Here is a 183924-nt window from a genome sequence, read left to right on the forward strand (position 1 = left end):
GCGCGGGTGATGAAGGAGGAGTTCGGTGCGAAGAATCCCAAGTCGCTGATGCTCCGCTTCCACACGCAGACCGCCGGCGTCCAGCTGACCGCCCAGCAGCCGGAGGTGAACCTGGTCCGCGTCGCCGTCCAGGGCCTGGCGGCGGTTCTCGGCGGAACGCAGTCGCTGCATACGAACTCCTTCGACGAGGCGATCGCGCTCCCGACGGACAAGTCGGCGCGTCTGGCGCTGCGGACGCAGCAGGTCCTCGCGTACGAGACGGATGTGACGGCGACGGTGGATCCGTTCGCGGGTTCGTACGTGGTCGAGAAGATGACGGACGACGTGGAGGCCGCGGCGCTTGAGCTGATGGCCAAGGTCGAGGACATGGGCGGCGCGGTCGCGGCGATCGAGCGGGGTTTCCAGAAGGGCGAGATCGAGCGCTCGGCGTATCGGATCGCGCAGGAGACCGACAGTGGCGAGCGGGTCGTCGTCGGTGTCAACCGGTACACGATCGACGTCGAGGAGCCCTACGAGCCCCTCCGTGTCGACCCGGCGATCGAGGCCCAGCAGGCCGAACGCCTCGCCAAGCTCCGCGCCGAGCGCGACCAGACGGCCGTCGACGCGGCCCTGGTCGAGCTGAAGAAGGCGGCGGAGGGCACGGACAACGTCCTCTACCCGATGAAGGACGCGCTCAAGGCGCGGGCGACCGTCGGCGAGGTCTGCAACGCCCTGCGCGAGGTGTGGGGCACGTACGTCCCCACCGACGCCTTCTAGCTTCCGCCCAGGACACGTAGACGCAGGTCACAGCGGAGTGTCGTACTCGTGTGCGACACTCCGCTTCATGTTGGGTGTCACCGATCTGCCGACCTATCTCGTGGGGCTCGTCCTCATCATCCTTCTGCCGGGGCCGAACTCGCTGTACGTGCTCTCCGTCGCCGCCCGCAAGGGCACGCGGACCGCGTACAAGGCCGCCGCCGGAGTCTTCACCGGCGACGCGGTCCTGATGACACTGGCCGCCCTCGGCGCGGCCTCGCTCCTCCAGACCACCCCGCTCCTCTTCACCATCGTCAAGTACGCGGGCGCGGGTTACCTGGTCTGGATGGCGTATGGGATGCTGCGGGCCGCCTGGGCGATGTGGCGCGGCCGGGGCGACGCGGCGGACGACGCGGACCAGCCGTCGGCCGGGCCGGTCGAGCGTCCGTACCGCCGCGCGCTGATCATCAGCCTGTTCAACCCGAAGGCGATCCTCTTCCTGATCTCGTTCTTCGTGCAGTTCGTCGATCCCGGATACGCCTACCCGGCCCTGTCCTTCCTGGTGCTCGGGACACTGCTCCAGATCGGCAGCTTCGTGTACCTGACGACGCTGATATTCGGCGGGACGCGGCTCGCCGCCGCGTTCCGGAGCCGTCGCCGGCTGTCCGCCGGGGCGACCTCCGCGGCGGGCGCGCTCTTCCTCGGCTTCGCCGCGAAGCTCTCGCTCAGCAGCGCCGCCTGACCCTGGGCCGGGGCGTCCGCTGACCCTGGGCGCCGGGGCGTGCGCTGACCCTGGGCGCCGGGGCGTGCGCTGACCCTCGGCGCCGGGGCGTGCGCTGACCCTGGGCCGGGGCGTGCGCTGACCCTGGGCCGGGGCGGCCGGTTGACCCTGACACCGTGTGAGGCCGTTCCGTAGGAGTCGTCATGTTCACCATCGGAGACTTCGCCCGGCACGGGCGGGTGTCGGTCCGCATGCTGCGTCACTACGACGCGATCGGACTGCTGCGCCCGGCCCGGGTCGACCCGCACACGGGCTACCGCTTCTACACCGGGGAGCAGCTCGCCCGGCTCAATCGCGTCATCGCGCTCAAGGACCTCGGCTTCACCCTCGAACAGGTGGGGGCGATCCTCGACGAGCAGATCGACGCGGACGAGCTGCGGGGCATGCTGCGTCTGCGCCAGGCCGAGCTGGAAGCGGCCCTGGAGGCGGCGCGGGCCCGGCTCACCCAGGTCGGCGCACGGCTCCGAGCCATCGAGACGGAGGGACGCATGTCCACCCAGGACGTCGTCGTCAAGAAGATCCCCGCCGTGCGGATCGCCGAACTGAGCACGGTCGCCGCGAGCTTCGGCCCGCACGACATCGGCCCGGCCATCGGGCCGCTGTACGGCGAGCTGTGCGGCCGCCTCGAAGCCGCGGGCGTCACCGGATTCGGTCCGGGGATCGCGTACTACGAGGACGCGGGCAGGGGGGACGGCTCGGTCCTCGTGCACGCCGGCATGACGGTCCCCGAGGGGACGGCCGTGGAGGGTGTCCTGGTGCACGTCCTGCCCGGCATCGAGCAGGCCGCGACCATCGTCCACCGGGGCTCGATGGACGACATCCTGCCGACCGCGCAGACCCTGGCCCGCTGGATGGAGACCAACGGCTACGCGTCGGAGCGCTACGCGCGCGAGCTGTACCTGGAGTGCCCGGAGGACCGGTCGCGGTGGGTGACGGAGATCCAGGAGTCGATCGTCCGCGCCTGACGTGACGGGGGAGGGGCCCGGGACCCCCGCACGGGTTCCCGGGCCCCTCCTCTCTTCGGCCGCCTACTTCCGGGCGGTGCCGCGCTTCCGCAGCTCCTTGCGGAGCCGCAGCGCGCGGCGCGCCAGGCGGCGGACCTGCGGATGCCGGGGCAGGGGGAGGCCGCCCGGCAGGTTCAGGACGGTCAGGCGCCGGCGGGTGAAGTGGTGCCGGGTGCGCTCGGCGTGCGGGCCCGACAGGTGGCGTGCCGCGGCCTCCCGCAGGTCGGCCCGGATCTTCGGCTGCATCGCGAAGCCGACCGCGGCGACCAGGTCGTTCAGCTCGGCCACGTCCAGGGCCGGCCCGGCCGGCTCGTCCGCGCCGCCCTCCTCCAGGGGCTGGACGACCGCGTCCACCACGGTGAGCGGGATCCGGTTGCTGTTCGGGAACGGGGTGAGCCGCTCCAGGAGCGTGTCCGTACCGACCCGGGCGACCGGCAGTCCGTAGAAGGAGTGCGCCGTGAGCAGTGCCGTGGAGAAGCAGCCGACCACGAGCGCGGGCCGCAGCTCGCGGTAGAGCACCTCGGCGAGTACGGGCCGGTCCTCGACGGTCAGTTCGGCACCGAGCCGCGCCGCCTCGTCCACGAGCGTCCGCGTCCAGGTGTCCGGGGCCGTCGGGTGCGGCTTGAAGACGAGCTTCCGGTGGCCCCGGGCGATCGCCCCGCGGACCATCCGCAGGTGGAGCTCCTCCTCCTCGGCGGCGGTGAGCAGCTTCAGGGCGGCCAGGTACTGGCCGAGGAGGAGCGCGGGGCCCTCCTCGGGCGTCGCCGCGACCGGCCCGGACAGCTCCTCGACGACCTTCGTGAAGGCCTCCACCGGTACGGCCCGCGGGACCGCGCCGAACTCCGCGAGCAGCAGCGGTTCGAGCCCGGGGACGAGGTCCAGGTGGAGCAGTCCGCGCACCCGCCCGCCGATCAGCGGGTCGATCTTGTTGCGGGTCGGCCCGTAGCTCATCAGCCCGTCGGCGTACACCGTGATCGGCGCGTCGGGCAGCAGGTGGGCGATGGCGAGGGCGGGGGTCACCTGGAGGGATTCCAGGGCGAGCTCGACCCGGTCGTCGCCGAGGTCCCAGATCCGCCGCAGATGGCGCTGGAGCATCGGCATGTCCTGTCCCCGGGGCGTCCAGCCGGCGGGGTGGAGCGGGGAGATCGTCTCGTTCCAGGACAGGACGGAGTCGAAGCGGCCGCGCAGCCGCTCGAAGCCCTCGGCCTCGTCGAGGGCGGGCGTGGTCTCCGGGACGGCGGCGTTGTTGGTGACGAGCAGGATCCGGCGGTCGGCCCGGCCGAAGCAGCCGCTGTCCAGCGCGGCGGCCAGGGTCGCCGCTCCGTAGAGGGTGGAGGCGCAGAAGATCTGGGTCGTACGTCGCGCGCTCACGCCGCCACCTCCGGGGAACGGGTCGCGGCGGTGCCGGAGACCGGTGCCGACACCGTCTCCGCCGTGGTCACCGACACCGACACGGGTGTCGGATCCGGTGCCGCCGGTGGCGGTGCCGGGCGCTGCTTCCGCAGCTTGCGGAGCATCGTCGCGCGGTCCCCGCCCATCGCCGCCAGGGCCTCGTCGAGGACCCCCTGCGGCATCCGGCGCAGCGCGCCCGCGCTCATCGCCTTCAACAGGCGCGCCACCTCGGGTTCGAATCGTCCGATCCCGCCGATGTGATGGGAAATCAGCGCGCAATAGGTGCGGACGGCTTTGGGGAGAAGAAGGTCCGCGTCCCGGTCCTTCGCCGTTTCCTCGATCACCAGGTCGAATGCGCGGATGAAATCCAATTGCCGGACGTCGCCGATCTGGGTGAGCGAGGTCGCGACCCCGCGCCGGTAGAAGACGCCGAGTTCCCCGATCGCCGCGAACGATTCCGCCTCGCGGTGCAGCTTCCAGATCCAGGGCCGGTCCTCGGCCGTCCGCAGGCCGTGCGGGAAGTGGAGGAGCCCGCGCTCCAGAAGCCGCCGGTGGTAGATCCCGGCCCACGCGTACGGGTAGTCGACGGAGGTCGTCCGGTGGGCGGGCAGTATCGCGCCGCGCGGGTCGAGCACCTCGCCGAGGCGGGGGACCGGGACCCCGCGGACCTTGCGGCTGCGGCCGGAGACGGAGACGTGGCCGGTGCGCAGGAAGTCGCACCCCAGCTCGTCCATGGCGGCGACGAGCCGCCCGTAGTAGCCGGCGGAGAGCCAGTCGTCCCCGTCGAGGAAGGTCACGTACTCGCCGCGGGCCGCGTCCAGGCCCGTGTTGCGGGCGGTGGCGAGTCCTTCGTTGCGTGCGTGCCTGAGCAGGACGGCACCCGGGACGTCGCGTACGGCCCGTTCGAGGAGTTCGGGAGTCCCGTCGGACGAGCAGTCGTCGACAAGGAGGAACTCGAAGTCCTCGCGGGCGTTGGCACGCAGGCTGGTGAGGGTGTCGGGGGCATATGTCTGCACGTTGAAGAACGGCACGACCACGGAGAGCTTGACCACGTCGCCGACGCTAGGCGTCGACCCGGCACTCCCCCCGACCGGTGGGGGGATATTCGGTGAACACCAAGCGGCGGGCCGATTAACCGCCTTTACCCGCAAGGATATCCGGCCTCTGTCGGGCCCGATTGCGGCCGGAATCCGACCTGTTTAACACGTCGGAGAGGCGCTGTTCACCCGTTGTTGTGTCTCAGTTGGGCCGGAAAGCGAAATGCCCTTCTAGCGTCCTCGACGTGCCAGCAAGTACCAACGAGGCAGTACGAGTAGCCGTACTCGCCGACTCCGACACCCGGTGGAAATGGGGCGCCCTCACGGCGCGCCGCATCACCACGGCGACAGCCGAACCCACCGGATTCGTCCTGCGCGGACGGGCCACACCCACCCCGCGCCAACTCGCCGAGACCGGGGTGTCCACGACCACCCCGCGCGAGGTGACGGGCGCGGAGTTCCTCCGTGCCGTACGGGACGCGGCGGAACGCGGACAGGGATACGACGTCATCGTGCTCGCCCTGGTCGGCGGCACCGTCCGCGCCGTCCTCCAGGGTCTGGCCGATCTGGCCCTGGCACGGCGCCCGGTGATCGTCACCGGCTACGTCGGCGTGGTCTACGAGAAGCTCACCGACGGGCTCCTCCTGCGCCACGGCGCCGACGTCGTCCTCGCCAACTCCCGGCACGACGCCGAGCGTTTCCGCGCCGTCTACGAGGGCGTGGGCGCCGGCTCCGACTCGGTCGTCGAGGCCGCGCTGCCCTTCCTGGGCGGCGCCCCGCACACCCCCGAGGCCGGCCGCGACACCCTCGTCTTCGCCGCCCAGCCGTCCGTGCCCGCCACCCGGGCCGAGCGCGGCTACGTCCTGGACCGGCTGATCCGGCACGCACGGCTCCACCCGGGCCGCGAGGTGCTCCTCAAGCTCCGTTCCAAGCCGGGCGAACACACCACGCACCTGGAGGAGTACCCCTTCCAGAAGCTGGTCCGCGACCTCGATCCGCCCGCCAACTTCCGGCTCGTGTACGGGCACATGGGCGAGGTCCTCGACCGCACCGACCTCCTGGTCACCGTCTCCTCCACGGCCGCGCTCGAAGCCCTGCACCGCCGGATCCCCACCGCGATCCTCACCGACCTCGGGGTCCGCGAGCCGCTCGGCAACCACCACTTCGTCGGCTCCGGCCTGCTCGCCTCCTTCGAGGCGCTCGACAAGGGACTCGTCCCGACACCGGACGAGACCTGGCTCGCCCGGCAGGGCGTGGCGTCCGACAGCCCGTACGAAGAGGCCTTCGACGCGGCCCGCGACCGGGTCGCCGCACTCCTGGCGCTCCCCGCGCTGCCCCCGATCACCCCCTACTACACAGCGGAGACGGCCCCCGGCTATCTGCCCGGGATCCTCGCCCGCCACCGCCTGGACGTCACCGCGCAGGAGCCCCGCGAGAGCGGCCTCCGCCGGATCGTCCGGGACGCGGCGCGCGGCGCGTACCGGCACGGCGTGCAGCGCGTGGCCCCCGTCATCCGCCGGCTGGGAGAACTCTGATGACGACCGCCGCCACGCCGACCCCGCAGCACACCGCCACCGTGCTCGCCGTGATCCCCGCGAGGGGCGGCTCGAAGGGCGTCCCCGCCAAGAACCTCGCCCCGGTGGCGGGCGTCCCGCTCGTGGCCCGCGCCGTCCGCGCCTGCCTCGGCGCCCGCCCGGTCACCCATGTCGTGGTCTCCACCGACGACGCCGCCATCGCGGTGGCGGCCCGCACCGCCGGAGCCGAGGCCGTGCACCGCCCCGCCGGGATCTCGGGCGACACCGCGACCAGCGAGGCCGCCGTCCTGCACGCGATGGACGCCTTCGAGGCCACCCACGGCCGGCCGGCCGACGTCGTCCTCCTCGTCCAGTGCACGAGCCCCTTCCTCACCTCCGCCGAGGTCGCCGAGACCGTCGAGCGCGTCACCTCGGGCGCCGCCGACACCGCCTTCACGGCCGCCCCGTCCCACGGCTTCCTCTGGCGCGACACGGTCGACGACGGCGCCGAGGGCGTCAACCACGACAAGGCGCACCGCCCCCGCCGCCAGGACCGGGAGCCCGAGTACCTGGAGACCGGGGCCGTCTACGCCATGGACGCGGCCGGCTTCCGTACCCACGGACACCGCTTCTTCGGCCGTACCGCGCTCGTCGTCACCGACCCCGCCCGGGTCCTGGAGATCGACGACCCGCACGACCTCGCCCGCGCCAAGGCCCTCGCGCCGCTCCTCGACGAGCCCGCCACCCCGGGCTTCGCCGACATCGACGCCGTCGTCCTCGACTTCGACGGCACCCAGACCGACGACCGGGTCCACCTCGACTCCGAGGGACGCGAGTTCGTCTCCGCGCACCGCGGCGACGGCCTCGGCATCGCGGCCCTGCGCCGCGCCGGACTCCCCGTCCTCATCCTCTCCACCGAACAGAACGCCGTCGTCGCCGCCCGCGCCCGCAAGCTCAAGATCCCCGTCCTGCACGGCATCGACCGCAAGGACCGGGCCCTCAAGGAGTGGTGCGACGCCGAGGGCATCGACCCGCAGCGCGTGCTCTACGCCGGCAACGACGTCAACGACCTGCCCTGCTTCCACCTCGTCGGCTGGCCCGTCGCGGTGAGCAGCGCCCACGACTCCGTACGGGCCGCGGCCCGCGCGGTCACCGCCACCCCTGGCGGCTTCGGAGCGATCCGCGAGATCGCGGCCTGGCTCCTCGGACCCGAGCTCGACACCCCCGCACCCCGCATCCCCAACTCGTAAGGAACAGCACCATGAGCACTCGTCTGCGCACCTTCGGCGAGAAGACCGCCGGCCCGGGTCAGCCCGTCTACATCACGGGCGAGATCGGCATCAACCACAACGGCGAGCTCGAGAACGCCCTCGCGCTCATCGACGTCGCCGCCGAGGCCGGCTGTGACGCCGTCAAGTTCCAGAAGCGCACCCCGGAGATCTGCACCCCGCGCGACCAGTGGGACATCGAGCGCGACACCCCCTGGGGCCGGATGACGTACATCGACTACCGCCACCGCGTGGAGTTCGGCGAGGACGAGTACCGCGCCATCGACGAGCACTGCGCCAAGCGCGGCATCGACTGGTTCGCCTCCCCGTGGGACACCGAGGCCGTCGCCTTCCTGGAGAAGTTCGACGTCCCCGCCCACAAGGTCGCCTCCGCCTCCCTCACGGACGACGAGCTCCTCCGCTCCCTGCGCGCCACCGGCCGTACGGTCATCCTCTCCACGGGCATGTCCACCCCGAAGCAGATCCGCCACGCGGTCGAGGTCCTCGGCTCGGACAACATCCTCCTCTGCCACGCCACCTCGACCTACCCGGCCAAGGCCGAGGAGCTCAACCTCCGCGTGATCAACACGCTGAAGGACGAGTACCCGAACGTCCCGATCGGCTACTCCGGCCACGAGACCGGCCTGCAGACCACCCTCGCCGCCGTCGCCCTCGGCGCCACCTTCGTCGAGCGCCACATCACCCTCGACCGCGCCATGTGGGGCTCCGACCAGGCCGCCTCGGTCGAGCCGCAGGGCCTCCAGCGCCTGGTCCGCGACATCCGCACCATCGAGACCGCCCTCGGCGACGGCGTCAAGAAGGTCTACGAGTCGGAGCTCGGCCCGATGAAGAAGCTCCGCCGGGTCCAGGGGCTCGTCGCCGCATGACCGGGCAGCTGGCGTTCGTCGAGAGCCCGGTCCAGCTCCTCAACGTCCTGGAATGGGCGCACACGCAGGCGCCCGACCGGGCGCCCGGCGCGGCACCCGCACCCGGAGCGACCGCTCCGGACGAGCCCGTCGGCACGTCAGCCGCGGCGTCCCGCACCACGGACGCCACCACCCCCGGGGCGGCACCCGCCCTCACCCAGGGGGCGGCGCCCGCGAAGGCCGCCCTCACCCAGGGGGCGGCGCCCGCAAAGGCCGCCCTCACCGAGGGGGCGGCGCCCGTAGAGCCCGCCCTCACCCCGGGGGCGGCGCACACCACGCCCCCCCTCACGGTCGTCGTCCTCTCGCCGACCGACCCCATGTCGCGGGGCCAGCTGCGCCGGATGGCCCAGCTGGCCCGCGACGAGGGCCTCACCGTCCGCTGGCAGGAGGCCCGCGGCGGCCGGGGCGCGCTCGTCCGCACCCTGCGGCAGCTCGCCCCGCCGCTGCGCCGGGCGGAGCGGGTCATCATCGGCGACCCGTTCTCCCGTTACGTACAGCTGCTCCTGTCGCTCTTCTCGCCCCGGCACCTGACGGTGGTCGACGACGGCACCGCCACCATGGAGTTCGCCGCCCAGCTCGGCCGCGGCGAGCGCCTGGTGCGCTGGCACCGCAAGGGCAACCTGGGCCCGCGCGAGCTGGTCCTCGCCCCGGTGACCTCGCTGGCGCGGCGCCGGCTCGCCCCGGCCCGCGGCCGTACGGTCGAGATCTTCACGTCGCTGCCCGTCGAGGCCCCGCCCGGCATCGAGGTCACGGAGAACTCCTACGCCTGGACCCGGACCCGCTTCGGGCCCCCGCTGCTGACCGGCGGCGCGGACCTGGTCGGCACCTCGCTGGTCGAGACGGGCGTCGTCGACGCCGACCACTACGCGCGCGTGGTCGCGGAGCTGGCCCGCGCCCACGGCGCGACCCGCTACTTCGCGCACCGCCGCGAGAGCGCCGAGAAGCTGCACCGCATCGCGGTCGAGACCGGCCTCCAGGTGGTCCGGCCCGATCTCCCCCTGGAGCTGATCGCCCGCCGCGGCCCGATCGGCCGAACCGTCGTCAGCTTCCCGTCCACGGTCGTCCACACCCTGCCGCTGGCCCTCGCCGGTACGGGAGTGAAGGTCGCCGTCATCGAGGTCGCGCCCGAGTGGCTGCGGGCGACCGCGTCGCCGCGCGCCCAGGGGTTCCTGTCCGGAGTGGCGGGCACGGCGGCCCACGAGGTCGACCGGCTCACGGCACGGGTCACCGGCGCCACCGGTGCCACAGGAGCCACCGGAACGGCCTGACAGACCAATCCGGCCGAATTCGGCCGAGCGTACCCACACGGAAGGGCCTTCATGCCTGCCAAACCGAGATTCTTTCCCCTAAGGGGCTGAACTTTTTGTGATCAACGGGCAGTTGACCATGTGAGGGGCCTACCCTTCAAAAGGTGAACCAGTTGAAGTCCCGTGAGCCAGGCTCCGTCACCCTGCCCGGAACGCTGTCCGCACCCCTGCGCGCCGAACTGATCGCCTTCCGCAGGGACTTGCACATGCACCCCGAGCTGGGCAACCAGGAGTTCCGTACGACCGCCGCGCTCAAGGCCCGCCTGGAGGCGGCCGGCCTCGCGCCGAAGGTCCTGCCTGGCGGCACCGGGCTCATCTGTGACATCGGCACCCCGGACCGCCACCACCCCATGCTCGCGATCCGCGCCGACCTCGACGCGCTGCCGATCCCCGACGTGAAGACCGTCGCCTACCGCTCCACCGTGGCCAACCGCGCGCATGCCTGCGGACACGACGTCCACACCACCACCGTCCTGGGCGCCGGACTCGTCCTCGCCGAACTCGACCGGCAGGGCCTCCTCCCGCACGCCGTACGGCTCCTCTTCCAGCCCGCCGAGGAAGTACTGCCCGGCGGCGCGGCCGACGCGGTCGACGCCGGCGTGCTCGACGGGGTCGGCCGCATCATCGCCATCCACTGCGACCCCAGGGTGGACGCGGGGAAGATCGGGCTCCGCCCCGGCCCCATCACCTCGGCCTGCGACCGGCTGGAAGTCACCCTTGACGGCCCCGGCGGACACACCGCCCGTCCGCACCTCACCACCGACCTCGTGACCGCCGCCGCCCGGATCGCCACCGACGTCCCCGCCGTCCTCGCCCGCCGCGTCGACGCCCGCTCGGGCCTCTCGGTCACCTGGGGACGCATCGAGGCCGGCCACGCCTGCAACGTCATCCCGCAGCACGCCGAGCTCTCCGGCACCGTCCGCTGCCTCGACCTGCCGACCTGGCGGGAGGCGCCCGACCTGGTCCACGCGGCGATCGACGAGATCGCGACCCTGCACCGCGCGAAGTCGACCGTGAACTACGTGCGGGGCGTCCCCCCGGTCGTCAACGACGCGGTCGTCACCGATCTGCTCGCCGACGCGATGACCGCCCGCCGCGGACCGTACGCGATCGAGGACACCGAGCAGAGCCTCGGCGGCGAGGACTTCTCCTGGTACCTGGAGCACGTCCCCGGCGCCATGGCCCGCCTCGGCGTCCGCACCCCCGGCGACACCCGCGTCCGCGACCTGCACGCGGGCGACTTCGACGTGGACGAACGCTGCATCGACACGGCGGTGGAACTCTTCACGGCCGCGGCCCTGCTGGACGCACGGGGCGCCTGAAAACGCCGGCGGTCTCCGGGACGAACCCGGAGTCCGCCGAGCCTCGAAGGGCTCATCAGATGCGCGTCGCGTCAGAGTCCGATAGGGCGCCCCGCCTGCCCCGGAGTCCAGTGGCGCGGGCGGGCGTGATCCGTGTCACCTATCGGCGCGCTCGGGGGGTCATCCGGCCGTTCGGCGTGGCGGGCTTGCCCATGGGGAAGGTTTGGCGTGTGCTGGATGTGCTCGCTGGCGACGATCCGATAACGACTGATGAACGGGTCTTTAACTGACATCTACGCGCGTTACGATCGCCGCGAAACCAGCGCCGGAAGAGGCGCTTTCGGTCAGTCTTGAAGGGACCTCCTCTTGCGCCGGATCACCAGGATCACGACCGTGGGCATCGCCTCCGCGGCGCTCGCCCTCTCCGCCACCGCGTGTGGCAAGTCTTCGACGGACTCCGGCTCCAGCCCGAGCTCGACCGCGAAGGCGACGAAGGCCGCCATCGCGTACGACATCGGCGGCCGTGGCGACCAGTCCTTCAACGACGCCGCCTACGCGGGCCTGAAGAAGGCCGAGGACGAGCTCGGTGTCAAGGGCTCCGAGGCCGAGCCCTCCGAGGGTGAGGGCGACGCCGACAAGGTGCAGCGCCTCACCGCGCTCGCCCGCGCCGGGAACAACCCGGTCATCGGTGTCGGCTTCGCCTACGCCCCGGCCATCGAGAAGGTCGCCAAGGCCTACCCGAAGACCACTTTCGGCCTCATCGACGACACGTCGAAGACCGGCCCGAACATCGCCAACCTCGTCTTCAACGAGGAGCAGGGCTCCTACCTGGCCGGCGTCGCCGCCGCCAAGGCGTCCAAGACCGGCACGGTCGGCTTCATCGGCGGTGTCGAGGTTCCGCTGATCAAGAAGTTCGAGGCGGGCTTCGCGCAGGGCGTCAAGGACACCAACCCCAAGGCGAAGGTGCTCGTCCAGTACCTGACCCAGCCGCCGAACTTCGACGGCTTCTCCAAGCCCGACCTCGGCAAGGCCGCCGCGCAGGGCCAGCTCGACAAGGGCGCCGACGTGATCTACGCCGCCGCCGGCCTGGCCGGCTCGGGCTCGATCGAGGCCGCCTCGGCCGCCGGCAAGTGGGCGATCGGTGTCGACTCCGACCAGTACAACCAGCCGGGTCTGGCCTCGTACAAGGACAGCATCCTGACCTCGGTCACCAAGGACGTCTCGGACTCCGTCTTCAACGTGATCAAGTCGGTCCAGGACGGCAAGCCGCAGTCCGGTGAGGTTCGCTACGGCCTCGCCACGGACGGCGTCGCCCTGGCCGACTCCAACCCGAAGTACAAGGAGATGACGGACCTCATCGCCGCGGTGGACAAGGCGAAGAAGGACATCATCGACGGCAAGATCACGGTCAAGACCGCTCCGTAAGGACGCCCTGGTCATCGACCCAAGGCCCGGCAACGGTGGGACCCCCACCGGGGCCGGGCCCCATTCCCGTACGGGTTTTCATTTTTCGGCAGCGCTACGCGTGTAGATGTCTCCCTGGCACGATAACTTCGCCCCGCCCCGCCCTGCCCTCCTGCTCCCACTCCTTCCGGCCAAGGAGAGTGCGTCATCAACGCGTCCAGCCCCCCTGCCGTAGAACTGCACGGCATCACCAAGCGATTTCCTGGCGTCGTCGCCAACAAGGACATCGCCATCACGGTCCGCAAGGGCACCGTGCACGCCCTCATCGGCGAGAACGGTGCCGGCAAGTCGACCCTCATGAAGATCCTCTACGGCATGCAGAAGCCGGACGAGGGCACCATCGCGGTCGACGGCCAGCAGGTCACCTTCTCCAGCCCCGGTGACGCCATCGCGCGCGGCATCGGCATGGTGCACCAGCACTTCATGCTCGCGGACAACCTCACCGTCCTGGAGAACGTCGTCCTCGGCGGCGAGAAGCTCTACGGCATCGGCGCCAAGGCGCGGAAGAAGATCCAGGAGATCTCCGACGCGTACGGCCTCGGGGTCCGCCCCGACGCCTTCGTCGAGGACCTCGGCGTCGCCGACCGGCAGCGCGTGGAGATCCTCAAGGTCCTCTACCGCGGCGCGAAGATCCTCATCCTCGACGAGCCGACCGCCGTGCTCGTCCCGCAGGAGGTCGACGCGCTCTTCGACAACCTGCGCGAGCTCAAGTCCGAGGGCCTGACCGTCATCTTCATCTCGCACAAGCTGGGCGAGGTCCTGAAGGTCGCCGACGACATCACCGTCATCCGCCGGGGCACCACGGTCGGCACCGCCGACCCGAAGACCGCCACCACCAAGCAGCTCGCCGAGCTGATGGTCGGCAGCGAGCTGCCCTCGCCGGAGACCCGCGAGTCGACGGTCACCACCGTCCCGATGCTCTCCGTGCGGAACCTGACCCTGGTCGAGAGCGGCGTCTCGGGCGCCCCGCTGACCAGCGCCGCCCCGCCGGACCCGGCCAAGACCATCGTCGTGCTGGAGGAGACGGCCATGGGCCGCAAGCTCCTCGACGACATCTCCCTCACGATCCACAAGGGCGAGATCCTCGGGATCGCGGGAGTCGAGGGCAACGGCCAGACCGAGCTGATCGAGGCCCTGATGGGCATGGCCACCCCGGACTCCGGCGTGATCACCCTCGACGGCCAGGACATCTCCAAGGTCTCGGTGCGCAAGCGCCGCGAGGGCGGCATCGGCTACATCCCCGAGGACCGCCACCGCCACGGCCTGCTCCTGGAGGCCCCCCTCTGGGAGAATCGCATCCTCGGCCACGTCTCCGAGGCGCCCAACTCCAAGCGCGGCATCCTGGACCCGAAGGCCGCCCGTAAGGACACCGAGCGGATCGTGCGCGAGTACGACGTGCGCACGCCCGGCATCGACGTCACCGCGGCCTCCCTCTCCGGCGGCAATCAGCAGAAGCTGATCGTCGGCCGCGAGATGAGCCACGCGCCCAAGTTCCTGATCGCCGCCCACCCCACCCGTGGTGTGGACGTCGGCGCGCAGGCGCAGATCTGGGACGCGATCCGGGACGCACGCCGCGAGGGCCTGGCAGTGCTGCTGATCTCCGCCGACCTCGACGAGCTGATCGGCCTCTCCGACACCCTCCGGGTCATGTACCGCGGCAAGCTCGTCGCGGACGCCGACCCCGCCACCATCACGCCCGAGGAGCTGGGCTCCGCCATGACCGGCGCGGCCAGCGGTCACCTCGAAGGCAACGAAGAGCCCGAAGACGGTGACGCCCGATGATGAAGTTCGACAAGGACAAGCTGATCCTGGGCGCGGCGGGACCGGTGCTCGCCCTGGTCTCCTCGTTCGTGCTCACCGTGCTGGTGCTGCTCGCGACGGGCCTCGACCCGATCGAGCCGATCCGGCTGATGATCGAGAACGCCGGGTTCGCCGACATCCAGGTCCTGATCGTCAACCAGACGGGGATCTACTACCTGGCAGCCCTGGCCGTCGCCGTCGGCTTCCGGATGAACCTGTTCAACATCGGTGTCGACGGCCAGTACCGGCTCGCCGCGATGGTCTCGGCGCTCGTCGGCGCCTCGATCGAGCTGCCCGGCCCGCTGCACATCTTCGTGATCGTGGTCGTCGCGATGCTGACCGGCGCCTTCTGGGCCGGCATCGCCGGCATCCTGAAGACCACCCGCGGTGTCTCCGAGGTCGTCTCGACGATCATGCTGAACGCCATCGCGACCTCGCTGGTGGCCTATCTGATCCTGCCGAAGAACTTCGGCGTCCAGCCGGAGGGCTCGAACAACCTCACCACCGGTGAGATCTCCGAGTCCGGCTGGTTCCCGGGCATCGACATGGGCGAGGGCAACGGAGTCATCTACGGCTTCACGTTCGTCGCGCTCGCCCTCGGCGTCGTCTACTGGTTCACCCTCAACCGCACCCGGTTCGGCTTCGACCTGCGCGCCACCGGCGCCAGCGAGTCCGCCGCCCAGGCCAGCGGCGTCGACGCCAAGAAGATGATCCTCACCTCGATGCTGCTGTCGGGCGCGCTGGCCGGCCTCGCCGGCATGCCGACGCTGCTCGGCGAGTCCCACACGTACAGCCTCGACTTCCCCGTCGGCGTCGGCTTCACCGCCATCACCATCGCGTTGCTCGGCCGTAACCACCCGGTCGGGATCTTCTTCGCGGCGCTGCTCTTCGCGTTCCTCGACAAGGCGTCCAGCTCCCTCGACACCTACGGGTATCCGAAGGAGATCACCAAGATCATGCAGGGCATCATCGTGATCGCGGTCGTCGTCTCGTACGAGCTCGTCCGCCGTTACGGCCTCCGCCGCCAGCAGCAGAAGGTCGGCGAGGAACTCGCCGCCGGCGGCGCCATCAAGACCGACAAGGAGGTCTCGGCATGAGCACCGGCACTGTCACCAAGCCGAGCGCCGCGCCCAAGGGCGGCGGACGCCGCAAGCTCACCCTGCCGTGGATCATGCTGATCGTCGCGGCCGGTCTCCTGCTCTTCTCCTTCGTCCGGGCCGTCTCCGGGGCCAACGACCTCACCTCGGTGGGCCAGGTCTCGGGTGCGCTCAAGCTCGCCGTGCCGATCGGTCTCGCCGGTCTCGGCGGTCTGTGGGCCGAGCGCGCGGGCGTCGTCAACATCGGCCTCGAAGGCATGATGGTGCTCGGCACCTGGTTCGGCGCCTGGGCCGGATACCAGTGGGGCCCGTGGACGGGCGTCCTCGTCGGTCTCCTCGGCGGCGCGCTCGGCGGTCTGCTGCACGCGATCATCACCGTCACGTTCAACGTGAACCACATCGTCTCCGGTGTGGCGATCAACATCCTCGCGGTCGGCTTCACCCAGTACCTGTCGAACTTCACGTTCGCCGAGGCGGAGGGCGGTTCCTCCAAGCAGTCCCCCCGCATCGACCAGATCTACGAGATCACGGTGCCGGGGCTTTCGGACTGGCTGACCGATCTCCAGGGCAAGCACTGGTTCTTCATCTCCGACCTGGCCGGCATCCTCGGCGGCCTCGTGACGAACCTGTCGCTCCTGACTGTCGTCGCCCTGCTGCTGATCCCGGCCACCTGGTGGCTGCTCTGGCGCACCGCCTTCGGCCTCCGCCTGCGCTCCTGCGGTGAGAACCCGGTCGCCGCCGAGTCCCTCGGCGTGAACGTCTACAAGTACAAGTACATCGCCGTCACCGTCTCCGGCGCCCTCGCGGGCCTCGGCGGCGCGTTCCTCGCGATCGTGTCCACCGGCATCTACCAGGAGGGCCAGACCGGCGGCCGCGGCTACATCGGTCTCGCCGCGATGATCTTCGGCAACTGGATGCCCGGCGGCATGGCGCTCGGCGCGGGCCTCTTCGGCTTCACCGACAGCCTCAAGCTCCGCGGCGGCGCCGAGAACGTCCACGCGCTGCTGCTGCTGGTCGCCCTGCTGCTGCTGGTCGCCGCCCTGTGGCAGCTGTACAAGAAGAAGTACGTGGTCGGCGTGATCTCCGCGGCCTTCTCCGCCGGCTTCTTCCTCTGGTACGCGCTGACCGACGAGGTCCCGAGCCAGTTCGTCGACGCGGCCCCGTACGTCACCACCCTGCTCGTGCTCGCCCTGTCGGCCCAGCGCCTGCGCATGCCCAAGGCGGACGGCTTGCCGTACCGGAAGGGCGAGGGCAAGTGACGACGCCCCTTCCGGCAGCGGACTGGGAGGCCCTGCGGGTCACGGCCCGCGAGGCCATGTCCCGCGCGTACGCCCCCTACTCGGGCTACCCGGTCGGCGCGGCGGCCCGCGTGGACGACGGACGGACGGTCTCCGGCTGCAACGTGGAGAACGCCTCCTTCGGCCTGGGCCTGTGCGCCGAGTGCGGTCTCGTCTCCGAGCTCCAGGCGACCGGCGGCGGCCGGCTGACGCACTTCGTGTGCGTGGACGGCCGGGGCGAGTCCCTCGTCCCGTGCGGCCGGTGCAGGCAGCTCCTGTTCGAGTTCGGGGGTCCCGAACTCGTCCTGGAGACGCCCGCCGGGTTCCTGACCCTGGCCGAGATGCTGCCGCAGGCGTTCGGCCCGGACCACCTTCGCAAGTAACACCTCGGAGCGGCCCTTCCGGCACGATGGAAGGGCCGCTCCGCCCTTTCCCCTCTATGCGCGTAGAAAGAGGCACCACCTCATGGACGTCATCTCCGTCATCCGCACGAAGCGGGACAAGGGCGAGCTGAGCCCGGAGCAGATCGACTGGGTCATCGACGCGTACACCCGCGGCGTCGTCGCCGACGAGCAGATGTCCGCGCTGGCCATGGCGATCCTGCTGAACGGCATGAACCGCGCGGAGATCGCCCGCTGGACCGCCGCGATGATCGCCAGCGGCGAGCGCATGAACTTCGACGCGCTCTCCCGCCCGACCTCCGACAAGCACTCCACCGGCGGCGTCGGCGACAAGATCACCCTCCCGCTCGCCCCGCTCGTCGCCGCCTGCGGCGCGGCCGTCCCGCAGCTCTCCGGCCGCGGCCTCGGCCACACCGGCGGCACGCTCGACAAGCTGGAGTCGATCCCGGGCTGGCGTGCGCTGCTCTCCAACGAGGAGATGCTGCACGTCCTCGACACCACCGGCGCCGTCATCTGCGCGGCCGGCGACGGCCTGGCCCCCGCCGACAAGAAGCTCTACGCCCTCCGCGACGTCACCGGCACCGTCGAGGCCATCCCGCTGATCGCCTCCTCGATCATGTCGAAGAAGATCGCCGAGGGCACCGGCTCGCTCGTCCTGGACGTCAAGGTCGGCACCGGCGCCTTCATGAAGACCATCGAGGACGCCCGCGAGCTGGCCTCCACCATGGTCCAGCTCGGCACCGACAGCGGCGTGAAGACGGTCGCGCTGCTCACCGACATGTCGACCCCGCTCGGCCTGACCGCGGGCAACGCCCTGGAGGTCCGCGAGTCCGTCGAGGTCCTGGCGGGCGGCGGCCCGGCGGACGTCGTCGAGCTGACGATCGCGCTCGCCCGCGAGATGCTCGACGCGGCCGGCATCAAGGACGCCGACCCGGCGAAGGCGCTCGCCGACGGCTCGGCGATGGACGTCTGGCGCCGGATGATCGCGGCCCAGGGCGGCGACCCGGACGCCACCCTCCCGGTCGCCCGCGAGCAGCACGTCGTCACCGCCCCGTCGACCGGCGTCCTGACCCGCCTCGACGCGTACGACATCGGCATCGCCGCCTGGCGCCTCGGCGCGGGCCGCGCCCGCAAGGAGGACCCGGTGCAGGCGGGCGCCGGCGTCGAGCTGCACGCGAAGCCGGGCGACACGGTGACGGCGGGCCAGCCCCTGCTGACCCTCCACACCGACACCCCGGAGAAGTTCGACTACGCACTGAAGTCCCTGAACGACTCCTGGGACATCGCGGCACCGGGCACCGATTTCACGGCGAACCCGATCGTCCTGGACCGCATTTCCTGACGCCTGACGCCTGACGCCCGGCGTCCGGCGCCCGGCGAGCGAAGGGAGCCGGTGGGGCGAACGCCTACACCGGCTCCCGGAGCAGCTTCGGCAGCTCCCGCATGTCGTCGAAGACGACCGTCCGCGGGCCTATGAGGCGGTCCGCCCGCGTCAGGCCGCCGCAGTAGCCGAAGGCGCGCATGCCGGCCGCGCGGGCGGCCTGGACGCCGTAGGGGCTATCCTCGACGACCGCGCAGCGCTCCGGGGGCACGCCCATCGTGGCCGCCGCGTGCAGGAAGAGGTCCGGGGCGGGCTTGCCGCGCGCGACGTCGCGGGCGCTGAACATCCGGCCCTCGAAGCGGTCGAGCAGCCCCGCCCGGCCCAGGTTCTCGCGGATGCTGGTGTGGCTGCCGTTGGAGGCGAGGCAGTACGGGAGCGGCAGGGCGTCCAGGACGTCGGTGACGCCCTCCACGGCCGTCAGCTCGGCGTCGAGGGCGTCCTCGTACCGCTGCCGGAAAGGCGCGTTCCAGTCGGGTTCCAGCGGGCGGCCCCGGCGCTCCTCCACGATCGACGTGAGGAGCTCGTGGGAGGAGCCGACGAAGTGCTCGACGATCTCCGCCTCGGTGAACTCCGCCCCGAGGGAGGCGAACACCTCCCGGTCCACGCGGCAGTAGATCCGCTCGCTGTCCACCAGGACACCGTCACAGTCGAAGATCACCAGTTCGACAGGCTCGTGAGTCATGATCGACAGCGTAGAGGTACGCGCGGGGCCCCCGCCGATGAGTTCCGGGTCGCGGACCGGTCTCAAGGCATGTGGACATCAGTCAGCCGCTCGTCGTGACCCTGCCCGCCCGCCCCACCGGGGACGAGGTGGCCCTCCTCTGCGCCGAACTCGGCGCGGCCCCGCCAGGTGACGTGGTCTGCGAGGTCGGCGCACTCGCACCCGCCGACCTCGCGGCCGTCGACGCCCTCGCCCGCCTGAAGCTCGCGGCCGGCCGCCGGGGCCACCGCATCCGCTTCCACGGAGCGGGACCCGAGCTGCGGGCCCTGCTCCTGCTGACCGGGTTGGACGGAACCTTAGGCGTCTAGCCGATCAGGCCTCCAGCCGCGTCGGCAGGTCGAAGAGCGGGAACCAGCGCTCGGTGTCCAGGAAGAAGTCCATCCCGGCGACCTTGCCCTCGCGGAGCTCCAGGACGATCAGCGCCCACGGCGCGAAGCCGCCCGCCGGGTCCGGGTGGTACTGCGCGAACGCCGGGGAGCCGTTCGCCACGGTCGGCACCAGCTTCGAGCCGGCGCAGACCTCGCCGACGCCCAGCATCCAGCCGACGATGTCGTCGTGCCCCCGGAGCCAGAGGTCGTACGGCGGCATGGACATGGTCGCGTCCTCGTGGAGGAGCGCGGTCAGCGCCTTCATGTCGTAGCCCTCGAAGGCGGCGACGTACCGCTCCAGGAGCGACTTCTGCTCCTCGTCCAGCGGGTTCGCCGGGTCGGAGACGGCCGGCGCCTGCTCGGCCAGGGTCGCCCGGGCCCGCTGGAGGGCGCTGTTGACCGAGGCGACGGAGAGGCCGAGGAGCTCCGCGACCTCGCTCGCCTTCCAGGCGAGCACCTCGCGCAGGATCAGCACGGCCCGCTGCTTGGGCGGCAGGTGCTGGAGGGCGGCGACGAAGGCGAGCCGCACGGTCTCCCGGTGCACGGCCGTCTCCGCCGGGTCGGCGACCGACGGCAGGACCCGCCCGTCCGGCACCGGCTCCAGCCAGGTGATCTCCGGCTGCTTGACGAGCTGCGCCTGGGCGACCGGCGTCGGGGAGGTCAGATCCATCGGCCGCGCCCGCTTCTTGCCCGCGTTCAGCGCGTCCAGGCACACGTTGGTCGCGATCCGGTACAGCCAGGACCGCAGCGAGGAACGGCCCTCGAAGGTGCCGATGGCCTTCCAGGCCCGCACCATCGTGTCCTGTACCGCGTCCTCCGCCTCGAAGGAGGATCCGAGCATCCGGTAGCAGTAACCGGTCAGCTCCCTGCGGTACTTGTCGAGATCTTCGGTCGTCACGGCCGCGGCGTCACTCATCGGGTCCATACCCCACTCACCCCTCATCGGCACCCGTTCGGTGCCGATGAGAGGGAAGCTACCGCAGCCGACTGACAGTCCCGGTCAGGTTCCCGGCTTGCGCCCGTAGACGAAGACGTCGTCGCCGTTCCTGAGCAGGTTCCAGTACGCCTTGGCGTCGGCCGACCGCATGTTCACGCAGCCGCCCGAACCCGGCGGGTTCCACATGGACTTGGTCGTCGAGTGGAAGGCCTGGCCGCCGTCGAAGAACTGTGCGTACGGCATGGAGACGTGGTAGAGCGTCGACCAGTGGTTGATGTTCCGCCAGTAGATCTTCTTGGCGCCCGTACGGGTCTCCGTGCCGTCCTTGCCCGTACGCACCGGCACCGGCCCGTACTTGAGGCGCGAGCCGTCCTGGATCCAGGTCAGCTGCCGCGTCAGGTCGACGCAGGCGATCCGGCCCTTGTTGGTCGGACACTTGCGGGCCGCGTTGGGGTTGGTCCCGGCCGCCTTCTGCTGGAGCATCGTGTTCATCGTGCGCCAGGTGATCGTCCCCGCGTACCCCGCGGCCGGGGTGATGCCGTGCTTCGACTGGAACGCCTGGATGGCCTTGCAGTCGGCGAGCGACTGGCGGCCGTCGACCGTCCGCCCGAGGAACTTCTCCACCTGCTTCTGGTAGGGCCCCGTCGTGACGTTGCAGGACGCCGCCTGCGCCGGGGCCGCACCGAGCGCGATCGTCATCGGCACGACGAGTGCCGTGAGACCGGTCGCGATACCCGCTCTCTTCCCCACACGGCTTGCTATTCGCTTCATGATCGTTTCAACTCCCCCTTGAGTCCTGATGCTTAGGACGTCCGGGTGAGCCGGTCAGTTGCAGGCGGCGGCGGCGAGTCGCGGCCGCCGCGCCGCGACCCGGGCGCTGTGGCTGCCGTACAGCGTCACGGAGACCACGCCGAGGACCGCGACGAGGCCGATCAGGACCGTGCCCGCCCAGCCTCCGGCGTGGAAGGCGATCGCGCCGAGCGTGCCGCCCGCGCTGCTGCCGAGGTAGTACGCGGACTGGTAGAGCGCCGAGGCCTGCGCCCGGCCCGTCTTCGCCGTACGGCTCACCGAGGAGGACGCGACCGCGTGGCCCGCGAAGAAACCGGCCGTGATGAGGACCAGGCCCGCCAGGACCGCGGCGAGCGAGTCGGCGAGCGACAGCAGCAGGCCGGCGGCGGTCGTGGAGACCGCCAGGTAGAGCGCCCCGCGCCGGCCGAGCCGCCCGACGAGCTTTCCGGCGGCGGCCGAGGCGACCGTACCGACCAGGTAGACCAGGAAGATCGAGCCGATCACGCCCTGCGGGAGCGAGAACGGCGCCTCGACCAGGCGGTAGCCGATCACGGTGTACACCGCGCCGAAGACCGTCATGAACAGCGCGCCGATCACGTACAGCCGGACGAGCAGCGGGTCGGACAGATGCGTCCGTACGGCGCTCGCGAGCGCCCTCGGGTTCAGCGGGCCCGGCGTGAAGTGCCGCGCCTTCGGGAGCAGCGCCCGGAAGGCGATCGCGCAGAGCAGCGAGGTCAGGCCGACGGCGGCCAGACCCGCGCGCCAGCCCCACATCTGGGCGACCCAGCCGGTCACGATCCGCCCGCTCATGCCGCCGATCGAGTTGCCCGCCACGAACAGGCCGATCGCCGCGATCAGCGCCTTGGGGCGGACCTCCTCGGCGAGGTACGCCATCGCGGAGGCCGGGAGCCCGGCGAGCGCGGCGCCCTGGAGGGCGCGGAGCGCGATCAGGGACTCCAGGCTGGGGGCGAACGGCACGAGGAGCGAGACGGCGACGGCGACCGAGAGGGAGGCGGTCATCATCGCGCGCCGTCCGAAGCGCTCCGAGAGGGCGCTGAGCGGCAGGACGCACAGGGCGAGGGCGCCTGTCGCGGCGGAGACCGTCCACGAGGCGGCGGACGCGGTGGCGCCGAACTCGGCCGAGATGGCCGGGAGGAGGGCCTGCGTGGAGTAGAGGAGGGCGAAGGCGGCCAGTCCGGCGGCGAAGAGCGCGAGGCTCGTCCGGCGGTAGCCGGGGGCTCCGGGGGAGAGGCGGGTGTCGGCGGACGCGTGGGTGGCGGCCGCCCTGGTACTGGCAGGAGGCATGTCACGAACGTAGGACGGTCCGTTTCATGCGTCCAATGCACGGAACTGCTGTAATCGTTCCCATGGCGCATGAGTACAGGTCACAGCCTCGGCTGTCACCGAACAGTAACGAAGAAGACATGGGACTGCTGCTTGCCCCGCGGCTCGCGTACTTCGCCGCCGTCGCCCGGCACGAGCACGTGACCCGGGCCGCGGCCGAGATGGGTGTGCCGCAGTCCACGCTCTCCCGTGCGATGGTCCGGCTCGAACAGGACCTCGGCGTCGCCCTCTTCGCCCGCCGTGGCCGCACCGTCTCCCTCACCCCGGCCGGCCGCCGCTTCCTCACCGCAGCCGAGAAGGCGCTCGCCGAGGTCGAGCGGGCCGCCGACACCGTACGGGCCGACGCCGACCCCACCGCGGGCCGCGTCGCCTTCGGCTTCCTCCACACCATGGGCTCCGAGACCGTCCCCGCCCTCATCCGCGCCTTCCGCGTCGACCACCCGCGCGTCCGCTTCACCCTCGTCCAGAACTACGGCGAGGCCATGATCGAGCGGCTCAGGGCCGGCGACCTCGACCTCTGCCTCACCTCACCGGTGCCGGACGCCCCCGACCTGGTGGCCCGGCGCCTCGACGAGCAGCGGCTGCGGCTCGTCGTCCCGGACGACCACCGCCTCGCGGGCCGCCGCCGCGTCCGCCTCGCCGAGGCCGCCGACGAGACCTTCGTGACCCTGGAACCGGGATACGGGCTCCGCCGCATCACCGACGACCTGTGCGCCGAAGCCGGCTTCAAGCCCCGCGTCGCCTTCGAGGGCGAGGAGGCCGAGACCCTCCGCGGCCTGGTCGCCGCGGGCCTCGGCGTCGCCCTCCTGCCGCCGCCCGCGGTCCCGCGCCCCGGCGTCGTCGAACTCACCGTCACCGCGCCGCGCGCGGCCCGCGAGATCGGCGTCGCCTGGCTCGACGGCCACCCGGACACGGCCCCGGTGGCCGCCTTCAAGAAGTTCCTCCTGAGCAGGCGAGGCCACTTGCTCCCCTAGGCCGTGTCCGGAAAGTCCCGCCTGAGCCGCGGCGTCCGGCACGCACGCTCGCCGCGTTGCCGAAATGCCCACGTAGCCCGCTACGAGGGCATCCCGGCGCCTTGCGATCGCACGCACCAGACGCCGCGGCTCCTGCCCTCCGGGCAGACGGCGCTACTTTCCGGACACCCCCTAGGGACGGCGGTTCCCGAACCCCACCGCGAGCGGCATCCGCAGGCCCAGCGGCGGGGGTGCGGCCAGCGCGTCCGTCACGGGCCGGGCCACCGGCCGGGCGAAGAGCGCGCCGAGGGCGAAGTCCGCGGCGAGCGCCTGGACCTCGGCCGCGTACTGGCGCAGCGCGTGCCCGTCCGAGTGGACCTCGAAGCGGCACGTGTCGCGGTTGGCCTTCTTCGCCCGCGCCGCGAAACGGAACGACAGCTCGGGGTCCGTACGGGCGTCGTTCGTGCCGTGCACGATCAGCACCCGGCGCCCCACCAGCTGCCGCACCGGCTCCGGCTCCGCCGCCACGTCGTCCTCCGGCAGCCACGGCGCCAGCGCCACGACCGCGCCGACCGCGTCGTGCCCGGCGGCCCGCAACGCCGCCCGCGCGCCCATCCCGTGGCCGACGAGACAGACCGGGACGTCGCCGTACCGGCGGACCGCCTCCGCGACCGCCCAGGAGGCGTCGGCCGCGAGCTCCGCGTCCGTGCCGTTCCAGCCGCGCCCCCGGTAGCGCACGACATGCCCGACGAGCCCCTCCGCCCGCCCGTCCCTGACGAGCGCCCGCCCGACCGGCAGGACCCCCAGGTGCGCCCGCGCCGAAGCGCGCCGTCCCGACATCGGCTCACCGTCGGGCAGCAGCAGCACCACGCCGCCCACCGCCGCCGACCGGGAACCTCCAACAGGACGGCCGAGCCGGGGTCTCCGTGCCTCGGACGGCCCCACGAGTGCGTAGTGCGCCATGGTGGAACAGTCTCAGAAGCCGAGGTGTACGCCACCCGTACACGCGGTCACTGTTACGTATCGTCGGTGGGCCGAACGCCCGCCGCGCCTAAGCCCGTTCGAAGCGGGTCGCGCTCCCGACGACCTCGAAGCCCTTGCGGCCGTACCAGCGGTGCGGCCAGTCCGTCGGGCGTGCCGTCAGGAAGCGGGTGGTGCAGCCCGCGTCCGCGGCCATGCGGAGTGCCGTGTCCAGGACGGCACCGGCGTGGCCCTGCCCGAGGTGGGCCTCGGCCGTGACCAGGTCCTCGATCTGCGCGATCCCGGCCGCCGGGTCCATGTAGAGGTCGACCCACGCCGCCACCTCCCCGTCGGCGGAGTACGAGGCGAGGAACCGCACGGCCTCGGCGCCCCGCCGCCGGGCCGCCCGCCGCTCCACCAGGTCGCGGACGTACTCCGGCGATGCCTGCGGCGCGAAGCGGCTCCAGGACGCGATGGCGGGCTCCCGCAGCACGTCCATGTCCACCTCCCGCGCCCCGCCGTGGGCGGGCACCGGGCCCCGGTGGCACATGACGAAGGAGGCCGAGTGCCCGTAACCGGCCCGCTCCATCGGCTCCCGGCAGGCCGCGGCGACCGCCTCGTCGAGGACCTGCACATGGCGGTACGGGAGGGAGCCCTGGACCTCGTCCGCGAGACCCGGCAGCGCCTCGGGGTCGACCGGCCCGTCGACCAGCAGGTGGTTGTTCCCCCGCGACAGCGCGTACGCGTCGTCGAAGACCGCGAAGCCGCCGGGGAAGTCGACCGTACGAGCCGCTTGCCGGCGGCGGAAGCCGGACAGGAAGCCGTGGACGCGCGGCAGTTCGGACTCGGTCGCCTGAGAAGTCATACCGGCAGCCTAGGTTGGGGCCCCGCCGTCCCGCACGCGAGAAATCCGGGCACGGATACGGCGCCACGAGGCGCGCTCTACGCGCGTAGGCGCTAGAGTGCGGCAATGACGAGCCAGACCCCCAACGTCCCCACCGCGGACCAGATCCGCCGTGCCCCGAAGGTGCTGCTCCACGACCACCTCGACGGCGGCCTGCGCCCCGGCACGGTCATCGAACTCGCCCGCGAGCAGGGCTACGAACAGCTCCCCGAGACCGAGCCCGACAAGCTCGGCATCTGGTTCCGCGAGGCCGCCGACTCCGGCTCCCTGGAGCGGTACCTGGAGACCTTCGCGCACACCTGCGCCGTCATGCAGACCCGTGCAGCCCTCGTCCGGGTCGCCGCCGAGTGCGCGGTCGACCTCGCCGAGGACGGGGTCGTGTACGCGGAGGTGCGCTACGCCCCCGAACAGCACCTGGAGGCGGGTCTCACCCTCGAAGAGGTCGTGGAGGCCGTCAACGAGGGCTTCCGCGAGGGCGAGCGGCGGGCCAGGGCCAACGGCCACCGCATCCGGGTCGGCGCCCTGCTGACCGCCATGCGGCACGCCGCCCGCGCCCTGGAGATCGCCGAACTCGCCAACCGCTACCGCGACACCGGCGTCGTCGGCTTCGACATCGCGGGCGCCGAGGCCGGCTACCCGCCCACCCGTCACCTCGACGCCTTCGAGTACCTCAAGCGGGAGAACAACCACTTCACGATCCACGCGGGCGAGGCCTTCGGGCTGCCCTCCATCTGGCAGGCGCTCCAGTGGTGCGGCGCCGACCGGCTCGGGCACGGCGTCCGGATCATCGACGACATCGAGGTCGCGGAGGACGGCTCGGTCCGCCTCGGCCGGCTCGCCGCCTACGTCCGCGACAAGCGGATCCCCCTGGAGATGTGCCCCACCTCCAACCTCCAGACCGGCGCCGCCGACTCGTACGCCGCGCATCCGATCGGCCTGCTCCGCAAGCTGCACTTCCGCGCCACCGTCAACACCGACAACCGGCTGATGAGCGGTACGAGCATGAGCCGGGAATTCGAGCTGCTGATCGAAGCATTCGGATACACGCTCGACGACATGCAGTGGTTCACCGTCAATGCGATGAAATCAGCGTTCATTCCTTTCGATGAACGCCTGGCCATGATCAACGACGTGATCAAGCCGGGATATGCCGAGCTCAAGTCCGAATGGCTGTTCCAGCAGACCGCCGCGACCAGCGACGCTTCCCGTACGGAGGGCTGAGGACCGCCCTGTCGAAGGGGTTCGGAGCGACCGGGTCGGCGCGACACCCGGTCGCTTTCCGGTGTTTGCGGAGGCGTCTTCCACTGGTTAGGTTGCAGAGCCGCTCTGCATTCCCAGGATTTCCCCTCCCGGCTTTCCACGAAGCCCCCGGATGCCCCAAGGAAGATTTTCAGATGAAGCAGTCTGCCGCCAAGAAGCTCGGTGTCGCCGCTCTCGGTGCCGCTTTCGCCGCCGCCGCCGCGGGTACGGCCTCCGCAGCGCCGTCCCTGCCCGTCGGCGCCGACGCGCTGGGCACGGTGACCCAGGCCGTCCCGCTGGGTGACGGCCTCACCACGCTCCCTGACGGTGCCGGCGAGTCCCTCGGTGCCGGTCAGGGCGCCCTCGGCCAGGGCGTCGACCAGGGCGTGAAGACCCTCCCGGTCGCCGCCGGCCAGGCCACCCAGAACCTCCCGCTCGACGCGGCGGCCGGCGGCCTCGGCGCCACCCCGCTCGGCCCGGTCATGGGCCTGCTCGGCGGCCTGCCGGTGGGCGGCGCCCTCGGCTGACACCGACCGCACACGCCGAAGGGGCGCGCACCCGGAATCCCGGGCACGCGCCCCTTCGGCGTGTGTGCGGCCGCGCGCTACCAGGCCGTGCTCGCGCTCTTCTCCTGCGGCAGGAACACCCACAGCGCCAGGTAGATGAGGAACTGCGGGCCGGGCAGCAGACACGAGACCAGGAAGATCACACGCATCGTCGTCGCGGAGGTGCCGAAGCGCCGGGCCAGCGCCGCGCACACTCCACCGATCATGCGTCCTTCACGAGGGCGGACGAGAGCGGCCATGGTGGGCTCCTTCGGAGTCGTTGTCCGGGAGCCGCTCCGTCGGGCTCCCGATGACTCCATGGTGCCGCCGGGAGGGGGGACGAAGCGTCGGTCTACCGGGCGATCGGGACCCTGGGAATCGTCGGGGTCGGACCCTGAGGCGTCTCGTTCCGCAGGAGGGGGGAACCCTCACCCGGACCGGCCCCAGCGGAGGACTCGACCCGAACCGCAGCCGACCTGCGGCGCAGCCGCGCCCGACCGACCGGCACGAAGAGGACATGGGCGAGCGCCACCCCGGCGGTGTTGAGGAGTACGGAGTCCACGTCCACGACCTGACCCGGTACGGCGGTCTGCAGCAGCTCCACGGCCAGCGACACCAGCGCGCCGGCGGCGGTCGTCCGGGCCAGCGAGGCCCAGCGGGAGACGTCGAGCCGCCCGTCGGCCATCGGGAGCAGCACCCCGAGCGGGGCCAGGAGCAGCAGTCCCTCGCCGATCAGCCGGGCCGCCTCGGCGCCGCCGAGGGCCAGATCGGCCCGGAGCCCGGCCAGCGGGATCGTGTTCGGCGCGGTCACCCAGGCCACGTCCCGTGGCCGCAGGCCGACCCAGGCGACGAGCAGCAGATGCGCGAGGAGGCCGATGAACCCCACCACGCGGACGACCACGGCGGCACTGCCGCCCGAACCTTGACGCTGCACGCCCCCCAAGACGCCCACCACGGCGGAATCGGTTCCGCCGGGTCGGAGGCGACCTACGGAGCGGGCCCGATCGGCTCAGCCCGCGGGCGTGGTCTCCGGGGCCGTGGAGCCGGTCGCCTGGCCGGTCGGGGTGCCGGTGGGGGTGGCCGTCGCCGCTGCCGGAGGGGCGGTCGTCGGCGGAGTGGACTCCGGGCGCTCCTTCAGTTCCGTCGTGCACCGGTAGCGCTTCGGCGCGTACGGGCCGGGGCCGCCGAGGAGGACCGTGTGGTCGCCCGCGCCCGCCGAGCTCGCCGAGAACGTACAGACGATCTGCGAGAGCGCGACCGGCGTCAGGTCCTCGGGCTGCCGGCTCAGCCGCAGCGTGCCCGCCGGGTCGCCCTTGTCCCCGCCGCCGACCACGAGCGGACCGCGCACCGCGGTCGTGAACCCGGCATGCCGCTCGTCGTCGGAGGGTTCGGCGAGGAGCTGCGCGAGCAGCCCCTTGGCCGTCACCAACGGATCGCCGCCCGCCTTCTCCTCCGGCAGCGGGGTCCTGCGGTCCACGGCCTCCAGCTGCGAGCCGCACACCAGGAACACCCGGACGGGCACCCCCTGCGCGGCCGTCGCCGAGACGCTCTCGCCGGTCACGCTGCACGGGACCCGGGACGGGGCCGCGCCCGCGTCCACCGGGACGGACGTCGTCCTGATGCCGCAGCCGGTGACGAGCACGGTCAGCGCGGCGGCCGCCAGGACGCCCGTACCGACCGATCGTCTGCCTACCGATCGGGAACGGATCGACCGGCCACCGGTCGATCCACCGGTGGCCGTACGGTCGAAGGTGCGGCGCCTCACGCTTCCTCCACCTCGCCCTGGCTGCTGCGGGTCTGTACCTCGCGGGTGATCCCCGAGGCGTCCAGGGGCAGCCGCAGCACGAACACCGCGCCGTCCACCGCCCCGTCCTCGCCGGTCGAGTTGGCGGCCGTGATCGAACCGCCGTGGATCAGCGCGTTCTCCATGGCGATCGACAGGCCGAGCCCGCTCCCGTCCGACCTGGGCCGGGAGGCGCTCGCCTTGTAGAAGCGGTCGAAGACGTGCGGCAGCACTTCCTCGGGGATGCCGGGACCGTGGTCGCGCACCGCGATGACCAGCTCGTCGTCCTCGGTGCGGACCGAGACCCGGACCGGCGAACCGCCGTGCTTCAGCGCGTTCCCGATGAGGTTCGCCAGGATCACGTCGAGGCGGCGCGGGTCGAGCGGCGCCACGATCCCCCGCTCGGCGTCGAGATCGACCGCGTCCAGCCAGGCCCGCGCGTCGATGCACGCGGTGATCTGGTCGGCGATGTCCACCTCGTCGAGGACGAGCCGGGCGGTGCCCGCGTCGAAGCGGGTCACCTCCATCAGGTTCTCCACCAGGTTGTTGAGGCGATGGGTCTCGCTGACCACCAGCGCCACCGCCGGGGCGATCATCGGGTCGAGCGAGTCCTGCTCGTCCTCCAGGACCTCCGTGACGGCGGTCAGCGCGGTCAGCGGGGTCCGCAGCTCGTGCGACATGTCGGCCACGAAGCGCCGGCTGGACTCCTCCCGCGCGCTCATGTCCGCGACCTTCTTCTGCAACGACTCGGCCGCGCTGTTGAAGGTACGGGTCAGATCGGCCAGTTCGTCCGCGCCGGTGACCCGCAGCCGGGTGTCGAGCTTCCCCTCGCCGAGCTGCTTGGCCGCCTCGCCGAGCCGGTGCACCGGGCGCAGCACGGTCGTCGCCGCGACCTGCGCGAGCAGCACGGAGCCGGCCACCGCGAGCGCCGTCGCGATCCCCAACGACCAGGCGAGCGAGTTCAGATCGGCCTTCTCCGCGGCCAGCGACTTGAACATGTACCCGGCGGGCCCGCCGCCGTCGATCCGCGTCCCGCCGACCAGGTACGGCGTCCCGTTCCGCTCCGTGCGCTGCCAGAACAGGTGGTACGGATACGGGTTGGCCTCCGTCACCGGCCGCTCGGTGTCCACGGCGTCCCGCAGCGAGCGCGGCACGTCGGCGAGCGTGAAGTCGTCCGGGTCGGAGGCGCCGACGATCGGCTTGCCCGCGGCCCGCTCGCCGAGCAGCAGCACCTGGTAGCCGGCGCTGCCGCTCGCCATCTGCTCGGCGGTCCGCCGCAGATCGTCCTCGGTGGGCCGCAGCGGCAGCGTCGCCGCCCGGTTCTGCATCTCCTGCCGGAAGTCGTTGAGCGCCCCGTCCTGGGTACGGGTCAGCACGGCCTCGCGGTTGAGCCAGTACGCGATGCCGGAGGCGGCGACGGCGGCGGTGAGCGCGACCAGGGCGAAGACGACGACGAGCCGCAGCCGCAGGCTGGAGAGCCGCAGCCGCGCGAGGATCCCCTTGCTCACGCAGGAACGTCCAGCCGGTAACCGACGCCGCGGACGGTACGGATGAGCGTCGGCGAGGACGGCACGTCCTCCACCTTGGCGCGCAGCCGCTGCACACAGGCGTCGACGAGCCGCGAGTCGCCCAGGTAGTCGTGCTCCCACACGAGCCGCAGCAACTGCTGCCGGGAGAGCGCCTGGCCGGGCCGCCGGCTCAGCTCCAGGAGCAGCCGCAGCTCGGTCGGGGTGAGCTGGAGGTCCTCGCCGTTCTTGGTGACCGTCATCGCGGACCGGTCGATCACGAGCGAGCCGTAGGTCGCGGAGTCCGTCGACTCCCGCTCGCCGCGCCGCAGGACGGCCCGGATACGGGCGTCGAGGACCCGGCCCTGCACCGGCTTCACGACGTAGTCGTCGGCCCCGGACTCCAGGCCCACGACCACGTCGATGTCGTCGCTGCGCGCGGTCAGCAGGATGATCGGCAACTGGTCGGTGCGGCGGATGCGCCGGCAGACCTCGAAACCGTCGATGCCGGGCAGCATGACGTCGAGCACGACCAGGTCCGGCCGCTGCTCACGCAGCAGCAGGAGGCCGTCCTCACCCGTCGCGGCGGTGGCCACCCGGTGGCCCTGCCGGGACAGGGAGAGTTCGAGGGCCGTGCGGATGGCGTCGTCGTCCTCGATCAGCAGCAGAAAAGGCACGCCGTCATTCTGTCGCATGCGGCCGTCCGAGGACGACCGCTCGTGGACTCGCTTCTGTTCCGTCCCCTGTGACACGGCTGTGACAGTCGGCGGACACCGCGATGAAGTCCGATGGGCAAGCTTCTTGGCACACGGACCGAAACACACTCCGACCGACGGGGGGCGCACGATGAACGCACTGCACAGCACCACCTCAAGCGCAGTAGTCACGCGTCTCCACGACGTCGTGCGGAGCACCGAGAAGTCCGGCGCGGTGAACGGGCGGGGGTGCGTTCGCAGCGTCGGGCGTCAGCGCAAGGCGCCGTACATGGTGGCCATTGCTGACGGGGGAGCGGCGTACGGGGAGGTCACGGGGGAGCGTTCCTGTTCGGAGGCCGAGTTCACGGCCTACGTCCAGGAGCGTCGTGCCTCCCTGTACGCCACCGCCTACCACCTGACCGGTGACCGTTTCGAGGCCGAGGACCTGCTCCAGAGCGCGCTGTTCTCCACGTACCGCGCCTGGGACCGGATCAGCGACAAGGCCGCGGTCGGCGGCTACCTCCGCCGGACGATGACCAATCTGCACATCAGCGCCTGGCGCCGGCGCAAGCTCAACGAGTACCCGACCGAGGAACTGCCCGAGACGGTCGGCGAGACGGACGCGATGCGCGGCACGGAGCTGCGCGCCGTGCTGTGGCAGGCGCTGGCCCGGCTGCCCGAGCTCCAGCGGACGATGCTGGTGCTGCGCTACTACGAGGGCCGGACCGATCCGGAGATCGCGGAGATCCTGGACATCAGTGTCGGCACGGTGAAGTCGAGCATCTGGCGCTCGCTGCGGCGACTGCGCGACGACGAGGTGCTGAGCTTCGGCCGTGACGAGGAAGAGTCCTTCGGCGAGCTGGTGGCCTGAAGGCCGGGGGGAAAGACCCACGGGGGCCTACGGGGGAAACGGGGCCTGCGGGGGGCACGGGGGACCGTACGGGGGTACGGGGTAAGACAGCGCGGGTCGGACGAGCCGGGGGGCCTCGTCCGACCCGCGCTGTCGTGCGTGCGGGTTGCGGTCCCTACCGGGTCAGCGCGGCGTCGGCGTGCAGTGCCGGCCCGCCGCGGCGGCGGCGAGGCGGCCCAGGGCCTCGTCCTTGGCGCAGGCGTGCGCGCCCAGCTCCGTCTGGCGGGCCACGATCGCCCGCTCGGAGCGCATCAGACGCCAGCCGCGGCGCAGCAGGAACGGCACGGACTTCCGGCCCTCCCTGAGGTCCCGGAGGAGCCGGCGGCGGAACGTCGTCGAGGGTCGGCCGCGCAGGCAGAGCGCGTCGGCGAGGACGTCGAGCTCACGGCAGCGGGACACGATCTCGGCCGCGAAGATCCCCTCCGCCACGAACAGCGGGGTGCGCTCGATGTCGAGCCGCTCGCGGTCCACGCGGGAGCTGGTGGCGATGTCGTACACGGGGACGTCGGTCCGCCCCGTACGGCACAGTTCGACGATGGCGGAGACGGCGGCGTCCGCGTCCCAGGACCGTGGGGAGTCCCAGTCGATGTCCGCGCTGCCGTCGACGAGCGGGAGCGACGGGTCGTCGTGCTCCTTGTAGAAGTCGTCGAGGCGCAGGACCGGGAGGCCGGCGACGGCGGCGAGCGACGACTTGCCGGAGCCGGAGGGGCCGGAGAGCAGGACGACGCGGGTCGGGATCGGTAGGGAACTCACGGGACACCAGTGTGAACCATTCCCCCGTGCGGTGGACCCCCGAGGAAGGCCGTTGGTATCGAGCATCACACCTCAACTACTGTCGGTGCCCGCTCCATCACCTCCTGGAAGGATTCTCATGGCGCGTCACGCAGAACCCCGGACCCCTCGTCGCAGTGCCCTGCTCAAGGCCGGGCTCACCGTCACGGCGGCCGGTGCCGCGGTGCTCGGCGCGGGCGCGGCGGCCCAGGCGGTCGCCCCGGTGCCGCTGCCCGTCGACTCGCTGACCCGGACGGACGCCGCCGCTGCCGGGGCGGGCGCGCTGAGCGGCGTCACCCACGGCCTCGGCCCGCTGACCCGCCTCCAGCTCGACCCGCTGGCCAAGACGGGCGTCGATCCGCTCGACAACGGCCTCGGCACCCAGGTCGCCGACTTCAAGCCCGTCGGCACCAACCTGGTGACCGACCACCTCACGCAGGGCGGGGCGGTCGCGGACCTGCCGGTGGCGGGTCCGCTGACGCAGCGGCTGCTTCCGTAGCCCCGTCGAGGCACGAGGAACGGCCCCCGGGGTGTCCCGGGGGCCGTTCCTCGTGCGGGGTCTAGTACGAGGAGCCGCTCGCGCCCAGCGAGCCCGTCGGGTGCCAGACCGTCTTGGTCTCCAGGAAGGCGGTCATGCGGTCCGTGCCCGGGGACTCGGCGAAGTCCTCGGTACGGGGACGCAGTACGCGCTTCAGGTTGTCCGCCGCCGCGATCTCCAGGTCACGGGCGAGGTCGCCCTCGGTCGCGCCCGTCAGGTCGATCCCGTTGACGTCCTGGTGGGCCGCGAGGTGCGGGCCCATCTCGGAGGCCTTGCCGGAGAGGATGTTCACGACACCGCCCGGCAGGTCGGAGGTGGCGAGCACCTCGCCCAGCGAGAGCGCCGGGAGGGGTGACTTCTCGGACGCGATCACCACGGCCGTGTTGCCCGTCGCGATCACCGGGGCGATCACCGAGACCAGTCCCAGGAACGACGAGTCCTGGGGGGCGACGACGGTGACGACGCCCGTCGGCTCGGGCGAGGAGAGGTTGAAGTACGGGCCCGCGACCGGGTTGGCGCCGCCCACGACCTGGGCGATCTTGTCGGTCCAGCCCGCGTACCAGACCCAGCGGTCGATCGCCGCGTCGACGACCACGGCCGCCTTCGCCTTCGACAGGCCCTCCGCGTCCGCGACCTCGCGGACGAACTGCTCGCGGCGGCCCTCCAGCATCTCGGCGACGCGGTAGAGGATCTGGCCGCGGTTGTACGCGGTCGCGCCCGCCCAGCCGCCGAAGGCCTTGCGGGCGGCGACGACCGCGTCACGGGCGTCCTTGCGGGAGGAGAGGGGCACGTTCGCCAGCCACTTGCCCGTGCCCGCAGCGTTCGCGGCTGATGTCTTAGCCGTCACCTCGTACACCCGGCCGCTCTCGGAGCGGGGGAACTTGCCCCCGACGTACAGCTTGTAGGTCTTGAAAACGCTCAGTCGCTGCTCGGTCTTCTCAGACATCGAGGTAGGCCTCCAGACCGTGACGGCCACCCTCGCGGCCGAAGCCCGACTCCTTGTAGCCGCCGAAGGGCGAGGTCGGGTCGAACTTGTTGAACGTGTTGGCCCAGACGACACCGGCGCGGAGCTTGGACGCCACCGCGAGGATGCGGGAGCCCTTCTCCGTCCAGATGCCGGCGGACAGGCCGTACTGGCTGTTGTTGGCCTTCGCCACGGCCTCGTCCGGCGTGCGGAACGTCAGCACCGACAGGACCGGGCCGAAGATCTCGTCGCGGGCGACCGTGTGCGCCTGCGTGACGCCCGTGAAGAGCGTCGGGGCGAACCAGTAACCGGCCGACGGGATCTCGCAGGCGGCGGTCCAGCGCTCTGCGCCCTCCGCCTCGCCCCGCTCCACCAGCGAGGTGATGCGGGCCAGCTGCTCGGAGGAGTTGATGGCGCCGATGTCGGTGTTCTTGTCCAGCGGGTCGCCGAGGCGGAGCGTGGAGAGACGGCGCTTCAGGCTGTCGAGCAGCTCGTCCTGGATCGACTCCTGGACCAGCAGGCGCGAGCCCGCGCAGCAGACCTGGCCCTGGTTGAAGAAGATGCCGGTGACGATGCCCTCGACGGCCTGGTCGATGGGGGCGTCGTCGAAGACGATGTTCGCGCCCTTGCCGCCCAGTTCGAGGGTGACCTTCTTGTGCGTACCGGCGATCGAGCGCGCGATGGACTTGCCGACCGCGGTCGAGCCGGTGAAGGCGACCTTGTTCACGTCCGGGTGCTCGACCAGCGCGGCGCCGGCGTCCCCGTAACCGGGAAGGATGTTGACGACGCCCTTCGGCAGCCCGGCCTGGCGGCAGATGTCCGCGAAGAACAGAGCGGAGAGCGGGGTCGTCTCGGCCGGCTTCAGGACGACCGTGTTGCCCGTCGCGAGCGCCGGGGCGATCTTCCACGCCAGCATCAGGAGGGGGAAGTTCCAGGGGATGACCTGGCCCGCCACGCCCAGCGGGCGCGGGTTCGCGCCGTAGCCGGCGTGGTCGAGCTTGTCGGCCCAGCCCGCGTAGTAGAAGAAGTGCGCGGCGACCAGCGGGAGGTCCGCGTCGCGCGTCTCCTTGATCGGCTTGCCGTTGTCCAGGGTCTCCAGGACGGCCAGCTCGCGGCTGCGCTCCTGGATGATCCGGGCGATCCGGAAGAGGTACTTGGCGCGCTCGGAGCCGGGCAGCGCCGACCACTTCTCGAACGCCTTCCGCGCCGCCTTCACCGCGCGGTCCACGTCCTCGGTGCCCGCCTGGGCGACCTCGGACAGGACCTCCTCGGTGGAGGGGGAGACGGTCTTGAAGACCTTGCCGTCGGCCGCCTCGACGAACTCGCCGTCGATGAACAGGCCGTAGGAGGGGGCGATGTCGACGACGGACCGGGACTCGGGCGCCGGCGCGTACTCGAATGCAGATGCCATGTTGATCAGTCCACCGTCACGTAATCGGGGCCGGAGTAGCGGCCGGTAGCCAGCTTCTGGCGCTGCATCAGCAGGTCGTTGAGCAGGCTGGAGGCGCCGAAGCGGAACCAGTGGTTATCCAGCCAGTCCTCGCCCACGGTCTCGTTGACGAGCACCAGGAACTTGATCGCTTCCTTGGTGTTGCGGATGCCACCGGCCGGCTTCACGCCGATCTGCACGCCGGTCTGCGCGCGGAAGTCGCGCACGGCCTCCAGCATGAGCAGGGTGTTGGCGGGGGTGGCGTTGACCGCGACCTTGCCGGTCGAGGTCTTGATGAAGTCCGCGCCGGCCATCATGCCGAGCCAGGAGGCGCGGCGGATGTTGTCGTACGTGGACAGCTCGCCGGTCTCGAAGATCACCTTGAGGCGGGCGCGGTCGCCGCACTCCGCCTTGATCGCGGCGATCTGCTCGTAGACCTTCAGGTAGTGGCCCGCGAGGAACGCGCCACGGTCGATGACCATGTCGATCTCGTCGGCGCCCGCGGCGATGGCGTCGGCGGTGTCAGCCAGCTTCACGGGGAGCGCGGCGCGCCCGGCCGGGAAGGCGGTGGCGACCGAGGCGACCTTGACGCCGGAGCCCGCGACGGTGGCCTTGGCGGTGGCCACCATGTCGGGGTAGACGCAGACGGCGGCGGTCGTCGGGGTCGTACGGTCGGTCGGATCGGGGTTGACGGCCTTCGCGGCGAGCGCCCGGACCTTGCCCGGGGTGTCCGCGCCTTCGAGCGTCGTCAGGTCGATCATGGAAATGGCCAGGTCGATGGCATAGGCCTTCGCCGTGGTCTTGATCGAGCGGGTGCCGAGGGACGCGGCGCGCGCCTCCAGGCCGACGGCGTCGACGCCGGGCAGCCCGTGGAGGAAGCGGCGCAGCGCACCGTCGGACGCCGTCACGTCGGCGAATGCGGAAGCTGCGGATGCAGTGGTGGGCATGGTCACCAGTCGAGCATATCTACGCGCGTAGCGACCTGTACAGGGGAGCTCTGTCATGGAGCCCGAGGTCACAGGCCGCGCTGCGGCGTGGTGACTCCCGTCACACGCCCGTGACGTGGAGCGGACGAGTCCTGAATACAAGATCATTAGATTTTTTCTTGCAGCCAGCCAGACCTCACCGGAAGCAGTCGGACCGAGAAAAAGCGGCATGCGACTCACCCGACCACCTACCTGAATCACAGGAGTCGTTATGCGCACCGCCCTTCGCACCGCCGTCGCCGTCGCCCTCGTCGCGGGCGTCGCGATCACCACTCCGGCGCTCACCGCCGGTGCCGCCCTCGCCGCCGACGGGCCGGTGGCCGCGAAGCAGGCCGTGCCGTCGGCCGGGAAGCCGGCCGCGGAGGCGACCGCGAAGCCGGCTCCGACCGCGACCGTCGCGGCTCCGTTTGTTTCGGCTCCTGCGACGACGGCTCCTGCGACGACGGCTCCTGCGACGACGGCTCCTGCGACGACGGCTCCTGCGACGACGGCTCCTGCGACGACGGCTCCGGCGACCTCGGCTCCGGCGACCTCGGCTCCGGCCGCCGTGCCGTCGGCCGGATCCGCGAAGGGCACGCTCGTCCGTACGCAGACCCTCATCACCGGCACCGTCGCCAAGATCTACAAGGTCAACGCACTGCACTACCGCGCCGAGCTCTTCCGGCAGGGTCACCCGGTCGGTGTCCTCCAGGCGAACACCCGCTCCACCGCCGGGCAGGACAACGGCGAGTTCCTCGTCCTGAACCCGGACGGCACCATCCACAACTGGATCGGCAACATCGCCCCCGGCGTCCCCGGCATCTACCGGCTCGCCGACGGCACCGTCGTCCAGCTCGGAAAGCAGAACGGCGTCTTCGGCCTTCAGCTCATCGACACCGCCACCGACAAGGGCGGCGGCTACGTCTACGTCCACGCCGGCACCAAGGTCTACTTCTTCGGCAAGGCCGTCGTCGTCCTGCACGAGGGCGGCTCGTTCTCCGCCTACGTCCCCGGCTCGTCGAAGCAGGCCGCCCCGCAGCCGTACGGCATGGGCAGCAACGGCCAGGGCGAGCCCGCCCCGGTCGACAAGGACACGCTCGGCGCGTGCACGATCGGCACGACCGTCAGCATCGGCGCGGGCACGAAGGCCAAGCTGATCATGAGCCCGCAGGGCCCGAAGGCCAAGCTCACCACCGCGGACGCCAACGGCGCCGACAAGGTCTTCGCGACGCTCGACCGGAAGCACCCCGCGCTGCCGAAGAGCGCCGGCATCGTCGCCCGGATCGTCGGCGCGAACAGCACCGCCCCGTCGCTGCACACCAAGGTCGAGGGCGGCACGGCCAAGGGCGCCACCCACGCCTTCCCGAAGCTGCCGAAGGGCTGCAAGCTCGCCCCGGTCAAGGGCGTCCTCACGAACGCCACCGGCACGGCGGGCTTCACCGGCGGCAACGGCACCACCGTGCACGCGGGCCAGACCTCCGTCATCCCGCGCGGCGGCGTCGCGGCCGGTGCCGAGCTCGGCACCGAGACCGGCACCGAGGGCGGCTCCACCGTCCTGATCGCCGTCGGCGCGGGCGCGGCCTCGGCCACCGCCGTGGGCCTCGGCTTCGTCGCCCTGCGCCGCCGGGCCGCTCGCGTCTGAGCCGTCCTGTTCGAGCCGTCTCGCCGTCCGAGCCGTCCCTCGTCTCCTCGCCCTTGACCCGAGCAGGAGCACTTCCACCCCAGACCGGCCGCCGCACCCGTGCGGCGGCCGGTCACACCCCGTCCGGAGTCGTCCCGTGAGCGCCCGTCCCCGTTCCCGTACCGCCGCGGCCCTCCTCGTCGTGGCCGCCCTCACCGGGCTCGTCGGCTGTTCGGCCGGGGCGGCGCCCACCGCCGCCACCCCGCCCGCCCGCGTCGCCGACGCCACCGCCTCCGCGCCGACGGCGAGCACCGCCCCCGCCCGGCCGCTGGCCCGCTCGCTGCCCGTCCGCGTTCAGGTGCCCAGCGCGGGCGTGGACACCGGTCCCGTCCTGGAGCTGGGGCTCGCCGCCGACGGCACCGTCGAGGTTCCCTCGGTCGCGGACGCCGACCGCATCGGCTGGTACGACAAGGGCGTCACGCCCGGCGAGACCGGCCCCGCCGTCCTCATCGGCCATTTCGACACCGCCCGCGGCCCGGCCGTCCTGAAGAACGTCTCGCGGGTCCGGGTGGGCGACGAGATCGCCGTGACCCGGGTGGACGGCAAGGTCGCCGTGTTCCGGGTCAGGGAGCTGGAGCAGGTCGACAAGAAGACCTTCCCGACGGCCAAGGTGTACGGCGACACCACGCGCCCCGAGCTGCGCCTCGTCACCTGTGGCGGAGAGCTGGTCGACGGCCACCGGCCCGACAACATCATCCTGTACGCGGATCTCGTGGCCACGCGGGCCGCCTGAGCCCTCCCCGGCCCGCTGAGGCAGAATCGGCGGCATGACGACCCCGGAGCCGACCCCCGAGCCGACCCCTGAGCCGACCCCCGAGAAGGCGGGCGACGAGCCGACCCCCGAGGCGAGCGCCGAGTCGAAGCCCGCGGCCGGGCAGCGGCTCGCCGACCGCGTCTTCCGCTCGCCCCTCGGCATCGCGAGCGGCGTGTTCCTGCTGATCCTCACGGTCCTCTTCGGCGGCGACGCGCTGATCCGCGGCGAGGGCCGGACTCCCTGGCTCGCGCTCGCGGGGATCGTCCTCGCCGTCCCGCTGATCGTCGCCTTCACGATCCGGCCCGCCGTGTACGTCAACGACCGGCGGCTGCGCATCCGCAACCCGTTCCGGTCGATCACGCTGCCCTGGGCCTCGGTCGCCGACATCCGCGCCGGCTACTCCAGCGAGGTCTTCACCCAGGAGGGCGCCAAGTACCAGCTGTGGGCCGTCCCCGTCTCGCTGCGGCAGCGGAAGAAGGCGGCGCGGCGTGCCGCCCGCGCCTCGCAGGACGACCCCCACGGCCGTACCTCCGTCACCGCCGACGTACGGGACAACGCGTCCCGGACCGCTCCCACCGACCAGACCGTCGCCGATCTGCGCGATCTCGCCGAGCTCCACGCCGGCGCCCCGGGCGCGCAGGGCGAGCCGCAGGTGCGCTGGGCGTACGAGATCATCGGCCCCGCGGCCGCCGGGCTTCTGCTCTTCGTGATCCTCCTCGCGACGGGCTGACCCTCCTCGCGACGGGCTGACCCTCCTCGCGACGGGCTGACGGCCGGCCCGCGACGGGCTGACGGCCGACCCGCCCCGGCGCCGGGGCGGGTGCCCACGTCGCCGGTGTCCAAGGGGCAACGCTCCGGTGAAGCGTGCCACCGGCAATTCGTTTAGCACCCAACTTTCACCCCCGTCTCAATAGATTGCGCTTGCCGAGACTGTGGGGGTGGGGGCGATGACCAAGGACACCGGTGTGTCCACGACGCGCTGTCTGGTCGACTTAGGGACCGACGGGCGGTACGGGTGGCGGCTCGTCGCCCAGAACGGGCGGGTCGTCGCGCGGTCGGGGGGCTGCTACGACGACCACGACGGGTGCAGGGACGCCTTCCTGGCCCTGTGCGCCGGACACACCGCCATGGCCGGCGGCGTGCAGCACACCGCCGGCGGCAACGGCTGGGTCTGGCTGCTGCGCGACGCCGAGGGCCGGACCACCGCCCTCTCCGGGCGTTCCTACGAGCGGCACTCCACCTGTCGTGCCGCGTACCAGCGCTTCCGGGCCCTGCTCGCCGCCGAAGGCCAGCGGTGGACGGCAACCGCCTTATCATGAACGGAAGTTGCCCCGCGCACGCCCCTCGTTCACGTCTCGTGGCGCACACGTCAACCAGGCGGGACTTACGTCCTTCCCGTGACGACCGAGACCCTTGACCCGCTGCCCGGACCGCCGTCCGGCAAACCGGCGGACCCGCCGCCCGACACGCCGCGACGGCTCCACGCCGACCCCGGCCTTCCCGACCGGGTCTTCCGCACCGTCGCCCGCACCGGCGGCGGCCTCGTCCTCGCGGTCATGCTCCTCGTCGGCGGCTTCCTGCTCCTGCGCGCCTGGCAGGCCCTCGACCGCGCCGGATTCTCCTTCCTCACCACCGAGAGCTGGGAGCCCGACGCCGGCCGCTTCGGCATCGCCGCCGTCCTCCTCGGCACCGTCCTCATCGCCCTCGTCGCGATCGTCGTCGCCGTCCCGCTCGCCACCGGCGCCGCGCTCTACATCTCCGAGTACGCCGCGCCCCGGCTGCGCCGCACCCTCGTCTCCACCGTCGACCTCATGGCCGCCGTGCCCTCCGTCGTCTACGGACTGTGGGGCGTCTTCTGGCTGGAGGAGTCGATCCTCCCGATCGCCCGCTGGATCTCCGCCTACCTGGGCTGGATCCCGTTCCTCCGGGTCGACGGCGCCGACCCGGACGACCCGCTCGCCCCGCCCACCGTCTACACCTCGTCCACCTTCGTCGCCGGCCTCGTCGTCGCGATGATGGTGGCGCCGATCATCTGCTCGATCATGCGCGAGGTCTTCTCCCAGGCGCCGGCCGGCGAACGCGAGGGCGCCTACGCGCTCGGCGCCACCCGCTGGGGCATGATCCGCAGCGTCGTCCTGCCCTTCGGCCGGGGCGGCATGATCGGCGGCACCATGCTCGGACTCGGCCGGGCCCTCGGCGAGACCATCGCCGTCTACATGGTCATCTCGCAGGTCTTCACCATCCAGTGGCACGTCCTGCAGACCGGCACGAGCTCGGTGTCCTCCCTCATCGCCCTGCGCTACGGCGAGGCCACCCCCTTCGGCATGTCCGCGCTCATGGCCGCAGGCTTCGCGCTCTTCGTCATGACCCTGATCGTCAACTTCGCCGCCTCGTCCATCGTCGCCCGCAGCCGCTCCGGCGCCACCAGCGACGCGTAGGGGGTGTCTTGTGGACCAGGCCGGGCTCGCGTGCCCTGGCACGCACGCTCGCCGCGTTGTCGTCAGTCGCCAACGTCCCCCGTGGCCCTTCGGGCACGGGAGGTATCCCCACCACGTCGACTCCCTCCTCCGCCTTGCGATCGCACGCACCAGGCCCCGCCTACTCGTCCAGCCTGGTCCACAAGACAGCCCCAAGGGGGACCCGAACCACATGACCATCGCCCCCGAGCGGCCACGGCTGAGCCCGTCCGCCGCACCCGCCCCGCCGCCCGGACCCGAGCGGCGGCGCTCCACCGGCAGCCTGCGCTCCACCGACGTGTACGCGGTGCTCGGCGCCGCGGCCGCCTCGCTCGCCCTCACCTGGCTGCTCTTCGCCCGCCTGCTGCCCTTCAGCGGCGCCGTCGGCTTCGTCCTCGTCGCGTACGCCCTCTTCCTCGGGCTCTACGCGCTCCTCGTCTCCTTCGACGAGGACGGGCCCGCCGTCCGCGACCGGATCGCCGGGGTCGTCGTGCGCAGCCTGGGGCTCGTGCTCCTCGCCGTCCTCGTCTTCGTCGTCGCCTTCACCCTGTGGGAGGGCCGCGAGGCCCTCGTCCACCTCAACTTCTTCACCGAGGACATGAGCCTCGCCGGCCCCCTCGAACCCCTCGACGTCGGCGGCATCCTGCACGCCGTCGTCGGCACCCTCGAACAGGTCGGCATCGCGCTCGCGCTCACCGTGCCCTCCGGGATCGTCTGCGCGGTCTTCCTCAACGAGGTGCCCGGCCCCTTCGCGCGCCTGGTCCGCACGATCGTCGAGGCCATGACGGCACTGCCGTCGATCGTCGCGGGCCTCTTCATCTACGCGACCGTCATCCTGGCCCTGGGCACGGAGCGGTCCGGCTTCGCCGCCTCGCTCGCCCTCTCCGTGATGATGCTCCCGATCATCATCCGCGCCGCCGACGTCGTCATCCGGCTCGTCCCCGGCACGCTGCGGGAGGCCTCGTACGCCATGGGGTCCTCGCGCTGGCGCACGGTCTGGCACGTCGTCCTGCCGACGGCCCGGTCCGGTCTGACCACCGCCGTCATCCTCGGCACCGCGCGCGGCGTGGGGGAGACCTCGCCCGTGCTGCTGACCGCCGGCTTCACCGCCGAGCTGAACGCGCTGCCGACCTCCGGCGCCCAGGTCTCCCTGCCGCTCGCCACCTTCGAGCTCGTCAAGTCACCCGAACCGAACATGATCGCCCGCGGCTTCGGCACCGCCGCCGTCCTCATGCTGCTCGTCCTGCTGCTCTTCGTCCTCGCCCGGATCGCGGGCGGCCGCGGCCCCGGGCAGCTGACGAAGCGCCAGGAGCGGCGCAGGGCCGAGGCGTCCCGGAAGGACGCGGCCCGGCAGGCCGCCGGACCCCGGAGCGCTGCCCGGCCGGGCCGATCCGTCCCCGCACCGTCGAGGAGTACGCCGTGAGACCCGTCCCCGCCACCCGCAGCCTCCTGGGGCTCGCCGCCGCCCTGTGCGCGCTGCTCGCCCTCCTCGCCCACCCGCCCGCCGCGCAGGCCGCCGGATACACCAAGATCACCGGATCCGGCTCGACCTGGAGCTCCAACGCCGTCGAGCAGTGGCGCCGCAACATCGGCGCCAACATCGGACTGACCGTCAACTTCAACGCCAACGGCTCCTCCCAGGGCCGCGAGCAGTTCAAGAACGGCACCGTCGACTTCGCCGTCTCCGAGATCCCGTACGGCCTCAAGGACGGCAACGCCACCGACGTACCGCCGCGCCGCGGCTACGCGTACATGCCGATCGTCGCGGGCGGCACCGCCTTCATGTACAACCTCCGGATAGGCGGCCGGCAGGTCACCAACCTGCGCCTCTCCGGCCCCGTCCTGGCCCGCGTCTTCACCGGGCAGCTGACCATGTGGAACGCGCCCGAGATCAAGGCCGACAACCCCGGCCTCACCCTCCCGGCCCGCCGCATCGTGCCCGTCGTGCGCTCCGACGGCTCGGGCACCACCGCCCAGTTCACCACCTGGCTCGCCAAGGAGCACGGCGGCGTCTGGGACGACTACTGCCGGCGCGCGGGCCGGCAGACGCCCTGCGGCATGACCTCCTACTTCCCCGTCGCGCCCGGGGCCACGGCCGTCGCCAAGTCCGGCTCGCTCGGTGTCTCCGCGCACGTCCGCCAGCCGCAGGGCGAGGGCGCCATCACCTACGTCGAGTACTCGTACGCGGTGAACGCCCACTTCCCGGTCGCCAAGATCCTCAACTCCGCCGGGTACTACGTCGAGCCGACCGCCTCCAGCGTCGCCGTCGCCCTGCTCGACGCCAAGATCAACGACGACAGGAACTCGACCGACTACCTGACCCAGATCCTCGACGGCGTCTACCGGTCGAGGGACTCGCGCAGCTACCCGCTCTCCAGCTACAGCTACATGGTCGTCCCCACCACGGAGACCGCCCCGCACACCAAGGAGAAGGGCCGCTCGCTCGGCACCTTCGCCCGCTACTTCCTCTGCGAGGGCCAGCAGCAGGCCGAGGAGCTCGGCTACTCGCCGCTGCCGAGGAACCTCGTCCAGGCCGGCTTCGAACAGGTCCGCCGGATACCCGGGGCGCCCACCGGCGCCGTCGACCTCTCCGACTGCCGCAACCCCACCTTCTCGGCGGACGGCACCAACACCCTCGCGAAGAACGCGCCGAGGCCGAAGGACTGCGACAGGCGCGGGGCGACCCAGTGTGCCGACGGCACGGGCGGCGCGCGCGGCACGGCCACGCCGGTGAACAACGGCGGGCCGAGCGGGGGAGGGAGCGGCGGCGGCACGGCCACGGGCGGTTCCGGGTCCGGCTCCGGGTCCTCGACGGGCGGCTCCGGTACGGGGCCGGGCTCCGGCTCCGCGACCGGCGGTACGGGCTCCGGCACCGGCTCCACCGGCGGCAGCGGTACGGGTCCGGGGTCCGGCTCCTCCACCGGGGGAGGTACGGGCTCGGGTTCCGCCACCGGCGGGGGCGGTACGGGTTCGGGCGGCGGGTCCGGGTCCGGCTCCGGATCCGGCTCCGCGACCGGCGGGACCGGTGGGCCCGGCGGGACCGGGGGGACCGGCGGCGCCGCCGTCGACCCCGACACCGGCGAGCTCCTCACCGGGTCGGCGGACGGCGGCGGCGCCACGGGCGGCGGCGGCACGGGCACCGGACAGGACTCCGGCGGCGGCATGATCGTCGGCACCCCGGTCACCCTCGCCGCCGACACGGGCGCCGGACTGCGCGGGCTGCTGATGGCCCTCTCCGCCGTCCTGCTGCTCGCCACGGTCATCGCACCCCCGCTCGTCGGCCGCGCCCTCGCGGCCCGCGCCCGGCGCGACGGAGGCACCCGATGAGGAACGCCACCCGACGGCGTACCGCCGGACTCGGCGCCCTCCTCGCCGCCGTCGTGCTCGCTCTGGTCCCGCTGCCGCGGGACACCGTCGCGGTCGCCGCCGAGACGGAGGACTCGGCGGTGACCAAGCGCGGCACGGCAGGCCCGTACGACGACTTCTCGGACCTGGAGGTGACCGTCCACCAGACGAGGAACCTGCGGGCGCAGGGCCTGAGGGTGAGCTGGAAGGGCGGCAAGCCGACGCAGGGGACCGCCACGGACTACCTCCAGGTCATGCAGTGCTGGGGCGACGACCCGGCGGGGCCGAAGCGGGAGCAGTGCCAGTTCGGTTCCGCCGCGACCGGCACGGGCAACTACGGCACGCACATCACCAGGCGGGAGCTCGTGGTCGGCACCGACCCGCTGGAGAAGGAGTACGACGAGCTGATCCCGGATCCGGAGTACCCGGGTCAGATGACCAGCCCGTTCATTCCCTTCACGCCGGTCTCGGGTCCCCCGACGACCAAGTCCGTCGACTGGACGTACTTCAGTCCCCACGACACCAACGAGGAGTTCTTCCTCAGGACCCAGCCCGACGGCACGGGCGAGGCGGCCGTCCACCTCCAGTCCACCAGGGAGGCCCCGCACCTCGGCTGTGGCGACCCCGTCGGCACGGGCGCGCACGTGCGCGGCCGGAGCTGCTGGCTCGTCGTCGTGCCCCGCGGCTCCCACGAGCCGGACGGTTCGACCGGCAACAACCAGCGCCCGCAGACCTCGCCGTTCTCCACGACCAACTGGAACCAGCGGATCGTCTTCCCGCTCGACTTCCTGCCGGTGCGCGAGGCCTGCCCGACCGACAAGGCCGAGCGTCGCATGACCGGCTCCGAGCTCGTCACGGACGCGATCACCTCCTGGCAGTCGGCGCTCTGCGCGGAGGGTGCGACGCGCTTCACCTTCACCCAGCGCGGCGAGGACATGGCCCGCGGCAGCCTGCTGAACCCGACCTCCACCTCGCCCGGCCTCGCCTTCACCGTCGAGCCGGTGGAGGGCGGGGAGAAGGCGGGCTTCGTCCACGCGCCGGTCGCCGTCAACGCGCTCACCGTGGGGCTCTACTGGGAGGCGGACCGGATCGGCCTCGTCAAGGACCTGAAGCTCAGCGCCCGGCTGCTGGCGAAGCTGCTCACGTACTCGTATCCGTACGACATCAGGCTCCTCAGCAACACCGCCCCGTCGCCGGACCACGTGAAGGACAATCCGCAGTCCATCGTCCGGGATCCCGAGTTCCTGAAGCTCAATCCGGATTTCGAGCGGTTCCAGCAGTCGGTCATGAGCTATCCCGGCGGAATTCTGCTCTCCGCCGAACGCTCGGACACCACGAGGGTCGTCTGGAACTATCTGCGGGCCGACAAGGAGGCGCGCGCCTTCCTCGAAGGAAATCCTGATCCCTGGGGAATGAGGATCAATCCCTACTTCAAGGACCTGCGGCTCGTCACCGACGGTTCCGACGAATTCCCGAAGGCCGATCCCACCGAGACGGAACTCGCCGTCCTCGACGCGAAGATCCGGTACGGGGTCACCGAGCGCTCCCCTTACGCGATCGACATGCACGACGCCGCCCGCTGGGTGCGGCGAGGCACCAACAACGCCAAGGACCAGGCCGCGACGGACCACCTGACCGGCGGGCTGAAACTCGTCGGCGGCGACGTCTCCCCCGGCAGCCGCCGCGCCTACGGCATCACCGACGCGGCCTCGGCGTCCCGCTACCAGCTCCAGGTCGCCGCCCTGCCGAACGCCGACGGCACGTACGTCCGGCCCACGGCCTCGTCCATGCTCAAGGCCGTTGACCAGTTCAAGGACTCGGCCGTGCCCGGCGTCCTCGCGCCCGACCCGGCGCGGGCCGGGAAGGGCGCCTATCCGCTGACGGTGGTGACCTACGCCGCCGCCTCCACCGGCCTTCCGGCGGACGCGCGCAGGGACTACGCGCGCGTGCTGCGGTACGCGGCCGGGGCGGGGCAGAAGCAGGGCACCGCCCCCGGTGAGCTGCCCTTCGGCTACGCCCCGATGCCCGCGAAGCTGAAGGCCCAGGCCGCCGCCGCGGCCGGCCGCCTGGAGCGCGGAGCCCCGGCGGGACCGGGCGCCACGACCGGAGGTGCGGGCTCCGGCTCGGGTTCCGGCTCCGGTTCAGGCGGCGGAACGGGCGCAGGGTCCGGTGCGGTGTCCGGCGGGACGACGGGCTCGGGCTCCGGCTCGGGCTCGGGCTCCGGGCCGGGCGGCACGGCGGGCGCCTCGGGCTCGGCCTCCGGCGCCGGATCCGACTCGGGCTCGGGCGGAGGGGGCGCGAGCGGCGGTGCGGACACGAGCGCGCCCGCCACCACCCCGCCGTCCTCCGCGGCGCCCGCGCCGACCTCCGGCGGGGGCGGGAACGGCTCCGGGGGAGCCCCGGGGGAGAAGCTCGCCGATACCGGCAGCACCCCGTCCCAGGTCCTCGGCGTCATCCGCTGGGTCCTCCTGGCGGTCCTTCTGGTCGGCGGGATCGCCGGTCTCGCGGGACCGGTCGTCCTGGGGTTCGCCGGCCGCCGTCGAATTCCCTTGGATTCACCTAGGACAGGAATTCGTCACCTGAAGAGCGACTGAACGTGGTGGTTCACCGAACCGCCCGTACGGAATTGTTGTTCCCGGCCGGTCGACGGGTCGGCCGGGAAAAGAATCCGGATTTTCTTGTACGTCCATTCCATGACATCCGTTTCCACGGAGGAGATCAGAAGTGAACGTCAAGTCCCGCGCTCGTATCGGTGCCGCCCTCGGTGTGGCCGCCCTCGGTCTCGGCGTCGCCCTCGCCCCGGCCGCCCAGGCCGACCCCAACCCGGTCACCCAGTACCGCATCCTGGCCGGTACCGGCTCCGACACGACCCAGGACGTCACGAACGGCCTCGGCAACGTCGTCGTCAACGCCGTCAACCAGAAGATCATCGCCTCCTGGGACGCCACCGGCACCGCGACCATCAAGACCAAGTCGGCCGGCTGTGTGATCAACCGGCCCAACGGCTCCTCGGCCGGCATCGACGCCCTGCGCAACGCCGTGGACACCAACTCCGGCTGCCTCGACTTCGCCCGCTCCTCGCGCGGCCCGGCCGACCTCAGCACCACGGACCTGACCTGGATCCCCTTCGCCAAGGACGCGGTGTCCTGGGTGAAGCGCTCCGACAGCGCCCTGCCGTCGAACCTGACGGTGGCCCAGCTGAAGGGCATCTACGAGTGCACCACCACGTCCCTCAACGGCGTGGCGCTCACCCCGATCCTGCCGCAGGCCAACTCCGGCACCCGCCAGTTCTTCCTCTCCTCCATCGGCGTGACGGCGCCGGGCGCCTGCGTCCAGCAGGGTGTCCAGGAGAACGACGGCACCGTCCTCGACACGGCCGGTGACATCGCCCCGTACTCCGTCGCCCAGTACACGGCGCAGGAGAAGGGTGTCGTCACGGACCGCCGCGGCGCCGCCGTGCTCGGCTCCGTCGGCACCGTCGCGCCCCGCAACGCCGACAAGACGCTGAACCTGTCCTTCCCCTTCACCCGTGACGTCTACAACGTCGTCCCGACCGCCAAGCTGACGAACGCGACGACCGCCTCCACCTTCGTCGGTTCCTCCTCCAAGGTCTGCGCCGCCGGCACCGTGATCGCCAACTACGGCTTCGGCACCCTCGGCACCGCCTGCGGCGCCACGACCCTCAAGGGCGAGCGCTGATCAGCACGTTCCTGTAACCGCGCGACGGCCGGGCACCCCAGGGTGCCCGGCCCCACGGCGTACCCGTTCGCGCACCCGCACCCGCACCCGTACGCGAACCGCCATCCCGATCCCCATTCCCGACCTACTCCCGGGGGACCCCGCATGAACCGCCCCGTACCACTCCGCTCACCCGTCGCGCTGCTCACGGCGCTCGCCCTCGTCTGCGGCGCCCTCGCCGTCGTCCTCGCGCTGGCCGCCCCCGCCAAGGCCGTCACGGTGCACGGGAGCTTCACGCTCCAGGGCGGCTCGGGCTCCACCACGTCCCGGCCCCTCGCCGCCACCGTCACCACGACCGCCGCGTGCCCCGCGCCCGCCGACCCCGCCAAGCCGTACGTGAGGACGGTGCTCGCCGTCGTCAACCCCGACAGCCGCGACATGGCCCTGAACATAGGCAGCACCGTCGCCGGAGAACCCCTGAGCGGCGGGCCGTTCACCCGGTCCTTCGACGCCGACACCAGCTTCGAGTCGCTCAAGGACCGGCTCCTCGAGTACCGCCCCGGCGGTCCGGTCGACGGCCGTTACGAGCTCCGCCTCTACTGCCGGACCGCCGTCGGAGCGGAAACGGAGGAGTACTTCTCCACGATGATCGAGGTCACGGGAGACACCTGGGCCCCGATCGCACAGAAGGCCACGATCATCGATCTCGCCTTCGACCCCGCACGGCCCGTGATCGGCGGCCAGGTCAAGCTCGTCGCGACCCTGCAGCCCAAGGACGCCGTCGGCTCGGTGAGCTTCCAGAAGTACGTGAACGACGAGTTCGTCGACATCGCCACCGTCGAGGTCGCCGCCGGAAAGGCCGAGACCACCCTCACCGGCCTCACGGCGGCCGATGACGGCCTGACCCTGGTCGCCGCGTTCACCCCCGCCGACCCCGAGGCCCACCTCGCCACCTTCGTCGCCGTCGACCTGGACGTGGCCGAGCCCACCACCACCCCGACCCCCACGCGCACCGGCACGCCGACCCCGACCGGCACCGGCACGCCCACCGGCACGGCGACCCCGACCGACGACCCCACCGGCACCGGCACGCCCACGCCGACGGACACCCCGAGCGAGACGCCCAGCGAGACCCCGAGCGAAACGCCGAGCGGCACCGCGAGCCCGACCGGTACCGGCACCGGTACGCCGTCACCGACGGGCAGCGCCGGCGGTGACACGGGGGGCTCCTCCGGCGACGGCACGTCCGGCGGTTCCCTCACCGGCGGCGGCTCCGACTCCGGCGGCTCCGGCACGAGCGGCGGCACGGGCTCCACCGGCGGGTCCGGCTCCTCCGGCTCCGGCACCACCACCAACGGCGGCAACGGCTCCCTCGCCGCCACCGGTGCCTCCGCCGCCTCCGCCGCCCTCGGCTCGCTCGCGCTCTGCCTGCTCGGCGCCGCGGCCGTCCTCCAGAACCGCCGCCGCAAGGCGAAGGCCCCGCGCCCGTGACCACCGCGACGCCACCCGCGGCCGCCCCCCGAGCCGGGCTCGCCCTGGCCGGGGCGGCGCTGTGCGTCCTCGCCGCGCTCCTCATCGGCTTCGCCGCCAACCTGACCGTGGTCGGCCACCTCCAGCACGCCCGCGACCAGTCCACCGCCTACGACGACCTGCGCGAGCAACTCGCCCTCGGCACCGCACCCGTGGGCCAGTCGACGTACGACGGCAAGCCCCTCGCCCTCGGCGCCCCGGTCGCCCTCCTCCGTATCCCCGCGCTCGGGATCCGCGAGGTCGTCGCCGAGGGCACCACCTCCGGCGTCCTCATGTCCGGGCCCGGCCACCGCCGGGACACCGCCCTGCCCGGCCAGGCCGGGGCCAGCGTGATCATGGGACGCCACTGGGGGTACGGCAGCCCGTTCAACGACGTCCACCGCCTGCCGGCCGGCGCCCGCGTCGAGGTGACGACCGGTCAGGGCAAGGCCGTGTACGAGGTGACGGCGATCCGCCGCCCCGGCGACCCGAACCCCGCCCCCCTCGGCGCGGGGGAAGGACGGCTCACGCTGATGACGGCGAGCGGCGGCGCGTACACCCCCGAGGACGTGCTCCGGGTCGACGCCCGGCTGATCGGTGACGCGCAGCCCAGCCCCGCCCGGCCGCTGCGCCCCGGCTGGATCACCGCCGCCGAGAAGCCGCTCGCGGGCGAGTCCGACGTCTGGCCCGGGATCTTCCTCGGCGTCCAGGCGCTGCTCGCCGCCGCGCTCCTCACCGTCCTCGCCCGCCGCCGCTGGGGCATCCGGCAGACCTGGGTCGTCGCCGTCCCGGTCCTCGTCGCCCTCGGGGTCCTCGTCTCCGGGCAGCTGACCCGGCTCCTCCCCAACCTCCTCTGACCGCAAGGGAGTCACCGCCCGTGACCGATCTCGCCGACACCGTCACCCTGCCGCCCGTGCCGTCCGGGCCGCCTGGGCCGTCCGGGCCGCCTGGGCCGTCCGGGCCCGGAGAGGCGCCGGTCCCGTCCCGCGCCGCCGCGCTCGAAGCCGACGCCGTGTCCGCCTGGTTCGGCGACCGCAAGGTCCTCGACCGGGTCTCGCTCGCCATGCCCGCCCGCGAGGTCACCGCCCTCATCGGCCCCTCCGGCTGCGGCAAGTCCACCTTCCTGCGCATCCTCAACCGCATGCACGAACTCACCGGCACCGCGTCGCTCGCCGGCCGGGTCCTCCTCGACGGCTCCGACATCTACGACCGGGGCCGCCGCATCACGCACGCCCGCCGCGAGATCGGCATGGTCTTCCAGAAGCCCAACCCGTTCCCCGCGATGTCCCTGTACGAGAACGTCCTCGCCGGTCTCAAGCTGGGCGGCATCCGGGCGGGCAAGGAAGCGAAGGACGACCTCGTCGAGGAGTGCCTGACCCGGGCCGGGCTCTGGAACGAGGTCAGGGACCGGCTGCGGCAGCCCGGCGGGGCGCTCTCCGGCGGCCAGCAGCAGCGCCTCTGCATCGCGCGCTCGCTCGCCGTCCGCCCCCGCGTCCTCCTCATGGACGAGCCCTGCTCGGCGCTCGACCCGACCTCCACCCGGCGCGTCGAGGAGACCATCGCCGAACTGAAGGCGGAGGTCACCGTCGTGATCGTCACCCACAACATGCAGCAGGCGGCCCGGGTCTCCGACTCCTGCGCGTTCTTCCTCGCCGAGCAGGGCACCCCCGGCGTGATCGTCGAGCACGGCCCGACGGAGACGATGTTCGGCTCCCCGCGGGACCCGCGGACCGCCGACTACGTCAACGGCCGCTTCGGCTGACACCCGGGGAGCCCGGCGATTTCACCCGGACGGACGAAAGGGCCGGTACGGAATCCCTTCCGTACCGGCCCCGCGACGCACGCCCCGGGGTCAGAGCCCCGCGGCCGCGCTCAGGTCCCGCTTGATCGCGGCCAGCAGCTCCGCGCCCTTCGCGCGCGCCGGCGCGAGGCCGCGCGCGTCGGCGACGGGGACGACGACCTCCAGGTAGCACTTGAGCTTGGGCTCGGTGCCGCTCGGGCGGACGATCACCCGGGCCTTGTAGTCGCCCTCCAGGTGGTAGCGCAGCCCGTCCGTCGGCGGCAGCGACTCCGTGCCCTTGGTCAGGTCCTCCGCCGAGACGACGGTCAGACCGGCGAGGGACACCGGCGGGCGCTCGCGGAGCGCGGCCATCGCGTTCGCGATGACCGACAGGTCCTCGACCCGCACCGAGAGCTGGTCGGTGGCGTGCAGCCCGTGGGCCACCGCCAGGTCGTCGAGCAGGTCCAGGAGCGTGCGGTCCTGCTCCTTGAGGACCGAGGCCAGCTCGGCGACGAGCAGCGCCGCCGTGATGCCGTCCTTGTCGCGGACGCCCTCCGGGTCGACGCAGTAGCCGAGCGCCTCCTCGTAGCCGTACCGCAGCCCCTCGACGCGGGCGATCCACTTGAAGCCGGTCAGCGTCTCCTCGTACCCGACCCCGGCCGCCTCGGCGATCCGGCCCAGGAGGGAGGACGACACGATCGACTCGGCGAACACGCCGGTCGCGCCCTTGTGCACCAGGTGCGCGGCGAGCAGCGCGCCCACCTCGTCGCCGCGGAGCATCCGCCAGCCGCCCTCGACGGAGGCGTCCGGCACGGCCACCGCGCACCGGTCGGCGTCCGGGTCGTTGGCGATGACGAGGTCGGGGTCCACGGCCCGGGCCGCCTCGAAGGCGAGGTCCATGGCCCCCGGCTCCTCCGGGTTGGGGAAGGCGACCGTCGGGAACGCCGGGTCGGGCTCGGCCTGCGCGGCGACGAGCGCGGGCGGCGGGAAGCCGGCACGGCCGAAGGCGGCCGTCAGGACGTCCTTGCCGACGCCGTGCATGGCCGTGTAGACGGTCCGCGCGGTCCGGGGGGACCCGGGCGTCAGGACGGCGTCCGTACGCGCCAGGTAGGCCTCCAGGACCTCGTCGCCGAGGGTCTCCCAGCCGGCCTCCGGGCGGGGCACGTCCGCGAGGGAGCGCACCGCGTCGATCTCGGCGGCGATCTCCGCGTCCGCGGGCGGCACGATCTGCGAGCCGTCGCCCAGGTAGACCTTGTAGCCGTTGTCGCGCGGCGGGTTGTGGCTCGCGGTCACCTCGACACCGGCGACGGCGCCCAGATGCCTTATGGCGTACGCGAGGACGGGCGTCGGCAGCGGGCGGGGGAGCACGGCCGCGCGGAGTCCGGCACCGATCATCACGGCGGCGGTGTCGCGGGCGAAGTCGGCGGACTTGTAGCGGGCGTCGTAGCCGATCACGACGAGGCCGCCCTGCTGGCCCTTGGCCTTGAGGTACGCGGCGAGGCCGGCGGCGGCGCGGATGACGACGGAACGGTTCATCCGCATGGGCCCGGCGCCCAGCTCACCACGGAGCCCGGCGGTGCCGAACTGGAGGGTGCCGGCGAAACGGGCGGCGAGCTCGGCGGTGTCACCGGCCTCGATGAGCTTCGCGAGCTCCTCGCGCGTCTCGGTGTCGGGGTCCTCGGCGAGCCAGGCCTGCGCCTTGGCGAGGAGGTCGTCCTGCGTCACGGTGTGCCTTTCGGGGAGTGCGGGGCGGGAGGGTGCGGGCGGTGGGTGTGCCGCTGCGCGGAGCCTTTCCCCACCCCGCCCCTTCCCGAACTGGGGGCAAGCCCCCAGACCCCCGTTGGGGGTCCCCCCACGCCCTTCGGGCGTTGGGGGACTGCGGCCGTGCCCTCAAACGTCGGGCGGGCTGAATCTCCGCCCGCTGGGCGGAAACTTCAGCCCCGGCGGCGTTCGAGGCGCGGGGTCCGGGGCGGAGCCCCGGTTACGGGAAGGGGCGGGGTGGGGAAGAAGCCCCGCGCAGCGGCCCCGCGACCATCAGATTCGGTCGAGGACCCGCGTCAGGAGCTCACCCATCCGCGCGGCGGAGTCCCGCCCGGCCTGGAGCACCTCCTCGTGGTTCAGCGGCTCGCCCGAGAGCCCCGCCGCCAGGTTCGTGACGAGCGAGATGCCCAGGACCTCGGCGCCGGCCTCGCGGGCCGCGATCGCCTCCAGGGTGGTGGACATGCCGACGAGGTCGCCGCCCATAACGCGGACCATGTTGATCTCGGCCGGGGTCTCGTAGTGCGGCCCGGGGAACTGGACGTAGACGCCCTCCTCCAGGGTCTCGTCGACCTCCTTGCACAGCGCGCGCAGCCGCGGCGAGTACAGGTCGGTGAGGTCCACGAAGTTCGCGCCGACGATCGGGGAGGCGGCCGTCAGGTTGATGTGGTCGCTGATCAGGACCGGCTGGCCGGGGCGCATGCCCTCGCGGAGGCCGCCGCAGCCGTTGGTCAGGACGATGGTCTTGCAGCCGGCGGCGACGGCGGTGCGCACGCCGTGGGCGACGGAGGCGACGCCCCGACCCTCGTAGAAGTGGGTGCGGCCGAGGAAGACCAGCGCGCGCTTCTCACCGATCTTGTACGAGCGGACCGTGCCGCCGTGGCCCTCGACGGCCGGCGGCGGGAAGCCGGGGAGCTCGGTCACCGGGAACTCGGCCTCGGGGGCGCCGAGCGCGTCGACGGCGGGGGCCCAGCCCGAGCCCATGACCAGGGCGACGTCGTGGTTCTCGACGCCGGTCAGCTCGCGCAGACGGGCGGCAGCGGCCTCGGCGGCCTCGTACGGGGTGGCAGTTGCGTTCACTGACTCTCTCGCCTCGGGGAGGGGGGGTCCGAGGGGAGCCCCGGACGGATTTGGTACGCGCAGAAGCGTAGCCGGAGAATTCCTACGCGCGTAGATGACGATGCTGACGGATGTGCGATCGTTGTCTTGTCGTTTCCGACGAACGGGGGAGTCGCCTGCCCCGGACGGATCAACAGGGACGCTTGCGCAACTCCATCACGTAGTCGTGCGGCGCGCCCGCCGACTCGGCCGCGTCCGCGACCTCGCCCAGGTACCGCGCGGACGGCAGCCCGCCCTCGTAGCCGTTGAGGACGTACACCCAGGCCGGCTCCTCGCCGTCGAGCGTGTCGACCCGGATCCGCATCCGCCGGTAGATGTCCAGGCCGACGCCCTCCCACCGGTCCATGGAGTCCTCGTCCATCGGAGCGATGTCGTACAGCGCCACGAAGACCTGTGAGCGGGGGGCCTCCACGATGGTGGCCAGCGCCCCCTCCCAGCCCATCTGCTCGCCGCCGAAGGTGAGCCGCCAGCCGTTCAGCCAGCCGGTGCCGCGCAGCGGGGAGTGCGGTGCGCGGCGGCTCATCAGCCGCGCGTCGAGGTTGCCGGCGAAAGCGGCGTAGAGCGACATGGGACCGAGAGTACGGGAGCGGGCGGGGTGTCCGCCGAACTCCCGGACTCCGCGGTGACGCCCGTGGGGAGCCCCGGCGCGAGGCCGCGCCGGGCGTGCGGGAGAATGGGGTACGCACTTGAAGCGTGCGGGACAATGGCGTACGCACTGCACCCCAGCGGGGGGACCCCCCGGCAGAACGAGACGCGAGGCGTAGATCCCAGTGACCCGGATCGTGATCATCGGTGGCGGACCCGGCGGATACGAGGCGGCCTTGGTGGGCGCCCAACTCGGCGCGGAGGTGACCGTCGTCGACTGCGACGGCCTCGGCGGCGCTTCCGTCCTGACCGACTGTGTTCCCTCGAAGACGCTGATCGCCACGGCGGAGGTGATGACCACCTTCGACTCCTCCTACGAGGAGCTCGGCATCATCGTCGCGGACGACACCCCGCACGTGGAGCAGGCCGCCCGCGTCGTCGGCGTGGACCTCGGCAAGGTCAACCGGCGGGTGAAGCGCCTCGCGCTCGCCCAGTCGCACGACATCACCGCCTCCGTCACCCGGGCGGGTGCCCGGGTGCTGCGCGGCCGCGGCCGGCTCTCCGGCCGGCAGGCCGTGGACGGCTCCCGCCAGGTGATCGTCACCGCCGCCGACGGCACGGAGGAGACGCTCACCGCGGACGCCGTGCTCATCGCGACCGGCGGCCACCCGCGCGAGGTGCCGGACGCCAAGCCGGACGGCGAGCGCATCCTGAACTGGACGCAGGTCTACGACCTCAAGGAGCTCCCCGAGGAGCTCATCGTGGTCGGTTCCGGCGTCACCGGCGCCGAGTTCGCCGGCGCCTACCAGGCGCTCGGCTCCCGGGTCACCCTCGTCTCCTCCCGTGACCGCGTCCTGCCCGGCGAGGACCCGGACGCGGCGGCGGTCCTGGAGGACGTCTTCCGGCGCCGCGGCATGAACGTCATGGCCCGCTCCCGCGCCGAGTCCGCCAAGCGGGTCGGCGACCGGGTCGAGGTCACCCTCGCGGACGGCCGGGTCATCTCCGGCACCCACTGCCTCATGGCCGTCGGCGCGATCCCGAACTCGGCCGGCATGGGTCTGGAGGAGGCCGGCGTCAAGCTGAAGGAGTCCGGTCACATCTGGACCGACAGGGTCTCCCGTACGAGCGCCCCCGGCATCTACGCGGCCGGTGACGTGACCGGTGTCTTCGCGCTCGCCTCGGTCGCCGCCATGCAGGGCCGCATCGCGATGTACCACTTCCTCGGGGACGCGGTGACGCCGCTCAACCTGAAGACGGTCTCCTCCAACGTCTTCACGGACCCCGAGATCGCCACCGTCGGCTACACGCAGGCCGATGTGGACGCGGGCAAGATCGACGCCAAGGTCGTCAAGCTGCCGCTGCTGCGCAACCCCCGCGCGAAGATGCAGGGCATCCGGGACGGCTTCGTCAAGATCTTCTGCCGCCCGGGCACCGGCATCGTGGTCGGCGGCTGCATCGTCGCCCCGAAGGCGAGCGAACTGATTCACCCGATCTCGATCGCGGTCGACAACAATCTGACCGTCGAACAGATCGCAAATGCTTTCACCGTGTACCCCTCCCTGTCGGGCTCGATCGCGGAAGTGGCACGGCAGTTGCACACCCGAAAGTCGGCGGGCGAGGCGTAACACCCCCGCCCCACCCCGCTCCGGGACCGCTCCCGCCTGCGGGAACGGTTCGCCGACTCGGACAACCCCCGGCAAGGCGGGGCATAGCCCGGGCATCGAGCGGATCAACGACGGGGTCTCCCATACCACTTGGAGGCCCCGTCCGTGCGCATCTTCTGCAATTCGGCGCATAGTGCTGAAAAGTATCGGCCGGTCACGTTACTGTCAGTTTCGTGTTCGCTGCAGAACGTCGCCAGTTGATCCTCGAAATGGTGCGAGCCAATGGGGCCGTGTCGCTCCGCGAGCTCGCCCGCGTCGTCCAGACCTCGGAGGTGACCGTACGGAGGGACGTACGGGCACTCGAGGCAGAAGGACTCCTCGACCGCCGCCACGGCGGTGCGGTGTTGCCGGGCGGATTCACGCGAGAATCCGGCTTCCCGCAGAAATCCCATCTCGCCACCGCGGAGAAGACGGCCATCGCCGACGTCGCCGCGAGCCTCGTCGAAGAGGGCGAGGCCATCGTCGTCGGTGCCGGGACGACCACCCAGGAGCTGGCGCGCAGGCTCGCCCGCGTGCCCGGTCTGACCGTCGTCACCAACTCCCTGCTCGTCGCCCAGGCCCTCGCCCACGCCAACCGGGTCGAGGTCGTCATGACCGGCGGCACCCTGCGCGGCTCCAACTACGCCCTCGTGGGCAGCGGGGCCGAGCAGTCGCTCCAGGGGCTGCGGGTCTCCCGGGCCTTCCTCTCCGGGAGCGGGCTCACGGCCGAGCGCGGGCTCTCCACGTCCAACATGCTCTCCGCGAGCGTGGACCGGGCCCTGGTGCAGGCGGCGGCGGAGGTCGTGGTCCTCGCCGACCACACCAAGCTCGGCGCCGACACCATGTTCCAGACGGTGCCGACGGACGTCATCACCCGGCTGGTGACCGACGAGCCCCCGGCCCACGACGAGCGGGCCGCCTCCGAGCTCCAGGCCCTCGCCGACCAGGGCGTGCAGATCGCCGTCGCGGGTACGGGCCAGGGTCCCGCCGCCGGCGGTGAGCAGCACCCCCCGGGCGTCCGGCCCCGCCGTGACATGCCCCTCCCCGTTCAGCGCGGACGGATGGCGGCCGGTCAGTTCCGGGGACCCGGCGGGGGCATGGCGGCGGAGACGCTGGAGCGCACGGCCCGGGTCGCGGACATGCGCCGCCGCTGAGCAGTCACCTCACCGAGTTCCGCGTCGCGAGGGACCCTCCCCCAGGGGTCCCACGGCACCACCCGTTTCCTCAGTCCTTGAGTCCCCGCAGGGTCAGTGCGAGCAGGCGGTCCGCCAACTCCACGTCCTCCGGGCACTGTTCCGCCGCCAGCGCGATCGCGTTGGTGAGCTGCATCAGGTCGCCGATCGACACGTCGGCACGTACCTGCCCCGCCTCCTGGGCGCGCCCGAGCAGCGCCTCGCCCGCCTCCCGCAGTGGCACGCTGCACGGGGCGAGCGCCGAACTCCGGTCGTACGAGGCGGCCATCAGCGCGTGCGCGAGCCCCCGGTACTCGCCCGCGTGGGCGATCAGGGCCCGCAGCCACTCCACGAGCGCCCGGCAGGGCTCGGCCGCCCCCGCCAGCTCGTACGAGCGGTGCAGGAGCGTCGCCAGGGCCTCCTGGAAGACGGCGTTCAGCAGCTCGGCCCGGGTGGGGAAGTGGCGGTAGAGGGTGCCGATCCCGAGGCCCGCACGGCGGGCGACCTCCTCAAGGGGCGCGTCCGTGCCGTGTTCGGCGAAGGCGGCCCTGGCCTCCGTGAGCAGCCGCTCGTGGTTGCGCCGCGCGTCGGCTCGCATGACGGAGGTCCTCCCCTGGGGGTGTCTCGACGGAAGGGCCCGCAGGCTGCTGCCTGCGGGCCCTTCGTACCGTACGTGCCGCGACGGTCAGTCCTTGATGTCGCAGATGGTGGCGCCGGAGGTGACCGAGGCGCCGACCTCGGCGCTCAGGCCCTTGACGGTGCCGGAGCGGTGGGCGTTGAGGGGCTGCTCCATCTTCATGGCCTCCAGGACGACGATGAGGTCGCCCTCCTTGACCTCCTGGCCCTCCTCGACCGCGACCTTCACGATCGTGCCCTGCATCGGGGAGGCGAGGGTGTCGCCCGAGGCGGTCGGGCCGGACTTCTTCGCCGCCCGGCGCTTCGGCTTCGCACCCGCCGCGAGCCCGGTACGGGCCAGCGTCATGCCGAGCGAGGACGGCAGGGAGACCTCGAGACGCTTGCCGCCGACCTCGACGACGATCGTCTCGCGGCCCGACTCGTCCTCGTCCGCGTCGGCACCGGCCGGCGCGAACGGCTTGATCTCGTTGACGAACTCCGTCTCGATCCACCGGGTGTGGATCCGGAAGGGGTCCGCCGTGAAGTCGGGGTCGACGACGACGGCCTGGTGGAACGGGATGGCCGTGGCCATGCCCTCCACCTTGAACTCGCCCAGGGCGCGGGCGGCGCGCTGGAGCGCCTGCTCGCGGGTCGCGCCGGTGACGATCAGCTTGGCCAGGAGCGAGTCCCAGGCCGGGCCGATCACGGAGCCGGACTCGACGCCCGCGTCCAGCCGGACACCGGGGCCCGAGGGGGCGTCGAAGACGGTGACGGTGCCGGGGGCGGGCAGGAAGCCGCGGCCCGGGTCCTCGCCGTTGATGCGGAACTCGAAGGAGTGACCGCGGACCGCCGGGTCGCCGTAACCGAGCTCCTCGCCGTCGGCGATGCGGAACATCTCGCGGACCAGGTCGATGCCGGTGACCTCTTCGGTGACCGGGTGCTCGACCTGGAGGCGGGTGTTGACCTCCAGGAAGGAGATCGTGCCGTCGGTGCCGACGAGGAACTCGACCGTGCCGGCGCCGACGTAGCCGGCCTCCTTCAGGATCGCCTTCGACGCCGCGTACAGCTCGGCGTTCTGCTCGGCCGTCAGGAACGGCGCGGGCGCCTCCTCGACCAGCTTCTGGTGGCGGCGCTGGAGCGAGCAGTCACGGGTCGAGACGACGACCACGTTCCCGTGGGTGTCGGCCAGGCACTGGGTCTCGACGTGCCGGGGCTTGTCGAGGTAGCGCTCCACGAAGCACTCGCCGCGACCGAAGGCCGCGACGGCCTCGCGGACGGCGGAGTCGTACAGCTCGGGGACCTCTTCCAGGGTCCGCGCGACCTTCAGACCACGACCGCCGCCACCGAAGGCGGCCTTGATCGCGATCGGCAGGCCGTGCTCCTCCGCGAACGCCACGACCTCGTCCGCACCCGAGACGGGGTCGGGGGTGCCGGCGACCAGCGGGGCGCCCGCGCGCTGCGCGATGTGACGGGCCGCCACCTTGTCGCCCAGGTCGCGGATGGCCTGCGGCGGCGGGCCGATCCAGATCAGCCCCGCGTCCAGGACGGCCTGCGCGAACTCGGCGTTCTCGGAGAGGAAGCCGTATCCGGGGTGGACGGCGTCCGCACCGGAGTCCTTCGCGGCCTGCAACACCTTCGCCATGTCCAGATAACTGGTCGCGGGAGTGTCACCGCCCAGAGCGAACGCCTCGTCAGCCGCCCGGACGTGCAGAGCGTCCCGGTCCGGATCGGCGTACACGGCCACGCTGCCGATACCCGCGTCCCGGCACGCCCGGGCCACACGGACAGCGATTTCGCCACGGTTGGCGATGAGCACCTTGCGCACGATGGCTCCCTCCTTGAAACAAGCTGAGTTTAGGGACTGCCGACACGGCCTTTCGACCCGTCCCCAGTGGTGAGCTTGCCCACACGGAGCGTGACCCCGGGCCTGCTCGGGTCGTGAATTCCCTTGTCGCACCACGGTACGCAGGGTTCCTTTACGGCACAGTAGCTCCGAGGTGTGGCGCAGGTCTCTGTTCGTCCGGCCAGTCGCCATTCGGGTTTCTTTGTCGGGTCTCTACGAACGGGCCGTCGATTCTTTGCCGGGCGACCGGCCACACCCGCTCGTGTGCGAACTCTTGTCCGGAGGTTTACCGGCCAGTAGCCTTCGCGCTGTCGATCGTACTGTCGGTAACAGGCGAATCCAGGGGGTGGCCGAGGTGGCCCGCAGACCGATAGCCCTCGTGACGGCGGCGGTGCTCTTCCTCGAAGCGCCCGGCATCGTCGCGCTCAACGCCGTCATGGCGGGCTTCGTGGAGGCCCAGTCGATGTCCCTCGACGGGATGGACCCGGACGCCATGGTCGCCGGCACCTGGGGGCTCGGCATCGGTTCCGGTGTCGCGCTCGTCCTGTGCGGCCTCGTCGCCCTCGTCGCGGGCATCCGCGACCGCCGCCCGGGCCGCGCGGGCCGTGGCCTGCTCATCGGCTGCGCGATCGTGCACGGAATCCTCGGCGCGGTCGCCGTCGGCCTGATCGGCTGGGGCGCGTTCGCCTTCCTGATGACGGTGGTCGGACTCGTCGTCCTCACCCTGGTGGCGTACGGGAAGGCGTACGGAGACGGGGGCGGGGAGGGTGTCGGCGCCCCCGAGGAGGCGCCGGCCACCGCCTGACCACCCGGCCGCCGGCCGAGCCCTCAGGTCCAGAGGTCGGTGATCTCGACGTCCAGCTTCTTCAGCAGCGTGCGCAGCAGCGGCAGCGACAGACCGATCACATTGCCCGGGTCCCCGTCGATGCCGTCGATGAACGGCGCCGAGCGCCCGTCCAGGGTGAACGCGCCCGCCACGTGCAGCGGTTCGCCGCTCGCCACGTACGCGGCGATCTCCGCGTCCGTCGGCTCGCCGAACCGGACGACGGTGGAGGCCGTCGCCGACTCGTAGCGCTTCGCGGCCGTGTCGTACACGCAGTGACCGGTCTGGAGGATGCCGACCCGGCCGCGCATCGCCTTCCAGCGGGCGGTGGCCTCCTCGGCGTCGGCCGGCTTGCCGAGGGCCTGCTTGTCGAGCTCCAGGACCGAGTCGCAGCCGATGACGAGCGCGCCGAACACCTCGGGCCGGGCGGCCACATGGGCGGCCTTGGCCTCCGCGAGGGCGAGCGCGAGCTCGGCCGGGGTCGGGGCGTGGACCTTGTCCTCGTCGACGCCGCTCACGATCACCTCGGGGGCGAGTCCGGCCTGCCGGAGCAGCCCGAGCCGGGCGGGGGATGCGGAGGCGAGGACGACACGGCGCTGTTCAGCAGTCATGGGGTCAGCGTAGTCAGTGCCGTGCTCACTTCGCGCTGACCACGATCATCTCCACCACCATCGCCAGCGCGAGGACGACGCCCGCGCGGCGGAGCATCGCCTGCATCTCGCGCATGAACCTCGGCGGCTCGTTCTTCGGGTCGGACCACAGCATGCTCCGATCCTCCGGGTGGGGCGCGCGGGGCGCCTGAGTACGGATACTCAAGCGCCCCCGTACCGAAGGACTATTCGTGGCGCCCCCGCCCCCTAGGGGGCGTGGAACACCCCGGCGCGCGCGGCCGCGAGCGCCGCCTCCGCGGCCCGTTCGGCCACGTCCCCGGTGAGCTCCTCGTGGGTGACGGCGAAGCGGTAGTAGAGCGGCGCGGAGACGGCGCGGAGCAGTTCCACCGGGTCCGTGTCCGCGGGGATCTCGCCGCGCGCCGCGCCCCTGGCGACGACCGGGGCCCATTCGGCGAGTCGGGTCCGGTAGAAGCCGGCGAGCGCGCGGGCGCACTCCTCGTCGCAGGCCGCCGCGGCGATGACCGCGCGGAAGACGGCGCCCATCCGGGGGTCGGTCAGGGTGTCCCGTACGAGTTCGGCGTTGGCCCGCAGGTCGCCCGCGAGGCCGCCGGTGTCGGCGGCGGGCAGGGACTGTTCCGCCATGTCGTGCAGGAGGTCGGTGACGAGGCCGACGGGGGAGCCCCAGCGGCGGTAGACGGTGGTCTTGCCGACGCCCGCGCCGGCGGCGATCCGGTCCATGTTCAGGGCGTGGAAACCGGCGTCCGCGAGGGCGTCCCGGGTGGCGTCGAGGACGGCCTCGCGCACCTTCGCGGTGCGGCCGCCGGGACGCAGGGTGCCGGGCGTGGCCGGTCGGCTCTCAGTCAAACGGGTCTCCTGTTCCATTAAGGCCTTCGACTCTGCTACGGTACGGGACATCTTAACGGAACCACTCTCCCATTAAGGGGTCGTGCGTCATGGTCGCCCTGGATCTCCCCACGCCCACGGAACGCGCCGAAACCCGGATGACCGGCCGGATGCGGCTCGTCCTCGTCGTCCTCCTCCTCGCCCAGTTCATGCTCGCCGTCGACTTCTCGATCCTGAACGTCGCGCTCCCCGTCATCGGCCAGGGACTCGGCTTCAGCCTCGGAGGCCTCCAGTGGATCGCCACCGCCTTCGCCCTCGCCGCCGCCGGCTTCACCCTCCTCTTCGGGCGCGTCGCCGACCTCGTCGGCCGCCGCCGCCTCTTCCTCGGCGGCATGGCGCTCCTCGGCGTCTCCTCCCTCGTCGGCGGACTCGCCACCGGCCCCGAGATGCTCATGGCCGCCCGCGTCGCCCAGGGCCTCGCCACCGCCGCCGTCACCCCCGCCGGGCTCTCCCTGCTCACCGCCTCCTTCCCGGAGGGCCCGCTGCGCGCCAAGGCGCTCGGCCTCAACGGCGCCCTCATGTCCGCGGGCTTCACCACCGGCGCGATCCTCGGCGGCGTCCTCACCGACCTGCTCTCCTGGCGGTGGGCGTTCTTCGTCAACGTGCCGGTGGCCCTCGCCGTCCTCCTCGTCGCCCCCGCCGTCATCCGCGAGAGCCGCCCCGCCGTCCGCCCCCGCCTCGACGTCCCCGGCGCGGTCACCGTCACCGGCGGACTCCTCGCCCTCGTCTACGGCCTCACGGTCGCCGGCGAACACGGCTGGACCGACCCCACCGCGCTCACCGCCCTCGCCGCGGGCGCCGCCCTCCTCGTCGCCTTCGTCCTCGTCGAACGACGGGCCGCCTCACCGCTCGTCCCCGTCCACGTCCTGAAGCGCCGCACCGTCGTCTGGGGCAACCTCGCCGGGCTCGTCGCCTTCGTCACCGAGACCTCGCTGGTCTTCCTCATGACCCTGTACCTCCAGGACGTCCTGGGCTTCTCGCCGCTCGCCGCCGGGCTGTCCTTCGGCGTCCTCGGCGCCGGCACGGTCCTCGGCGGCGTCCTCGCCTCCCGCTTCATCGGCCGCTTCGGCGCCCGCTCCGCCCTCGTCGCCGGCGGACTCCTCCAGGCCGCCGCCACCCTCGCCCTGTACGGGCTCGGCGACGACCGCGGCAGCCTCGGACTGCTGCTCGCCGCGACCTTCGCCGGCGGCGTCGGCAACATGCTCGCGATCGTCGGCTTCATGGTCACCGCCACCTCGGGCATCCCCGACGGCGAGCAGGGCATGGCGACCGGGCTCGCGACCATGACCCAGCAGATCGGCATCACCATGGGCACGCCGATCATGAGCGCCGTCGTCGTCACCGCGCCCGTGCTCCTCGACGGCATCGGCCTCGCGGTCCTCGTCAATGCCGCGATCGTCGCCGTCGGAGCCGTACTCGTCGGCGTCTTCCTCCGCCGCACGTGAGGCATGGCGGCACACGAAAGGCCGGACCCCCCGCACACGGGGTCCGGCCTTTCGCCACGGGGCGACGACTGCTACACGGGCCAGTACGACCTGGCCCAGGCCCGCGGGCCCGGCCGGTGACGTACCGTCCGCGCGATCCGGGACGGATCCGACCAGCCCTCCGGTATCGCCGGGCCGCCGCCCTCGGCGGACGCCGCCGCCGTGGCCGCGGCCCGGGCCTGGACCACCGCCAGTGCGGCGGCCAGCTCCTCGGGCGTCGGGTTTCCTCGTACGACCTTGATCACAACGGCTCCTTCAGCGCTCGTACGCGGCCTACAGGGGGATGTTGCCGTGCTTCTTCGGGGGAAGGGACTCACGCTTCGTCCGCAGCTGGCGCAGCCCCTTCACGACCTGCGGGCGCGTGTCCGACGGCATGACCACGCCGTCGATGTAGCCGCGCTCGGCCGCCGTGTACGGGTTGAGCAGGGCGTCCTCGTACTCCTGCATGAGCCGCGCCCGCTCGGTTTCCTGGTCCTCGGCGGCTGCGATGGTGCGGCGGTGCAGGATGTTCACCGCGCCCTGCGCGCCCATGACCGCGATCTGCGCGGTCGGCCACGCCAGGTTCAGGTCGGCGCCCAGGTGCTTGGAGCCCATGACGTCGTACGCGCCGCCGAAGGCCTTCCGCGTGATGACCGTGATCAGCGGGACCGTGGCCTCCGCGTACGCGTAGATCAGCTTCGCGCCGCGCCGAATGATGCCGCCGTACTCCTGGTCCACACCCGGCAGGAAGCCGGGCACGTCGACGAACGTCAGCACCGGGATGTTGAAGGCGTCGCACGTCCGGACGAACCGCGCGGCCTTCTCCGAGGCGTTGATGTCGAGGCAGCCGGCGAACTGCATCGGCTGGTTGGCGACGACACCGACGGGGAAGCCCTCGACGCGGCCGAAGCCGGTCAGGATGTTCGGCGCGAACAGCGCCTGCGTCTCCAGGAACTCGCCGTCGTCGAGGACGTGCTCGATGACCTTGTGCATGTCGTACGGCTGGTTGGCCGAGTCCGGGATCAGCGTGTCGAGCTCGCGGTCCTCGTCCGTCACCTCCGTGTCGGCGACCTCGGGGAAGGCCGGTGCCTCCGAGAGGTTGTTCGACGGCAGGTAGGACAGCAGGGACTTCACGTACTCGATGGCGTCCTTCTCGTCCCCCGCCATGTGGTGGGCCACGCCCGAGGTCGCGTTGTGCGTCCGGGCACCGCCCAGCTCCTCGAAGCCCACGTCCTCGCCCGTCACCGTCTTGATGACGTCGGGGCCCGTGATGAACATGTGCGAGGTCTGGTCCACCATCACCGTGAAGTCGGTGATCGCGGGGGAGTACACCGCGCCGCCCGCGCACGGGCCGACGACCAGGGAGATCTGCGGGATCACCCCGGACGCGTGGGTGTTGCGGCGGAAGATCTCGCCGTACATGCCGAGCGCGCTCACACCCTCCTGGATGCGGGCGCCACCGGAGTCGTTGATGCCGATGACCGGGCAGCCCGTCTTCAGCGCGAAGTCCATCACCTTGATGATCTTCTGGCCGTACGTCTCGCCGAGCGCACCGCCGAAGACGGTGAAGTCCTGCGAGAACACGGCCACCGGGCGCCCGTCGACCGTGCCGAAGCCGGTGACGACACCGTCTCCGTACGGACGGTTCTTCTCCAGACCGAAGTTGGTCGACCGGTGCCGGGCCAGCTCGTCCAGCTCGACGAACGACCCTTCGTCGAGGAGCAGGGCGATCCGTTCGCGCGCGGTCAGCTTGCCCTTCGCGTGCTGCTTCTCCACCGCGCGCTCCGAGCCGGCGTGCGTGGCCTCGTCGATACGGCGCTTGAGGTCCGCGATCTTGCCTGCGGTCGTGTGAATGTCGATCTCGTGCTGCTCTGCCGGCTCGGACATCGGGATACGGCTCCCTGCCTGGTCACGGGGGGTTCGTTGACTACGAATGGGCTACTGCTGAGCTACTGACCCGTAGCGTATCGACGCCGATACGGTTCGGCACTGCGGTGTTTGCCACACCTAGTCTGGCTTGCATGACGACCTCTCACGGTTCAGGACGGCCCTGGTCCGACCTCGACCGACCCCCGCTGAACGCCCCCGCCCTGCGTCGCGCGCTCGTGCAGCCCGGCGGTCTGTGGACCTCGCTCGACGTGGTCACCACCACCGGCTCCACCAACAGCGACCTCGCCGCCCGCGCCGACGAGCTGCCCGAGGGCGCGGTGCTCGTCGCCGAGGAGCAGACCTCGGGGCGCGGGCGCCTCGACCGCAGCTGGACGGCGCCCGCCCGGTCCGGGCTCTTCCTCTCCGTGCTCCTCAAGCCGGACGTGCCGGTGCACCGGTGGGGCTGGCTCCCGCTGCTCACCGGGGTGGCCGCCGCGACGGGCCTCGCGAAGTCCGCCGGGACCGACATGTCCCTCAAGTGGCCGAACGACCTGCTGGTTTCCGTCGGAGGCGAGGAGCGCAAGGCCGGCGGCATCCTCGCCGAGCGCGCCGGCGAGGACGCCATCGTCGTCGGCCTCGGCATCAACGTCACGCTCCGTGAAGAGGAGCTGCCCGTCCCGGGGGCCGGCTCCCTCCTCCTCGCCGACGCCGTCTCCACCGACCGCGACACCCTCCTGCGGGCCGTCCTGCGCTCCCTCGCCCAGTGGTACGGGGACTGGGTGCGGGCCGACGGCGACCCCCAGGTCTCGGGCCTCCAGGCGGCCTACGCGGCCGGCTGCGCGACCCTCGGCCGCCGCGTGCGGGCCGACCTGCCCGGCGAGCGGATGCTGGAGGGCGAGGCGGTCGCCCTGGACGGCGACGGGCGCCTCGTCGTCGCCACGGAAGGCGGCGGCACGGAGGCCGTCGGCGCGGGCGACATCGTCCACCTGCGGACACCCGCCTGACGGCGCGGGAAGGGCGGCGACGGGCCGGACATCGGTTCACGGGACGGAATGGCTCGCCGTTCAGGCGTGAGCCATTCCACACCTGCCGTATCGTGGAGCGCGATCCAGGCGACAGATCGGCAGGACAAGTGGGCAGGGAACGGGCAGGAGGCGGCCGGTGACCGTCGACGACGCGAACGCGGGCGGCGAATCCGAGCCACCCGCGTACCCCGCACCCGAACCGCCCACGTACCCCACGCCCCATCACGAGGTCGACCACACGGCCGAGCCGAGCGACGACCCCCTCGCGATCCGGCTGGAACAGCTGATCCTCGGCGCCGACCGCCGCTACACCCCGTTCCAGGCCGCCCGCACCGCCGGTGTCTCCATGGAGCTCGCCTCCCGCTTCTGGCGCGCGATGGGCTTCGCCGACATCGGCCAGGCCAAGGCGCTCACCGAGGCCGACGTCCTCGCGCTGCGTCGCCTCGCCGGTCTCGTCGAGGCCGGGCTGCTCAGCGAGCCCATGGCCGTACAGGTCGCCCGTTCCACCGGACAGACCACCGCCCGGCTCGCCGAGTGGCAGATCGACTCCTTCCTGGAGGGCCTCACCGAGCCCCCCGAGCCCGGTATGACCCGCACCGAGGTGACGTATCCCCTCGTCGAGCTGCTCCTGCCCGAGCTGGAGGAGTTCCTGATCTACGTGTGGCGGAGGCAGCTCGCCGCCGCCACCGGCCGGGTCGTGCAGGCCGCCGACGACGAGGAGATGGTCGACCGGCGGCTCGCGGTCGGCTTCGCGGACCTCGTCGGCTTCACCCGGCTCACCCGCCGCCTGGAGGAGGAGGAGCTCGGCGAACTCGTCGAGGCCTTCGAGACCACCTGCGCCGACCTCGTCGCCGCACACGGCGGCCGGCTCATCAAGACCCTCGGCGACGAGGTGCTCTACTGCGCCGACGACCCCGGCACGGCCGCCGAGATCGCGCTCCGGCTCATCGAGACCCTCGGCCACGACGAGACCATGCCCGCCCTGCGCGTCGGCATCGCCTTCGGCACGGTGACGACCCGCATGGGCGACGTCTTCGGCACGACCGTGAACCTCGCCAGCCGCCTCACCTCGATAGCTCCCAAGGACGCCGTGCTCGTCGACGGCGCGCTCGCGGCGGAGCTGTCCAGGACCGGGGACGCGCCCGTCTCGGAGACGGAGGCGGCCGAGGAGGCGGCCCTCGCGGAGAAGGAGGGCCGGAAGCCCGCCACGTACCGCTTCGCGCTCCAGCCGATGTGGCAGCGGCCGGTGCGCGGCCTCGGCGTCGTGGAGCCCTGGCTCCTGACCCGCCGCCCCACCTAGGATCTCGGGTGAACGCCCGTTAACCGTCGTTAACGGGCCCGGGTCCGTCGGGAGGGTGTGCGGCACATGTCCGAGCAGCGTTTTGGTGAGTTCGTGGTGGTCCGGAAGGACGGGAGCGGGCATGTCGCCGAGCTCGTCCTCGACCGGCCCAAGGCGATGAACGCGGTCTCCTCCGAGATGGCCCGCTCCCTCGGCGCGGCCTGCGCGGCGCTCGCCGCCGACGCCTCCGTCCGCGTCACCGTCCTCACCTCCTCGAACGACCGGGCCTTCTGCGTCGGCGCCGACCTCAAGGAGCGCAACTCCTTCACCGACGCCGAGCTCGTCCGTCAGCGCCCGACCGCCCGCGCCGCCTACACCGGCGTCCTCGAACTGCCGATGCCGACCGTCGCCGCCGTGCACGGTTTCGCCCTCGGCGGCGGCTTCGAGCTGGCGCTCGCCTGCGACGTGATCGTGGCCGACGCGACCGCCGTCGTCGGCCTCCCCGAGGTCTCCGTGGGCGTCATCCCCGGCGGCGGCGGTACGCAGCTGCTCCCGCGCCGGGTGGGCGCCGCGCGCGCCGCCGAGCTGGTCTTCACGGCCCGCCGCGTGGAGGCGGCGGAGGCCCGTGAGCTGGGGCTCGTCGACCTCCTGGGGGAGGACGCGCGGACGGCCGCCCTGGAGCTGGCCGGGCGGATCGCGGCCAACTCGCCGGTGGGGCTGCGCGCCGCCAAGAAGGCCATGCGGCTCGGTCAGGGCCTGGACCTGCGGGCGGGCCTGGAGGTCGAGGACGCGGCGTGGCGTTCGGTGGCGTTCTCGGGGGACCGGGCGGAGGGCGTGGCGGCCTTCAACGAGAAGCGGAAGCCGGAGTGGCCGGGGGAGTGAGCGAGCGGACCGCGGGGAGTCGGTCGTCCGGATTTTCACTTCATGTCACTTTCCGTGACGTCTCGCGAGGGAAAACGGACTAATACTCCCTAAGCTGGAGGAATGGGTGAGGATGTGCGGCTGCGGGCCGTAGTGGCGCTGGCGCAGGGGATGGCGGCGGCGCACACTCCACGCGAGTTCTGGCGGGCGGCGGCGCTCGGGTCCTGCGACGGGCTCGACGGGACCTTCGCGGCCCTCTCCGTCTGGGAGCGGGACCTCGGCCGGCTGAAGGTCCTGGTCAACGCCGGGGAGCGGGCCGTGGGCGAGGAGGAGTTCCCGGACTCGGAGACGTATCCGGTGCACCAGTTCCCCGAGATCACCGAGTTCCTGCACGAGCAATGGGCGGGCGGCGGCGAGCCGGACGCCTGGGTGGAGACCGCCGGCGACCGGGTCCCGACCGGCCGCGTGACGGGTCTGCGCAAGCGCGGACGGGGCTGCTGCGTGGTCGCCCCGATCGTGCTGCACGGGCGGGCCTGGGGCGAGCTGTACGTCGCCCGCCCGCCCGAGGCGAAACCTTTCACCCGCGAGGACGCCGACTTCGCGACCGTCCTCGCGGCGGTCGTCGCGGCCGGCATCGCCCAGGCCGAACGCCTGGAGGAGGTCCGCAAGCTGGCCTTCACCGATCCGCTCACCGGGCTCGCCAACCGCCGGGCCGTCGACACCCGCCTGGACGAGGCCATCGAGCGCTACCGGGTCGACGGCTCCGTCGTGAGCCTGCTGGTCTGCGACCTCAACGGCCTCAAGCGGGTCAACGACACCCACGGCCACGCCGTCGGCGACCGGCTTCTCGAACGCTTCGGCTCCGTGCTCTCCCGCTGCGGGGCCCGGCTCCCCGGGGCACTCGCGGCCCGCCTCGGCGGCGACGAGTTCTGCCTCCTCACGGTCGGCCCGACGGCGGACGAGGTGGTCGCCGTCGCCGAGGAGCTCTGCGTACGGGCGGCGGAGCTGGAACTCGGCGAGGGCGTGGCCTGCGGGGTGGCGTCCACGGGCGACCCCATCGGGCCGCTCAGGTCGGCGCGCCGCCTCTTCCGGCTCGCGGACGCCGCCCAGTACCAGGCGAAGGCCGCGCGCTCGGCGAAGCCGGTCGTGGCGGGCCGGGACGGCACGGTCATCCGCCTCGCCGACGCCCCGCCCGGCGCCCGCGACCGCCGCCGCTTCCGGGACGCGCCACCGGTGGAGCAGCCGCTGCCGGAGAGCTCGCCGCTGCCGGATCCAGCGCCGGGTTCGGTGCCGGATCCAGCGCCGGGTTCGGTGCCGGATCCCGTGCCTGGTTCGGTGTCCGAGCCGCAGTCGGATGAGCTGTCGGATGCGCTGCCGGAGAGCCCGCCGCAGGAGCCCTGACCGGTACGCCCCGGCGGGCGGTAGCCTCGGCCGGGTGATCGACGACGTCGCCCGCTGGCACGGGTTCGCCGCGCTCCTGCCGCCCGCCGAGGCGCGGGAGTTCAGGGACTGCTGGGACATCGGCGAGCAGGAGGCCGGGCTCGGCCTGCTGGTCGCGGCCCTCCTGGAGCACCGGGTGCCGATCGGCGGCACCACGCGGGCCGAGATCGCCGTGACGGCCGAGGAGTGGGGCGTACGGGAGGCGGTCGAGCCCGGCCTCGGGCGACTCCCGTACGCCGAGGGTGGCCGCCGGGGCGACGACGCGCTGAGGCTCGTGGACCCCGCCGACGGTCTCCCGCTGCCCGGTCCTGCCGGTTCCGCCGGTTCTGCCGGTCCTTCCGGTCCCTCCGACGGGGCCGGCGCGCTTCTCGTCGTCCCCTGGATCGTCTGCACCCGGTGCGGCCGGACGCTCGCCCGCGCGCATGAGCGCGAGCCGTGGGGCGACCTCTCCTACCTCGCCCGGCACTACGCCCTGTTCGCCCCGGGCCGGAGCGCCCCGGAGCGGTCGTTCGCCGACGGAGCGGCCTGGGAGGCCCTCACGGCACTGCGCGTGTCCTGCGGCGGCGGCGGTGGCGGCGGCCGGTAGGTCCCCCGTCCGCTCAGTCGCCGAGCAGCCGCCACGCGGTGAGGGCGAGCCTGGCCCGGGTCAGGCCCGTGGGGCCGGTGACGTCGATGCCCAGGGTCTTCGAGATCTGTTCGAGCCGGCGGGCGATGCTGCTGTGGTGCAGGTGGAGGAGGTCGGCGGCCCTGCGCAGGGAGCCGGTGGCGCAGTAGGTGTCCAGGGTCTCCAGATCCTCCGGGCTGCCGGCGAGCCGGGCGACGGCGGCCACGTCGGCGTTGTCCCGCGCGATACCCGGGGGGACCTCGGCCAGGAGGGCCAGCGCGCCCAGGTCCGGGTAGCGGACGACGGGTTCGCGTGCGGTGGTGAAGCGGAGGGCGGTGCGGGCCTGCCGCCAGGACCGGTCGGGGCTTCCCGCGTCGCCGATGCCCGCGCGGACGTCCGCCGGAAGCCGGGACGGGTCGAGGGCCGTGGCCAGGATGACGCCCACGTCGGCGAGCGGTGCCGCCTTCACCGGGCGGGCCGGGCAGAGCAGGCCGCCGAGCCGGTCGAGCGGGAGCCGCGTGCGGACGGCGACGACGTGGACCGGCACGTCGGCGGCGAACCCCAGGAGCCGTAACGCCCGGGCTCTGGCCGCCTCGTCCGTGTCGGAGCCGATGACCAGTTCGACGAGTGCGGGATCGGCCATGGTGGTGCGCGCCGGGCCGTGGCGCTCGACGACCCCGGCGGCGGCGATGGCCAGCCGGTCGAGGAGCACGTCGTCGAGCGGGTTCGGGGGACCGTGGCGTTCCAGCCACACCGTGCCGATCTCCTCCTCGTCGAGGGTGATCGGCGTCGTGGAGGACGCGGGCTCCGGCGGGCCGGCCGGCGGCCTGCCATCGGGCGCGAGACGGATCACCTGGCCCGTGCCGTGGAGCCGGATCCCGGCCGCGCACTCGGCCAGGCCCGCGGAGGCCCGGGCGAGCGCCGCCAGATCCACGCGCCGGCGCATCAGCGTGTCGTAGAACGCGATGATGCGGATCGCGCCGCCGACGTGCGGATCCAGTCCCGACAGCCGTACGGCCAATGCCTCCATGCCGGAAGGATAGGCGGGGGTGGCAGGGGAAGTGCCCGCCGATCGGCGCGACTTCTGGGCGGGATGCGCGACGGACGTCGGATGACCTCCCCGGGGGGCGCCGCCCAGGATGGTCGTCATGGATCCCGAACTCGAACCGTTCCTCCCGTTCCTCCCGGTCATGGACATGAGCGACCCGGTCGCGGGGCGCGCGGACTTCGCCGCCCGCGCCGCCGCCGCGCCCGCCCCGGACACCTCGCGCATGGACGTCGAGGACCACACGGTGCCCGCCGAACCGGACGTGCCGGTACGGGTCTACCGCCCGCACCGGGCGCAGGGCGCCGTCGTCTGGCTGCACGGCGGCGGCGGGGTCTTCGGCGACCTCGACACAGAGCATCCGTGGGCCGCCCGGGTCGCCGACCTCTCCGGGGCGGTGGTCATCTCGGTGGGGTACCGCCTGGCGCCCGAGGACCCGTTCCCGGCGGCCCTGGACGACGCCTACGCCGTACTCGCCTGGGCGGCCGGGCACGCGGACGAACTCGGCACCGACCCGGCGCGGATCGCGGTCGGCGGTCACAGCGCCGGGGCGAACCTCGCGGCCGCGCTGGCCCTGCGGGCGCGGGACGAGCGGGGGCCCGCGATCCGGTTCCAACTGCTCAACCAGCCGAGCCTCGACGACCGTCAGGAGACGTGGTCGTCGGTGCACTTCACCGACACGCCCTGGATCAACAGCGCCACGGTCGCCGCGTCGTGGCGGCACTACCTGGGGGGCCGGCCGGCCGGCCCGTACGCCGCGCCCGCCCGCGCCGACGATCTGTCCGGCCTGCCGCCGGCGTACATCGCCACCGCGGAGTTCTGTCCGAACCGCGACGAGGGCATCGCCCACGCGCTGCGTCTGATGCGAGCCCGTGTGCCGGTCGAACTCCACCAGTGGCCCGGCACCTTCCACGGATCGCAGGCGATCCTCTCCGCCGAGGTCTCGCAGCGGCAGATCGCCGAACTCGGGGCGGCCCTGCGCCGCGGGCTGGCCGAGTGAGCCGTGGGCGTCGACACCACTCATCGATGGACAGTGAAAGGACACATGTCATGAAGCTCCGAACGGTGTTGTGCGGGACCGTGGCCGCGCTGGTCGCTTGTACGGGCACGGTGGCGGCGGTTCCCGCCCCCGGTCCCGCCCCCGCCCCCGGCCTCGATCGTGTGGCGCTGAAGTCCGCCCTCAACGACGTCCACCGCGCCGGCGTCCCCGGGGTGTTCGCCGAGGTGCGCGACAACGGCCGGACCTGGCGCGGCGCTTCGGGCGTCGCCGACGTCAGGACCGGCCGCCCCGTCACGGCGGACATGCGGCAGCGCGTCGGCAGCATCACCAAGACCTTCACCGCCGCCGCCGTCATGCAGCAGGTCGAGCAGGGCCGGATCCGGCTCGACGCGCCGATCGGCAGCTATCTCCCACGGCTGGTGCCGGGGGAGCGCGGCATGCGGATCACGGTCCGGATGCTGCTCGACAACACCAGCGGCATCCCCGACTACCTCCCCTACGCGTTCCCCTCGCTCGCGGGGTTCCCTTCCCTCCCGGACGTCTCGACCGAGAGCCTCGACGACAACCGGTTCAGGAAGTTCCGCCCGGAGGAGCTGATCGAAATGGGGCTCGCGGCACCGCCCGCCGGTGAGCCCGGGGCCCTCCCGGGGGTGTACTCGAACACCAACTGGCTGCTCCTCGGCCGGCTCCTGGAGGAGGTGACCGGCACCCCGGCGGAGGAGTACATCACCCGGAACGTCATCGAGCGCGCCGGCCTCCGGCACACCGGCTTCCCGTCCGGCACGCGCATCAAGGGACCGCACTCGCGGATGTACGAGGCCTTCTACGGCCTGATCGACCCGCCGCGCGACTACAGCGTCTACGACATGTCGTGGACGGGCACGGGGGCCGCGCTCGTCTCGACCACGGAGGATCTCAACCGCTTCTACGCCGAGCTGCTGGGCGGCAGGATCGTCAGCCGGTCGTCGCTGGCGCAGATGCAGCGCACGGTCCCGGTCCGCGCCCTGGACGGATCGATGATCGAGTACGGGCTCGGCCTGCACAAGGTCACCAAGGACTGCGGCACGTTCTGGGGCCACGACGGCTCGGTCTGGGGCGCCGGGACGATCTCCCTGATCCGGGCCGACGGCAAGCGTCAGATGTCCGTCGCGGTCAACCTCCAGAGGTGGAACGAGCCGGACTCCTCCGGGGTCCCGCAGCCCCACCCCATCGACGGCGCACTGTCGACGCTGTACGGGCAGGCGCTGTGCGGGGGTGAGGCCGCGGGGCTCGCCCCGTAGTCCCGCACCCCGACGGTGAGCGGGTCCAGTGCGCCCAGGTCGCTGCCACACAGGTCCGCGCCGGCCGGCTTGGCGCTGTGGAGCATTGCTCCCGACAGGGAGACGCCGGTGAGGGGGGCCTGCCCCCGCCGGAGGGCCCGCCTCAGGAGCCCTGAGACGCGGCGCCTTGCCGGGCACCCGCGCACTCCGGGCACAGGGTCTGACCCTCGATGACGGGCCGGAACAGCATGGGCTGGGTGTGTCTGCCCGCGCACTCCTGCGCGCCTTCGAGCCGTGGGGAGAGGCGGGGCGGTCCGGCCGGCGGGGTCGCGCGCAGGGGCGGTACGTGGCGCAGTAGGTATCTCACCAGGCCGCCGGGCCGGTGTACGGGCGTCCCGGCGCCGGGCAGGCCGCGCAGGACGTGTTCGTGGACGTCGGTGGAGGTGTGCCCGGCGGCGAGCCAGCGGGCGGTGAGCCGTGTGAGCTCGTCGCGCATGCCGGGCGGGATGTGCCGGAGGACGGGGGAGAGGAGGGGGAGGGAGCCGACGAGGGCGCGGGCTTCGTCGAGTTGGGCGTCATCGGACTCATCGACGGGCTCCGGCTCCGGCTCGGGTTCGGGCTCCGGCGCGGGTTCGGGCTCGGGGGGAAGGATGGAGGTGTCTTCCCAAGGATCTTTCTCTGGATGACCGTCGGCCGGCGGACTCACCGGATGCCCGACGGCCGGGACCACGGCACCCGGAGCCACCTGCGGAAACACCCGCTCGATCCCGGCGCGGAAGGGGAGGCTGCCGAAGATCTTGGCGGCCTCTTCGGCCCGCAGGGGTTCGCTGGAGACGAGCTGCTGGGTGGCCCAGAGGCCCCCTTCCCCCTGCACGCGCCGCTCGTGGACGTAGCCCTCGTCCTTGAGCTGCCGCTTCGCCTGGTTGAACGAACAGGCCCCGATCCGGGCGTGCTTGGCGGTCTCGGAGAGGGTCTGGTGGGAGTGCGGGGGGAGGGAAAGCTGCCAGTTGAGAATGCGCGTCGCGTCGGAATTGAGGCGCGGATGGCGGATGATCGCGTTGGTGAGCTGGGTGAAGTCGCGCGAGGGCGCGATAAAGTTGCGGTAGATCACGGTGGAGTGCTTTCCACTAGTGGTTCAGGCCCTCGTCGATGGTTCCAGCCGTCGACGGGGGCCGTTTTGTTGCGAACGTACCGCACGGCATATGCCCGCAACGACACGCAGAGTGAAGACCGCCCGTACGAGTGAAGTGGGCTGCCGATCCGCACACTTGCTCGCTACGAGGGCGCTCGGGGCGGGGCGAGGCTCTGGGGGCGGGCCTGCTTCGTGGGCTTCTGGTGGGACCGCCCTCTTTCCGAGAGTGGCACCTTCCGCCACCGCGTCAAGGGCGCCTTCGGCGTCGCTGCGCGATGGCCTGCGGCCACCCTTGACCCGGCGACGGAAGCCGCGCAAAAACTCTCGGAGGGCGGTCCGGGGGCCGGGGTCACGCCAGGGGCCCGGGCATCGCTTCGGCCGCGTAAGCGGGTGAGAGGCCGGTGGGTGGGGGCTGGGTTAGTGGCCGGGGCCGGTGGGTCTGTTCGGCCGGTTCGGGGTGCGCGGCCGTGGAATGGGGCAGCCGGGCTTGGCTAAGCGGCGGACGGTCGGTGGTCGGCCGGGATTCAGGCCCGGCTGGTCACTCACTCCCGGTGGGTGGAGAGGTGACTAACCCGCAGTAACTCCGAGTAACAGCCCCCGGAATAACCCCCAAAGAGGGCACATCACTCTTATCGGGCGGAGAAAGTGCACGAATGTCTCGCGTCTCGCCGCCAGCCCGCCCCCCCACCCCGTCCAGCCAAGGACCCACCGGCCGCGACCGCCCCCCGGGCCCCTATCACCCACCGGGACAGACCAGCGGGGCCTGAATCCCAACTGCTCACCGGCCGGGACTCGCTAAGCCGAGCCCGACTGCCCCATTCAACGACCGCGCACCCCGAACCCACCCCAGCGGACCCACCCACCCCCGCCGCTAGCCAAGTCCCACCCCACCGGCCTGCCAGGCGCTTACGCGGCCTGAGCGATGCCCGGGCCCCCGCGTGGCCACGCCCCCGGCCGCCCTCCGAGAGGTCTTTCGCTCCTGGAGCCGCCGGGTCAAGGGTGGCCGCAGGCCATCGCGCAGCGACGCCGAAGGCGCCCTTGACGCGGCGGCGGAAGGTGCCACTCTCGGAAAGAGGGCGGCCCCACCAGAAGCCCACGAAGCAGGCCCACCCCCAGAGCCTCCCCCGGCGACCGTGATCAGGAAGAGGGCCGCGCGGGTGAGGTGCTGATGATGCGCACGGCCCCGCGCGGGGTCAGGCTCGCGCGTTCCTCGGGGCTTGCCGACCAGCAATGTTCGACCGCCGCTTCCCAGAGGTATCCGCTGGGACGCACCGCTGCGCGTCGGTCACGACGTCGCCGACGCGGTACTTCATCACGGGGTGGGCCGGGCGGTGCGGAGGCGTGCGGTGAGCCGCTTGGCGTCGCTGAGGCTGACGACCCCGAGCCCGTACCGGTGGATGTCGCCACCGGGTGCGCGCGTCACGTCCCGGTAGAGGCCGTTCGCGGGGAGGTCGGCGGTGTCCCTGAGGCGGTGACTGCCCGCTCCTGACGGATGTCGGCGGGGGCGCCTCCCGCGCCCGCGGCCGTGGGCCTCGCCGCACACCGACCCGAGTGCCGCCCCCGCCGGCGTCGCATCCTGCGCCGTTGGCGGCTCTGGGCGGCAGACTGGAAGCCCGCCGGTGATCACCGGCCCGACGGTCGTCACCCGGTAAGGGGTCGTCCCGTGTCGAGCCGGTGACAAAATCACCTAGTGACAGGTCGGTCTTCAATCCGTAGGGTGCTGAATATGGATATGCAGACAGTCGTCCTCGGCACGTCCGGCACGACCCCGCAGGACGTCATCGACGTCGCCCGCCACGGCGCCCGCGTCGAGCTGTCGACCGAGGCCGTGCGCGCCCTCGCCGCCGCCCGGGACGTGATCGACGCGCTCGCCGCCAAGCCCGAACCCGTCTACGGCGTCTCCACCGGCTTCGGCGCGCTCGCCACCCGGCACATCAGCCACGAGCTCCGCGCCCAGCTCCAGCGCAACATCGTCCGCTCGCACGCCGCCGGCATGGGCCCGCGCGTCGAGCGCGAGGTCGTCCGCGCGCTGATGTTCCTCCGGCTGAAGACCGTCGCCTCCGGTCACACCGGCGTCCGCCCCCAGGTCGCGCAGACCATGGCCGACGTCCTCAACGCCGGGATCACCCCCGTCGTCCACGAGTACGGCTCCCTCGGCTGCTCCGGCGACCTCGCCCCGCTCTCCCACTGCGCCCTCGCCCTGATGGGCGAAGGGGACGCGGAAGGCCCCGAAGGTGTCCTGAAGCCCGCCGGCGAGCTGCTCGCCGCGCACGGCATCGCGCCCGTCGAACTCAAGGAGAAGGAGGGCCTCGCCCTCCTCAACGGCACCGACGGCATGCTCGGCATGCTGATCATGGCCCTCGCCGACCTCGACACGCTCTACAAGTCGGCCGACATCACCGCCGCGCTCTCCCTCGAAGCCCTCCTCGGCACCGAGAAGGTCCTCGAACCCGAGCTGCACGCCATCCGCCCGCACCCCGGCCAGGCCGCCGCCGCCGCCAACATGCTGGCCGTCCTCAAGGGCTCCGGCCTCACCGGCCACGCCCAGGCGGGCGAGGCCCCCCGCGTCCAGGACGCCTACTCGGTGCGCTGCGCCCCGCAGGTCGCCGGTGCCGGCCGCGACACCATGGCCCACGCCCGGCTCGTCGCCGAGCGCGAGCTCGCCGCCGCCGTCGACAACCCGGTGGTCCTGGCGGACGGCCAGGTCCGCTCCAACGGCAACTTCCACGGCGCCCCCGTGGCGTACGTCCTCGACTTCCTCGCGATCGCCGCCGCCGACCTCGGCTCGATCGCCGAGCGCCGCACCGACCGGCTCCTCGACAAGAACCGCTCGCACGGCCTGCCGCCCTTCCTCGCCGAGGACGCCGGCGTCGACTCGGGCCTGATGATCGCCCAGTACACGCAGGCCGCGCTGGTCAGCGAGATGAAGCGGCTCGCCGTCCCGGCCTCCGCCGACTCCATCCCGTCCTCCGCGATGCAGGAGGACCACGTCTCCATGGGCTGGTCCGCCGCCCGCAAGCTGCGCACGGCGATCGGCAACCTCAACCGGATCATCGCGGTCGAGCTGTACGCCGCGACCCGGGGCATCGAGCTCCGCGAGGGTCTCACCCCGGCGCCCGCCTCCCGCGCCGCCATCGACGCGCTGCGCGCGGCCGGTGTCGCGGGGCCCGGCCCGGACCGGTTCCTCGCGCCCGACCTGGCTGCCGCCGACGCCTTCGTGAGTGCGGGCAGGCTCGTCGCCGCCGTGGAGCCCGTCACCGGGCCGCTGGCGTAGTCGAGAGCGGATCGAGAGCAGTGCGAAGGGCCCGCCCCGGGGATTCCGGGGCGGGCCCTCCGTCATGTCCGGGGGCGGGACACCTCGCTAGGAAGCCCTGCCCCGCCGTTTCATCGCCAGCGCCACGAAACCCGCGCCGACCCCCAGGAAGCCGGTCCCGCCGAGCAGGTACGGCGTCGTGTCCAGGCGTCCCGTCTCCGCGAGGCGGGCGTCGCCCGCGGCGGGGTCGTCCTGGACGATGCCGATCCCGACCCGTACGCCGCCCTGTTCGGCGGTGGCGTTGGCGGACGGTACGAACCACAGGGCGCACAGCAGTGTTCCCGCCGCGGTGGCGGTCAGGAGTGGGCGTCGGGCGGCGGACACGGAAATTTCGATCCCCCTTGCGGAAACCGCGCATCGGTCGGTACGCCGATGCTAATGAACACAGCGGGTCGCGGGAAAGCCGGGAGCCCGCCGCCCCCTACGCTCCGACTCATGAGTACTTCTGAGACAGCACGTTATGTACGGCTTCGGGTCGATGTGGTCCTGGAGATCGACGGTCCCGCCGAGCTGACCGAGGCCGCGGAGGGCCGGATCGACAGCGACGAGTTCATGCCGGAGGAGGAGCGCGTCCAGGCCCGCGCCGCCGCCCGCGAGGACAGCGCCGAGGCCCTCGCCTACCTCATCGAGCCCTTCGAACTGATCCGCGACATCCCCGGGATCGATATGGTCCAGGCCTCCTGGAGCACCGAGGAGGTCGTGTACGACCCCGATGCCCTGGAGTGGGACCTCGGAGAGGAAGATGGGGACGCGGAAGACGAGGAAGACGGGGACGACGACCGGGGTTAGGGGCGCGCACCAGCCGTAAGGCCGGAAAGCGACCAGTTCACAGGCCTCGGGACACCGTCCCGGGGCCTTTCGCATGCCCGCGGGAACCGGACGCACCACCCGTGCGTGTCGAACAGTGGTGTTCCCCACAAACCGTCCGGTTCCGGAACCGGACGGGGTGTCATGGGTATTTAGGTAAGCAGCGAAGCAAGCGTTGGCAGGACTCGGCGACGATGGAGATGCGTGTGATGACGGACGGCAAGCGCCGCAAGAGCCTGGCGGTCGCGGCCGCGGTGCTCGGCGGCGTATTGGTGCTCTCGGCGTGCAACGACGGCGACCAGGGCGGCAGCGCCGCCGGCTCCCCGACGCCACCGTCACAGTCCCAGGTCGACGAGGCCGCGGAGGCGGCCAAGACCTCCAAGGCGCAGATCGTCATCGCTCCCAAGATCGGTACGCAGAACGCGTCCATCAACAACGACGCCAAGGTCACCGTCACCGAGGGCAAGCTCACCGACGTCATCATGACGTCCGCCGAGGGCACCAAGGTCAAGGGCGAGATAGCGGCCGACGGACTGAGCTGGAAGCCGAGCGAGCAGCTGGAGCGGGCCACGGTCTACAAGATCGCCGCCACCGCCACGGACGCGGAGGGCCTGGAGGCCCACGAGAACTCGTCCTTCACGACGGTCTCGAAGGCGAACAGCTTCATCGGGAACTTCACCCCCGAGGACGGCTCGACCGTCGGCGTCGGCATGCCCGTCTCGATCACCTTCAACAAGGCGATCACCGACAAGGCGGCCGTCCAGGGCGGCATCACCGTCACCTCCAGCTCCGGCCAGGAGGTCGTCGGGCACTGGTTCAACTCCCAGCGCATCGACTTCCGCCCGGACAAGTACTGGACCGAGGGCTCGACCGTCACGCTGAAGCTGGACCTCGACGGCGTCGAGGGCGCCGACGGCGTCTTCGGCGTCCAGCAGAAGACCGTCACCTTCAAGATCGGCCGCAACCAGGTCTCCACCGTCGACGTCGCCACCAAGACGATGACGGTCACCCAGGACGGCAAGACGATCAAGACCATCCCGATCTCCGCCGGTTCCCCGGAGAACCCGACCTACAACGGTCAGATGGTGATCTCCGAGAAGTTCAAGGAGACCCGGATGAACGGCGCCACGGTCGGCTTCACCGACGACGACGGCAAGGGCGAGTACGACATCAAGGACGTGCCGCACGCCATGCGCCTGTCCACGTCGGGCACGTTCATCCACGGCAACTACTGGGGACCGGACTCGATCTTCGGCTCGGCCAACACCAGCCACGGCTGCGTCGGCCTCAACGACGCCAAGGGCGCCGGCGACCCGAACCAGCAGGCCGCCTGGCTCTTCGACCACTCGATCGTCGGTGACGTCGTGATCGTCAAGAACTCCAAGGACAAGACGATCGCCCCCGATAACGGCCTCAACGGCTGGAACATGAGCTGGGCCGACTGGAAGGCCGGCTCGGAGGCCTGATCCCCCCGGCACGCGTACGCGGACGAGGCCCCCTCCCGGTGGAGGGGGCCTCGTCGTTCACTCCCGTACGTCGGGGGCCTCGTCGTTCACTCCCGTACGTCGGCGGGCTCGTCCACGCCCCACTGCGCGAGCAGCCGCAGCGCGTCCGCCGAGGCCGTCCCCGGCTCCGCGTGGTAGGTCACGAGCACCAGGTCCGGATCGTCGCCCGCCACCTTCATCGACTCGTACGACAGGGTCATCTCGCCCACCAGCGGATGCCGCAGCCGCTTCGTGCCGTGCCCCTTGTCGGCCACCGTGTGCGCCGCCCACAGCGAGCGGAACTCCTCGCTCTTCACCGACAGCTCGCCCACCAGCGCGAGCAGCAGCGGATCGTCCGGGTAGCAGCCCGCGTACAGCCGCAGCGTGCTCACGACCTCGACCGCCTTGCACTCCCAGTCGATGTACAGATCGCGCGCGTTCGGATCGCGGAAGATCATCCGGGCCAGGTTCCGCTCCTCCGGCTCCCAGGTCGCGAAATCGCCCATCAGCGCCCGCGCCATCCGGTTCCAGGCCAGGATGTCGAGGCGGCGGCCCAGGAGGAGAGCGGGCACCCCGTCCATCGAGTCGAGGAGCCGGCCGAGCCCCGGGCGGACCCGCTGCGGACGCGCGATCGCCGCCCGCTGCCGCTTCTTCACCGTCGGCTTCGCCAGATGCGTCAGATGCGCCCGCTCCGTGTCGCTCAGCCGCAGCGCCCGCGCGATCGAGTCCAGGACCTCCATCGACACGTTGCGGCCGTTGCCCTGTTCGAGACGCGTGTAGTACGCGACCGAGACGCCGGCCAGCTGCGCGAGCTCCTCCCGGCGCAGCCCCGGTACCCGGCGGTGGCGCCCGAACTCCGGCAGCCCCACGTCCTCCGGCTTCAGCCGGGCCCGGCGCGAGCGCAGGAATTCGCTGAGTTCGGCACTGAGGTCCATGCGTCCCGATTATCCCAGGTCGGGCGACCGGGCGGACGGGTGTTCCTGTCCCTGCCAGTGGTAGGCACGCTGGACATAGGCAGGACAGAGGCCTGGGTACGTGCCGCGGGTTCCGGCAGGCTGGTCGCCATGACCACGAACGGCACCACCGTCCCCGCCTACGCCGCACCCGCCGCCAACGCTCCGCTGGAGCGCACCACCGTGCCGCGCCGCCCCGTCGGCGAGCACGACGTCCTCATCGAGATCGCGTACGCCGGCATCTGCCACTCCGACATCCACCAGGCGCGCGACGGCTGGGGCGAGGGCATCTTCCCGATGGTCCCCGGCCACGAGATCGCCGGCATCGTCGCGGAGGTCGGCTCGGGCGTCACGAAGCACCGGGTCGGCGACCGGGTCGGCGTCGGCTGCTTCGTCGACTCCTGCCGTGAGTGCGACTACTGCAAGCAGGGCCTGGAGCAGTACTGCACGCAGGGCGGGACCGGCACGTACAACGCCCTCGACAAGAACGGCGAGCCGACCTACGGCGGCTACTCCACCCACATCGTCGTCGACGAGAACTACACCCTGCGCATCCCCGAGGGTCTCGCCCTCGACGAGGCCGCGCCGCTGCTCTGCGCGGGCATCACCCTCTACTCGCCGCTCGCCCACTGGCAGGCCGGCCCCGGCAAGAAGGTCGCGATCGTCGGCCTCGGCGGCCTCGGTCACATGGGCGTCAAGATCGCCCACGCGCTCGGCGCCGAGGTGACCGTGCTCAGCCAGTCACTGAAGAAGCAGGAGGACGGCCTCAAGCTGGGCGCCGACCACTACTACGCGACGAGCGACCCCGAGACCTTCACGAAGCTCGCCGGCACCTTCGACCTGATCATCTCCACCGTCTCCGCACCGCTGGACTTCGGCGCCTACCTGAGCCTGGTGAAGACGGACGGCGCCCTGGTCAACGTCGGCGCGCCCGAGGAGCCCGTCGCGCTCAACCTCTTCTCCCTCATCGGCGGCCGCAAGACCCTCGCCGGTTCGATGATCGGCGGCATCGCCGAGACGCAGGAGATGCTCGACTTCTGCGCCGCGCACGGCCTGGGCGCCGAGATCGAGGTGATCGGCGCCGAGCGGATCAACGAGGCGTACGAGCGGGTCCTCGCGAGCGACGTCCGCTACCGCTTCGTCATCGACGCGTCGACGATCTGATCGCGGCAAGAGCTCGCTGACGTACTCGCTGACGAACTCACTGACGAACTCACTGATGTACGAGAGGGCCGGGGCGTGCCGCCGCCCCGGCCCTTCGGCGTACCCGCGTGCCCGTGTCAGCCGACGCGGATCTCCCGCACCGTCAGCCACGTCTCCAGGCCGGTCTGCGCCTCGGTGGTCCGCAGCCTGACGTACCGCGCCCTCGTCCCGGCCGGGGCCGTGAGCACGGTGTCGGGGCCGCCCGACAGCTCGCCGAGCGGCTGCCAGGCCGTGCCGTCGAGGGAGTGTTCCACCACGCCGCGGCGGGGGTGGCCCTGCGGCCGGTCGGATGCGCCGAGCGCCAGCGTCACCGTGCCGATCTCCCGCTCGGCCCGCAGGTCGAGGCCGACCCAGGCGCCGGGCTTGGGGTCCCAGAGGCCGCGGAAGTGCGTGGCGTCGTCCCCGTCGGCGGCGCGCGGGATCAGGTTCTCCTGGTCCGCTTCGAGGTTGGTGATGCCCTTGGGGCGGGGGGTGACGCCGAGGGAGACGTCGTGCTCGGCGATGGCGTCGAGGACGAAGGCGTCGAGGACACCGTCCGCGACGATCACCGGGATCTTCAGCCCGTACAGGTGGGTGTACGTGAAGGACTGGGCGTGCGCGACCTGGCCGGGGAGCAGCGCGCGGAGCCGCGCGGCCTCACCGGTGTCGCCGTCGCGGACGGCGCCGGTCAGCGCGAGCGCGGTGCGGGCCGCCGCGCCCCAGGCCTCCGCGGCGTTCAGCCAGGGGCCGGTCTGCTCGACGAAGCGCCGGTCGGGCAGGTCGGCGCGGAGGACGGCAGGGGCGCCCTCGAAGACGGCGAGCTTGGCGTCCAGTACGGCCGCGGCGGCGGGGCGGTCGGCGGGCGCCGCGTGCCGGAAGCGGGCGATGGCGGCGGCGAGTTCGGGGGACTGGCGGCCGGTCATCCGGGAGAAGAAGCTGCCGTCGGCGAAGGTCCGTAGCGCCTGCCGGACGCGCCGGTCGCCGCCCGCCCGCTCCGCGAGCGCGGCGGTCCAGGCGGTGTTCGGGTCGTAGGCGCGGTCGTTCCAGAGGTACTCGGCGACCGTGAACAGGCCGATCTTGGAGGCGTCGGCCTGCGGCATCGGGTTCGCGGTGTAGCCGGCGAGGTCCTGGGGGAGGCCCTTCTCGCGGCCCTCCAGCGGGCCGAGCATCAGCCGGCCGGGGACGTAGTCGTTGACCGGGAAGTTGTCCCAGAGCAGGACGTCGTGGCCGAGGAGCCGCTTGGCCTCGGCCGCCTGGGCGCGGGTGATGGCCGGGGCGATGCCCGCGGTGCCGGTCCACTGGACGAGCACGCCGGGCGCCAGCTTCGTCTCGAGCGCCTTCTTGTACGGCGTCGCTTCGAGGTCGTAGTACTCCGTCGGCACCGTCTGGAGCGGGGCGGCGTCCGGATGGGCGGCGCGCAGGCCGTCGTTCACCCGGTTCAGGAACACGGCCTGGGCCTCGCCGGCGGCGCCGCCGCCCGTGCCGAACCGCTCCTTGTCGGCCTCGCAGTTCCAGGTGGTGTAGCTGATGTCGTCCAGCGGTACGGAGAACGAGCGGACGCCGATGTCCCAGACGCTCTCCAGCTTGGCGATCAGCGCCTGGGCCTCCTCGGGCGCGCTGTAGCAGACGGAGAGTCCGGGGGAGACGGCGTAGGTGAAGTCGACGTGCCGTGCGCGGGCCCGGTCGGACAGCTCCCGGATCCGGGTCACCTCGGCGGCCGGGTAGGGCTCGCGCCACTTGGCCCGGAGGTACGGGTCGTCCTTCGGCGAGTAGATGTAGGTGTCGAGCTTGTGCTCGCCGTAGTAGTCGAGCTGGTCGAGGCGGGTGGCATGGGTCCACGGCGTGTCGTAGAAGCCCTCGACCACGCCGCGCGCCGGGGCGGCCGGCCAGTCCCGCACGGTCACGCCCCGGAGGCGGGCCCCGGACAGGGCGGTGCGCGGCAGGAGTTGGCGCAGGGACTGGGCCGCGTAGTACGTGCCCCGGGCGTCCACGCCGGAGAGCGCGATCCGCTCCGTGCCGTCGGCCGCGCGGCCCGCGGCGAGGACGTAGCCGTCGGCGGGCAGGCCGGCCGGGCCGGGGACGCCGAGGGCGGAAAGGGCCCCGGCCGTGGCGGGGTTCTCCCGTGGTCCGCCGATGTGGACGGTCAGTTGGCCGCGGACGGGGGCGGTCGCGCGCTGGAGGGTGCGGGCGCCCGCGTCGCGCAGGGCCTTCTCGACCACCGCGAGGGCGGCCGGGTCGGTCCGCGGGTCGGTCACCAGCGTCACGGTGGAGGTGACGGTGACGGCGTCGGTGCGGTGGGCGAGCTGCTGCGGGGTGGGCGTGACGGCGGTGCCCGAGGAGGGGGCCGGGGCCGGGGCCGGATCGGCCGGTTCCGCGCCCGCCGGGTGGGCCATGGGCAGTCCGATGGCCAGGGCCAGCGCGGCGGCGGTGGCGATCCGGGGCAGGGTGCGGCCGGGTTCGCCGGTGGTGCGGGTGTCGGGCATGTGGGGCGCTCTCCACGGGTCGCGCGCGGCCGGGGCCGCGGGGGTCGGTCAGGAGCACAGGGACCTCATCAGCCACAGGGTGGGGCGTCAACGCCCCTACGTAGGGGGGGTGGTCGCGTCGCCCCGCGGTTTCCGCTCCGCGCGCACCAATAGGGGGTGGGGCAGGGGGATTCACGGGTCTTTTCAGGGGGCAGGATCACTGGCGGTGTCCGGAGCGGGACAGTTTCAATGTGATCCGGTTCGGCCGTCTGCCGGCCGGTCCGCTTCCGGTCCGTCATGTGTAGTCAGCAGCCGCTGCAACCCCAGGGAGCATTGTGTCCCGTCGTCTGTTCACCTCGGAGTCCGTCACCGAGGGTCACCCGGACAAGATCGCTGACCAGATCAGCGACACCATCCTCGACGCACTGCTGCGAGAGGACCCCACCTCGCGCGTCGCCGTCGAGACGCTGATCACCACCGGCCTGGTGCACGTCGCCGGTGAGGTGACCACCAAGGCGTGGGCGGACATCCCCGCCCTGGTCCGGAGCAAGATCCTGGAGATCGGTTACGACTCCTCGAAGAAGGGCTTCGACGGCGCCTCGTGCGGCGTGTCGGTGTCCATCGGGTCGCAGTCCCCGGACATCGCGCAGGGTGTGGACACCGCGTACGAGAAGCGGGTCGAGGGTGCCTCCCAGAGGGACGACGAGGACGAGCTGGACAAGCAGGGTGCCGGCGACCAGGGTCTGATGTTCGGCTACGCCTCGGACGAGACGCCCGAGCTGATGCCGCTGCCGATCCACCTCGCGCACCGTCTCTCGCGCCGCCTCACCGAGGTCCGCAAGAACGGCACCGTGCCGTACCTGCGTCCCGACGGCAAGACCCAGGTCACCATCGAGTACGACGGCGACCGGGCGGTCCGCCTCGACACGGTCGTGGTGTCCTCGCAGCACGCCTCCGACATCGACCTGGAGGGGCTGCTCGCCCCCGACGTACGGAAGTTCGTCGTGGAGCACGTGCTCGCGCAGCTCGTCGAGGACGGCATCAAGCTCGACACCGACGGCTACCGGCTGCTGGTGAACCCGACCGGGCGTTTCGAGATCGGTGGCCCGATGGGCGACGCCGGCCTCACCGGCCGCAAGATCATCATCGACACGTACGGCGGCATGGCCCGGCACGGCGGCGGCGCCTTCTCCGGCAAGGACCCGTCGAAGGTCGACCGGTCGGCCGCGTACGCGATGCGCTGGGTCGCGAAGAACGTCGTCGCCGCGGGCCTCGCCTCGCGCTGCGAGGTCCAGGTCGCCTACGCGATCGGCAAGGCCGAGCCCGTCGGCCTCTTCGTCGAGACCTTCGGCACGAACACCGTCGACACCGAGAAGATCGAGAACGCCATCGGCGAGGTCTTCGACCTCCGCCCGGCCGCGATCATCCGCGACCTCGACCTCCTCCGCCCCATCTACTCCCAGACCGCCGCCTACGGCCACTTCGGCCGCGAGCTGCCGGACTTCACCTGGGAGCGCACGGACCGCGTGGACGCCCTGAAGAAGGCCGCAGGGGTCTGACATGCGCATAGCCGTCACCGGGTCGATCGCCACCGACCATCTGATGACCTTCCCGGGCCGCTTCGCCGAGCAGATCCTGCCGGACCAGCTCGCCCACGTGTCCCTGTCCTTCCTCGTCGACACCCTCGACATCCGGCACGGCGGCGTCGCGGCCAACATCGCGTACGGCCTCGGCCTGCTCGGCCGCCGCCCCGTCCTCGTCGGCGCCGTCGGCAAGGACTTCGACGGGTACGGGGAGCTGCTCCGCGCCGCGGGCGTCGACACCGACGCCGTACGGGTGTCGGACCGGCAGCACACCGCCCGCTTCATGTGCACCACCGACGAGGACGGCAACCAGCTCGCCTCGTTCTACGCCGGCGCGATGGCCGAGGCGCGTGACATCGACCTGGGCGATGCGGCCCGGCAGCCCGGCGGGCTCGACCTCGTCCTCGTCGGCGCGGACGACCCCGAGGCGATGGTGCGCCACACCCGGGTCTGCCGCGAGCTCGGCCTCCGCCGCGCCGCGGACCCCTCGCAGCAGCTCGCCCGGCTGGAGGGCGACAGCGTCCGGGAGCTCGTCGACGGAGCCGAGCTGCTGTTCACGAACGCGTACGAGCGGGCGCTGCTGCTGAGCAAGACCGGTTGGACCGAGGCGGAGGTGCTCGCCCGGGTCGGGACCTGGATCACCACGCTCGGCGCCAAGGGGTGCCGCATCGACACGGCCGACAGGCAGGGCATCGAGAGCGCGGCCGTGCCCGCGACGGACGCCGCGGACCCCACCGGCGGCGGCGACGCGTTCCGCGCGGGCTTCCTGGCGGCCCTGGCCTCCGGCCTGGGGATCGTCGACGCCGCCCGGGCGGGTGCCGCGATGGCCACCTTCGCCCTGGAGTCGATCGGCCCGCAGACGTACGAGGTCACGCGGGACGGACTCCACGAGCGGCTCGTCGCCACGTACGGCCCCGAGGCCGCGGTGATCGCCCCCGCCCTCTTCAGCGGGGCCCTGTGACGGAGCCGACGGAGGCGGGCCGGACGACGGAGTCCGGCCCGCCCGTCGCGTACGCCGGGTCCGGCCCGCCCGTCGCGTACGGCGGGGCCGGGACCGCGCGGGGGTGCAACGCCCGGTACAAGCAGCTGATCGCCGACGGCACGACGGGCCTCTCGGTCGCCTTCGACCTGCCGACCCGGATGGGCTGCGACTCGGACACGCCGCTCGCCTCGGGCGAGGTCGGCAGGGCGGGGGTCGCGATCGACTCGATCGACGACATGCGGGTGCTGTTCGCGGGGATCCCGCTGGACACCGTGACGACGTCGATGGCGATCAACGCCCCCGCCGCGCTGCTGCTGCTGCTGCTCTACCAACTCGTCGCGGAGGAACAGGGGATCCCCGCCACCGCGCTGACCGGCACGATCCGCAACGACGTGCCCGAGGAGCACCACGCGCGGGGGAGGTACGTCTTCCCGCCGACGCCCTCGCTGCGGCTGATGGCCGACATGTTCCGGTACTGCCGGGCCGAGCTGCCGCGGTGGACCACCGTCTCGGTCGAGGGACCGGAGCCGTACGAGCCGGTCCGGGCCGCTCCGGGCATCGAGGAGCGTCAGGCCGAACGCCTGGCGAAGCTACGGGCCTGGCGCTGCGGGGACCGCGTCCACCGGACGCTCGCGGCCGTGACGGCGGCGGCCGGCGGCGACGACGACCTGATGCCGCCGATGAAGGAGGCCCTGGCGGCGGGGGCCACCGTCGGGGAGGTCTGCGACGCGCTCCGCGAGGCGTGGGGCCCTTCCAGGCCGCTCGACACGCAGCTCGGCGTGCCGCTCGACACACAGCTCGACACGCAGCTCGGCGTGCCGCGCGACACACAGCTCGGCGTGCCGCTCGACGCGCCGATCGGCGCCCCGGTCGACACCACCGTGTGACCCCGGCGTCCCGGGAGGCCGCCCGGCCTCCCGGGACGCCTCACGCGGTGACGGACTTGTCCTGCGCGAGGCTCACCGGGAGGTCCGCCCGGCGGGTCACGTTCAGCTTGCGGTAGACGCGCGTCAGATGTTGCTCGACCGTGCTCGCGGTGACACAGAGCCGGCGCGCTATCTGGCGGTTCGTCAACCCCCGGGCGGCGAGGGCCGCGACCCGCCGCTCGGCCTCCGACAGCAGGCCGACGTCCGGGCCGCCCGGCAGTTCGAGGTCGGGGCTCACGGCCTTCGCCCGGCGACCGCCGCGACCCGGCACGATCTCCTCGGCCAGCGGATACGCGCCACAGGCCCACGCCATGTCACCGGCGAGCCGCGCGGTCATCCGGGCCCGGTAGTTGTCCCCCTGGGCCTGCTGGTGGCGGCTCATCCCGGCCAGCGCACGGGCGTGTTCGAGCCGGTCGCCGCTGTCGTGCAGCATGTCGACCGCCTCGGCGTGCAGCCGCTCCGCCTGCTGACCGTCCGCCGCCGCCGCGAGGACCCGCAGGGTGAGGCCCCGGGTGCGGGAGCGCCCCGGCCGCACCAGGGCGAGCTGGGCCTCGGCCAGCGCCCTGGCCTTCTGGCGGTTGCCGAGCCGCAAGTACACCTCGGCGGCCGAGGTCCGCCAGGGCACGATCGAGGGCTGGTCCAGGTTCCAGCTGCCCAGGATCTCCCCGCACAGCATGAACTCGCCGAGCGCCGCGTGCAGCCGACCCGTCGCCAGCCAGTAGCGGCCCCGGGCGTGCATGTACTCCATGCCGTGCCGCGAGTCGAACATCGCGTCCGGCACCGGCTGCCGCAGGACCCGCTCCGCCTGCTCGTACTCGCCGGCCTCCGTACACGCGAGCAGCAGCGCGGAGAGGGGCACGCCCACGGCCAGACCCCAGCTCTCCGGCGCCGCGTGGGAGAGCGCCAGCTCGGCCCGCTCCCGCGCCGTCGGGAGGTCCCCGCAGCGGATCGCGATCATCGCCCGGGTCGCGGCGAAGACCGCCTCCCAGCCCAGCGACCGCCGCTCCGCGGCCTCGGCGAGCAGCGCGTCCGACCAGAACAGCGCCCGGTCGAGCCGGTCGGCGTGGACGAGGACCAGAAGGGCCGTCTCCAGGGCCTCGTACGTCTCCTCCGACAGACGGCAGCCCTGCAGTATCTGTTCGGCCTGCGCGACGGACGCGTTCTCCGGGCCCCGCTGGAAGACGCCCGCCTGCGCCTGGAGCGCGGTCGTCCGGGGCGCGAGCCGCACCGGCACGGGCCCCCGCTCCGGCTCGGGCGACGGCGGCAGGGACTCCAGGAGCGGAGGGCACAGCGCCGCCAGCCACATCCGGGTGAGCGACAGTTCCAGGGCGTCGGCGTCCGTGGCGGGCCGCAGCCGGGACAGTGCGTCGGCGGCCTCGGGCAGCCGCCCGTACCAGACGAGACAGCGGATCAGCGCCATGACCGGGTGACTGGGGGGCAGTTCGCCGCCCAGGAGCCGGTCGAAGAGCGCGAGGGCCCGGGTCGTCATGTGCGGGTTCATCCGCCAGGAGGCCGCGACCAGATGCGGGGCGAGCCGGGCCAGCTGGGTGTTGTCGGTGCTGGACCGCACGGCGAACTCGAGGATCCGGAACGCGTCGTCGAGGCGGTCGTCGAACAGGGCCTGCTGCGCGCCCCGTTCGAGCAGGGGAAGCGCCCAGGGGGCGTCGGGGGCGCCGCCGACGAGCAGATGACGGGCCACGGTGTCCTCGTCGGCGCCGTCGCGGTGCAGCTGCTCCGCGGCGCGCCGGTGCAGCTCGGTGCGGTCCGCGGGCGGCAGGTCCTGGAGGGCGGCCTCGCGTATCGCGGGATGCCTCAGGGTGCCGTCCTCGTCGAGGAGGCCGATGGCGGCGAGCTCCTGGAGGTGGCGCTCGACGGCGGTGGCCGTCGCATCGGTGAGCCGCTCCACGAGGAGCGGGTCGGACTGATCGAGGACGGCGAGCCAGCGGGCGGTCTCCAGTGTGCCGTCGGCGCTGCGGTGCAGGCAGTCGAGGACGGCCTGGGCGAAGGCGTCGCCGTACACGGGGTCGTCGTCGCCGGCGGTGCCGAGGGTGGTGCGGGCCGCCTGCCGGTCCTGGGTCAGCGCCCGGAGGAGCAGTGGGTTCCCGCCGGTCGCCGCGTGGTAGGCGGGAGCTCGCCGTTCGGCCGCCTCGGGGCCGTAGTGGTGGGCGAGGAACCGGCGTACCCCGCTGGGGGGAAGGCCGGAGAGCCACATGTTGCGGCAGTGCGGCTGGCGGAGCAGCTCCGCGCGGAACACCCGGTACCCGGCGCGCTGCGACGCGCGCTCGGTGAGGACGAAGCCGATGCCGCCCTGCTCGTGGTGGGCGGCGCAGTGGAGAAGGAACCTCAGGGACGCGGTGTCGGCGTGGGTCAGGTCGTCGACGGCGATGAGGAGCGGGGTGCGGAGGGAGACGGAGCGCAGCCAGTCGTGCAGCTGGTGCGTCTCGTCGACGCGGAGCGGTGCGTCGGCCGGGGCCGTGCGGTTCCCGGCCCGCCGCGAGGCGGCGTCCACCAGGTCGCGGACGGTGGACGTGTCGGCACCGTGCTGCTCGGCGCTGCGCAGTAACTGGCAGAGCACCCCCAGCGGGACGCCGCGGTCGCCCGGCAGCGCACGGACCGTCCACACGGGTGTGCCCCGTTCGGCCGCCAGACGCCGGAGCGACCGCAGCAGCTCCGTCTTCCCGCTGCCGGCCGGTCCGGAGACGAGTAACAGCGTCCCGTCACCGGCGGCGGATGCGTCAAGAACGGCCCTCAGATGGGCTATCTCCCCGTCGCGTTCCACCAGATTCATCGCGGAAGTCCCCCTCGTCCGGGCGCCGAACCCTTCGGTCGTCCGCCGATCACTCTAACCAGCTCGTGTTACGGCGAAAGGGGACCGATCCGCCGGGCCGTACGTGACGGCCCGGCCACGGGGGACGCGCGGGTTTCAGCCGGTGCGCCTGCCCGCCTCCCGGTTTCGCCGCCAGCGGATCGGCAGGGCCTTGAGGCCGCGGATCATCGGATTCGGGTACCAGACGAGCTCGCCGGGGGAGACGTCCAGGGCGAGGTCCGGGCAGCGTTCGAGGAGCGCGCGGACGGCGATCCGGGCCTCCATACGGGCCAGCGGGGCCCCCAGGCAGAAGTGGATGCCGTGCCCGAAAGCGAGATGCCCGCTCGTGTCCCGGCGGATGTCGAAGCGGTGCGGGTCGGGGAAGCGCTCCGGTGTGCGGTGGGCGTCGGCCAGGACGACGAGGACCGTGTCGCCGGCCGGAATGACCGTTCCGTCCAGGTCGACGGGTTCGACGGGGAAGCGGTAGGTCGCGGATTCCACCGGGCCTTCGTAGCGCAGCATCTCCTCCACCGCGCCGTCCAAGAGCGTCATGTCGGCGCGCAGGGCGGACAGCTGGTCCGGGTGCGAGAGGAGCGCGTGCATGCCGTTGGCGATCAGGTTGACCGTGGTCTCGTGCCCCGCGACCAGCAGGATGTGGGCCATCCCGAGCAGCTCCTCGGAGGTCAGCCGGGAACCGTCCTCGTCGCTGGTCCGCACGAGCGCGCTGAGCAGGTCCTCACCCCGTCCTCCGCGCTTGGAGTCGATGAGCCGGGACAGATAGCGGCTCATCTCGGCCATGGCGCTCTGGGCCTCGGCGGGGTCGCCCGGGAAGACGAAGGCGTCGGTCCAGTCGCGGAAGGCCGCGCGCTCCGGCTCGGGCACGCCGAGGAGTTCGGAGATCACCGTGATCGGCAGCGGCCAGGCCAGGGCCTCCATCAGATCGGCGCGCCCGTCGGGGGCCGCCAGCATGCGGTCCATGAGCCCGTCGACGATCTCCTCGACGCGGGGGCGCAGCAACTCGACGCGGCGCATGGTGAACTCACGGGCCACCAGCTTGCGCAGCCGGGTGTGGCGCGGCGGGTCGGACTCCAGCATGTTGTGGGTGAGCTGGGCCTCGACCTCGGTCGGGCGCGTCGTGGAGTTCCGCCAGTCCTTGCTGAACCGCGGGTCGGTGAGGACCGCCCGCGCCCGGTCGTAGCCGACGACCAGCCACACCTCGTCCCCGTCCGGGGTGCGCACCCGGTGGGCCGGACCCTCGGCACGCAGTCCGGCGTACGTCGGGTAGGGGTCGGCCGCGAAGTCCTGCCCCAGGGCGGCAAGGTCGAGTACCGGGGGCGAAACGGTCGTTCCCTCGTGGGGGCGGCGCACTGAGAACTCCTGACTGGGAACCGGAAGCGGAACGGAAACGGGAAGAGGAACGGGACTTCTCGCACGTACTCTTCCGCGGAGCGCGCCCCGGCCCTCCCGGCGGCTCCGCTGATTCCCGGATCCTGTCAAGCATCACCACATTCGGGTCGCCGATGGAATACCTCGGGAGCGGATGTGATCCGAAGCACATCCGAAGCGCACAGTGTGCTCTTGTCGGTCCGTTGCGCGCGGATTAGAGTCCCCCCGAAATCGACCACCACAATCGACCGTCGCGTCGTACGTCACGGTGGAGCGCGGCGACCTCGTTCGGGATTCCCGGATCGGCGAATCATTTCGTGACGGTGGCCCGGAGGGAACATCCGTGAAAAGCGCCTTATCCGACCTCGCATTCTTCGGCGGCCCCGCCGCTTTCGACCAGCCGCTCCTCGTGGGGCGGCCCAACCGCATCGACCGCGCCAAGCTCTACGAGCGGCTCGACCGGGCCCTCGACGGCCAGTGGCTGTCCAACGGGGGCCCGCTCGTCCGCGAGTTCGAGCAGCGCGTCGCCGGCCTCGCCGGGGTCCGGCACGCCGTGGCCACCTGCAACGCCACGGCGGGCCTCCAGCTCCTCGCGCACGCCGCCGGCCTGACCGGCGAAGTGATCATGCCGTCGATGACGTTCGCCGCCACCCCGCACGCGATGCGCTGGATCGGCCTCACCCCGGTCTTCGCCGACATCGACCCGGACACCGGCAACCTCGACCCCGAGCAGGTGGCCGCCGCCGTCACACCCCGCACCTCGGCCGTCCTCGGCGTCCACCTCTGGGGCCGCCCCTGCGCCGCCGACCAGCTGCGGAAGGTCGCCGACGAGCACGGCCTGCACCTGTTCTTCGACGCCGCGCACGCCCTCGGCTGCGCGGTCGACGGCCGGCCCGCGGGCAGCCTCGGCGACGCCGAGGTCTTCAGCTTCCACGCCACCAAGGCCGTCAACGCCTTCGAGGGCGGCGCCGTCGTCACCGACGACGCCGACCTCGCCGCCCGGATCCGCGCCCTCCACAACTTCGGCTTCGACCTGCCCGGCGGCAGCCCGGCCGGCGGGACCAACGCCAAGATGAGCGAGGCCGCCGCCGCGATGGGCCTCACCTCGCTGGACGCGTTCCCCGAGGTCGTCGCCCGCAACCGCGGCAACCACGCCGCCTACCGCGCGCAGCTCGCGGACGTCCCCGGCCTCCTGGTCGCCGACCACGACCGGCACGGCGTCAACAACCACCAGTACGTGATCGTCGAGATCGACGAGGCGACCACCGGCATCCACCGCGACCTCGTGATGGACGTGCTGCGGGCCGAGGGGATCCACACCCGCGCCTACTTCTCCCCGGGCTGCCACCAGCTGGAGCCGTACCGCGGGCAGCCGCACGCCCCGCTGCCGCACACCGAACGGCTCGCCGAGCGCGTGCTGTCCCTGCCGACCGGCACCGCCGTCGGCGACGACGACATCCGCCGCGTCGGCGACGTACTGCGGTTCTGCGCGGCCCGGGGCCACGAACTGACCGCGCGCCACCGCGACACGACACCCCTGACCTCCACGCCCACGATTGGACGCTCCTGATGACCGCCCCTGCCCCCGCCGCCACCGCCCCGGCCGAACGCTGCGCGCACCCCGGAGCCGATCTGGGGGCGGCGGTCCACGCCGTCGGCCAGACCCTCGTCGCCGGCGGCCTCGTACCGCCCGACGAGGCCGGGACCACCGCCAACCAGCTGGTCCGGCTCGCCGTGCGCTACGGCAACAGCCCCTTCACCCCGCTGGAGGAGGCCCGTCACGACCTGGGCGTCGACCGGGACGCCTTCCGGCGCCTCCTCGCCCTGTTCGCGCAGGTGCCGGAGCTCCGCGTCGCGGTCGAGACCGGCCCCGCGGGGGCGTACTGGAAGAACACCCTGCTCCCCCTGGAGCAGCGCGGCGTCTTCGACGCGGCCCTCTCCGGCAAGCCCGTCTTCCCGTACAGCGTCGGCCTCTACCCCGGCCCGACCTGCATGTTCCGCTGCCACTTCTGCGTCCGCGTGACCGGCGCCCGCTACGACCCGTCCGCCCTCGACGCCGGCAACGCCATGTTCCGGTCGGTCATCGACGAGATACCCACGGGCAACCCCTTCGCCCTGTACTTCTCCGGCGGCCTGGAGCCGCTCACCAACCCCGGCCTCGGCACCCTGGCCACGCGCGCCGTCGAGCACGGCCTGCGGCCCACCGTCTACACGAACTCCTTCGCGCTCACCGAGCGCACCCTGGAGCGCCAGCCCGGCCTGTGGGGCCTGCACGCCGTCCGTACGTCGCTCTACGGCCTCAACGACGAGGAGTACGAACAGACCACCGGCAAGAAGGGCGCCTTCCGCCGGGTCCGCGAGAACCTGCGCCGCTTCCAGCAGCTGCGGGCCGAACGCGAGTCGCCGATCAACCTCGGCTTCGCCTACATCGTGCTCCCGGGCCGCGCCTCGCGCCTGCTCGACCTGGTCGACTTCATCGCCGACCTCAACGAGGCCGGGCAGGGCAGGACGATCGACTTCGTCAACATCCGCGAGGACTACAGCGGCCGTGACGACGGCAAGCTGCCGCAGGAGGAGCGGGCCGAGCTCCAGGAGGCCCTCAAGGCCTTCGAGGAGCGGGTCCGCGAGCGCACCCCCGGACTCCACATCGACTACGGCTACGCCCTGAACAGCCTGCGGGCCGGGGCCGACGCCGAACTGCTGCGGATCAAGCCCTCCACCATGCGGCCCACCGCGCACCCGCAGGTGTCGGTGCAGGTCGACCTCCTCGGCGACGTGTACCTGTACCGCGAGGCCGGCTTCCCCGACCTGGACGGCGCGACCCGGTACATCGCGGGCCGCGTGGACCCCGACACCTCCCTCACCGAGGTGGTCCGCGACTTCGTCGAGCGCGGCGGCCAGGTGGCGCCCCACGACGGCGACGAGTACTTCATGGACGGCTTCGACCAGGTCGTCACCGCCCGCCTGAACCAGCTGGAGCGGGACACCGCGGACGGCTGGGCGGAGGTCCGCGGCTTCCTGCGCTGACCCGCACCCCCGCACGTTCTCCCCTTCCGAGGGCCCGGCCGTCCGGCCGGGCCCTCGGCGTTTTCCCACCCCCCCCAAAGGTGCGGCGGACTCCCCCTGCACATCCCCTAGCGCCCCCCTATCTCCGCCACGCCAACCGTTAATGCCGGCCTTCTCCTGCTAGCTTCCGGGAATGAAGGGAATAGTCCTGGCCGGCGGGAGTGGAACTCGACTGCATCCGGCGACCTCGGTGATTTCGAAACAGATTCTTCCGGTCTACAACAAACCGATGATCTACTATCCGCTGTCGGTTCTCATGCTCGGCGGTATTCGCGAGATACAAATCATCTCCACCCCCCAGCACATCGAACTCTTCGAGTCGCTGCTCGGAAACGGCAGCCATCTCGGAATCGAACTCGACTATGCGGTCCAGAAAGAGCCCGCGGGAATCGCGGACGCGCTTCTCGTCGGAGCCGGCCACATCGGCGACGACACCTGTGCCCTGATCCTGGGCGACAACATCTTCCACGGGCCCGGCCTGTACACGCTCCTTCGGGACAGCATCGCGCGGCTCGACGGCTGCGTGCTCTTCGGCTACCCGGTCAAGGACCCCGAGCGGTACGGCGTCGCCGAGGTGGACGCCGCGGGCCGGCTGACCGGCCTCGTCGAGAAGCCGGTCAAGCCCCGCTCCAACCTCGCCGTCACCGGCCTCTACCTCTACGACAACGACGTCGTGGACATCGCCAAGAACATCAGGCCCTCGGCGCGCGGCGAGCTGGAGATCACCGACGTCAACCGCGTCTACCTGGAGCGGGGCCGGGCCGAACTCGTCGACCTGGGCCGCGGCTTCGCGTGGCTGGACACCGGCACCCACGACTCGCTCCTCCGGGCCGCGCAGTACGTCCAGGTCCTGGAGGAGCGGCAGGGCGTCTGGATCGCCGGCCTCGAGGAGATCGCGTTCCGGATGGGCTTCATCGACGCCGCGGCCTGTCACAGCCTGGGAGAGCGCCTCTCCCGCACCGAGTACGGCACGTACCTGATGGAGATCGCCGGCCGCGAGGGAGCCCCGTGAGGGCGACGACGCCTCGCGACCGCCGCGTACGCGCCACCGACAGCGCCACCGACACCGCGACCGGCCGTGTGACCGGTCGTGCGACCGACAGCGCCACCGAAAGGAAGACAGCAGTGCGGCTTCTGGTGACCGGAGGTGCGGGCTTCATCGGCTCGCACTTCGTGCGGCAGCTCCTCGCCGGGGCGTACCCCGACGTGCCCGCCGAGGAGGTGATCGTCCTCGACAGCCTCACCTACGCGGGCAACATCGCCAACCTGGCCCTGGTGGCCGGCGACCCGCGGCTGCGCTTCGTCCACGGCGACATCCGCGACGCCGAGCTCCTCGCCCGGGAGCTGCGCGGCGTGGACGCCATCGTCCACTTCGCGGCCGAGAGCCACGTGGACCGCTCCATCGCGGGCGCGTCCGTGTTCACCGAGACCAACGTGCAGGGCACGCAGACCCTCCTCCAGTGCGCCGTCGACGCCGGCGTGGACCGGGTCGTGCACGTCTCCACCGACGAGGTGTACGGGTCGATCGACTCCGGCTCCTGGACCGAGAGCAGCCCGCTGGAGCCCAACTCCCCCTACGCAGCCTCGAAGGCCGGCTCCGACCTCGTCGCCCGCGCCTACCACCGGACGTACGGCCTCGACGTGCGGATTACCCGCTGCTGCAACAACTACGGGCCGTACCAGCACCCCGAGAAGCTGATCCCGCTCTTCGTGACGAACCTCCTCGACGGCGGGACGCTGCCGCTGTACGGCGACGGCGCGAACGTCCGCGAGTGGGTGCACACCGACGACCACTGCCGGGGCATCGCCCTCGTCCTCGCGGGCGGCCGGGCCGGCGAGGTCTACCACATCGGCGGCGGCCTGGAGCTGACCAACCGCGAACTCACCGGCATGCTCCTGGAGTCGCTCGGCGCGGACTGGTCGTCCGTCCGGAAGGTCGCCGACCGCAAGGGCCACGACCTGCGCTACTCCCTCGACGGCGGGAAGATCGAGCGCGAGCTCGGCTACCGGCCGCGGGTCGCCTTCGCGGACGGCCTCGCGCGCACCGTCCGCTGGTACCGGGAGAACCGCGACTGGTGGGAGCCGCTCAAGGCGCCCGCGCCGGACACCCCCGCCGAGACGGTGGGGGTGTCCGCATGACCCCCCGCGTCCCCTTCCTCGACCTCAAGGCCGCCTACGAGGAGCTGCGCGCGGAGACCGACGCCGCCATCGCCCGCGTCCTCGACTCCGGGCGCTACCTCCTCGGGCTCGAACTGGAAGGCTTCGAGAGCGAGTTCGCCGCCTACTGCGAGACCGGCCACGCCGTCGGCGTGAACAGCGGCATGGACGCCCTCCAGCTGGCGCTCCGCGGCCTCGGCATCGGACCCGGCGACGAGGTGATCGTCCCCTCGCACACGTACATCGCCAGCTGGCTCGCGGTGTCGGCCACCGGCGCGACCCCCGTGCCCGTGGAACCGCACGAGGACCACCCCACCCTGGACCCGCTGCTCGTCGAGAAGGCGATCACCCCCCGCACCCGGGCGCTCCTCCCCGTCCACCTCTACGGGCACCCGGCCGACCTGGACGCCCTCCGCGACCTGGCGGACCGGCACGGCCTGCACATCGTGGAGGACGCCGCGCAGGCGCACGGCGCCCGCTACCGGGGCCGGCGGATCGGCGCCGGTTCGTCGGTGGCCGCCTTCAGCTTCTACCCGGGCAAGAACCTCGGCTGCTTCGGCGACGGCGGCGCCGTCGTGACCGGCGACCCCGAGCTCGCCGAACGGCTGCGGATGCTCCGCAACTACGGCTCCCGGCAGAAGTACAGCCACGAGATGAAGGGCACCAACTCCCGCCTGGACGAGATGCAGGCGGCCGTCCTGCGGATCCGCCTCGCGCACCTCGACAGCTGGAACGGCCGCAGGTCGGCGCTGGCCGCGGAGTACCTGTCCGGACTCGCCGGACTGCCCGGCATCGCCCTGCCGGTGACCGCACCCGACACCGACCCGGTCTGGCACCTCTTCACCGTGCGCACGGACCGCCGCGACGACCTGCGGGACCACCTGGACGCCCGCGGCGTCGACACGCTCACGCACTACCCGGTGCCGGTGCACCTCTCTCCCGCCTACGCGGGCGACGCCCCGGCGGAGGGCTCGCTGCCGCGTGCCGAGAGCTTCGCGCGGCAGGTCCTCAGCCTGCCGATCGGCCCGCACCTGGAGCGCGAGCAGGCGCTGCGGGTGATCGACGCCGTACGCGAGTGGGCCCTTCGCTAGGAAGGCCCGAGCAGGCCGAAAAGGCGGTGCCCGCCACCCTTCCGGGTGGCGGGCACCGCCGTCTTCATGGGGTCACGTCACCAGACGTTGACCGTGGTGCTTCCGCGCAGGTCCGCGGAGGACGAACCGGTCTGCAGGAGCCTGCTGCCCGTTCCCGTCTTCCAGCAGTCCGCCGCGGCGTCCCAGAACTGCAGCTGACGACGGTCGACGTTCACCGTCACCGTCTTCGACTCGCCCGCGGCGAGCGACACCTTCGTGTAGCCCACGAGCTTCTTCTTCGCCTGCGGAGCCGTCACGTTCGGGCTGGCACCGAGGTACGCCTGGACGACCTCCTGGCCCGCGCGCTGCCCGCTGTTGCGGACCGTGACCGTGACCTTCAGACCGCCCGTGGACGTGCGCACGACGGTCGGGGCGCTCTGCGTGAACGAGGTGTACGACAGGCCGTGCCCGAACGGGAACAGCGGCTTGACGTTCTCCTTGTCGAACCAGCGGTACCCGACGTGGATGCCCTCGGTGTACTGCTGCTGGTTGTCGACGCCCGGGTAGCGGTTCGGGTCGCCGGCGACAGCGTGCTGGTTCTCCGCGGCCGGGAAGCTCTGCGTCAGCTTGCCGCTCGGGTTGACGTCACCGTAGAGCAGCGCGGCGGTGGCCTCGGCACCCGCCTGGCCCGGGTACCACATGTCCAGGACCGCGCGGGTCTTGGACAGCCACGGCATCAGCACCGACGAACCGGTGTTGAGGACCACGATCGTGTTCGGGTTGGCGTCGGCGACCGCCGAGATCAGCTTGTCCTGCGTACCCGGCAGCGACAGGTTCGGACGGTCGACGCCCTCGGTGCCGTCGTCGTAGGCGAAGACGATGGCCGTACGGGCCTTCCTCGCCGCCTCCACGGCCTTCGCGATCGTCGCGTCGGCCGCCTGCGGCGTCACCCAGCCCAGCTCCAGGGAGAGCGGGGTGGCGCTCATCGCGAAGCCCGAGATGGTGAGCTTGTGCGTGCCCTTGGTGAGCTTGAGGAGCGGGCTGCTCACCTTGCCGTAGACCTGGCCGGCCTCGATGGTGTGGCTGCCGAGCTGCACCGTGGCGTAACCACCGGTGGCGCGGACCGCGATGCGGTACTCGCCGTCGGCGGGCACGGTCAGCGTGCCGTCGTACAGCGCCCCGGCCTGACCCGGCTGGAGCTGCACGCCCTGGTTGAACGCCGGGCTGAGGTTCGCCGCCGGGATCTGCGTCCCGAAGGTCTCCTCACCCGTCTCGTACGTCACCGTCGCACCCGCGCCCGCGCGGGCCTTGATGGTGTCGAGCGGCGCCGCCGCCGAGTCCGGGACGACGTGGGCGCTGCCCAGGCCGGTGACCTTGGGGTCGACGGCGGTCGGACCGATGACCGCGATGCTCTTGCCGGCGTCACCGGCGAGCGGCAGGGCCTGGCCCTCGTTGCGCAGGAGCACCGCGCCGTTCTCGGCGACCTTGCGGGACACCGCCTGGGCGCCCGCCTTGTCGCGCTCGGGCCGCGGCGCCGGGGTGGCCGACAGCAGACCGAACTTGTCCATCTGGTTGACGATGCGCTCCGCCGACTGCGTCACGGCCGACTCGGGGATCGTGCCGTTCAGGACGGCCGTCTTCAGCGCGTCACCGAAGAACTTGGCCGGCGGCGAGGGCTCGCCCGGCGGGATGTCGCCGGGAAGCTCGACGCCCATCTCCTGGTCGAGGCCCTTGGTGATGGCGTCGGTGCCCGGAGTGGCGAGCCAGTCGGACATCACCCAGCCCTGGAAGCCCCACTGCGTGCGCAGCACGTTGTTGAGGAGCTCGTCGTTGCCACAGGACGGCTTCCCGTTGACGCCGTTGTAGGCACACATGAAGGAGGCCGCGCCGGCCTTGGAGGACGCCTCGAACGCCGGGAACTCGATCTCGCGGAGCGTCTGCTCGTCGACCGTGGCGTTCACGCTGAAGCGGTTGTTCTCCTGGTTGTTGGCCGCGAAGTGCTTGGCCGTGGTCATCAGACCCGCACCCTGGATGCCCTTGATCTGGGCGACCGCGGTGCGCGAGGAGACCAGGGGGTCCTCGCTGAAGGTCTCGTAGTTCCGGCCGCCGTGCGGGACCCGGATGTTGTTCATCATCGGGCCGAGCACCATGTCCTGGTTGAGCGCGCGCCCGTCGCGGCCCATGACCTTGCCGTAGCTGTCGGCCATGGTGTCGTCGAAGGTGCTGGCCAGGGCGACCGGCGCGGGCAGCGCGGTGGCGGTCTTCCCCACCAGACGGATGCCGTTCGGGCCGTCGGCGGCACGCAGCTCCGGGATGCCGAGACGCGGCACGCCGGGAAGGTAGCCGACGTTCTGACGGGCGGGGTCCAGGGCCCAGTGGACGAAGCTGATCTTCTCGTCGAGCGTCATCTGGGCGACGAGCTCCGCCGCCCGGCTCGTGTACTGGACGTTGGCCGTGTCGGCGGCGCCGGGGGCGGCCGCCGCCACGGTGGTGCCCGCCAGGAGGGTGCCGACGACGGCCAGGGTGAAGGCCCTGGGAGTCGTACGGCCGCGGCGGACACGCGGTATTCGGGTCTTACCTGTCACGGTTCGTTTCTCTCTCTGTGCTTGGTGCACCCGAGGCGTTGCCCCGGGGGTCTGTGGGGAGTCCGGCGGGAGTACGCGGACTCCGAGGCGGACGCGGCGTACGAGACGTACGAGACGTCCAAGGCGTACGAGGCGTACTAGGCGGGGACGCCGATGAAGAGGCCGCGGCCCGACGGGCCGCCCTCCAGGTACTCGACGCGCAGCCCCGCGGCCGTGAAGGCGGCCTCGTACTCCGCCTGGTGGAAGAGGGTGATGAGGTGGACGTCGGAGAAGTGCCGCACGCCCTTGCCCGGGTCGGCCACGGTGAAGTGCACCTCCATGCGCGTCGCGTCGCCCTCCCGCACCGAGTGCGAGACACGGGCCACGGTGCGCCCGTCCCGGCGGACGACGTCGGCGCTGACCCAGCCGTCGGCGAAGGTCTCCGGGAACCACCACGGCTCCACCACGACGACGCCGCCGGGCTCCAGGTGCCGCGCGAACGAGTCGATGGCGGCGTCGAGTTCACCGGTCGTACGGAGGTAGCCGACGGAGCTGAACATGCTGACCACGGCGGAGAAGCGGCGGCCGAGCCGGAAGTCCCGCATGTCGCCCTGGTGGAGCGTCGCGTCGGGCAGCCGCTTGCGGGCGTGGATGAGCATGTCCTCGGACAGCTCCAGGCCCGCGGTGTCGCCGAACTCCTTGGTGAAGTGCTCCAGGTGGGTGCCGGTGCCGCAGGCCACGTCCAGGAGCGAGGACGCCTCGGGGGTACGGGAGCGCACCAGGTCGGCGATGTCGGAGGCCTCGGCGGCGTAGTCCTTGCCGCGACCGAGGTAGAAGAGGTCGTAGACGTCGGCGTGGTCGACTTCGTACACGGAACTCCTGCTTTCGGGCTGAGGGTTGGGGGTCTTCCCGACGGGGGTCAGGGTCGGTTGGTGGCCGGCGGGCGGCGGTGCTGTGCCGCGAGCCGCTCCAGCTCGGGGACGATCCCGGCCGGGGTGGGGTCGCCGAAGGTCTCGTCGCGCAGCCGGTGCGCGGCGGCGGTCACCGAGGGGTCGTCGAGGATGCGGACGACGGCGTCCCGGACGGCCTGCGGGGTGAGGTCGGCCGGCGGCAGGAAGAACCCGGCCCCCTGGTCCGCCACGGCCCGCGCCTTGACCGGCGCGTCCCACAGCTCGGCGAGCATGACCTGCGGCACCGCGTTGATCACGGCGGTCGCGTAGGTGCCGGCCCCGCCGTGGTGGATGATCGCCGAGCAGCTCGGCAGCAGCGCGTGCATCGGCACGAAGTCCGTGAACCGGGTGTGCTTCGGGTAGTTGCGCACCTCGGCGCGCTGGCTCGCGTCGAGCGTGGCGACGAGCTCGATGTCGAGGTCGGCGAGCGCCTCCAGGATGTCGCCCTGCGAGACGCCGTCGCCGCCGAGGACCTCGCGCGCGGAGACGCCGAGGGTGAGACAGACCCGGGGCCGCGCGGGCGGCTCGCTCAGCCAGTCGGGCACGACCGACGTGCCGTTGTACGGGACGTAGCGCATGCCGACGGTGGGCAGGCCGGTGTCGAGACGCAGGCTGGGCGGCGTCGGGTCGACCGTGAACTGGCCGGTGATCAGCTCCTCCTCGAAGGAGGCGCCGTACCGGTCGAGCGTCCACGTCAGCCACTCGGCCGTGGGGTCCTCGCGGTGCTCCGGCGGCTGCCGGTCGCGGAGCGCGACGAACTTGCGGCGGGCGCTGCCCATCACGTCGGGCCCCCACAGGACGCGGGCGTGCGCGGCGCCGGTGACCTGCGCGGCGACGGCGCCCGCGTAGGTCGTCGGTTCCCACAGCACCAGGTCCGGCTGCCAGGAACGGGCGAAGTCGACCAGGTCGTCGACCATCGAGTCGTTGTTGGCGAGCAGGTAGAAGTACGGGGCGAGGATCGCCTCGATGCCGAGGGCGTGGTCCCAGTCCAGCGGTTCGGGACGGGCCTCGTCGAAGGCGATCGCCGGGTGGTTGGGGCGCGGCTCGCCCGCCATCCGCACCCGGTACTCGTGGATGAGGTGGTCGGTGCCGACGGGCACCGCGGCGAGCCCGGACCCGGTGATGGTGTCCGTGAGCGCGGGCTGGCTGGCGACCCGCACCTCGTGCCCGGCGGCGAGCAGCGCCCAGGCCAGGGGCACCAGGCCGTAGTAGTGCGTGTGATGTGCGAACGAGGTCAGCAGGACGCGCATGGCGTCGTTGTCCTTCCTTGCGGGTGGAGCGCTGAGGGGGGCGGGGTGGGGCGTACCGACGTACGGGCGTACGGCGTCGTGGCGTACGGCGTGGTGGCGTACGTGTCTCAGGCGCTCACCGGCACGCTCAGCGGCCCGCGGCCGACGGGCGCGCGGCGGGGGCGGAGCACGGGCCCGGCCTGCCGCAGCCCCGGGAAACGCCCGGCCAGGGTCCGCAGCGCGACCTCCGCCTGGAGCCGGACCGAGGACGCCACCGGGCCGTACGGACCGGCGGGGTGCAGCGCGAGGTGCGCGGCGGCGTCGGGGCGCGCGAGGTCGAAGCGCTCCGGGTCCGTGAAGACCTCCGGGTCCCGGCCGGCGGCGGCGGTGAGGACGACGACATGGGCGCCGGCCGGAAGACGCCGGCCCGCCAGCTCCGTGTCCGCGCGGACCACCCGCGCGTCCAGCTGCACCGGCGGGTCGTAGCGGAGGGTCTCCTCCACCGCGGCCGCGGCGAGCCCGGGCCGGGCGCACAGCTCGCCCCACTGCTCGGGGTGGGCGAGCAGGGCGAGCACGGCGTTCCCGGTGAGCTGGACGGCGGCGGTGACCCCGAGCGCCGACAGCAGGGCCCTGTCCGGCCGCCCCGTGGTGTCGGTCCCCGTGTCGGCCGACGGGCCGGTCTCCGGGTCGGCCGGGCCGGGGGAGTCGGCGAGCAGCGCCGCGAGCGCGGCCAGCGCGCCGTCGGCCGCCCGTACCGTCCGCAGGGACTGCGGGGCCAGCAGGCTGTCCGACAGGGGCCGGAGCCGCTCCACCAGGTCGCCGAAATCCCCGCGCCGGTCCTCGGGAACACCGAGCACGGCGGCGGCCGCGGCCGTCACCGCCGGGCGGACGAAACCGCCCACCAGCTCGAACGCGTACGACGCCGACGCGTCCGGGGCGAGCCCCTCCAGGGTCTCCCGGTGGACCCGCTCGACCACGGTACGGTGCCCGGCCTCCGCCGCGTCGCGCGCCGGCGGCAGCGCCCGCTCGTGCTCCAGCGGGCAGCCCTCCCCGTAGGAGAGGACCTGCTGCGGCACGGGGACGCCGTCGGCGCCGGACACTCCGAAGTCCGCCGAGGACAGGACGCGGGCCGCCAGGGCGTGGTCGGCGGTGACCCAGCTGCCCGTCGGGCTGAACGACAGCGGCCCGCGGGCGCGCAGCCGCTCGTACGCGGGATACGGGTCGTCCGACTGGCCGCGCAGCACGGTGGCGTACGGGTCGCCGTTCGCGGCGTGGATCCAGTGGATGCCGCGGGTCTCCAGGAGGTGGGTGCCGAGTTCACGGTCGGCCACCGCGCGGACGGTGCGGCCCAGCGGGGGCTGCGTGAGGGCCCCCGTCAGGTCGTCGGTCACCGTGGGTTCTGCCATCTCTTCGCGGCTCCTTCGATAAGACGGGTCGGGGGCTGCACGACGCCGGGATCGGGCGCGCAGCGGGTGACGAGCAGATGGTCGGAGATGTCGTTGCAGATCTCGTGCCACTGGTCGTTGAGGTAGAAGTGGCCGCCGGAGTAGGCCCGCAGGCAGAACGGACCGCTGGTGTGCCGGCGCCACTCGGCCACCTCGTTCAGCGGCGCCTTCGGGTCGCGGTCGCCGGCCAGCGCCATCACCGGGCAGGTGAGCTTGGCGGAGGGCCGGTGCTCGTACGTCTCCGCGGCCTTGTAGTCACTGCGCAGCGCGGGCAGCACCAGCCGCAGCAGCTCGTCGTCCTGGAGGAACCGGTCGTCGGTGCCGTTGAGGCGCCGGATCTCGGCCAGGAAGGCCCGGTCGTCCAGCAGGTGCACGAGCTTGTCCGACGCCAGGGACGGGGCGCGTCGGCCGGAGACGTACAGGCCCTCGGGCCGTACTCCGTGCCGCTGTTCGAGGATCCGCGCCGTCTCGTAGGCGACGGAGGCTCCGAGACTGTGCCCGAAGAAGGCCAGCCGGCCTTCCTGCCACCAGCGTTCGGTGGCCGCGACCACGTGCTCGGCGAGCTCCTCGACGCTCTCCAGGCACGGCTCGTCGCGCCGGTCCTGACGTCCGGGGTACTGCACCGACAGGGCCTCGACGGACGGGTGGAGCTCCTCGGAGAAGCGGAAGAAGTAGCTGGCGGAGCCGCCGGCGTGGGGCAGGCAGACCAGCCGCACCGTGCTGTTCGGCGAGGGGTGGAAGCGCCGGATCCACAGTCCGCTGTCGACGTTCAGGGGTCTGTCGTTCACTGGTTCTCTCCTTGCACGGCGTGCCGGCCGGCGGCGGTGCCGGTGGTGCTCCGGCCCGCGGCGGTGTCCCGCTCGATGCCGTCGAGCCAGGCGATGACGGCCCCGGCGACGGCGGGCGCGTGGTCCCGCATCATCGTGAAGTGGTCGCCGGGCACGTCCGCGACGGTGTGCGGAAGGTCCCAGTGGGCGCGCCAGTCACCGCGCTCGTCCTGCCAGTCGCCCAGCGGTTCGGAGGCGCGCACCAGGAGGACGGGCGCGCTGCTGCGGCCCGGCCGCGGCGCGGCGAGGAACCGGGCGTACCGGCCCATGGCGAGCAGCCGCGAGTCGGCCATCGGTTCGAGCTCGCCCGCGAACAGACCCTCGCCGAGCTGCCTGCTCCACGCCTCGACGGGCTCCTGGTGGCCCGGCGGATAGGGGTCGACCAGGACGATGCCGGCGGGAGGGGCTCCATGGGTCTGCTCAAGGCGGAAGGCGAGCTCGTGGGCGAGCAGGGCGCCGCCGGAGTGACCGAGGAGGACGACCGGGGCGTCCCCGGCGGCCCGGAGGACCGCCAGGGCCTGGGCGTCGAGCGCGGTGTCGAGGTCGGCAGGGAGGAGGGTGGTGCCCGTACCCGTACCCGTACCCGTGCCGTAGCCGGGCAGGGGCAGGGCGAGGAAGTCCCGCTCCTCCTGGAAGGAGGCGCTGAGCCGCAGGAACTCGTGCGGGCCGCCGTTCGCCGCGGTGCCCGTGCAGCCGACGAGAAGGGCTCGGGCACGGGCTCCCGCGCGGTCCGCCGGAGCGCCGGCGAGCAGCACCGGTTCGAGCCGCTCCGGGCAGGCCTCGGGCGTGGCGAACTGCGGGCGGAACGCCGAGGCTTCGGCGAGGACGCCGAGGAACTCGGCGTACCGGCCGTCCTCCACGGCCTGCCGGAACAGGGCGCGGAACATCCCGCCGTCGCCGGACGCGGAGCGGGCACGGGCAGTCGCCGGGGCCGGGGCGGTGGTCTGGGCCGAGGCCGGGGCGGTGGTTTCCGCCTCGTCGCGGGGTTCGGCGACGGCCCAGTTCCGCTCGGCCAGCTCGGCGCTGACGCGGTCGGCCAGCGCGGCCGGCGTGGGGTGCTCGAACACGGCGGTGGCGGGCAGGTGGAGTCCGGCCAGCCGGTTGATGCGGTTACGGAGGTCGACGGCGGTCAGCGAGTCGAAGCCGAGTTCCCGCAGCGGCCGGTCGACGGAGACCTCGTCGGGCGAGTCGTACCGGAGCACGGCGGCCGCCTGACGCAGCACCATGGCGAGTACGGCGCCGCGCCGGCCTTCCTCGTCGAGGTCGGCGACACCGAGTCCCCACGCCTGGCCGGCCTCGGCGTCGGCCTCGGTCTCGGGAGCGGTGTGCGTGGGCGCTTCACCGGGGGCCGAGGGGTTGATCCAGTAGGAGCGGTGCTGGAAGGCGTACGTCGGGAGGTCGGGGTGGGAGGCGGCGGCGGGGAGGAACGAGTCCCAGTCGACGGGGAGGCCGTTGGCCCACGCCTCGGCGAGGGAAGTGGTCAGGCGGTGCCGTCCGCCGTCCTCGCGGCGGAGCGTGGCCAGGCCGGTGACGGTCTCCGGCAGAGCCATGGTGAGGACGGGGTGGGCGCTGACCTCGACGAAGTGGGTGAAGTCCTCTTCCGTGGCGAGGGTTTCGACGGCGGAGGCGAAGCCGACGCGGTGGCGGAGGTTGCGGTACCAGTAGGTGCCGTCGAGGGCGGGCTCGGTGATCCAGCCGCCTTCGAGCGTCGAGAAGAACGGCACTCGGGGAGCCTGGGGGGCGAGTCCTGCGAGGACCTCGGCGAGTTCCTTCTCGATGGTCTCGACGTGGGCGCTGTGGGAGGCGTAGTCGACGGGGATGATCCGCGCGCGGACCCCGTCGGCCTCGCAGGCGCGGGCGAGCTCTTCGATCTGGGTCGGGTCACCGGAGACGACGGTGGCGCTGGGTCCGTTGACGGCCGCGATCGACAGCCCGTCGAGGTTCGCGATCCGCTCCTGGGTGGCGGTCTCGCCGAGGGCGAGGGAGAGCATGCCGCCCTTGCCGGCGAGGTGCGCGGCGATGGACTTGCTGCGCAGGGCAACGACCCGGGCGGCGTCGTCCAGGCTGAGCGCACCGGCGACGTACGCGGCGGCGATCTCGCCCTGCGAGTGCCCGACGACCGCCTGAGGCGTCACGCCGTGGTGCTGCCAGACCCGTGCCAGGGAGACCATGACGGCGAAGGTGACCGGCTGGACGACGTCGACCCGCTCCAGCGTGGGCGCACCGGGCGTCTGCCGGACGACGGCTTCCAGCGACCAGTCCACGTACGGAGCGAGCGCAGCCTCACACTCGGCCATCGCGGCAGCGAACTCTGGTGATGTGTCGAGGAGTTCGGCACCCATGCCGGCCCACTGCGTGCCCTGGCCGGGGAAGACGAAGGCCACCCGGCCGAGGCCGGAGGTCGTGCCGCGGATGAGGCCTTCCGGCATGTGGAGGGCGTCCCGCAGGGTCTTCTGGCTGTCGCCGATCGCGACGGCGCGGTGGTCCATGGCCGTGCGGCCGTGGATCAGGGTGCGGGCCGCCGCGGCGGGGTCCAGGTCCGTACGGCTGTCCGCGTACGCGGCGAGCCGCCCGATCTGCGCGTCGAGGGCGGCCGGGGTCTTCGCCGACACCGGCCACGGCACCACACCGCCGACGGTCGACGGCTCGGCGTCCGAGGTCGTCTCCTCGGCAGCGGCGGGGGCTTCTTCGAGTACGACGTGCGCGTTCGTCCCGCCCACGCCGAACGCCGAGACGCCCGCCCGCCGGGGCCGGCCCGGCCGCTCCGGCCAGTCCATGGCCTCGGTCAGCAGCTCGACCGAGCCCGCCGTCCAGTCGACCTGGTCCGTCGGCTCGTCCACGTGCAGCGTCTTCGGCAGCACTCCGTGGCGCATCGCCTGCACCATCTTGATGACACCGGCGACACCGGAAGCGGCCTGCGTGTGCCCGATGTTCGACTTCACCGTGCCCAGCCGCAGCGGCTGCCCCGGGGCACGCCCCTGCCCGTACGTGGCGAGCAGCGCCTGCGCCTCGATCGGGTCGCCGAGGCGCGTGCCCGTGCCGTGGCCCTCCACGACGTCCACGTCGGCCGACGTGAGCCGCGCGTCGGCCAGCGCCCGCCGGATGAGCCGCTGCTGGGAGGGGCCGTGCGGCGCCGTGAGGCCGTTGCTCGCACCGTCCTGGTTGATGGCGCTGCCGCGCACGACGGCCAGGACCCGGTGTCCCTTGCGCCGCGCGTCGGAGAGCCGTTCGAGGAGGAGCACGGCGACGCCCTCGCCCCAGGCGAGGCCGTCCGCCGCCGACGCGAACCCCTTGGTCCGGCCGTCCGCGGCCATGGCCTGCTGCCGGCTGAACTCGATGAACGCCCCCGGCGTCGCGAGAACGGCCACGCCACCCACGAGGGCGGTCGAGCAGTCGCCGTTCCGCAGGCCCTTCAGGGCGAGGTGCAGGGCGACGAGCGAGGACGAGCACGCCGTGTCCACGGTCACGGCGGGTCCCTCCAGACCGAGGGAGTACGCGATGCGCCCCGAGGCGACGGCGGAGGAGTTGCCGGTGACGACGTATCCGCCGGTGCCTTCGGGAGCGACCCGGATGTCCGGCGCGTAGTCCTGGTAGCCACAGCCCACGTACACGCCGACGTCGGTGCCGCGGACCGACGCGGGGTCGATGCCGGCCCGCTCGAAGACCTCCCAGGAGGCTTCGAGGAGCTGCCGCTGCTGCGGGTCCATCGCGAGGGCCTCGCGCGGCGAGATCCCGAAGAACCCGGCGTCGAAGCCGGCGGCGTCGTCGAGGAACGCGGCGTTGCGGACGTACGTCGTGCCCTTCCGGCCGGGCTCCGGGTCGTAGAGGGAGTCGATGTCCCAGCCGCGCTCCTCCGGCACGTCGGAGACGAGGTCCTTGCCCGCGGCGACGGCGTCCCAGAGGTCCTCGGGGGACCGGATACCGCCCGCGAAACGGCAGCTCATGCCGACGATCGCCATGGGCTCCTGCCGACGGTCGGCAAGGCGGCGGCTCTCTTCACGGAGTTCTTGGTTCTCCTTCAGAGAGGCGCGCAGAGCGTCCACCAACTGCTCGTTGGAACTCGTCATCTGGGTGTGGTCTTCCGCTCGAGGATGGGGTTGTGGGCGTGTGGGGGTGGTTGGGGGGTGGCGGGTGCGGGGCGCGGGGCGGGGGTGTGCGACCGGACCGCGCTGATCAGGTGGTGCGCGGGCCGAGGGCCATGCGGATCAGGGCCTCGGCGTCGAGGTCGTCGATCGACGCCGCCTGCTCCTGCTCCGCGTCCGGGCCCGCGGTGGCACCGTCCGGGCGGCCCGGTGCGGGCTCGGGCTCGATGCCGGTGAGGCGCAGGACCGTGTCGAGGACGCCCGCGTCCCGCAGCCGGTCGAGGGGCAGCTCGGCCAGGGCCCGGCGCACCCGCCCCTCCCAGTCGGTGGGGGCCGGATCGGCCGGCGCGAGGTACTCCTGATGGAGGTGCTCGGCGAGCGCGGCGGGCGTCGGATGGTCGAAGACCGTGGTGGCGGGGAGCCGGCTGCCGACCGCCGCGGAGAGCTGGTTACGGAGCTGCACGGCCGTCAGCGAGTCGAAGCCGAGCTCGGTGAACGCGCGGCCGGGAGCCACCCGGTCGGGGGAGGAGTGGCCGAGTACGGCTGCCGCGTGCGTACGGACGAGGGTGAGGAGCGCCGGCTGGTGTTCGGGTGCCGGGAGCGCGGCGATCGCGGCCAGTGCCGACGACTGCCCGGAGCGCGCCGAGGCGGCGTCGCCGGGAGCCGGGGCGCCGACGGGTGCGACGGGCCCGGCGAGCGCCTGCCGGGCCTCCGGGACGCCGTCGATCAGGAGGCTGGGGCGGGAGACCGTGAACGCGGGCGCGAACCTCGCCCAGTCCACGTCGGCCACGGCGACGAAGGTCTCGTCGTGGCACAGGGCCTTGGCCAGCTCGTCCAGGGCGCGGTCGGGGCTCATCGGGCGGATGCCACGGCGCTGCCAGTACGCGTCGTCGGCGCCCCGGCCCATGCCGTCGCCCGCCCAGAGCCCCCAGGCGACCGACGTCGCCGTCTCACCACGGGCACGGCGCCGGGCGGCGAGGGCGTCGAGGTGGGCGTTGGCCGCCGCGTAGACACCCTGACCGCCGCTGCCCCAGACCCCGGCATTGGAGGAGTACAGGACGAAGGCGTCCAGAGGAGTGCCGCGGAGCAGGTCGTCGAGCACCTGGGCGCCGCTGGTCTTCGCGCCCAGGATGCGGGCGATGTCCTCGGGGCCGGTGGCGTCCAGCGGGTCGCCGCCCGGCGCGCCGGCGGTGTGGAGGACGGCGGTGAGGGGGGTGTCGGTGGGGATGTCGGCGAGGAGGGTGCGCATGGCGTCGGGGTCGGCGACGTCGCAGGCGGCGAGGGTGACGCGGGTGCCGAGTTCGCGGAGTTCGTCGGCGAGTTGGATTGCTCCGGGTGCCTGGTCGCCGCTGCGGCTGACGAGGAGGAGGTGTTCGGCGCCGTGGTGGGCCATCCAGCGGGCGGCGTGGCTGCCGAGGGCTCCGGTGCCTCCGGTGATGAGGACGGTGCCGTGGGGCTGCCAGTCGCGGGTGGGTCGGCGTCCGTGGAGGGGGGCGCGGGCGAGACGGCGGGCGTGGAGTCCGGTCGTGCGGATGGCGATCTGGTCCTCGCCGGTGCTGCCGGCGAGGGCGGTGGCGAGGTGGGCGAGGGCAGCCGCGTCGGGCTGGGCGGGGAGGTCGACGAGACCGGCCCAGCGTTCGGGGTGTTCGAGGGCGACGACGCGGCCGAGGCCCCAGAGCATGGCCTGGTCGGGGTCGGCGGGGGTGTCGTGGCGTCCGAGGGAGACGGCGCCGCGGGTGACACACCACAGAGGCGCGCCGATTCCGGCGTCACCGAGTGCCTGCACCCAGGCGACGAGGGGGGTGAGCCCGTCGAGGAGCGAGACCACACCGGTGAATCCGTCACCGGCCGTCAGTCCGGCGAGCCGGGCGGCGAGGGCCTCACGGTCGTCGTCCGCCCCGGCCGCCAGCACCTCTACGTCCGCCCCGGCGGCCTTCAGCGCGCCCAGCAGCTCGGCGTCGGGCCGGCCCTCGGCGGCGACGAGCCACCGGCCGGACAGGTCCGCCTGGCCGGCGGTCGTCAGCGGCTTCCACTCGACGCGGTAGCGCCAGTCGTCGGCGGCGCTGGTGGGAGCGGAGTCCTGGAGCCAGTAGCGCTCGGTCTGGAAGGCGTAGGTGGGGAGGTGGTCGGCCTGGTGGCCGGTCGCGGAGGGGAGGAGGGAGGTCCAGTCGATGGGGAGGCCGTTGGCCCAGGCTTCGGCGAGTGAGGTGACCAGGCGGTCCCGGTCTCCCTGGTCGCGGCGGAGGGTGCCGAGGCCGGTGACGGTGTCGGGGAGGGCCATGGTGAGGACGGGGTGGGCGCTGACTTCGACGAAGTGGGTGAAGCCTTCGTCTGCGGCGAGGGTTTCGACGGCCGGGGCGAAGCCGACGCGGTGGCGGAGGTTGCGGTACCAGTAGGTGCCGTCGAGGGCGGGCTCGGTGATCCAGGCGCCTTCGAGGGTGGAGAAGAACGGCACGCGGGGAGCCTGGGGGGTGAGCCCGGCGAGGACCTCGGCGAGTTCCTTCTCGATGATTTCCACCTGCTGGCTGTGGGAGGCGTAGTCGACCGGGATGATCCGCGCGCGGATCCCGTCGGCCTCGCAGGCGCGGGCGAGCTCTTCGATCTGGGCGGGGTCGCCGGATACGACGGTGGCGGTGGGCCCGTTGACCGCTGCCACCGACAGCCCGTCGAACCCGGTCAGGCGCTCCAGGACGGCGGTCTCGCTCAGCGCGAGGGAGAGCATGCCGCCCTTACCGGCGAGGTGTGCGGCGATCGACTTGCTGCGCAGGGCCACGACTCGCGCGGCATCGTCCAGGCTGAGCGCTCCGGCGACACAGGCGGCGGCGATCTCGCCTTGCGAGTGCCCGACGACGGCCTGAGGGGTGACGCCGTGGTGCTGCCAGACACGGGCGAGGGAGACCATGACGGCGAAAGTGACGGGCTGGACGACGTCCACCCGCTCCAGCGTAGGCGCACCCGGCGTCTGCCGGACGACGGCCTCAAGCGACCAGTCGACGTACGGAGCGAGCGCAGCCTCGCACTCGGCCATCGAGGCAGCGAACTCCTGCGATACATCAAGGAGTTCGGCGCCCATCCCGGCCCACTGCGTGCCCTGGCCGGGGAAGACGAAGGCCACGCGGCCGAGGTCGGTGGCCGTGCCGCGGATGAGGCCTTCCGGCATGTGGAGGGCGTCCCGCAGGGCCTTCTTGCTGTCGCCGATCGCGACGGCGCGGTGGTCCATGGCCGTGCGGCCGTGGATCAGGGTGCGGGCTGCCGCGGCGGGGTCCAGGTCCGTACGGCTGTCCGCGTACGCGGCGAGCCGCCCGATCTGCGTGTCGAGGGCGGCCGGGGTCTTCGCCGACACCGGCCACGGCACCACACCGCCGACGGTCGACGGCTCGGTGTCCGAGGCTGTCTCCTCGGCAGCGGCGGGGGCCTCTTCGAGTACGACGTGGGCGTTCGTGCCGCTGATGCCGAACGACGAGACCGCGGCCCGGCGCGGTCCGCCGTCGCTCTTCTCCGGCCAGTCCGTGGCTTCGGTGAGCAGCTCGACCGAGCCCGCCGACCAGTCGATCTGGTCCGAAGGCTCGTCCACGTGCAGCGTCTTCGGCAGCAGCCCGTGGCGCATCGCCTGGACCATCTTGATGACACCGGCGACACCGGCCGCGGCCTGCGTGTGTCCGATGTTCGACTTCAACGCGCCCAGCTTCAACGGCTGTTCGCCGCTGCGTTCACGTCCGTACGTGGCGATGAGGGCTTGTGCCTCGATCGGGTCGCCGAGTCGCGTGCCCGTGCCGTGCGCCTCGACGACGTCCACGTCACCCGGCGTGAGCCGGGCGTCGGCCAGGGCGCGCCGGATCACCCGCTGCTGCGACGGCCCGTTCGGAGCCGTAAGACCGTTGCTCGCGCCGTCCTGGTTGACCGCGCTGCCGCGCACGACCGCGAGCACCCGGTGACCGTGGCGCCGCGCGTCCGAGAGGCGCTCCACCAGCAGGACGCCGGCGCCCTCCGCAGGGCCGAACCCGTCCGCCGAGGTGGCGAAGGCCTTCGAGCGGCCGTCCGCGGCCAGCCCGCGCTGCCGGCTGAACTGCACGAAGAGGTCCGCGTTGGGCATGACCGTGACGCCGCCGGCGAGGGCCATGTCGCACTCGCCCTTGCGCAGCGCCTGCACGGCGAGGTGCAGGGCGACCAGCGACGACGAGCACGCCGTGTCCACGGTCAGGGCGGGGCCGTCCGTACCGAGGACGTACGCGATACGGCCGGACAGGAAGCCCAGCGCCGCGCCGCTGACCAGGTGGCCTTCCAGCTCCGGCGCCTGCGCGGCGGTGGTCTGCCCCGAGGTGTAGCCGGTGTGCCAGCCGCCGACGAAGACGCCGAGGCCGCTGCCCTTCAGGGTCGTCGGGTCGATGCCCGCGTGCTCGATCGCCTCCCACGCGGTGGTGAGGGACAGGCGCTGCTGCGGGTCCATGGCGAGGGCCTCGCGCGGCGAGATCCCGAAGAAGTCGGCGTCGAACTCGCCCGCGTCGTGCAGGAATCCGCCGGACCGGCAGTACGTCCTGCCTGACGCGTCCGGGTCCGGGTCGTACAGGCCCTCGACGTCCCAGCCGCGGTCCTGCGGGAACTCCGAGATCGCGTCCCCGTCCCCGGCCACCAGCCGCCACAGGTCCTCCGGCGAGGCGACACCGCCCGGCAGGCGGCAGGCCATGCCCACGATCGCCACCGGCTCGTGCGTGCGTCCCTCGATCTCGCGCAGACGCCTGGTGTTCTGCTGCAGCTCGGCGGTGACGCGCTTGAGATAGTCGCGGAGCTTGTCTTCGTTGTTCGCCATGGCTCCCGTTCTCGCCTGTCCGTTCCGTGTGTGAGGGCTGGTGGTGCCGGTGGTGCCGGTGGTGCCTGTGGTGCTGGTGGTGCCTGTGGTGCGGGTCAGGCCAGGTCAGGAGTCGGAGTCGCCCAGCTCCCTGTCGATGAAGGAGAAGAGGTCGTCGTCGGACGCCTCGTCCAGGTCGGGGGCGTCGTCGTCGCCGTCGTCCCCCAGGGCCGCGGCCAGCGCCCTGAGCCGGGCGGCGAGCTCCGGACGGCCGCCGGCGGCGGGCGCGAGGGAGGCGAGTACCCCTTCCAACCGGTCGAGTTCGGCGAGAGCCGCCGTCGTCTGCCGGTCCGTCGCGGGCGTGGTCCCCTCGGTTCCGGTTCCGGTTCCGGTTCCGTCCGTCCAGGCCGCGCCCGCGGCCGCGGCGAGTTCGTCGAGCAGGTGCCCGGCGAGCTCCCCGGGGGTGGGGTGGTCGAAGACGAGGGTGGCCGGGAGCCGCAGTCCGGTGGCGGCGTTGAGACGGTTGCGGAGTTCGACGGCCGTGAGCGAGTCGAACCCGGTGTCGCGGAAGGCCCGCTCGGTGTCGACCCGGCTCGGGGTGCCGTGTCCCAGGACGGTCGCCACATGCGTACGGACGAGGTCCCGCAGGTGCGCGGCCCGGTCGTCCGGCGTCATCGCGGCGAGCTGCCCGCCGAGGTCCGTGGCCCCCTCGGCGGGGCCGCCGGCGGCGGTCCTGCGCCGGGCGGCCGGCGTGGCGCCGGGCCGCGACCCGCGGGTGAGCCCGCTGAGCAGCGGCGCCAGCATGCCGTCCCTCTCCTGGGCGCGGAGCGCGGCGACGTCCAGGGCGATCGGGACGAGCGCCGGGTCGTCGCGGCGCATCGCCGCGTCCAGGAGGGACAGGGTCAGCTCGCTGTCCATGGGCGTCGCCCCGGAACGGGCGAGCCGCGAGCGGTCGGTGTCGCTGAGTCCGCCGGTCATGCCGCTGTTCTCGGCCCAGAGGCCCCAGCCGAGGGAGACGGCGGGGAGTCCGGCTGCCCGGCGGCGGGAGGCGAGGGCGTCGAGGGTGGCGTTGGCCGCCGCGTACGCGCCCTGTCCCGCGCCACCGAAGACGGCGGCGGCGGAGGAGAACATGACGAACGCGGCGAGGTCGTACGCGGACGTCGAGGTGAGTTCGTCGAGGAGGAACGCGGCGTCGACCTTGGGACGCAGTACGTGTTCGACGTCCGCGGTCGTCATCGACGGAAGGGTTCCGTCGGACAGGACTCCCGCCGTGTGGACGACCGCGGTGAGCGGGTGTTCGGCCGGAATCCCGGCCAGTACGCCTGTCAGCGCGTCCCGGTCGGCCACGTCGCACGCGGCCACCGACACCACGGCCCCCAGGGCCTCCAGCTCGGTCACCAACTCCCGTGCCCCGGGGGCGTCCGGGCCGCGACGGCTCACCAGCAGCAGGCGCCGCACACCCCACTCGCTCACCACGTGGCGCGCCACGATGCCCCCCAGTGCGCCGGTGCCGCCGGTCAGCAGGACCGTGCCCTCCGGGTCGAGGCCCGACGGCATGGTGAGGACGACCTTGCCCGTGTGACGGGCCTGGCTGACGTGCCGGAAGGCGTCGCGGGCGCGGCGGACGTCCCAGGTGGTGACGGGCAGGTGCCGGAGCACCCCGCGCTCGAAGAGTGCGAGGACCTCGGCGAGCATCTCGCCGATCCGCTCCGGCCCGGCCTCGCCGAGGTCGAAGGCGCGGTAGCCGACACCGGGGTGGTCGGCGGCGACCTTCTCCGGGTCGCGTACGTCGGTCTTGCCCATCTCCACGAAACGGCCGCCCGGTCCGAGCAGGCTCAGCGAGGCGTCGACGAACTCGCGGGCGAGCGAGTTCAGGACGACGTCCATGCCGGCCCCGCCGGAGGTGGTGCGGAACGCCGCCTCGAAGTCGAGGGTGCGGGAGGAGGCGATGTGCGCGTCGTCCAGGCCGAGGCGGCGCAGGGCCTCCCACTTCCCGGGGCTCGCCGTGCCGTGGACCTCCACGCCCCAGTGCCGGGCGAGCTGCACGGCGGCCATGCCCACGCCGCCGGCGGCGGAGTGGACGAGCAGGCGCTCGCCGGGCTTGACGTCCGCCAGGTCGCGCAGGGCGTAGACGGCCGTCAGGAACACCACCGGTACGGAGGCGGCCTGGGCGAACGTCCACCCTTCGGGCATCCGCGCGACGGTCCGCGCGTCGGCGACGACGACCGGGGCGTACGCCCCGGAGAGCAGGCCCATGACACGGTCGCCGGGGGCGAGGTGCGTGACGCCGGGGCCGGTCGCGGTGACCACGCCGGCGCCCTCGGTGCCCATCAGCGCCGGGTCGGGGTACATGCCGAGGGCGATCAGGACGTCGCGGAAGTTGAGACCGGTGGCCCGCATGGCTATGCGGACCTGGCCCGGGCCGAGCGGTTCCGGGGCGAGCGCATCGGCGTCGCCGGGCGCCGCCGTGAGGCTCTCCAGGCTGCCGTCCGCACCCGGCTCAAGGCGCCAGAGGGCCGGAGCGGCGGGAAGCGGCAGAGCGGCGAGGGCGTCGGCCGCGGTGGGCGCGGCGGCCCGTGCCAGACGGGGCACGAGGAGCGCGCCGTCCCGCACGGCGAGCTGCGGCTCGCCGGAGCCGAGGGCGGTCGCGAGGCTCTCGGCGACGGTCTCGTCGGTGGCGGTGCCGGTGCCGGTGCCGGTGCCGAGGTCGGTGTCGAGGTCGAGGTCGAGCAGGACGAACCGGCCCGGGCTCTCCGTCTGCGCGGACCGGCCCAGGCCCCACACGGCGGCCTGTCCCGTCGACCGCAGGCCGTCGCCGGAGCGAGCGGCGACCGCGTCGCGGGTCACGAGCACCAGACGCGCATCGGCGAACCGGTCGTCGGCGAGCCAGGCCTGCATCAGCGCGAGCGACCCGTGCAGGGCTTCGCGGACCTGCTCCGGCCCACCGGGGCCGGGAGCGGGGCAGGCCACCAGAACGGTCGTCGGGGCCGGGGTCTCGCCCCGGTCCACAGCCTGCGCCAGGGCGGCGAGGTCCGGGAAGGAAAGGACGTCGGTGCCACCGGAGCGCAGCGCCGCGGCGAGGCCGTCGGCGTAGCCGTCGTCGTCGCCCAGCACGACCGTGCCGGGCAGGAGCGCCCGCGCGGCACCGCCGTCCCAAGCGGTCCACTCCAGGACGTGCAGGGCGTCCGGCGTCGGGTCGCTGATGGCCGCCAGCTGCGCGGGGTCGACGGGAAGCACCGTGAGGGAGTCCGCGGCGAACACCGGCTGCCCGGTGGCGTCGGCCGCGCTCAGGGACACCGTGTCCGGCCCGGCCGGGGCCAGCCGCACCCGGAGGGCGGTGGCGCCGACCGCGTACAGGGAGAGCCCGCTCCAGGCGAACGGCAGACGCGTGCCCTCGCCGAACGCCCCGCCCGCCCCGGCCGCCTGCACGGCGGCGTCGAGCAGCGCCGGGTGGAGACCGAACCGCGCGCCCTCGGCGCCGGCGACCTCGGCCGGCAGGGCCACGTCGGCGAACACCTCGTCGCCGCGCCGCCAGACGCCGCGGACTCCCTGGAAGAGGGGGCCGTAGCCGTAGCCGCTCGCCGCGAAGCGCTCGTACAGACCGTCCACGTCCACCGGTTCGGCGCCCGGCGGGGGCCAGGCCTCCGTGTCGGCGACGGGGAGGGCGCGCTGCGAACGGGCCGCCAGCACACCGGTGGCGTGGCGCGTCCACTCCGCCTCGCCCGGCGCGTCCTCGGGGTGCGCGTAGAGGCCGAAGGTACGGCGGCCGGACTCGTCGCTCGCGCCGACCGACAGCTGCACGCGGACCGCGCCGCGACGGGGCAGGACGAGCGGGGCGTCGAGGGTGAGCTCCTCGACCAGATCGCAGCCGACCTGATCCCCGGCCCGGAACGCCAGCTCCACGAACGCCGTTCCCGGCAGCAGCACGGTGCCGGACACCGCGTGGTCGGCCAGCCAGGGATGCGTACGGAGGGAAAGGCTCCCCGTGAGCAGGCAGCCGTCGGAGTCCGCGAGCGGGACGGCCGCGCCGAGCAGCGGGTGCTCGGCCGCCCCGAGACCGGCGGAGGTGATGTCACCGACGGCGGAGAGGTCGGGCTGCGGCCAGTAGCGCTCGGTCTGGAAGGCGTACGTGGGGAGGTCGGGGTGGTGGCCGGTGGTGGCGGGGAGGAGGGGGTTCCAGTCGACCGTGAGGCCGTTGGCCCATGCTTCGGCGAGGGAGGTGACAAGGCGCTCCTGGCCGCCCTGGTCGCGGCGGAGGGTGCCGAGGCCGGTGACGGTGTCGGGGAGGGCCATGGTGAGGACGGGGTGGGCGCTGACTTCGACGAAGTGGGTGAAGCCTTCGTCTGCGGCGAGGGTTTCGACGGCCGGGGCGAAGCCGACGCGGTGGCGGAGGTTGCGGTACCAGTAGCCGCCGTCGAGGGCGGGCTCGGTGATCCAGGCGCCTTCGAGCGTCGAGAAGAACGGCACGCGCGGTGTCTGCGGGGTGAGCCCGGCGAGGACCTCGGCGAGCTCCTTCTCGATGGTCTCGACGTGGGCGCTGTGGGAGGCGTAGTCGACGGGGATGATCCGCGCGCGGACCCCATCGACCTCGCAGACGCGGGCGAGCTCCTCGATCTGGGTTGGGTCACCGGAGACGACGGTGGCGGTGGGCCCGTTGACGGCGGCCACGGACAGCCCGTCGAACCCGGTCAGGCGCTCCTGGACGGCGGCCTCGCTGAGCGCGAGGGAGAGCATGCCGCCCTTACCGGCGAGGTGCGCGGCGATCGACTTGCTGCGCAGGGCCACGACCCGGGCGGCGTCGTCCAGGCTGAGCGCTCCGGCGACACAGGCGGCGGCGATCTCGCCCTGCGAGTGCCCGACGACGGCTTGAGGCGTCACGCCGTGGTGCTGCCAGACGCGGGCGAGGGAGACCATGACGGCGAAGGTGACGGGCTGGACGACGTCGACCCGCTCCAGCGTGGGTGCGCCGGGCGTCTGCCGGACGACGGCTTCCAGCGACCAGTCGACGTACGGGGCGAGCGCGGTCTCGCACTCGGCCATGGCCGCAGCGAACTCCTCAGACACGTCAAGAAGTTCGGCACCCATCCCGGCCCACTGCGTGCCCTGCCCCGGGAAGACGAACGCCACCCGGCCGACACCGGAAGCCACACCCCGGACGAGACTCTCGGGAGCGGCCAGCGCTCCCGCGAACTCGTCCCGTCCGGCACCGACCACGACGGCCCGGTGCTCGAACTCCGCGCGCCCCCCGGCCAGTACGTGCGCGACGGCAGCCGCGTCCAGATCCGTACGGCTGTCCGCGTAGGCGGCGAGCCGCCCGATCTGCGCGTCCAGCGCGGCCGGAGTCTTCGCCGACACCGGCCACGGCAGCACACCCGCCGACGGACCGTCGGCCTGAGTCTCCTCAGCGGCCGGAGCCTCCTCCAGCACCACGTGCGCGTTCGTGCCGCTGATGCCGAACGACGAGACCGCTGCCCGGCGCGGTCCGCCGTCGCTCTTCTCCGGCCAGTCCATGGCCTCGGTGAGGAGTTCGACCGCGCCCGCCGACCAGTCGATCTGGTCCGAGGGCTTGTCCACGTGCAGGGTCTTCGGCAGGACGCCGTGGCGCATCGCCTGGACCATCTTGATGATCCCGGAGACGCCGGCGGCGGCCTGGGTGTGTCCGATGTTGGACTTCAACGATCCGAGCCACAGCGGCTGTTCGCCGTCCCTGCCCTGTCCGTATGTGGCGATGAGCGCCTGTGCCTCGATCGGGTCTCCGAGCCGTGTGCCCGTGCCGTGGGCCTCGACGACGTCCACGTCGTTCGGCGTGAGCCGGGCGTCGGCCAGGGCGCGCCGGATCACGCGCTGCTGCGACGGCCCGTTCGGAGCCGTAAGACCATTGCTCGCGCCGTCCTGGTTGACCGCGCTGCCGCGCACGACCGCGAGCACCCGGTGACCGTTGCGGCGCGCGTCCGACAGACGCTCGACGAGGAGCATGCCGACGCCCTCCGACGGTCCGAACCCGTCCGCCGACGCGGCGAACGCCTTCGACCGGCCGTCCTCCGCGAGCCCGCGCTGGCGGCTGAACTCCACGAACGTCGTGGGCGTCGACATGACCGTCACGCCGCCCGCGAGCGCCAGCCCGCACTCGCCCTTGCGCAGGGCCTGCACGGCGAGGTGCAGGGCGACCAGCGACGACGAGCAGGCCGTGTCGACCGTGACCGCCGGGCCCTCCAGGCCGAGCGTGTACGAGACGCGGCCGGACATGATGCTGGCGGCGTTGCCCGTACCGACGTAGCCCTCCAGGTCCTCGGCGGTGTTGCGGAGCAGCGGCTCGTAGTGGGGGCCGTTGGTGCCCGCGAAGACGCCGACCTGCTGTCCTTGCAGGGAGGTCGGGTCGATCCCGGCGTCCTCGACGGCCTCCCAGGAGGTTTCGAGGAGGAGCCGCTGCTGCGGGTCCATGGCGAGGGCCTCGCGCGGCGAGATCCCGAAGAAGTCGGCGTCGAACTCGCCCGCGTCGTCCAGGAATCCGCCGGCGCGGCAGTACGTCCGCCCGGACGCGTCCGGGTCCGGGTCGTACAGGCCCTCGACGTCCCAGCCGCGGTCCTGCGGGAACCCGGAAATCGCGTCCCCGCCGCCGGCCACCAGCCGCCAGAGGTCCTCCGGCGAGGCGACACCGCCCGGCAGACGGCACGCCATGCCGACGATCGCCACCGGCTCGTCGTCGGTGACTCCGCTGTCCACGGGCACGTGCTCGGCGTCACCGGCCTGCTCGCCGAGGATCTCCGTGAGGAGGAACTCCGCGAGTGTCCGGGGGGTCGGGTAGTCGAAGACGAGGGTGGCCGGGAGGGCCAGGCCGGTGGCGTTCTTGAGGCGGTTGCGGAGCTCGACCGCCGTCAGCGAGTCGAAGCCGAGGTCACGGAAGGCCCGCCCGGTGTCGACGGCCTCCGGGGAGGGGTGGTTGAGGACCACGGCGAGGTGTTCGCGGACCAACTCCTGCATACGGCGCTGCTGTTCGGCGCCGGTGAGGCCGCCGAGCTCGCGGCTCAGGTGAGTGTCCTCGGTGGTCGTCGTCTGCTGCTCGTCGAGCGCGCGGCGCGCCTCGGGCAGGTCGGCGAGGAGGGTGCTCGGCCGGGCCGTGGTGAAACCGGGGGCGAAGCTCGACCAGTCGACGTCGGCGATCGTCACGGCGGTGTCGCCGTGGCCGAGCGCGGTGTCCAGGGCGGTGAGTGCCGTCGCGGGGGCGAGGGGGCGCAGGCCGAGGCGGCGCAGCCGCTCGCCGGACGTGCCTTCGGTGACGCGGCTGCCCTCCCAGGGGCTCCAGGCCACGGAGGTCACGGTGGGGCCTTCGGCCCGGTGCCGGCCGGCGAGGGCGTCGAGGAAGGCGGTACCGGCGGCGTACGCGCCCTGACCGGCGCCGCCCCAGATCGCGGCGACGGAGGAGAAGAGGACGAGGACGGGCGTACGGTGTCCGGGCCCCGCTGCCGCCGCGGCCTCCCGCAGCAGGTTGTCCAGGTGCAGCGCGCCGGCGGCCTTCGCGGTCACGACACGGGCGAGGGCGTCCGGGTCGGTCGCGGCCAGCGGGTCGGAGACGACCGTGGGCGGCAGGTGGAGCACGGCGCTGAGCGGGTGTTCGTCGGGGACGGCGGCCAGCAGTCGGGCCGTCGCGTCCGGGTCCGTGAGGTCGCAGGCCACGACGGTGGCCGCCGCGCCCAGGTCCGCGAGTTCGGCGATGAGCCCGGCGAGGTCCGCGTCGGCGGTGTCGGAGGCGCTGGCGTGAAGGAGGAGGTATCCCGCTCCGTCACGGGCCAGCCGGCGCGCGGCCTCGGCGGCCGCCGGCTCGTCGGCGCCGGTGACGAGCACGGTGCCGTCGGCCTGCCACCACGGCGAGGCGGTGCCGTGGGCGGCGAGGGGGGCGCGGACGAGACGGCGGGCGAGCAGCCCGGAGGCGCGTACGGCGACCTGGTCCTCGCCCGTACCGCCGCCGAGGACCGTGGTCATCCGGTCCAGGGCCGCCCGGTCGGCGTCCGAGGGCAGGTCGACCAGGCCGCCCCACCGCTCGGGGTGCTCAAGGGCGGCGACCCGGCCCATGCCCCACACCATGGCCTGGGCGGGGGAGGTGACGTGGTCGGCCCGGCCGACGGACACCGCGCCGCGGGTGACGCACCACAGCGGGGCGCCGACACCGGCGTCCTCCAGTGCCTGCAACAGGGTGAGGGTGGCCCCGGTGCCCCGGGTGAAGGGGGCGGGGTGACCGGGGTGCGCGCGCTCGTCCCACGCCAGCAGCGAGAGGACACCGTCGACGGCTCCACCGGCAGTCGCCAGGGCCTCCTCCAGAGCCTCCGCGAGCTGCTGCCGGTCGCCCAGCGCGGACACGTCCAGCTGTACGGGGTCGGCGCCGGACAGCGCGGCGAGCACCGGGGCCGCCTCGGAGGAGCGGTCCTCGGAGGTGACGACGAGCCAGCGCCCGGACAGCACGGTCGACTCGGCGGTCGTGAGGCGCTTCCAGTCGATGCGGTAGCGCCAGGAGTCCTGCACGGAGCCCTGGACGGCGGGGGAGTCGTGGAGCCAGTAGTGACGGCGCTGGAAGGCGTACGTGGGGAGGTCGGGGTGGTGTCCGGTGGTGGCCGGGAGGAGTGGGCTCCAGTCGACCGCGAGGCTGTTGGCCCACGCCTCGGCGAGGGAGGTGACAAGGCGCTCCTGGCCGCCGTTGTCACGCCGCAGGGTCGCCAGACCGGTGACGGTCTCCGGCAGAGCCATGGTGAGGACGGGGTGGGCGCTGACCTCGACGAAGTGGGTGAAGCCTTCGTCGGTGGCCAGCGTCTCGACCGCCGGGGCGAAGCCGACGCGGTGGCGGAGGTTGCGGTACCAGTAGGTGCCGTCGAGGGCGGGCTCGGTGATCCAGCCGCCTTCGAGGGTCGAGAAGAACGGCACCTGCGGAGCCTGGGGAGTCAGGCCCGCGAGAACCTCGGCCAGCTCCTTCTCGATGATCTCGACGTGGGCGCTGTGGGAGGCGTAGTCGACGGGGATGATCCGCGCACGGACCCCCTCGGCCTCGCAGACGCGGGCCAGTTCCTCGATCTGGGCGGGGTCGCCGGAGACGACGGTGGCGGTGGGCCCGTTGACCGCTGCCACGGACAGCCCGTCGAACCCGGTCAGGCGCTCCAGGACGGCGGCCTCGCTCAGCGCGAGGGAGAGCATGCCGCCCTTGCCCGCGAGGTGCGCGGCGATGGACTTGCTGCGCAGGGCCACGACCCGGGCGGCGTCGTCCAGGCTGAGCGCACCGGCGACGTACGCGGCGGCGATCTCGCCCTGGGAGTGTCCGACGACGGCCTGAGGCGTCACGCCGTGGTGCTGCCAGACCCGTGCCAGGGAGACCATGACGGCGAAGGTGACGGGCTGGACGACATCGACCCGGTCCAGCGTGGGCGCACCCGCTGCCTGACGGACGACGGCGTCAAGCGACCAGTCCACGTACGGGGCGAGCGCAGCTTCGCACTCGGCCATCGCGGCAGCGAACTCCTTCGAAACATCAAGGAGTTCGGCACCCATTCCGGCCCACTGCGTGCCCTGTCCCGGGAAGACGAACGCCACCCGACCCAGGTCGGTGGCCGTGCCCCGTATCAGCCCTTCCGGAGCGGCCAGCGTCTGTATGAGGTCGTCCCGCCCGGTCCCGATCGCGACGGCCCGGTGCTCGAACTCCGCACGCCCACGTGCCAGTACGTGCGCGACGGCGCCCGCATCCAGATCCGTACGGCTGTCCGCGTACGAGGCAAGGCGCCCGATCTGCGCGTCCAGCGCGGCCGGGGTCTTCGCGGACACCGGCCACGGCACCACACCACCGACGGCCGACGGCTCGGCGTCCGGGGTCTCCTCGGCAGCGGCGGAGGCCTCCTCCAGCACGACGTGCGCGTTCGTGCCGCTCACGCCGAACGACGAGACCGCCGCCCGTCGCAGTCCGCCGTCGCCCTTCTCCGGCCACTCCATGGCCTCGGTGAGCAGCTCGACGGCGCCCGCCGACCAGTCCACCTGGTCCGTCGGCTGCTCCACGTGGAGGGTCTTCGGCAGGACGCCGTGGCGCATCGCCTGGACCATCTTGATCACGCCGGAGACGCCGGCGGCGGCCTGGGTGTGTCCGATGTTGGACTTCAACGATCCGAGTCGCAGCGGCTGTTCGCCGTCCCTGCCCTGCCCGTACGTGGCGATGAGCGCCTGCGCCTCGATCGGGTCGCCGAGCCGTGTGCCCGTGCCGTGCGCCTCGACGACGTCCACGTCGCCGGTCGTCAGGCGGGCGTCGGCGAGCGCGCGCCGGATCACGCGCTGCTGCGACGGCCCGTTCGGAGCCGTAAGACCGCTGCTCGCGCCGTCCTGGTTCACGGCGGTGCCCCGGACCACGGCGAGCACGCGGTGGCCCTTGCGGCGCGCGTCCGACAGGCGCTCGACGAGGAGGACGCCGACGCCCTCGGACCAGCTGGTGCCGTCCGCTGTCGACGAGAAGGACTTCGAGCGGCCGTCCGGGGCCAGGCCGCGCTGCCGGCTGAACTCCACGAAGGTGCTGGGCGTCGACATGACCGTGACGCCGCCGGCGAGGGCCATGTCGCACTCGCCCTTGCGCAGGGCCTGCACGGCGAGGTGCAGCGCCACCAGCGACGACGAGCAGGCCGTGTCGACCGTGACCGCCGGGCCCTCCAGGCCCAGCGTGTACGCGACCCGGCCCGAGGCGACGCTGCCGGAGTTGCCGGTGCCCAGGTATCCCTCGATGCCCTCCGGGATGTCGGTGAGCCGCGTGGCGTAGTCGTGGTACATCACGCCGGTGAAGACGCCGACCGACGTGCCGCGCGCGGTCGCCGCCGGGATCCCGGCGTGCTCGAACGCCTCCCAGGACGCCTCCAGGAGGAGCCGCTGCTGCGGGTCCATGGCGAGGGCCTCGCGCGGCGAGATCCCGAAGAAGTCGGCGTCGAACTCACCCGCCTCGTACAGGAATCCGGCCTCGCGGGCGTAGCTCTTGCCCGTCGCCTCCGGGTCCGGGTCGTACAGGCCCTCCACGTCCCAGCCGCGGTCCTGCGGGAACTCCGAGATCGCGTCCTCGGCACCCGCCACCAGCCGCCACAGGTCCTCCGGCGAGGCGACACCGCCCGGCAGGCGGCAGGCCATGCCCACGATCGCCACCGGCTCGCCCGCCTTCGCCTCCAGCTCGCGGAGGCGGCCGCGGGCCTCGTGGAGGTCCGCCGTGGCACGACGCAGGTAGTCGAGGTACTTCTCTTCGTTCACCGTGGACACGCTGTCCCCTTGAGTTCCTGGAGGCGCCCGAGGCGCGCATGACGTGATTCGAGTCGAGGTGCCCGGGACGGGGTCCGGGCGGGAGGCGACCGTGCGGCAGGGATCAGTCCGTGCTGGGGTCCTGGTCGAGGAGGCCGAAGAGTTCCTCGGCCGAGGCGTTCATGAAGTCCGGCACTCCCGCGCCGTCCTCACCCCCGACCCCGACCCCGGACCCGGACCCGGACCGGTCTTCGGTCTTGGCACCGGACGCATCCGGGGTTCCGGACCCGGCTGCGATCCCTTCCTCGCCCGTGACCATCGAGCGCAGTGACCGCAGGTGCTCCAGGACCTCTTCGCTCCCGGGGTTGTCCGAAAGGCCCGTCAGCACCAAGGCGCCTTCCAGGCGGGTGAGTTGTGCCAGGAGCGCGTCCGTGTCGGCGGTGCTCCTGGAGGCCGCGGTCCCGGCCTCGGCCCCGGTCTCGGTGGCTTCGGCTCCGCGCGGCAGCTCGGCGTCCAGGTGGGCGGCGAGTGCGGCCGGGCTCGGGTGGTCGAAGACCAGGGTCGCCGGGAGGGCGAGGCCGCCGGCGGAGTTGAGGCGGTTGCGGAGTTCGACCGCGGTGAGGGAGTCGAAGCCGAGGTCGAGGAAGCCCCGTTCGGCGTCGATCCGGTGGCCGCGGGCGTGGCCGAGTACTTCGGCGACCTCGCCGACGACGAACTCCAGGAGCAGGCGCTGCCGTGCGGGCCCCTCTACGGCGGCGGCCCGTCCGGCGAGCGTGGCCGCCGCCGGTTCGGCCCGGCCGGGGCCGGGCTCCGTCCCGGCCGTCGCCGTGGCGGAGGCCGCGGACGGCCGGGGCCGGACGGTCCTGGTGTCGACGACGTCCCGGAAGAGCGCGGGGATCCCGGCCGGGTCGTCCCCGGCCGCGGCGCGCAGCCCGGCGGCGTCGAGGCGCAGGGGCAGCAGGACCGGGTACCGGCCGTCGCGGAGCGCGGCGTCGAGGAGCGCGGTGCCCTCCGCGTCGCTGATCCCGCCGATGCCCGCACGGCTCATGCGGCGCAGGTCCGCCTGGCCGAGTCCGCCGGTCATGCCGCTGTTCTCGGCCCAGAGGCCCCAGCCGAGGGAGAGGGCGGGGAGTCCGGCTGCCCGGCGGCGGGAGGCGAGGGCGTCGAGGGTGGCGTTGGCCGCCGCGTACGCGCCCTGGCCCGCGCCACCGAAGACGGCGGCGGCGGAGGAGAACATGACGAACGCGGCGAGGTCGTACGCGGACGTCGAGGTGAGTTCGTCGAGGAGGAACGCGGCGTCGACCTTGGGACGCAGTACGTGTTCGACGTCCGCGGTCGTCATCGACGGAAGGGTTCCGTCGGACAGGACTCCCGCCGTGTGGACGACCGCGGTGAGCGGGTGTTCGGCCGGAATCCCGGCGAGTACGCCGGTCAGGGCTTCCCGGTCCGCCACGTCGCACGCGGCCACCGACACCACGGCCCCGAGACCCTCCAGCTCGGTCACCAACTCCCGTGCCCCCGGGGCGTCCGGGCCGCGACGGCTCACCAGCAGCAGGCGCCGCACACCCCACTCGCCCACCACGTGCCGGGCGACCACACCGCCCAGACCGCCGGTGCCGCCGGTCAGCAGGACCGTGCCCTCCGGGTCGAGCCCCGGCGCGTCGGCGCCCGGCTCGGGGCGGACGGCAGCCAGGCGGGCCAGCCGGACGGTGCCGTCGTGCAGGGCGAGCTGGGGCTCGTCGCGCAGCCCGGCGTCGGAGAGCACCGACGGAAGGGTCCGGTACGACGGGGCGTCGTCGGCCAGGTCGAGCAGGCCGAACCGGCCGGGGTTCTCGGTCTGCGCGGACCGCACGAGCCCCCAGGCTGCCGCGTGCGACAGGTCGTCGCCGTCGTCGGCGCCGGGTCCCTCGGGGTCCCGGACCGCACCGCGGGTGACCAGGACCAGCCGGGCGCCCGTGAGGTGCTCGTCGGCGAGCCACGCCTGGAGCAGCTCCAGGGTGCGGACCACCGTGCCCCGTACGCTCCCCGCGCCGCCGTCGGCGGGACCCGCGGGCAGCGGGGCCAGGACGGTACGGGGCGCCGGGGCGCCCGCCGCCACGTCCCGGGACAGCGCGGCCAGGTCGGGGTAGACCCCGACCTCGACGCCCGCGGACTCCAGGGCGGCGGCGACCTTCAGCTCGTCCTTGCCCAGGACGGCCGTCGGCCCGTACAGCCCGGTGTACCCGTCCTGTTCGCCGGCGGAGGCCAGGGCGTACGGACGCCAGGCCACCCGGTGCATCAGCCCGCCGACGCGGCTCGCCGCCGCCTGGTCGGCGGAGACCGGGCGCAGCGTGAGGCGCTCCACGGAGACCAGCGGACGTCCCTCGCCGTCCGTCAGGGACAGCGACACGGCGTCCTTCCCCGCGGGGGCGAGGCGGACCCGGGCCGCCGCGGCACCGGCCGCGTGCACGGTGACACCGCTCCAGTGGAACGGGACGCGTACGCGCTCGGGCTCGTCGACGAGACCGCCGACCGCGATGGCGTGCAGCGACGCGTCGAGCAGGGCGGGGTGGATGCCGTAGCGGGCCGCCGCCGCGTTCGCGGACGCGTCCGTCGGCAGGGCGATGTCGGCGAAGACCTCACCCTCGTACCGCCACACCGCGCTCAGCCCCTGGAACAGCGGACCGAAGGCGAGGCCGTTGCCGTGGAGCCGCTCGTACAAGCCGTCGAGCGGAACCTCCTCGGAGCCCTGCGGCGGCCAGGCCGTCCCGGTGCTCCCGGTGGGTTCGTCGGAACCGGTGGCCAGCAGGCCGGTCGCGTGGCAGGACCACGGGGTACCGGCGGGCGCGTCGGCGATCCGGGAGTGCAGGGAGACGGGCCGTGCTCCGTCCCCGGCCGGCTCTCCGACCGTCACCCGCAGCTCGACGCCTTCGCCCTCGGGCAGCACCAGCGGCTCGCGCAGGGTCAGCTCCCGCACGTCGCGCAGTCCGGCGGACTCCGCGGCGTGGGCGGCGAGTTCGACCATCGCGGTGCCGGGAAGCAGGACGCTGCCCAGGACGGCGTGGTCCGCGAGCCACGGGTGGGTGCGCAGCGAGAGCCTGCCGGTGAGCAGCAGGCCGTCCCGGTCCGGGAGGCTGACCACGGCGCCGAGCAGCGGGTGGTCGGCGGTGCCGAGGCCGAGCCCGGCGGTGTCCGCCGCGGTGTCGGCCGCCGGCGCGTCCAGCCAGTAGCGGTCGCGGCGGAAGGCGTACGTGGGCAGGTCCACGCGGCGCGCCCCGGATCCGGCGAACCAGGCGTGCCAGTCGGGTCCTGTGCCGTGCGCGTGGGCCCTGCCGAGGGCGTCCGCGACGGTCTCGGTCTCCGACCTCTTGCGGCGCAGCAGCGCCACGAGCAACGGCCGGGGAACGTCGGCGTCGGAGTCGGCGCCGAGGCCGTCGGCCGCCATGGCGGTGAGGACCCCGTCGGGGCCCAGCTCCAGGCAGGTCCGCACGCCGAGGTCGCGCAGGACACGGACGCCGTCGAGGAAGCGGACGGTGCCGCGGACGTGCCGCACCCAGTACTCGGGGTCGCACAGGTCGTCCGGTCCCGCGGCCCGGCCGGTGACGTTCGAGACCACGGTCAGGGAAGGGCGCCGGAACTCCACCGTCTCCAGGACGGCACGGAACCCGTCGAGCATGTCGTCCATGTGCGCGGAGTGGAAGGCGTGGCTCACCCGCAGCGCGCGGGTCCTGCGGCCGAGACCGGACCAGTGCGCCTCCGCCTCCCGCGCCGCGTCGGCGTCGCCGGACAGGACGACCGCCTGCGGGCCGTTGACGGCGGCGACGTCCAGGCGTCCCGCGTACCGCTCCTCCTCCGCCTCCAGCCACGCGCGGATCTCGTCCTCCGCGGCCTGGACGGCGAGCATCGCGCCACCGGCGGGCAGCTCCTGCATGAGCCGGCCGCGGGCGGCGACCAGGAGCGCGGCGTCGGCGAGCGAGAACACACCGGCGACGTGCGCGGCGGCGATCTCGCCGACCGAGTGGCCGAGCAGCGCGGCCGGCCGCATGCCCCAGCTCTCGACGAGCCGGAACAGCGCGACCTCCAGGGCGAACAGCGCGCACTGCGTGTACCGGGTCTCGTCGAGCAGCGCGGCCTCCGCACTGCCCTCGGCGGCGAACATCACGTCGAGCAGGGGCAGTTCGAGGTGACCGTCGAAGTGGGCGCAGATCTCGTCGAGCGCCCGGGCGAAGACGGGGTACCGGTCGTACAGCTCACGGCCGGCGCCGGGCCGCTGACTGCCCTGGCCGGTGAAGAGGAACGCGGTGGAGCCGTCCCGGGCGGTGTCCTGGTGGACGTGGGCCGAGGTGCCTCCCTCGGCCAGCGTGGCCAGCCCGTCCAGGAACCCGTCCCGGTCGGCGGCGGTCACGGCGGCGCGGTGGGCGAAGGCGGTACGGCTCGTGGCGAGCGCGTACCCGATGTCCCGCAGGCCGTCGGTGTCGGTGCCGGTGTCGGTGCCGGTGCCGGTGCCGGTGCCGGGGTCGGTGTGAGTGCCGCTCAGCCAGGCGTGCAGGGCGGCGGCCTGGCCGCGCAGCGAGTGCTCGTCCTTGGCGGACAGCACCCAGGGCAGGTGCCCGCCGGAAGCCACGGAAGCCACGGAAGCCACGGAAGCCACGGGAGCCTCGGCGACCTCCCCCACCTCAGCCGTCTCGACCGCCTCCGGTGCCTGCTCCAGCACCACGTGGGCGTTCGTCCCGCTGATGCCGAACGAGGAGACGGCGGCCCGGCGCGGCCCGGCGCCGGCCGGCCAGCCGATCGGCTCGGTGACGAGGGCCAGGCCACTGTTCGCCCAGTCGACGTGCGGGCTCGGCTCGTCGGCGTGCAGGGTCTTCGGCAGGGTGCCGTGGCGCATCGCGAGGACCATCTTGATGATGCCCGCCGCACCGGCCGCGGCCTGGGTGTGCCCGATGTTGGACTTCACGGAGCCGATGGCGAGCGGCCGTTCCGCGGGCCGCCCCTTCCCGTACGTGGCCTGCAGCCCCTGGGCCTCGATGGGGTCACCGAGCGCGGTGCCCGTGCCGTGCGTCTCGACGGCGTCGATGTCGCCGGGCGTCAGCCGGGCGTCGGTCAGCGCCTGCCGGATCACCCGCTGCTGCGAGGGGCCGTTCGGCGCGGTCAGACCGTTGCTGGCACCGTCCTGGTTGACGGCGGTGCCCCGGACCACGGCGAGCACCGGGTGCCCGTTGCGCCGCGCGTCCGAGAGCCGCTCCACGAGCAGCAGCCCGACGCCCTCCGCCGCGCCGAATCCGTCGGCGTCCGCGGAGAAGGCCTTGCTCCGGCCGTCCGGGGCCAGCGCCCGCTGCCGGCTGAACTCCACGAACATGTGCGGAGTCGCCATCATCGCCACGCCACCGGCGAGCGCCATCGTGCACTCGCCGCCGCGCAGCGCCCGCACCGCCAGGTGCAGGGCGGTCAGCGAGGACGAGCAGGCCGTGTCGACGGTCGTCGCGGGCCCTTCGAGGCCGAAGGTGTACGCGATGCGGCCGGACGCGACGCTGGCGGTGTTGCCGGTCAGCAGGTAACCCTCCACACCACGCGGGGCGTTGGGGACGCGGGCCGCGTAGTCCTGGTAGGAGAGGCCGATGAAGACACCGGTGCTGCTGCCGCGCAGCGAGCCCGGCTCGATGCCGGCACGCTCGAACGCCTCCCAGGACGTCTCCAGGAGCAACCGCTGCTGCGGGTCCATGGCGAGCGCCTCGCGCGGCGAGACCCCGAAGAACTCCGCGTCGAACTCGGCCGAGTCGTGCAGGAACCCGCCCTCGCGGACGTACGCCCTGCCGAGCGCGTCAGGGTCCGCGTCGAACAGACCCTCCAGGTCCCAGCCGCGGTCGGTCGGGAACGGCGTGATGCCCTCGCCGCCCTCGGACAGCATCCGCCACAGGTCCTCCGGGCTGCGGACGCCACCGGGGTAGCGGCAGCTCATCGCGACGATCGCGATCGGATCGGTGTCGGTGTCGGTGTCGGAGGCGACACCGATGGTGGACGGCCGGGCGTCCGCCGTCTCCTCCTCGCCGAGGAACTCGGCACGGAGCAGGGCCGCGAGAGCCAGGGGCGTCGGGTGGTCGAAGACGAGCGTCGCGGGCAGCTGGAGCCCGGTCGCCCGGGTCAGCCGGTTGCGGAGTTCGACACCGGCGAGCGAGTCGAAGCCGATGTCCTTGAAGGCCCGGCCGCTGTCGACGTCCTCCGGCGAGCGCATCCGGAGCACGGCGGCTGCCTGCGCCCGTACGAGACCGAGGAGGATCTCCGTACGCTCGCCGGGAGCCGCGGCGGCCAGCCGCTCGGCCAGGGGGTTCCCGCCCGTGGACGGGCTCCCGTCCTGCCCGGCGGCGGCGCTCTCCCGCGCGTCGATGATGCGCCGCACCTCGGGCAGCTCCTCGACCAGGGGCTGCGGGCGGCCGGAGGAGTACGCGAGGTAGAAACGGTCCCAGTCGATGTCCGCGACGGTGATCGCGGTCTCGTCCCGGCCGAGCACGGACTCCAGTGCGGCCAGGGCGAGCTCCGGGTCCATGCCGGGCACGCCGTGGCGGTGCAGCCGCTCGGCCACCCCGTCACCGGCGGCCATGCCGCCGCCGTCCCACGGCCCCCAGGCCACCGAGACGGCGGTCCGGCCGGCGGCCCGGCGGCGGGCGGCTAGGGCGTCGAGGTAGGCGTTGTGCGGGGCGTAGTTGCCCTGACCGGGGATGCCCAGGGTGCTCGACACCGACGAGAAGAGCACGAACGCGTCGAGGTCGAGGTCCTGCGTGAGCTCGTCGAGCACCGCGGCACCGACGGCCTTCGCGCGGTGGGCCCGCCGGATCTGCGCGGCGGTCAACGTGTCCACGACGCCGTCGTCGAGCGCGCCGGCGGTGTGGAGGACGGCGGTGAGGGGGGCGTCGGCGGGGATGTCGCCGAGGAGGGTGCGCATGGCGTCGACGTCGGTCACGTCACATGCGGCGACGGTGACCCGCGCGCCCAAGGAGCGGATCTCATCCGCGAGTTCGACGGCTCCGGGTGCCTGGTCGCCGCTGCGGCTGACGAGGAGGAGGTGTTCGGCGCCGTGGTGGGCCATCCAGCGGGCGGCGTGGCTGCCGAGGGCTCCGGTGCCTCCGGTGATGAGGACGGTGCCGTGGGGCTGCCAGTCGCGGGTGGGGCGGCGTCCGTGGAGAGGAGCGCGGGCGAGACGGCGGGCGTGGAGTCCGGTGGCGCGTACGGCGACCTGGTCCTCGCCCGTACCACCGGCGAGAACCACGAGCATGTGGTCCAGCGCGGCCTGGTCGGCGTCCGTGGGGAGGTCGACGAGACCGGCCCAGCGTTCGGGGTGTTCGAGGGCGACGACGCGGCCGAGGCCCCAGAGCATGGCCTGGTCGGGGTCGGCGGGGGTGTCGTGGCGTCCGAGGGAGACGGCGCCGCGGGTGACGCACCACAGAGGCGCGCCGATTCCGGCGTCACCGAGTGCCTGTACCCAGGCCACCTGCGACACGAGTCCGTCGAGCAGGGAGACCACACCGGTGAATCCGTCACCGGCCGTCAGCCCGGCCAGCCGGGCGGCGAGGGCCTCACGGTCATCGTCCGCCCCGGCCGCCAGCACCTCCACCTGGGCGCCGGCGTCGACCAGCGCGGTGAGCACGGCGGCAGCCTGCGAGGAGTGGTCCTCGGGCGTGACGGCGAGCCAGCGCCCGGACAGCCCGGCGCGCGCGGCCTCCTCGGTGACCGCGAGCCGCTTCCAGTCGACGCGGTAGCGCCAGTCGTCGGCGGTGGTGAGGGTGGCGGGAGTGTTCTGGAGCCAGTAGCGCTCGGCCTGGAAGGCGTAGGTGGGGAGGTCGGGGTGGTGTCCGGTGGTGGCCGGGAGGAGAGGGCTCCAGTCGACCGCGAGGCCGTTGGCCCACGCCTCGGCGAGGGACGCGACCAGACGCTCCTGCCCGCCCTCCTCGCGGCGGAGGGTGCCGAGGCCTGTGACGGTCTCCGGCAGAGCCATGGTGAGGACGGGATGGGCGCTGACCTCGACGAAGTGGGTGAAGTCCTCGTCTGCGGCGAGGGTTTCGACGGCGGGGGCGAAGCCGACGCGGTGGCGGAGGTTGCGGTACCAGTAGCCGCCGTCGAGGGCGGGCTCGGTGATCCAGGCGCCTTCGAGGGTGGAGTAGAACGGCACGCGCGGTGTCTGCGGGGTGAGCCCGGCGAGGACCTCGGCGAGCTCGTCCTCGATGATCTCGACCTGCTGGCTGTGGGAGGCGTAGTCGACGGGGATGATGCGCGCACGGACCCCGTCGGCTTTGCACGCCCGCGCCAGCTCGTCGATCTGTACGGGGTCACCGGATACGACGGTGGCGGTCGGCCCGTTCACGGCGGCCACCGACAGCCCGTCGAAGGCATGCAGGCGCTCCTGGACGGCGGTCTCGCTCAGCGCGAGGGAGAGCATGCCGCCCTTGCCGGCGAGGTGTGCGGCGATCGACTTGCTGCGCAGGGCCACGACTCGGGCGGCGTCGTCCAGGCTGAGCGCTCCGGCGACACAGGCGGCGGCGATCTCGCCTTGCGAGTGCCCGACGACGGCCTGAGGCGTCACACCGTGGTGCTGCCAGACCCGTGCCAGGGAGACCATGACGGCGAAGGTGACGGGCTGGACGACGTCGACCCGCTCCAGCGTGGGCGCACCGGGCGTCTGCCGTACGACGGCTTCAAGTGACCAGTCGACGTACGGGGCGAGCGCGGTCTCGCACTCGGCCATCGCAGCGGCGAACTCCTGCGATGCATCAAGGAGTTCGGCACCCATCCCGGCCCACTGCGTGCCCTGCCCCGGGAAGACGAACGCCACCCGACCCACGCCGGAAGACGTGCCGCGTATCAGCCCTTCCGGATCGGCCAAGGCCTGTATGAGAACGTCTCGCCCGGCGCCGATCGCGACGGCCCGGTGCTCGAACTCCGCACGCCCGCCGGCCAGTACGCGCGCGACGGCACCCGCATCCAGATCCGTACGGCTGTCCGCGTACGAGGCAAGGCGCCCGATCTGCGCGTCCAGCGCGGCCGGGGTCTTCGCGGACACCGGCCACGGCACCACACCACCGTCGACCGACGGCTCGGCGCCCTCCGCTTCCTCGACGGCCGGAGCCTCTTCCAGCACCACGTGCGCGTTCGTGCCGCTGATGCCGAACGACGAGACCGCTGCCCGGCGCAGTCCGCCGTCGCCCTTCTCCGGCCACTCCATGGCCTCGGTGAGGAGCTCGACCGCGCCCGCCGACCAGTCGATCTGATCCGACGGCTCGTCCACGTGCAGCGTCTTCGGCAGCAGCCCGTGGCGCATCGCCTGGACCATCTTGATGACGCCGGAGACGCCGGCGGCGGCCTGGGTGTGTCCGATGTTGGACTTCAACGATCCGAGTCGCAGCGGCTGTTCGCCGTCCCGACCCTGTCCGTACGTGGCGATGAGCGCCTGCGCCTCGATCGGGTCGCCGAGCCGCGTGCCCGTCCCGTGCGCCTCGACGACGTCCACGTCGTTCGGCGTCAGCCGGGCGTCCGCCAGCGCCCGCTGGATCACGCGCTGCTGCGACGGCCCGTTCGGAGCCGTAAGACCGTTGCTCGCGCCGTCCTGGTTGACCGCGCTGCCGCGCACGACCGCGAGGACCTGGTGGCCGTTGCGCCGCGCGTCCGACAGGCGCTCGACGAGGAGGACGCCGACGCCCTCGGACCAGCTGGTGCCGTCCGCCGACGCGGCGAACGCCTTCGACCGGCCGTCCTCCGCGAGCCCGCGCTGGCGGCTGAACTCCACGAACATCCCGGGCGTGGGCATCACGGCCACGCCGCCGGCGAGGGCCATGTCGACCTCGCCCTTGCGCAGGGCCTGCACGGCGAGGTGCAGCGCCACCAGCGACGACGAACACGCCGTGTCCACCGTCAGGGCGGGGCCCTCCAGGCCCAGCGTGTACGAGACGCGGCCCGACATCACACTGGCCGTGTTGCCGGTCAGCAGGTAGCCGTCGAGGCCTTCCCCGCCGTCCCGCAGGCTCGGCCCGTACTCGTGGGTCATCGCTCCGGTGAAGACGCCGACCTGCCGTCCCCGCAGGGAGGTCGGGTCGATCCCGGCGTCCTCGACGGCCTCCCAGGAGGTTTCGAGGAGGAGCCGCTGCTGCGGGTCCATGGCGAGGGCCTCGCGCGGCGAGATCCCGAAGAACGCCGCGTCGAAACCGGCGACGTTCTCGATGAACCCGCCCTGGCGCACGTACGACGTGCCGGCGTGCTCGGGGTCCGGGTGGTACAGGCCCTCGACGTCCCAGCCGCGGTCCTGCGGGAACTCCGAGATCGCGTCCCCGCCCCCCGCCACCAGCCGCCAGAGGTCCTCCGGTGAGGCGACACCGCCCGGCAGGCGGCAGGCCATGCCGACGATCGCCACCGGCTCGTCGACGGCACCGGCCACCGCCACCGGAGCCCGCCCGGCGTCGCCGGCCTGCTGCCCCAGGGCCTCGCCGTGCAGGACGACGAGCAACTGCTCCGCCAGCGCCTCGGGCGTGGGGAAGTCGAAGATCATGGACGGCGCCATCCGTACGCCGAAGGCGGCGTTGATCCGGTTGCGCAGGTCCACGCCGGTCAAGGAGGTGCAGCCGGCCTCACGGAAGGTCCGGTCGACCTCGATCCGGCCCCCGGTCGCGTACCCGAGCACCTGGGCCGTCTGCGCCCGGACCTTGTCCAGGATCACGCGCAGCTGCTCGTCCCGGTCGAGCGCCGCCAGCTCGGCGGCCTCGGCGCGGAGCACGGCGGGCCGGACCGGCAGGTCGGCCGCGGGGGCGAGTTCCTCGATCTCGCCCAGCCAGTAGCGCTCGGTCTGGAAGGCGTAGGTGGGGAGGTCGGGGTGTCGGCCGGTGGTGGCGGGGAGGAGAGGGCTCCAGTCGACCGCGAGGCCGTTGGCCCACGCCTCGGCGAGGGACGCGACCAGACGCTCCTGCCCTCCCTCCTCGCGGCGGAGGGTGCCGAGACCGGTGACGGTCTCCGGCAGAGCCATGGTGAGGACGGGGTGGGCGCTGACCTCGACGAAGTGGGTGAAGCCTTCGTCTGCGGCCAGTGTCTCGACCGCCGGGGCGAAGCCGACGCGGTGGCGGAGGTTGCGGTACCAGTAGCCGCCGTCGAGGGCGGGCTCGGTGATCCAGCCGCCTTCGAGGGTCGAGAAGAACGGCACCTGCGGAGCCTGGGGAGTCAGGCCCGCGAGAACCTCGGCCAGCTCGTCCTCGATGATCTCGACCTGCTGGCTGTGGGAGGCGTAGTCGACCGGGATGATCCGCGCACGGACCCCGTCGGCCTTGCACGCCCGCGCCAGCTCCTCGATCTGTACGGGGTCGCCCGACACCACCGTGGCGGTCGGCCCGTTCACGGCGGCCACCGACAGCCCGTCGAAGGCATGCAGGCGCTCCTGGACGGCGGTCTCGCTCAGCGCGAGGGAGAGCATGCCGCCCTTGCCGGCGAGGTGTGCGGCGATCGACTTGCTGCGCAGGGCCACGACCCGGGCGGCGTCGTCCAGGCTGAGCGCACCGGCGACACAGGCGGCGGCGATCTCGCCTTGCGAGTGCCCGACGACGGCCTGCGGCGTCACGCCGTGGTGCTGCCAGACCCGTGCCAGGGAGACCATGACGGCGAAGGTGACGGGCTGGACGACGTCGACCCGCTCCAGCGTGGGCGCACCCGGCGTCTGCCGGACGACGGCCTCAAGCGACCAGTCCACGTACGGGGCGAGCGCGGTCTCGCACTCGGCCATCGCAGCGGCGAACTCCTCCGATGCATCAAGGAGTTCGGCACCCATCCCAGCCCACTGCGTGCCCTGCCCCGGGAAGACGAAGGCCACGCGGCCGACACCGGAAGCCACACCCCGGACGAGTGCCTCAGGAGTGGCCAGCGCCCCCGCGAGCGCGGCCCGTCCGGCACCGATCGCGACGGCCCGGTGCTCGAACTCCGCGCGCCCGTCGACGAGTACGCGCGCCACCGCACCCGGGTCGACGTCCGTACGGTCGTCCGCGTACGCGGCGAGCCGCCCGATCTGCGCGTCGAGCGCGGCCGGAGTCTTCGCGGACACCAGCCACGGCACCACCACACCACCGTCGACCGACGGCTCGGCGCCCTCCGCTTCCTCGGCGGCCGGGGCCTCCTCCAGCACCACGTGCGCGTTCGTCCCGCCCATGCCGAACGAGGACACGCCGACGACCATCCGCTGACCGTCGTGCTCCGGCTCCCACGGCAGGTACTCCGTGTTCACCCTGAGGTTCAGTTCCTCGAGGGGGATCGCCGGGTTCGGGGTCTCGTAGTTCAGGCTGGCGGGCAGCGCGCGGCCGCGGAGCGCCAGGACGGCCTTGATGAAGCCGGCGATACCGGCCGCGCCCTCCAGGTGCCCGATGTTCGTCTTGACCGAGCCGACCAGGAGCGGACGCCCGGCCGGGCGTCCGGTGCCGAGGGCGGCGCCCAGCGCCGCGGCCTCGATCGGGTCGCCCACGGGAGTGCCCGTGCCGTGCAGCTCGACGTACCGCACGTCGGACGGCGCGGTCCCGGCCTGCGCGTGGGCCTCCCGGAGCACCGCCTCCTGCGCCTGCGCGTCGGGGGTCGTCATGCCCTGGGCGGCGCCGCCGTTGTTGACGGCGCTGCCCCGGATCACGGCGAGCACCGGGTCGCCGTCGGCGATCGCCCGGGAGAGCCGCTTCAGGACGACGAAACCGCCGCCCTCACCGCGTACGTAGCCGTTCGCGCGCGCGTCGAAGGTGTAGGCGCGGCCGTCGGGGGAGAGACCGCCGAACTTGCTCGCGCCGATGGTGCTGTCCGGCACCAGGTTGAGCGAGATGCCGCCGGCGAGCGCCAGCTCCGACTCGCCCCGCCGCAGGCTCTCGCACGCCAGGTGGACGGCGACGAGCGACGACGACTGGCCGGAGTCGACCACCAGGCTCGGGCCACTGAGCCCGAGCGTGTACGAGAGCCGGTTCGCGATGATGCCCCGGTGGAGGCCGGTGACCGTGTGCGGGGTGATCGCGGAGGCGCCCTGGCGGTGCTTCAGGGTGGCGTAGTCGTCCCAGATGGCGCCGGCGAAGACGCCGGTACGGGTGCCGGCGAGCGAGGACGGGTCGATCCCGGCGCGCTCCAGGGCCTCCCAGCCCAGCTCCAGCGCGAGCCGCTGCTGCGGGTCCATCTCCGCGGCCTCGCGGGGCGAGATGCCGAAGAAGGCGGCGTCGAACCGGTCGACGTCCTCGATGAACCCGCCCCACCGGGTGTTCATGCGGCCGGGGGAGGAGCGGTCCGGGTCGTAGAAGTCGCCCGCGTTCCAGCGGTCCGCGGGGACGTCGGTCACGGCCTGGCCGCCCGCCGTCAGGAGCTCCCAGAACTCTCTCGGGTCCCGGGCGCCGGGCACCCGGCACGAGATGCCGACGACGGCGACGGGTTCCGCTGTGCCGTGCGCGGAACCGGCGTCGTTCGACACGGACACGAATTCCTCGGACTCACTCTTGGACACTGTCGACATCTCTCCACGAATCAATTCGGCGCGCACATCACCGGTGGGAAGCAGGAGAGAAGGAGTGCTCCGCACGATCAGGGCCGGCGGGGGGCAACCCCCGTCGGACCCACACTTCCCCCATGTCCCACGCTGCCGCCCCACGCCCTGTCACCGGTGTTCTCGCGCCGGTCCTGGTAATTCCGGCTGAAGACATCCGGCTCCGTTTCCGGAAGCCGCGCTTTCACCCAACCTCAGGGCACCCCCCCTATGCGCCCCCTAGGTTCCCCCTATACCTGGCGTCGACCCCAGGCCACGGGTGTCCGGCGGAGCGATGGACCCCCCTTGTCGGGGTGTCCGGAGGTGGTGCCCGCCGCATACGCGGGTCCCATGGTGTCGCGTCGACTCCCGCTCTATACCAATGGTCGGGAAATCCACGCCAGGTAAAGGGAGGGGTAACGGCCGTTCCCGGGGGAATGGCTTGATTTCGCCCCCGACATGACATAGTTCGGCCCCGGAGGCGGGAGCGGCCGACGAGCGGCGGGCTCAACCCGACCCCGCCGGAGGTGCGTTGGACGGCCCCCGCGCGGCAGGCCGCCAGGGCCCTCCAATACCACTCCGCCGCACCTCACTTGGGGGGTAGCGCCACCGCCGTGACCCTCTCGACCCCTTCCGCCGGCCGCTCACCGCGCCCTCCCGGCCCGCTCCCAACTCCCGTGCGGAGGGCCGTCACTACGTCAACTCGCTCTCCTGCCGGGCGACGGACCGTGAGGTATGGTCCGTGCCAAGTCCATTGACCACGGCAGGCAGGGAGGGGATCGTTCATGGCAGTGCGCGACTCCATACCGAGACGAGCGGATCGCGACGTCCTCCGCCGCGAATTAGGGCAGAACTTTCTCCAGGACAACAGAGCTGTGCGCAATCTCGTCCGGCAGGTCGAGGGGGACGGGCGACACGTTCTCGAAATCGGCCCCGGAAAAGGCGCGATCACCGAGGAGTTGCTGCACTCCTTCGACACCGTGACGGCCGTGGAGATGGACCCGCACTGGGCCGCGCACGTACGGAGGAAGTTCGACGGGGAAAGGGTCACCGTATTCCAAGGTGATTTCCTCGACTTCCGTTTTCCGCACGAGATCGACACCGTCGTCGGAAACGTCCCCTTCGGTATCACGACCCAGATCCTCCGGCGTCTTCTGGAATCGACGAACTGGCAGTCGGCGGCCCTGATAGTGCAGTGGGAGGTCGCCCGTAAACGCGCCGGTCGCAGCGGCGGATCGTTGCTCACGACCTCCTGGGCCCCGTGGTACGAGTTCACGCTCCACGACCGCGTCCGCGCCACGTCGTTCCGTCCGATGCCCAGCGTCGACGGGGGCATCCTGACGATCCGACGGCGCCCCCAGCCCCTGTTGCCGGAGAGCGCGAGCCGCGCCTTCCAGCAGTTCGCCGAAGCCGTCTTCACCGGCCCCGGACGCGGCCTCGCCGAGATCCTTCGGCGCCACATCCCCAAACGGACCTACCGCTCCCTCGCCGACCGCCACGGAATTCCGGACGGCGGACTGCCGAAGGACCTGACCCTCGCCCAATGGATCGCCCTTTTCGAGGCTTCCCAGCCGGGGTACGCGCCGGGGGCGACCGGCGCGCGCATGCCCGCCCAGGGCGGCGGCGGCAGGGAGTACGAGCCGGAGGCGAACAGGACCCGTTCCTCGTCCGCCAGGTCCGACCGGACGCCCCCCGCGACGCCCGAGGGTCGCAGGTACGGCCCCACGCGCGGCGGTGACCCCTGCGCTCCCCGCGCACAGGTCCGCCAGACGAAGGGACGCCAGGGCGCGCGAGGCTCGTCGTACGGACGCCGCACGGGCAGATAACCGCCCCGCAGCCCCGCGGCCCGCAACGCCGCAACCGCGCAGCCTCGCCACACCCCTCCCGCTGTTCACGAGCGGGAGGGGAGCGTCGAGGAACGAGGAAAGGGGAAGCGACCACTGAGACCGGCATCGAACACGGATCAGGCACAGGTCAGGACCCTTCCGGTCGGCCCCTGCCCCGCCCCTGCTCGGTCCCGGTGGAGCTCCGTACGACCCGCCCCCGGCCGCGCCGCGCCTGCGGCACGCCCCGACGGCTCGCGGATGCCCGGCCGCCCGGGTGACCGGCCCCTGCCCTGGCCGCGCCGAACGCTCCGGTCGCGCCGCCGGCCGTGCCGCCGACGGCACCGTCGGCCGTACCCCCGGACAGCTCCCACAGCGACGCCCACTGACCCGGCTTGAGATCCTTCGGCAGGGCGTGCGGCGAGATCTCGTTCCTCAGCAGCCACGCCGCCAGATCCCGCTGCGAGATCCGTCCGGTACGCCGCAGGATCTCCTTCAGCCCGTTCCCCTTGCCGGTGAACACCTGGCGTACGAAGTCCTGGTACGTCTTCACCTGGCCCACGAGGGGCGCCGACCGCCGTCGGATCGACAGGATCCCTCCGTCCACCCCCGGCATCGGGCGGAAGGCCCGTGCGGGGACCCGGGAGTGCAGGTCGAACTCGTACCAGGGCGCCCAGCTGGCCGTCAGCAGGGTCGCCCCGCCGACGCCGGCCCTGCGGCGGGCGACCTCCCACTGGACGAGGAGGACGGCCGTGTGCCAGTGCTGGGCGTCGAGCAGCCGCCGCATGATCGCCGTCGTCAGGTGGAAGGGGACGTTGCCGACGACCACGTGCGGGTTGCGCGGCAGCGGGTAGTGCAGGAAGTCGTGGTGCACCACGTCCACGTGACCGGGGGTACGGACCCCGAGGCGCTGCGCTCGCCGGCCGTCGAGCTCGACGGCGGTGATCGGCCTGCCGTGCCTGCTCAGCGGGAGGGTCAGGGCACCGTCACCCGGACCGATCTCCAGTATCGGACCCTTGGTCCTGGCCACCAGGCCGTCGATCTCGTCGATCACGGACCGGTCGACGAGGAAGTTCTGGCCGAGCTCGTGTCGGCCGCCCTGCGGGGAATATGGCATGAGTCTGCTCCGCGAAACCGTTCGGAGCCGGGGCAGCACGAAGAGCCGCACCGGCGGGACCCGGAAGCGGAGGGCCTGAACGAACGCGAGAGCGCGAGTGCCGACGCAGGAGTGCGAGGACGCGCGGAGAGTGAGACGCGTGAAGAGGGGCCCGCCGCTAGGAGCGGCGCAGCCTCATGTAACGGGCCTGAGCGTGGCAGAACTGCATGGCGCCAGCGTAACACCGCCGGAATCCGACCCCGTTGACGTTTCCCCGGGTCCCGACGCCCCGACGCCCCCGCCGGTATCGGCGGGGGCGTCGAGGAAGGCATCGGCCGAGCTCACGCGCCCGGCGCCTCGGCGACGCCGATCGGGCAGGAGACACCGGTGCCGCCGATGCCGCAGTAGCCCGCGGGGTTCTTGTCCAGATACTGCTGGTGGTACGCCTCCGCCGGATAGAACGGGCGCTCCTCGTCCGCCGGCAGGACGTGCGTGGTGATCTCGCCGTAGCCGGAGCCCGCGAGGACCTTCTGGTACGCCGCGCGGGAGGCCTCGGCCTGCTCGGCCTGGGCCGGGCTGTGGGTGTAGACCGCGGAGCGGTACTGGGTGCCCACGTCGTTGCCCTGGCGGAAGCCCTGCGTCGGGTCGTGGGACTCCCAGAAGAGCTTCAGGAGGGACGCGTACGAGACCTTCGACGGGTCGAAGACGACCCGGACGACCTCGGTGTGGCCGGTCAGACCGGAGCACACCTCCTCGTACACCGGGTTCGGCGTGAGGCCGCCCTGGTAGCCGACGAGGGTCGTCCAGACGCCCTCGGCCTGCCAGAACTTGCGCTCGGCGCCCCAGAAACAGCCCAGGGCGAAGTCGGCGACCTCCAGCCCCTCGGGGTAGGGGCCGAGGAGCGGGTTGCCGAGGACCGTGTGGCGATCCGGGACGGAGAACTCCGGCTCCGGGCGGCCGCGCAGGGCCTGCTCGGGGGTGGGGAGGACGGGGGTGCGGGACAGGAACATGCTGCATCTCTCCTCGACGGTCGGCAGTCCTCACAACAAGGGAGGGCCGGAAGGGATTCCCCTCCCGGCCCTCCGCAGTCTCGACCGACCCGACCCGACCCGACCCGACCCGACCCGACCCGACCCGACCCGACCCGACCCGACTCGACCGACCCGACCCGACCCGACCGCGCCCCGCCTCAGCGCGGCAGCGTCACCGGGCTGCCGCCGTTCGCCTCGTACCCCGCCACCGCCAGGTTCCGGAAGACCGTGTACTCCGCCGCCGGGTCCCCGCTCAGCGTCCACGGCACCGCGCCCACGTGCCCGTCGACGTGCACCAGCTGGTGCATGGCCTCCGACCAGCGCTCGCCGCGCACCAGGAACCAGACGAGCAGGTGCCGGACGTGCGCGAGCATCGGGTCCTCGGGCCGGGCCGAGTGGACCGCGTACAGCGCGCCCTCCGTCGCCTTGCTCACCACGGCCGTACGGAAGAAGTCCTGCACGAGCACCACGTCGGGCACGTGCTCGTACACCGCGAACAGCGGCAGCGCCGCGAGCAGCGAGCCCCGCGGGGCGCGCGCCGCGGCCGTCGTCGCGAAGTGGTCGGCCTCCTCGCGCGAACCGTGCCACTTCTCGCACCAGTAGTGCAGGGCCGCCAGATGCGCCCCCATGTGCTGCGGAGCGCGGTCGATGACCTTCGCCCACACCTGGTCGAACTGCTCGTGGCCGTAGCCGAGGCCGCGCGCCACGGCCAGCTGGGTGATGTACGGGACGGGGTCGCCGGGCGCGAGCAGCGCCGCCTCCTCGGTGACCTTCAGCGCCTCCTCCAGAATGATCCGGAAGTCGTCCGTCCCGGCCGCCGAGGAGCGCCACGCCTGCTGCACCAGGAACTCGCCGTGCACGGCCGCGCCGCCCGCGTCCTTCGGCGCGTCCGCCCGCCAGGCCCGCAGCCACGCCCCGCCCACACCGGGCCGCTCCTGGAGTTCGAGGGAGGCCGCGCCCGCGAAGGCCTGGACGCGCTGCCAGCGCACCTCGCCGTCCTTGTCGGTCTCGGCGAGCAGCCGCGAGGCGGCTCGCCAGTCCTGGGTGGCCTGGACGACGTCGAGGACGTGGAGAAGATCGTCGTCGGCCCCCGGCAGCCGTACGTCCTGCTCCTCCTGCCGAACGAAGCCGTACGCCTCCGGGTCCGCCGCGTCCGGTGCGTCCGGCGCGACCTGCCGGATCCCGCCGCCGCCCCGGCGGCCCAGCACATAGCGGCCGAGGACGGCGAACAGCAGCCCCATCGCGATCAGGAACAAGAGAATCTCCATGCGTCCATTGTCCAGGACGCTCGATGAGACGATCGAAGCGGCGGGGAGCGCGCGGCACTACGCTCCTGACTCATGAGCGACCAGCACTCTCACCAGAGCTTCGAGACCCGCGCGATCCACGCGGGCAACACCGCCGACCCGCTGACCGGCGCGGTCGTCCCGCCCATCTACCAGGTGTCCACCTACAAGCAGGACGGCGTGGGCGGGCTGCGCGGCGGATACGAGTACAGCCGCAGCGCGAACCCGACCCGTACCGCCCTGGAGGAGAACCTGGCGGCCCTGGAGGGCGGCCGGCGCGGTCTCGCCTTCGCCTCCGGGCTCGCCGCCGAGGACTGCCTCCTGCGCACGCTCCTCGCGCCCGGCGACCACGTGGTCATCCCGAACGACGCCTACGGCGGCACCTTCCGGCTCTTCGCCAAGGTCGTGGAGCGCTGGGGCGTGGACTTCTCGGTGGCGAACACCTCCGACATCGACTCGGTGCGGGACGCCGTCAACGACCGGACGAAGCTGATCTGGGTCGAGACCCCGTCGAACCCGCTCCTCGGCATCACCGACATCGAGGCCGTCGCGGGCGTCGCCCGCCAGGCCGGCGTGAAGCTCGTCGTCGACAACACCTTCGCCTCGCCCTACCTCCAGCAGCCGCTGGCGCTCGGCGCGGACGTCGTCGTGCACTCGCTCACCAAGTACATGGGCGGGCACTCGGACGTCGTCGGCGGCGCGCTCGTGACGGCCGACGAGGCGCTCGGCGAGGAGCTCGCGTACCACCAGAACGCGATGGGCGCGGTCGCCGGACCGTTCGACTCGTGGATCGTGCTGCGCGGCATCAAGACCCTCGCTGTGCGCATGGACCGCCACAGCGAGAACGCGACGAAGATCGTCGAGATGCTCACCCAGCACCCGAAGGTCGTCCAGGTCCTCTACCCGGGCCTGCCGGAGCACCCGGGTCACGAGGTCGCGGCCAAGCAGATGCGCTCGTTCGGCGGAATGATCTCCTTCCGCGTACAGGGCGGCGAGGACGCGGCGGTGGAGGTCTGCAACCGCGCGCAGCTCTTCACCCTCGGTGAGTCGCTGGGCGGCGTCGAGTCCCTCATCGAGCACCCGGGCCGGATGACGCACGCGAGCGTCGCGGGCTCCGCCCTGGAGGTCCCGGCCGACCTCGTCCGCCTCTCGGTGGGCATCGAGAACGTCGAGGACCTGCTGGCGGACCTCCGCCAGGCCCTCGGCTAGCCGTTGCCGGTGCGGAAGGGCCCGGGCTCCCCACGGGGGGGCGCGGGCCCTTCCGTCGCTCAGGTCCCGGGCGCCGGGTCCTTCAGGTGGCTCTTTATCTCCTCGCGGAGCTCGGGGGTGTCCGTGTGCTCGTGCACGGAGACGGCGTGCTCGACGGCAGCCCGCAGCACCTCCTCCTCCTCGCCCGAGATGTAGAGCGAGCAGCCGGAGACGCTCGGGGCGTCCCGGCAGTCCGTTGCTTTCCTGGCCATGACGACCTCCAGACGGCCCCTCCTCCAGGCTAGGCCGGGCCCCGCGTCACCACCCTTCGAGCGGTGGCGTCGTCCGCGCGGGCGGGGCCTCCCACGGCTGTTCCACCGAGGCCCACACCACGAACGCGAACACGGCGACGGCGAACAGGCCCCACAGCACCCGGCGCGCCACCCGGTCCCGGCGTGCCCGCCGCGACCCGCGCTCCACGGCCTGTACGGCGAGATCCGCGGGCACCGGCGGGTGCGGGGTGTCCAGCATCCGCCGGACCGCCGCCTCCTTGTCCTCGTGCCGGGTCACGCGGCGATCTCCCGCCCCTGGGAGGCGGCCGCGCCGCGCGCCGCGGCCCGGAGCGCGGCGACCGAGCGGGCGCAGACGGCGCGGACGCGTGCCTCGGAGAGCCCGAGGAGGGCCGCGACCTGCTCCTCGGCCACCCCTTCGTAGAGCCGCAGCACGACGACGAGACGTTCCTGCGGGCCGAGCGCGGCCAGCGGACCCCGTCCGCCGTGGTGCCGCCACGCGGTGCGGGCGAAGCGGGCGGCGAGATCGCGGCGCGTGAGGTCGTACGGGTCCTCGTCACGCAACCGCGCCCACACCGCGTACGTATGGGCGAGGGCGGCGCTCAGCAGCGCCCTGGCGTGGGGGTTGGCCGTACGGGACTCGGCGGTGAGCAGGGTCGCGGCATGCAGCAGCCGCCCCGCTGCCCCGGCCACGAACGCCTCGAACTCCCGGGTGCGGTGGGCCTGTTCGCTGACAGGTCCGATCCGTTGCTCGCGCACCCCCTCATAGGAGGGCAGCGAGAGGCCCGGGTCAAGAGGCCGGCGCGGACTCCGTCGACGAACCCCCGGACGCGGTGCCCGGGTGGCCCGTGTGCGCCGACTGCCGTGCGGACAGGGCGGTGTTGAAGCGCGTGAGCAGCGTGCAGAAGGACTCGCGCTCGGTCTGGGTCCAGCCGTCCGTGACCTCCACCATCAGCTGGCGGCGCGAGGAGCGGACCTCCTCCAGGCGGGCGAGGCCGCGTGGCGACAGCTGGAGCACGACCGCGCGCCCGTCCTCCGGGTGCGAGGTCCGCTTGACGAGGCCGGTGTCGACGAGCGGGGCGACCTGTCGGGTGACCGTGGACGAGTCGATCCCCATGCCCGCCGCGAGCGCCTTGACGCCCATCGGCCCTTCCTGGTCCAGCCGGTTGAGGAGGAGGTAGGCGGCCCGGTCCATCGAGTTGCGGAGCTGTCCCGTGCCGCCGAGGCGGGTCTGCTCGGCCCGGCGGGCGAAGACGGCCACCTGGTGCTGGAGGGCGTCGAGGAGACCGGGGTCGAGCTCAGTCGTCATGTCCTGAGATGTGGGCATGGCTGTGGGTCTCTCTCGTGCGGGGGTGGTCGGTCGGTGGGGGACAGAGTACGCGGACCCGAGGGGGTCCGTACCGGGGCTGCGCAAACCGGATTCGGCACCCGCTCGCCGAGCGGCCACGAGGGCGGTGAGCTGCGAGACTTGCTGTCATGAGCTTCCGTACGCGAGACCCCTTGCACCACCTCATGCTGGACGACGTGCGCGGGGCGCAGAAGATGCTGTCCGGGGTGGCCCGGGTGACCGCGATGGAGGGCAGCCGCCATCTGTCGTCGCTGGTGGGGGCGCCGGTCCAGCTCAAGTGCGAGAACCTCCAGCGGACCGGTTCCTTCAAGCTGCGCGGGGCGTACGTACGGATCTCCGGGCTGCGGCCCGAGGCGCGGGCCGCCGGGGTCGTCGCCGCCTCGGCGGGCAACCACGCGCAGGGCGTCGCGCTCGCCTCGAAGCTGCTCGGCGTGCACGCGACGGTCTTCATGCCGGTCGGCGCCCCGCTGCCGAAGATCGCGGCCACCCGGGAGTACGGCGCCGAGGTCCGGATGCACGGCCACGTCGTCGACGAGACGCTGGCGGCGGCGGAGGAGTACGCCCGGGAGACGGGCGCGGTCCTCATCCACCCCTTCGACCACCCGGACATCATCGCGGGGCAGGGCACGGTCGGCCTGGAGATCCTGGAGCAGTGCCCGGAGGTCCGGACGATCGTCGTGGGCATCGGCGGCGGCGGTCTCGCGGCCGGTGTGGGGCTCGCGGTGAAGTCGCTGCGCCCGGACGTGAAGGTGATCGGGGTGCAGGCGGAGGGCGCGGCCGCGTACCCGCCCTCGCTGGCCGCCGGGCATCCGGTGGTGATCGAGTCGCCGGTGACGATGGCGGACGGGATCAAGGTGGGGCGGCCGGGCGACGTGCCGTTCGCCCTGATCCAGGAGTACGTGGACGAGGTCCGCACCGTCTCGGAGGACGACCTGTCGTCGGCGCTGCTGCTCTGCCTGGAGCGGGCCAAACTCCTCGTCGAACCGGCCGGCGCGAGCCCGGTGGCGGCCCTCCTCGCCGACCCGAGGGCCTTCCAGGGGCCCGTGGTCGCGATCCTGTCGGGCGGGAACGTCGACCCGCTGCTCCTCCAGCGGATCCTGCGGCACGGCATGGCCGCAGGGGGCCGCTATCTGAGCCTGCGGCTGCGGGTGACGGACCGGCCGGGCGCGCTCGCGACGCTGCTCGCGGTCCTCACGGTGGTCGACGCGAACGTCCTCGACGTGAGCCATGTGCGGACGGATCCGCGCCTGGGTCTGACGGAGGCGGAGGTCGAGCTGCACCTGGAGACGAAGGGCCCGGAGCACTGCCGGGAGGTCGAGGACGCGCTGCGGGACGCGGGCTACACGGTCCTCGGCTGACCCGCGCGCGTCCGACTCGTGCGCGAGCACTCGGGGGCGCACTCAGGGGCGCGCACTCGACTCCAGGATCATGTGGCGCGGATCACGAATTCACTGGGCGCGGCCCGCCCGGCAAACCTAGGATCGGTAGGAAACGCCCGAATCTCCCTGGGAGAACCACATGCCAGGCGCGATCTACGCCGAGGGTCTGGTGAAGACCTTCGGTGACGTACGAGCTCTGGACGGCGTCGACCTCGACGTACCCGAGGGCACGGTCCTGGGCCTGCTCGGCCCGAACGGCGCGGGGAAGACCACCACCGTGCGCGTGCTGACGACGCTCCTCCAGCCCGACAGCGGCAGGGCCGTCGTCGCCGGAATCGACGTCCTCAAGCATCCCGAACAGGTCCGCCGCTCGATCGGCCTCTCCGGCCAGTTCGCCGCGGTCGACGAGTACCTGACCGGCCGCGAGAACCTCCAGATGGTCGGCCAGCTCTACCAGCTGAAGGCGAAGGCGGCGAAGGTGCGGGCCGACGAGCTCCTGGAACGGTTCAGGCTCGCGGACGCCGCCGACCGCACCGCCAAGACGTACTCCGGCGGCATGCGCCGGCGCCTCGACCTGGCGGCGGCCCTCGTCGTCTCCCCACCGGTCATGTTCATGGACGAACCGACGACCGGTCTCGACCCGCGGAACCGGCAGGCGCTGTGGGAGGTCATCAAGGAACTCGTCGCGGGGGGTACGACGCTGCTCCTCACCACCCAGTACCTGGAGGAGGCCGACCACCTCGCCCACGACATCTGCGTCGTCGACCAGGGCAAGGTCATCGCGCGCGGCACCTCCGACCAGCTCAAGGCCCAGACGGGCGGCGAGCGCGTCGAGGTCGTCGTCCACGAACCGGCGATGATCGCGGGCGCCCGCGACGTCCTCGCCCGCTACGGCATCGCGGGCAGGGGGCAGGGCGAGGTCTCCGTCGAGGACCACACCCGCAAGCTCACCGTGCCCGTCTCCGGCGGCGCCAAGCTGCTCGCCGAGGTCATTCGCGACCTGGACGCCGTCGGCGTCGAGATCGACGACATCGGCCTGCGCCGCCCCACCCTCGACGACGTCTTCATCTCCCTGACCGGCCACGCGGCCGCCCTGACGGAGGAGGAGAACGGCGGGCCGCCCCCGGAGGACGCCCGAGGCCAGGGCGCCCGCGGTCAGCACGGCCGCGGTAAGGACGGCCGAGGCCGTGACCTGACGAAGGAGACGGCCAAGTGAGCACCGTGAACGACTCCCTGGTCATCGCCCGGCGCAACCTCATCCGCATGACCCGGATCCCCGAGATGATCCTGTTCGGGCTGATCCAGCCGGTGATGTTCGTGATCCTCTTCACGTACGTCTTCGGCGGCTCCATGAGCATCGGCGGCAGCACCGACCCGGACGTCTACAAGAACTTCCTGATGGCGGGCATCTTCGCGCAGACCGTCACCTTCGCCACGGCCGGCGCGGGCGCGGGCATCGCGGACGACATGCACAAGGGCCTCATCGACCGCTTCCGCTCCCTGCCCATGGCGCGTGGCGCGGTCCTCACCGGCCGCACCCTCGCCGACCTCGTCCAGACCGCGCTGACGCTGTTCGTCCTCGCGATCGTCGCGCTGATCATCGGCTGGCGCCCCGGCTACGCGGCACCGACCAACTTCGGGAAGATCATGGCGGGCTTCGCCCTCCTCCTCCTCCTGGGCTACGCCTTCACCTGGATCGGCGCCCTCATCGGCCTCTCGGTCCGCACCCCGGAGGCGGCGACGTCCGGCGGCCTGATCTGGCTCTTCCCGGTCACGTTCATCTCGAACGCGTTCGTGGATTCCAGCCAGATGCCGTCCTGGCTCCAGCCCATCGCCGAGTGGAACCCGTTCAGCGCCACCGTGCAGGCCTGCCGCAAGCTCTTCGGCGACCCGGGCGTCTCCCCGTCCGACGCCTGGCCGATGCAGCACCCGGTGTGGGCGTCGCTGATCTACTCGATCCTGATCGTCGCGATCTTCCGTACGCTCTCGGTCCGCAAGTACCGCCGCGCGGACGGCTGACCGCCCCGCTCAGGGCAGATACCCGGAGACGACGAGGCCGTCGGGGAGGGCGAGGAACACCGCCCCTCCGGCGGCCAGCGCGTCTCCGGTCGCCTGCGGCGTGAAGCCGTCGGGGAGCTCCGCCTCGAACTCCCCGAAGTCCTGCTCGTTCGCGGGACCGGACACGGCGTAGGACCGGACCTCGGCCTTCCCCACGGTCAGGACCCGATCGCCCGCGAAGTAGATGTCGCCCGTCGCCTCCCGGAACGCCGGGGGTCCCGCCCGCCACCGCTCCCGTCCGTCGGCCAGGTCGTAGAGGACGACACTCCCGCCCTCGTCCACGGCCACCAGACCGTCGGTGCGCACCGTGGGCCTGGCCGACACGCCGGTGCCGAGGGTCCGCCGCAGTTTCAGCGTCGCCGCGTCGAGCACCGCTACGGAGCCGGTGCCCGTGCCCGTGCCCGTGCAGAGCACGCTGCCGCTGTTCTCGTGCACGGTGAACTCCTGGCAGCCCTCCTCCCCGCGTGCCGTCTCCTTGCCCGTACGGGCGTCCAGGGCCACCGGCACGATCCCGAGCGGGACGAAGACCCGCCCGGCCGCCGCGACCGGCTGTTCCGGCAGGGCGTCGAGCGGGGTCCGCCACAGCTCCTGGCCGTCGGCGAGGCGCACGGCGGTGACCAGGCCGGTCCGCTCGTCGCGCATGTTGACGTACGTGGAGTAGAGGACCCCGTCCAGCAGGTCGGTGCCCTTCACGGCCCAGTCGGTCCCGGGCCCCGGGACACGGCTCCGCTCCTTGCCGTCGAGGACCCCGTACGCGACGACCCCGTCCGGCCCCGTGACGTACGCGGTGTCGCCGACGACCGCCGGGTACTGGGCGCCGCTGCGCAGCCCCTCGCCCCGCCCCGGCACCTTCCACAGCTGCTTGCCGTCCGCCGCGCTCAGCCCGGTGACCGCACCGCCGGACCCGGGGCAGACCAGGACCTTCGGGGAGAGCGCGCAGGTGCCGACGCCCGCCTCCACCTCGGCGGTCCACGGAGACCACTCGGCCGGGCGGTACGCGCGGTCCGTGCCGGCCGTGCCGAAGTCGTTGGTGTGGCCCGCGCCGCCGTACGGCAGGACGACCTGGCTCAGCGTCACCGGAGCCGGGTTCCCCGAGGCGTCGGGGGCCGCGCTCGTGCTCGGCGCCCCTGCGCTCCCGCCGGTCGTCGCGCCCTCCTGCTCGCCGGTCCGGTTCAGCAGCACCACGCCCACCGTCGCGAGCACCGCCACCGCGACCGCCCCCGCCACGACCGCGCCCCACGCCCGACGGCGCGGCTTCACGGGAGCGGCAGCCGGTGCCGCGGGCCGGTTCGGCACGGCGGTGGGGGAGTAGGGAACGACCGGTCCGAGCGTCGGCAGGTCGGCGACGCCCGCACCCGAGGCGGCCGCCTCCCCGACGTTCCGCGCCGCCTCCCCGTAGGAGGCGAGCAGCGACAACACCCCACCGGGCCAAGGAAAGGCCTCGGGCGCGCCCCCGCCGCCGAGCAGGACCACCAGCTCCTCCGCCGACGGCCGCTCGGCGGGATCGAGCCGCAGACAGCGCTCCACGACCGTCCGCAACTCCTCCGGAACCCCGGACAGTTCGGCGTCGGCGCGAGTGATCCGATAGATCACCGCGGCCATCTCGTCATCATGGAAAGGCCCTTGGCCGCTCGCCGCGAACGCGAGCACCGCACCGAGGCAGAACACGTCCGACGCGGGCACCACCGCCCGGCTCCCCACCAGGTGCTCCGGCGACATGAACCCGGGTGAGCCGACCACCAGACCGGTCGAGGTCAGCGCCGTCGCCTCGAAGGCCTGGGCGATGCCGAAGTCGATCAGCTTCGGCCCGGCCGCGCCGAGCAGGACGTTCGCGGGCTTGAGGTCCCGGTGCAGGACCTTCACCCGGTGCACGTCCGCCAGGGCCGTGGCGAGCGCGGCCCCCAGAGCCCGTACGGCCGTGACGGGAAGCGCCCCCGACCGTACGACGGCCTCGGCGAGCGACGGCCCCGGCACGTACTCCGTCGCCAGCCACGGCGAGGGCGCGTCGGCGTCGGCGTCCACGAGCCGCGCCACGCCCGGCCCGTCCACGGTCCGCGCCGCCGCGATCTCCCGCCGGAACCGGGTCCGGAAGTCCCCGTCGACCTCCAGGTCCTCCCGCACGGTCTTCACGGCGACCATCCGGTACGGATCGGCGGTCGGCTCGTCGGCCCGGCAGGCGAGATGCACCTCGCCCATGCCGCCCGCACCGATCCGGGCGAGTAGCCGGTAGGGCCCCGTGAGTCGCGGGAGCTGTCCCGGGGGCAGAGCTTCCAGCACCGAACAGGTCCTTTCAGAGCGTCACTTGGGGAGCTCGACAGAGGAGACGACACCCTTGTCGAAGACGACGTACGCGATTCCGCCCACGGGCAGGACCTCCGGCTGCCGGATCTTCTTGAAGATCATTTCGCCCCAGTTCGGGTCGTAGAACTCCTCCTCGGCGCGCGGTCCCGGCGCCCCGGGCACCGGTGTCACCTTGAGCCCGCCCGGCTTGCCGTCGGCGCCGATCCGCACGGTGTAGAGGGAGGAGTAGTCGGCGTACACGACTCGGTCGCCGGCGAGCAGCGGCGACGACCAGCTCTGGCTGAGCCCGGCGGGCACGGCCTTGGCCGGGAAGGAGGCGAGCGTCTTCCCGGTGCGCGGGTCGAGGATCCGCAGGCCCCCGTCGAAGGCCACGACAGTGTGCGCACCGACCGCCGTGGGAGCCGCCGAGCCGAGCGCGCTGGGCAGCGACGCCTTCGAGGCGAGGGTGCGGGCGTCGAGCAGGTGAAGTGAGGTGTCGCGGTCGTTGCCGGACCCGGCGCCCGCGCAGTACGCCGACGCGCCGAGCACCTTGAGCTCCCGGCACGCCTTGGCATCCGGGTCCACCTGTCCGAACTGAGTGCCCTTTCTGCCGTCGTACGCCACGAGCCCGCCCTGACTGAGCGCGTAGACGATGCCCTTGGCGTAGGCCACCGACTCGTACGCCTTGCGGTCGGCGCTGGAGATGTTCCCGTTGCTGAGGCCGTGCGACCAGAGCCGCCGTCCGTCGGCCAGGGAGAACGCCGTCAGAGCGACCGGCGTTCCGGTGCTGTCCTCGGCGAGCTCCGTCGCCGCGAAGACGATCCCGTCGCCGACGACGGGCCGGGTGTCCCAGAAGTTCTGCGGACCCAGGGCCGGCTTCTCCCAGCGCACCGCCCCCGTGCGCGCGTCACGGACCTGGAGCGAGCCTCCGGCGACGAGGACCACGCTCCCGTCGTGGACCGTGGGACGTGTGGCGCCCCCGCCCACGAAGGGGTACCCGGTGGGGCTGATGTAGGTCTCGCCGGGCGTGTCCGCGGCCTGTGGCACGTCCCACAGCTTCTTCCCGCTCGCCGGATCCAGCGCCTCGTACCGCCCGTCCGTCGTCCGGCAGACCAGCACCTTCTCGCCGGCCGAGCAGCCGAACGCCGGCGCGCTCAGCTTCGCCTTCCACGGCGTCCAGCCGGCCGGCCGCTGGGCCGCGTTCTGCGGGACGACGCCCGAGGCGTCGGCGAGGCCCCGGTCGTCGACGCCCGGGACGCGCGGCCCGGCGGGCGGGGCGGCGGCCTTCTCCGGGGAGCGGGGCTTCTTCGTCTCGCCCTCCGGCCACAGCAGGTACGTGCCGACGCCCCCGGCCACGACCGCGAGCGCCAGGACGGCGGCGAGCACCCGCCCCCGCCGCCGGGGCGGAGGCGTGTCGGGCCGTGCGACCGGCCCCTGGGTCGGCGCGGAGTGCACCCCCGGCACCCCGGGCGTCACCACGGGCCCCCGGGGGTCGGGCGTGGGCGAGGGCGCGACCTCCAGGAGCGGACCGCCGGAGGCGACGAGCTGGGCCAGCTCCGTCCCGTACTCGCCGATGTGGTCCCGTACGCCCTCCGGCCACGGGAAGCGACTCCCCGCGCCCCCGCCGAGCAGCTCCGCGAGCTCGCCCGGGGTGGGCCGGTCCGCCGGATCGAGGGCCAGACAGGCGGCGACGGCGTCACGCAGTTCCTCCGGCACCCGGCTCAGGTCGGCTTCCGCCTGCGAGACCCGGTACAGGACGGCGGCGAGCGGCCCGTCGCCGAAGGGGTCCTCGCCGGTCGCCGCGTAGCAGAGGAGCGAGCCCAGGCAGAAGACGTCGGAGGCGGCCGTCACCCGCCGGGCCCCGGCCACGTGCTCGGGGGACATGAAGGCGGGAGTACCGACCATCACCCCCGTCGCGGTCATGGTGGTCGCGGCGGCGCTGCGGGCGATGCCGAAGTCGATGAGGCGGGGTCCGTCGACGGAGAGCATGACGTTGCCGGGCTTGAGGTCCCGGTGCAGGACCCCGGCCCCGTGCAGGTCGGCGAGGGCGCGGGCGACCCCGGCACCGACGGCGCGCACGGTGGCGACGGGCAGCGCGCCGCCGCGGCGCACGGCCTGGGAGAGGCTGGGCCCGGGGACGTACGCGGTGGCCAGCCACGGCACCTCGGCGTCGGCGTCGCCGCCGACGGGCGCGGCGGCGTAGGAACTGGCGACGAGCGCGGCGACCCGGATCTCGCGCCGGAACCGGTCGCGGAAGGCCGGATCGCCGGCGACGTCCCGCCGCACCGTCTTCACGGCGACGAAGACCCCGTCGGCCGAGCCGCCCTCCGAGGCGTCCCGCCCGTCCCGCCCCAGGAAGACCTCGCCCATGCCGCCGGCGCCGAGCCGGGCCAGCACCTCGTACGGTCCGATCTGCCGTGGCGTGCCCTCACGCAGCGGTCCCAGCACTGTGCCCATCCCCCCGATGACGCAACCCGATGACGCAACCCGATGACGCAACCCGATGACGCAACCCCGATGACGCAACCCCGATGACGCATCGCTGATGACGCAACGTCAGTCCCGCATCATTGCATGTGCATGCAAGGGAAAAGGCCGGACCCCCGAGGGGTCCGGCCCGTCACACGAAGCCGTGGAAGGCGGCGGCTCAGCGGCCGTACGGCGTGGCGCTGAGGATCTTCACCGTGGCCTTCTTGCCGTTCGGCAGCTCGTACTCGGCGTCTTCACCGGCCTTCTTGCCGTTGACGCCGACGCCGAGCGGCGACTGCGGCGAGTAGGTCTCGATGTCGTCGCTCGCGTACTCGCGGGAGGCGAGCAGGAAGGTCATCGTGTCGTCCTCGTCGCCGTCGAAGGCGATCGTGACGACCATGCCGGGCTCGACGACGCCGTCGTCCGCCGGGGCCTCGCCGACCTTGGCGTGCTCGAGCAGCTGGGTGAGCTGGCGGATCCGGAGCTCCTGCTTGCCCTGCTCCTCCTTGGCCGCGTGGTACCCGCCGTTCTCGCGCAGGTCGCCTTCTTCGCGCGCCGCTGCGATCTTCACGGTGATCTCGGTACGCGCGGGACCAGACAGGTACTCAAGCTCTCCCTTGAGCTTGTTGTACGCCTCCTGGGTGAGCCAGGTGACGTTGTCGCTGGTCTGGGTCACAGGTGCTCCTCGTAGGTACTGGGAATACAAAGCATCGCCCTACACGGGCAGCAGGCGCTTCCCGAGCGGGCGAAACCACGAGCCTAACAATGAGTGGCGAAAAGCGGGAGGACATCCGCCATCAGGATGGCGTCTCCCCAGGTCACGCCCGTGACCCGCCGGGACTCGTCACCCGGTCCCTACCCACCGCTACCGGGCCGTACACCCCACGAGCTCGGCACTCGTCGCGAGCGCCGTCGTACGGAGCGTGAAGACGTTGTCGACCCGGCCGGCGGGGTCGTCGATCCGCACGTCCTTGCGGGCCACCTCGGTGCCGTCCTCGGCCCGTGACCGCAGCGTGCAGACGCCCTTGACGCCCTCGTCCTTGCGGACCTCCAGGTGCACCTGCACCTCGGTGGGGCTCACCACGTCGAACTTGATCATCTCGGCGCTGATCTTGCTGTCGACGACGTAGTGCCAGCCGAACCAGCCCATCATGCCGAGGAAGAGGACGCCGAGCACGGCGCCGGCCACCTTGAGCTTGCGGTCGGCCCGCTCGTCCGCGGAGCGCCCGTAGCGCCCTTCGGGCAGCTGCTCTCGCACCGCGCTCATGGTGGATCCTCTCGAAGCCGGGGGTGGCGGAATTTTCGCTCCCCCGATTCCGTCACTATAGAAGCCTCCCTCCGCGTCGAATCACTGAGGATCGAGTCTTGACTGACCAGCTGCGACTGATGGCCGTTCACGCCCACCCCGACGACGAGTCGAGCAAGGGTGCGGCCACGATGGCCAAGTACGTGTCCGAGGGGGTGGACGTCATCGTGGTGACGTGCACGGGCGGCGAGCGCGGCTCGGTCCTGAACCCCCAGCTTCAGGGTGACGCCTACATCGAGGCGAACATCCACGAGGTGCGCCGCAAGGAGATGGACGAGGCCCGCGAGATCCTCGGCGTCTCCCAGGAATGGCTGGGCTTCGTCGACTCGGGCCTGCCCGAGGGCGACCCGCTGCCGCCGCTCCCCGAGGGCTGCTTCGCCCTGGCGGACGTCGACACGGCGGCCGGGGAGCTGGTCCGCAAGATCCGCTCGTTCCGCCCGCAGGTCATCACGACCTACGACGAGAACGGCGGCTACCCGCACCCCGACCACATCATGACCCACAAGATCACGATGGTGGCCTTCGACGGCGCGACCGACGCCGAGAAGTACCCGGAGGCCGAGTTCGGCCCGGTCTGGCAGCCCCTGAAGCTTTACTACAACCAGGGCTTCAACCGTCCCCGCACCACCGCCTTGCACGAGGCGCTCCTCGCCCGCGGCCTGGAGTCCCCCTACGGGGAGTGGCTGGAGCGCTGGAGCGAGTTCGAGCGCAAGGAGCGGACGCTGACCACCTTCGTGCCCTGCGCCGACTTCTTCGAGACCCGCGACAAGGCCCTGATCGCCCACCGCACCCAGATCGACCCCGACGGCGGCTGGTTCCGGGTCCCGATGGAGATCCAGAAGGAGGTCTGGCCGACGGAGGAGTACGAGCTCAGCAAGGCGCTGGTCCCGACCTCCCTCCCCGAGGAAGATCTCTTCGCGGGCATCCGCGACAATGCCTGACATGAGCGCACACCTGGCACTGACCCAGCTTGTCCCCTTCGCCGCCGAAGAGCTGGACAAGAACAAGGTGACCCCCGGCGTCCTCGGCTTCGTCGTCTTCGCGGTCATGGCCGTCGCGGTCTGGCTGCTGATGAAGTCGATGAACCGCCACATGGGCAAGGTCTCCTTCGAGGAGGCCCCGGACCCGGAGGCCGCCGCGGGCACCCCGGCCACCAAGGCGGGCGCCCCCGGCAAGTAGCGACGACGCCCCCTGTCCCGTACCCCTGGTGGTACGGGATAGGGGGCGTCCGTACGCCTGCCCCCCGACAGCAGGTGCGCGGGTGCCTACCGACCTGATCAAGAGCGGGCCGGTCGCCGTGGCGCTGCTCGGCCGGTCCGCCCTCCTGGGCGGGGGCGGCCTGTGGCTCGTCACCGGGGTGCCAGCGGTCGCGGCGGCGGCACTCGACCGGTCCGCCCTCCGGTCCGCCCGTACGGTCGACCTCGCCCGGCTCGCGCGCGAATCGGCGCGTGCCGCCGAGGCCCGGACCTTCGCCTGGACCGGCACGCTCCACCACGCGCTCGACCTGTACCGCCCGGAGCCGCGCGGGCTCACACGCCTTGACGCGTCCGTACGGGCGTCTGCGCGGCCACCTGACCCAGGGAGCGGTCCGCGCGCACCGCGCACGAGGGGTCGCGCGATCGCCGCGCTGTGTTCCCGCCGGCCGGCGCCGCCGTGACCGCACTCGCCGTCGCCGCCTGCCGCGTCCGGGCGGGCCTGCGCCGGACGGGCTGGTCCCTCCGCCCCTCCTCACCCGCCTCGGCCGGGTGTGACGACACCCCACCCGAACGAGGCCCCGCTCCGCCAAGGGCACGGATCCCGCACGAGTCCCCGACGGCAGGGCAGGATGGGCACCATGGCGAACCGACTGGCCCATGAGACCTCCCCCTACCTCCTTCAGCACGCCGACAACCCGGTCGACTGGTGGCCCTGGTCGGCCGAGGCCTTCGAGGAGGCCCGCCGCCGTGACGTCCCGGTGCTGCTCAGCGTCGGCTACAGCTCCTGCCACTGGTGCCACGTGATGGCGCACGAGTCCTTCGAGGACGACGCCACCGCCGACCTGGTCAACGAGCACTTCGTCGCCGTCAAGGTGGACCGCGAGGAGCGCCCCGACGTCGACGCCGTCTACATGGAGGCCGTCCAGGCCGCCACCGGCCAGGGCGGCTGGCCGATGACCGTCTTCCTCACCCCGGACGCCGCCCCCTTCTACTTCGGCACGTACTTCCCGCCGGAGCCCCGCCACGGCATGCCCTCCTTCCCCGACGTCCTGGAAGGCGTCCGCGGCGCCTGGGCCGACCGCCGCGACGAGGTCGGCGAGGTCGCCGACCGGATCGTCAAGGACCTCGCGGGCCGCTCCCTCGCCTACGGCGGCGACGGCGTCCCCGGCGAGGAGGAGCTCGCGCAGGCCCTCCTCGGCCTCGTCCGCGAGTACGACGCCACCCGCGGCGGCTTCGGCGGCGCCCCCAAGTTCCCGCCGTCGATGGCCGTGGAGTTCCTGCTCCGCCACCATGCCCGTACGGGCTCCGAGGGCGCCCTCCAGATGGCCGCCGACACCTGCGAGGCCATGGCCCGCGGCGGCATCTACGACCAGCTCGGCGGCGGCTTCGCCCGCTACGCCGTCGACCGCGCCTGGGTCGTGCCCCACTTCGAGAAGATGCTGTACGACAACGCCCTGCTCTGCCGGGTGTACGCGCACCTGTGGAAGGCCACCGGCAGCGACCTGGCCCGCCGCGTCGCCCTGGAGACCGCCGACTTCATGGTCCGCGAACTGCGCACCCCCGAAGGCGGCTTCGCCTCCGCCCTCGACGCCGACTCGGCCGTCGCAGACGGATGGGGGCACCCCCAGGCCGAAGGCTCTGGGGGAGGCACGGGCAAGCACGTCGAGGGCGCCTACTACGTCTGGACCCCCGAGCAGCTCACCGCCGTCCTCGGCGAGGAGGACGCCGCCCTCGCCGCCGCCCACTACGGCGTCACCGAGGACGGCACGTTCGAGCACGGCAGCTCCGTCCTCCAGCTCCCGCGGTCCGACGAAGACGCAGTCGCCGACGCCGACCGCATCGCCTCCATCGCCGCCCGGCTCCTCGCCGCCCGCGAGGAGCGCGAGCGCCCCGGCCGCGACGACAAGGTCGTCGCCGCCTGGAACGGTCTCGCGATCGCCGCCCTCGCCGAGACCGGCGCCCTCTTCGACCGCCCCGACCTCGTCGAACGCGCCACCGAGGCGGCCGACCTGCTCGTCCGGGTCCACATGGACGAGACCGCCCGGCTCACCCGTACCTCCAAGGACGGCCGGGCCGGCACCAACGACGGCGTCCTGGAGGACTACGCCGACGTCGCCGAGGGCTTCCTCGCCCTCGCCGCCGTCACCGGCGAGGGCGCCTGGCTCGAGTTCGCCGGCTTCCTCCTGGACATCGTCCTCGACCGCTTCACCGGCGAGGGCGGCGCGCTTTACGACACCGCCCACGACGCGGAGGCGCTCATCCGCCGCCCGCAGGACCCCACGGACAACGCCGCCCCCTCGGGCTGGACCGCAGCCGCCGGAGCGCTCCTCTCGTACGCCGCCCACACCGGCTCGGAGGCCCACCGCACCGCCGCCGAGGGAGCCCTCGGCGTCGTCAAGGCCCTCGGCCCGCGCGCGCCCCGCTTCATCGGCTGGGGCCTGGCGGTCGCCGAGGCCCTCCTCGACGGGCCCCGCGAGATCGCCGTCGTCGGCGCCCCCGCCGACGAGGCCTTCCAGGAGCTGCGCCGTACCGCGCTCCTCGCCACCGCCCCCGGCGCCGTGGTCGCGACCGGTGCCCCCGACAGCGAGGAGTTCCCGCTCCTGAAGGACCGCCCGCTGGTGGCCGGCGGGCCCGCCGCGTACGTCTGCCGCCACTTCGTGTGCGAGGCCCCCGTCACCACCCCGGCCGAGCTCGCCGAGAAGGCGAATCCGGCGCGCTAGGCCGGACCCGGCCTGGACGGGGACGGCCCCGCCACCCCTCCGAGGAGGGGCGGCGGGGCCGCCGCCGTGCCGGGTGTCGTCGCTCAGCTGTTGCCGGCGCCGTTGCCGGACAGGACCGGGATGTCGCTGAGGATGTGCGACAGCGGCTCGTCACCCTTGGCCTGGGTGGAGTTCTCGGTGCACTGCTGGTTCTGCGGGGAGGACAGGACGTTGACGTCCTGGACGGTGATCGGGATGAGACCGATCAGCGAACCGGCGTTGACCTTGGCGGGCAGGCCGACGCACGGCTTGTTCAGGGAACCCTGGACGAGCGCGAACTGCGGGCTCATGTTCCCGTAGGTGGCGGAGTTGCCGTACTCCTGGTGGGCACCGTTGCCGCTGAGCGAGGTGGTGCCACCGTCGTCGGCGATCGCGAGCGCCTGTCCGGCACCCGCCGCCGTCGCGCCGAGAACCGACGCGGCCACAGCAGCCGTAGCCAAGAGCTTCTTCATTGTTCAGGCCTTTCGGGTACTGGCCCCGCTGAGTGCCGAGCCGTGCTGATCAACTGGTCGGAAGGGCGGAGGTTCCGGTAAGTCCACCGGACGGACTACGGGCAGATGAGCGATGACCCCGTGGCCGGCCCGTACGTGGCCACCGGGATCGTGCTGGGAGCGACCTCCTCGGCGGCGGGCAGCGGCCGGTCCTCGCGCAGCCGCCCGAAGACCTCCGCCGCCCCTTCCTCGTCCCAGGCGATCGTGGACCCGGCACCCTCGATGGTCGGATTGAAGCCCCGTACGGGCACGGTCGCGAACTCCGTACGGTCCGGGGGCAGGTCCCGCAGCCGGGCGGCGAGCGTCAGCAGCTCCGCCGTCGAGATCCCGCGCTCGGCCGCCGCCGTCCCGCGCAGCGCCGCGGCGAAGTCCCGCAGCCGCGCCGGGTCGTCGAGGACCCCTTCGCGGAGCCGTTCCAGGGTGTTGACGACGAACTTCTGCTGCTTGCGGATCCGGCCGAAGTCCATCTGCCCGTCCGCCTTCCGCGAGCGGACGTACTGGAGGGCCTCGCCGCCCCCGACCCGCTTGGTACCGGGCTGGAGGTCGATGCCGGTGGCGGGGTCCTTGAGCGGCTCCGCCGTACAGATGGGCACCCCGCCGTCGACGCGGTCCACGGTGTCCATGAAGCGCCGGAAGTCGATCTCCAGATACCGGTGGACGGGCAGCCCGGTCATCGACTCGACGATCTCCACGGCGAACGAGGAACCGCCCTCCGCCCAGGCGCTGTTGATCTTCGCGGGGTGGGCGGCGTGCACCTTCCCGGTCCGCCGGTCGCGGTGGTCGGCGGGGAAGGCGGTGAGCGAGTCGCGCGGCAGACTCACGACGTCGACCCGGTCGTTCGCCGCCGACACGTGCACGAGCATCATCACGTCCGTGCAGTCGCACTCCTTACCGCCCAGCCGGTAGCGCTCCTTCTCCGCCTCGCTCAGGCCCCTGCGGGTGTCGAGGCCGACCACGAGGAGGTTCAGCCCCTGTTCCGGGGCGGGGAGTTCGGTGGGGGCGGCGGCGAGAGCGCCGGGGACGAGGGCGGTGAGCGCGGCGAGGGCCGCGGGGGCGAGCAGCAGACTCCGGGGCCGCTTCGGGCGCGGGACATTCATGGCCGCACGCTAATTCGACCCCGCTCGTACAGAGGTACGCGACGCGACATGGGCAGAGCCAATCACTCTCCTGCGGCGCCTGTGTAATCCTTGCAATGATGCGTGAATCGCAGCGGAAGGAGCGAAGATGGCGCCGGGTCCCGGGAAATGGGAACGGATGGCCTTCATTCCGAAGAGCCGATATGTGAGTGACCGACCGACCCCCGTCGACCGCACGCCATTCCCGGTCTATTCCGCACTGGTGACACAGTGGGTGCAGGCGGGGCGCACGGTACCGGGAATGCCGGACCGGGAATGGGAACGACTGATGACCACCCCCGTCTGGCCACGCCCGTAGCGCCGTGGCACGCACGCGTAAGGGGCCGCCCGGAGAGGGCGGCCCCTTACGCGTGAGCGGGACGTCAGTTGTTGCCGACGCCGTTGCCCGACAGGACCGGGATGTCGTCCAGGATGTGCGACAGAGCCTCGTCACCCTTGGCCTGGGTGGAGTTCTCGGTGCACTGCTGGTTCTGCGGGGACGACAGGACGTTGATGTCCTGGACGGTGATCGGGATGAGACCGATCAGCGAACCGGCGTTGAGCTTGGCCGGCAGGCCGACGCACGGCTTGTTCAGGGAGCCCTGGACAAGCGCGAACTGCGGGCTCATGTGGCCGTACGTGGCGGAGTTGCCGTACTCCTGGTGAGCGTGGTTGCCGCTCAGCGAGGTGGTGCCGCCGTCGTTGGCGATGGCGAGTGCCGGGGTCGCCGCCGCGGCGGACACGCCGACGATGGAGGCGGCTGCGGCCGCGGTGGCCATAACCTTCTTGATCACGGGAGTTCCCTTCTAGAAACCGGCTCCGTGCAGGGAGCGCCCTGATCAACTGGCCTCCGGACGCCCGGGTTCCGCTGTGTCACCCCCTTGGCGGAGCGCACTCGGCAGCGCGAAACAGGGTCCCAGTCGAACGAGTGAAGCGCCGGAACCAATGGCCCCGGCCGCAGTTGATCCCGTCGCATCAATCAGGTCGATTGGTGGGAACAGGAACGGAATCACCGTGATCAAGAAGATTATGGCGGCTGCGGCTGTGACGGCCTCTGTTGTCGGCGCTTCCGCTGCGGCGGCGACCCCGGCACTCGCCATCGCCAACGACGGCGGCACGACCTCCCTCAGCGGCAACGGCGCCCACCAGTCGTACGGCAACTCCAAGACCGCCGGTGACATGAGCCCGCAGTTCGCGGCGGTCCAGGGCTCGCTGAACAAGCTGTGCCTCGGCGTCCCGGTCAAGGGCAACCTCGGTTCGCTCATCGGCGCCATCCCGATCACCGCCCAGGACATCAACGTCCTGTCCTCCCCGCAGAACCAGCAGTGCGCGGACAACTCCACCCAGGCCAAGGGTGACGAGCCGCTGTCGCACATCCTGGAGGACATCCCGATCCTCTCCGGGAACGGCGCCTACAACGGCTGATCCGCACCGCGCACGACGGGGCCGGAGGGAACGTTCACGTTCCCTCCGGCCCTGTTTCGTGCGGGCAATGGAGTGAAAGAGGTGACGTCGCCGTTGTTTCGGTTTCCTTTGTGAGGCGTGTTCGTTGTGTGGTGTGCAGCGGAAAGGTATTCCGCCGAGGAAAGGATCCAGACGCAATGAACTGTAAGAAGGCTGCGGCCGTCATCGCCGGAATCGTCATGGCCATGGGTGCGGCGTCGCCCGCCTTCGCGGACGCGGACGCGCACGGCGCGGCCATCGGTTCGCCGGGCGTCCTGTCCGGCAACGTCGTCCAGGTCCCGATCCACGTCCCGATCAACGTCTGCGGCAACAGCATCAACGTCATCGGCCTGATCAACCCGGCCTTCGGCAACACCTGCGTCAACCACTGAGTCCCCAGCGGCACGCAGGCACAGGGGCCGGCCCCGGAGAGCACCCGCTCTCCGGGGCCGGCCCTCGGCTATGCCCCGACGGCGGCCGGCTCGCCCGTACGGGGCCGGGCCACCGTGCCGCGCCGGCCTCCCGACCGCAGCCGCTGCCGGACGCCCCTCACCAGCCGGCCCGCCGTGTACCCGGCGCCGAACACGAACCGCATCGACGGCCCGTACGACGGTGCCGTGAGCAGCCCGGCGAGGAAGAGCCCCGGCCACGACGACTCGAAGAGGCCGCCGACCTCCGGGGCGCCGACCGCGCCGACCGTCCGCAGCGCCCCGCGCAGCGCCGGGTCGAGCATCCCCGCCCGCGCCAGGCTCGGGGTGAAGCCGGTCGCGGCCACGACGTGGTCGGTCTCCAGGACCGTCGTCCCGCCGGGCCCGGTGACGTCGAGCCGGAGCCGCTCGTCCCCGGTGACGGCCGCCGAGGTGATCCGCTGCCCGAGCCGTACGTCCCCGACCGCCGCGAACCGCTCGCGCAGCCACCACGCGCCCGCCGGGCCCAGCGCCGAGTCGAAGATCCGCTCGCGGGTGGTGGCCGGAAGCCGCCGGAAGAGCCCCGGGGTGTCCGCGTAGAGCTTGTTGCGCCAGCCGCAGCCGAGGCCCGTGTGCGGGGCGCGCACCGTGCGCCACGGGCCGCGGTCGAGGGCCGGGGGCAGGGTGTTCCAGTTCAGCCGGTCCGCGCGGGCGACGATCCGGACGGTGGCGGCGCCCTGCTCGGTGAGGAGCGCGGCCGTCTCCAGGGCGGCCTGCCCGGCGCCGACGACGGTCACGTCCCGCCCGGTGAAGCGGTCGAGCCCGCCGTGGTGGCTGGAGTGGGTGACGTACCGCCGGGGGAGTCCCCGCAGCGGCCCGGGGATCTCCATGAAGGGCAGCACCCCGACGGCGAGGGCCACCGTCCGCGTACGGAGCGGCTCGCCGTCCTCCGTCCGCAGCGCGAAGCCCCCGGCCGCGGGCGCGACCGAGGCGATCAGGCGCTCGTCGAGGGCGGGCACCGCCTGGCGGGCGAACCACTCGCCGTACGAGGCGAAGAAGTCGACCGGCAGCGGCACGCCGTGCTCGGCGCGGACGCCCCGCGTCACGGCGTACGCGTCGAGTCCGTACACACCCTCCGGGTCGGAGAGGTGCGAGGCCCAGGGCTCCGACTTCAGGAACATGCCCGGGGGCATGGCGTGCCAGGACTCCATCGAGCGGCCGAAGGTCCGCAGCTTCAGCCCGTGGGCGGCCGCGTGCGCGGCCACGGACAGACCGTAGGGTCCGGCCCCGACGACCACCAGGTCGTACATCGACTTCGACATCGTGCCTTCCGCCTTCATCGTTCTCATCGTGGGGTGAGCTGGTCGGGGATGGTGCGGGCCGACTGCGCCGGGAGGGCGGCCGGCTGCCCGGTCCGGCCGGCCCGGAGCCGCCGGGACACGGCGCCGAGGGCCTTGCGCAGGAGGTGCGCGAGCCAGGCGAGGCCCATCGCGAGCGCGGGCGCCGGGTCGTCGGCCGCGCACCAGGCGCGCTCGGTGCGCGGCTGCCGCCCGGCGCCGGGCTCGGCCGCGTACCGGCGGCGCGGGGAGGTGACGAGCGAGAGCGCCGCGTAGTTCTCGACGACGAACCGGCGGCCGTACACCGGGGTGTGCGGCGGCACCGGACGGCCGGTCAGGTCCAGGTGCGCCGCCCGGACGACGTCCAGTCCCTCGGGGTCGGTGAAGAGCCGGAACTGCGCGCCGGGCCGGGGGTTGAAGTCGAGCAGGTGGTACGCGCCCGTGGACCGGTCCAGCCGGAAGTCCAGGTCGCACACGCCCCGGTAGCCGAGCGCGTCGAGCAGCTCGCGGGCCGTCCGGTCCACGACCGGGTTCGCCGCCCAGCGGCCCACGGCGGTGAGCCCGGCGCCGTCGGGCCAGGAGCGCTCCTTGCGTCCGGTGGCCCCCGTCGCGCAGCGGCCGGCGGAGTCCACGTACCCGTGGAAGAACCAGTCCAGGTCCCGGCCCGCCGGAAGGAGTTCCTGGAGCAGCAGCCGGCTGCCGGCCTCGGGAGTGCGGTCGTACAACTCCCGTACCTCCGCCAGGGACCGCACGATCGAGGTGCTGCGCAGCCCGCGGCCGGCCGGCAGCGACCAGGGCCTGCTCCACTTGGCGACCACCGGGAGACCGAGCGACCAGGCCATGGCGGCGGCCTCGTCGGCGCCGGTGGGCAGCTCGGTCCGCGGATGGGGCAGACCGAGCGCCGCGCAGGTCCTGGCGAGCCCGGCCTTGTCCGCGACCCGCAGCAGCTGCTCCTCGGTCTGCTCGGGCAGCAGGAAGCGCGGGGACAGCTCGGCGCGCCGCCGGGCCAGGGCGAGGGCGCTGACGTCGTCCAGGGGGAGGGCGAGCAAGGGATGTGAGGCCCCGTCGGGTGCCCGGCCGTCGGTGTCGTCGCTGATCTCGTCGGCAATGCGGACCAGCAGCTCCGTGAGCCCGGCGGAGGACGGTGTGGCCGGGCCCGTGCGAGCCGAGCGGAGATAGCGGGAACGGGCGACGGGACTGGTGCTCGATTCGATGACGGCATGGACCGGGATTCCCGCCCGTCCCAGTGATCGCGTGGCGCCGAGGGTGCCGTGGTGAAAGGGGTTCGGGTCGAGTCGCACGAGGACGGTGGGTACGCGGGAGTCGAAACTCTGACGGCGCGGCACGGCAGGCCCCTTCATCTCGGGTGCCCCAACTGGGCGATGAAATCCTCTAATGGACTACTGATCAGAGGAAAGCCGCGTTCACGGTCGGCTCATTAGGAATACTTTCGGAGTATCGGATTGACGGATCATCAAAATGCGAACGACGTTAAGGAGCGGCCATGGCAGCTGCACAGCGGAGAACATCGAGAGCGTGGCTGGGGGTGTTCACCGCCGGTCTCCTCGCCTCGGGCTCAGTCGTCCTGTCGTCCCCCGCCCACGCCACCGACTCCGTAACGACGAAGGACCCCGGACCGTCTCTCTCCAGCGCCATGGGAGCCTTCCTCGACTCGGGCGCGCTCGGGGTCGCCCGCATCGGGCAGCTCGAAAGATGGCTCGGCGGCCGCGAGCTACGCGTCGGCCACACCTACCTGCCGGGCGACCTCTGGAAGAACATCGAGGGCCCGCCCGGCTTCCTCGACGCCTGGGCGGACTGGCGCAACGAGCAGGACGACCGGCTGTTCGTCCTCAACGTCCCCATGCTGGAGCGGAACGAGGCCGGCGTCTCCGACTACGAGGTCCGCCGCCAGCTCCAGCTGGGCGCGGCCGGGTACTACGACCACCACTTCACGACCCTCGCCGAGCGGCTCGTCGAGCTCCGGGCGACCGACACCGTCATCGTCCTCGGCTGGGAGATGAACGGCACGACGTACACCCACCGGTGCGCGCCGGACCCCACGGCCTGGAAGAAGTACTGGACCCGCATCGTCACCGCGATGCGTTCCGTCCCCGGGCAGGAGTTCCGCTTCGACTTCAACCCGAGCCGCGGCCGCGACGCCGTCCCGTGGACCGAGTGCTACCCGGGCGACGACGTCGTCGACATCATCGGCATGGACTCGTACGACCAGCCGCCGGGAATGAGCTTCGACGAACACGTGAGCGAGCCGTACGGGCTCCAGAAGCAGGTCGATTTCGCCGCGGAGCACGGAAAGCAGATCTCCTACCCCGAATGGGGGCTCTTCCGTAACGGCGACAACCCCGTGTACATGCGGCGCATGCTGGAGTGGATGAAACAGCACAAGCCGCTGTACCACACGATCACGGATTACTGTCCGCACGGCGTTTGGCAGTGCGACGACAATCCGCGGTCGTCGCAGGTGTTCCGGCAGATGCTGTTCGGCGTGGAACCGGAGATCCCGGAGATCCCGGTGGATCCGGTGGACCCGATTGATCCTGTGGATCCGGTTGACCCCGTCGACCCGGTCGATCCCGTGGATCCCGTCGATCCTGTGGATCCGGTCGACCCGACCGACCCTGTCGAGCCGACAGACCCGACGGTCCCGGTGCCGAAGCCTGAGCCCAAGCCGGAACCGAAGCCGGAACCGAAGCCTGAGCCCAAGCCGGAACCGAAGCCGGAACCGAAGCCTGAGCCCAAGCCGGAACCGAAGCCTGAGCCGAAGCCTGAGCCCAAGCCGGAACCGAAGCCTGAGCCGAAGCCTGAGCCCAAGCCGGAACCGAAGCCTGAGCCGAAGCCTGAGCCCAAGCCCGAGCCGAAGCCGGAACCGAAGCCTGAGCCCAAGCCGGAACCGAAGCCCGAGCCCAAGCCCGAGCCGAAGCCTGAGCCCAAGCCGGAACCGAAGCCCGAGCCCAAGCCGGAACCGAAGCCCGAGCCCAAGCCGGAACCGAAGCCCGAGCCCAAGCCGGAACCCAAGCCCGACTGCTGGACCGTGAACCTCGGTTCGTGGGTGGAGAGTTGGATCGGTGGGCCCGTCTGCGTCCCGAAGGACTCCTGGAAGGACGAGGCCGACCTCGACTGGAAGGACGCGCTGAAGGGCGTCTGGCCCTTCTGACCGGACTCCGACGGATCCGAACGGCGGCGGAGGAAGATCATCCGCCGCCGTTCGGCGTCCGTCCGGGCAGTCGGGCCAGCGCCCGCCCCACCCAGGCCCGTTCCCGGGCCTGGCGGGCCGCCCAGCGGCGACCGTCGGCGGCGCCCGCGCGCAGCCACAGGAGCGGGGCCGTACGCCGTCCGGCGAGCATCAGCCGCTGGTTGCGGACGGCCTCGGGGCGCCAGTGCTGCTTGTACGCCTCGGTGCCGCGCAGCATGCTCAGCGTGCCCCGCCCGCCGGCGCTGGTCTCGTGGGCTCCGTGGCGGAGCAGCATCGTCGCCACGTCGACCTTGCGGGCCCGCAGCGCGGGGTCGGCTCCGTACAGGTAGCCGCCGGCGAGCCGGGGGGACATCAGGGTCAGGTCGGCGGCCACCACGTCCCCGGCGAGCCGGAACTCGGTGACCATCGCGTCCCCGCGCTCCACCATGGGCCGCACGGCCCGCGTGAGGTGCTGCGCGAAGCGCCGGCTGGTGTGCTCGGCGGTCACCCCCCGCCCCTGCCACTGAAGCTGATGAAGCCTCAGAAGGCGGTCGAGGGCGGCCGGCACCTCGTCGCCGGTGACGACGTGCGAGTCGATGCCGAGGGCGTCGAGCTTGCGGAGCTTCGCGCGGACCCGCTGGGCCTTCCCGGAGGGGATCCGTGCGAGCAGCCCCTCCATCGGGACGGCGGGCAGCTCCAGGCACAGCGAGTCGGGCAGCCGGCGGCGCGGCCCGCGCCAGTGGGCGGAGATCCGCTCGGTGGCCGCGCCGGGGCGCACCTCCCGCAGGTCGATGACCGCGCCCCGGGCCGCCCGGGCGAGCGCCCGGGCCAGGGCGGGCGCCGCCTCGGGGCAGTCGTCGTCGAGCAGCACGTCCGTGAAGTCGGTGATGGTGCCGCCGAGCTGGGTGAGGACGGGCAGCGGCCCGCGGGCCCGCATCAGGGGCGCGGCGGCGACGAGTTCACCGCCCTCCCGTCGTACGAGCACCACCCGCAGCGCACCGGGCCGGCCGTACGAGAGCCACCAGGAGTGCAGCCAGGAGTGGGACTGGAAGGGGGTGGCGGAGGAGCAGCGCCCGTACAGCGCCGTCCACTCGGCCGCCAGCCGCCCGAACCGCTCCTCGTCACGGCAGACCTCGGTCCGCAGGGCTCTCGGGGTCACACCGCCTCCGGTTCCGGCTGGTGCGAGGCGACCGCGGGGGCGGGCACGGCGGCGCTTCCGGCCATGGGGGTGCCTCCGACCGGGGCGGCGGCGGGCTGCCGGGAGTGCCGGGCCTCGCCGCGCGCCGCGCCGCGCTTCGGGCGGACGAGCAGGACCAGGCCGCCGAGGAGCCCGCCGGCACAGCCGCCGACGAGCGCGGAGAGCGGCGCGGACGGGGACACGGGGGAGACCGGCTTGGTGGCGCGCGAGAACTGCACGACCTTGACGCCCGTGCTGCCCGCGACGTGCGTGCTGTTGAGGACGAGCGCGCGGGCCACCCCGTCGGCCATGGACACGGCCTTCGCGGGCTTCTCGGCCCGGGCGGTGATCGAGATCATCGGCGCGTCCGGCGAGGTCGCGGCCTGCACGCTCTTGCGCAGCGTGTCGGCGGTGACGCCCGCCCACACCTGGGCGTCGCCGGTCACCGCGATGTCGGTGGCGACCCGCCCGTAGGCCTGGGCGAAGCCGAGCGCCGCCGCCGGGTCCGACTTCTCGGCCGGTACGACGATGACGTAGCTGATCGCCGCGTACTGCGGGGTCTTGAGCGCTCCGTATCCGCCGCCGAGGACCGCTCCGGCGAGGACGGCGGCGGGGAGCACGGCCCAGCGGCCCGGGAGACGGAGGCCGGCGGGCGGGAAGGTGCGGGTTGGGGTGGTGTTCATCGGGCGGGCTCTCTCACTTCGCGGGGGACGGGGTGCCGTGGACGGCCTGGTCGTAGAGGGACATCAACTGCCCTGCGCTGTGCGTGATGTCGTAGCGGCGGGCGGCCGCGGGCTGGGGGAGGCGGGTGAGCCGGGCGTCCCGGATGCCGCGCAGCGCGGAGACCAGCTCGGGCACGGACTCGCCGATCCGGCGCGCGCCCGGAGCCGCGTCCGGCGGCAGGTCGTCGATCGCGGGGCAGGCCACGTACAGCACGGGAAGGCCGGCGGCCAGCGCCTCGACGACCGCGAGCCCGAAGGTCTCGTCGGGGGACGTCGACACGAAGACGTCCATGGCGGACAGCAGTTCGGGCAGCGAGGGGCCGAGCGAGGTGACGGACGGCGGGTCCTCGCAGGCCCCGACGAGCAGCACCCGGTCGGCGGCCCCGCACTCCCGGGCGATCCGCAGCAGCTCCGCGCGGTGCTCGCCCTCGCCGACGAGGAGCAGCCGGGCCTCCGGCACCGAGGCCACGGCCCGGACGAGCCGGTCGAACCGCTTCCCGGGCGCGAGCCGCCCCACCCCGCCGACGACATGGGCGTCCTCGGGGATGCCGAGGACGCCCCGGGTGAGGCGGCGGGCGCGGGCGTCGAAGGCGAAGCGGCCGGTCTCGATGCCGTTGGGCACCACCCGGATACGGGCCGGGGGCACCCCCCAGTCGGCGAGGCGGCGGGCCACGCTGGGCGAGACGGCGACCGTGGACGTGCCGAGCCGCTCGGACGCCAGGTACAGGGCGCGGGTGCCCGCGGAGAGCGGGCGGCCCTCGATCTGGGCCTCGCCGAGGGAGTGCTCGGTGGCGATGACCCGCCGGACGCCGCCGAGCCGGGCCGCGAGCCTGCCGTACACGCATGCCCGGTAGAGGTGGGTGTGCACGAGGTCGTAGCGGCCCTGGCGGACGATCCGGGCGAGGCGGGGGAGCGCGCCGAGGTCACGGTTGCCGGCCATGCCCAGGTGGGTGACGGGGGTGCCGTCGGCCTCGATGCCCGCGGCGACCGCGCCCGGGTTGGTGAGGGTGACCACCCCGTGCTGGACCGGGAGGTGACGCAGCAGGAGCCGCAGCTGCTGCTCGGCGCCGCCGATGCCGAGCCCGGTGATGACGTGCAGGACCCTCATGGCGCACCGACCACGGCGGGTCCGGCCTGGGCCTGCGAGGGGAACACGTCGACGGGGTGGCGGCGGCGCAGCGGGTGCAGCACGCGCTTGGCGGTGAGCCGCCAGGACGTGTCGTCCTCGCCGATGTGGATGCGGGGCAGGGCGTACGCGCTGGTGTGCGGACCGGGGTCGATCGCGCAGGCGTGGCGGTAGCCGGCCTTCCGTACGGCGTGGATCACGCGCGGGTCGACCTTCCCGTACGGGTAGCAGAAGCCGTCCACGGTCTCGCCGGTCATCTCCTCGAGGAGCTCGCGGCTGCGCCGGGTCTCGTCCGCGAGCGCCGTGTCGTCGGCCTCGGTGAGGGCGACGTGGGTGAGGCCGTGGGAGCCGATCTCCATGCCGGCCTCCGCGATCCGCAGGATGCCGTCCTCGTCGAGGAGGCGTTTGCGCGGGCCGTTGGTGTCCCAGGCGTTCTCGCCGCCGAGCCGGCCCGGCAGGACGTACACGGTGGCGGTGAAGCCGTGACGGCGCAGCAGCGGCAGCGCCGAGTCGAGGAAGTCGGCGTAGCCGTCGTCGAAGGTGAGGCCGACGAGCCCCTTGGCGCGCCCGGCGGCGGTGGCGGCGAGCAGCTCCCGCACCGAGACCCCGCGCAGCCCCCGGTCGCCGAGCCAGTGCAGCTGCCGGGCGAAGCGGACGGGGGAGACGGTCACGTGGTACGGGTCGTCACCGGGGTCCGTGATCGAGTGGTACATCGCCACCCACAGGGGCGGTTTCACCCACAGGGGCGGCTTCGGCAGCAGTCGGCGCAGCGCGGTGGGGGCGGGCATGGTCGGTCCTCCGGGAGGCGGAGCGGGGCAGGGGCGGAATCTCCGGCGCCTTGGCGGCGCAGGCGATGAAGAGCAGGAAGACGCCGATGACGACCAGGGCGGCGACGGCGAGGGCGAGGGCGGGGGAGTCGATCCCGACCGAGCAGAGCCAGCCGGCGCCGGTGGCCCACGCGCCGGCGGTGGCGAGCCGGAGGAGACCCTCGCCGAGCCGGTCGACCTGGACGGGCACGGTCTGGCGGTGGGCGCCGCGCAGCAGCAGGACGGCGGAGCAGGTGATGCCGAGGGCATTCGCGGCGGCGATGCCGACGGCGCCCCAGTAGTGGGCGCCGGGGATCCCGGCGACGGTGGTCGTGGCGAGCCCGGCGGCCATCGCGGCGGCCGGGTACCAGAGGGGGCGGGCGGCGGAGAAGTAGCAGCGGACGAGGGCGCCGACCATGGTCTGGCCGAGGAGGCCGAGGGCGTAGACGCGCATGACGGCGGCGGTGGCGACCGTGTCCGTGCGGTCGAACTCTCCCCGCTCGAAGAGGAGTTCGACGATGCTGGGGGCGGCGGCGATCACCGTCGAGGCGCCGACGAGCACGACGACGGCGGCCAGCAGCAGATCCCGCTCGACCCGGCGGCGGGCCGCCTCGGTGTCGCCCGCCGCGAGCGCGCGGGCGACCACGGGGAAGCTGACCGTGCACAGCATCAGGGAGAGGATCATCGGCATCTGCGCGACCTTCTGCGCGTAGTTCAGATGCGAGATGGCCCCGGAGGGCAGCGGCGAGGCGAGGAACCGCTCGATCAGCGTCTGCGACTGGCGGCAGAGCGAGAAGGCGACGACCGGCGCGATGAGACCGAGGACCAGGATGCGCCCCTCCTGCCCGCCGTGCCCGCTCTCGGGCGCGAGCGCCGTCGGCTCCTCCTTCGGCACCGGGCGGGCCCGCAGCTCGCGGAGGAGCGAGGGGGCCTGCACGAGCACCATCAGGACCCCGCCGACCGCGACCCCGGCGGCGGCGGACCGCACCCCCCACGGCTCGCGCAGCACCAGGATCGTGCCGATGATGCCGACGTTGTACGCCACGTAGATCGAGGCCGGCGACAGGAAGCAGCCGTGCGCGCGGAGCGCGGCCGAGCAGTACCCGACCAGGGCGAAGGACAGCACGCAGGTCGCGGTCAGCCGGGTGCAGTCGACGGCGAGCTGCGGGTCGGGCAGGCCGGGCGCGAGGGCGGAGACGATGAGCGGCGCCGCCAGGACGAGTACGGCGGCGGCGACGGCGACGGCGACGGTGAGCCGCGGGAGCGTGCCGCGCACGAGGGCGCGCACCGGATCCCCGAACAGGCTGCCGGAGCGGCGGGCGAGGGCACGGGAGAAGGCGGGCACCAGGATCAGCGCGAGCGCGTCCTCGATGAGCAGCGTCGAGGCGAACTCGGGCACCGTCCACGCCACCAGGAACGCGTCGGTCTCGGCGCCCGCGCCGAAGTACCCGGCGAGGATCTGGTCGCGTACGAGCCCGAGCAGGGCTCCGAGGGCGGTGAGCCCGGCGGTCACGGCGGCGGCCTTCGCGAGGAAGCCCCGCCCCTGCACCCGGTCGGCCCCGGCCCGTACCCGCACCCGGGCGTGCGCCCGGCGCCCGCGCGGCGCCCGCACCCGTACCCCGTCCGCCCGTGCCCCGTCCGCCCGTACGGCGGAATCCGGCCCCCGTACGGCGGTCTCCGTCCCCCGCACGGCCGTCCCCGTCCCCACCCCCGCGCCCGCCCCCGGCAGCGCCGCGGCCTCCGGGGCCCACGGAGAGTCCGTGGGCCCCGGAGGCGCGGTCGGCCAGGGGTCGGCCAGCGGGGTGCCGCAGGGCGGCCGGGGAGCGGAGCGCGGAGCGCCGGGCCACGGGGTGTCCGTGGGCTCCGGCTCCCCGGCCCACGGGTCACGCACGCCGCACCTCCGCCAGCGACCACCAGGCCGCCAGACCGAACACGACCGACATCAGGACCGTCGACGGGCCGCCGATGTCCGCGTAGAAGAAGTCGATGAGCTGCCAGGACAGCAGGCCCGTCGCGACGAGCGCGCAGTCCGCGCCGAGGCGCCGCCGGCGCAGCGCGCCGACGAGCAGCGCCACCCAGCTGCCGGCCAGCGCGAACAGCCCCAGGAGGCCCTGCTCGCTGAGCACCAGCAGATACATGTTGTGCGGGGACAGCAGCGGCTGTCGCTGGAAGACGGCGCCCGCGCCCGCCGTGTCGCTTCCGGAGGACAGCGCGAGCGAGGCGTTCGAGTCGCGGTACGCGGGGAAGCCCTTGAGGCCGACACCCGTGACCGGCTCCGTGCTCCACATCCGCCCGGCCGCCGCCCACATCGTGTACCGGTCCGTCACCGACTGGTCCGGCGCCCCCGCCACCTGCGTGATGCTGGCGACCCGGTCCTTCACCATCGCCGAACCGATCCCGAGACCGCCGACGAGGACGACGCCGAGCGCCCCCGCCGCGAGCGCCACCCGCAGCGCCCGGCGCGGCCCGGCGAGCAGCAGCTGGATCCCGCAGGCGAGCACGGTCGCGATCCACGCGCCCCGGCTGAACGACAGCACCAGCGGCAGGAACAGCAGCCCCGCGCAGACCAGCGCCGCCGTCCGGATCCGGCCGGGGCCGCTGCCGAGCGCGATCCCGGTGACGATGACGAGCCCGTACGACACGACCGTCGCCATGCCCATCACGTCGGTCGGCCCGAAGGTGCCGACGGCCCGGATGTCCTCGCCCATGTACGAGGCGCCCGTACCGGTCAGGTACTGGAGCACGCCCACCGCGCCCTGGAGCAGCGCGAGCCCGACGAGACCCCAGGCGACGACGGCGAAGTCCCGCCGGTCGCGGATCATCAGGAGCACGGCCGCCGGGACGAGGACGAAGATCTGTACGTAGCGGGCGACGCCCGGCAGGCTCGCCGCCGGGTCGTTCGAGGTGATGGCGGCCAGACAGATCCCGAGGACGGGCAGGCCGAGGACGACGGCCGCCGCCCGGGTCAGCGGCCGGGCGCCGCCGCGCAGCACCCGCACGAAACAGATCAGGACGAGGAGCCCGGAGGCCGCGTCCGCGATCGTGCCCGTGCCACCGGTGCCGCCCTGCGCGCCGCCGCCGCCCGGGACGAGCAGCAGCGCGATCACGGCGAGGACCGGGGACAGCGCCCCGGCCCTGCGGGCCCAGTCCCGTACGTCGTCGCGGGCCCGGTCCCGTACGTCCTCGCGGGTCCGGTTCCTCGCGTCCGGGTCGACCGCCGGCACCGGCGTCACGGCCGTGGCCATCCTCAGCTCCCTGTGGGTCGGACGAGCCCGGCCGCCGTACGCAGCAGGATGCAGACGTCCTGCCAGAGCGACCAGTGGTCGATGTAGTGATTGTCGAAACGGCAGCGGTCCTCGATCGAGGTGTCGCCGCGCAGCCCGTGCACCTGCGCCAGTCCCGTCAGCCCCACCGGCATCCGGTGCCGGGCCGCATAACCGGCGTGGATCTTGCTGAACTGGGCGACGAAGTACGGGCGTTCGGGCCGGGGCCCGACCAGGCTCATGTCCCCGCGCAGGATGTTCCACAGCTGCGGCAGCTCGTCCAGCGAGCTCTTGCGCAGGAAACCGCCGGCCGCGCTCATCCGCCGGTCGCCCGCCACGTTCCAGCGGGTCGCCGACTCGGTGTCGTCGGTCGGCCGCAGCGTCCGGAACTTGAGGAGCGTGAAGTGGCGGCCGTGCTGGCCCACCCGCTCCTGCCGGAAGAGGACCCCCGGACCGTCCGAAAGGCGCACGGCGAGCGCGCACAGCAGCAGCACCGGCAGCGCGAGCGCGAGCGCGGGCGCGGCGAACGCGATGTCGAGCGCGCGCTTGGCGGTCAGCCCGCGGCGCTCGCCCAGCGGGACGATCCGGTGCCAGGCGTACCCCCAGACGTGCTCCCCCATCGGCCCGGCCCGCCGTTCGCCGCCCACCCGCCAGGTGGTGCAGCCGTAGTGCTGGAAGAGGTTCACGAGCCCCGGGTCGTCGTCGAGGAACACCGCGTCGCACACGCTGTTCTGGATGACGGCCCGGTGGATCTCCTCGGTCGTGGTGAGGACCGGAAGTCCGGCCTCCCCGACCGCCCGGGCGGCTCCGCCCTGCTCCGGCACGCCGACGATCCCGACCGGCCGCATCCCGTACTCGGGATGCTGGGAGGCCGCCGCGGCGAACCGGCGCGCGGCCCCCGTCCCGCCGATGACCAGCGCCGAGCGCGGACGCTCCCGCGCCACCCGCCGCCTGCGGGCAAGGAGCAGCGCGCGGACCAGGCACGTGACGGCGACGTGCGTGCCGTACGCGGCGCAGAGCCGCAGCGGCCCGAACGCCAGGGCGGGGGAGTACGCGGCGACGCCGGCCGCCGCCAGGCACCAGGCGACCCCGGCGCGGGAGGCGAGCGCGGGCAGCTCGTCGAGCAGCCGGGTGTGCGCGGCCGGCCGGTAGAGCCCGCCGTGCCCGTCGAGGACGAGGACGAGCGCCGCGATTGGCAGCAGCAGCCGGGCGTCGTGGTGCGCGGCGCTCAGCAGCGAGGCGGCGGCCAGGACGGCGAGGCAGTCGACCGCCACGAGCGGCCAGGCGCCGGACCGCCGCCGGGCGGGGCGGCGCGGCAGCGCGAGCCGGTCCGTCGTGGCGCGGCGCGGCGCGAGGGAGGCGAGGCCGAAGGCCTGGCCCGCCGTGGGCCAGGGCCCCGGCGAGGAGGGAACGCTGGTACTTTCCGTGGTCACTGCGCAATCGGCTCTCTGTGTTCGGCCCCCCGCACGCCGGCCAGTTCGCGGTAGACGTCCGCGACGGCCGCGCCGGTGCGCCGGACATCGAAACTGCTGAGTACGTGCTCGTGGGCCTCGCGGCCCAGACGGTGCCGCAGCTCCGGCCTGCCGAGGAGGCGGCCGAGAGCGGCGGCGAGCGCGGCCGGGTCCTCGGGCGGGACCAGGCACAGGGGTTCGTGGGCGGGCGGAAGGCTCTCGCGCGCGCCGTCGACATCGCTGACAACGACCGGCCGGCCGCTCGCCATGGCCTCCAGGGGCGCGAGCGCCATGCCCTCCCAGCGGGACGGCAGGACGACCACGTCGGCGGCCCGGTACCAGGGGACGGTGTCGTCGACGGCGCCGGTGAAGCGGACCGAGGGGCCCGCCGCGGCCCGCAACCGCTCGCCGTCCGGGCCGTCGCCGACCAGCACGAGGCGGGCCGTGGGCACCTCCGCGAGGACGGCGGGCCAGGCGGCGAGCAGCACGTCCTGCCCCTTCTGGCGGCAGAGCCGGCCCACGCAGACGACGGTGGGCACGGGGTTGCCGGGCGGGCCGCCGGTCGCGAACCGCGCCACGTCCACACCGTTGTGGACGACGGACCAGTCCGCCACGACCCCGGCGGCCTCGCCGGTACGGCGCTCGGCCTCGCTGACGCAGAGGATCCGGTCCGCCCAGCGGGCGCCGAACCGCTCCCAGCGGCGGGCGAGCGACGCGGTCGTCCCGGTGACCGCCTCGAAGGACCAGGCGTGCGGCTGGTACACCGTCGGAACCCGTCCGCGCAGGGCGAGTCGGGCGCACAGTCCGGCCTTGGCGCTGTGCGCGTGGACGAGACCGGGCCGGACGGAACGGATCACCCGGGCCAGCTCCCTCGTCTCGCGGACCAGTCGGGGACCGGGGTCCCGGCCGGCCCGCCAGTCGTGGGTCTCGGCACCCTCGGCGCGGACGGCGGCGGAGAGGGAGGTGCCCGGAGGGCAGGCGACCGCGACCCGCAGGCCGGCGGCGCGCTGGGCGCGGACCAGGTCGACGACGACACGGGCGACCCCGCCGTCACCGGGCTGGACCGCGTGCAGGACGGTGGCGGACACGGGGTCCGGCGCTTCCGGCGCTCGTGGAGGCCGCACGTCAGCGCCGGACGTCGGCCTGGAGGAAGAGCGCACCGAGCCAGACGGTGTCCTTCCGGCTGCCGAACCGGACATGGACACGGTCGCCCCCCTCGCGCAGCGCCCCCCGCAGATCGAAGACGTCGGAGTCGTACCCCAGAGTGTTCGTACCATCGGGATAACGGACCGTCCGACCGGTGCCGAATTCGGTGATGCTGGAGTTCATGGCATCGTCCGGAGAATTAGCGGAATCGGCCATTCGGACGCTCCGGGACGGGCTCGTTTCGACCGCCAGGTAATCACCGGAAGTGCCGCGGTCACCGTCATAGGCGATCACCCCGAGCCGTCCGCCCGCGCCCTTCGGATAACGCTTTCCGTCGACCGGGACGCGCAGCTCACCGTCCCCCGGCCCGACCGTTTCGAAACCGTCCCAGACGGCCAGTCGGCGCAGCGGTTCCGAGGCCTTCTCGTACGCGGCGACGAGCGTCCAGCCGCCCCAGCCGCCCACCTTCGAACGCCCCATGGCCACATTGACCTGGCCGACCGTCCACTGGCCCGAGCGGGCCGAGCGGACGAGCTCGGTGACGTCGGCGGAGGCCTGGAAGGCGTCGGCGCCGCCGGCGGTGCGGTGACCGATCAGGGTGTCGGCGAGCAGCGCCTTGTACTGTCCGCCGGGCTCGGCGATCAGGACGCGCCCGTTGTCCGCGGGCGGCTTCTGCTCGCCCACCCGCAGGTTCCCGCCCCAGTACAGACGGGCCCAGCTCACCCGGGCGCCCGACGGCACCGGGAGCTCGGCACGGCTGGAGTTGTACGTGTGGGGGTCGCCGTCGACGTCGACGTACGCGATCGAGGCGTCGTCGTTGACCGACTCGGTGCCCTTCACGCCCTTCGCCGAGGTGTTGGCGGCCCGCACGATCCCGCCGTGCTGCTCGGCCTCGTAGCGCGGGGCGAAGGGGACGCGGGAGGCCTCACCGGGCCGGGGCGCGGCGGCGGAGGCGACCGGCAGCGCGGCGGACAGGACCGCACACGACAGGGCGCACACCACACTGCGACGCACAGCAGGAAACGCTGAATTCCGCATACAGGTTCTCCGCTTTGATGAGAGGAGGAAGGGAAGACCGGAGAAGGCCGGGAGAGGGGGAGGTGTCGTCCGCACGGAATGGGTGAACGCGCGGTCGGCCCGGAAGCAACGTTCGGGAACGTTATAACCCCGACGCGGGGCGATAGTAAGCATTAGATGCTCGGAAACGCTAACTCCCGTATCTGCGCGGCAGGTTCCTCGTTGAGCGTGTTGCGCCATTCCACGCCCAGTCGCTCCAATGGCCCTCTTATGGCCCAAAGATCGGTTGAACGTCACCCGTTCGGGAGAGCAACCGATGAAAGGTCGATGCGTTGTTGAGAGAGCCGGGCCGAACAGTCCGCGCAGTCCGAGTTGGATGAATTCGATCGAGGAGCACTTCCCCATGTCCCGTATCGCCAAGGCCGTTGTCCTGACCGTCGGTGCCGCCGCCGCGGTCGCCGGTGCCGCCGGTGTCGCCGCCGCCGACTCCATCGCCGAGGGTGCGGCCGTGAAGTCCCCGGGTGTCGGCTCCGGCAACGTCGTCCAGGTCCCGGTCCACATCCCGGTCAACGTCTGCGGTAACACCGTCAGCGTCATCGGCGCGCTGAACCCGACCTTCGGCAACTTCTGCGCCAACGTCTGATCTCGCACAGCGGATCGGTCCTTCCGAAGCCGGTGCGCCCACCCCGATCGGGGTGGGCGCACCGGCTTTTTCCTTGCGGGGACTGGTGGGCTACTCGTTCGGCCGCACCGTCGTGCGCCGTTCGGTGCAACGGCGTACGCCCCTTCGAGGGGCAGGCCAGAAGGGTGGATTCACTCGAACGGAGACGTGGCGCTCAGTAGTTCCCCGGTTGCGGAGGGCTATACCCGCAGGCACGGTGGGAGAGAAGTTGTCCGACGCATAAGGAAAAGGAACACATATGCGTCCCCTGGCTACACGCCGATTCACCGCCCTGGCGATATCCGCCGCCATCACCCTCGGCGCGGCGGGACCCGCCGTCGCCGGCGAACACCATCCGTCCTCCGCGGCCGACCGGGCCGCCCACGCGCCCCTCCCCGAAGCCGCCGCCCTGTTGACCCAGGCCGAGGCCCTCGGCGAGCTCGGCTCGGTGACGACCCCCGTGACCGAACTCGTCACGGCCGCCCTCAAGGCCGACGCGGGCCAGCTGCCCGCGACCGACGCCGACGCCCTCAAGGCGAAGATCGCGGCGGCCGTCGAGCAGGCCAAGGAAACGGCCCCCGCGCCACTGCCGGACACCCCAGCCCCGGACCTCCCCGCGCCGGATCTCCCGGCCCCGGACCTCCCCGCGCCGGATCTCCCGGCTCCGGACCTCCCCGCGCCTGACCTTCCCGTGAAGCCGCCGGTGAGCCTGCCCGTCGCCGCCGGTGCGAAGGCCACCGCCGCGCCCGCGGACATCGTGGACGACGCCCTCGCCACGGTCGAGAAGGCCGTCGCCGGACTGCTCGCCGCCGTCACCTCGGGCGACGCCGGCGGAGTCGTACCGCAGGTGACCGCGACCCTGACGTCACTGGTCAATCTGGCCGTCGCCACCGTGCTCGGCAGCGGTCTGCCCGCACCGGACCTGGCCGGACTGCCCGCACTCCCGGCGCTCCCGGTCACCGCGCCGGAGCTGCCGGTCGACCCGCCCGAGCTGCCGGTCGACCCGCCCGAGCTGCCGGTCGACGCGCCCGTGAAGCCGCCGGTCGACGTCCCCGATCTGCCGGTCAAGCCCCCGCTTCCCGTCAGGTAGTCCCCGCGAAGGCCCGTACCGGCCCGGCGTCCGCCGAACCGGTACGGGCCTTCGCGCGCGACAAATAGCACCGGTCGACATCGATCGGGTGCAGTGTCGAGAAATCCTTCCTCCCGGAGTTTCCGGGGAGCGCACCTCTCGTTACAGAAGGCAGAACGACACACGGGATTCGGCCAAAAACCCTGTGTGGAACGTGACTTGAAAGAACAGAGGAAGGATTCTCCCCATGAAGTCCACCAAGGTCGCCGCGATCGTCGCCGGTTCGCTCGTGGCGCTGGGTGCCGCCGCGCCCGCCATGGCCACGGAGGCGCTGACCCCCACCAGCCTGAACGGTGGCCTGGAGGCGATCGCCGCCAATGGGCTGAAGACGGACATGCTGAGCAGCACCACGGACGGCTCCCCGGTGAAGACCGCCACGGACACCCTGGGGCAGCTCAACGAGGCCGGCAAGGGCGGCTCCGCGCTGCTCGGCGGCCTCCCGCTGGGCGGCTGATCGAATGATTTTCTGATCGGCCGCCGTGTGGCCCCCGCTTGACGTGGGGCCCCGCTCCCTACTGTCTGGTCCATTCCACGCGAACGTCGGCGTGGACTGGCCGGTCGGAGCGAGGGGGGATCCTCGCCGGTCTCTCCCTTTCTCCAGAGGAAGAGCGGTATGCGGTCCATCATCAGCAGGAAAGTACTCACCGCGGCGGCAGCGACCGGCATCCTGTCGCTGACCGGCGGATTCGCGCTAGCCGCCAACTCCCATGCCGGTACGGGCGATTCCCCCGGTCCCGGCACGGCGGGTCAGGTCCAGGGCCCCCTGCCCGCGGACGTCTGCGGCAAGAGCATGGAGCTCGGCGGCTTCGTCGCGGCGGCCGTCGGCGACCTCTGCGCCCAGGCGGGGGAACCCGGCGGCTACGGCGACGAGCCGGGCGAGCCGACCCATCCCCCGACGA

At 72.8% G+C, this 183924-nt stretch carries 135 protein-coding genes and 5 pseudogenes; 72 read left to right on the top strand and 68 right to left on the bottom strand.

The genetic code is table 11. The annotated features are described in order from the left end of the window. The 3 genes from ACFWWU_RS10385 to ACFWWU_RS10395 all read left to right on the top strand — a co-directional run. On the top strand, positions 1-756 hold a 756-nt coding region (locus ACFWWU_RS10385), incomplete at its 5' end, for a methylmalonyl-CoA mutase family protein (protein ID WP_384141914.1). 67 nt (positions 757-823) lie between these two features. Next, positions 824-1477 carry a leucine efflux protein LeuE gene (gene leuE / locus ACFWWU_RS10390; protein ID WP_384141917.1) on the top strand — a complete coding sequence of 218 codons (654 nt, stop codon included), beginning with the start codon at positions 824-826 and terminating at the stop codon, positions 1475-1477. 182 nt (positions 1478-1659) lie between these two features. After that, a complete protein-coding gene (locus tag ACFWWU_RS10395; protein WP_384141920.1) occupies positions 1660-2481 on the top strand; it encodes a MerR family transcriptional regulator in 822 nt (273 codons plus the stop codon). A 63-nt stretch (positions 2482-2544) separates the two neighbouring features. Here the strand turns inward: ACFWWU_RS10395 and ACFWWU_RS10400 are convergent, their stop codons facing one another. Both ACFWWU_RS10400 and ACFWWU_RS10405 read right to left on the bottom strand, forming a co-directional pair. Beyond that, positions 2545-3891, bottom strand: coding sequence for a polysialyltransferase family glycosyltransferase (locus tag ACFWWU_RS10400; RefSeq protein ID WP_384141923.1), 1347 nt, complete (start codon positions 3889-3891; stop codon positions 2545-2547). After that, positions 3888-4964, bottom strand: a complete 1077-nt coding sequence (locus ACFWWU_RS10405; protein WP_384141926.1) for a glycosyltransferase family 2 protein — start codon at positions 4962-4964, stop codon at positions 3888-3890. The genes ACFWWU_RS10400 and ACFWWU_RS10405 overlap by 4 nt, the downstream gene beginning before the upstream one ends. A gap of 230 nt (positions 4965-5194) precedes the next feature. On the opposite strand from ACFWWU_RS10405, the gene ACFWWU_RS10410 reads away from it, so the two are divergent. The 11 genes from ACFWWU_RS10410 (at position 5195) to ACFWWU_RS10460 (ending at position 18646) form a co-directional block, all read left to right on the top strand. Then, positions 5195-6484 (top strand): DUF6716 putative glycosyltransferase, encoded by a 1290-nt coding sequence (locus ACFWWU_RS10410; RefSeq protein ID WP_384141929.1) that lies wholly within the window; start codon positions 5195-5197, stop codon positions 6482-6484. After that, positions 6484-7713, top strand: coding sequence for a cytidylyltransferase domain-containing protein (locus ACFWWU_RS10415; protein ID WP_384141934.1), 1230 nt, complete (start codon positions 6484-6486; stop codon positions 7711-7713). Before ACFWWU_RS10410 ends, ACFWWU_RS10415 begins: the two co-directional genes overlap by 1 nt. An 11-nt stretch (positions 7714-7724) precedes the next feature. After that, positions 7725-8618 carry an N-acetylneuraminate synthase family protein gene (locus ACFWWU_RS10420; RefSeq protein ID WP_384141936.1) on the top strand — a complete coding sequence of 298 codons (894 nt, stop codon included), beginning with the start codon at positions 7725-7727 and terminating at the stop codon, positions 8616-8618. Further along, on the top strand, positions 8615-9925 hold the full coding sequence (locus ACFWWU_RS10425) for a hypothetical protein (RefSeq protein WP_384141939.1): 1311 nt from the start codon (positions 8615-8617) through the stop codon (positions 9923-9925). The genes ACFWWU_RS10420 and ACFWWU_RS10425 overlap by 4 nt, the downstream gene beginning before the upstream one ends. A 143-nt stretch (positions 9926-10068) precedes the next feature. Beyond that, positions 10069-11286 carry an amidohydrolase gene (locus ACFWWU_RS10430; RefSeq protein WP_384141942.1) on the top strand — a complete coding sequence of 406 codons (1218 nt, stop codon included), beginning with the start codon at positions 10069-10071 and terminating at the stop codon, positions 11284-11286. A 345-nt stretch (positions 11287-11631) separates the two neighbouring features. After that, positions 11632-12690, top strand: a complete 1059-nt coding sequence (locus ACFWWU_RS10435) for a BMP family protein (protein WP_384141945.1) — start codon at positions 11632-11634, stop codon at positions 12688-12690. 186 nt (positions 12691-12876) lie between these two features. Further along, on the top strand, positions 12877-14511 hold the full coding sequence (locus ACFWWU_RS10440) for an ABC transporter ATP-binding protein (RefSeq protein ID WP_384142865.1): 1635 nt from the start codon (positions 12877-12879) through the stop codon (positions 14509-14511). Then, positions 14508-15626 carry an ABC transporter permease gene (locus ACFWWU_RS10445; RefSeq protein ID WP_384141948.1) on the top strand — a complete coding sequence of 373 codons (1119 nt, stop codon included), beginning with the start codon at positions 14508-14510 and terminating at the stop codon, positions 15624-15626. Before ACFWWU_RS10440 ends, ACFWWU_RS10445 begins: the two co-directional genes overlap by 4 nt. Beyond that, the gene (locus tag ACFWWU_RS10450; protein ID WP_384141950.1) at positions 15623-16885 is read left to right on the top strand and encodes an ABC transporter permease; all 1263 of its coding nucleotides are present in this window, start codon (positions 15623-15625) and stop codon (positions 16883-16885) included. Before ACFWWU_RS10445 ends, ACFWWU_RS10450 begins: the two co-directional genes overlap by 4 nt. Next, complete coding sequence (locus tag ACFWWU_RS10455; RefSeq protein WP_384141953.1) at positions 16882-17286, top strand: cytidine deaminase; 405 nt, start codon at positions 16882-16884, stop codon at positions 17284-17286. Before ACFWWU_RS10450 ends, ACFWWU_RS10455 begins: the two co-directional genes overlap by 4 nt. Before the next feature lie 82 nt (positions 17287-17368). Continuing rightward, complete coding sequence (locus tag ACFWWU_RS10460; RefSeq protein WP_384141956.1) at positions 17369-18646, top strand: thymidine phosphorylase; 1278 nt, start codon at positions 17369-17371, stop codon at positions 18644-18646. Between the two features lie 64 nt (positions 18647-18710). Here ACFWWU_RS10460 and ACFWWU_RS10465 read toward each other — a convergent pair whose 3' ends face one another. Next, positions 18711-19367: an HAD family hydrolase gene (locus tag ACFWWU_RS10465; protein ID WP_384141959.1), complete on the bottom strand. Its 657-nt coding sequence runs from the start codon at positions 19365-19367 to the stop codon at positions 18711-18713. Between the two features lie 71 nt (positions 19368-19438). On the opposite strand from ACFWWU_RS10465, the gene ACFWWU_RS10470 reads away from it, so the two are divergent. Further along, on the top strand, positions 19439-19714 hold the full coding sequence (locus tag ACFWWU_RS10470; protein ID WP_329621563.1) for an STAS domain-containing protein: 276 nt from the start codon (positions 19439-19441) through the stop codon (positions 19712-19714). A 4-nt stretch (positions 19715-19718) separates the two neighbouring features. Here the strand turns inward: ACFWWU_RS10470 and ACFWWU_RS10475 are convergent, their stop codons facing one another. The 3 genes from ACFWWU_RS10475 to ACFWWU_RS10485 all read right to left on the bottom strand — a co-directional run bounded on the left by ACFWWU_RS10475 (position 19719) and on the right by ACFWWU_RS10485 (position 22805). Then, complete coding sequence (locus ACFWWU_RS10475; RefSeq protein WP_384141963.1) at positions 19719-20690, bottom strand: sigma-70 family RNA polymerase sigma factor; 972 nt, start codon at positions 20688-20690, stop codon at positions 19719-19721. 84 nt (positions 20691-20774) lie between these two features. Beyond that, on the bottom strand, positions 20775-21482 hold the full coding sequence (locus ACFWWU_RS10480; RefSeq protein ID WP_384141965.1) for a L,D-transpeptidase: 708 nt from the start codon (positions 21480-21482) through the stop codon (positions 20775-20777). Positions 21483-21536: 54 nt separating this feature from the next. After that, a complete protein-coding gene (locus tag ACFWWU_RS10485; protein ID WP_384141968.1) occupies positions 21537-22805 on the bottom strand; it encodes an MFS transporter in 1269 nt (422 codons plus the stop codon). Positions 22806-22867: 62 nt separating this feature from the next. Between ACFWWU_RS10485 and ACFWWU_RS10490 the strand changes: the two genes are divergently transcribed. Then, on the top strand, positions 22868-23818 hold the full coding sequence (locus ACFWWU_RS10490) for a LysR family transcriptional regulator (RefSeq protein ID WP_384141970.1): 951 nt from the start codon (positions 22868-22870) through the stop codon (positions 23816-23818). Between the two features lie 171 nt (positions 23819-23989). On the opposite strand, the gene ACFWWU_RS10495 is transcribed toward ACFWWU_RS10490, so the two are convergent. Together ACFWWU_RS10495 and ACFWWU_RS10500 are read right to left on the bottom strand one after the other, a co-directional pair. Next, on the bottom strand, positions 23990-24760 hold the full coding sequence (locus tag ACFWWU_RS10495; RefSeq protein ID WP_384141973.1) for an alpha/beta hydrolase: 771 nt from the start codon (positions 24758-24760) through the stop codon (positions 23990-23992). A gap of 88 nt (positions 24761-24848) precedes the next feature. Further along, entirely contained in the window at positions 24849-25622 is a 774-nt protein-coding gene (locus tag ACFWWU_RS10500) for a GNAT family N-acetyltransferase (RefSeq protein WP_384141976.1), read from the bottom strand. 105 nt (positions 25623-25727) lie between these two features. Here ACFWWU_RS10500 and ACFWWU_RS10505 point away from each other — a divergent pair, with 105 nt between their 5' ends. Further along, entirely contained in the window at positions 25728-26882 is a 1155-nt protein-coding gene (locus ACFWWU_RS10505) for an adenosine deaminase (RefSeq protein WP_384141978.1), read from the top strand. 173 nt (positions 26883-27055) lie between these two features. Then, complete coding sequence (locus ACFWWU_RS10510) at positions 27056-27427, top strand: hypothetical protein (protein WP_384141981.1); 372 nt, start codon at positions 27056-27058, stop codon at positions 27425-27427. 77 nt (positions 27428-27504) lie between these two features. On the opposite strand, the gene ACFWWU_RS10515 is transcribed toward ACFWWU_RS10510, so the two are convergent. From ACFWWU_RS10515 to afsQ1, 5 genes are all read right to left on the bottom strand, one after another. After that, a complete protein-coding gene (locus ACFWWU_RS10515) occupies positions 27505-27705 on the bottom strand; it encodes a PspC domain-containing protein (RefSeq protein WP_317598590.1) in 201 nt (66 codons plus the stop codon). 92 nt (positions 27706-27797) lie between these two features. Next, positions 27798-28379, bottom strand: coding sequence for a VanZ family protein (locus ACFWWU_RS10520; RefSeq protein WP_384141983.1), 582 nt, complete (start codon positions 28377-28379; stop codon positions 27798-27800). Positions 28380-28454: 75 nt separating this feature from the next. After that, positions 28455-29153 (bottom strand): hypothetical protein, encoded by a 699-nt coding sequence (locus tag ACFWWU_RS10525; protein WP_384142868.1) that lies wholly within the window; start codon positions 29151-29153, stop codon positions 28455-28457. Between the two features lie 53 nt (positions 29154-29206). Then, on the bottom strand, positions 29207-30736 hold the full coding sequence (locus ACFWWU_RS10530) for an ATP-binding protein (RefSeq protein WP_384141986.1): 1530 nt from the start codon (positions 30734-30736) through the stop codon (positions 29207-29209). Further along, positions 30733-31410, bottom strand: a complete 678-nt coding sequence (afsQ1, locus tag ACFWWU_RS10535) for a two-component system response regulator AfsQ1 (protein ID WP_267045480.1) — start codon at positions 31408-31410, stop codon at positions 30733-30735. The genes ACFWWU_RS10530 and afsQ1 overlap by 4 nt, the downstream gene beginning before the upstream one ends. 169 nt (positions 31411-31579) lie before the next feature. Here afsQ1 and ACFWWU_RS10540 point away from each other — a divergent pair, with 169 nt between their 5' ends. Further along, positions 31580-32299: a SigE family RNA polymerase sigma factor gene (locus ACFWWU_RS10540; RefSeq protein WP_384141989.1), complete on the top strand. Its 720-nt coding sequence runs from the start codon at positions 31580-31582 to the stop codon at positions 32297-32299. A 162-nt stretch (positions 32300-32461) separates the two neighbouring features. Here the strand turns inward: ACFWWU_RS10540 and ACFWWU_RS10545 are convergent, their stop codons facing one another. Continuing rightward, entirely contained in the window at positions 32462-33157 is a 696-nt protein-coding gene (locus ACFWWU_RS10545) for an ATP-binding protein (protein ID WP_384141992.1), read from the bottom strand. 52 nt (positions 33158-33209) lie between these two features. Here ACFWWU_RS10545 and ACFWWU_RS10550 point away from each other — a divergent pair, with 52 nt between their 5' ends. After that, positions 33210-33608, top strand: coding sequence for a hypothetical protein (locus tag ACFWWU_RS10550; protein ID WP_384141995.1), 399 nt, complete (start codon positions 33210-33212; stop codon positions 33606-33608). A 61-nt stretch (positions 33609-33669) separates the two neighbouring features. Here ACFWWU_RS10550 and ACFWWU_RS10555 read toward each other — a convergent pair whose 3' ends face one another. From ACFWWU_RS10555 to deoC, 3 genes are read right to left on the bottom strand one after another with little or no spacing between them, the layout of a single operon-like run. After that, a complete protein-coding gene (locus ACFWWU_RS10555; protein WP_384141998.1) occupies positions 33670-34593 on the bottom strand; it encodes an aldehyde dehydrogenase family protein in 924 nt (307 codons plus the stop codon). Continuing rightward, entirely contained in the window at positions 34586-36022 is a 1437-nt protein-coding gene (locus ACFWWU_RS10560) for an aldehyde dehydrogenase family protein (RefSeq protein WP_384142001.1), read from the bottom strand. Before ACFWWU_RS10560 ends, ACFWWU_RS10555 begins: the two co-directional genes overlap by 8 nt. Before the next feature lie 5 nt (positions 36023-36027). Next, positions 36028-36987 (bottom strand): deoxyribose-phosphate aldolase, encoded by a 960-nt coding sequence (deoC, locus tag ACFWWU_RS10565; RefSeq protein WP_384142003.1) that lies wholly within the window; start codon positions 36985-36987, stop codon positions 36028-36030. Positions 36988-37237: 250 nt separating this feature from the next. On the opposite strand from deoC, the gene ACFWWU_RS10570 reads away from it, so the two are divergent. From ACFWWU_RS10570 to ACFWWU_RS10625, 12 genes are all read left to right on the top strand, one after another. Further along, entirely contained in the window at positions 37238-38647 is a 1410-nt protein-coding gene (locus ACFWWU_RS10570) for a hypothetical protein (protein WP_384142006.1), read from the top strand. 136 nt (positions 38648-38783) lie between these two features. Beyond that, complete coding sequence (locus tag ACFWWU_RS10575) at positions 38784-39419, top strand: class F sortase (RefSeq protein ID WP_384142008.1); 636 nt, start codon at positions 38784-38786, stop codon at positions 39417-39419. A 34-nt stretch (positions 39420-39453) separates the two neighbouring features. Continuing rightward, complete coding sequence (locus ACFWWU_RS10580) at positions 39454-40170, top strand: PH domain-containing protein (protein WP_384142011.1); 717 nt, start codon at positions 39454-39456, stop codon at positions 40168-40170. Between the two features lie 217 nt (positions 40171-40387). Then, a complete protein-coding gene (locus tag ACFWWU_RS10585) occupies positions 40388-40759 on the top strand; it encodes a DUF1508 domain-containing protein (RefSeq protein WP_384142012.1) in 372 nt (123 codons plus the stop codon). A 78-nt stretch (positions 40760-40837) separates the two neighbouring features. Then, a complete protein-coding gene (gene pstC, locus ACFWWU_RS10590) occupies positions 40838-41878 on the top strand; it encodes a phosphate ABC transporter permease subunit PstC (RefSeq protein ID WP_384142015.1) in 1041 nt (346 codons plus the stop codon). A gap of 211 nt (positions 41879-42089) precedes the next feature. After that, entirely contained in the window at positions 42090-43319 is a 1230-nt protein-coding gene (pstA, locus tag ACFWWU_RS10595) for a phosphate ABC transporter permease PstA (protein WP_384142019.1), read from the top strand. Beyond that, positions 43316-45223 carry a phosphate ABC transporter substrate-binding protein PstS gene (pstS, locus tag ACFWWU_RS10600; protein WP_384142022.1) on the top strand — a complete coding sequence of 636 codons (1908 nt, stop codon included), beginning with the start codon at positions 43316-43318 and terminating at the stop codon, positions 45221-45223. The genes pstA and pstS overlap by 4 nt, the downstream gene beginning before the upstream one ends. Beyond that, on the top strand, positions 45220-47835 hold the full coding sequence (locus ACFWWU_RS10605) for a hypothetical protein (RefSeq protein ID WP_384142025.1): 2616 nt from the start codon (positions 45220-45222) through the stop codon (positions 47833-47835). Before pstS ends, ACFWWU_RS10605 begins: the two co-directional genes overlap by 4 nt. A 130-nt stretch (positions 47836-47965) precedes the next feature. After that, positions 47966-48940, top strand: coding sequence for a hypothetical protein (locus tag ACFWWU_RS10610; RefSeq protein ID WP_384142028.1), 975 nt, complete (start codon positions 47966-47968; stop codon positions 48938-48940). A gap of 144 nt (positions 48941-49084) precedes the next feature. Beyond that, positions 49085-50410 carry a hypothetical protein gene (locus ACFWWU_RS10615; RefSeq protein WP_384142031.1) on the top strand — a complete coding sequence of 442 codons (1326 nt, stop codon included), beginning with the start codon at positions 49085-49087 and terminating at the stop codon, positions 50408-50410. Beyond that, positions 50407-51285, top strand: a complete 879-nt coding sequence (locus ACFWWU_RS10620) for a sortase (protein WP_384142034.1) — start codon at positions 50407-50409, stop codon at positions 51283-51285. The genes ACFWWU_RS10615 and ACFWWU_RS10620 overlap by 4 nt, the downstream gene beginning before the upstream one ends. A 155-nt stretch (positions 51286-51440) precedes the next feature. Then, positions 51441-52190 carry a phosphate ABC transporter ATP-binding protein gene (locus tag ACFWWU_RS10625; protein WP_329625593.1) on the top strand — a complete coding sequence of 250 codons (750 nt, stop codon included), beginning with the start codon at positions 51441-51443 and terminating at the stop codon, positions 52188-52190. A gap of 90 nt (positions 52191-52280) precedes the next feature. Here the strand turns inward: ACFWWU_RS10625 and ACFWWU_RS10630 are convergent, their stop codons facing one another. From ACFWWU_RS10630 to ACFWWU_RS10640, 3 genes are all read right to left on the bottom strand, one after another. Next, positions 52281-53933, bottom strand: coding sequence for a phospho-sugar mutase (locus ACFWWU_RS10630; protein ID WP_384142037.1), 1653 nt, complete (start codon positions 53931-53933; stop codon positions 52281-52283). Between the two features lie 309 nt (positions 53934-54242). Further along, positions 54243-55046, bottom strand: coding sequence for a purine-nucleoside phosphorylase (locus tag ACFWWU_RS10635; protein WP_384142040.1), 804 nt, complete (start codon positions 55044-55046; stop codon positions 54243-54245). A gap of 169 nt (positions 55047-55215) precedes the next feature. Further along, positions 55216-55653, bottom strand: a complete 438-nt coding sequence (locus ACFWWU_RS10640) for a gamma-glutamylcyclotransferase (protein WP_384142043.1) — start codon at positions 55651-55653, stop codon at positions 55216-55218. Positions 55654-55855: 202 nt separating this feature from the next. Between ACFWWU_RS10640 and ACFWWU_RS10645 the strand changes: the two genes are divergently transcribed. Continuing rightward, positions 55856-57295, top strand: a complete 1440-nt coding sequence (locus tag ACFWWU_RS10645) for an NAD(P)H-quinone dehydrogenase (RefSeq protein WP_384142046.1) — start codon at positions 55856-55858, stop codon at positions 57293-57295. Between the two features lie 212 nt (positions 57296-57507). After that, the gene (locus ACFWWU_RS10650) at positions 57508-58467 is read left to right on the top strand and encodes a DeoR/GlpR family DNA-binding transcription regulator (RefSeq protein ID WP_384142049.1); all 960 of its coding nucleotides are present in this window, start codon (positions 57508-57510) and stop codon (positions 58465-58467) included. A gap of 70 nt (positions 58468-58537) precedes the next feature. Here ACFWWU_RS10650 and ACFWWU_RS10655 read toward each other — a convergent pair whose 3' ends face one another. Together ACFWWU_RS10655 and ACFWWU_RS10660 are read right to left on the bottom strand one after the other, a co-directional pair. After that, positions 58538-59083, bottom strand: a complete 546-nt coding sequence (locus ACFWWU_RS10655; protein ID WP_384142052.1) for a TetR/AcrR family transcriptional regulator — start codon at positions 59081-59083, stop codon at positions 58538-58540. A gap of 87 nt (positions 59084-59170) precedes the next feature. Beyond that, positions 59171-60925 carry an acetyl/propionyl/methylcrotonyl-CoA carboxylase subunit alpha gene (locus ACFWWU_RS10660; RefSeq protein WP_384142055.1) on the bottom strand — a complete coding sequence of 585 codons (1755 nt, stop codon included), beginning with the start codon at positions 60923-60925 and terminating at the stop codon, positions 59171-59173. Positions 60926-61298: 373 nt separating this feature from the next. Between ACFWWU_RS10660 and ACFWWU_RS10665 the strand changes: the two genes are divergently transcribed. Next, a complete protein-coding gene (locus ACFWWU_RS10665) occupies positions 61299-61748 on the top strand; it encodes a hypothetical protein (protein ID WP_384142058.1) in 450 nt (149 codons plus the stop codon). Positions 61749-61771: 23 nt separating this feature from the next. Here the strand turns inward: ACFWWU_RS10665 and ACFWWU_RS10670 are convergent, their stop codons facing one another. From ACFWWU_RS10670 to ACFWWU_RS10680, 3 genes are all read right to left on the bottom strand, one after another. Beyond that, on the bottom strand, positions 61772-62377 hold the full coding sequence (locus ACFWWU_RS10670; RefSeq protein ID WP_384142061.1) for a nucleoside triphosphate pyrophosphatase: 606 nt from the start codon (positions 62375-62377) through the stop codon (positions 61772-61774). 25 nt (positions 62378-62402) lie between these two features. Next, the gene (gene mmpB, locus ACFWWU_RS10675) at positions 62403-62531 is read right to left on the bottom strand and encodes a morphogenic membrane protein MmpB (RefSeq protein WP_384142064.1); all 129 of its coding nucleotides are present in this window, start codon (positions 62529-62531) and stop codon (positions 62403-62405) included. Between the two features lie 92 nt (positions 62532-62623). Further along, entirely contained in the window at positions 62624-63292 is a 669-nt protein-coding gene (locus tag ACFWWU_RS10680) for a TetR/AcrR family transcriptional regulator (RefSeq protein ID WP_384142067.1), read from the bottom strand. Between the two features lie 38 nt (positions 63293-63330). Between ACFWWU_RS10680 and ACFWWU_RS10685 the strand changes: the two genes are divergently transcribed. Continuing rightward, positions 63331-64725, top strand: a complete 1395-nt coding sequence (locus tag ACFWWU_RS10685; protein ID WP_384142070.1) for an MFS transporter — start codon at positions 63331-63333, stop codon at positions 64723-64725. A 71-nt stretch (positions 64726-64796) separates the two neighbouring features. Here ACFWWU_RS10685 and ACFWWU_RS10690 read toward each other — a convergent pair whose 3' ends face one another. Together ACFWWU_RS10690 and ACFWWU_RS10695 are read right to left on the bottom strand one after the other, a co-directional pair. Beyond that, positions 64797-65009: an acyl-CoA carboxylase subunit epsilon gene (locus ACFWWU_RS10690; protein WP_384142072.1), complete on the bottom strand. Its 213-nt coding sequence runs from the start codon at positions 65007-65009 to the stop codon at positions 64797-64799. 28 nt (positions 65010-65037) lie between these two features. Further along, on the bottom strand, positions 65038-66630 hold the full coding sequence (locus ACFWWU_RS10695; protein WP_384142076.1) for an acyl-CoA carboxylase subunit beta: 1593 nt from the start codon (positions 66628-66630) through the stop codon (positions 65038-65040). Between the two features lie 134 nt (positions 66631-66764). On the opposite strand from ACFWWU_RS10695, the gene ACFWWU_RS10700 reads away from it, so the two are divergent. The 5 genes and pseudogenes from ACFWWU_RS10700 (at position 66765) to ACFWWU_RS10720 (ending at position 71803) form a co-directional block, all read left to right on the top strand. Next, positions 66765-67616, top strand: a complete 852-nt coding sequence (locus ACFWWU_RS10700; protein WP_384142078.1) for a biotin--[acetyl-CoA-carboxylase] ligase — start codon at positions 66765-66767, stop codon at positions 67614-67616. Positions 67617-67773: 157 nt separating this feature from the next. After that, positions 67774-68937, top strand: a complete 1164-nt coding sequence (locus ACFWWU_RS10705; RefSeq protein ID WP_384142081.1) for an adenylate/guanylate cyclase domain-containing protein — start codon at positions 67774-67776, stop codon at positions 68935-68937. Positions 68938-69003: 66 nt separating this feature from the next. Next, a complete protein-coding gene (locus ACFWWU_RS10710; protein WP_384142084.1) occupies positions 69004-69798 on the top strand; it encodes an enoyl-CoA hydratase/isomerase family protein in 795 nt (264 codons plus the stop codon). 102 nt (positions 69799-69900) lie between these two features. Then, positions 69901-71010 (top strand): annotated as a pseudogene (locus ACFWWU_RS10715) (diguanylate cyclase domain-containing protein); the annotation flags it as partial. Between the two features lie 202 nt (positions 71011-71212). Then, entirely contained in the window at positions 71213-71803 is a 591-nt protein-coding gene (locus tag ACFWWU_RS10720; RefSeq protein ID WP_384142087.1) for a hypothetical protein, read from the top strand. A 13-nt stretch (positions 71804-71816) separates the two neighbouring features. Here the strand turns inward: ACFWWU_RS10720 and ACFWWU_RS10725 are convergent, their stop codons facing one another. Further along, positions 71817-72851 (bottom strand): PucR family transcriptional regulator, encoded by a 1035-nt coding sequence (locus ACFWWU_RS10725; protein WP_384142090.1) that lies wholly within the window; start codon positions 72849-72851, stop codon positions 71817-71819. 118 nt (positions 72852-72969) lie between these two features. Between ACFWWU_RS10725 and ACFWWU_RS10730 the strand changes: the two genes are divergently transcribed. Together ACFWWU_RS10730 and ACFWWU_RS10735 are read left to right on the top strand one after the other, a co-directional pair. Next, positions 72970-73866, top strand: a complete 897-nt coding sequence (locus ACFWWU_RS10730; protein ID WP_384142093.1) for an alpha/beta hydrolase — start codon at positions 72970-72972, stop codon at positions 73864-73866. A 50-nt stretch (positions 73867-73916) separates the two neighbouring features. Then, a complete protein-coding gene (locus ACFWWU_RS10735; protein ID WP_384142096.1) occupies positions 73917-75146 on the top strand; it encodes a serine hydrolase domain-containing protein in 1230 nt (409 codons plus the stop codon). 142 nt (positions 75147-75288) lie between these two features. On the opposite strand, the gene ACFWWU_RS10740 is transcribed toward ACFWWU_RS10735, so the two are convergent. Beyond that, entirely contained in the window at positions 75289-76236 is a 948-nt protein-coding gene (locus tag ACFWWU_RS10740; RefSeq protein ID WP_384142099.1) for a hypothetical protein, read from the bottom strand. Positions 76237-77989: 1753 nt separating this feature from the next. Here ACFWWU_RS10740 and hutH point away from each other — a divergent pair. Continuing rightward, positions 77990-79531, top strand: a complete 1542-nt coding sequence (gene hutH / locus ACFWWU_RS10745; protein ID WP_384142871.1) for a histidine ammonia-lyase — start codon at positions 77990-77992, stop codon at positions 79529-79531. Positions 79532-79618: 87 nt separating this feature from the next. Here the strand turns inward: hutH and ACFWWU_RS10750 are convergent, their stop codons facing one another. Next, positions 79619-79894 carry a hypothetical protein gene (locus ACFWWU_RS10750; RefSeq protein WP_384142102.1) on the bottom strand — a complete coding sequence of 92 codons (276 nt, stop codon included), beginning with the start codon at positions 79892-79894 and terminating at the stop codon, positions 79619-79621. A 111-nt stretch (positions 79895-80005) separates the two neighbouring features. On the opposite strand from ACFWWU_RS10750, the gene ACFWWU_RS10755 reads away from it, so the two are divergent. Both ACFWWU_RS10755 and ACFWWU_RS10760 read left to right on the top strand, forming a co-directional pair. Further along, the gene (locus ACFWWU_RS10755; RefSeq protein ID WP_384142105.1) at positions 80006-80359 is read left to right on the top strand and encodes a hypothetical protein; all 354 of its coding nucleotides are present in this window, start codon (positions 80006-80008) and stop codon (positions 80357-80359) included. A 212-nt stretch (positions 80360-80571) separates the two neighbouring features. Next, a complete protein-coding gene (locus ACFWWU_RS10760; RefSeq protein ID WP_384142109.1) occupies positions 80572-81843 on the top strand; it encodes an Ig-like domain-containing protein in 1272 nt (423 codons plus the stop codon). 86 nt (positions 81844-81929) lie between these two features. Here ACFWWU_RS10760 and ACFWWU_RS10765 read toward each other — a convergent pair whose 3' ends face one another. Then, entirely contained in the window at positions 81930-82796 is an 867-nt protein-coding gene (locus ACFWWU_RS10765) for a helix-turn-helix domain-containing protein (protein ID WP_384142112.1), read from the bottom strand. A gap of 129 nt (positions 82797-82925) precedes the next feature. Here ACFWWU_RS10765 and ACFWWU_RS10770 point away from each other — a divergent pair, with 129 nt between their 5' ends. Then, the gene (locus tag ACFWWU_RS10770; protein WP_384142115.1) at positions 82926-83978 is read left to right on the top strand and encodes an NAD(P)-dependent alcohol dehydrogenase; all 1053 of its coding nucleotides are present in this window, start codon (positions 82926-82928) and stop codon (positions 83976-83978) included. Between the two features lie 116 nt (positions 83979-84094). On the opposite strand, the gene ACFWWU_RS10775 is transcribed toward ACFWWU_RS10770, so the two are convergent. Then, a complete protein-coding gene (locus tag ACFWWU_RS10775; protein WP_384142118.1) occupies positions 84095-86479 on the bottom strand; it encodes a beta-N-acetylglucosaminidase domain-containing protein in 2385 nt (794 codons plus the stop codon). A gap of 314 nt (positions 86480-86793) precedes the next feature. Here ACFWWU_RS10775 and metK point away from each other — a divergent pair, with 314 nt between their 5' ends. The 4 genes and pseudogenes from metK to ACFWWU_RS10795 all read left to right on the top strand — a co-directional run bounded on the left by metK (position 86794) and on the right by ACFWWU_RS10795 (position 89910). Continuing rightward, complete coding sequence (gene metK / locus ACFWWU_RS10780; protein WP_384142121.1) at positions 86794-88017, top strand: methionine adenosyltransferase; 1224 nt, start codon at positions 86794-86796, stop codon at positions 88015-88017. Position 88018: 1 nt separating this feature from the next. Beyond that, on the top strand, positions 88019-89002 hold the full coding sequence (locus tag ACFWWU_RS10785; RefSeq protein ID WP_384142125.1) for a carbohydrate kinase family protein: 984 nt from the start codon (positions 88019-88021) through the stop codon (positions 89000-89002). A gap of 77 nt (positions 89003-89079) precedes the next feature. After that, positions 89080-89539, top strand: a pseudogene (locus ACFWWU_RS10790) (methylmalonyl-CoA mutase family protein); the annotation flags it as partial. Positions 89540-89604: 65 nt separating this feature from the next. After that, complete coding sequence (locus tag ACFWWU_RS10795) at positions 89605-89910, top strand: methylmalonyl-CoA mutase family protein (protein ID WP_384142874.1); 306 nt, start codon at positions 89605-89607, stop codon at positions 89908-89910. A 40-nt stretch (positions 89911-89950) separates the two neighbouring features. Here the strand turns inward: ACFWWU_RS10795 and ACFWWU_RS10800 are convergent, their stop codons facing one another. Both ACFWWU_RS10800 and ACFWWU_RS10805 read right to left on the bottom strand, forming a co-directional pair. Next, the gene (locus tag ACFWWU_RS10800; protein ID WP_384142128.1) at positions 89951-92737 is read right to left on the bottom strand and encodes an ATP-binding protein; all 2787 of its coding nucleotides are present in this window, start codon (positions 92735-92737) and stop codon (positions 89951-89953) included. A 135-nt stretch (positions 92738-92872) separates the two neighbouring features. Beyond that, entirely contained in the window at positions 92873-94123 is a 1251-nt protein-coding gene (locus ACFWWU_RS10805) for a cytochrome P450 (protein ID WP_384142130.1), read from the bottom strand. Between the two features lie 361 nt (positions 94124-94484). On the opposite strand from ACFWWU_RS10805, the gene ACFWWU_RS10810 reads away from it, so the two are divergent. The 5 genes from ACFWWU_RS10810 (at position 94485) to ACFWWU_RS10830 (ending at position 100455) form a co-directional block, all read left to right on the top strand. Continuing rightward, positions 94485-95711, top strand: a complete 1227-nt coding sequence (locus tag ACFWWU_RS10810) for a dTDP-4-dehydro-6-deoxyglucose aminotransferase (RefSeq protein ID WP_384142133.1) — start codon at positions 94485-94487, stop codon at positions 95709-95711. Then, complete coding sequence (desII, locus tag ACFWWU_RS10815) at positions 95711-97168, top strand: dTDP-4-amino-4,6-dideoxy-D-glucose ammonia-lyase (RefSeq protein WP_384142136.1); 1458 nt, start codon at positions 95711-95713, stop codon at positions 97166-97168. The genes ACFWWU_RS10810 and desII overlap by 1 nt, the downstream gene beginning before the upstream one ends. 172 nt (positions 97169-97340) lie before the next feature. After that, a complete protein-coding gene (gene rfbA / locus ACFWWU_RS10820) occupies positions 97341-98219 on the top strand; it encodes a glucose-1-phosphate thymidylyltransferase RfbA (protein WP_384142140.1) in 879 nt (292 codons plus the stop codon). Positions 98220-98332: 113 nt separating this feature from the next. After that, positions 98333-99346 carry a dTDP-glucose 4,6-dehydratase gene (gene rfbB, locus ACFWWU_RS10825; protein ID WP_384142143.1) on the top strand — a complete coding sequence of 338 codons (1014 nt, stop codon included), beginning with the start codon at positions 98333-98335 and terminating at the stop codon, positions 99344-99346. Then, a complete protein-coding gene (locus ACFWWU_RS10830) occupies positions 99343-100455 on the top strand; it encodes a DegT/DnrJ/EryC1/StrS family aminotransferase (RefSeq protein WP_384142146.1) in 1113 nt (370 codons plus the stop codon). The genes rfbB and ACFWWU_RS10830 overlap by 4 nt, the downstream gene beginning before the upstream one ends. 77 nt (positions 100456-100532) lie before the next feature. Here ACFWWU_RS10830 and ACFWWU_RS10835 read toward each other — a convergent pair whose 3' ends face one another. From ACFWWU_RS10835 to ACFWWU_RS10875, 9 genes and pseudogenes are all read right to left on the bottom strand, one after another. Continuing rightward, positions 100533-103019, bottom strand: a complete 2487-nt coding sequence (locus ACFWWU_RS10835) for a beta-glucosidase (protein ID WP_384142149.1) — start codon at positions 103017-103019, stop codon at positions 100533-100535. Positions 103020-103156: 137 nt separating this feature from the next. Further along, complete coding sequence (locus ACFWWU_RS10840) at positions 103157-103870, bottom strand: class I SAM-dependent DNA methyltransferase (RefSeq protein WP_384142152.1); 714 nt, start codon at positions 103868-103870, stop codon at positions 103157-103159. A gap of 47 nt (positions 103871-103917) precedes the next feature. Beyond that, complete coding sequence (locus tag ACFWWU_RS10845) at positions 103918-105198, bottom strand: activator-dependent family glycosyltransferase (RefSeq protein ID WP_384142155.1); 1281 nt, start codon at positions 105196-105198, stop codon at positions 103918-103920. Positions 105199-105305: 107 nt separating this feature from the next. Further along, on the bottom strand, positions 105306-106583 hold the full coding sequence (locus ACFWWU_RS10850) for a P450-derived glycosyltransferase activator (RefSeq protein ID WP_384142158.1): 1278 nt from the start codon (positions 106581-106583) through the stop codon (positions 105306-105308). Continuing rightward, positions 106565-107410 carry a thioesterase II family protein gene (locus ACFWWU_RS10855; RefSeq protein ID WP_384142161.1) on the bottom strand — a complete coding sequence of 282 codons (846 nt, stop codon included), beginning with the start codon at positions 107408-107410 and terminating at the stop codon, positions 106565-106567. The genes ACFWWU_RS10850 and ACFWWU_RS10855 overlap by 19 nt, the downstream gene beginning before the upstream one ends. Beyond that, positions 107407-111495 (bottom strand): annotated as a pseudogene (locus tag ACFWWU_RS10860) (type I polyketide synthase); the annotation flags it as partial. The gene ACFWWU_RS10855 and the pseudogene ACFWWU_RS10860, both read right to left, overlap by 4 nt. Positions 111496-111622: 127 nt before the next feature. Next, positions 111623-116338: an SDR family NAD(P)-dependent oxidoreductase gene (locus tag ACFWWU_RS10865; protein WP_384142164.1), complete on the bottom strand. Its 4716-nt coding sequence runs from the start codon at positions 116336-116338 to the stop codon at positions 111623-111625. Between the two features lie 105 nt (positions 116339-116443). Then, positions 116444-127624 carry an SDR family NAD(P)-dependent oxidoreductase gene (locus tag ACFWWU_RS10870; RefSeq protein WP_384142877.1) on the bottom strand — a complete coding sequence of 3727 codons (11181 nt, stop codon included), beginning with the start codon at positions 127622-127624 and terminating at the stop codon, positions 116444-116446. Between the two features lie 55 nt (positions 127625-127679). Beyond that, positions 127680-140984 (bottom strand): SDR family NAD(P)-dependent oxidoreductase, encoded by a 13305-nt coding sequence (locus tag ACFWWU_RS10875; protein WP_384142168.1) that lies wholly within the window; start codon positions 140982-140984, stop codon positions 127680-127682. Between the two features lie 836 nt (positions 140985-141820). Here ACFWWU_RS10875 and erm (ACFWWU_RS10880) point away from each other — a divergent pair. After that, on the top strand, positions 141821-142861 hold the full coding sequence (erm, locus tag ACFWWU_RS10880; protein ID WP_384142171.1) for a 23S ribosomal RNA methyltransferase Erm: 1041 nt from the start codon (positions 141821-141823) through the stop codon (positions 142859-142861). A gap of 355 nt (positions 142862-143216) precedes the next feature. On the opposite strand, the pseudogene erm (ACFWWU_RS10885) reads toward erm (ACFWWU_RS10880), so the two are convergent. The 3 genes and pseudogenes from erm (ACFWWU_RS10885) to ACFWWU_RS10895 all read right to left on the bottom strand — a co-directional run. Next, a pseudogene (erm, locus tag ACFWWU_RS10885) lies at positions 143217-143975 on the bottom strand (23S ribosomal RNA methyltransferase Erm); the annotation flags it as partial. A gap of 320 nt (positions 143976-144295) precedes the next feature. Next, positions 144296-144964, bottom strand: coding sequence for a peptide-methionine (S)-S-oxide reductase MsrA (msrA, locus tag ACFWWU_RS10890; RefSeq protein WP_384142174.1), 669 nt, complete (start codon positions 144962-144964; stop codon positions 144296-144298). A gap of 179 nt (positions 144965-145143) precedes the next feature. Then, on the bottom strand, positions 145144-146253 hold the full coding sequence (locus ACFWWU_RS10895) for a hypothetical protein (RefSeq protein ID WP_384142177.1): 1110 nt from the start codon (positions 146251-146253) through the stop codon (positions 145144-145146). 72 nt (positions 146254-146325) lie between these two features. Between ACFWWU_RS10895 and ACFWWU_RS10900 the strand changes: the two genes are divergently transcribed. After that, a complete protein-coding gene (locus ACFWWU_RS10900) occupies positions 146326-147480 on the top strand; it encodes a cystathionine gamma-synthase (RefSeq protein WP_384142180.1) in 1155 nt (384 codons plus the stop codon). 59 nt (positions 147481-147539) lie between these two features. On the opposite strand, the gene ACFWWU_RS10905 is transcribed toward ACFWWU_RS10900, so the two are convergent. From ACFWWU_RS10905 to ACFWWU_RS10920, 4 genes are read right to left on the bottom strand one after another with little or no spacing between them, the layout of a single operon-like run. Continuing rightward, on the bottom strand, positions 147540-147731 hold the full coding sequence (locus ACFWWU_RS10905; protein ID WP_384142183.1) for a DUF1059 domain-containing protein: 192 nt from the start codon (positions 147729-147731) through the stop codon (positions 147540-147542). 46 nt (positions 147732-147777) lie between these two features. Beyond that, positions 147778-148029 (bottom strand): hypothetical protein, encoded by a 252-nt coding sequence (locus ACFWWU_RS10910; RefSeq protein ID WP_384142186.1) that lies wholly within the window; start codon positions 148027-148029, stop codon positions 147778-147780. Beyond that, entirely contained in the window at positions 148026-148508 is a 483-nt protein-coding gene (locus ACFWWU_RS10915) for a sigma factor-like helix-turn-helix DNA-binding protein (protein WP_384142189.1), read from the bottom strand. The genes ACFWWU_RS10910 and ACFWWU_RS10915 overlap by 4 nt, the downstream gene beginning before the upstream one ends. A 31-nt stretch (positions 148509-148539) precedes the next feature. Then, entirely contained in the window at positions 148540-149076 is a 537-nt protein-coding gene (locus tag ACFWWU_RS10920; RefSeq protein ID WP_384142192.1) for a MarR family winged helix-turn-helix transcriptional regulator, read from the bottom strand. Between the two features lie 149 nt (positions 149077-149225). Here ACFWWU_RS10920 and ilvA point away from each other — a divergent pair, with 149 nt between their 5' ends. From ilvA to ACFWWU_RS10935, 3 genes are all read left to right on the top strand, one after another. Further along, entirely contained in the window at positions 149226-150455 is a 1230-nt protein-coding gene (gene ilvA / locus ACFWWU_RS10925) for a threonine ammonia-lyase (protein ID WP_384142195.1), read from the top strand. A gap of 160 nt (positions 150456-150615) precedes the next feature. Then, complete coding sequence (locus ACFWWU_RS10930) at positions 150616-151692, top strand: ATP-binding cassette domain-containing protein (RefSeq protein WP_384142198.1); 1077 nt, start codon at positions 150616-150618, stop codon at positions 151690-151692. Then, positions 151689-152495, top strand: a complete 807-nt coding sequence (locus ACFWWU_RS10935) for an ABC transporter permease (protein ID WP_384142201.1) — start codon at positions 151689-151691, stop codon at positions 152493-152495. The genes ACFWWU_RS10930 and ACFWWU_RS10935 overlap by 4 nt, the downstream gene beginning before the upstream one ends. Positions 152496-152504: 9 nt before the next feature. Here ACFWWU_RS10935 and ACFWWU_RS10940 read toward each other — a convergent pair whose 3' ends face one another. The 4 genes from ACFWWU_RS10940 to ACFWWU_RS10955 all read right to left on the bottom strand — a co-directional run bounded on the left by ACFWWU_RS10940 (position 152505) and on the right by ACFWWU_RS10955 (position 158550). Beyond that, on the bottom strand, positions 152505-154811 hold the full coding sequence (locus ACFWWU_RS10940) for a protein kinase (RefSeq protein WP_384142204.1): 2307 nt from the start codon (positions 154809-154811) through the stop codon (positions 152505-152507). A gap of 21 nt (positions 154812-154832) precedes the next feature. Next, positions 154833-157271, bottom strand: a complete 2439-nt coding sequence (locus tag ACFWWU_RS10945) for a PQQ-binding-like beta-propeller repeat protein (protein ID WP_384142207.1) — start codon at positions 157269-157271, stop codon at positions 154833-154835. 190 nt (positions 157272-157461) lie between these two features. Beyond that, on the bottom strand, positions 157462-157959 hold the full coding sequence (greA, locus tag ACFWWU_RS10950; protein ID WP_384142210.1) for a transcription elongation factor GreA: 498 nt from the start codon (positions 157957-157959) through the stop codon (positions 157462-157464). Positions 157960-158148: 189 nt separating this feature from the next. Further along, positions 158149-158550: a DUF4307 domain-containing protein gene (locus ACFWWU_RS10955; protein WP_384142213.1), complete on the bottom strand. Its 402-nt coding sequence runs from the start codon at positions 158548-158550 to the stop codon at positions 158149-158151. A 98-nt stretch (positions 158551-158648) separates the two neighbouring features. Here ACFWWU_RS10955 and mca point away from each other — a divergent pair, with 98 nt between their 5' ends. From mca to ACFWWU_RS10975, 4 genes are all read left to right on the top strand, one after another. Beyond that, positions 158649-159530: a mycothiol conjugate amidase Mca gene (gene mca / locus ACFWWU_RS10960; protein WP_384142216.1), complete on the top strand. Its 882-nt coding sequence runs from the start codon at positions 158649-158651 to the stop codon at positions 159528-159530. Position 159531: 1 nt separating this feature from the next. Next, positions 159532-159768, top strand: a complete 237-nt coding sequence (locus ACFWWU_RS10965; RefSeq protein ID WP_384142219.1) for a hypothetical protein — start codon at positions 159532-159534, stop codon at positions 159766-159768. 82 nt (positions 159769-159850) lie between these two features. Continuing rightward, positions 159851-160246: a hypothetical protein gene (locus ACFWWU_RS10970; protein WP_384142222.1), complete on the top strand. Its 396-nt coding sequence runs from the start codon at positions 159851-159853 to the stop codon at positions 160244-160246. A 177-nt stretch (positions 160247-160423) separates the two neighbouring features. Beyond that, positions 160424-162505 (top strand): thioredoxin domain-containing protein, encoded by a 2082-nt coding sequence (locus ACFWWU_RS10975; protein WP_384142225.1) that lies wholly within the window; start codon positions 160424-160426, stop codon positions 162503-162505. An 83-nt stretch (positions 162506-162588) separates the two neighbouring features. On the opposite strand, the gene ACFWWU_RS10980 is transcribed toward ACFWWU_RS10975, so the two are convergent. The 3 genes from ACFWWU_RS10980 to ACFWWU_RS10990 all read right to left on the bottom strand — a co-directional run bounded on the left by ACFWWU_RS10980 (position 162589) and on the right by ACFWWU_RS10990 (position 164944). After that, positions 162589-162996: a rodlin gene (locus tag ACFWWU_RS10980; RefSeq protein WP_384142228.1), complete on the bottom strand. Its 408-nt coding sequence runs from the start codon at positions 162994-162996 to the stop codon at positions 162589-162591. 95 nt (positions 162997-163091) lie between these two features. Beyond that, positions 163092-164132 (bottom strand): LCP family protein, encoded by a 1041-nt coding sequence (locus ACFWWU_RS10985; RefSeq protein ID WP_384142231.1) that lies wholly within the window; start codon positions 164130-164132, stop codon positions 163092-163094. Positions 164133-164533: 401 nt separating this feature from the next. Further along, positions 164534-164944 (bottom strand): rodlin, encoded by a 411-nt coding sequence (locus ACFWWU_RS10990; protein ID WP_384142234.1) that lies wholly within the window; start codon positions 164942-164944, stop codon positions 164534-164536. Between the two features lie 220 nt (positions 164945-165164). Between ACFWWU_RS10990 and ACFWWU_RS10995 the strand changes: the two genes are divergently transcribed. Further along, on the top strand, positions 165165-165575 hold the full coding sequence (locus ACFWWU_RS10995; RefSeq protein ID WP_384142237.1) for a rodlin: 411 nt from the start codon (positions 165165-165167) through the stop codon (positions 165573-165575). Positions 165576-165751: 176 nt separating this feature from the next. Beyond that, entirely contained in the window at positions 165752-165985 is a 234-nt protein-coding gene (locus ACFWWU_RS11000; protein WP_384142240.1) for a chaplin, read from the top strand. 68 nt (positions 165986-166053) lie between these two features. Here ACFWWU_RS11000 and ACFWWU_RS11005 read toward each other — a convergent pair whose 3' ends face one another. Further along, positions 166054-167310, bottom strand: coding sequence for an FAD-dependent oxidoreductase (locus ACFWWU_RS11005; RefSeq protein ID WP_384142881.1), 1257 nt, complete (start codon positions 167308-167310; stop codon positions 166054-166056). Between the two features lie 35 nt (positions 167311-167345). Continuing rightward, on the bottom strand, positions 167346-168683 hold the full coding sequence (locus ACFWWU_RS11010; protein WP_384142243.1) for an ATP-grasp domain-containing protein: 1338 nt from the start codon (positions 168681-168683) through the stop codon (positions 167346-167348). A 158-nt stretch (positions 168684-168841) separates the two neighbouring features. On the opposite strand from ACFWWU_RS11010, the gene ACFWWU_RS11015 reads away from it, so the two are divergent. Beyond that, a complete protein-coding gene (locus ACFWWU_RS11015; RefSeq protein WP_384142246.1) occupies positions 168842-170509 on the top strand; it encodes a glycoside hydrolase family 26 protein in 1668 nt (555 codons plus the stop codon). A gap of 37 nt (positions 170510-170546) precedes the next feature. On the opposite strand, the gene ACFWWU_RS11020 is transcribed toward ACFWWU_RS11015, so the two are convergent. From ACFWWU_RS11020 to ACFWWU_RS11060, 9 genes are all read right to left on the bottom strand, one after another. Beyond that, positions 170547-171686, bottom strand: a complete 1140-nt coding sequence (locus ACFWWU_RS11020; RefSeq protein WP_384142249.1) for a GNAT family N-acetyltransferase — start codon at positions 171684-171686, stop codon at positions 170547-170549. Further along, a complete protein-coding gene (locus tag ACFWWU_RS11025; protein WP_384142252.1) occupies positions 171683-172387 on the bottom strand; it encodes a lipopolysaccharide biosynthesis protein in 705 nt (234 codons plus the stop codon). The genes ACFWWU_RS11020 and ACFWWU_RS11025 overlap by 4 nt, the downstream gene beginning before the upstream one ends. Before the next feature lie 13 nt (positions 172388-172400). After that, positions 172401-173534: a glycosyltransferase gene (locus ACFWWU_RS11030; RefSeq protein ID WP_384142255.1), complete on the bottom strand. Its 1134-nt coding sequence runs from the start codon at positions 173532-173534 to the stop codon at positions 172401-172403. Then, complete coding sequence (locus ACFWWU_RS11035) at positions 173531-174340, bottom strand: polysaccharide deacetylase family protein (protein ID WP_384142258.1); 810 nt, start codon at positions 174338-174340, stop codon at positions 173531-173533. Before ACFWWU_RS11035 ends, ACFWWU_RS11030 begins: the two co-directional genes overlap by 4 nt. Then, on the bottom strand, positions 174237-175970 hold the full coding sequence (locus ACFWWU_RS11040) for a lipid II flippase MurJ (protein WP_384142885.1): 1734 nt from the start codon (positions 175968-175970) through the stop codon (positions 174237-174239). The genes ACFWWU_RS11035 and ACFWWU_RS11040 overlap by 104 nt, the downstream gene beginning before the upstream one ends. Positions 175971-176241: 271 nt before the next feature. Continuing rightward, positions 176242-177603, bottom strand: a complete 1362-nt coding sequence (locus ACFWWU_RS11045; protein ID WP_384142261.1) for an O-antigen ligase family protein — start codon at positions 177601-177603, stop codon at positions 176242-176244. Positions 177604-177605: 2 nt separating this feature from the next. Beyond that, the gene (locus ACFWWU_RS11050) at positions 177606-179054 is read right to left on the bottom strand and encodes a sugar transferase (RefSeq protein WP_384142264.1); all 1449 of its coding nucleotides are present in this window, start codon (positions 179052-179054) and stop codon (positions 177606-177608) included. Then, positions 179051-180232, bottom strand: a complete 1182-nt coding sequence (locus tag ACFWWU_RS11055; RefSeq protein WP_384142267.1) for a glycosyltransferase — start codon at positions 180230-180232, stop codon at positions 179051-179053. Before ACFWWU_RS11055 ends, ACFWWU_RS11050 begins: the two co-directional genes overlap by 4 nt. Continuing rightward, complete coding sequence (locus ACFWWU_RS11060) at positions 180198-181232, bottom strand: DUF3344 domain-containing protein (RefSeq protein WP_384142270.1); 1035 nt, start codon at positions 181230-181232, stop codon at positions 180198-180200. The genes ACFWWU_RS11055 and ACFWWU_RS11060 overlap by 35 nt, the downstream gene beginning before the upstream one ends. A gap of 406 nt (positions 181233-181638) precedes the next feature. Here ACFWWU_RS11060 and ACFWWU_RS11065 point away from each other — a divergent pair, with 406 nt between their 5' ends. From ACFWWU_RS11065 to ACFWWU_RS11080, 4 genes and pseudogenes are all read left to right on the top strand, one after another. Further along, positions 181639-181878, top strand: a complete 240-nt coding sequence (locus ACFWWU_RS11065; RefSeq protein WP_055646045.1) for a chaplin — start codon at positions 181639-181641, stop codon at positions 181876-181878. A gap of 277 nt (positions 181879-182155) precedes the next feature. Continuing rightward, the gene (locus tag ACFWWU_RS11070; protein ID WP_384142274.1) at positions 182156-182986 is read left to right on the top strand and encodes a hypothetical protein; all 831 of its coding nucleotides are present in this window, start codon (positions 182156-182158) and stop codon (positions 182984-182986) included. Between the two features lie 226 nt (positions 182987-183212). Then, a complete protein-coding gene (locus tag ACFWWU_RS11075) occupies positions 183213-183479 on the top strand; it encodes a hypothetical protein (protein ID WP_384142277.1) in 267 nt (88 codons plus the stop codon). Positions 183480-183638: 159 nt separating this feature from the next. Further along, positions 183639-183924: pseudogene (locus ACFWWU_RS11080) on the top strand (hypothetical protein); the annotation flags it as partial.

The sequence above is a fragment of the Streptomyces sp. NPDC058650 genome, from assembly GCF_042717315.1.
Classification (GTDB): Bacteria; Actinomycetota; Actinomycetes; order Streptomycetales; family Streptomycetaceae; genus Streptomyces.

Bases quoted from the DNA above. Each gene is read 5' to 3' on its own strand.
- ACFWWU_RS10445 (WP_384141948.1), top strand. From the start codon at position 14,508: ATGATGAAGTTCGACAAGGACAAGCTGATCCTGGGCGCGGCGGGACCG.
- ACFWWU_RS10765 (WP_384142112.1), bottom strand. From the start codon at position 82,796: ATGGACCTCAGTGCCGAACTCAGCGAATTCCTGCGCTCGCGCCGGGCC.
- ACFWWU_RS10640 (WP_384142043.1), bottom strand. From the start codon at position 55,653: ATGTCGCTCTACGCCGCTTTCGCCGGCAACCTCGACGCGCGGCTGATG.
- ACFWWU_RS10670 (WP_384142061.1), bottom strand. From the start codon at position 62,377: ATGACTGCTGAACAGCGCCGTGTCGTCCTCGCCTCCGCATCCCCCGCC.
- ACFWWU_RS10485 (WP_384141968.1), bottom strand. From the start codon at position 22,805: ATGCCTCCTGCCAGTACCAGGGCGGCCGCCACCCACGCGTCCGCCGAC.
- leuE (WP_384141917.1), top strand. From the start codon at position 824: ATGTTGGGTGTCACCGATCTGCCGACCTATCTCGTGGGGCTCGTCCTC.
- ACFWWU_RS11065 (WP_055646045.1), top strand. From the start codon at position 181,639: ATGTCCCGTATCGCCAAGGCCGTTGTCCTGACCGTCGGTGCCGCCGCC.
- ACFWWU_RS10615 (WP_384142031.1), top strand. From the start codon at position 49,085: ATGAACCGCCCCGTACCACTCCGCTCACCCGTCGCGCTGCTCACGGCG.
- ACFWWU_RS10415 (WP_384141934.1), top strand. From the start codon at position 6,484: ATGACGACCGCCGCCACGCCGACCCCGCAGCACACCGCCACCGTGCTC.
- ACFWWU_RS10510 (WP_384141981.1), top strand. From the start codon at position 27,056: ATGAAGCAGTCTGCCGCCAAGAAGCTCGGTGTCGCCGCTCTCGGTGCC.
- ACFWWU_RS10965 (WP_384142219.1), top strand. From the start codon at position 159,532: ATGAGCGCACACCTGGCACTGACCCAGCTTGTCCCCTTCGCCGCCGAA.
- hutH (WP_384142871.1), top strand. From the start codon at position 77,990: ATGCAGACAGTCGTCCTCGGCACGTCCGGCACGACCCCGCAGGACGTC.
- ACFWWU_RS10505 (WP_384141978.1), top strand. From the start codon at position 25,728: ATGACGAGCCAGACCCCCAACGTCCCCACCGCGGACCAGATCCGCCGT.
- ACFWWU_RS10900 (WP_384142180.1), top strand. From the start codon at position 146,326: ATGAGCGACCAGCACTCTCACCAGAGCTTCGAGACCCGCGCGATCCAC.
- ACFWWU_RS10685 (WP_384142070.1), top strand. From the start codon at position 63,331: ATGGTCGCCCTGGATCTCCCCACGCCCACGGAACGCGCCGAAACCCGG.
- ACFWWU_RS10695 (WP_384142076.1), bottom strand. From the start codon at position 66,630: ATGTCCGAGCCGGCAGAGCAGCACGAGATCGACATTCACACGACCGCA.
- ACFWWU_RS10710 (WP_384142084.1), top strand. From the start codon at position 69,004: ATGTCCGAGCAGCGTTTTGGTGAGTTCGTGGTGGTCCGGAAGGACGGG.
- ACFWWU_RS10540 (WP_384141989.1), top strand. From the start codon at position 31,580: ATGAACGCACTGCACAGCACCACCTCAAGCGCAGTAGTCACGCGTCTC.
- ACFWWU_RS11025 (WP_384142252.1), bottom strand. From the start codon at position 172,387: ATGAACACCACCCCAACCCGCACCTTCCCGCCCGCCGGCCTCCGTCTC.
- ACFWWU_RS10495 (WP_384141973.1), bottom strand. From the start codon at position 24,760: ATGGCGCACTACGCACTCGTGGGGCCGTCCGAGGCACGGAGACCCCGG.
- ACFWWU_RS11000 (WP_384142240.1), top strand. From the start codon at position 165,752: ATGAACTGTAAGAAGGCTGCGGCCGTCATCGCCGGAATCGTCATGGCC.
- ilvA (WP_384142195.1), top strand. From the start codon at position 149,226: ATGAGCTTCCGTACGCGAGACCCCTTGCACCACCTCATGCTGGACGAC.
- ACFWWU_RS10930 (WP_384142198.1), top strand. From the start codon at position 150,616: ATGCCAGGCGCGATCTACGCCGAGGGTCTGGTGAAGACCTTCGGTGAC.
- ACFWWU_RS10800 (WP_384142128.1), bottom strand. From the start codon at position 92,737: ATGAATCTGGTGGAACGCGACGGGGAGATAGCCCATCTGAGGGCCGTT.
- ACFWWU_RS10570 (WP_384142006.1), top strand. From the start codon at position 37,238: ATGCGCACCGCCCTTCGCACCGCCGTCGCCGTCGCCCTCGTCGCGGGC.
- ACFWWU_RS10865 (WP_384142164.1), bottom strand. From the start codon at position 116,338: ATGGCGAACAACGAAGACAAGCTCCGCGACTATCTCAAGCGCGTCACC.
- ACFWWU_RS10730 (WP_384142093.1), top strand. From the start codon at position 72,970: ATGGATCCCGAACTCGAACCGTTCCTCCCGTTCCTCCCGGTCATGGAC.
- ACFWWU_RS10500 (WP_384141976.1), bottom strand. From the start codon at position 25,622: ATGACTTCTCAGGCGACCGAGTCCGAACTGCCGCGCGTCCACGGCTTC.
- ACFWWU_RS10785 (WP_384142125.1), top strand. From the start codon at position 88,019: ATGCGCATAGCCGTCACCGGGTCGATCGCCACCGACCATCTGATGACC.
- ACFWWU_RS10830 (WP_384142146.1), top strand. From the start codon at position 99,343: ATGACCCCCCGCGTCCCCTTCCTCGACCTCAAGGCCGCCTACGAGGAG.
- ACFWWU_RS10585 (WP_384142012.1), top strand. From the start codon at position 40,388: ATGACCAAGGACACCGGTGTGTCCACGACGCGCTGTCTGGTCGACTTA.
- ACFWWU_RS10945 (WP_384142207.1), bottom strand. From the start codon at position 157,271: ATGGGCACAGTGCTGGGACCGCTGCGTGAGGGCACGCCACGGCAGATC.
- pstA (WP_384142019.1), top strand. From the start codon at position 42,090: ATGACCATCGCCCCCGAGCGGCCACGGCTGAGCCCGTCCGCCGCACCC.
- ACFWWU_RS10395 (WP_384141920.1), top strand. From the start codon at position 1,660: ATGTTCACCATCGGAGACTTCGCCCGGCACGGGCGGGTGTCGGTCCGC.
- ACFWWU_RS10655 (WP_384142052.1), bottom strand. From the start codon at position 59,083: ATGCGAGCCGACGCGCGGCGCAACCACGAGCGGCTGCTCACGGAGGCC.
- ACFWWU_RS11075 (WP_384142277.1), top strand. From the start codon at position 183,213: ATGAAGTCCACCAAGGTCGCCGCGATCGTCGCCGGTTCGCTCGTGGCG.
- ACFWWU_RS10700 (WP_384142078.1), top strand. From the start codon at position 66,765: ATGACGACCTCTCACGGTTCAGGACGGCCCTGGTCCGACCTCGACCGA.
- ACFWWU_RS10550 (WP_384141995.1), top strand. From the start codon at position 33,210: ATGGCGCGTCACGCAGAACCCCGGACCCCTCGTCGCAGTGCCCTGCTC.
- ACFWWU_RS10755 (WP_384142105.1), top strand. From the start codon at position 80,006: ATGAGTACTTCTGAGACAGCACGTTATGTACGGCTTCGGGTCGATGTG.
- ACFWWU_RS10850 (WP_384142158.1), bottom strand. From the start codon at position 106,583: ATGGCAGAACCCACGGTGACCGACGACCTGACGGGGGCCCTCACGCAG.
- ACFWWU_RS10515 (WP_317598590.1), bottom strand. From the start codon at position 27,705: ATGGCCGCTCTCGTCCGCCCTCGTGAAGGACGCATGATCGGTGGAGTG.
- ACFWWU_RS10775 (WP_384142118.1), bottom strand. From the start codon at position 86,479: ATGCCCGACACCCGCACCACCGGCGAACCCGGCCGCACCCTGCCCCGG.
- ACFWWU_RS11005 (WP_384142881.1), bottom strand. From the start codon at position 167,310: ATGTACGACCTGGTGGTCGTCGGGGCCGGACCCTACGGTCTGTCCGTG.
- ACFWWU_RS10680 (WP_384142067.1), bottom strand. From the start codon at position 63,292: ATGTCCCGTACCGTAGCAGAGTCGAAGGCCTTAATGGAACAGGAGACC.
- deoC (WP_384142003.1), bottom strand. From the start codon at position 36,987: ATGCCCACCACTGCATCCGCAGCTTCCGCATTCGCCGACGTGACGGCG.
- desII (WP_384142136.1), top strand. From the start codon at position 95,711: ATGACCGCCCCTGCCCCCGCCGCCACCGCCCCGGCCGAACGCTGCGCG.
- ACFWWU_RS11030 (WP_384142255.1), bottom strand. From the start codon at position 173,534: ATGAGGGTCCTGCACGTCATCACCGGGCTCGGCATCGGCGGCGCCGAG.
- ACFWWU_RS10460 (WP_384141956.1), top strand. From the start codon at position 17,369: ATGGACGTCATCTCCGTCATCCGCACGAAGCGGGACAAGGGCGAGCTG.
- ACFWWU_RS10475 (WP_384141963.1), bottom strand. From the start codon at position 20,690: ATGAGTGACGCCGCGGCCGTGACGACCGAAGATCTCGACAAGTACCGC.
- ACFWWU_RS10735 (WP_384142096.1), top strand. From the start codon at position 73,917: ATGAAGCTCCGAACGGTGTTGTGCGGGACCGTGGCCGCGCTGGTCGCT.
- ACFWWU_RS10490 (WP_384141970.1), top strand. From the start codon at position 22,868: ATGGCGCATGAGTACAGGTCACAGCCTCGGCTGTCACCGAACAGTAAC.
- rfbA (WP_384142140.1), top strand. From the start codon at position 97,341: ATGAAGGGAATAGTCCTGGCCGGCGGGAGTGGAACTCGACTGCATCCG.
- ACFWWU_RS10465 (WP_384141959.1), bottom strand. From the start codon at position 19,367: ATGACTCACGAGCCTGTCGAACTGGTGATCTTCGACTGTGACGGTGTC.
- ACFWWU_RS10560 (WP_384142001.1), bottom strand. From the start codon at position 36,022: ATGGCATCTGCATTCGAGTACGCGCCGGCGCCCGAGTCCCGGTCCGTC.
- ACFWWU_RS10845 (WP_384142155.1), bottom strand. From the start codon at position 105,198: ATGCGCGTCCTGCTGACCTCGTTCGCACATCACACGCACTACTACGGC.
- mmpB (WP_384142064.1), bottom strand. From the start codon at position 62,531: ATGCTGTGGTCCGACCCGAAGAACGAGCCGCCGAGGTTCATGCGCGAG.
- ACFWWU_RS10975 (WP_384142225.1), top strand. From the start codon at position 160,424: ATGGCGAACCGACTGGCCCATGAGACCTCCCCCTACCTCCTTCAGCAC.
- ACFWWU_RS10905 (WP_384142183.1), bottom strand. From the start codon at position 147,731: ATGGCCAGGAAAGCAACGGACTGCCGGGACGCCCCGAGCGTCTCCGGC.
- ACFWWU_RS10725 (WP_384142090.1), bottom strand. From the start codon at position 72,851: ATGGAGGCATTGGCCGTACGGCTGTCGGGACTGGATCCGCACGTCGGC.
- ACFWWU_RS10985 (WP_384142231.1), bottom strand. From the start codon at position 164,132: ATGAATGTCCCGCGCCCGAAGCGGCCCCGGAGTCTGCTGCTCGCCCCC.
- ACFWWU_RS10480 (WP_384141965.1), bottom strand. From the start codon at position 21,482: ATGAAGCGAATAGCAAGCCGTGTGGGGAAGAGAGCGGGTATCGCGACC.
- ACFWWU_RS10980 (WP_384142228.1), bottom strand. From the start codon at position 162,996: ATGAAGAAGCTCTTGGCTACGGCTGCTGTGGCCGCGTCGGTTCTCGGC.
- ACFWWU_RS10425 (WP_384141939.1), top strand. From the start codon at position 8,615: ATGACCGGGCAGCTGGCGTTCGTCGAGAGCCCGGTCCAGCTCCTCAAC.
- ACFWWU_RS10920 (WP_384142192.1), bottom strand. From the start codon at position 149,076: ATGCCCACATCTCAGGACATGACGACTGAGCTCGACCCCGGTCTCCTC.
- ACFWWU_RS10605 (WP_384142025.1), top strand. From the start codon at position 45,220: ATGAGGAACGCCACCCGACGGCGTACCGCCGGACTCGGCGCCCTCCTC.
- ACFWWU_RS10580 (WP_384142011.1), top strand. From the start codon at position 39,454: ATGACGACCCCGGAGCCGACCCCCGAGCCGACCCCTGAGCCGACCCCC.
- erm (WP_384142171.1), top strand. From the start codon at position 141,821: ATGGCAGTGCGCGACTCCATACCGAGACGAGCGGATCGCGACGTCCTC.
- ACFWWU_RS10770 (WP_384142115.1), top strand. From the start codon at position 82,926: ATGACCACGAACGGCACCACCGTCCCCGCCTACGCCGCACCCGCCGCC.
- ACFWWU_RS10760 (WP_384142109.1), top strand. From the start codon at position 80,572: ATGGAGATGCGTGTGATGACGGACGGCAAGCGCCGCAAGAGCCTGGCG.
- msrA (WP_384142174.1), bottom strand. From the start codon at position 144,964: ATGTTCCTGTCCCGCACCCCCGTCCTCCCCACCCCCGAGCAGGCCCTG.
- ACFWWU_RS10955 (WP_384142213.1), bottom strand. From the start codon at position 158,550: ATGAGCGCGGTGCGAGAGCAGCTGCCCGAAGGGCGCTACGGGCGCTCC.
- ACFWWU_RS10555 (WP_384141998.1), bottom strand. From the start codon at position 34,593: ATGTCTGAGAAGACCGAGCAGCGACTGAGCGTTTTCAAGACCTACAAG.
- ACFWWU_RS11035 (WP_384142258.1), bottom strand. From the start codon at position 174,340: ATGCCCGCCCCCACCGCGCTGCGCCGACTGCTGCCGAAGCCGCCCCTG.
- ACFWWU_RS10450 (WP_384141950.1), top strand. From the start codon at position 15,623: ATGAGCACCGGCACTGTCACCAAGCCGAGCGCCGCGCCCAAGGGCGGC.
- ACFWWU_RS11070 (WP_384142274.1), top strand. From the start codon at position 182,156: ATGCGTCCCCTGGCTACACGCCGATTCACCGCCCTGGCGATATCCGCC.
- ACFWWU_RS10420 (WP_384141936.1), top strand. From the start codon at position 7,725: ATGAGCACTCGTCTGCGCACCTTCGGCGAGAAGACCGCCGGCCCGGGT.
- ACFWWU_RS11045 (WP_384142261.1), bottom strand. From the start codon at position 177,603: ATGGCCACGGCCGTGACGCCGGTGCCGGCGGTCGACCCGGACGCGAGG.
- ACFWWU_RS10545 (WP_384141992.1), bottom strand. From the start codon at position 33,157: ATGCTCGATACCAACGGCCTTCCTCGGGGGTCCACCGCACGGGGGAAT.
- ACFWWU_RS10895 (WP_384142177.1), bottom strand. From the start codon at position 146,253: ATGGAGATTCTCTTGTTCCTGATCGCGATGGGGCTGCTGTTCGCCGTC.
- ACFWWU_RS11015 (WP_384142246.1), top strand. From the start codon at position 168,842: ATGGCAGCTGCACAGCGGAGAACATCGAGAGCGTGGCTGGGGGTGTTC.